Origin of the sequence: Pseudoalteromonas sp. NC201 (assembly GCF_002850255.1) — a bacterium.
GTDB lineage: Bacteria > Pseudomonadota > Gammaproteobacteria > Enterobacterales > Alteromonadaceae > Pseudoalteromonas.
The window spans coordinates 3,222,129-3,452,814 of sequence record NZ_CP022522.1; the positions used below are offsets into that span (position 1 = coordinate 3,222,129).

192 protein-coding genes, 15 tRNA genes and 2 pseudogenes (1 of these 209 running past the window's edge) are annotated in these 230,686 nt (G+C 43.0%); 100 read left to right on the plus strand and 109 right to left on the minus strand.

What is annotated here, in order from left to right:
• The 5 genes from PNC201_RS14025 to PNC201_RS14045 all read left to right on the plus strand — a co-directional run.
• Nucleotides 1-840: the 3' portion of a peptide MFS transporter gene (locus tag PNC201_RS14025; protein WP_095726716.1), read on the plus strand. 597 nt of this gene lie to the left of the window's left edge; the window shows 840 of its 1,437 coding nt (coding positions 598-1,437); the start codon falls outside the window, past its left edge; the stop codon is at nt 838-840.
• A 419-nt stretch (nt 841-1,259) separates the two neighbouring features.
• Nucleotides 1,260-2,306 (plus strand): 4-hydroxyphenylpyruvate dioxygenase, encoded by a 1,047-nt coding sequence (gene hppD, locus PNC201_RS14030; RefSeq protein ID WP_010606040.1) that lies wholly within the window; start codon nt 1,260-1,262, stop codon nt 2,304-2,306.
• Between the two features lie 132 nt (nt 2,307-2,438).
• Nucleotides 2,439-3,752 carry a fumarylacetoacetase gene (gene fahA / locus PNC201_RS14035; protein WP_102057408.1) on the plus strand — a complete coding sequence of 438 codons (1,314 nt, stop codon included), beginning with the start codon at nt 2,439-2,441 and terminating at the stop codon, nt 3,750-3,752.
• 145 nt (nt 3,753-3,897) lie between these two features.
• Nucleotides 3,898-4,977 (plus strand): M23 family metallopeptidase, encoded by a 1,080-nt coding sequence (locus PNC201_RS14040; protein ID WP_102057409.1) that lies wholly within the window; start codon nt 3,898-3,900, stop codon nt 4,975-4,977.
• A 37-nt stretch (nt 4,978-5,014) separates the two neighbouring features.
• Entirely contained in the window at nt 5,015-5,410 is a 396-nt protein-coding gene (locus PNC201_RS14045; protein ID WP_102057883.1) for a bactofilin family protein, read from the plus strand.
• On the opposite strand, the gene PNC201_RS14050 is transcribed toward PNC201_RS14045, so the two are convergent.
• Nucleotides 5,407-5,877, minus strand: coding sequence for a hotdog fold domain-containing protein (locus PNC201_RS14050; RefSeq protein ID WP_010606036.1), 471 nt, complete (start codon nt 5,875-5,877; stop codon nt 5,407-5,409). The two genes, PNC201_RS14045 and PNC201_RS14050, sit on opposite strands and share 4 nt — an antisense overlap.
• Before the next feature lie 163 nt (nt 5,878-6,040).
• Between PNC201_RS14050 and PNC201_RS14055 the strand changes: the two genes are divergently transcribed.
• Nucleotides 6,041-7,219 (plus strand): multidrug effflux MFS transporter, encoded by a 1,179-nt coding sequence (locus PNC201_RS14055; RefSeq protein ID WP_102057410.1) that lies wholly within the window; start codon nt 6,041-6,043, stop codon nt 7,217-7,219.
• Nucleotides 7,220-7,460: 241 nt separating this feature from the next.
• Complete coding sequence (locus tag PNC201_RS14060) at nt 7,461-9,293, plus strand: S8 family serine peptidase (RefSeq protein ID WP_102057411.1); 1,833 nt, start codon at nt 7,461-7,463, stop codon at nt 9,291-9,293.
• Here PNC201_RS14060 and PNC201_RS23280 read toward each other — a convergent pair.
• Nucleotides 9,290-9,439: a hypothetical protein gene (locus PNC201_RS23280; RefSeq protein ID WP_158299128.1), complete on the minus strand. Its 150-nt coding sequence runs from the start codon at nt 9,437-9,439 to the stop codon at nt 9,290-9,292. The two genes, PNC201_RS14060 and PNC201_RS23280, sit on opposite strands and share 4 nt — an antisense overlap.
• Before the next feature lie 59 nt (nt 9,440-9,498).
• On the opposite strand from PNC201_RS23280, the gene yghU reads away from it, so the two are divergent.
• Nucleotides 9,499-10,371, plus strand: a complete 873-nt coding sequence (gene yghU, locus PNC201_RS14065) for a glutathione-dependent disulfide-bond oxidoreductase (RefSeq protein WP_102057412.1) — start codon at nt 9,499-9,501, stop codon at nt 10,369-10,371.
• Nucleotides 10,372-10,589: 218 nt separating this feature from the next.
• On the opposite strand, the gene PNC201_RS14070 is transcribed toward yghU, so the two are convergent.
• Complete coding sequence (locus tag PNC201_RS14070; protein WP_102057413.1) at nt 10,590-10,955, minus strand: hypothetical protein; 366 nt, start codon at nt 10,953-10,955, stop codon at nt 10,590-10,592.
• A gap of 267 nt (nt 10,956-11,222) precedes the next feature.
• The gene (locus PNC201_RS14075; RefSeq protein ID WP_102057414.1) at nt 11,223-11,435 is read right to left on the minus strand and encodes a hypothetical protein; all 213 of its coding nucleotides are present in this window, start codon (nt 11,433-11,435) and stop codon (nt 11,223-11,225) included.
• 32 nt (nt 11,436-11,467) lie between these two features.
• Here PNC201_RS14075 and PNC201_RS14080 point away from each other — a divergent pair.
• Nucleotides 11,468-11,617 (plus strand): annotated as a pseudogene (locus PNC201_RS14080) (transposase); the annotation flags it as partial.
• 97 nt (nt 11,618-11,714) lie between these two features.
• Here PNC201_RS14080 and PNC201_RS23285 read toward each other — a convergent pair.
• Nucleotides 11,715-11,782, minus strand: a tRNA-OTHER gene (locus PNC201_RS23285).
• Between the two features lie 40 nt (nt 11,783-11,822).
• Between PNC201_RS23285 and PNC201_RS14085 the strand changes: the two genes are divergently transcribed.
• The 5 genes from PNC201_RS14085 to efpL all read left to right on the plus strand — a co-directional run bounded on the left by PNC201_RS14085 (nt 11,823) and on the right by efpL (nt 15,844).
• Nucleotides 11,823-12,281: a phage virion morphogenesis protein gene (locus PNC201_RS14085; RefSeq protein WP_010606030.1), complete on the plus strand. Its 459-nt coding sequence runs from the start codon at nt 11,823-11,825 to the stop codon at nt 12,279-12,281.
• A 214-nt stretch (nt 12,282-12,495) separates the two neighbouring features.
• Complete coding sequence (locus tag PNC201_RS14090; RefSeq protein ID WP_158299129.1) at nt 12,496-13,029, plus strand: Panacea domain-containing protein; 534 nt, start codon at nt 12,496-12,498, stop codon at nt 13,027-13,029.
• 50 nt (nt 13,030-13,079) lie between these two features.
• Entirely contained in the window at nt 13,080-13,433 is a 354-nt protein-coding gene (locus tag PNC201_RS14095; protein WP_010606028.1) for a hypothetical protein, read from the plus strand.
• A gap of 426 nt (nt 13,434-13,859) precedes the next feature.
• The gene (locus PNC201_RS14100) at nt 13,860-15,191 is read left to right on the plus strand and encodes a tetratricopeptide repeat protein (protein ID WP_102057415.1); all 1,332 of its coding nucleotides are present in this window, start codon (nt 13,860-13,862) and stop codon (nt 15,189-15,191) included.
• Between the two features lie 83 nt (nt 15,192-15,274).
• Nucleotides 15,275-15,844: an elongation factor P-like protein EfpL gene (gene efpL, locus PNC201_RS14105; RefSeq protein ID WP_010606026.1), complete on the plus strand. Its 570-nt coding sequence runs from the start codon at nt 15,275-15,277 to the stop codon at nt 15,842-15,844.
• Between the two features lie 83 nt (nt 15,845-15,927).
• Here efpL and PNC201_RS14110 read toward each other — a convergent pair whose 3' ends face one another.
• From PNC201_RS14110 to sixA, 5 genes are all read right to left on the minus strand, one after another.
• The gene (locus PNC201_RS14110; protein WP_010606025.1) at nt 15,928-16,767 is read right to left on the minus strand and encodes a DNA ligase; all 840 of its coding nucleotides are present in this window, start codon (nt 16,765-16,767) and stop codon (nt 15,928-15,930) included.
• Nucleotides 16,768-16,954: 187 nt separating this feature from the next.
• Nucleotides 16,955-17,608, minus strand: a complete 654-nt coding sequence (locus PNC201_RS14115) for an HAD family hydrolase (protein WP_102057416.1) — start codon at nt 17,606-17,608, stop codon at nt 16,955-16,957.
• Nucleotides 17,609-17,635: 27 nt separating this feature from the next.
• Nucleotides 17,636-17,935 (minus strand): hypothetical protein, encoded by a 300-nt coding sequence (locus PNC201_RS14120; protein WP_010606023.1) that lies wholly within the window; start codon nt 17,933-17,935, stop codon nt 17,636-17,638.
• 83 nt (nt 17,936-18,018) lie between these two features.
• Entirely contained in the window at nt 18,019-20,301 is a 2,283-nt protein-coding gene (locus tag PNC201_RS14125) for a TonB-dependent receptor (protein WP_102057417.1), read from the minus strand.
• A 557-nt stretch (nt 20,302-20,858) separates the two neighbouring features.
• Nucleotides 20,859-21,320, minus strand: coding sequence for a phosphohistidine phosphatase SixA (gene sixA, locus PNC201_RS14130; RefSeq protein ID WP_102057418.1), 462 nt, complete (start codon nt 21,318-21,320; stop codon nt 20,859-20,861).
• A gap of 286 nt (nt 21,321-21,606) precedes the next feature.
• Between sixA and PNC201_RS14135 the strand changes: the two genes are divergently transcribed.
• From PNC201_RS14135 to PNC201_RS14155, 4 genes are all read left to right on the plus strand, one after another.
• Complete coding sequence (locus tag PNC201_RS14135) at nt 21,607-24,276, plus strand: insulinase family protein (RefSeq protein WP_102057419.1); 2,670 nt, start codon at nt 21,607-21,609, stop codon at nt 24,274-24,276.
• A 264-nt stretch (nt 24,277-24,540) separates the two neighbouring features.
• Complete coding sequence (locus PNC201_RS14140; protein ID WP_102057420.1) at nt 24,541-26,778, plus strand: putative bifunctional diguanylate cyclase/phosphodiesterase; 2,238 nt, start codon at nt 24,541-24,543, stop codon at nt 26,776-26,778.
• An 822-nt stretch (nt 26,779-27,600) separates the two neighbouring features.
• Nucleotides 27,601-27,996: an MmcQ/YjbR family DNA-binding protein gene (locus PNC201_RS14150; protein WP_010606018.1), complete on the plus strand. Its 396-nt coding sequence runs from the start codon at nt 27,601-27,603 to the stop codon at nt 27,994-27,996.
• A 146-nt stretch (nt 27,997-28,142) separates the two neighbouring features.
• Nucleotides 28,143-29,153: an ATP-dependent 6-phosphofructokinase gene (locus tag PNC201_RS14155; protein WP_102057421.1), complete on the plus strand. Its 1,011-nt coding sequence runs from the start codon at nt 28,143-28,145 to the stop codon at nt 29,151-29,153.
• 58 nt (nt 29,154-29,211) lie between these two features.
• Here the strand turns inward: PNC201_RS14155 and nhaD are convergent, their stop codons facing one another.
• Complete coding sequence (gene nhaD, locus PNC201_RS14160; protein ID WP_029215836.1) at nt 29,212-30,660, minus strand: sodium:proton antiporter NhaD; 1,449 nt, start codon at nt 30,658-30,660, stop codon at nt 29,212-29,214.
• Between the two features lie 146 nt (nt 30,661-30,806).
• On the opposite strand from nhaD, the gene PNC201_RS14165 reads away from it, so the two are divergent.
• Nucleotides 30,807-31,496, plus strand: coding sequence for a 2OG-Fe(II) oxygenase (locus PNC201_RS14165; RefSeq protein ID WP_102057422.1), 690 nt, complete (start codon nt 30,807-30,809; stop codon nt 31,494-31,496).
• 37 nt (nt 31,497-31,533) lie between these two features.
• On the opposite strand, the gene PNC201_RS14170 is transcribed toward PNC201_RS14165, so the two are convergent.
• Nucleotides 31,534-32,469 carry a DUF368 domain-containing protein gene (locus PNC201_RS14170; RefSeq protein WP_102057423.1) on the minus strand — a complete coding sequence of 312 codons (936 nt, stop codon included), beginning with the start codon at nt 32,467-32,469 and terminating at the stop codon, nt 31,534-31,536.
• A 120-nt stretch (nt 32,470-32,589) separates the two neighbouring features.
• Between PNC201_RS14170 and PNC201_RS14175 the strand changes: the two genes are divergently transcribed.
• A complete protein-coding gene (locus tag PNC201_RS14175) occupies nt 32,590-33,435 on the plus strand; it encodes a DUF3530 family protein (RefSeq protein WP_102057424.1) in 846 nt (281 codons plus the stop codon).
• A gap of 9 nt (nt 33,436-33,444) precedes the next feature.
• On the opposite strand, the gene djlA is transcribed toward PNC201_RS14175, so the two are convergent.
• From djlA to PNC201_RS14190, 3 genes are read right to left on the minus strand one after another with little or no spacing between them, the layout of a single operon-like run.
• Nucleotides 33,445-34,290, minus strand: coding sequence for a co-chaperone DjlA (gene djlA, locus PNC201_RS14180; RefSeq protein WP_010606012.1), 846 nt, complete (start codon nt 34,288-34,290; stop codon nt 33,445-33,447).
• Nucleotides 34,280-34,972, minus strand: coding sequence for an N-acetylmuramate alpha-1-phosphate uridylyltransferase MurU (gene murU, locus PNC201_RS14185; RefSeq protein WP_102057425.1), 693 nt, complete (start codon nt 34,970-34,972; stop codon nt 34,280-34,282). Before murU ends, djlA begins: the two co-directional genes overlap by 11 nt.
• A gap of 8 nt (nt 34,973-34,980) precedes the next feature.
• On the minus strand, nt 34,981-35,976 hold the full coding sequence (locus tag PNC201_RS14190) for an aminoglycoside phosphotransferase family protein (RefSeq protein WP_102057426.1): 996 nt from the start codon (nt 35,974-35,976) through the stop codon (nt 34,981-34,983).
• 112 nt (nt 35,977-36,088) lie between these two features.
• On the opposite strand from PNC201_RS14190, the gene lptD reads away from it, so the two are divergent.
• From lptD to PNC201_RS14225, 7 genes are all read left to right on the plus strand, one after another.
• Complete coding sequence (lptD, locus tag PNC201_RS14195; RefSeq protein WP_102057427.1) at nt 36,089-38,335, plus strand: LPS assembly protein LptD; 2,247 nt, start codon at nt 36,089-36,091, stop codon at nt 38,333-38,335.
• 15 nt (nt 38,336-38,350) lie between these two features.
• Entirely contained in the window at nt 38,351-39,643 is a 1,293-nt protein-coding gene (gene surA / locus PNC201_RS14200) for a peptidylprolyl isomerase SurA (protein ID WP_010606008.1), read from the plus strand.
• Between the two features lie 5 nt (nt 39,644-39,648).
• The gene (gene pdxA, locus PNC201_RS14205) at nt 39,649-40,641 is read left to right on the plus strand and encodes a 4-hydroxythreonine-4-phosphate dehydrogenase PdxA (RefSeq protein ID WP_010606007.1); all 993 of its coding nucleotides are present in this window, start codon (nt 39,649-39,651) and stop codon (nt 40,639-40,641) included.
• Complete coding sequence (gene rsmA / locus PNC201_RS14210) at nt 40,638-41,444, plus strand: 16S rRNA (adenine(1518)-N(6)/adenine(1519)-N(6))-dimethyltransferase RsmA (RefSeq protein ID WP_010606006.1); 807 nt, start codon at nt 40,638-40,640, stop codon at nt 41,442-41,444. Before pdxA ends, rsmA begins: the two co-directional genes overlap by 4 nt.
• Complete coding sequence (gene apaG / locus PNC201_RS14215) at nt 41,428-41,817, plus strand: Co2+/Mg2+ efflux protein ApaG (RefSeq protein ID WP_010606005.1); 390 nt, start codon at nt 41,428-41,430, stop codon at nt 41,815-41,817. The genes rsmA and apaG overlap by 17 nt, the downstream gene beginning before the upstream one ends.
• 99 nt (nt 41,818-41,916) lie before the next feature.
• A complete protein-coding gene (locus PNC201_RS14220) occupies nt 41,917-42,714 on the plus strand; it encodes a symmetrical bis(5'-nucleosyl)-tetraphosphatase (protein ID WP_102057428.1) in 798 nt (265 codons plus the stop codon).
• Nucleotides 42,715-43,148: 434 nt separating this feature from the next.
• The gene (locus tag PNC201_RS14225; protein ID WP_010606003.1) at nt 43,149-45,164 is read left to right on the plus strand and encodes a methyl-accepting chemotaxis protein; all 2,016 of its coding nucleotides are present in this window, start codon (nt 43,149-43,151) and stop codon (nt 45,162-45,164) included.
• A gap of 115 nt (nt 45,165-45,279) precedes the next feature.
• Here the strand turns inward: PNC201_RS14225 and tkt are convergent, their stop codons facing one another.
• Nucleotides 45,280-47,274 (minus strand): transketolase, encoded by a 1,995-nt coding sequence (gene tkt, locus PNC201_RS14230; RefSeq protein WP_102057429.1) that lies wholly within the window; start codon nt 47,272-47,274, stop codon nt 45,280-45,282.
• Between the two features lie 260 nt (nt 47,275-47,534).
• Between tkt and metK the strand changes: the two genes are divergently transcribed.
• Complete coding sequence (gene metK, locus PNC201_RS14235; RefSeq protein WP_010606001.1) at nt 47,535-48,686, plus strand: methionine adenosyltransferase; 1,152 nt, start codon at nt 47,535-47,537, stop codon at nt 48,684-48,686.
• A 64-nt stretch (nt 48,687-48,750) separates the two neighbouring features.
• On the opposite strand, the gene PNC201_RS14240 is transcribed toward metK, so the two are convergent.
• Nucleotides 48,751-49,596, minus strand: coding sequence for an HDOD domain-containing protein (locus PNC201_RS14240; RefSeq protein WP_102057430.1), 846 nt, complete (start codon nt 49,594-49,596; stop codon nt 48,751-48,753).
• 110 nt (nt 49,597-49,706) lie between these two features.
• Nucleotides 49,707-51,227, minus strand: coding sequence for a CYTH and CHAD domain-containing protein (locus PNC201_RS14245; protein ID WP_102057431.1), 1,521 nt, complete (start codon nt 51,225-51,227; stop codon nt 49,707-49,709).
• Between the two features lie 298 nt (nt 51,228-51,525).
• Between PNC201_RS14245 and PNC201_RS14250 the strand changes: the two genes are divergently transcribed.
• Entirely contained in the window at nt 51,526-52,137 is a 612-nt protein-coding gene (locus PNC201_RS14250; protein WP_227386883.1) for a TIGR04211 family SH3 domain-containing protein, read from the plus strand.
• Between the two features lie 149 nt (nt 52,138-52,286).
• Here PNC201_RS14250 and PNC201_RS14255 read toward each other — a convergent pair whose 3' ends face one another.
• From PNC201_RS14255 to ctlX, 3 genes are all read right to left on the minus strand, one after another.
• On the minus strand, nt 52,287-52,949 hold the full coding sequence (locus PNC201_RS14255) for an outer membrane beta-barrel protein (protein WP_102057433.1): 663 nt from the start codon (nt 52,947-52,949) through the stop codon (nt 52,287-52,289).
• Between the two features lie 204 nt (nt 52,950-53,153).
• Nucleotides 53,154-54,584, minus strand: a complete 1,431-nt coding sequence (locus PNC201_RS14260) for an alanine/glycine:cation symporter family protein (RefSeq protein WP_102057434.1) — start codon at nt 54,582-54,584, stop codon at nt 53,154-53,156.
• Nucleotides 54,585-54,666: 82 nt separating this feature from the next.
• Nucleotides 54,667-55,578, minus strand: a complete 912-nt coding sequence (gene ctlX / locus PNC201_RS14265; protein ID WP_102057435.1) for a citrulline utilization hydrolase CtlX — start codon at nt 55,576-55,578, stop codon at nt 54,667-54,669.
• A gap of 168 nt (nt 55,579-55,746) precedes the next feature.
• Between ctlX and PNC201_RS14270 the strand changes: the two genes are divergently transcribed.
• A complete protein-coding gene (locus PNC201_RS14270) occupies nt 55,747-56,178 on the plus strand; it encodes an Lrp/AsnC family transcriptional regulator (RefSeq protein ID WP_010605995.1) in 432 nt (143 codons plus the stop codon).
• A gap of 100 nt (nt 56,179-56,278) precedes the next feature.
• Here PNC201_RS14270 and PNC201_RS14275 read toward each other — a convergent pair whose 3' ends face one another.
• Nucleotides 56,279-57,388, minus strand: coding sequence for a mechanosensitive ion channel family protein (locus PNC201_RS14275; protein ID WP_102057436.1), 1,110 nt, complete (start codon nt 57,386-57,388; stop codon nt 56,279-56,281).
• A gap of 134 nt (nt 57,389-57,522) precedes the next feature.
• Here PNC201_RS14275 and PNC201_RS14280 point away from each other — a divergent pair, with 134 nt between their 5' ends.
• The gene (locus PNC201_RS14280) at nt 57,523-58,494 is read left to right on the plus strand and encodes a YihY/virulence factor BrkB family protein (RefSeq protein WP_102057437.1); all 972 of its coding nucleotides are present in this window, start codon (nt 57,523-57,525) and stop codon (nt 58,492-58,494) included.
• 131 nt (nt 58,495-58,625) lie between these two features.
• Here the strand turns inward: PNC201_RS14280 and PNC201_RS14285 are convergent, their stop codons facing one another.
• On the minus strand, nt 58,626-60,032 hold the full coding sequence (locus PNC201_RS14285; protein ID WP_102057438.1) for an alkaline phosphatase PhoX: 1,407 nt from the start codon (nt 60,030-60,032) through the stop codon (nt 58,626-58,628).
• Nucleotides 60,033-60,172: 140 nt separating this feature from the next.
• Nucleotides 60,173-62,566, minus strand: coding sequence for a TonB-dependent receptor (locus tag PNC201_RS14290; RefSeq protein ID WP_102057439.1), 2,394 nt, complete (start codon nt 62,564-62,566; stop codon nt 60,173-60,175).
• A gap of 66 nt (nt 62,567-62,632) precedes the next feature.
• On the opposite strand from PNC201_RS14290, the gene PNC201_RS14295 reads away from it, so the two are divergent.
• The 5 genes and pseudogenes from PNC201_RS14295 (at nt 62,633) to PNC201_RS14315 (ending at nt 67,941) form a co-directional block, all read left to right on the plus strand.
• Entirely contained in the window at nt 62,633-63,124 is a 492-nt protein-coding gene (locus PNC201_RS14295) for a Fur family transcriptional regulator (protein ID WP_233525180.1), read from the plus strand.
• A gap of 11 nt (nt 63,125-63,135) precedes the next feature.
• On the plus strand, nt 63,136-64,470 hold the full coding sequence (locus PNC201_RS14300) for a dihydroorotase (RefSeq protein ID WP_102057440.1): 1,335 nt from the start codon (nt 63,136-63,138) through the stop codon (nt 64,468-64,470).
• A gap of 111 nt (nt 64,471-64,581) precedes the next feature.
• Nucleotides 64,582-64,737: pseudogene (locus PNC201_RS23725) on the plus strand (GTP cyclohydrolase FolE2); the annotation flags it as partial.
• An 18-nt stretch (nt 64,738-64,755) separates the two neighbouring features.
• Nucleotides 64,756-65,673, plus strand: a complete 918-nt coding sequence (folE2, locus tag PNC201_RS14310) for a GTP cyclohydrolase FolE2 (RefSeq protein ID WP_102057884.1) — start codon at nt 64,756-64,758, stop codon at nt 65,671-65,673.
• Between the two features lie 117 nt (nt 65,674-65,790).
• The gene (locus PNC201_RS14315) at nt 65,791-67,941 is read left to right on the plus strand and encodes a M3 family metallopeptidase (protein ID WP_102057441.1); all 2,151 of its coding nucleotides are present in this window, start codon (nt 65,791-65,793) and stop codon (nt 67,939-67,941) included.
• Nucleotides 67,942-68,410: 469 nt separating this feature from the next.
• Here the strand turns inward: PNC201_RS14315 and PNC201_RS14320 are convergent, their stop codons facing one another.
• From PNC201_RS14320 to dinB, 3 genes are all read right to left on the minus strand, one after another.
• Complete coding sequence (locus tag PNC201_RS14320) at nt 68,411-69,943, minus strand: M17 family metallopeptidase (protein WP_102057442.1); 1,533 nt, start codon at nt 69,941-69,943, stop codon at nt 68,411-68,413.
• Between the two features lie 69 nt (nt 69,944-70,012).
• A complete protein-coding gene (locus PNC201_RS14325) occupies nt 70,013-71,698 on the minus strand; it encodes a carbon starvation CstA family protein (RefSeq protein WP_102057443.1) in 1,686 nt (561 codons plus the stop codon).
• A 125-nt stretch (nt 71,699-71,823) separates the two neighbouring features.
• Nucleotides 71,824-72,879 (minus strand): DNA polymerase IV, encoded by a 1,056-nt coding sequence (gene dinB / locus PNC201_RS14330; RefSeq protein WP_442793308.1) that lies wholly within the window; start codon nt 72,877-72,879, stop codon nt 71,824-71,826.
• A gap of 221 nt (nt 72,880-73,100) precedes the next feature.
• Between dinB and PNC201_RS14335 the strand changes: the two genes are divergently transcribed.
• The 7 genes from PNC201_RS14335 to PNC201_RS14365 all read left to right on the plus strand — a co-directional run bounded on the left by PNC201_RS14335 (nt 73,101) and on the right by PNC201_RS14365 (nt 78,568).
• Entirely contained in the window at nt 73,101-74,153 is a 1,053-nt protein-coding gene (locus PNC201_RS14335) for an aldo/keto reductase (RefSeq protein ID WP_010605983.1), read from the plus strand.
• Between the two features lie 86 nt (nt 74,154-74,239).
• On the plus strand, nt 74,240-74,752 hold the full coding sequence (locus PNC201_RS14340; protein ID WP_010605982.1) for an NUDIX hydrolase: 513 nt from the start codon (nt 74,240-74,242) through the stop codon (nt 74,750-74,752).
• Nucleotides 74,753-74,824: 72 nt separating this feature from the next.
• Entirely contained in the window at nt 74,825-75,514 is a 690-nt protein-coding gene (locus tag PNC201_RS14345; protein ID WP_102057445.1) for a hypothetical protein, read from the plus strand.
• 40 nt (nt 75,515-75,554) lie between these two features.
• Nucleotides 75,555-76,061, plus strand: a complete 507-nt coding sequence (locus PNC201_RS14350) for a LabA-like NYN domain-containing protein (RefSeq protein WP_102057446.1) — start codon at nt 75,555-75,557, stop codon at nt 76,059-76,061.
• Nucleotides 76,062-76,205: 144 nt separating this feature from the next.
• Complete coding sequence (locus PNC201_RS14355; RefSeq protein ID WP_010605979.1) at nt 76,206-76,796, plus strand: DUF2726 domain-containing protein; 591 nt, start codon at nt 76,206-76,208, stop codon at nt 76,794-76,796.
• Between the two features lie 108 nt (nt 76,797-76,904).
• Nucleotides 76,905-77,612 (plus strand): 5'-methylthioadenosine/S-adenosylhomocysteine nucleosidase, encoded by a 708-nt coding sequence (gene mtnN, locus PNC201_RS14360; protein WP_102057447.1) that lies wholly within the window; start codon nt 76,905-76,907, stop codon nt 77,610-77,612.
• The gene (locus PNC201_RS14365) at nt 77,612-78,568 is read left to right on the plus strand and encodes a cobalamin biosynthesis protein (protein ID WP_102057448.1); all 957 of its coding nucleotides are present in this window, start codon (nt 77,612-77,614) and stop codon (nt 78,566-78,568) included. The genes mtnN and PNC201_RS14365 overlap by 1 nt, the downstream gene beginning before the upstream one ends.
• 62 nt (nt 78,569-78,630) lie before the next feature.
• Here the strand turns inward: PNC201_RS14365 and tyrS are convergent, their stop codons facing one another.
• Nucleotides 78,631-79,830 carry a tyrosine--tRNA ligase gene (gene tyrS / locus PNC201_RS14370; protein WP_102057449.1) on the minus strand — a complete coding sequence of 400 codons (1,200 nt, stop codon included), beginning with the start codon at nt 79,828-79,830 and terminating at the stop codon, nt 78,631-78,633.
• Nucleotides 79,831-79,981: 151 nt separating this feature from the next.
• On the opposite strand from tyrS, the gene PNC201_RS14375 reads away from it, so the two are divergent.
• Nucleotides 79,982-81,322, plus strand: coding sequence for a peptidoglycan DD-metalloendopeptidase family protein (locus tag PNC201_RS14375; protein ID WP_010605975.1), 1,341 nt, complete (start codon nt 79,982-79,984; stop codon nt 81,320-81,322).
• A 61-nt stretch (nt 81,323-81,383) separates the two neighbouring features.
• Here PNC201_RS14375 and PNC201_RS14380 read toward each other — a convergent pair whose 3' ends face one another.
• Entirely contained in the window at nt 81,384-82,697 is a 1,314-nt protein-coding gene (locus tag PNC201_RS14380) for a M20 metallopeptidase family protein (RefSeq protein ID WP_102057450.1), read from the minus strand.
• A gap of 128 nt (nt 82,698-82,825) precedes the next feature.
• On the opposite strand from PNC201_RS14380, the gene PNC201_RS14385 reads away from it, so the two are divergent.
• Nucleotides 82,826-84,037, plus strand: coding sequence for an HD-GYP domain-containing protein (locus PNC201_RS14385; RefSeq protein ID WP_010605973.1), 1,212 nt, complete (start codon nt 82,826-82,828; stop codon nt 84,035-84,037).
• Here PNC201_RS14385 and PNC201_RS14390 read toward each other — a convergent pair.
• Both PNC201_RS14390 and PNC201_RS14395 read right to left on the minus strand, forming a co-directional pair.
• Nucleotides 84,034-85,017, minus strand: a complete 984-nt coding sequence (locus tag PNC201_RS14390) for a general secretion pathway protein GspB (RefSeq protein ID WP_102057451.1) — start codon at nt 85,015-85,017, stop codon at nt 84,034-84,036. The genes PNC201_RS14385 and PNC201_RS14390 overlap by 4 nt on opposite strands.
• Nucleotides 85,018-85,025: 8 nt before the next feature.
• On the minus strand, nt 85,026-85,940 hold the full coding sequence (locus tag PNC201_RS14395; RefSeq protein ID WP_102057452.1) for an ExeA family protein: 915 nt from the start codon (nt 85,938-85,940) through the stop codon (nt 85,026-85,028).
• A 90-nt stretch (nt 85,941-86,030) separates the two neighbouring features.
• On the opposite strand from PNC201_RS14395, the gene PNC201_RS14400 reads away from it, so the two are divergent.
• From PNC201_RS14400 to PNC201_RS14410, 3 genes are all read left to right on the plus strand, one after another.
• Nucleotides 86,031-87,131, plus strand: coding sequence for a tRNA nucleotidyltransferase (locus PNC201_RS14400; RefSeq protein WP_102057453.1), 1,101 nt, complete (start codon nt 86,031-86,033; stop codon nt 87,129-87,131).
• 463 nt (nt 87,132-87,594) lie between these two features.
• Nucleotides 87,595-90,558, plus strand: coding sequence for a TonB-dependent receptor domain-containing protein (locus PNC201_RS14405; protein ID WP_102057454.1), 2,964 nt, complete (start codon nt 87,595-87,597; stop codon nt 90,556-90,558).
• Nucleotides 90,559-90,743: 185 nt separating this feature from the next.
• On the plus strand, nt 90,744-93,425 hold the full coding sequence (locus PNC201_RS14410; RefSeq protein WP_102057455.1) for an ATP-binding protein: 2,682 nt from the start codon (nt 90,744-90,746) through the stop codon (nt 93,423-93,425).
• Here the strand turns inward: PNC201_RS14410 and rimI are convergent.
• The 4 genes from rimI to PNC201_RS14435 form a co-directional block, all read right to left on the minus strand.
• Entirely contained in the window at nt 93,417-93,863 is a 447-nt protein-coding gene (gene rimI, locus PNC201_RS14415; RefSeq protein WP_010605967.1) for a ribosomal protein S18-alanine N-acetyltransferase, read from the minus strand. The genes PNC201_RS14410 and rimI overlap by 9 nt on opposite strands.
• Nucleotides 93,853-94,149 (minus strand): hypothetical protein, encoded by a 297-nt coding sequence (locus PNC201_RS14420; RefSeq protein WP_102057456.1) that lies wholly within the window; start codon nt 94,147-94,149, stop codon nt 93,853-93,855. The genes rimI and PNC201_RS14420 overlap by 11 nt, the downstream gene beginning before the upstream one ends.
• A 64-nt stretch (nt 94,150-94,213) precedes the next feature.
• Nucleotides 94,214-94,290, minus strand: a tRNA-Trp gene (locus PNC201_RS14425).
• Between the two features lie 913 nt (nt 94,291-95,203).
• Nucleotides 95,204-95,899 (minus strand): class I SAM-dependent methyltransferase, encoded by a 696-nt coding sequence (locus PNC201_RS14435; protein WP_102057457.1) that lies wholly within the window; start codon nt 95,897-95,899, stop codon nt 95,204-95,206.
• A gap of 180 nt (nt 95,900-96,079) precedes the next feature.
• On the opposite strand from PNC201_RS14435, the gene PNC201_RS14440 reads away from it, so the two are divergent.
• Nucleotides 96,080-96,448 (plus strand): Rrf2 family transcriptional regulator, encoded by a 369-nt coding sequence (locus PNC201_RS14440; RefSeq protein WP_233525181.1) that lies wholly within the window; start codon nt 96,080-96,082, stop codon nt 96,446-96,448.
• 273 nt (nt 96,449-96,721) lie between these two features.
• Here PNC201_RS14440 and PNC201_RS14445 read toward each other — a convergent pair whose 3' ends face one another.
• Nucleotides 96,722-97,693 carry a transposase gene (locus tag PNC201_RS14445; RefSeq protein ID WP_102057459.1) on the minus strand — a complete coding sequence of 324 codons (972 nt, stop codon included), beginning with the start codon at nt 97,691-97,693 and terminating at the stop codon, nt 96,722-96,724.
• A 197-nt stretch (nt 97,694-97,890) separates the two neighbouring features.
• On the opposite strand from PNC201_RS14445, the gene PNC201_RS14450 reads away from it, so the two are divergent.
• Together PNC201_RS14450 and PNC201_RS23675 are read left to right on the plus strand one after the other, a co-directional pair.
• Complete coding sequence (locus PNC201_RS14450) at nt 97,891-98,922, plus strand: IS110 family transposase (protein WP_102056325.1); 1,032 nt, start codon at nt 97,891-97,893, stop codon at nt 98,920-98,922.
• Between the two features lie 513 nt (nt 98,923-99,435).
• Nucleotides 99,436-99,876: a hypothetical protein gene (locus PNC201_RS23675; RefSeq protein ID WP_102057460.1), complete on the plus strand. Its 441-nt coding sequence runs from the start codon at nt 99,436-99,438 to the stop codon at nt 99,874-99,876.
• Nucleotides 99,877-100,282: 406 nt separating this feature from the next.
• Here PNC201_RS23675 and guaA read toward each other — a convergent pair whose 3' ends face one another.
• Both guaA and guaB read right to left on the minus strand, forming a co-directional pair.
• On the minus strand, nt 100,283-101,857 hold the full coding sequence (gene guaA / locus PNC201_RS14465) for a glutamine-hydrolyzing GMP synthase (protein ID WP_102057462.1): 1,575 nt from the start codon (nt 101,855-101,857) through the stop codon (nt 100,283-100,285).
• Nucleotides 101,858-101,962: 105 nt separating this feature from the next.
• Nucleotides 101,963-103,432, minus strand: a complete 1,470-nt coding sequence (guaB, locus tag PNC201_RS14470) for an IMP dehydrogenase (protein ID WP_102057463.1) — start codon at nt 103,430-103,432, stop codon at nt 101,963-101,965.
• Nucleotides 103,433-103,563: 131 nt separating this feature from the next.
• Between guaB and xseA the strand changes: the two genes are divergently transcribed.
• Nucleotides 103,564-104,901: an exodeoxyribonuclease VII large subunit gene (gene xseA / locus PNC201_RS14475; protein ID WP_102057464.1), complete on the plus strand. Its 1,338-nt coding sequence runs from the start codon at nt 103,564-103,566 to the stop codon at nt 104,899-104,901.
• 48 nt (nt 104,902-104,949) lie between these two features.
• On the opposite strand, the gene cysE is transcribed toward xseA, so the two are convergent.
• The gene (gene cysE / locus PNC201_RS14480) at nt 104,950-105,771 is read right to left on the minus strand and encodes a serine O-acetyltransferase (protein WP_010607638.1); all 822 of its coding nucleotides are present in this window, start codon (nt 105,769-105,771) and stop codon (nt 104,950-104,952) included.
• A gap of 243 nt (nt 105,772-106,014) precedes the next feature.
• Between cysE and PNC201_RS14485 the strand changes: the two genes are divergently transcribed.
• Entirely contained in the window at nt 106,015-106,422 is a 408-nt protein-coding gene (locus tag PNC201_RS14485) for a diacylglycerol kinase (protein WP_102057465.1), read from the plus strand.
• A 75-nt stretch (nt 106,423-106,497) separates the two neighbouring features.
• Here PNC201_RS14485 and PNC201_RS14490 read toward each other — a convergent pair whose 3' ends face one another.
• Nucleotides 106,498-109,374, minus strand: a complete 2,877-nt coding sequence (locus tag PNC201_RS14490) for a M16 family metallopeptidase (RefSeq protein ID WP_102057466.1) — start codon at nt 109,372-109,374, stop codon at nt 106,498-106,500.
• Between the two features lie 271 nt (nt 109,375-109,645).
• Here PNC201_RS14490 and PNC201_RS14495 point away from each other — a divergent pair, with 271 nt between their 5' ends.
• Complete coding sequence (locus PNC201_RS14495) at nt 109,646-110,602, plus strand: methylenetetrahydrofolate reductase (protein WP_102057467.1); 957 nt, start codon at nt 109,646-109,648, stop codon at nt 110,600-110,602.
• Nucleotides 110,603-110,985: 383 nt separating this feature from the next.
• On the opposite strand, the gene PNC201_RS14510 is transcribed toward PNC201_RS14495, so the two are convergent.
• From PNC201_RS14510 to folB, 3 genes are read right to left on the minus strand one after another with little or no spacing between them, the layout of a single operon-like run.
• Nucleotides 110,986-111,786 (minus strand): undecaprenyl-diphosphate phosphatase, encoded by an 801-nt coding sequence (locus PNC201_RS14510; RefSeq protein WP_010607635.1) that lies wholly within the window; start codon nt 111,784-111,786, stop codon nt 110,986-110,988.
• Entirely contained in the window at nt 111,783-112,271 is a 489-nt protein-coding gene (gene folK / locus PNC201_RS14515; protein ID WP_102057469.1) for a 2-amino-4-hydroxy-6-hydroxymethyldihydropteridine diphosphokinase, read from the minus strand. The genes PNC201_RS14510 and folK (PNC201_RS14515) overlap by 4 nt, the downstream gene beginning before the upstream one ends.
• A 7-nt stretch (nt 112,272-112,278) precedes the next feature.
• On the minus strand, nt 112,279-112,629 hold the full coding sequence (gene folB, locus PNC201_RS14520) for a dihydroneopterin aldolase (RefSeq protein WP_010607633.1): 351 nt from the start codon (nt 112,627-112,629) through the stop codon (nt 112,279-112,281).
• Nucleotides 112,630-112,753: 124 nt separating this feature from the next.
• On the opposite strand from folB, the gene plsY reads away from it, so the two are divergent.
• Nucleotides 112,754-113,344 (plus strand): glycerol-3-phosphate 1-O-acyltransferase PlsY, encoded by a 591-nt coding sequence (plsY, locus tag PNC201_RS14525; protein WP_029215929.1) that lies wholly within the window; start codon nt 112,754-112,756, stop codon nt 113,342-113,344.
• A gap of 3 nt (nt 113,345-113,347) precedes the next feature.
• Here plsY and tsaD read toward each other — a convergent pair whose 3' ends face one another.
• Genes tsaD through PNC201_RS14540 form a run of 3 tightly spaced genes read right to left on the minus strand, consistent with a single transcriptional unit; the run spans nt 113,348 to nt 115,335 of the window.
• Nucleotides 113,348-114,361 carry a tRNA (adenosine(37)-N6)-threonylcarbamoyltransferase complex transferase subunit TsaD gene (gene tsaD, locus PNC201_RS14530; RefSeq protein ID WP_102057470.1) on the minus strand — a complete coding sequence of 338 codons (1,014 nt, stop codon included), beginning with the start codon at nt 114,359-114,361 and terminating at the stop codon, nt 113,348-113,350.
• A 49-nt stretch (nt 114,362-114,410) separates the two neighbouring features.
• Entirely contained in the window at nt 114,411-115,004 is a 594-nt protein-coding gene (locus tag PNC201_RS14535) for a YjaG family protein (RefSeq protein ID WP_010607630.1), read from the minus strand.
• Nucleotides 114,988-115,335 (minus strand): putative signal transducing protein, encoded by a 348-nt coding sequence (locus PNC201_RS14540; RefSeq protein ID WP_010607629.1) that lies wholly within the window; start codon nt 115,333-115,335, stop codon nt 114,988-114,990. Before PNC201_RS14540 ends, PNC201_RS14535 begins: the two co-directional genes overlap by 17 nt.
• A 109-nt stretch (nt 115,336-115,444) precedes the next feature.
• Here PNC201_RS14540 and PNC201_RS14545 point away from each other — a divergent pair, with 109 nt between their 5' ends.
• From PNC201_RS14545 to PNC201_RS14555, 3 genes are all read left to right on the plus strand, one after another.
• On the plus strand, nt 115,445-115,843 hold the full coding sequence (locus tag PNC201_RS14545; RefSeq protein ID WP_010374626.1) for a DUF2721 domain-containing protein: 399 nt from the start codon (nt 115,445-115,447) through the stop codon (nt 115,841-115,843).
• Nucleotides 115,844-115,901: 58 nt separating this feature from the next.
• Entirely contained in the window at nt 115,902-117,425 is a 1,524-nt protein-coding gene (locus PNC201_RS14550) for a DUF3369 domain-containing protein (RefSeq protein ID WP_010607628.1), read from the plus strand.
• Nucleotides 117,426-117,533: 108 nt separating this feature from the next.
• Nucleotides 117,534-118,436 carry a LysR family transcriptional regulator gene (locus PNC201_RS14555; RefSeq protein WP_010607627.1) on the plus strand — a complete coding sequence of 301 codons (903 nt, stop codon included), beginning with the start codon at nt 117,534-117,536 and terminating at the stop codon, nt 118,434-118,436.
• Between the two features lie 55 nt (nt 118,437-118,491).
• Here the strand turns inward: PNC201_RS14555 and ubiA are convergent, their stop codons facing one another.
• Nucleotides 118,492-119,355: a 4-hydroxybenzoate octaprenyltransferase gene (gene ubiA, locus PNC201_RS14560; RefSeq protein ID WP_010607626.1), complete on the minus strand. Its 864-nt coding sequence runs from the start codon at nt 119,353-119,355 to the stop codon at nt 118,492-118,494.
• Nucleotides 119,348-119,875 carry a chorismate--pyruvate lyase family protein gene (locus tag PNC201_RS14565; protein ID WP_233525182.1) on the minus strand — a complete coding sequence of 176 codons (528 nt, stop codon included), beginning with the start codon at nt 119,873-119,875 and terminating at the stop codon, nt 119,348-119,350. Before PNC201_RS14565 ends, ubiA begins: the two co-directional genes overlap by 8 nt.
• A 157-nt stretch (nt 119,876-120,032) precedes the next feature.
• On the opposite strand from PNC201_RS14565, the gene PNC201_RS14570 reads away from it, so the two are divergent.
• A complete protein-coding gene (locus PNC201_RS14570; protein ID WP_010607624.1) occupies nt 120,033-120,428 on the plus strand; it encodes a flagellar basal body-associated protein FliL in 396 nt (131 codons plus the stop codon).
• Nucleotides 120,429-120,481: 53 nt separating this feature from the next.
• On the opposite strand, the gene glpG is transcribed toward PNC201_RS14570, so the two are convergent.
• The 6 genes from glpG to PNC201_RS14600 all read right to left on the minus strand — a co-directional run bounded on the left by glpG (nt 120,482) and on the right by PNC201_RS14600 (nt 125,834).
• Complete coding sequence (gene glpG / locus PNC201_RS14575; RefSeq protein WP_102057472.1) at nt 120,482-121,309, minus strand: rhomboid family intramembrane serine protease GlpG; 828 nt, start codon at nt 121,307-121,309, stop codon at nt 120,482-120,484.
• Nucleotides 121,306-121,623: a thiosulfate sulfurtransferase GlpE gene (glpE, locus tag PNC201_RS14580; RefSeq protein ID WP_010374619.1), complete on the minus strand. Its 318-nt coding sequence runs from the start codon at nt 121,621-121,623 to the stop codon at nt 121,306-121,308. The genes glpG and glpE overlap by 4 nt, the downstream gene beginning before the upstream one ends.
• Before the next feature lie 104 nt (nt 121,624-121,727).
• Nucleotides 121,728-122,753, minus strand: a complete 1,026-nt coding sequence (gene tdh / locus PNC201_RS14585; RefSeq protein WP_010374618.1) for an L-threonine 3-dehydrogenase — start codon at nt 122,751-122,753, stop codon at nt 121,728-121,730.
• Nucleotides 122,754-122,797: 44 nt separating this feature from the next.
• On the minus strand, nt 122,798-123,994 hold the full coding sequence (locus tag PNC201_RS14590; RefSeq protein ID WP_010374617.1) for a glycine C-acetyltransferase: 1,197 nt from the start codon (nt 123,992-123,994) through the stop codon (nt 122,798-122,800).
• A 225-nt stretch (nt 123,995-124,219) separates the two neighbouring features.
• On the minus strand, nt 124,220-124,774 hold the full coding sequence (gmhB, locus tag PNC201_RS14595; RefSeq protein WP_102057473.1) for a D-glycero-beta-D-manno-heptose 1,7-bisphosphate 7-phosphatase: 555 nt from the start codon (nt 124,772-124,774) through the stop codon (nt 124,220-124,222).
• Nucleotides 124,767-125,834: a glycosyltransferase family 9 protein gene (locus tag PNC201_RS14600; protein ID WP_102057474.1), complete on the minus strand. Its 1,068-nt coding sequence runs from the start codon at nt 125,832-125,834 to the stop codon at nt 124,767-124,769. The genes gmhB and PNC201_RS14600 overlap by 8 nt, the downstream gene beginning before the upstream one ends.
• A 107-nt stretch (nt 125,835-125,941) precedes the next feature.
• Here PNC201_RS14600 and PNC201_RS14605 point away from each other — a divergent pair, with 107 nt between their 5' ends.
• Nucleotides 125,942-126,655: a 3-deoxy-D-manno-octulosonic acid kinase gene (locus tag PNC201_RS14605; RefSeq protein WP_010607619.1), complete on the plus strand. Its 714-nt coding sequence runs from the start codon at nt 125,942-125,944 to the stop codon at nt 126,653-126,655.
• Here PNC201_RS14605 and hldE read toward each other — a convergent pair.
• Genes hldE through PNC201_RS14620 form a run of 3 tightly spaced genes read right to left on the minus strand, consistent with a single transcriptional unit; the run spans nt 126,652 to nt 130,179 of the window.
• Nucleotides 126,652-128,100, minus strand: a complete 1,449-nt coding sequence (gene hldE / locus PNC201_RS14610; protein ID WP_102057475.1) for a bifunctional D-glycero-beta-D-manno-heptose-7-phosphate kinase/D-glycero-beta-D-manno-heptose 1-phosphate adenylyltransferase HldE — start codon at nt 128,098-128,100, stop codon at nt 126,652-126,654. The genes PNC201_RS14605 and hldE overlap by 4 nt on opposite strands.
• The gene (locus PNC201_RS14615) at nt 128,097-128,693 is read right to left on the minus strand and encodes an SIS domain-containing protein (RefSeq protein ID WP_010374612.1); all 597 of its coding nucleotides are present in this window, start codon (nt 128,691-128,693) and stop codon (nt 128,097-128,099) included. The genes hldE and PNC201_RS14615 overlap by 4 nt, the downstream gene beginning before the upstream one ends.
• A gap of 40 nt (nt 128,694-128,733) precedes the next feature.
• Nucleotides 128,734-130,179, minus strand: a complete 1,446-nt coding sequence (locus PNC201_RS14620; protein WP_102057476.1) for a capsule assembly Wzi family protein — start codon at nt 130,177-130,179, stop codon at nt 128,734-128,736.
• Between the two features lie 145 nt (nt 130,180-130,324).
• Here PNC201_RS14620 and waaA point away from each other — a divergent pair, with 145 nt between their 5' ends.
• Nucleotides 130,325-131,593 carry a lipid IV(A) 3-deoxy-D-manno-octulosonic acid transferase gene (gene waaA / locus PNC201_RS14625; RefSeq protein WP_102057477.1) on the plus strand — a complete coding sequence of 423 codons (1,269 nt, stop codon included), beginning with the start codon at nt 130,325-130,327 and terminating at the stop codon, nt 131,591-131,593.
• Nucleotides 131,594-131,596: 3 nt separating this feature from the next.
• Complete coding sequence (locus PNC201_RS14630) at nt 131,597-132,139, plus strand: DUF1415 domain-containing protein (protein WP_010607615.1); 543 nt, start codon at nt 131,597-131,599, stop codon at nt 132,137-132,139.
• 66 nt (nt 132,140-132,205) lie between these two features.
• Here the strand turns inward: PNC201_RS14630 and PNC201_RS14635 are convergent, their stop codons facing one another.
• The 4 genes from PNC201_RS14635 to purL all read right to left on the minus strand — a co-directional run bounded on the left by PNC201_RS14635 (nt 132,206) and on the right by purL (nt 139,260).
• On the minus strand, nt 132,206-132,526 hold the full coding sequence (locus PNC201_RS14635) for a YdbL family protein (RefSeq protein ID WP_010607614.1): 321 nt from the start codon (nt 132,524-132,526) through the stop codon (nt 132,206-132,208).
• A 9-nt stretch (nt 132,527-132,535) separates the two neighbouring features.
• Entirely contained in the window at nt 132,536-132,715 is a 180-nt protein-coding gene (locus tag PNC201_RS14640) for a YnbE family lipoprotein (RefSeq protein ID WP_010374602.1), read from the minus strand.
• A 3-nt stretch (nt 132,716-132,718) separates the two neighbouring features.
• On the minus strand, nt 132,719-135,271 hold the full coding sequence (locus PNC201_RS14645; RefSeq protein WP_102057478.1) for an intermembrane phospholipid transport protein YdbH family protein: 2,553 nt from the start codon (nt 135,269-135,271) through the stop codon (nt 132,719-132,721).
• Nucleotides 135,272-135,375: 104 nt separating this feature from the next.
• Nucleotides 135,376-139,260, minus strand: a complete 3,885-nt coding sequence (gene purL / locus PNC201_RS14650; RefSeq protein WP_102057479.1) for a phosphoribosylformylglycinamidine synthase — start codon at nt 139,258-139,260, stop codon at nt 135,376-135,378.
• A gap of 201 nt (nt 139,261-139,461) precedes the next feature.
• Between purL and mltF the strand changes: the two genes are divergently transcribed.
• Together mltF and PNC201_RS14660 are read left to right on the plus strand one after the other, a co-directional pair.
• Nucleotides 139,462-140,892, plus strand: coding sequence for a membrane-bound lytic murein transglycosylase MltF (gene mltF, locus PNC201_RS14655; protein WP_102057480.1), 1,431 nt, complete (start codon nt 139,462-139,464; stop codon nt 140,890-140,892).
• A 129-nt stretch (nt 140,893-141,021) separates the two neighbouring features.
• Nucleotides 141,022-141,204 (plus strand): hypothetical protein, encoded by a 183-nt coding sequence (locus PNC201_RS14660; protein ID WP_010374594.1) that lies wholly within the window; start codon nt 141,022-141,024, stop codon nt 141,202-141,204.
• On the opposite strand, the gene tadA is transcribed toward PNC201_RS14660, so the two are convergent.
• Entirely contained in the window at nt 141,201-141,701 is a 501-nt protein-coding gene (tadA, locus tag PNC201_RS14665) for a tRNA adenosine(34) deaminase TadA (protein WP_102057481.1), read from the minus strand. The two genes, PNC201_RS14660 and tadA, sit on opposite strands and share 4 nt — an antisense overlap.
• Before the next feature lie 259 nt (nt 141,702-141,960).
• On the opposite strand from tadA, the gene PNC201_RS14670 reads away from it, so the two are divergent.
• The gene (locus tag PNC201_RS14670; protein ID WP_102057482.1) at nt 141,961-143,265 is read left to right on the plus strand and encodes an inosine/guanosine kinase; all 1,305 of its coding nucleotides are present in this window, start codon (nt 141,961-141,963) and stop codon (nt 143,263-143,265) included.
• An 83-nt stretch (nt 143,266-143,348) separates the two neighbouring features.
• On the opposite strand, the gene glsB is transcribed toward PNC201_RS14670, so the two are convergent.
• From glsB to rplU, 7 genes are all read right to left on the minus strand, one after another.
• Entirely contained in the window at nt 143,349-144,266 is a 918-nt protein-coding gene (gene glsB / locus PNC201_RS14675; protein WP_102057483.1) for a glutaminase B, read from the minus strand.
• Nucleotides 144,267-144,352: 86 nt separating this feature from the next.
• On the minus strand, nt 144,353-144,709 hold the full coding sequence (hpf, locus tag PNC201_RS14680) for a ribosome hibernation-promoting factor, HPF/YfiA family (RefSeq protein ID WP_010374586.1): 357 nt from the start codon (nt 144,707-144,709) through the stop codon (nt 144,353-144,355).
• A 207-nt stretch (nt 144,710-144,916) separates the two neighbouring features.
• A complete protein-coding gene (locus PNC201_RS14685; protein WP_010607605.1) occupies nt 144,917-145,288 on the minus strand; it encodes a DUF3718 domain-containing protein in 372 nt (123 codons plus the stop codon).
• Nucleotides 145,289-145,367: 79 nt separating this feature from the next.
• Nucleotides 145,368-145,859 (minus strand): type 3 dihydrofolate reductase, encoded by a 492-nt coding sequence (folA, locus tag PNC201_RS14690; RefSeq protein WP_442793309.1) that lies wholly within the window; start codon nt 145,857-145,859, stop codon nt 145,368-145,370.
• 380 nt (nt 145,860-146,239) lie between these two features.
• On the minus strand, nt 146,240-147,397 hold the full coding sequence (gene cgtA, locus PNC201_RS14695) for an Obg family GTPase CgtA (RefSeq protein WP_102057485.1): 1,158 nt from the start codon (nt 147,395-147,397) through the stop codon (nt 146,240-146,242).
• A gap of 168 nt (nt 147,398-147,565) precedes the next feature.
• A complete protein-coding gene (rpmA, locus tag PNC201_RS14700) occupies nt 147,566-147,823 on the minus strand; it encodes a 50S ribosomal protein L27 (protein WP_088529763.1) in 258 nt (85 codons plus the stop codon).
• A 19-nt stretch (nt 147,824-147,842) separates the two neighbouring features.
• The gene (rplU, locus tag PNC201_RS14705) at nt 147,843-148,154 is read right to left on the minus strand and encodes a 50S ribosomal protein L21 (protein ID WP_010374575.1); all 312 of its coding nucleotides are present in this window, start codon (nt 148,152-148,154) and stop codon (nt 147,843-147,845) included.
• A gap of 417 nt (nt 148,155-148,571) precedes the next feature.
• On the opposite strand from rplU, the gene ispB reads away from it, so the two are divergent.
• Complete coding sequence (gene ispB / locus PNC201_RS14710) at nt 148,572-149,543, plus strand: octaprenyl diphosphate synthase (protein WP_102057486.1); 972 nt, start codon at nt 148,572-148,574, stop codon at nt 149,541-149,543.
• Between the two features lie 352 nt (nt 149,544-149,895).
• On the opposite strand, the gene PNC201_RS14715 is transcribed toward ispB, so the two are convergent.
• From PNC201_RS14715 to mutY, 3 genes are all read right to left on the minus strand, one after another.
• Nucleotides 149,896-151,383 (minus strand): sialidase family protein, encoded by a 1,488-nt coding sequence (locus PNC201_RS14715; protein WP_102057487.1) that lies wholly within the window; start codon nt 151,381-151,383, stop codon nt 149,896-149,898.
• A gap of 1,623 nt (nt 151,384-153,006) precedes the next feature.
• Complete coding sequence (locus PNC201_RS14720) at nt 153,007-153,279, minus strand: oxidative damage protection protein (RefSeq protein ID WP_010379401.1); 273 nt, start codon at nt 153,277-153,279, stop codon at nt 153,007-153,009.
• Between the two features lie 65 nt (nt 153,280-153,344).
• Entirely contained in the window at nt 153,345-154,406 is a 1,062-nt protein-coding gene (gene mutY, locus PNC201_RS14725; protein ID WP_102057488.1) for an A/G-specific adenine glycosylase, read from the minus strand.
• Nucleotides 154,407-154,549: 143 nt separating this feature from the next.
• Here mutY and trmB point away from each other — a divergent pair, with 143 nt between their 5' ends.
• From trmB to arcA, 5 genes are all read left to right on the plus strand, one after another.
• Nucleotides 154,550-155,275 (plus strand): tRNA (guanosine(46)-N7)-methyltransferase TrmB, encoded by a 726-nt coding sequence (gene trmB / locus PNC201_RS14730; protein WP_010607600.1) that lies wholly within the window; start codon nt 154,550-154,552, stop codon nt 155,273-155,275.
• Between the two features lie 80 nt (nt 155,276-155,355).
• Complete coding sequence (locus PNC201_RS14735; RefSeq protein WP_102057489.1) at nt 155,356-156,384, plus strand: methyltransferase; 1,029 nt, start codon at nt 155,356-155,358, stop codon at nt 156,382-156,384.
• Nucleotides 156,385-156,548: 164 nt separating this feature from the next.
• Complete coding sequence (locus tag PNC201_RS14740; RefSeq protein ID WP_102057490.1) at nt 156,549-158,171, plus strand: sensor histidine kinase; 1,623 nt, start codon at nt 156,549-156,551, stop codon at nt 158,169-158,171.
• A complete protein-coding gene (locus PNC201_RS14745; RefSeq protein WP_102057491.1) occupies nt 158,168-158,689 on the plus strand; it encodes a YfiR family protein in 522 nt (173 codons plus the stop codon). The genes PNC201_RS14740 and PNC201_RS14745 overlap by 4 nt, the downstream gene beginning before the upstream one ends.
• A gap of 107 nt (nt 158,690-158,796) precedes the next feature.
• Entirely contained in the window at nt 158,797-159,516 is a 720-nt protein-coding gene (gene arcA / locus PNC201_RS14750) for a two-component system response regulator ArcA (protein WP_010379411.1), read from the plus strand.
• Between the two features lie 6 nt (nt 159,517-159,522).
• On the opposite strand, the gene arcB is transcribed toward arcA, so the two are convergent.
• Nucleotides 159,523-161,844, minus strand: a complete 2,322-nt coding sequence (arcB, locus tag PNC201_RS14755) for an aerobic respiration two-component sensor histidine kinase ArcB (protein ID WP_010607596.1) — start codon at nt 161,842-161,844, stop codon at nt 159,523-159,525.
• Between the two features lie 321 nt (nt 161,845-162,165).
• Here arcB and folE2 (PNC201_RS14760) point away from each other — a divergent pair, with 321 nt between their 5' ends.
• Nucleotides 162,166-163,086 carry a GTP cyclohydrolase FolE2 gene (folE2, locus tag PNC201_RS14760; RefSeq protein ID WP_102057492.1) on the plus strand — a complete coding sequence of 307 codons (921 nt, stop codon included), beginning with the start codon at nt 162,166-162,168 and terminating at the stop codon, nt 163,084-163,086.
• A 320-nt stretch (nt 163,087-163,406) separates the two neighbouring features.
• Here folE2 (PNC201_RS14760) and PNC201_RS14765 read toward each other — a convergent pair whose 3' ends face one another.
• The 8 genes from PNC201_RS14765 to PNC201_RS14800 all read right to left on the minus strand — a co-directional run bounded on the left by PNC201_RS14765 (nt 163,407) and on the right by PNC201_RS14800 (nt 166,369).
• Nucleotides 163,407-164,996: a methyl-accepting chemotaxis protein gene (locus tag PNC201_RS14765; protein WP_102057493.1), complete on the minus strand. Its 1,590-nt coding sequence runs from the start codon at nt 164,994-164,996 to the stop codon at nt 163,407-163,409.
• A gap of 331 nt (nt 164,997-165,327) precedes the next feature.
• Nucleotides 165,328-165,403 (minus strand) — tRNA-Glu (locus PNC201_RS14770).
• A 99-nt stretch (nt 165,404-165,502) separates the two neighbouring features.
• Nucleotides 165,503-165,578, minus strand: a tRNA-Glu gene (locus PNC201_RS14775).
• Nucleotides 165,579-165,647: 69 nt separating this feature from the next.
• Nucleotides 165,648-165,723 (minus strand) — tRNA-Glu (locus PNC201_RS14780).
• Nucleotides 165,724-165,792: 69 nt separating this feature from the next.
• Nucleotides 165,793-165,868 (minus strand) — tRNA-Glu (locus PNC201_RS14785).
• A 99-nt stretch (nt 165,869-165,967) separates the two neighbouring features.
• A tRNA-Glu gene (locus PNC201_RS14790) sits at nt 165,968-166,043 on the minus strand.
• A 99-nt stretch (nt 166,044-166,142) separates the two neighbouring features.
• Nucleotides 166,143-166,218 (minus strand) — tRNA-Glu (locus PNC201_RS14795).
• 75 nt (nt 166,219-166,293) lie between these two features.
• A tRNA-Ala gene (locus PNC201_RS14800) sits at nt 166,294-166,369 on the minus strand.
• Nucleotides 166,370-166,890: 521 nt separating this feature from the next.
• On the opposite strand from PNC201_RS14800, the gene PNC201_RS14805 reads away from it, so the two are divergent.
• From PNC201_RS14805 to PNC201_RS14835, 7 genes are all read left to right on the plus strand, one after another.
• A tRNA-Val gene (locus PNC201_RS14805) sits at nt 166,891-166,966 on the plus strand.
• A 65-nt stretch (nt 166,967-167,031) separates the two neighbouring features.
• Nucleotides 167,032-167,107 (plus strand) — tRNA-Val (locus PNC201_RS14810).
• A gap of 131 nt (nt 167,108-167,238) precedes the next feature.
• Nucleotides 167,239-167,314 (plus strand) — tRNA-Val (locus tag PNC201_RS14815).
• Between the two features lie 65 nt (nt 167,315-167,379).
• Nucleotides 167,380-167,455: transfer RNA gene (locus PNC201_RS14820), tRNA-Val, on the plus strand.
• Between the two features lie 65 nt (nt 167,456-167,520).
• A tRNA-Val gene (locus tag PNC201_RS14825) sits at nt 167,521-167,596 on the plus strand.
• Between the two features lie 131 nt (nt 167,597-167,727).
• Nucleotides 167,728-167,803, plus strand: a tRNA-Val gene (locus PNC201_RS14830).
• A 394-nt stretch (nt 167,804-168,197) separates the two neighbouring features.
• Nucleotides 168,198-169,829 (plus strand): tetratricopeptide repeat-containing response regulator, encoded by a 1,632-nt coding sequence (locus PNC201_RS14835; protein WP_102057494.1) that lies wholly within the window; start codon nt 168,198-168,200, stop codon nt 169,827-169,829.
• A gap of 22 nt (nt 169,830-169,851) precedes the next feature.
• Here the strand turns inward: PNC201_RS14835 and msrB are convergent, their stop codons facing one another.
• The 6 genes from msrB to PNC201_RS14865 all read right to left on the minus strand — a co-directional run bounded on the left by msrB (nt 169,852) and on the right by PNC201_RS14865 (nt 177,828).
• On the minus strand, nt 169,852-170,292 hold the full coding sequence (gene msrB / locus PNC201_RS14840) for a peptide-methionine (R)-S-oxide reductase MsrB (protein ID WP_102057495.1): 441 nt from the start codon (nt 170,290-170,292) through the stop codon (nt 169,852-169,854).
• 1 nt (nt 170,293) lies between these two features.
• A complete protein-coding gene (locus PNC201_RS14845) occupies nt 170,294-170,806 on the minus strand; it encodes a DUF2919 domain-containing protein (RefSeq protein ID WP_045990300.1) in 513 nt (170 codons plus the stop codon).
• A 4-nt stretch (nt 170,807-170,810) separates the two neighbouring features.
• A complete protein-coding gene (gene ligA / locus PNC201_RS14850) occupies nt 170,811-172,829 on the minus strand; it encodes an NAD-dependent DNA ligase LigA (protein WP_102057496.1) in 2,019 nt (672 codons plus the stop codon).
• Between the two features lie 66 nt (nt 172,830-172,895).
• Nucleotides 172,896-173,621, minus strand: coding sequence for a cell division protein ZipA (gene zipA, locus PNC201_RS14855; RefSeq protein WP_102057497.1), 726 nt, complete (start codon nt 173,619-173,621; stop codon nt 172,896-172,898).
• Nucleotides 173,622-173,639: 18 nt separating this feature from the next.
• Nucleotides 173,640-177,029, minus strand: coding sequence for an AAA family ATPase (locus PNC201_RS14860; RefSeq protein ID WP_102057498.1), 3,390 nt, complete (start codon nt 177,027-177,029; stop codon nt 173,640-173,642).
• Nucleotides 177,030-177,093: 64 nt separating this feature from the next.
• On the minus strand, nt 177,094-177,828 hold the full coding sequence (locus tag PNC201_RS14865; RefSeq protein ID WP_010607584.1) for a TrmH family RNA methyltransferase: 735 nt from the start codon (nt 177,826-177,828) through the stop codon (nt 177,094-177,096).
• A 127-nt stretch (nt 177,829-177,955) separates the two neighbouring features.
• On the opposite strand from PNC201_RS14865, the gene PNC201_RS14870 reads away from it, so the two are divergent.
• Nucleotides 177,956-178,252 (plus strand): hypothetical protein, encoded by a 297-nt coding sequence (locus PNC201_RS14870; RefSeq protein ID WP_010378819.1) that lies wholly within the window; start codon nt 177,956-177,958, stop codon nt 178,250-178,252.
• 32 nt (nt 178,253-178,284) lie between these two features.
• Here PNC201_RS14870 and gpsA read toward each other — a convergent pair whose 3' ends face one another.
• From gpsA to PNC201_RS14890, 4 genes are all read right to left on the minus strand, one after another.
• On the minus strand, nt 178,285-179,292 hold the full coding sequence (gene gpsA / locus PNC201_RS14875; RefSeq protein ID WP_010607583.1) for an NAD(P)H-dependent glycerol-3-phosphate dehydrogenase: 1,008 nt from the start codon (nt 179,290-179,292) through the stop codon (nt 178,285-178,287).
• Nucleotides 179,293-179,295: 3 nt separating this feature from the next.
• On the minus strand, nt 179,296-179,784 hold the full coding sequence (gene secB / locus PNC201_RS14880) for a protein-export chaperone SecB (RefSeq protein WP_010607582.1): 489 nt from the start codon (nt 179,782-179,784) through the stop codon (nt 179,296-179,298).
• Nucleotides 179,785-179,867: 83 nt separating this feature from the next.
• Nucleotides 179,868-180,125 (minus strand): glutaredoxin 3, encoded by a 258-nt coding sequence (grxC, locus tag PNC201_RS14885; protein ID WP_010607581.1) that lies wholly within the window; start codon nt 180,123-180,125, stop codon nt 179,868-179,870.
• A gap of 12 nt (nt 180,126-180,137) precedes the next feature.
• Nucleotides 180,138-180,569, minus strand: a complete 432-nt coding sequence (locus PNC201_RS14890) for a rhodanese-like domain-containing protein (protein ID WP_010378806.1) — start codon at nt 180,567-180,569, stop codon at nt 180,138-180,140.
• A gap of 277 nt (nt 180,570-180,846) precedes the next feature.
• Here PNC201_RS14890 and gpmM point away from each other — a divergent pair, with 277 nt between their 5' ends.
• The 5 genes from gpmM (at nt 180,847) to PNC201_RS14915 (ending at nt 186,104) form a co-directional block, all read left to right on the plus strand.
• A complete protein-coding gene (gene gpmM, locus PNC201_RS14895; protein ID WP_102057499.1) occupies nt 180,847-182,388 on the plus strand; it encodes a 2,3-bisphosphoglycerate-independent phosphoglycerate mutase in 1,542 nt (513 codons plus the stop codon).
• A gap of 12 nt (nt 182,389-182,400) precedes the next feature.
• The gene (locus tag PNC201_RS14900; RefSeq protein WP_102057500.1) at nt 182,401-183,546 is read left to right on the plus strand and encodes a murein hydrolase activator EnvC family protein; all 1,146 of its coding nucleotides are present in this window, start codon (nt 182,401-182,403) and stop codon (nt 183,544-183,546) included.
• A 38-nt stretch (nt 183,547-183,584) separates the two neighbouring features.
• Nucleotides 183,585-184,796, plus strand: coding sequence for a S41 family peptidase (locus PNC201_RS14905; protein ID WP_010607577.1), 1,212 nt, complete (start codon nt 183,585-183,587; stop codon nt 184,794-184,796).
• Nucleotides 184,797-184,877: 81 nt separating this feature from the next.
• Nucleotides 184,878-185,621, plus strand: a complete 744-nt coding sequence (locus PNC201_RS14910) for a divergent polysaccharide deacetylase family protein (protein WP_102057501.1) — start codon at nt 184,878-184,880, stop codon at nt 185,619-185,621.
• Nucleotides 185,622-185,630: 9 nt separating this feature from the next.
• The gene (locus tag PNC201_RS14915; RefSeq protein WP_102057502.1) at nt 185,631-186,104 is read left to right on the plus strand and encodes a GNAT family N-acetyltransferase; all 474 of its coding nucleotides are present in this window, start codon (nt 185,631-185,633) and stop codon (nt 186,102-186,104) included.
• A 21-nt stretch (nt 186,105-186,125) separates the two neighbouring features.
• On the opposite strand, the gene PNC201_RS14920 is transcribed toward PNC201_RS14915, so the two are convergent.
• Nucleotides 186,126-186,779: a DUF2987 domain-containing protein gene (locus tag PNC201_RS14920; protein WP_102057503.1), complete on the minus strand. Its 654-nt coding sequence runs from the start codon at nt 186,777-186,779 to the stop codon at nt 186,126-186,128.
• 137 nt (nt 186,780-186,916) lie between these two features.
• On the opposite strand from PNC201_RS14920, the gene PNC201_RS14925 reads away from it, so the two are divergent.
• On the plus strand, nt 186,917-187,336 hold the full coding sequence (locus PNC201_RS14925) for a CBS domain-containing protein (RefSeq protein WP_010378791.1): 420 nt from the start codon (nt 186,917-186,919) through the stop codon (nt 187,334-187,336).
• Nucleotides 187,337-187,396: 60 nt separating this feature from the next.
• Here the strand turns inward: PNC201_RS14925 and pepB are convergent, their stop codons facing one another.
• Nucleotides 187,397-188,692, minus strand: coding sequence for an aminopeptidase PepB (gene pepB, locus PNC201_RS14930; protein ID WP_102057504.1), 1,296 nt, complete (start codon nt 188,690-188,692; stop codon nt 187,397-187,399).
• 76 nt (nt 188,693-188,768) lie between these two features.
• On the opposite strand from pepB, the gene sfsA reads away from it, so the two are divergent.
• From sfsA to PNC201_RS14980, 10 genes are all read left to right on the plus strand, one after another.
• Nucleotides 188,769-189,488: a DNA/RNA nuclease SfsA gene (gene sfsA, locus PNC201_RS14935; RefSeq protein ID WP_010607573.1), complete on the plus strand. Its 720-nt coding sequence runs from the start codon at nt 188,769-188,771 to the stop codon at nt 189,486-189,488.
• A gap of 174 nt (nt 189,489-189,662) precedes the next feature.
• A complete protein-coding gene (gene dksA, locus PNC201_RS14940) occupies nt 189,663-190,106 on the plus strand; it encodes an RNA polymerase-binding protein DksA (RefSeq protein WP_017216564.1) in 444 nt (147 codons plus the stop codon).
• A 10-nt stretch (nt 190,107-190,116) separates the two neighbouring features.
• Complete coding sequence (gene gluQRS, locus PNC201_RS14945) at nt 190,117-191,064, plus strand: tRNA glutamyl-Q(34) synthetase GluQRS (RefSeq protein ID WP_102057505.1); 948 nt, start codon at nt 190,117-190,119, stop codon at nt 191,062-191,064.
• 173 nt (nt 191,065-191,237) lie between these two features.
• Nucleotides 191,238-192,554 (plus strand): polynucleotide adenylyltransferase PcnB, encoded by a 1,317-nt coding sequence (gene pcnB / locus PNC201_RS14950; protein WP_029215927.1) that lies wholly within the window; start codon nt 191,238-191,240, stop codon nt 192,552-192,554.
• On the plus strand, nt 192,555-193,037 hold the full coding sequence (gene folK / locus PNC201_RS14955; RefSeq protein ID WP_102057506.1) for a 2-amino-4-hydroxy-6-hydroxymethyldihydropteridine diphosphokinase: 483 nt from the start codon (nt 192,555-192,557) through the stop codon (nt 193,035-193,037). It begins immediately after the preceding gene.
• A gap of 20 nt (nt 193,038-193,057) precedes the next feature.
• Entirely contained in the window at nt 193,058-193,852 is a 795-nt protein-coding gene (gene panB / locus PNC201_RS14960; RefSeq protein WP_102057507.1) for a 3-methyl-2-oxobutanoate hydroxymethyltransferase, read from the plus strand.
• An 85-nt stretch (nt 193,853-193,937) separates the two neighbouring features.
• Nucleotides 193,938-194,786, plus strand: coding sequence for a pantoate--beta-alanine ligase (gene panC / locus PNC201_RS14965; protein WP_102057508.1), 849 nt, complete (start codon nt 193,938-193,940; stop codon nt 194,784-194,786).
• Between the two features lie 9 nt (nt 194,787-194,795).
• Nucleotides 194,796-195,026 carry a hypothetical protein gene (locus PNC201_RS14970; RefSeq protein WP_010607566.1) on the plus strand — a complete coding sequence of 77 codons (231 nt, stop codon included), beginning with the start codon at nt 194,796-194,798 and terminating at the stop codon, nt 195,024-195,026.
• A gap of 328 nt (nt 195,027-195,354) precedes the next feature.
• Nucleotides 195,355-196,548, plus strand: a complete 1,194-nt coding sequence (locus PNC201_RS14975; RefSeq protein ID WP_102057509.1) for a porin — start codon at nt 195,355-195,357, stop codon at nt 196,546-196,548.
• Between the two features lie 11 nt (nt 196,549-196,559).
• Nucleotides 196,560-196,967, plus strand: a complete 408-nt coding sequence (locus PNC201_RS14980; RefSeq protein ID WP_102057510.1) for a phosphate ABC transporter substrate-binding protein — start codon at nt 196,560-196,562, stop codon at nt 196,965-196,967.
• Here the strand turns inward: PNC201_RS14980 and PNC201_RS23730 are convergent.
• From PNC201_RS23730 to PNC201_RS15055, 13 genes are all read right to left on the minus strand, one after another.
• Nucleotides 196,857-197,117 (minus strand): hypothetical protein, encoded by a 261-nt coding sequence (locus PNC201_RS23730; RefSeq protein ID WP_102057511.1) that lies wholly within the window; start codon nt 197,115-197,117, stop codon nt 196,857-196,859. The two genes, PNC201_RS14980 and PNC201_RS23730, sit on opposite strands and share 111 nt — an antisense overlap.
• A 183-nt stretch (nt 197,118-197,300) precedes the next feature.
• Nucleotides 197,301-198,923 (minus strand): methyl-accepting chemotaxis protein, encoded by a 1,623-nt coding sequence (locus tag PNC201_RS14995; protein WP_010607563.1) that lies wholly within the window; start codon nt 198,921-198,923, stop codon nt 197,301-197,303.
• Nucleotides 198,924-199,132: 209 nt separating this feature from the next.
• On the minus strand, nt 199,133-200,101 hold the full coding sequence (locus tag PNC201_RS15000) for a PstS family phosphate ABC transporter substrate-binding protein (RefSeq protein WP_017216573.1): 969 nt from the start codon (nt 200,099-200,101) through the stop codon (nt 199,133-199,135).
• 77 nt (nt 200,102-200,178) lie between these two features.
• Complete coding sequence (gene phoR / locus PNC201_RS15005) at nt 200,179-201,507, minus strand: phosphate regulon sensor histidine kinase PhoR (protein WP_102057512.1); 1,329 nt, start codon at nt 201,505-201,507, stop codon at nt 200,179-200,181.
• A 51-nt stretch (nt 201,508-201,558) separates the two neighbouring features.
• Nucleotides 201,559-202,248: a phosphate regulon transcriptional regulator PhoB gene (gene phoB / locus PNC201_RS15010; protein ID WP_010378755.1), complete on the minus strand. Its 690-nt coding sequence runs from the start codon at nt 202,246-202,248 to the stop codon at nt 201,559-201,561.
• Between the two features lie 301 nt (nt 202,249-202,549).
• A complete protein-coding gene (locus tag PNC201_RS15015) occupies nt 202,550-203,503 on the minus strand; it encodes a porin (protein WP_102057513.1) in 954 nt (317 codons plus the stop codon).
• 528 nt (nt 203,504-204,031) lie between these two features.
• A complete protein-coding gene (fba, locus tag PNC201_RS15025; protein WP_010607559.1) occupies nt 204,032-205,096 on the minus strand; it encodes a class II fructose-bisphosphate aldolase in 1,065 nt (354 codons plus the stop codon).
• A gap of 198 nt (nt 205,097-205,294) precedes the next feature.
• Nucleotides 205,295-206,473 carry a phosphoglycerate kinase gene (locus PNC201_RS15030; protein ID WP_010607558.1) on the minus strand — a complete coding sequence of 393 codons (1,179 nt, stop codon included), beginning with the start codon at nt 206,471-206,473 and terminating at the stop codon, nt 205,295-205,297.
• Between the two features lie 127 nt (nt 206,474-206,600).
• Complete coding sequence (gene epd, locus PNC201_RS15035) at nt 206,601-207,611, minus strand: erythrose-4-phosphate dehydrogenase (RefSeq protein ID WP_010607557.1); 1,011 nt, start codon at nt 207,609-207,611, stop codon at nt 206,601-206,603.
• Nucleotides 207,612-207,720: 109 nt separating this feature from the next.
• Entirely contained in the window at nt 207,721-208,338 is a 618-nt protein-coding gene (locus PNC201_RS15040; RefSeq protein WP_102057514.1) for a 3'-5' exonuclease, read from the minus strand.
• Between the two features lie 3 nt (nt 208,339-208,341).
• Nucleotides 208,342-210,180, minus strand: coding sequence for a DUF294 nucleotidyltransferase-like domain-containing protein (locus PNC201_RS15045; protein ID WP_102057515.1), 1,839 nt, complete (start codon nt 210,178-210,180; stop codon nt 208,342-208,344).
• 90 nt (nt 210,181-210,270) lie between these two features.
• Nucleotides 210,271-211,995, minus strand: a complete 1,725-nt coding sequence (locus PNC201_RS15050; protein WP_010607554.1) for a sodium:solute symporter family protein — start codon at nt 211,993-211,995, stop codon at nt 210,271-210,273.
• An 11-nt stretch (nt 211,996-212,006) separates the two neighbouring features.
• Entirely contained in the window at nt 212,007-212,270 is a 264-nt protein-coding gene (locus PNC201_RS15055) for a DUF4212 domain-containing protein (protein ID WP_010607553.1), read from the minus strand.
• A 412-nt stretch (nt 212,271-212,682) separates the two neighbouring features.
• On the opposite strand from PNC201_RS15055, the gene PNC201_RS15060 reads away from it, so the two are divergent.
• Entirely contained in the window at nt 212,683-216,108 is a 3,426-nt protein-coding gene (locus tag PNC201_RS15060; protein ID WP_102057516.1) for a PAS domain-containing hybrid sensor histidine kinase/response regulator, read from the plus strand.
• Between the two features lie 76 nt (nt 216,109-216,184).
• On the opposite strand, the gene PNC201_RS23290 is transcribed toward PNC201_RS15060, so the two are convergent.
• Complete coding sequence (locus PNC201_RS23290) at nt 216,185-216,331, minus strand: hypothetical protein (protein ID WP_158299130.1); 147 nt, start codon at nt 216,329-216,331, stop codon at nt 216,185-216,187.
• A gap of 356 nt (nt 216,332-216,687) precedes the next feature.
• Between PNC201_RS23290 and PNC201_RS15065 the strand changes: the two genes are divergently transcribed.
• Together PNC201_RS15065 and PNC201_RS15070 are read left to right on the plus strand one after the other, a co-directional pair.
• Nucleotides 216,688-217,236 (plus strand): ECF-type sigma factor, encoded by a 549-nt coding sequence (locus PNC201_RS15065; protein WP_102057517.1) that lies wholly within the window; start codon nt 216,688-216,690, stop codon nt 217,234-217,236.
• A gap of 18 nt (nt 217,237-217,254) precedes the next feature.
• On the plus strand, nt 217,255-219,633 hold the full coding sequence (locus tag PNC201_RS15070; RefSeq protein ID WP_102057518.1) for a serine/threonine-protein kinase: 2,379 nt from the start codon (nt 217,255-217,257) through the stop codon (nt 219,631-219,633).
• Nucleotides 219,634-220,240: 607 nt separating this feature from the next.
• Here the strand turns inward: PNC201_RS15070 and PNC201_RS15075 are convergent.
• Together PNC201_RS15075 and PNC201_RS23525 are read right to left on the minus strand one after the other, a co-directional pair.
• A complete protein-coding gene (locus PNC201_RS15075) occupies nt 220,241-220,765 on the minus strand; it encodes an Lcl C-terminal domain-containing protein (RefSeq protein ID WP_102057519.1) in 525 nt (174 codons plus the stop codon).
• A 215-nt stretch (nt 220,766-220,980) separates the two neighbouring features.
• Nucleotides 220,981-229,167: an Lcl domain-containing protein gene (locus tag PNC201_RS23525; protein ID WP_233525183.1), complete on the minus strand. Its 8,187-nt coding sequence runs from the start codon at nt 229,165-229,167 to the stop codon at nt 220,981-220,983.
• 257 nt (nt 229,168-229,424) lie between these two features.
• Here PNC201_RS23525 and purU point away from each other — a divergent pair, with 257 nt between their 5' ends.
• On the plus strand, nt 229,425-230,255 hold the full coding sequence (purU, locus tag PNC201_RS15090) for a formyltetrahydrofolate deformylase (protein WP_010607548.1): 831 nt from the start codon (nt 229,425-229,427) through the stop codon (nt 230,253-230,255).
• Nucleotides 230,256-230,686 lie beyond the last annotated feature (431 nt).

The window sequence follows — 230,686 nt, forward strand, 5'->3', positions numbered from 1 at the left end:
ATGCAGCTTATCTTAAGCCAGAAATACCTTGGCGATATCGGTAAAGTACCTTCGGCTAAACTTTCTCAGCAGATGTCTGACTCACAGACTAAAGAACCGCTTACGAAGAAAGAAAAAGATCGTATCCGTGTTATTTTCACCATGAGTGTTTTCTCAATTATCTTCTGGATGGGTTTCGAGCAGGCTGGTGGTCTGATGAACCTATTCGCAAACGACTATACCAACCGTATGTTTATGGGCTTTGAGATCCCGGCTTCTTGGTTCCAGTCGCTTAACTCTATCTTCATCATTGTATTTGCGCCATTAGTAGCGATGATCTGGTTAAAGCTAGATAACAAAGAACCGAACTCTCCAGTGAAATTCGCAATTGGTCTGGTGTTCTTAGCACTTGGTTTCTTAACCATGATGCTTGCGCTTGCAACAGAAGGTGGTGAAGCGGGTGGCACACTTCAGATCAGCATGATTTGGTTAGTGTTGTTCTACATGTTCCACACACTTGGTGAACTATGTTTATCACCAATCGGTCTTTCTATGGTAAGTAAACTGGCACCGCTACGTTTAGCATCACTGCTAATGGGTATTTGGTTCCTATGTACGGCTGTTGCAAACAAGCTTGCAGGTCTTGTTGGCTCTTTCATCGGTGAAGGCCAAGAAGCAATGGAAAATGCGATGAGCATCTTCATTGGTTTAGGCGGCGTAGCCTTGCTGTCTGCTGTGTTAATGTATCTATTAAGCAACAAGCTTGTAGATTGGATGCACGGCGCTGAGGGCAAGCACGAGCCTCATACACAAGAGCATTACCTAGCGGAAGAACTAGAAGTATCCGCTGAGAAGCAATAATATTTGCCGTAAACCACGCTGATTTAGCGTGGTTTACCTCTCCCACAACAGCCAAGTGTAAAGCCTTGAATACACTTAGCATCATTTCCCCTCTCAATTTAGTCGTGTGATAAAAATCCTCCCTCTCATATAACTCACCAATCAAAAACATAAAAAGCAAATAAAATCAAAATAATACAAAAACAAAGTTACAAAATACCCCACAAAACTCCTTGCTGTTTTTAGTCAAAATTCAAGCAAAAATAATTATCGTCACGCCTGTGTCAATTTTGTGTCTTTTACATGGCAATTGTGCAACTAAATTTACAAAGTCTCATACTGCTATTTACTGCCTCTAGCTTCCCCTTTGCAGTAATTTGATTAATCATCCAGTCATAAATACTAACAAGTCACCCAGTGCTTAATACGGGAGTAAAACAATGAGTGAAGTAAATAATCCACTAGGCCTAGTCGGCATCGAGTTTACAGAATATGCAACACCAGACGCTGATTACATGGATAAGGTATTCACTGACTTTGGATTCTCAAAACTAAAGAAATTTAAAGATAAAGATATCGTTTACTACAACCAGCACGATATTCACTTTTTGTTGAATAACGAGCGTGAAGGCTTCTCAGCACAGTTTGCTAAAAGTCACGGCCCGGCTATTTGTTCTATGGGCTGGCGTGTAGAAAATGCGCAAAAGGCGTTTGAAACCGCAGTTGAGCGTGGTGCAAAACCTGCGACTGATTCAACACACAAAGACTTACCATACCCAGCGATTTACGGTATCGGCGATAGCCTTATCTATTTCATCGAAAACTTTGGCGATAAAGGGTCAATCTACGAGCAAGACTTCGTTGACCTAGAAGAGCAAAAGGTTGTTGAAGACAAAGGCTTTAAGCGCATCGATCACCTAACAAACAATGTTTACAAAGGGACGATGGAAACTTGGGCTAACTTCTATAAAGACGTATTTGGCTTTACAGAAGTTCGTTACTTTGACATCAAAGGTCAAAAAACGGCGCTGCTTTCTTATGCACTTAAGTCACCATGTGGCACCTTCTCTATTCCAATCAACGAAGGTAAAGACGACAACAACAACCAAATCGATGAGTACTTAGATGAGTACAATGGTCCAGGTGTTCAGCATTTAGCATTTTTGACTGACGACTTGGTTAGTTCACTAGATAAACTAGACAAGAGCACTATTGCTACCTTAGATATCGTAGATCACTACTACGACACTATCTTTGACCGTGTGCCTTGGGTTAAAGAAGATAAAGAAAAGATCAAGCAGCACCAAATCCTAGTAGATAGCCAAAGCGAAGACTGCTACCTACTACAGATCTTCACTAAAAACCTGTTTGGCCCAATCTTCATCGAAATGATCCAACGTGTTGACGATGGCGGCTTTGGTGAAGGTAACTTCCAAGCGTTATTCGAGTCAATTGAACGCGACCAAGAGCGCCGTGGTGTAATCTAAACACACACATCAAATTAATAAAAAAGCAGCTAGCGATAGCTGCTTTTTGTGGTTTATCAAATTGCTATTACGACTTGAGTTTTTCACTTTTGACCATAACTCAAGTTGAAAGCCAAAATTAAAGGAAAGGCAATGTCTCAAATTAATGAAACACACGACATCCAATTAACAAGTTGGGTAGCTAGTGCGAATGCGACTGGAACTGATTTCCCTATTCAAAACTTACCTTTTGCAGTATTCCGTCGTAAGAACAGTAACGAAGAATTTCGTGGCGGTGTTGCGATTGGCGATCAAGTACTAGACCTTGGCGCAGTTGTTGACGCTAACCTATTTTCAGGTGACGCTGCAGAGGCCGCCGAAGCTGCAAATGCCCCAGCATTAAATGAATTTATGGGAATGGGCCAGCAGTACTGGTCAGCACTTCGACTTGCCCTGTCTCGTGCATTACGTGAAGGTTCTGAGCTGCAATCAAGCCTTGAAGGTGCATTGGTTGCACAGGATGACGTAGAATACGCTCTACCTTGCCACATTGGCGATTACACTGACTTTTATACCTCAATCTACCATGCAACAGCGGTAGGTAGCCTGTTCCGTCCTGATAACCCGCTGCTACCAAACTACAAGTGGGTACCAATCGGTTACCATGGCCGTGCATCGTCTATTGATGTATCAGGTCAAACTTTCCCTCGCCCTAAAGGCCAAACCAAAGCACCAGATGCAGATACACCGTCATTCGGTCCTTGTAAGCGTCTAGACTACGAATTAGAGCTAGGTATTTACTTAGGTAAAGGTAATGAACTTGGCGACTCTATCGCAATTAAAGACGCTGAAGATCACGTTTTTGGTTTTTGTTTATTCAATGACTGGTCTGCACGTGACTTACAAGCATGGGAATATCAACCATTAGGTCCATTCCTTGCGAAAAACTTTGCTTCAACGGTTTCTCCTTGGGTTGTGACCACAGAAGCACTTGCACCATACCGTACTCAATGGCACCGTGATGAAAACGATCCACAACCACTGGAATACTTAGAATCAACGCAAAACCGCGAGTCTGGTGCTATTGATATTCGTATGGATGTCTTACTAGAGACTGAAAAAATGCGTAGCGAAGGCGCTAAACCAAGCAAACTGTCTGAATCCAGCTTCAAGCACAGCTATTGGACGGTTGCGCAAATGGTTACACACCACACAGTGAACGGCTGTAACTTCCTACCAGGCGATATGTTAGGCTCAGGCACGCAGTCTGGTCCTGAGCATGTAGAAGCGGGTTCATTACTCGAACTATCACGCGGCGGCAAAGAAACTATCACGCTTGCAAACGGCGAAGAGCGTAAGTTCCTAGAAGATGGCGATAAAGTGATTATGCGCGGTTGGTGTGAAGCCCAAGGCTATAACCGTATCGGTTTTGGCTGTGTTGAAGGCACTGTACTTCCAGCAAAATAATCGCAATTATTCGTGCGTTAATCGCAATTTTATTTACTTTTAAATCAAAGGCATGATGATTTCATGCCTTTTTTTAGTTCTAAAAACTGGAAATTTGACTAAAAATTGTTAGAGTGTAGCGCTGATTTAAATCCGAGGTTGAACGTTGCAAGTACTCAAGCGCCTATATCTAAAGCTGTTTAAGCCGACTCAATTAATTGTTCGTCAAGACGCAACTGTCAAGATGCTGAAACTGCCATCTTGGGTTCAAGCTTGCTCGATTTTGATTCTGCTCGCTGTCGCTATTTGGATAGCCAATGCCTCACTCAAATTACAAGAAAACGGTGACAAGCTTACTAAAGAGCAACAAAACTTAGCGCAGCTGCAAGCCAAGTGGCAAACAGAAAAATCACAGCTTCAAGCGCAATTAGCACAGCAAAAAGGCATGCTTGACCAACTGTCACAGCAGCACAGTGTGCTTGAGTCATTGATTGACTCGACTCAAACAACTGACGACAACGCAGTGGAAGGCGAGCTAGAAGAAACACCGACAGACCTTAACAGCTCACAACCAAGTACCACAACCGAATTTGCTCCACAAGCCAGTCTCCTACTCATCCAACAACGACAGCTCAGCGAACAACTTGGGCAATCGTTCAGCGCTGACATTGCCGCGATGCAAGAATCCATCGACAGTGCGGGATTACAACTATCATCTGACTTCTCAGAAGCGCAAGGTGGCCCCTACTTCCAAGCCGACTTAGAATTGGTAGAAGCCAGCTTTATTAATGCCATTGACCAATACGCAGTTTATGCGCAGTTAGCGACTATGATTGGCCAACTGCCAGATACATTGCCTGTCGCTCAGGAGAAATATTATGTCTCTAGTGCTTTTGGTTTTCGTAAAGACCCAATCACTGGCCGCCGTGCCTATCATAAAGGTATCGATCTCGCAGGTTGGCACAAAACACAGATAGTAGCCCCCGCTTCTGGCACTGTTAAACGAGCTGGGAAAAATGGCGGCTATGGCAATTTTATTGAAATTGAGCACGCCAATGACATCACCACACGCTACGGCCACCTTCACACCATTAAGGTAAAAAAAGGCCAGCAAATCAATAAAGGTGACGTAATTGCACTAATGGGCAGCACAGGAAGAAGTACAGCGACGCACTTGCACTATGAAGTGATTCAAGGTAAAAAACACCTAAACCCAATTAAAATCGCTCGTGCATTCAATAAGTAACATCTAATTGCAATTACGCTGCGATAGTGAGGCATTCGTGTTTAATTCTTTTAAAAACCAACGAAACGACGTCCCAGCCATTATTGCTCATAGCACTAAAGTCACGGGCGATATTGTCTGTGAAGGTGAGCTGCAATTAGATGGTACCGTCCATGGTAACCTCGACATCGAAAAACTAATCATCGGCAATAAAGGTTTAGTACAAGGTAATATCCAAGCCAATGAACTGACGATATTAGGCAAAGTGGAAGGTGATATTCATGCCAAACAAGTCACGCTGCTTCCTAGCGCTCAAGTGTTTGGCAATATCGAACACGAGACCTTAACGATTGAAGCTGGTGCGCATGTCGATGGTAAACTGACGCACCGTAACGAGCGAACCAATAACGTCACGGCAATTGACTCTACCGGTGATCAAACCATAAACAATTAAGATCTTTTCGCGCTGATATACATGTTAATGTCGGCGTGAAACACTTTCTCTCCCGCAGTATTAAAAACTTCCACCGGTACAACTAACTCTTCTTTATCTTGCCATGCTCGCGGGTATTCTATTTGCGCCACGGCATGCAGATCGGTCTCAGCTTTAGCTAAATATTGCACTGACATCCCCTTAGGGATCCAGCGATGGGTTTTATGGTCGATGGTTGCGTCTGTCATGACTCCAGCACACAACTCCGCAAGATTACACTGAGCAATAGCGTGAACCGTACCTATGTGGTTATGAATGGCTTTACGGTTACGAATTGTGGCCCTACAAACGCCGGGCTTCAATTGTGTGATTTTAGGCTTAATGGTGCCAAAGTAAGGAGCCTTACGACATACCGCCTTACTGAACATCCATTTACCAAATGGCAACCAACTCATCCTTTTATAAATTTTTAAAAGTGGTGCAGACATAAGATTTTTCTAAAATGATTTTGCTTAAAATTAACACATCTGACCAGTTAATCAACCGTCTGCAATTCTCAGCGAATAAAATATCTTAAAAATTTGCTAAATCGGCGCTTTGTCCTGTCTTTTCTCATTCTCCACAATACAATAACGGCCAAAAGGAGACGCCATGACCCAATCAAATTCAAAAGCACTGATTTTTATTCTCGCTTTACTTGTTATCTTTTGCCCTTTAGGTATCGATCTCTATCTACCTGCGTTTGTGGACATGCAGTCCAGCCTTCAAGTATCAGAAAGTCAAATTCAGCAAACAGTGAGTATTTATATGTTAGCTGTGGGTCTTGGACAATTGATAGCAGGTCCGCTTGCGGATAAATATGGCCGTAAGCCGGTTGCACTGGTTGGAATAATTTTATTTGCGCTTGGCGCAGTGATGGCAAGCACAGTCTCCACTTGGCCACTCATGATGGTAGCTCGAGTGTTACAAGGCCTAGGCGCTTGTGCCACATTCGTCAGCGCTTTTGCTATCGTTCGTGATAGCTTTGGACACAAAGGCAGTGGCCAAATGATCACTTACCTCAACGGTATTGTATGTTTTATCCCAGCGTTAGCGCCTCTTTTAGGTGCGTGGCTCACTGTCGAATTTGGCTGGCAGAGTAATTTTAGCTTTTTGTTTGGTTTTGCTATTGTTGGTCTCATCTTGGTTTCTCTTATCTATAAAGAGACTCGCCCCGAAGATACACATTACAGCGGTCATATCCTAGATTTGAGACGTTTTAAGCCGATGCTCAGTAGCACGACTTTCATTTACAATGCCGCCTTAGCGATGCTTGGTATGGCTGCAATGCTGGTATTTGTGATTTCGGCTCCGGGGTGGATCATGGCAAAAATGGGTGGCAGTGTTTCCGACTTCACGTTTTGGTTTACTGGCAATGCAGCGCTGAGTATTGTCGCAAGTTTCATTGCGCCCCACTTCATCAAGCGCAATAGCCAGAAGTCGCTTACCTTTGGCCTCGCCGTTTTTAGCTTTAGTGGCCTGTTGTTACTGGCTTTGCCACAAACTAAAATAGCGCATTTTGTACTGCCTATGTATATGGCGTCAGTCGGCTTTGCATTTACGATTGGAGCAGCGGCAGGTAAAGCGTTATCTGGGTTTGCGAAACAAGCAGGGACGGCTTCAGCGTTGATTGGGGTATTACAGATGAGTGGCGCGGGGGTACTTGCAACCATGACGCAACCACTGGCATTGGATGCCCCGATGCAACTCGCGTTGCACTTACTACTCGCATTACCTTTCTTACTGCTGCTGGCTACGAAGCATCGCCACCAGCTTCACAGTGCAGCTTAATTGTAATTGATATAATAGCAATTATCAGTACAGTTCCTTTATTAATAACTACGGTGTATGGTTAGACGTCCTGTCATAACCATACATTATATTAAAGTAATTAAATATTCTTATTAATTCCACAAATCTGCATAATTTACTCTTTACGAGTTCTTGTTATTGGTTATATGCTAATCACCGTTAAGAAGTTGTTAGTTTTTATTAACAACAACATTTACGCAATGTAACTGAGAAAATAACAATGAAATTAAACAAGTTAACTGGGGCACTACTCATCGCTGGCGCTTGCGCTATGGCACAAGCACAGGCATCTGACGATCGATACATCATTCAGGTCGACAATTCGAAAAAAGGCGTCGTAAAAGCACTTGCTAAAAAGCTTGGCGCTGAGCTGCATGTTGATGGCGATGGCTTCTTTGCTGCAACTTTTACTGGCAAAGATCTTAGTCAAGTAAAAGGCTTATTAAACAACCCACACATCAAACTCGTTGAAGCAGACCAAAAGCGTTACCCACTGGGGATTTATAACGACGACGCAGGTAACCCAATGCAGCAACAGGTTACGCCTTATGCTGTGTACCAATCACAAGCAAATCAACTTACTTTCGATGCGAACGCTGGCATGAAAGTATGTGTGATTGACTCAGGTCTTGACCAATCAAACCCTGACTTCATTTGGGGTAATATCACCGGTGATAATGACAGCGGCACAGGTAATTGGTATGAAAATGGTGGCCCACACGGCACACACGTGGCTGGTACTATCGGTGCTGCTGACAATAATATTGGTGTTATCGGCATGGCTCCTGGCGTGCCAATGCACATTATTAAAGTATTTAACGCAGAAGGCTGGGGCTACTCTTCTGACCTTGCTCACGCAGCAAACCTATGCTCACAAGCAGGTGCAAACATCATCAATATGAGTTTGGGTGGTGGTGGCTCAAACAATACAGAATCAAACGCATTTGAAAACTTCCGTAATGCTGGTGGCTTAGTGGTTGCGGCAGCTGGTAACGATGGCAACAATGTTCGTTCATATCCTGCTGGCTATCCTTCAGTAATGATGATCGGTGCAAACGATGCAGATAATCAAATTGCAGACTTTTCTCAGTATCCAAGCTGTACTTCTGGCCGTGGAAAACGCGCGACTAACGACGAGCATATTTGTGTAGAGGTAACTGCAGGCGGTGTTGATACACTTTCAACTTACCCAGCAGACATGGCGACTTCTTCAAGCATGACTGCTGACGGCGCGGCGTTTGCAAGTTCAGCAATGGAAAACAGTGGTAACGCGTCAGGCTCACTTTACTTTATGGGCACCGCTGAAGCAACTGATGGCGCTGCAAACGGTAAGGTGTGCCTAATTGACCGTGGTAATATTTCATTCCACGATAAAGTAGCAAACTGTGAAGCATCTGGTGGTATCGGCGCGATTATCGTAAATAATGAGGCTGGCATGCTATACGGCACTTTAGGTGATACTAACAGCACATCAATCCCAGCGGTTGGCGCTGCATTTGAAGATCGCACTGCGTTGATGGCCGCTACAAACGCGAATATCAGCATTGGTACGAGTGATTATGGCTTAATGAGCGGCACGTCAATGGCAACTCCTGCTGTTGCTGGTCTTGCTGCATTGGTATGGTCTAACCACCCAGAGTGTACTGGTGAAGAAATCCGTAGTGCATTAAAAGCAACCGCAGCAGATGCTGGCGCTGTAGGTAAAGACGTGTACTTTGGTTACGGTATCGTTAAAGCAACAGATGCAAGCGCTTACTTAACCGCTAATGGCTGTGCTGGCGGTGGTTCAGGTGACGGTGATAACACAACGAGCGTTGAGCTTTCAGCTTCAGGTTATAAGCAAAAAGGTAACAGTTATGTTGACTTAAGCTGGAACGGTGCAAGCACGTCACAAGTCGATATTTATCGTAACGGTAGTAAAATTGTCACAACTAGCAATGATAATAGTCATACAGACAGCATCAGTGTTAAAGGCGGCGGTACATACGGCTACCAAGTGTGCGAACAAGGTAGCACTGCGGCCTGTTCAGCAACACAAACTGTTGTGTTTTAACTCCCAACCAATTCAAGAATGCCGGTCTTTTGATCGGCATTCTTTATTCTACTACTCTCCCCCATCTTTTGTTGATAGCTTGTTCGGATCCCTCTCTTAAGATCTGGATAAAACGGGTAAACCTGTGACCACAGAAATTTGTTCATTTCCATTTCACTTCTACACTCTATAATGGATTTGGACAGTCACAGAAGGAGTTCATGAAATGAGTACATCGGGTTATACCCCACCTAAAGTTTGGCAGTGGCCATGGCAAAGTGGCGATGGTAGTAAATTCGCGAATATCAACCGCCCTACTGCAGGCGCACGATTCGAAAAGTCCCTACCGCAAGGCAAACACCCGTTACAACTCTACTCCCTCGCGACCCCAAACGGCGTGAAAGTGACTATCTTGCTAGAAGAACTTTTAGCTGCCGGGGTAAAAGAAGCAGAATACGATGCCTTTTTAATTAATATCATGGAAGGTGAGCAATTTAGCTCAGGGTTTGTTGCACTTAATCCAAATTCTAAGATCCCCGCGTTATTAGATACCAGCACCAAGGAACCAACCAAAATCTTTGAATCTGGCTCAATTTTGCTTTATTTAGCTGAAAAGTTTCAAAAGTTCATTCCTCAGGATCCTACAAAACGCACAGAGTGCCTCAACTGGTTATTTTGGCAAATGGGGGCTGCGCCACTACTTGGTGGTGGATTTGGTCACTTCTATGCCTACGCACCCGAGCACTACGAGTATCCAATCAACCGCTACACGATGGAGGTGAAGCGCCAACTGGACTTACTAAATCAACATTTAGCCACAAGAGAATATATTTGTGGCGATGAATACACTATCGCTGATATGGCAATCTGGCCGTGGTATGGCGTGCTAGCCCAAGGACACCTATACGATGCGGCAGAGTTTTTAGACGTCAATGGCTATGAACACGTGATCCGCTGGGCTGGACTCATCGCCTCAAGAGAAGCGGTCAAACGCGGAAAAATGGTAAATAAAACATGGGGAGAACCTCATGAGCAGCTTCATGAAAGGCACGACGCCAGCGACTTTGATACCAACACCCAAGACAAACTAGCGCCATAACCACACCTTGGTTTAATTCTTGGTTTAACAAGGGTTAGCTCTATCTATCGGGTTTGATTAATCAGATTTAATCAAACCCGATTGTCTGTTTGTCAGAAAAGAATGGTGTTAGCACCTTGCTAGAAGCGCAAAACGCTTTTGCTGGTATCCTTCAACGGTTTTACAGCATTTTGGTCAGCACTTACTTATTAGAACATCGAACACATCTGCATTAGTGTTTACCCAAAGATATGAAATCCACTTTGTAATCTTCCGACGATCGCGACTAAACCGCTTCCCATTATCACACCTATCAGAAGCGTTCCGAAAATAAGACATACATAGAGTAATGTCCAAGCACTGGAAGCTTTTGAACTCGCCAGCTCCTCTGAAATATTGTCGGAACATCGGTAGATTCTACGCAGGCTTCTTTCCACCCCAAAAACAGTGCCACCGATCAAGCCAAAAAGCAGTGCGACCGCGAAAGTAATAACCCGATACTCTGGATTATCAAAACCATCCCATAAAAGAATAGCGCCGTTGATCCAAGCTAACCCGGTACAGCCCCATGAGGCAAATAGATAGATTATCAGCATGCGTTTCATTGATTACCTACTTTCGGCAAAACGACTATTGAAATAGTCTATCAGCGCTAATGATTGATGTTCAGTTTTATATGCTTCAATATCGTAAAACTTAACAACGTTTTCGTCGGAAAAATAGCTAACAAAGCAAGACTGTTATCTCTTGATAGCTTATTAAGAATTAACCGAGATGTTTCTAATTCTGGAAATTGCACTTAAATTCTCTTTGAAACACCGTGCTCTGGGGCAAACCGAAGCGCAGCGTAGTTTTGTCCCTAGCAGAACCTGTTAGCTTTTTTTTGCACGATTTTTGATCCACCCAAATAGACCAATTATCAGACCTATAAATGCACCTACTAAGGCTTTGACAGCAACCTGCCCCCAATCGATTCCAGAAACACTGGACGGAACAGTTTCTTTAATACTTTCCTGGATACCTGATGGATTTGAATTAACCACGCTATTAACCCAATCATGAGAGGCGCTCTTACTCCATTCCAATGCTGATTCTTCTGCATAAGAGTAAGAAATAGCGCTTTATTATAGAAACCGTGAATGACCAGCTAGAGAATATTTGGCAGTTAGAGCACTCAAGACATAGAAGTTTGCATGGAATGATATTAACAGTCTTAGGTGTGCTGATTGCATACAGCCACAAAGAAAAAACCATCAATTTCTGTTGATGAACTGATGGCTTAAACCGATCTCGGGTTAATTAATGCACTAAAGGTTAAAACGCACACCATTGATGCAGCTATTAGCTGTGGGTCGTATGAGGTATAGCGGTAGGGTGAGAATCGAACTCACATCACTGTCAGACAACCCCTTACCTATCGGGGTACACCGCCACCACAAACAATTATTACCCAACAGCCAAGTGATTACAGTATGACCACTAGGATTGAAATACTCACAAGCGGTGATGCAACCAAGGCGCCTGAGCAAATAGCACAGCGCTTTGACGACCTGAGCGACCCAATGAACGAGATAGCCGCCATCATGGAAGGCGCAACGGAAGACGCCTTTTCCGAAAAACGCAGTCCAGTTACGGGTGAGCCATGGCTTGCTCTTAGTGAAAACGACCTAAAACAGAACCTCAAACGTGTTGGCGGGAAAATGCTACAGGTAAGCGCTGGCGGACTAGCTGCCAGTATTGCCGCAGATAGCGGCGCGTTTTGGGCGCAAATTGGGAGTAACAAGCCTTACGCTGCTATTCATAATTTTGGTGGTTTGCCAGAAATGGTTCCAGGGCCTGCTGCAATAGACCAGCGGCAATATCTGGGAGTAAGCCCTGGTGATGAAACCGATATTTTGGCTGTGTTAAGTAACTATTTTACCGAAAACTAAAAAACGCCTCAGAGGGCTTCTGAGGCGTTTTTACATGTTCAAGTGCTAGCGTTGGGTGTTGTTATAAGAGAAAAGCGCTTTAAAGGCGTTTCGAAACGTTTCTAAGGTAAGTTAAAAAGACTAAAGGAACTTAATAGGTCAAAATTGACCTATTATAAATAGAAGACTATCACTTATTGTGATATTTTTAGTGTATGAAAACGGTTTTCAAATAGTGAAAATTGTAACTAGGAGAGTCATTATGGGTTACCCCGCTAAAGTTATTGCTAATGCTTTTTTAGATAAAGCTGAGCAAGCTGGCACGACCTTAACTCCCATGAAGCTGCAAAAGCTGATCTATTATGCGCATGGATGGTATTTAGCAATAAAGAATCAACCTCTGATTGATGAGTATATAGAAGCTTGGGACTACGGGCCTGTTGTTAGCAGTGTTTATAGTGAGTTTCGTAATTTTGGAGCTGCTCCAATTTATAGCAGAGCAACTCTTTGGGATCAGCAGCAACAAAACTATGTTGTACCAAAGCCAAAACAAACTGATTGTGATTTACATAGCTTAATTGACGCAATTTGGAACAGCTACAGTCAGTACGATGCGTTAAAACTATCTGAGATGACGCATCTGGAAGGCGCCCCTTGGCATACAGTTAAGAAAAAATATCCAGACTTTAGAAACGTTCAAATCCCTAATGAGGTTATTTTTGATTATTTCAGTGCAATGTTACCTAAGGAAGAGGTCGCTAATTCCTAAATTCTGTTAGTATCAGTATGAAAGATGCGATTTAAGGAAGAAAGTATTTAATGAGTGATGAGAAGTTCAAGTCCATAAACTCAAAGGCAGAGGCCAACTCACAAACTCATGTGGTTGGCAATCCGCAGCTAGAGCAATTTCAGTATCAAAGAGAGGCGCTAAAAGCAGATACCCAGTTAAATACTCAGCAGATGGAACTCGGCTTTGTTGGCAAAATTATCGGTTCTGGTGATAACGCGAAAATGGCAGTAGTTTTCTTGACTCTTTTTTTCATGTTGTCATCTATAGCCGTTTTAGTTTTCACTAAAGACATGAGTAACAGTGTTACTTTTCAGACTGTCACCTTATTGATGAATGTTGTATCAGCAACTCTTGGCTATATATTTGGGCAAAAATCAAAATAGCGAAAGGAGCGCACAGCTCCTTTAGACCTTCCTCCCTACAAGACCAAACAGAACATACTAAGCACGTCTTAGGCTTGGACAGTACTCACAGCACATCCCTACATATTAAGCATATTATTAATGCTGCATATCCAAAAGGGAATATAAAGTAAGGTGTCACCTTCCCATAAAATGAGACATTCATAATTGGAGTTTTCTGCAATCATTAAAGCAGGAGACTAACTATGAAAAAATCACGTTTTACCGAATCACTGAGCATTGCTGTCCAAAACAAAATCTTAATAATTCAGTGATGTAGATTTCGTCAGAACCCTGTATTATAAGCCAGTTAAAAGCTTTGGAACGGGTGCGCCTGTAATTGAAGCGAATGGATACTAAAATCAATAACTGTGCTTATGGAACTTTTTGCGCGAATGGAATGATATTATGATCAAGAAAACCGCCATCATCATTGCAATATTGGCTGCTATTAGCGGCTGTAAATCGCTGGTTTATAAAGGTAATAAACTTTACGAAGCAGGAATGTACCGCCAAGCTGCTGAATACTATTCACAAGCACTCGCGGAAGACCCTGAGGATCTTGAAGCGAAACAAGGTTTAACACTGGCGCGAGATAAGCTTATAGATAAAGGTCTTATCGATGTCCGTATGCTGCGTTTGGCAAATAACTACACCGCAGCTGCAACTAGGCTAGAAGAAATCGTAAAAAACCAAGCTCAATGGCAAATGAAACCGAATGGCGCAATGGCAAATACCCAAAGAGAAGAGCTGGATTACGTGAGGCAATGGCTACTCGACGAAGCCCGCTCGCTATCAAACACGCCCTATCCCGACAAGTTTAAGTTGTTTGAGCATAATTATCGCCATCTGATCAGCAATGCGCAATTAGCAAGCGCCATGAGCACCCACTATGACACGCTAAGAACGCAAGCGCAGAAAAAGTGTGATGAAATTGCAGGACAAGTCAGCGGACAGCGCTTCTATTTAAAAAGTTTTACGGAAAAATACTGTTTAGCGTGGCAAACTCCAAAGCGTTTACGTGTAGATAACCAAGATAAAAGTCGTTATTTTGCAATGAACATAAGAGATCGTGTTGATATTGGCTTGCGCTTTGGCAACTCAATCAGAGGACAATACAGTGCATTTATCTCAAGCCTAAATACGGCATTTAATAATAGCCTCTGGTTTGATAGCGAAGGCAGTAAACAGCTTTCATTAGAACTATACGTTGATGCGGACTATTACCGCAATAGCAACCAATATATTCAGCGTAAGCATTATCAGCAGGAAGTTGAACGACCAGACCCAAATAATTCAAATAACACACACACTGTCGAAGTCACACGAGAATTTACTTATCCGGTGACCATCTATGATGAGAAATTTGATATCAACGTTAATTATGAGGCGAGTTTAGCCCATCGTTATATCAAAGGTAGTGCAAGCGATAGTAAGCATAATAAAACACGTGCACATCAGGCTGATTTTGAGCAACTTGATATCACCCCGCTGTCTCCCGACTTTCTTAATCTTTCACAGATAACAGAAAAGACCTTTGACGAATTACTCAAAAAGTTCTCTCAAGATCTTACGCTGACTTGGAAGCAAAATTACTGTGGACAGGCACTTGGCACCAATAAAGGTGAAAATATTCTACGCTGTGCCAAGCTTGAGCCCGAGCATGATTATATCAACCGTTGGTTTGACCAGCACTTTGGGATCAAGTACTCAGATATGACGACTTTATACGGTATTTAAAGCTTAGAATGAGTTTTGAAACTCGCCAAAAAGCCGAAAAATGATTATATTGTGCCAACTTTATTTGTATTAGGAATTAAGCTATGCCAAAGGCAAGTGAAATAAAAAAACATGCCGCGATCGAGTATAACGGCCGCGTAATGATTGTTCGTGACATTGAGCGCTCAGTACCACAAGGTCGCGCTGGTGGTAGCCTATACCGTATGCGTATGTACGATGTAGTAGATAACTCTAAAGTAGATGAAACTTTTAAAGCGGAAGAGATGCTGACACTTGCAGATCTTAACCGCCGCCCTGCAATGCTTTCATATGTAGATGGTGATGAATATGTGTTTATGGATGATGAAGATTACACGCCATACCACCTAAATAAAGAGTCTATTGCTGAGCAATTGCTATTTATCGATGAATCAACGAAAGGTTTATCTATCGTCGTAGTTCAAGGCATGCCTGTTTCTATTGACTTGCCTTCCAGCGTAGAGCTTGTGATTGAAGATACCTCTCCTTCAATCAAGGGCGCATCTGCTAGCGCGAGAACAAAGCCTGCGACATTAACGACAGGCCTTGTTGTTCAAGTTCCTGAGCATATTTCAAGCGGTGATAAAATTAAGATCAACACTGCTGAATCTAAGTTCATGGGCCGTGCAGAATAACTCCATTGCACTTTTGATAGCGAGCCGTAGTGCTCGCTAGCGTCTAAAAATCCCCAAGTTTTCTTTGCAGCAGTAGTGCCATTCTATAATTTTGGCCTTACTCTTAAAAATCGCGCGAAACGCGGTTTACCAAACTTAGTATATCCTTGATATCGATAGGTAATTTGGCTACCAATCGGTGGTGGTGATGCACGCTCTTCGTCGCTAAACCCCGACCCAACTTTAAACTCCATACCTTGTTCATCTCTCACCAATAGCGATCCCATCATCCCTTGGTACTTTCCCTTACCGGGTAAATGCTTAATCACGATGGCTTCGTCATCAAGGTACGGCTTGTATTTTAGTACGTTGGTTGTTCTTCCATCTTCGTGCTTGGCATTTTTAGCATGCAAAATAACCCCTTCACCGCCTCGCTTTAAGACACCATGATAATAGTCGTTTAGCTCATCAACGGAGCCAAATGATAGCTGCTTGACGGGTTTAATGTGTGATAACTCAATATGGCTTAGTAGGCTTAAGTAGCGCTCATGACGCTGAGAGAATATTTCTGTAGAATTTGGCGCATCAAATACATAATAAGTCACTTGACGCCAGTGTTCATTATTAGGCGAATGGCGTCTTGCTATCGCGCTCACAAAAGCGAAGTTATTGTACCCAGCCCACAACTCACCGTCTAACCATGTATCAGGTAGCCCTTGCGTAAACCAGTCTGGCGCCTTAATTAAGTGACCGCCACGCGTACGCAGTTGCGAGCCATCCCAAATGGCCCTAACACCATCGAATTTTTCACTAACAAGATAATTAGAAATATCTTCGTCGCCTTGATATACCGAAGCGAGCTGGATTTTTGTGTGGGTTTCATTTCCATAAAGGAGATTGGAAAAACCTAATAATAGACAGAACAAGAATGGTACATATCGCATAGCATAATCCTTTGCAGCGGGTAGTTAATACCAGTGCCCTGTACTAATACCGATTGGCATACTCTTGAGCCGTTTAGAGTCACTGATATAAAAAATTAACAAATTTCATGCTTAAAGATTGCATAAGAATCGACGTTTGTAAAATCGAATAGCTTTGACTAACAGTCCCTGTTTATACCAATTGCTATTACCTTTCAGGGCAAAGCCAGTCAAAAACCGCTTCGAGATCGGTAAATGAATGATCGGCAAGACTTAAATCTTGTTTATTAGAGTGTATATTTGGTACGACAATCGCAGTTAACCCAGCTTCCTTGGCGGAGGTTAGTCCTGTGCAGGTGTCTTCTATTGCCACCGCTTCGTGTGGTGCAATGTTTAGCGCAGCGAGCGCCTTGCGATAAGGTTCTGGATGAGGCTTCGGCTGTTCGACATCGTCTTTGCACACAATGACAGAAAATAACTCTAATAACCGATAGTGTTGTAAAACAGGAAGCGCTTCCGCTTTGCTACTTCCTGTTACGAGTGCGATTGGACAACGCATTGAGGTTAATTCAACGACTTGCTTTGCAAAATGCATCAATCTAGGGAGTACTTCCGCAGCGGTTGCGACAAAGACGACATTTTTTTCATCACATAAATCGCGGGCAGAAGGCGCAAGTTGGTGTCTTTCTTTGAGTATATGCGCGGCTTTAAGCGTTGGTACACCCGAAAACTCATCACAAAAGTCATGCTCCGTATAAGTAACCTGATACGGGGCTAACACCTTCATCCAACTTTGGTAATGGAGTGCTTCTGAATCAACTAATGTACCGTCAAAATCAAATAAAACTGCCTGAAAACGCATTTACACTCCTTAATTTGGTTGTATTAATTAACCGTTGATCCCTGCTGGTGGCTCAGCAGTAGCTTCTTCACCGCTATCAACTTCAACTAATGTATAGCCTCGTGGCTGTCTAATCACTTTTAGAACTGGCTTATCGAAAGCTGACTTCAGTCTATCTGCATCCGCTTGCAACTCTTCCATCGAACGGCCAAAAGGTGCAGCCCCCGTTTCAGACCAATTCGTTACCTTACCATTTAAGTTATATTCCACTTCATGGATTTGATATAAAGCCGCTTCGTCTTTTGTTGCTTCACAATATATCACTCGATAATTCCAAAAACCTGACATATCCACTCCTAACATAAAAATTTCATTAAAAAGCCCGCTTAATGCGGGCTTTAGTTACTCTATTATAATCACTGTAGCGTGAATTAGAAGAATTTCACTTTGAATTCAGCACCAATGAAGCGCGCTTCATTTAGCATACCGGTGTTGTTATTGAAATCTACACCACCGATAACCACTTGCTCGTCAAATAGGTTACGAACAAAGGCTGACACTTCATATTCGTTATCGCCTTCAAACCACATATAACCAGCACGAAGACCTGTTTCAAACAAGGCTTCGCCTTCAAATTCTACTGATTTGTATAAGAAGAAGTCTACTTCACTACGGTAAGACATATCACCATATACAAAGAACTCGCCATCTTCTAACTCTTTGGTGTAGCGAAGTGTTGCGTTTGCAATCCACTCAGGAGCGTGAGGTAGGCTGTTACCATCAAGTACAGCTAAGCCCTGACCATTAACTGTGTTTGTGACGGTACATTGAGCACAAACCTGAACTGCAAGGTTTTTGTCTTCAAGCTCAGTTTTGTTATAGCTTAGGTTAAACGTTGCATTTAGCTCGTCAGTTAACACCCACTCAGTATCAAGCTCAAAACCATAACCGGTTGTCTTGTCTGCATTCACTAGGCGATTAAAGTTAGCACCACCACCTACAGCCGTTAGCTGTTGGTCGTCCATCTGATAGTAGAATACCGTCGCGTTTACACGACCTTGGCCATCAAGTACGTCTGACTTAATACCAGCTTCAATCGAGTTGGTAGTTTCTGACTTAGCAACAGTTACTTCATCACCGAACAAAATACGGCCTTGAACACTTGGAGCACGGAAGCCGTTAGCAAGACGACCAAACAAGTTTACGTCATCAGTTAGCTTGTAAGTGGCACTTAAATCCCAGCTTACATGGCTATCGCTTGGGTTAGCGGTACCATCAAGTACATCAGGAGAGCCATTCCAAGGTGTTGGGTTTTTAGTACGTTTAGCGTAAAACTCTTTCTCATCGTCAGAATAACGCAAACCAGCTGTTACTTTTAAGTCATCAGATACGGTGTAATCAAAAGAGCCGAATACCGCCCATGCCGATGTATCTTGATCTTGGTAAGCGTAACCGTTCTGCACGCCATACTGGGCATACGCAGCATCATAGCCATTCGTATCGAAGCTATAGCTTTCAATCATGAGATCTTCTTCAAATAAGAAGAGACCTACCTGATAGTTATAGTCGCCTGAAAAGTTGCTTGATAAACGAAGTTCTTGCGTATACTGGTTGTGCTCAGGAATAACATCAGCTGTTTCAGAAGTGAAAATAATCAAACCAGGACCTGAAACGCCAGCATTATTTGGGCCGTAACCACCGTCAACGTCTGCACGAGAATAGATTTCAGCACTTTCCCAAGCAGTAATTGACGTTACAGTATGCTCAGGTAAATCCCACTCAAGCTTTAGACTCAAACCTTGAGTTTCAACCTGTTGCGTTGAGCGAGAGGCTGCATCGTGATATACCACATCGTTGTCATACAATGGGTTAATGTTGTTTGTGCCAGCTTCAATTAAATTTGCGCGAAATGCAATTGGGCGACCATCTAAATCACGGTAGTGGTAGTTAAGTAGGCCGTTAAAATCATCGCCTTCATATAGGAATTGAACACGAACGGCTTGCTCGCTGTAACCACCTAGAGAATCTTCTTTTTCGAAGCCTGGCGCTTTTACATCGATATAGTCTTCTTGTTCCTGCCACAATGCAGAAATACGCGTTGATATACGATCAGTTACTGAGCCGCCTACTGCGCCTTCAAAGTCTACCGCACCGCGGCTACCATAAGAAACAGCAGCATAGCCATCAAACTCTTGGCTTGGTCTAACTGTGTCAAATTTAACAAGACCTGCTGGCGTATTGCGACCAAATAGCGTGCCCTGAGGACCACGTAATACTTCAATACGTGCAATATCGAATACAGGGAAGCCTTTTAGAATAGGGTTTTCTTGAACCACTTCATCAACAACCAAAGATACAGGTTGAGAAGCATTTAGATCGAAGTCTGTGTTACCTAATCCACGTACGTAAAAACGTGGGAAAGTACGACCAAACGAAGATTCTACCGATAAACTTGGGATCTTCGCATTCATAAAGCGAATGTCCATACCCGCTGAGCTGTAAGCATTCAAGTTATCACCTTGGAGCGCTGAAACAGACACAGGTACTTCTTGTGCGTTTTCAACACGTTTACGTGCGGTAATTTGAATAACTTCTAGTTGATTTTTTTTGGCTTGCTCTTCTTCAGCAAGTGCAGAAAATGAAGTACCTGCCACAGCAGAGAACAACGTAGCATTAATAAGGGTAGCTAACGTAGATCTTTTCATTGCTTTCATGTTGGTTTTCGACCTTTTAGTGCACTCTTTGTTCAACGGTTTAAAATTTGGGCGCCGTTTCACTTAGGCGTGAACGTTCAATTTTTCGCGATTTGAATATAATAACGCGGACCTTACAGTCGAGAGTGCGATACAACTTTGTAAGGCTGAACGAGACGGCGGTAATTATAGCAGGTAATTTCTACTTTGCTTTATAAACCGAACTAAAAAATCAATTTTTTTGCAACTTTCAGCGACGTTAGCTGACAGTTTACAACATTTAGCAACAAAAAACACAAAAAAGCGGACAATTGTCCTTTAAACTTAATAGTATATAAGTTCCAAAAAACCACCTTTACCGATAACAGAACCATAACACAGCGGTCGAAACTGTGCCGGTTACCTAAACAATACAAATTTGCGCCCAAACAAACGTATTGGCCATATCGGAAACCATGATTGCAATGCCAATGATATGACACCGGTGTAATGATAAAGTTCAAACAAAATTAAAAAGAGGACATTAGACCGATTAAAGGGAAGTTTTAGCCTTTCTATGCCAATTATGAATAAAAAGCTTAAGGTAACTGCATTGATGTAAATTCGGCGCGTCCAGTCTGTTCATTGTATTCAATTATAGCTACAGCAGCAGTCGAGAAGATAGGCATCGTATCAGGACACAAACGATCGACTAAATAGCTGACAATCGGCATATGTGCAACCAAAATCCAAGTTTGATATACGGGATACATAGACATAAGCGTTTCTAGATAATCGATAGCTGTGTGTGCTGAACCACTCGGCACTATGTCTGAACAGGTTTCAATAAATTTGGGAGTTTGAGGTGCAAGTACTTGCTCCGCTGTTTGTTGTGCTCTGACGAAGGGGCTTACAAGCGCAGCATCTATCTCAAAGTATTGTTTCAACCACTCGCCTACATCCTTGGCTTGCTGTAGCCCCTGTTCGGTTAAGTTTCTACTCGCATCATCAGCCTGCATAGGTTCAGCCTCACCATGACGCATTATTAAGATAGTCTTCATACTGTTCAGCACCTTCTATTTATATCATCCTACATATATTTACTTAAGCGCGATGAGATCCGCATTTAAACTATTGTCGCTAATGGTCTTTCCCTTTTGTACCACTCACAACATCGGATCTTATGCTTGCTGACTTCTCAATATATGCAGCTGGATATTATTTTCTTCTAAACCGGTAGCTATCTCACTGGTTTGTTCGCTATATTAAAACAAATGAAGGATTAACATGAAATGAAATTCTAATTACCTTCAGTTATCTTTTAACTAATTTATCGGCAGCAGCATATTGAAACTGAGTAATAATGATAGTCGGCAGTACCAATTACTAACACTGGACAATGGTCTTAGAGTCTTGTTGATCAATGACGATTCAACCGCTAAGTGCGCCGTATCATTAACCGTTAATGTTGGTCACTTTGACGATCCTGAAGATCGCCAAGGGATGGCACACTTTTTAGAACATATGCTGTTTCTTGGTACTGTTGAACACCCTGACTCTGGTGGGTTTTCTCAATTTATTAGTCAATATGGTGGTCAAAGCAACGCATGGACAGGTACTGAGCATTCAAGCTATTACTTTGACTGTGACGCCGAACGATTAGATGAAGCATTAGCGCGTTTTAGCCAATTCTTTGTATCTCCTTTATTGAGTGATAGCGACACAGAAAAAGAACGAGAGGCGATTGACGCTGAGTTTAAAATGAAAGTCAAAGATGATGGCCGTCGCATCTATCAAGTTCATAAAGAAACCATCAATCCTAAACACCCATTCGCCAAGTTTTCTGTTGGTACGCGAGACACTCTCGCGGATCGTAATGGCAATATAGCCCGTGAATTACGCGCATTTTTTAATAAGTATTATAAAGCTCAGTGGATGACACTAGTTGTTGCCGGACCACAACCGTTGACAACCTTGGAATCCTACAGTTTACCGTTTGCGAAAATAATTGGCTCCAAAGAAGAAAAACCAGCGATACAAGTTCCGATGTATCGTGAATGCGACTTGCAATTAGAGTTAAAAATCAAACCCCGAAAGCATATGCAAAAACTTATTGTCAGTTTTGCTATGCCCAACCCTACAGATTTATACCGCCATAAGAGTGTGAGCTTTTTAGCCCATTTGTTAGGGTATGAAGGTAAAGGCTCGCTGTACTCTATCCTCAAGTCACAAGGTTGGATCAATGCACTATCGGCTGGTGGTGGGATCACGGGTAGTAATTTCAGAGACTTTAACATCAGTTTTGCACTTACCGATGAAGGGATTGAATACTATGAAGACATAGTGGAAATGCTATTCGAGTACATAGCTTTAATTAAGCAAAATACCGCCGCACTACCACGCCTTTACCAAGACAAAAGTACTTTACTGGATATCGCGTTCGATAACCAAGAAGTTGGCCGCATGTTAGACTGGGTAAATTCAATCAGCGTTAATATGCACCACTATGAGGAAGAAGATTTTCTCTATGGTGATTATCGCATGGATGGCTTTTCTCAAGAGCAACACGAAAAACTACTGATGCATTTGTGCCCTACCAATATGCGCCTTGTGCTTATCCACCCTAATGTAGAGGTAAATAAAAAGGCCAAGTGGTACAACACGCCATATAGTGTCTCGCCGATAGCTACAGACTGGATTGAGTCTCTTTATAATGTGCATATGCCTTTGCCACAAATGTCACTGCCATTGATTAATCCATACCTTAGCGCGAAAAATCCACTTCATGATATAGAGAGCGAGCAAGATACGCCGATCCGCCTTGCTGATCAGCCTGGATTTGAATTTTGGTTTAAACAAGATCTGACTTTTAGAGTTACCAAGGGGCATTTTTATCTCGAAATAGACTCCGCCCCGTCCGTCACCTGTCATAAACATATGGCACTATCTCGCCTGTTTGCCGATCTCTTTATGGATGCTGTTGCAGAGCGTTTTTATAGCGCAGAATTGGCAGGCCTTAGTTATCATATTAATTCTCATCAAGGAGGCTTAACCCTGCACACTGCAGGACTTACAGGTAATCAAATTACCTTGGTTTTAGAGCTAGTCGAGGCGCTACTGAACCAACCTATCCATGCAGCTCGCTTTGCAGAATATAAAAAGCAACTTATCCGCCACTGGAAAAATCACAATAAGAATAAACCAGTGAGCGAACTATTTAGCAGACTTGGGGCTCACTTGATGCCATGGAATCCAAGTCCTGAAGATTTAGCCAGCGCACTTAAAAGTGCCAGCTTTAACGAATTTCAATTATTCAGAAAGCAGTTTTTTTCAGCCATTCACGTCAAAGCTTTTATGCATGGTAATTGGCAACTAAAACATGCTGAAAAATTAAAAACATCAGTACACGGGCTGTTTTCAAGCAGCGAAATCTTGGAAGATCTGAAACGTCCCTTAAACGAGTTGACGCAACTAACGGAACAACATATCGAACGTGAAGGCAGTGATTATGCCTTCATTGAATATTTTCAATCACGTACCGATTCTGTTGAAGAAAAAGTCACCATGATGGCGGTTAATAACCTCATAAATCAAGATTACTTTGAACAGTTAAGAACGAAGGAACAACTTGGTTATTTGGTTGGCGCTGGATATGCACCATTCAATACACGTGCGGGTATCGCTTTTTATATTCAATCCCCCAACTTTGATAGTAAACACCTACTTACAAGGCATGCTAGATTTCTTAAACAATTTGCAAAGCAATTACATCAGTTAGATGAGAAAAGTTGGCAGCGCTCTAAAGAAAGCTTGTTGTTACATATTTCGGAGCAAGACAAAAACCTGAGGCTAAGAGCGCAGCGTTTGTGGATTTCAATTACCAATGACTTTCACCAGTTTGATATGCAACAAAGATTAATCCAAGCTTTGGCCGATTTGGAACTAGAAGACATCCTTGCCTATATAGATAAGATGCTAGAGCCAAATGCTCCACGATTGATTTTAAAGTGCAATTAATGCTTTAGTGTAAGCAAGGAGCGCTTATCAAGTTTTCAGATACCTAATAAGACTTTCCTCACCTAGCGCATCCATATAAGTCTCAACTGAAGCTCAAAAAATGCGCAACCATATTCGTTAGCGCAATGAATTTCATCTGAAACTTTGTTTCGCTGTTGTGAAAAACCGCAATTAACCTGAATTTACCCTTAATCAACGTTTTCCTTTTGACTACTACAATGGCTTGATTTAGATTAGAGATTGCAGTTATGAATTACGCATAATATGAGCCTAAAAATAAAAACAATAACAATCAATGCACTACTTTTATCACTGACTCCGCATGTAACTTACGCCAGTGAAGCAAGTGTATTAACTGGTGCCCAGTTAGCCTGGCTTGTACCATGCGTGATTGCTCTGCTCAGCATTCCTTACTTAGTTTGGTCGAATCACCAACTCAAAAAGTCCACTCTTCAACTTAAGCACTCAGAACAACGATTTAAAAGTACGATTGAAGGCAGTGGCGATACACTATGGGACTGGAATATTCAATCAGGTGAGATTGTTCGGATCAACGACAAATACGGCATGAACTCTGCCAAGCCTGGCGGCATCATCCCCAACCAGCATAGGATCCATCCGCAAGACCTATTAATCGTTGAAAAGCTGATGAAACAGCATTTCGCAGAAAAGACACCTTTCTTTGAAGCAAGCTATCGTATTAAAGATGAACTAGGTCAGTATCATTGGGTGTTAGACCGAGGCAAAATTATCGAGAAAGATGCCAACCTCAACCCCTTAAGAATGACAGGTACGGTTCGCGATATTAGTCACTTCAAGAGTACCGAAGAAAGGTTAAATCTGTTTGCAAAATGTGTTGAATCACTTACTGACGCAATCGCAATTTACGACAAACATTATAATTTAGTCGACCTAAATCCAAGCTACTTGAAGCTATTTGGTGGTCAACGGGAACATTATCTGAATAAGCACTTTAACTTACCGGGTTATGATCAGAAGTTTGTCGCCCAAGTAAAAGCTCAGCTAAAGCAAACAGAGCATTGGCAAGAAGAACTCAAACTTCGTAATGCAGCAGACGTACTCTTGCCTATAGAAATTACGATTGACGAGATTAAAAATAATCACGGCCAGATCAGCAACTATGTGGTTGTTTACTCAGATTTAACCGAACGTAAGAAAGCAGAATCACAACTCCACAATTTATCAAATCGCGATCGTACGACAGGTCTCCCCAATCGCAACCTGTTCTTTACCAATCTACAAAAGCTATCGTTACAAGGGGCGCATCATGCCCTACTTGTCTTCGACTTAGATAACTTTAAAAAGATCAACGATTCGCTGGGCCACCAGTTAGGTGATACGCTACTAGCAAAACTAGCAATGCGGCTAAATAAACTTGCTCGCCAACAAGATACCTTTTACCGGCTGGGTGGTGATGAGTTTGCATTGGTAATTTCAGGCACCAATGATATTCACACTATTACACGTACTGCAAAACAGTTTCTAGCTGCGATTGCTACGCCTTTTAAAATTGCTAACCACGAGTTAGTGATCACCTCTTCTGTTGGGATTGTACTATGCCCTGAAGATGGTAAGTCTCCTGAAAGCCTGCTGAAAAATGCAGATACCGCTATGTATCATGCCAAGCAAAAGGGTAACCATTATTTATTCTTTAATGATTCAATGAATGAGCAAGCGGTTAAACGTCTGCAAATAGAAAACTTAATGCGTTATGGCCTCAAAGAGGATCACTTTGTTGTCTACTATCAGCCAAAAATGAACATTAAAACCGGCGAACTGGTTGGTATGGAAGCGTTAGTACGTTTCATTACCCCAAAAAAGGGGGTGATAAGTCCTGGTGTATTTATCCCCATCGCAGAAGAAACTGGACAGATCATCGAAATTGGAGAGGTCGTTTTAGACAAAGCATGCCGTGATGTGAAGCGCTGGATTGATAAAGGATTGTTTAATGGCAGAGTTGCGGTGAATTTATCAGCAAAACAGTTTAGCTTGCCGGATTTGACCACTCGTATCGACATTATCTTGCAAAAAAATCAACTTCCTTCTTATTTTCTTGAGTTAGAAATCACAGAAGGAACGGTGATGGACGATCCAAAAGAAGCAATTTCGATAATGCGCTCCCTCAGTGCTAGAGGAATACACTTAGCCATGGATGACTTTGGTACTGGTTATTCATCACTGGCTTATCTCAAGCAATTTCCACTGAATACACTCAAGGTCGATAAAGCATTTATCGATGACATGGGTAACGAGCGCGGCAGAAACATGGTGGACTCTATTGTCACTATCGCGCACAACTTAGACCTTCATGTTGTCGCAGAAGGTGTTGAAAATGAAGAGCAACTCAATATTTTAGAACAGTTAAACTGCCAAACAGTTCAGGGCTATTACTATTCAAAACCGCTTTCAAGCAATGAATTTGAGCAATTTTTAAAGCAACACACCCCGAGTGAAAAACCAAACCTACAGCTCGTACAATAGCCTTATTTCATTTGACCTAACTACGTTTATGCTTTCCAACTAACTAAATTTGCGCATCGACGCATCCACGCTCTGCGATAGTGCACTCGAAAAAGAACCAGCGCCGCGGGACCTGCCACTAAAGCCAAACTTAACCAGCGTTTTCTCGGCATTCCAGTCCACAGAGTTTGAAGATACATTGCCATCGCACATAAAGCTGAAATAATTCCAAAAGCCACTGATACACCTCGGTTTTTTAATTCAAAAAGAAAACTAAAACATTCTTTATTGGGAAAGAAACATCACATTTCGATACTATTTACTAATGCGGGCGATGAGTCTACACAACGTTCAATATTTAATCAATGAAGAAATTATTGTTGCATATTTTTGTATTATTTAATTTAATAGCGGACTGTTTAGAGGTATAGCATTGCACAAGGGGTGTTATGCCGTAACTTTCCTAATTTGGGAAATAGAGACAAGTGGGAAATTTTTTACGGTCAAATGCCAATGATTTCCTAGCTTAGTCCACTTAGGTTATGAGTGTATTTTTAGCGTACTGTGTTGAGCAGACTTTGTCCTTAACTGGAAATTAAAAGTTAGCTTTTCTAATATTGTAGACGACTGAAATTTTAGTGCTTTTACACACTGTACTTATTTTAATCGTCAACTGTGAGTTAAACCGATATAAAACGGTCAGTTATTCAATAATTGTCTGCGTTATAACGCCATAGTATAGACTTTCTGATAGTTTTTACTGATAGACGATTACAGTATTATCACAAGAGCTGCTAAACTTACTCTCATGTAGTATTAACTGTTACTTCAAGGACACGGGCTATGGATCAGAAAAGCGTACATGAATATTTGCAGGCCAAGCCTGCAACCTTTATCACTAAGCCTTTTGCGCAAGACGTAGATGTGTACAAAGTTCAACATAAAATGTTTGCAACTCTGACTGAGGGGAAAGAGGGGCAAGTAAATGAAAATGGTGAACCTGTTTGGTGGTTAAATGTAAAATGCGACCCTGACGAAGCATTATTGCTTAGAGATAAGTATTCGTCTGTTGTGCCAGGTTATCACATGAATAAGCGTCTTTGGAATACAGTCATCTTAGATGGCACTATTCCAGAAGACGAAATAAAGAAAATGATTGATGATTCTTATCAAATCGTCGTGGATAACCTACCGACCGCACAACGTGAAGAACTTGCTAGCAAAGTCACGCAACGTTAATTAAAACGGCATTTAGGTAAACCTAAATGCCGTTTTACCTCTCTATATCCTCGCACTTAATCTCTATATTTAATGTCGATCAACTTGTCTTCAAATCACTCTGATAGTATACAAAAAGAATAACCAAGCAATGTTAGAGTGACGACATGACGAAAAGGATAGCAGTATTGACAAGTGGCGGTGATGCGCCGGGGATGAACTCAGCGATTAGAGCTATCACGTTAAGTGCCCTGAGGTCTGGATTTCAGTGCTTTGGCTTTTTTCATGGTTACAATGGTCTAATTAATCAAGAGTACACCGAGCTAAGTGCGGTTTCCGTCACCGATATCACCCAACTTGGTGGCACAATTCTAAAAAGTGCCCGCTGCCCTGCGATGCTAGAACCCTCAGGCGTGCTGCAAGCAGCAAATGCCCTGAGAAAGCTCCATATTGACGTACTTATTGTGATTGGTGGTGACGGCTCGTTTAGGGGAATGCAGGCGCTGGCAGCTCACTGGCAAGGTCAGCTAATTGGTATTCCCGGTACTATAGATAACGACCTTTCAGGGTGTGACAACACCATTGGCTTTTCCACAGCCATCAATACTGCCACCTCCGCAATAGATAAAATCCGTGATACCGCAAATGCCTTTGAGCGAGTTTTTATCACCGAGGTGATGGGTCGTCATAACGGGCATATTGCTTACCATGTAGGTATTGCGACAGGTGCTGAGGCTATCATTTCATTTGAAAATTGCACGGTAGAGAATACCTATCAGGTCTTAGCTCATCTCAAAAATGCCATAGAGCAACAACATCAACACGGTAGCTTTTTGATAATACTGGCCGAAAATTTATGGCCAGGCGGCGCTCAAGCGCTTAAGACAGAGTTAAATAGCAATGACGATATCAATTGTGCACTTTGCGTGTTAGGCCATATTCAACGAGGTGGGGCACCATCTGTTGAAGATAGAATGCTCGCCACGGAATTAGGAGTAGCGGCCGTGGAAGTGATTAATGGTAGCATCAAACCAAACACTGATGTTGCGACGCCCGTTATGGTAGGAAAAATACATGGTGCAATTGTAATTACTGAAGTAGAGAAAGTGCTGAATATGGATAAACCAGTATCACAGGAATGGGTACAACGTTATCGGCATTACCTCGCCGAGCAATAAAAGCAGTGAGAGTGAAGCACATATTGATTATTCACTCTCACTACACCTTGTGTAAGCGCTAGCCAAACACGCTAAAAGCAGATTCGTTAAGCCACAGGTGACATAAAATGCTCGCGATATAACCAAGCAAGATCACAGGTGCCCACTTTAAGTGCCCCATAAAAGTATAATAGCCTCTAGCTTGCCCCATAAGCGCAACACCTGCCGCAGAGCCAATAGAAAGTAAACTTCCCCCTACCCCAGCCGTAAGCGTGATCAACAACCAATGGCCATGTGACATTTCAGGTTGCATCGACAGCACGGCAAACATCACTGGAATGTTATCGATGACCGCAGAAATAATGCCTAAGAATACGTTGGCATAGGTTGCAGACCATTCACCGTATAATATCTCTGACATTAAACTTAAATAACCGAGAAACCCAAGACCACCAACACACATAACGATGCCGTAGAAGAATAATAAGGTATCCCACTCAGCGCGTGAAACTTTGCTAAACACATCGAATGGCACAACACTTCCTAACTTCTCGAGACGCTCTTGATCCCCTTCTCTCTCGGCCATCGCTCGCTTTCTTGCTAATGACCCAGGCAATGTCATTCTTAGGAAGTAACCAAAAAACTGTAGGTAGCCCAAGCCCATCATCATGCCAAGAACCGGTGGTAAATGCAGCAAGCTGTGTGAAAGCACAGCGGTTGCGACAGTCAGTAGGAACAAAGTTAAAATTCTCAAAGCGCCGCGTTTAAGCTCTACTCTTTCGTAAACTGCACTGGGCTTTCTATCCGCCACAAAATAACTCATTACGAGTGCTGGTACGATGTAATTGACCAGTGAAGGAACAAATAGCGCTAAAAATTCGCTGAAATGTACCATACCAGCTTGCCATACCATCAAAGTGGTAATGTCACCAAAGGGGCTGAATGCACCGCCTGCATTGGCTGCTATCACAATATTGATACAGCTTAAATTGATAAACTCTTTGTCACCTTCAGCCACCTTCATCACCACAGCACACATCAGTAAGGCTGTGGTTAGGTTATCTGCAATTGGAGAGATAAAAAAGGATAAAAACCCAGTGATCCAAAAGAGATTCTTATAGCTAAAACCCTTTTGGATCATCCACGCTCGTAGCGCATCAAAAAGGCGGCGTTCCTCTAGTGCGTTGATATAAGTCATCGCAACCAGCAAGAACAACATCAGCTCCGCAAATTCTAACAAATTGTGCCGAAATGCATGCTCGGTAACATCGGGTTGCCCCTGATTGACGTAATACGCCCCAATCATGAGCCAAATGACGCCTGCCGCCACGAGCACTGGCTTTGATTTTCGCATATGGAGTTTTTCTTCGAGCATTACAAGTGCGTATGCTAAAACGAAGACAACAATACAAACCAAGCCGAGTGTCGAGCTGGTAAGATCTAAAGTGCCTTGAGCCGCCAAGGCTGGTGATGGGATCACGGATATGACCCATGCGCAACAGAATAGCAGTAGTCCATTGATTTTCATTTTTTTGCCTATCGATGAGTGCAGAGGGATGGCATTTCAGCCAAACTCACTTTAGCATAGATAAAAAATAATCAGCATTGGACTGAAGTCTAAGGCATCCTGTTTACAATATTACAAACAGGCCCATACATCAGCAGTAGGTATTTATGCTTCAACTTTCGCAGCAACAACAAATTGAATTACAGCAAAAATTGAGCAACGAAGGCTTTGCACGGATTGAAAATATTCTAGACGATACAAACGCTCAACAACTACATGAGTGCCTCTGTAACCTAGACTACCAACTCGCACTTTTTCATAACGGGACAGCAAAATCAGTCAAAGACAGTGATATTCTTGCCTTAACACCGCAAGAGCAGCAAGCCTTGCTCGAAGATATACATAGCTATGCATCACGTGGCGTTGGTTTTATGTATGGCCGCCACTCCATAGAATCGACGAGCCCTGAGGCGCTGAAAAAGCTCTACAATAACCTCAATAGTAGCGCTGTACAGTCCTGCTTTTCCGCGATATCTGGACAGAACATTATCCGTACCTCTGCCCAAGCAACACGATTTATTGGTGGTCAGTATTTAACGCGACATAATGATATTGTTGAAGCTGAGGGCCGGGTTTATGCCTATGTACTTAGCCTAAGCAAAAGTTGGCACCCTGACTGGGGCGGGCTACTGCAGTTTTTTGAACGTGATGGCACACCCACTAAAAGTTATGCACCTAAGTTCAATTCACTGGTGGTTTTTGATGTAAGTAAAATTCATTCTGTGACTTACGTCGCGCCATTTACAAAAGCGCCGCGACTTTCTGTGACTGGGTGGTTTAGAACAATAGACACGTAAGCTCAACACGTATCTATTGTTCTAGATGTCTATGTTATTAATATTTTTCGCTTATCTTTTCAATGGTTAAGATCAGCGCAAGGCCTGCAATGGCAAGCGCAATACATGCCAACGTATTCGGGTCTTGACCATACAGCGTACTGTATTGTGCTGGCAAAATATTGGCCTGACTCAATGGCTTTTCTATACCACTGGAATTCACGTAAGTCGTAAGCACTTGTTTCCAAGGCCACAATAAATTAAGCGAGCCAAGTAAAAAGCCAGCTAGTAGCGAAAACGTTACTTGTTGATAGTGCGCCAATAGCCAGCTGAGTAGGCGCGAAAACGACATTAACCCCACAATACAACCTAGTAAGAATAGACTCACTAAGCCAAATTCAAGCTGGTTCACCGCACTGAGTACATGGCCATACATACCCAATAACAGTAGAATAAAGCTCCCTGAGATCCCAGGTAAGATCATCGCGCAAATGGCAATAGCACCTGAGATAAAAAACATCCAATGAGATGCTTGCGCTTCAGCTGGTGAAAGAGAAGTAATAGCAAAGGCCACGACAGCACCAACTACGCAGGCGATAATATTTTGGCCGTTCCAATGAGAGACCTGTTTTGCAACATAAATAAAAGAAGCGACGATAAGACCAAAGAAAAATGACCATACCAGTGTTTGGTGTGCTTCCAATAAATAAGTGATCACCTTCGCCAAAGACGCTGCACTGATGAGCAAACCAGAAAATACCGCCAGTAAAAAGCTACCATCAATGTACTGCCACGTTGCTTTTAGGCCGTCACGGCGCAATGTGCTCAAAGCCTGTAAGTTCACACTTTTGATGGCATTTAAAAAGCGTGCATAGATGCCGGTAATAAAAGCAATGGTGCCGCCAGAAACGCCTGGGACAACATCCGCAGCTCCCATTCCGGCCCCTTTTAAAAACATAAAGAGATAGTCTCGTTTGCTATCTTTATACTGCACAAATTTCTCCTTTCATTTCCACTGCCGAGCAGTTTAACTTAAAACGCTAAAAAATAGCGACAGCTAAAGCTTTCACTTAACTGGTCGATAACCAATTATGATATTTTACGCGCTTGTACCATGATCATCAGAACGCTTTTATTACTTGTTACCACTTTACCCGCGACGACTTTTGCAGCAGAACATATTGACGCAGCACCACTTGGTTCTCTTTATCAGCAAGACGCTAATCGCTTCTACGAGCCATCGCAACTGATGAAACTGGAAAGCGAAAACGAAAGCTTTTATGTATTTCATCAAGAATATATGGCAGCTGCTCGTGAAGGCATCGTGATCTTATTACCAGACATGCAAACTCCGCCCCTCAATAACAGCGGCATAAGCTTTCTTGCAAAGCGCTTAAGCGATGATGGCTACGACACCTATACCCTTACTCCGCCGGACCTTTCTTATGCACCAAGTCTGCTAGAGCAAGACATCGCGCTCCCCGATGCTGAAAAACCGGCTCAGCAAACGCTTGCACCCATTTCAGAATCTAATCTCGACGAATATAAAATGGCCCTGATCAGCCGCTTTGAGGTGCTTTACAACACCCTGTCCATGACTCAAACAGAAAAGTTGGTGGTTGTCGCATTTGGTAATAGCGCAGGTTTATTCGGTGAGCACTTAGCTACTCTGCCCAAACTACGTATCGATGCCTTTGCCGTTGTTAGCCCACAACTGCCTAATGCAACGCGGCAAAAGCACTTAGCATCCAACCTTTCTCTGATAAGCCCTGCTTTACTGGATGTTTACTACAGTTTTGACAATCCTATTGTGGTCGACAATACGCCGGACAGAGCGCGCTGGGCGAGAAAAAACAGTAAATTTGATTATCGCCAACGGGAGCTTTTTGGAGAAAAAACCGATCCACTCCAACATCAAAGGCTCAGAAAGGAGTTACTCGGCTTTTTACGCGTCTTATAGTGTTTCAAGTTAGCTCTTTTTTAAATATTCATAGGCAGACTGAATATCTTGGCTTTTACGCTTTGCAACTTCCATCATATGCTTAGGTAATCCCTGAGACACCAATTTGTCAGGGTGATGCTGCGACATCAGTTTGCGGTAAGCTTTTTTGATATCACGCTCATTTGCCTCTTCACTCAATCCCAGTACAGCCAAAGCTTTAGCACGGCTTAAGCCATTATCTTGTGATGCTGGTTGACGGCCGCCATGTTGCTGGTATTGATGTTGCGATCTCCCCGACGCCTGTGAGCGGCGAAACTCAAATTCTGCTTGGTAGCGTTTTAGCAGGAATAAAAAGTGTGTTTCTGCAAAGCCTAAATACTTGCTCACCTGTTTAAGTAAGGCCTTCTCCGCATCAGACACATGACCATCACAAAATGCCATTTGAATTTGAATCTCTAAAAACAGCTGCCTCAAGTCATAGCGTCTGGCAAAAGCTTCTTTAAAATCGGTAACCGCTTCTTTTATCGAAAAGTCACTGCTTTTTCCCGCAGTAAACGCATGTTGTGCTTCTTTTCGCTCTTCACCCTGCAAGCCCATTTCGCTCATAAATGCAGACGCAGCTTGAATGTGGATTTCGCTGACTCGACCATTAGACTTCGCAATATGTCCCATCACAGAAAAACAGCTGGAAAAGAACAAGGCTTGGCGCTCATGCAGATCTTCACCTTTCATGAAACCTTGAAAGCCACCGACTTTATCAAAATCCTGACGCAAACTTTTATCAAATAAATGGCCGAGATAAAACCCTAAAATAGCGCCTAACCAACGACCAAATAAAAAGCCGAAAATTGTGCCTAATAATTTACCCCACATCGCTATACCCTAACTTTTCGTTGATCATTTTTAGTCGCTCTGGCGTGCCGATGTCGTCCCATGCGCCCAAATACAGTTCAGTAGAAACTTTATGCTGCTCAAGCCCACTGCGCAGCAACGGCCCTAGTTTTATAAAGCCAGCCCCAAGCTCGGTAAAAAAACTTTGGTGATATTTGCCAATACCAGACAAGGTATACTTTTGCTGATTGAGCGGCTGATGGGCAAGGCAAAAATCGCCTTCAGGATTATGTTCAGGGTTTTCTACCAACACAATGTGCGCCTCGCAATGGCCCTCTGCTGTGCTTCCGAGCTGTAACTGCACCAAGCTGCTGACATCATAGTCCGTAAAAATATCGCCATTGAGTACAATAAAGCTGTCATCCTGTTCACATAACATCGGCAGTGCTTGAATGATTCCACCTGCGGTTTCTAATCCCCCCTCAGGTTCATCACTGTACTCAATATTGACACCGAAGTGACTACCATTGCCGAAATAGTCTTTTATCACCTGACCTTGCCATGCAAGATTTATCACGATATCGCAGATCCCAGCCGCTTTTAAACGCTCGATATGATGCTCAAGTAGTGGTTTTCCTGCGACGTTAAGCATAGGTTTTGGTTGGTTCGCGGTCAGTGGCATCATGCGTTTACCACGACCAGCAGATAAAATTATCGCTTTCATTGTTACTTCTATTTTGTGCCTAATTTGGCCTGCGCTTGAGGCATTATGTCATTCTCTAGCCAGCTTGCAAGCCACTGAAATTCTTTATACTTATTCGCTACTTCAACGAGGTAGCGTAAGGTTGGCAAAATATTTTCTAAGTACCCGCCTTTGCCGTCTCGCTGCAATAGACGAGTAAAAATCCCGGCAGCTTTAAGGTGCCTTTGCATCCCCGTTAAGTCAAAGTAATGTTGGTAGGTGCTAAAATCCATATCGCCTAATAAATTTGCCGCTTTTAAGCAGTCAAAGCTATGTTGCTGAAGCTCGGTAAACTCATGTGCATCAAGGCGAGTATAACAATCCCGCAACAGCGAAACCGCATCATAAGTGACAGGTCCTTGTACCGCATCCTGATAATCAATGAGATACCACTGAGACTGATGACATATCAGGTTGCGACTATGAAAATCTCGATGCATCGTAACCTGCGGCTGACGAGTCATCGCATCAACGAGTTTCAACTTCACATTATGCCATTGCACTTGTTGATATTCGGTGGGTGTTAAACCAAGCCATTTTGTTACAAGCCACTCGTAAAAGATATTAAGTTCCATATCAACGAACTCAGCATCATAGGGCTTCATCCATTCACTCTTTGGTGTTTTGGCTATTTCTGGAATAAGCGCTATCAACGCACGATAATCCTCTAGCCGAGAAGGCAATGCCAACCTATCGGCCAAATGCTCAGAACCTAAATCTTGTAACAGTAACAGCCCTTGTTCTTCATTATTTGCAAGGATTTGTGGCACATTGAGCCCTTGCTCTGCAAACACCGTATTTAAACCAATAAAAGGGGCATTATCGAGTTTATCGACCGGTGTCTCCATTAAGATCCACGACATCGTTTGTTGTTTGACGCGATAATAACGCCGGAAACTGGCATCCGAGGTGATAGCCTCACACGTAAAATCGTCACTATGTATTGCTTGCTGTATAAACTCGACGCGCTGGTTTTGACTATTCATGGATTAACTATTACACCTTCTACTTGTAAATATTTAAATGCTACTGTATTTCCGACAGTTTTCATTTATCATGATGAGCTTATTATTAAATGCTCAGCTAATAGGTTATTAAATGCGCAAAATTTGGGGCTTGGCTGTATTATCCGCGATTCATTCTACAGCTTTTGCTAATACGAACATTGTCGCCGCACAATGTAAAGACTATATGCAGCCAGAAAACTGGAAGCCGTTAGCCTCGCTGCCCAAACATGCCATTGATATCGTTGCCGATGACTTAGAACTACAAGGTACAGATAGTGCTGAGTTTTCGGGTAATGTGGTGATTAACACTGAAACCATGAGCTTAGAAGCTAGACGTGCGCTAATCGATAAAAAAGAAGGCCTGCTCAGCGCTTCTGGACCGCTACTCTATCGTGACCAATTTACCAAAGTTCACAGCAATGGGCTATTCGCGGATTTAAATGCTAACACCGTGAGCTTGCTTGGTGCTGAATATGAATTAACAGACCAGCTGGGGCGCGGTGGTGCAGAGAAGTTGCATGCCTCTGGCAGCAAAATTTCACTCGACAACTCTAGCTTCACCACGTGTCCTGCTGATGACCCATTTTGGAGTATCGAGGCAAGCAGTATTGTACTTTCTCGAGAAGACGGTTGGGGTGAAACCTATAATACGGTGTTCAAAATTATGGACACGCCAATTATCTATTTACCCTACTTTACGTTTCCAATCGATGATAGACGAAAATCTGGCCTGCTGACACCGACAATTTCCAGCTCAAATAAGTTTGGCTTGGAGCTGATCACCCCTTATTATCTCAATCTAGCTCCTAACTACGACGCGACCCTAACACCAAGGTACATGGCTAATAAAGGATTTCAGCTTATTACCGAGTTCAGATATTTAACTGAACAACATCAAGGTAAAATTGGCGTCGAATACCTCAGTAAGGATGATTCCGAGCCACAGCTAGACGATCGCTATTTAGTACATTGGCAACAAAAAAGCTATTTAAGTGATAAATGGCGTGCGTTTGTTGATGTTACAAATGTGAGTGACGATAACTATCTCACTGACTTAACATCCGAATACGCCAATGAAACTGACACTCAGTTATATCGCACCGGCAGTCTAAGTTACCTTGGTGAAGACTGGTTAGTCGACTTAAAGTTGCAAGATTTTGAAGTGTTGGGTGACCACAGAGAATCCTACACTGCACTACCGCAAATTAGCTTCCGTACACGGGACAGCTATGAACTTGTTGGCCTTGATTGGGACTTTGAGGGTGAGTTTGCCTATTTTCAAAATGATGCTTTGCCAATCTCAGAGGCGTCGCGATTACACCTAGAGCCTCGCGTGTCTTTTTCACGCAGCGACTACGCTTGGTCATTTACCTCCGAGGCACGCCTACTTCACACGCGTTATGAACAAAATATAGATATGCCTGATACAGAGTATGAGGAGTCTGTCACGCGTACATTGCCTAGTTTACGGGTACACGGACAACTGAACTTTGAACGCAGTACCGAGTTCTTTTTTGAACAAGGTACGCAAACGCTTGAGCCACAAATTCAGTACCTTTACACTCCTCACAGAGAGCAAAGCCAAATTGGCTGGTACGATACTGCTAAGTTACAAGATGACTTTATTGGTCTGTTTAGAGCACGCCGTTACTCAGGTTATGACCGTATTGCAGAAGCCAATCAATTCACGGTGGGTGCAACTACGCGTGTATTCGATAGCAGTAATGTCGAGCGCTTTAACTTCAGTGCAGGTCAGATCATTTATCTTGAGTCATCTGTAAAGCCTTCTGAACAGCTATTTACTGATGATACCAACTATAATGCACTATTTGCCGCTGAATCCATGTTACATTGGCATAAGCGCTGGTACCTCTCAGGTGGGGTGCAATATGATGTGGATAGCAAAGAGTTAGTGCAGTCTCACTTTACTTTGGACTACAAAGGAGACGATAAGCAGTTAGTGCAATTGAACCATCGTTATGTTAATGATGTCTCAGACTATGAAATTGACCAAGTCGGTCTCTTTACAAGTTTACCAATTGACGATAACTGGCAATTTGTAGCAAGCTATCACCGAGATATGACGGCAAATAGAAGTGTTGAATCCTTTGTTGGTGTTCAATACCAGTCTTGTTGTTGGGCTATTCAGGTGACTGCGAATCGTCAAATTGAAACAAACTTAAACCAAACACTTACAAATGATGAAGCAGTGTTTGATTCTGGCTTCAGCCTTAAATTTGTCCTTACAGGGCTTGGAAGCCAAAGCAGTGGTGATGCGAGTAAACTCCTTCGACAGGGTATTTTTGGTTACCGTAGACCGTATTTTTTGAATAAATAGAATTTAGAAAGCCGTATGAATTTAAAAAAGTTGTTATTAGTGGCCTCCTTAAGTGCAGGCCTGTTTACTCAAGCACATGCTGAGCGTGTAAAGCTAGATACAGTTGTTGCCACAGTAAATGATGGTGTAATTTTACAAAGCGAAGTCGATCAAATAATAAATCGTGTAAAAGAACAGGCTGAGCAGCAAGGTACCGAACTTCCTAGCGATAGAACATTACGCTTACAAGCCATAGATAAACTCATTGAGCAATCTTTAATGTTGCAACTGGGTGACCGTATGGGTATGCAAATTTCAGATGCTCAATTGGATCAGACCATTGCGAATATTGCCCAAGACCAAGGTGGTACTATCGCTGATTTACGTCGCTCAGTTGAAGCTAGCGGCGAAAGCTTCCCGGCATACCGAGAAGAGATCCGTAAAGAAATAACCACAAGCCAAGTGCGCCGTGCCAGTGTTGACCGCCGTATTTATATTAGCCCTCAAGAGGTTACTAACCTGCAAAAAATATTGAGTGAGCAAACGGGTAACTCGGAAGAGTATGATATCGGCCATATCTTGATTAAGATCCCAAATAAAGCGACTCCAGAAGAAATTGAAGACGCTCGTGAGCGCGCTGATAACGTGATTAAGTTTTTGAACGAAGGTAAAGAGTTCAAGCGCATCGCAATTGCTTCTTCTAGCGGCTCAAAAGCGCTCGATGGTGGTCAATTAGGCTGGATGGGAATTAACGAAATGCCAACCTTGTTCGCTGAGGCCATAAAAGGTGCGAAAAAAGACGACATAGTTGGTCCACTGCGCTCAGGTGCAGGTTTCCACATTCTAAAAGTACAAGATATTCGTGGTCGTGAAGTCGTTGAAACTGTTGAGGTGCGTTCACGTCATATCTTAATCAAGCCGTCTATTATCCTAAGTGAAGAAAAAGCACGCTCAATGCTAACTGGCTTTGTAAAAGACTTGCGCGCAGGTACCGCTGACTTTGCAGCGCTGGCTAAAGAATATTCTGAAGATCCAGGCTCTGCACTTAAAGGTGGTGAGTACGATTGGACAGATCCAACTACATACGTACCTGCGTTTAGAGACACTCTGTTGTCGCTAGAAAAAGATCAGATCAGTGAACCATTTAGAAGTACATTTGGCTGGCATATTGTACAACTGCTAGATAAACGCGTAGCCGATAAAACAGAACAAGCCAAGTTAAATCGCGCACACCGTCTGTTGTTTAACCGTAAATTTAAAGAAGAAAGCTTTAAATGGATTAAAGAAATGCGTGACCAAGCGCATATTGAAATTATCGAAGCGGAATAACGGCTATGACACTCAGAATCGCAATTACACCGGGTGAGCCTGCAGGTATTGGCCCAGATCTTGTTATCAAACTGGCTCAGCACGCATGGCCTGCTCAGTTGGTTGCGGTGGCTGATAAAAGTATTCTAGAAAAACGCGCCAAAGAACTCGGTGAGCAAATCAAGTTGCTGCCATTTGACAGCGAAGCTGCGCCTGAAGCGGCACCTGCTGGTGCCATTTACTACCTTCAAGTAGACAAAGGTGTTGAAGTGGTCGCTGGTCAATTAGATGAAGCCAATGGCCATTATGTGCTCGAAACCTTGCGCATTGCCTCTGAAAAGAATATGGATGGGACATTTGCAGCGGTAGTCACGGGCCCAGTTCATAAAGGCATTATTAACCAAGCTGGGATCTCGTTTAGCGGCCATACTGAGTACTTTGCACAACAGTCTGATACCGCTGATGTCGTAATGCTACTCGCAACCGAAGGGCTGCGTGTAGCGCTAGTAACTACGCATATCCCACTGGCGTACGTATCAAAGGCAATTACGCCTGAGCGTCTCAGCAAAGTCATTCATATTTTACATCACGACCTACAAACCAAGTTTGGTATTGAACAACCCAGGGTATTAGTTTGTGGATTAAATCCGCACGCTGGAGAAAGTGGTCATCTTGGTCGTGAAGAAATAGAAACCATTGAGCCAACACTGGAAATGCTGAATAAACAAGGCATGAACTTGGTTGGACCGCTGCCAGCTGACACCCTTTTCCAAGCTAAATATTTAGATAATGCTGATGCTGTGCTCGCAATGTATCACGATCAGGGCTTACCTGTGTTAAAATATAAAGGTTTTGGAAACTCAGTAAACATCACCCTAGGATTACCCTTTGTTCGCACATCGGTTGATCACGGTACAGCGCTTGATTTAGCCGGCTCTGGTGATGTTGAAGTGGGTAGTTTTGAATTAGCGATCCGCGAAGCAATTAAGCTCGCAACCAAAAAAGCACAGAATGCATGACAGATAAAGTACATCTCGGACACAGAGCGCGTAAACGCTTTGGTCAAAACTTCTTAAATGACAACAATATTATCGACAAGATAGTAACTGCTATCGACCCAAAACCTGAAGACAATCTGGTTGAAATCGGTCCTGGTTTAGGTGCTATCACTGAACCTGTTTGTGATTTAAGTGGCCACCTAACCGTTGTAGAACTCGATAAAGATCTTGCCGAGCGCTTGATCCATCACCCATTCTTGGGACCTAAATTAACGGTTCACCAAGGCGACGCGATGAAGTTTGACTTCTCTTCTTTAATCAAAGAAGGGGAAAAACTGAAGATCTTTGGTAACTTACCTTACAACGTATCAACCCCTTTGCTATTTCACTTATTTGAGTTTGCAGATCAGGTCGAGCATATGCACTTTATGCTGCAAAAAGAAGTGGTTAACCGTATGGTTGCAGGCCCAGGCAGCAAGGCCTTTGGTCGCTTAAGCGTCATGACGCAGTACTATTGTCACGCTATTCCTGTGATCGAAGTGCCACCACATTGCTTTAAACCAGCACCTAAAGTTGACTCGGCCGTTGTTCGATTGATCCCAAAAGATCCGTCGCAACGTACAGCTAAGAGCACTAAGCTTTTGAACACTGTTTGTTTAGAAGCGTTCAACCAACGTCGTAAGACACTAAGAAATAGCTTATCGAACCTGTTAACCGAAGAGCAGCTGCGAAACTTAGGTATCGACCCTACACTTCGCGCTGAAAACCTGTCGCTTAACCAGTTTATTGAAATTGCAAATTGGATATATGACAACTCAAACTAATATTGGCTCACCTATCAAAGTATCGGTGGAGACCTTTTACGTTGAAGCGCAATCACAGCCTGAAAAGGATAAATATGTGTTTGCCTATACAATTACCATCAAAAACCATAGCTTATGTAATGCCAAGCTACATAGCCGCTATTGGCTCATTACCGACGCTAATGGCAAAGAGACTGAAGTCGAAGGTGAAGGTGTCGTTGGTGAGCAGCCCACTATTCGTCCTGGCGAGAGCTATCAGTACACCAGCGGCGCGGTGCTCGATACTCCCGTTGGTACAATGGAAGGGTTTTATTTAATGCGTAATGAGTTTGGCACTGAGTTTAAAGCGCCAATCAATGTATTTAGACTTTCCTGTCCAAATATTTTGCATTAATACCATTTTTATTTTGCGGAAGCGGGCTTACCCCGCGTTCCTCATACATGCTAGACATCAGAATAAAAACATTGAGTTATAAAAAACCACAGGTAATAAATGGCAAAATACGCAATTGGAGACTTGCAAGGCTGCTTCACTCCACTCATCGGGCTACTCGATCAAGTCAACTTTAACCCAAGCCAAGACCATTTATACTTTGTCGGTGACATCATCGCCAGAGGACCCGATTCACTTGCTTGCCTAGAGTTTCTCTATCAACACGCTGGCTCTATTAGCATTACACTCGGCAATCACGATCTCCACTTTTTAGCATGTCTTGCTTTGGGTGTCGCTCCGAACCCAAAAGATAAATTAGATGCGGTTTTTGCCAGCCCTAAATGCCAAAAATATGCTGACTTATTACGTGCACAGCCCCTCGCTATTTGGCTTGAAACACAGCAAACTTTTATTTCTCATGCAGGTATTCATCCAAGCTGGAATATTACGCAAGCGCTAGAATATGCACGCTTTGCCGAAACCATTTATCAATCAACAAAAGCCCCTGAGTTTTACGCCAATATGTACGGTGCTCACCCAGGACTTGAGCACAACAAGCTCAGTGAACAAGATAAATTTAAAGCCATTGTTAACGTCTTCACTCGAATGCGCTTTCTAAAACAAAATGGCGAACTGGATCTTAAGAACAAATCTGGCCTAAAAGATGCGGCAGGTCTCACTCCGTGGTTTGAGCTCAGCCAAACACCAGCCGACACTACCCTACTTTTCGGCCACTGGGCTGCTTTGGAAGGCGAAACCAACAAGAAAAATATTATAGCCTTAGACACTGGCTGCGTGTGGGGAGGTCCTATGACGATGATAAATATCGACAGTGGTGAAAAGTACCAGCACAATTAAGCTATTTAACCTGAGGTTTGGATAAGAAATGAGCTAACTCGTTGTTTTTAAAATCACATTAAATTATTTCCTTATCTAGCCAGAGAGTTTTGGGGATAACCAGGCGAATTTACGCACCAATAGCTGGCTATTGGAAGTGAATTCAACGCAGTTAGCGCTAAAACTGGCTGCTAGAAAAGCATTAATTATCCGAAGCTCAGGTTATTTAACTTTCCTAAGTCGAATCTAGGGTAATCACCCACTTTAATTTTTACAAAACTAAGCTACACTCGAAGAAAACGTGAAGCTTATACTTTTTATCCGTTGAGCTGCTATTTTTTGTAATCCGACCTTTTTTACTGAATTTTTTTGTCACATCTGCTATAAAATACTTAACTTATCCGCAATAAATCCGATAAGTATCCGTATTGCTTTGTAAATTTTGTAGGACAGCTATGAATTTGACTGTTAGCCAACGTATTTGGGGTGGTTTTATTACCATCACCTTGTTGCTTCTTCTTATCGGGGGCAATTCTTTATTAAGAATTGCAAACATTGACAACTCAACTCAACAGGTTAATAACCTGTCTTTACCAGCACTCTCTAAAAGCTCTGCTCTGCAAGTAGAGTTCACTTTAATGAGCAAAATGGCTCAGGGAAGTTTTTATGCACGTTCAGAGACTGAACTAGCGACGCTAAAACAGCAATTTAAAGAGCGCCAGAAGATCTTTGACAAAACCTATTCAGAACTGCAGCAGGTAGTTGCCGCTAATAATAAATTGGCCTCAAGCAGTCGTGATGTTGGCAAAAGTTATGATGCGTTCGTAAAAGCCATGAACAGCTTGGTAAACGAGAAAACAACTGAGCTTTCGTTACGGGACAAATTAAAAGAGCAGTTATCTACTATCGATGTTGCCGCAGAAGATGCGACTATGGTGACGGTTGATATCATTGATTTGGATGGCTTAGAAGATGCTGACAAACGTGCTTTTCAAGCTGCAAATAACTTAGAAAATAACTTTTCTTCTGTTGTGACTAGCGCCAATGATATTGTTACTGTTGAAGACATCAATACACTGGAAATCGTAAGTAGGGATCAAAGCTACCTCGTTGAAGAGCTAGGTCGCAATATTGATTTGATGCGTGGCCCCGTTAGCGCGCTTGATAGTAGTTTGTTTGCTGATCTCGAAGGCTATTACACTAATTTGAAAGATGCAGTTACTGGCAGCAACAGCATCGCGGAAAATCAAAAACGCTTGATCAATGCGATAGCCGAGACACGTAAAGAACTAACCAATGCAGAAAAAACCACAAAAGCAGCCCTATCTCAGCTAGATGATTTACTCTCTGAAGCGAGCCAAGTCGCCTTTAACTTACAACAAGGCGTACGTGCCGATGTAGGCACAGCAAACCTATGGACTTGGATTGGTATGATAGTAGCAACGTTAATGGCCGTCGGTGTTGCCTACATTACCGTTAGTCGTATCACAAAACCGCTATCGGAAGTAAATCGAGTCTTAAACATTGTCGCCAGTGGCGATATGACACAGCGCTTAGATGACACAGCAAAAGATGAGTTTGGTGAATTATCTAGAAGCTGTAACACCCTAATCTCTAGCTTACGTGAACTTATCACTGGCATTATTTCTCGTTCGACGCAGCTTGCTGCAGCGTCCGAAGAAACATCGACTATCACTACGGAATCCAGCCAAGCAATTAAGAATCAGCAGGCACAGGTAGAGCAAGCAGCTACCGCTACAACTGAGATGAGTAGCACGTCTCACGGTGTAAGCAACAGCGCGCATCAAGCACTACAGGAAATTAAAAATGCTGATAAAGAAGCTGAGCGTGTCAAAGGCATCTCACATGAGAACAAACACACTATTGAGCAACTCGCAAGAGAAGTGGATGAAGCCTCTCGCGTGATTAACAAACTACATCAAGACAGCGCGTCGATAGGTAGTATTTTGGATGTTATCCGTGGCATTGCCGAGCAAACTAACCTCCTTGCACTAAACGCTGCAATCGAAGCCGCCCGTGCGGGTGAACAAGGTCGTGGCTTCGCTGTAGTGGCAGACGAAGTACGCTCGCTTGCAAGTAAAACTCAAGAGTCGACTCAAGAAATTCAAGCAATGATTGAATCCTTACAAGCCGGTGCCGAAGAAGCAGTAGGCGCGATGTCGAAAGGCAAGCAGCAGGCGGAGTCGTGCGTAAATCAGAGCGACCTTGCTAATGAAGCACTCAACTCTATTACTGCTGCCGTTTCTCAAGCCCATGATGTGAGTGAAGAGATTGCAAACGCTGCGAATGAGCAACAGCAAGTAGCACAGGAAATTAGCGAACGTTTAGAATCGATTGTAACCATTGCAGAGCAAACAGCTGAAGGGGCAAGCCAAACTTCAATTTCCAGTTCTGAGGTCGCTAAGCTCGCCGAAGAGTTACGCTTATCGGTAGAACAGTTTAAGGTTTAGCTATCTAACCTGAGCTTTGAGCAGGAAACAGTCTCAAAACTTTAAGGGGTTTAGCAAAACCCCTAAGCATAAAAAAACCCATGCATGGCATGGGTTTTTTGTTTCTTTTCTTTGATTATGCAAACAATGCGTTTGCCTTCTCAACGATATTTTCTACCGTAAAGCCAAATAGCTTGAATAGCTCATCAGCAGGCGCTGACTCACCAAACGTTGTCATACCAACTATAGCACCATTTAGGCCTACATATTTGTACCAGAAGTCCTCAATACCCGCTTCGATAGCGACGCGACGCGTTACTGAGCTTGGTAGTACGCTTTCTTTGTATGCTGGAGATTGCGCATCAAAAATGTCAGTCGAAGGCATAGAAACAACACGTACCTTTTTACCTTCTGCACGAAGCTTATCCGCAGACTCAACTGCAAGTTGCACTTCAGAGCCTGTGGCAATAAGGATGATTTCAGGCTCACCGTCACAAGATAGTACATAACCACCTTGCTTAATTGCTGCAACTTGCTCAGCCGTACGTGGCTGCTGCGCAAGACCTTGACGGGTAAATACAAGTGCAGATGGACCATCAGCGCGTTCAACCGCTTGCTGCCAAGCAACTGCTGACTCAACTTGGTCACATGGACGCCAGCTCGCAAGGTTTGGCGTAGTACGTAAGTTCGCCATTTGTTCTACTGGTTGGTGTGTTGGACCATCTTCACCAAGACCGATTGAATCATGAGTATACACAAAAATACTTCTTTGCTTCATCAATGCAGCCATACGTACCGCATTACGCGCGTATTCCATAAACATTAGGAATGTCGCACCGTAAGGGATAAAGCCTCTGTGCAGTGCAATACCATTCATAATGGCAGACATACCAAACTCACGCACACCGTAGAAGATATAGTTACCCGCAGCATCTTCTGCCGTTAAGCCTTTAGATTGATCCCAAAGTGTTAAGTTAGAACCCGCAAGGTCAGCAGAGCCACCCATAAACTCAGGTAGAATTGGACCAAAAGCATTCAATGCATTTTGTGATGCTTTACGAGTTGCTGGGTTTGCAGGATTCGCTTGAAGCTCTGCAATATACGCTTCTGTTTTCTCAGACCAGTTTGCTGGAAGCTCGCCTTTCATGCGACGCTCAAACTCAGCAGCAAGCTCAGGATAATGCATTTGGTATTCAGTGAACTTAATCAGCCAGTCACTTTGTTGATTTTGACCACGTGCTGTTGCGTCCCATTTCGCGTACACATCTTCCGGTACTTCAAATGCGCCGTGCTCCCAACCAAGGAATTCACGTGCTGCTTTGATTTCATCATCACCTAGCGGTGCACCGTGACAATCATGGCTACCAGACTTGTTTGGTGAACCATAACCGATAACCGTTTTACAACAGATAAGGGTTGGTTTGTCAGACTCTGCTTGCGCCGCTTCGATTGCCGCTTTAATCGCATCGCTATCGTGACCATCAACACCGGCGATAACATGCCAGCCATAAGACTCAAAGCGTTTTGGTGTATCGTCGCTAAACCAACCTTCAACTTCACCGTCGATTGAAATACCGTTGTCATCCCAAAATGCAATCAGTTTGCCAAGACCAAGGGTACCCGCAAGTGAACAAGCTTCGTGTGAGATACCTTCCATCAAACAACCATCACCTAAAAAAGCATAGGTATAGTGATTAACGATGTCGTAATCTTCACGGTTAAACTGTGCAGCCAATGCTTTTTCAGCAATCGCCATACCTACCGCATTAGTAATACCCTGGCCTAATGGGCCTGTAGTAGTTTCAATACCCGGCGCATAACCATACTCTGGATGGCCTGGTGTTTTTGAGTGTAGCTGACGGAAGTTTTTGATGTCATCAATTGATAAGTCATAACCCGACAAATGCAACAATGAATAAATTAACATCGAGCCGTGACCGTTTGATAATACAAAGCGATCTCTGTCGAACCACTCAGGATTACTTGGGTTGTGCTTTAAAAAATCGCGCCAAAGTACTTCTGCGATGTCCGCCATGCCCATAGGGGCTCCAGGGTGGCCAGACTTGGCCTTTTGTACAGCGTCCATGGAAAGAACGCGAATTGCATTAGCAAGTTCTTTGCGAGATGGCATGAATTCTCCTACCTTTAAATGTGTTTCGCGGGGGTTTGAGCCCATTCTTACTTATTTATATGGCTAACTGCAACGGCAAAGGCCATAAAAAAACGGGTACAGACGGACTTTTTCCGACCATTAAAAAAGTTTGCACAATTTTGGACGTCTAGGCGTAAAATAACTAGTCAATGCCTAGGTTTTTTGGTTAGAATACGCCCCTTAATTTTTCGCGCTGTTCCTGATGTTTGTGAAGCGCAATATTTGTGAGCATAAATACAATGGCTAAACATTTATTTACTTCTGAATCTGTTTCTGAGGGTCATCCGGATAAAATCGCCGATCAGATCTCTGATGCGGTTCTAGATGCCATCCTTGAGCAAGATCCAAAAGCACGTGTTGCGTGTGAAACTTACGTTAAAACCGGTATGGTTATGGTTGGTGGTGAAATCACGACTAGCGCTTGGGTTGATATCGAGGAATTAACTCGTAAGACCGTGCGTGAAATTGGTTACACACATTCAGACATGGGCTTTGACGCTGATTCATGTGCAATCCTTAACACGATTGGTAAACAATCACCTGATATCAACCAAGGTGTTGACCGTACTCGTCCAGAAGAGCAAGGTGCTGGTGACCAAGGCCTAATGTTTGGTTACGCGTGTAACGAAACTGACGTACTTATGCCTGCGCCTATCACTTACTCACACCGTCTAGTTCAGCGCCAAGCGCAAGTTCGTAAAGACGGCACGCTACCTTGGTTACGTCCAGACGCTAAGTCTCAGGTAACATTCGCGTACGAAAACGGTAAAGCAGTAGGTATCGACGCGGTCGTATTATCTACACAGCACTGTGATTCGGTATCACAAGCTGACCTTGTAGAAGCGGTGATGGAAACTATCATCAAGCCTACACTACCTGCAGAGCTTATCACTGAAGCAACTAAGTTCTTCATCAACCCAACTGGCCGTTTCGTTATCGGTGGTCCTATGGGTGACTGTGGTCTAACTGGTCGTAAAATCATTGTAGATACATACGGCGGTATGGCACGTCACGGTGGTGGTGCATTCTCAGGTAAAGATCCATCAAAAGTTGACCGTTCTGCTGCTTACGCAGCGCGTTACGTTGCAAAGAACATTGTTGCCGCTGGCCTTGCTGACAAGTGTGAGATCCAAGTGTCTTACGCAATCGGTGTTGCTGAGCCTACTTCTATCAGCGTAGAAACTTTCGGTACAGCTAAGCTTGATGAGTCGCGTTTGATCGAACTTATCCGCGAGCACTTCGACTTACGCCCTTACGGTCTAATCACTATGCTAGACCTTGAGCGTCCAATTTATCAGCCTACTGCTGCTTACGGCCACTTTGGTCGTGAAGAGTTCCCTTGGGAAGCAACAGATAAAGCTGACGCACTACGTGCGGCTGCAGGCCTATAATCCCCTGCAGCAAAAAGTAAAAAAGGCGCCAAGTGCGCCTTTTTTAATGCCTGTGGATAATCCCCTATCCGATAAATACTTCATCGACATCATCTTTTAAGTTTTGATACTCATCTTCATGCAAATTAAGCTCAATCATCACCTTATCTTTAAATAGATACCAATCTGCTGCGCTTCTAAAGTGTTTTGCTTCAAAACAGAGGTTTTCAGCCAGTTTAAGTGCCGCAAAGGTTTGCACATGCTGCGCATCTTTTTGCTCTTCAAGATAGCTAACGTCATGGTGGCGCAAAATCATCTGGCATATTTCTTTAGGTAAGTGCCAAGACGTCGCAAGAAAGTAGCCTATCACAGTGTGAGGCACTGGATACTTTTGCTGCTCGTAGTAAATAAGCGTTTGCTCAGGTCGCTCTATAGACTGCTTTATTACCTCAGCGTAGTCAGGATATTTTACGGCCATTGCTGGGATCCCGGCATCATGAAACAGTCCGAGCAGCTGCAAATTCTCCATGGGTAATGACGCCTTCAAATGATGTCCAACCACCATCGCCGCTTTTGAAATATCCGCAGCGTTATCCCAAAACTGCTGCAGTGAAATACAGCACTTTGACTGCTCAAACGCATTTTTAAGCAAATACCCAGTCACTAGCTGCGTAATACAGTTAACGCCCAAAAACATCACTGCTTGTTTTATATCTGTGATTGTACGGGCAAGACCATAAGCGGGTGAATTAATTACCTTTAACACCGCAGCTGACGCACCAACATCCGCCGCAATAATCTCCGCCACGGTAAATAACTCAGGCTCCGGTTGTGATAATTCATTTTGTAAGGCTTGTAATATTTCAGGCTTAGCAGGTAAGTTAAATCCGCCGCGCAAATCATTCAGCACTTTATCGTCAATATCGATCATTGGGCTACCTCAGAATTGATACACCCAAGTTTAGTTCATCACCTGATATTTGCAGTATTGATTGTAATGAAGTGGTACAAAAAAGCGGGATAAAACCCCGCTTAATCTGGTTAGAACCAATATGGTTCGCTATGCATGGAAGACTGTCGACTTTGCTCCATAGCACTTATCAAAAAGTCTGATTTTTGCTTAAGCCATGCCTGCACTTCTTGCAGTTCGTCTGCGTTTTGGCTTTGGCAAAGCTGATATAAATACGCCAGTGTTTCTAGCTCATAAATACCATAAACGATATCAATCCAAGGCGTTCTAAACGCTTTGCGCGCTTCTTTATCGTAAAGCTTGCCCAGACAGTTACCGCTTAGTAGCGTGTTTTCTAACTTTATTCTCACATGTAAATAATCTTTTTCAGAAAGCGATTTATCCTGTGGAAGCAAGTTTTTCAACTCTTGCCAGTCTTTATCAAATAATTGGCTTGCGATTTCTGTGACAGGTAGCTCTGCTGCACTCAGTGCTTTTTGATCCCAGTTTTTACGCCACGCTCTATCAACCAGCCAGCGAGTAAGTGAAAGGATCAAACGGTTATAGCGGGTGCAATGAAATAAATCTTCAATGTCCGTCGGTGTCGGCTGAACATCTTGCAAATCGGTAATGACCTGCGCCAACTCGGGAAACTGATTAAGTTTCTTATGATAAGCATGACGCTTTGAGGTATAGGTTTTTAAATGAATTGCATTTTCGACCCAGGCAAGTTCTGACAACAACCATTTTAATTCGTTACGAATACTCTCAGTCGAGCTTTTATCAACGATGTCATCGAACAACCAAAACGCGTGGCGGATAAGCGAGACTCCATCAATAACACGTTTTAATGTCTTGAGACTTGGTTTATTAAAATAACACTGCTCATGCTTCTGGACGAACTGAATACCATAACTGACTGTCGCAATTAGCGCTTGTTCTTGCGTTACCTGAGATTTGAGCGGTACAAACCCTATAAACTTATTTGGTTTTAGAGGCTTATCATCGGCAATTCGATACCCTCTGGCGGCCTTTGAGTAAAGTCCCAAACGCATACCAGCCTGTTTAATTAGGTGATCGGCTAATAAGAAAAGATCTTCTTTGTTTCCCTCAATCAGCTCTATTTCAAGCTCATTGATTAGCTCCATCTTCCCTTGGGCTGCTATTTCCCCTTTATCCAACACGACTTCGATTTTGGTTCCTGAATCCGTTTCGATTAACCAAGTTCGACGAATGAAATTCGTACTGAAGATCGGGAATATGTTTTCTGCGATAGACTCAAGTTGCATGCCGTGAGGCCAAATATTCGCGTCAAACGCTAACAAGTCAGGACGTCCTGATTGAATAGGTAAATTGTACTCAGGTCGTTGATGTAACCCTCCTACAACTTCTCCCGCAAGCTTAATCGTTTGCTCGCATTCATCATTGCAACAACGCGTTCTTAGGCCGATATCTAGCGCACGCAATTCACGATTTGGCGTGTCAAAGTAGGCGTTAGTTAAGTTTTTAGCAGGCTTGTTAGTGACCGTTTTTGCAAACTGTGTGATGAGTGCAGGGATCAGCGGAACTTCATTATCTGAAACCAAAAATTTCAGTTCTATTTCAGTGTCCATTAGGGCAGTGTTTTACCTATTTGTCTAAGGGAGGATCAAAATATACAAAGGAGGCTAAGTTTGCAATCTTTTTATCCGATGAGAAGTGCACCAAATATGCGCTAAATCAATAGATAGTCGGGCTAATTTCGCTGAACGTCAGCGGATTAATAACACCGAATCATTGCGTTAAATGCTGCAATTTTCATTATGTAATCAATTATTTCGCGCCATTCAAAATAAACAAAGCCTTGCTATTAGGCCGCGAAATCCCTACTATTTTGTAAACTTTACGACCCAAAGAATAAAAGGCCCACGCATGTTCAACTTTAAGCAATTTATCATTGCGAGCCTGCTCTTCACCAGCTTTATAAGCTTTGCCGAAGAGCCAGACGAAAATAGCACAGTAAACACGGCAACACCAAACGGCTATATTAGTGACAATCTTTTTATTTTCATGCATACAGGTCCAAGTAAAAATTATCGAATTTTAGGTTCTGTTGATGCTGGTACGCCAATCACTATTTTGAGTGGCGCTAATGACGAGTTTGTCCAAATTAAAGACGACAAAGCAAGAGAAGGTTGGGTAGAAAGTAAATTTGTCACCACGGAGCCAGGTTTAAAGCAACAATTAGAGGCGGTTAACCAAACCTTGGTGGAAACCCAAGAGGCGCTGAACGACGCCCAGCAGCAGCTTCCAATGCTGCAGCAAAACAATACCAATTTGCTAGCTGAAAATGCTTCACTTCAAGACACTATTTCAGGGCTTGAAAAGCAACTACAAGATGAGCGTTTAGCACAGCAGCAAAAAGTCCAAAAAGAGCAACACCAGTTGCTCACTTACGGTGGCATCATCGGGATCAGTGGCATTATTATCGGTGTGATCCTGACGCTATTTTTATCTCGTAGAAAGCGTTACGACGGCTGGTAAGTGGTTATATACCTATTGAGGTTAGATAACTTCGTCACTGACGGTTCATCTAAACTCTCTTGTCAAAATTGATGGGGTGAATTGCTCAATTCGCCCCACTCTAAATACAGTTCTGAAAATAACCTTTCTCTACTATGAATATCAGCGTATTAAAAAGCCCAACCAAGTAACATGGATATATCGTGCAAATTATGCTCATATTGAACTACGCCTGTGTAGTCATATTCTTTTGATTCTTTAATATTCAAAAGAGAGTATTCCAAACCAACATAGAGATTATCTGTTAGTCGATACTCAACACCTATCGAGGTATAAATATCATTACCGCTATCACCTGAACTAGTGCTGCCTGTAGGAACCAATTGTGCAGGGATCACATCTTTGTATTGCCAATGTGCCATTCCAACTCTTATATTTGCATTAATATTGGTAGACACCTCAATCTCTCCCTTAATCCCCAACCTCAGAGATTCGGTATCAATAGGAAACCTGACTCGATATGAGTAGTCATATGGGTTTTGATAGATTCCAGAGAGTGTGTTAGAAACGTGAACGGAATATTCAGCTAGTGACTCACCATGAAAATGCTGTGCGATTTCAAGAGCTAAATGATCTGTAAGCCCAACACCGAGCCTCAGCCCCCATGAATCAGAATTAGCGGATGACGCACGCCTATATCCTAAATCAGATTCTTGCTCGGCATAAAATTCATTATTGGCTTTACCAAAAAGTACTTCTGAAAATATGGCAATATCAGCCTTCGCGTACATAGGCAACGATAGTACTGCCAGTCCAAATAATTGTTTTTTCATTATCACATCAGTGTTTAAAGATTAAAAAGGAAGCAATATTTAGTTTGAAATATTGAAGAGAAAAGCGGGAGGAAGTATACACAGAATATAAAAAATTTAAACAAGGCGTATGATTGAAAGTTTGGAGATACTTTTTAACTTAAAAATATCAAAAATAAATAAAGGCCGGAAAATTCGGCCTTTATTTATTCCATCTAAAACGTATTAGGCTGAACTCTTCGCATTAATATTACCCCAAATGCCAGACTCAGTAACTCCTTGCACTTTGACCTTATCGACTTCGAATACAGGTTCTTTCCCTTTTGCTCTTTGCAGATGATAATCGGCCGTAACCGCCAAGATAGTGGGTGTAAGGCGCACGATGGCAGTAACATTCACCACCGTCATTAAACCCAATGCGATGTCGGCAAGATCCCATACCTGTTTTAGCGTTGCCGAAGCGCCCCACAACATCATAGACAAGTAGCATGCGGTATAAATTGAACGGCCAACTTTATTGTCCAGATGGAATAAGTGTAAGTTACTTTCAGCATAGGCGTAATTAGCCACTACAGAGGTGAAAGCAAACAAAGTGATCGCCGCCGCGACAAAGTACACGCCCCCAGTTGCTAAATGCGCGGTCATCGCAGATTGCGTCAGCCGTATGCCTTCCATCTCACTGCCAATATCTATATCTGCCAATAGAATTATGACAGCAGTACAACTACACAACACGATGGTATCAAAGAATACGCCTAGCATTTGGATATAACCTTGGGTCACGGGGTGATTGGGAATTGGTGACGCACTGGCCGATGCGTGCGGCACACTACCCGCTCCCGCCTCGTTAGAATAGAGCCCACGCTGAATACCATTTTTGATAGCTGCGCCAAGTGCGCCTGCGCCCGCTTCTTGCAAGCCAAAAGCTGAAAGCAAAATATCTTTGATCATGGCAGGGACTTGAGAGTAATTCATCACGGTAATAATAATGGCCGCAAGGACAAAGACTAATCCCATTACTGGCACTACCTTTTCAGCAAATCGTGCAATCGCTTTGAAGCCACCAAGAATAATAGAGCCGGCAAGGACTGTGATCACAATACCTGAATATAAGGTTGGAATATCAAACGCATTATTGAGCGCATCGGTGATGGTATTGGTTTGCATCGCGCTAAAGGTAAATCCATATCCCAAAAACAAGCAAAAGGCGAAGCATACTGCAAACGCCCGACTTCCCAATCCCATGTGAATATAATAAGCAGGACCACCTCTAAACTCACCTTGGCTATCTCGCACTTTATAGACTTGCCCAAGTACACTTTCGGCAAAGCCTGTTGCCATCCCCAAAATGGCTATCATCCACATCCAAAATATCGCACCACTGCCACCAAGAGAAATAGCAACCGCAACACCTGCTAGGTTACCGGTTCCAACTCGAGCTGATAACCCCGTGCATAACGCTTGAAATGAACTGATTGTATTGTCATCACCCTGACTGCTACCTCGTAACAGACTAAACATGTGGCGAAACTTTACAACTTGTATCCCTCGCAAAAGAATAGTGAACCAAAACCCTGCAAATAGCAGGATATAAATAAGTATCTGGCCTTCTCCCCATAAGAGCCCATTAATACTCTTAACTGCACTTTCAAACATAGGCGGTTCCTGTTTTATTATTATTTGCCGTTTATCTAGGGCCTGTTGACCTTCTTGAAGGATAAACAGGCCCTAGTATTATTTAACGGTTATTTAAATGGACTCCAGCAATCATACAACGCACCGAGCCACCTGCGGCTTCAATTGTCGGTATATCGATAGCAACTAGCTTAGCTGACTTTTCAATGACAGCAATTTGCTCAGGCAACAACGCCTGATAAGCCGTTGTGGAAAGCGCAAGTATGCGTCCCATACTGCCTTGTAGCTCAATCGCGTTGCCGCAAAAATGTTGGATCTGCTGATAAGATAGCGCAATCAGGGTATGGCCGCTTTGCGTAAAACGATTAATAAGCTGTGCCCGCTGATATTCTGGCACCATATCTAGGCATATCATGGCGAAATCAGTGGCGACACACATTAAGACATTGGTGTGATAAACAGGCACTTCATTCTTATCATAGGCATTAAATATCTCCGCCTCTAGTCCCAACTGCTCGCAAACTTGATTAACTAACACGGCGTTAGTGCGCTTGGATTCTACCGCATAGGCCACTTTTTCTTGATGATCGATAACCATAGAGCCGGTGCCTTCAAGGAATATTTCTTCTGCGGTTAGATGACTATAATCATTGATGTTTGTCACCTGATAGTGAGCACTCAGAAAATCGATAATATCGCGACGGATCTCCAATCGTCGATTCAAGGCGTACATAGGATAAATCGTTAACTGACCATCGCTATGCGTCGAAAACCAGTTATTTGGAAAGACCGAGTCTGGCGTGTCTGTGGAGGTATCTTCAAATAAGTGCACTTTCACGCCAGCCAACTCTAACGCTTGCACGGCGTTACTGACCTCAACATAGGCTCTGTTGTTAGGGTTGTTTTCACTGCATACTTGCTGAAATGCGTTATCTTGCATGGTTTGCGGGTTCGAAGTGAAATGGTGTGGGCGGATCATCACCACCGCTCGTGGTGCTTGAAATATCGTTGTCATACTGCACTCATTATTTGATTTGGGCGTTGTCTTACACAATATCAGTGTAACCACACCATAAGACGATTTAAATGCCAAAATCTTATACAATTAGTGCAATTTTCTATCACTTTGCTAAGTTGAATTATACAAATAGACTAATCATGACAAAAACCACAAAGCTGTACTATGACTCCTTACTTATATGATGCGCTTGACAAAGCCTTGATTGCTGAATTGCGCAAAGATGGCCGAGCAGCCATTTCAACTTTAGCCACTACGCTCGATGTGTCTCGCGGAACCGTACAAAACCGTTTAGATAGACTCATTTCCAGTGGTGCAATTCTAGGCTTTACAGTGCGGGTTCATGAATATATCGAGTCCGAGCTGGTGCGCGCTATCATGATGATAGAAGTGATCGGTAAATCCACTACTCAAGTGATCAATGCACTGCGTGGGATCCCCGAACTCAGTAAAATTCATACCACGAACGGGGCATGGGATTTAATCGCTGAAGTGCAAGCTGCTAACCTCAGTAAATTCGATGGTGTACTGAGGCAAGTTCGAGAGATTGATGGCATTTTAAATAGTGAAACCAGTATTTTGCTATCAAGTACGTAAAGCTCGATAGCGTTGTTTATCTAGATTAGGGTGATGAGTCGACAGTCCGAAATAATCTAAATCAGCCATGACACATTTCAACACTTAACCTAATTTACTGCTAAATTATATTGTCCCCTTCTTCTGGGCTTCGAGCGCGCTCTGCTTGCTCTCTGATCTCATCCGCATCGCTACTCACATCGTCAATATCCGCATCTACTGCACTTGCTGTGGTTTTGTTCTTTTGTTTCACAGGCGTTCTGCTACTCGAATTACTGGTCGCTTCTTTGTTTACTCCTTGTGTTTCAGTATTCGCAGCTATGATTATCCGCTCTCTAGCATCATCAGGCATGCTTATACCGTGTTCTGTAAAGCAATTAACGGTTTCTCGCATGAGTTGAGACGCCACTTTGATCGGGCTATGTTGTTCGCTATTGACCCAAAAATAAATAGTAAGATTGATAGTCGCGGAGCCTAAGGCTTCAAGTAGAACCTGAGGTGGCGGGTCGTTTAAAACCGCACTTTGCTCTTTAAGTAAGTCAATTGCAATTTGCTGCGTCAGGCGAATATCGTTGTCATAGCCAATACCAATCTTAAAGTGTCCACGTGTTTTGGGGTTGGCAGTAAAGTTTTTAATTACATTCTTGTAGACGGTAGCATTGGGTATTTGAATGTGATTACCATCGTAATCAACTAAGGTGGTTGCGCGGGCGGTGACTTTTTTAACGATCCCCAAACGGTTATCCACTTCAATAACGTCATCAATTCTAAACGGGCGTTGGACACTAATTAGCATACTCGAAATAAAGTTCTCGGCGATATCACGAAACGCAAACCCAAGAATAAGACCGACAAGCCCAGTACCACTCATTACTGCGACGGCAAACTCACTTAACCCGGCCAAGCGCAAAAAGATATAAATACCAAAAAATATGACTAACACACTGATAAAACGGCGAGTGACGAGATGTAATAATCGACTTTTACTGACATAACCTATGGGTTTAATCAAAAGATAAGAGATTGGCCGTGCTAAATAATAACAAAGCACAATAACCACAATTCCCAACACCAAAGCAGGTAATAATTGCCATGCGGTTTGTAAAAAGTGCACAACCTGTGCGCTTAAACTTAGCGTATCTGATGTGCTCACGGCCTCAGTCACTTCGCGAGAAGCTGCCGCCTGAATCATATTAGTCATTTGATTTTTAATAAGATTATTGATTTCCATATTGCACTCTTTGGGTTTTTATTCATAAGGTCACGAGTTGACTAGTAGCAAATATAACGCCAAACGAGATTGGCAGACCTTTTGCTGTATATCACTTTAGATCAACAGGCCCAGAATTGATTTAGGAAAGACCAATGGCAGCTCATAAACATGGCTTTAATGCAGACAGGCCAAGCGATATTCCAGCACTCGGTTGGTGGGATGTCAGTAAACGGCTATACCACAGCTTATCCCAAGATAATTTATCTCTGGTTGCCGCTGGAGTGGCATTTTATGCCCTGCTGGCAATATTTCCTGCGTTAGCGGCCGTTGTTTCTATCTATGCCTATTTTTCTTCTCCTGCAGAAATGGTTGACCAGCTACTGCCGCTTATTGAACTCTTACCACCATCCAGTCAAGAAATTATGTTGCAACAACTCAAAGCGCTCACTCAAAAATCGCAGGCAAGCCTAAGTTTAGGTGCTATTTTTACCCTCTTTTTAACAATATGGAGTAGCAGTAAAGGCTGCCAAGCGTTGATCACAGCCTGCAACATTACGTATCATGAGCATAATAAAAGGCAGTTTTTACAAGCGCTAGTGGTACGCTTTTTGTTTTCTGTGGGGGCGATTTTCGTCGCGATTGTGGCGTTGTCTATTATCGGAATTTTACCGATTGTGCTTAACCTCGTAGGATTTACCACAGCACTGGACTCTGTAATACAGCTAATTACTTGGTCTATTTTAGCGGTACTATTTCACTTTTCCTTAGCGTTTGTTTATCGTTATGCGCCACATCGCAGAGCCGCAAAATGGCGCTGGATAACACTCGGCTCGTTTACTGCAACCGGTTTATGGATCCTGGCGTCATTGGGATTTTCATATTATGTCGCGCAGTTCGCTTCTTACAATGAAACTTATGGTTCATTGGGAGGCGTCGTCATTATGATGATGTGGTTATATTTGAGCGCATATATCATTATTTTTGGTGCTGCACTAAATGCCAGTACTGAGCTACAAACTTTAAAAGATAGTACCGTTGGACCAGCAAAAACCAGAGGGCAACGAGGTGCATTTGTGGCTGATAATTTAACGACAAGACAACGTAAAGAAAAGGAGCCTCATTGATAATAGCATCAATATTAATAGCTCACTTTCACGATTTAAATTTTGCTTAGATTACTCAGCAGCAAGTTGAGCGTCGCGACCAAAATACACTTATGAGAACATAAACCAAATAGCGAAAAGGTCAACAAGCCCTAATTCAACAAATTAAAATTAGAGAGGCTATTTATTTTTGCTTGATTAAAGTGCTCCCATGGTCCCACAATCGCCAATGTTGTCGTTGGTGAGTACACATTAACAAATAAAGTTTTGCCGTCTGGTGAAAAACAAGCGCCGGCGAGCTCAGTTTGCTTAGCTAGCCGCGCAAAATTATAGAGTTCTCCCTCTGGTGTTACACCTCTTAGGTAGTTATTTACAACATCGGAATACTGATCCTCACAAACAATTAAATGTCCTTGTGGCGACACGGTAAGATTGTCACCAAAGTTATAGAGAGACTGGCTAGTGCTTTCGACAAATAAAGACAACTTTCCTGGATTGAGGCGTTCTTTTTCTGTTCCCTCAAACTCAGATGGCTGATACTTCATGATTTGCCCTAGCTGCTTTTTTCCGCCATTGGTACAGCAAAAGTACAGCTCTTTTTCACCCCAATGGATCCCTTCACCTCGAGCAAATAGCGCAGCTCCACTTCGATAAGCACGGATCCGTAAATCGTCTTTAGCACTTTGCGGGTCGTCCAAATCTATCCACTCAACAGTAAACTCCTGATGAAGTGGCATCGCTTTTTTATTCCAATTTCGACTATCAAATTGCGGGCTTTCTTTCACTACCATCGCTTGTAATTTCCCTCCTTTGTGGAGCTTTGCCTTTTCGTTTGGAATAAAGCGGTAAAAAACGCTGTCTCCCCGGTCTTCCGTGAGATAAACAATACCTGTTTTGGGATCAACAGCAGCGGCTTCATGATTAAACCGCCCCATTGCTTTTAGAGGTTGTGGCTTAATTAAACCCTTTGCAGTCGCTGGTACTTCAAAAATATATCCGTGATCTTGTGTAAAACCATCATTTTTAGTTGCAGTTGTTTCTTCACAAGTAAGCCAACTCCCCCAAGGCGTTATTCCACCAGAGCAGTTACGAATAGTGCCAACCAAGGATAAATATTCTTGTTCTTTTTGGCGTGTTTTTAGGTTATACACAATATGACTTGTGCCACCAGGAAGCGCGATGCCTGAGCCATTTGTATCAAAAGCAAGCTCACTTTTATGGTGGCGAATACTGTCCTCGGCTTTTGCTAAATCTGTTGGTTTCAATTCATGATTGCGGATTAATGCAACCCGTTCTTCATCTAAAGCAATACAACCCATACCATCGGCTTTGTCAGGTACAGTAAAACCATCGGACATTTTATCTCCAAGGCTTGATACTATTTGATAACTGAAACCTTGGGGCAAATCGAGTAAACCATTGGGGTCGGTGATCAACGGTCCATACCCTGCTATCATTGTGTTAAAGTCTAATATTGACACTCTGCCAAATGCGCTTTTAGAAAGGCCGATAAATGCGAGGGTGCCAGCCCCCCTTAAAAACCCTCGACGTGAAACCATAATTTCTCCTGCTGATCGTAGTCGTGTCAGTAATAATCTCGTGCTACATATAGATAAGATTTATGTTGTTGTAAAACTCAGTTACTTGTGTACCTGTGTGGCTTTAACTAACAGGTACACAATGGTTTAACCTGCTAAAACTAAAAATAGCCGCGAATACCAAGCGCGAAACTGCGTCCCGGACGAGGGCCTATATCTTTTAAGAATGAACTATGTACTCGTGCTTCTGTATCCGTCAGATTGCTCCCTCTAAGATGAATAGAGAGATCTTGATTTAACACAGAAAGATCATAAGAGATGCTAGCATCAACTAAGGTATATCCGTCGGTCGCGGTTTCTTCTGGTGCAATCCGGTCCTGCTCTTGATATCGAGTAATGTGGATATGTGCACTGAGATTATCCGTCTGATAGCTTAACTGCGACCCAAAGCGCAGAGGTGGTGTACGAGGTAAATCGCCGCCTTCTTCTAATCTGGCACGCACAAAGTCAGAGAAAACATCAACTTTCAACTCGTCGGTCAATTGCCAAGCAACTTGCGCTTCAAAACCGTGCAAAACCACATCATCTGTCTTGAATAAATAAATAGGTAATTCGGAAGCATGATCGTGCTCATGTTCATGATTGTGGTCGTGACTATCGCCGCTCTCGGCGTACAACCCAGTTTCTATTTGATAGTAGTAGTTATCTACTTGGTTGTAAAAAGCATTAAAAATAAAGCCTATATCGCCTTGGGTTTTTCGAAGTGTAATATCAATATTGTGCGACTTTTCTAGCGCTATGCCTTGCTCATCGAGTTCAAAATGACCGTGCTCATCCATTTTGAACAACGCTCCTACCTCGTAAGTGCCAGTTCCTATGTGAGGACCAAAGGAAAATAACTCCGATGAAGAAGGAGCTCGTTCAGAGTGTGAAACAGATAACCCAAGGTTATAATTTTGCGCAAAGTCCCATACAAGACCCGAAGATAAACTGACAGGGGTAAACTGATGCTCAACCGCATATACCTTTGTTGCTTCTGAATCGTGACCGATGTGGTCATGCATTTCAGTATCGTGCGAGTGGGCATCAATACTCGGTAAAGGCACATTACTTGCGGTGATCTCCACTTGCTCAATACGACCACCTAACTGCACTAAAAAATCACCAAACCGCCTTTCCTCCATTACCCCTATCGCAAGTGTTTGGGTATCAGATGGCGGCGTAAACGCCTCACTACCTTGAGCCTCAACATCACTATGTTTGTAATGTAAGCTTACGCCACCAGTCCAAGCGGACAGAGGCTGATGTAGTAAATCAACTTTTAACTCATTGGTATCATTCTTAAATGTTGTTCCAACCATGCCGTGCTCAACTTCAGCATGTTCATACTCTGTAAAACCAGCACGCACATTCACTTTATCAAGCCAACCTTTGTTAAACTTGTACTCGCTTAATAGTTGCACTTTTGTTTGTGCTAAGTCCGCAAAAACCTGCTCTTCAGCCTCATGATATGCTTCTTCATCGCCATGCGTATGTCCCGGAATGCCGTATTTGCGGTTAAATTTCTCAACAGCCACACCGACATAACCTTGGTCAAATAAGTAACTTGAGCCAACCGTAAAACCATTAGACTCTTCAGCACTATTTGCTACTTTATAGTGATGTTCACCACTGTTATTCCTTTCACTATGCTCATGAATTTCAGCAGGAACAGGTACTTCGTAATCATTAGATTCTCGCCAGAATGCATCAACATATAAAGCCACAGAACCAATACCCGATGTCGCATTAAACGAGGCTGTATTTTGGTCATCAACAGAGTTACTTTCCAGATTCCATTCTCCGCGAGTTGCATTATCGGTTGGAACTCTTGTATCGACGACGTTAACCACTCCCCCAATCGCACCACTACCATAAAAAAGAGTTGCAGGTCCCCGCAACACCTCGATTTGTTGAGCCGTTGAGGCTTCAGAGGCGACTGAGTGATCAGGACCAACTCTAGATACATCGCTGACATCTAATCCATTTTGCGTCACCAACACTCGCGGGCCACTCAAACCTCGAATAATTGGTGTACTCGCTACTTTGGCGTGGAAATTTGTGTTGACGCCAGGCAATTTTTCTAAACTATCCCCTAGTGTAGCAGTTTGCTGTCTACGCAATGTTTCACCTGCCAAAACACTAACTGGAACCGCAGATTCCATCGCCGACATATGTACAGGGGTAGCAACAATATCTATAACTTCTATTGGAGAACGATTTAACATTAGCATTGCGTTTTTAACGCCACCTTGATCCAGAGTGAGCGCCTTATGCAGATGAGCAAAACCAGGCGCTCTTACATGGATTTGTTTATTTCCAAGCCCAACGCCCGAAATTTGAAAATGACCATTGTTATCTGTGAGTACGCGAATATCAGTTCCTTCGACCTCAATTGATGCATTTGCAATCCCTTTACCAGCTTTATTGACGACTGTACCTTCTATAGACTTTGCTACAAGACTTGGTGGTAACAGTGCAGCAACGAGCAAGGGTATTGTTGATAGTTTAGACATAACGACTCCAATAAATGTTACATTGTATCAATTATGCTTGGTATGTTATATTGTATCAATATCTAGGTGGATTATGTCGTCATTGCCGTGAACAAAACTCAACGAAACTTTATTCTCAAACAGGCTCAAGCAAAATGCCAATCGTTAGGGCTGCGTTTAACTGAAAAACGACAGAGCGTGCTAGAAATATTATTGCAAACAGTCGAGCCGCTATCAGCTTATGAACTTACTGACAAATACAATAAAAGCACCAACTCTCCTATTCTAGCAATGTCCGTGTACCGCATTCTTGAATTCTTAGAGTCAGTCAATCTGGCACACCGGATCCATTCTGCAAATAAATATATAGCCTGTAAGAGTCTAGATGGTGCGTGCCATCACCATCTATCCGTGATCTTGGTCTGCAGATCCTGCCATCAAATAGAAGAAATAGATTCTGTTCAAGAGGCTGCCAAGCATCTATTTAAAGCGGTAGAAAGCACTGGATTTTCAGCTGCAAATGCACGCTTAGAGTTGCCTGGCTTATGTAACCTTTGCAAAGCCAAACTTGACAAATAGGTCCCTATAATATGAAAAACACACTGATAAAAAATGCAATTGTGGTCAACGAGAATCAATCACAAGTATGTGATGTACTTATCGTTGAAAACAGAATAAATAAAATTGCAAGCTCAATAACTGCGCAGCCAAATGACTATATTGTGGATGCGACAGGTTATTTTCTACTCCCTGGAATGATAGACGACCAAGTACATTTCCGTGAGCCCGGCTTAACACAGAAGGGTAATATAGCCTCAGAATCCAGAGCTGCTGTGGCAGGTGGTATCACCAGCTATATGGAAATGCCAAACGTAAGCCCTGCGACTACAACCATTGAAGCTCTTGAACAGAAATACGCGATTGCGTCTAGAAGCTCGCTAGCAAACTATAGTTTTTACTTAGGGGCAACCGAAGATAATTTAGAACAAATAAAACGTTTAGATGCGAAGAAGTACTGCGGTGTTAAAGTTTTTATGGGGGCATCAACAGGCGATCTACTCGTTGAGCATCCACAAGCACTCGACGCAATTTTCAGAGAAAGTCCAACCCTAATTGTCACCCATTGTGAAGATGGAAGAGTGATTGAAAAGAACTTATCCATGTGCATAGGACGCAGTGGCAGTTTAACAATTCAAGATCACCCCATCATTCGTGACGCCGAAGCGTGTTATTCATCCTCTTCGTACGCTGTATCTTTAGCGAAAAAATATCGTAGCGATTTACATGTACTGCATATCACAACAGAAAAAGAATTGAGCTTATTCCCTTCAGGCGATATTCGCGACAAACATATTACTGCAGAGGCATGTGTGCATCATTTGTGGTTCAGTCAAGAAGATTACGCACTGCAGGGTAACCTAATAAAATGCAACCCAGCGATTAAAGCGAAAAGCGATCGTGATGCTTTGTTAGCAGCAGTGCGAAATAATCAAATAGATATTATTGCTACTGATCACGCGCCTCATACTTGGCAAGAAAAGCAACTCCCCTACCAGCAAGCACCTGCGGGTTTGCCTTTAGTTGAACATGCATTATTAAGCTTGCTCGACCATGTGCATCATCAGCGTTTATCTATAGAGCAGCTCGTTGAGAAAGTTGCACATAATCCAGCGTTAAGGTATCACATTGTAGATAGAGGCTTTATTCGCGAAGGATACTATGCTGACTTAGTGCTCGTGAACCCTCATCACGAAACACCCACTTGCCATCAGAAAACACACTATCACTGTGGCTGGACCCCATTCGACGGTCACCGCTTTTCAGCAAAAGTTTTAAAAACTTGGGTGAATGGCAGTCTCGTTTATGACGGCCAACAACCGCTTAATACACCCACAGCCGCTATGCCACTAATTTTTAATCGCTAGGGCATGTTTACCTTTCAAGTTTGTTTTTGCAGCAGCTTGATTGGTATTTGTACAAGGCAGAGCCTGCGTAGCATAGTTATTCTATGTGAGTCAGGCGAGAACACAGTAGAAATGCTAATCAAGCGCTGCCCTTTGGGTTCACCTGAGTGCGCTTTGTTCATTGTTGCTCAACTTTTGCCTAGATTACTAGGCGGCAAGTCGAGCGTCGCGACCAAAACACACTCAGGAGAACAAAAATCAAACAGCAAAGATCAACAGGCCCTAGAAACCTCGTCGGAAATAAATATGACAGTATCTTTACCTGATGTTGCCTCTGGGCAACTTGCAACAACAGCTTTACCGCTAAAGTGGGTGGGTATGGAAAAAATTGCCATATCTTTAGAAGTGGAAATATCAAGCACCTCCTGCCAAAGGGTTAACGCTCTTGCAAATATTTTTGTTAGTCTAGATAAACCTGAGGCGAAAGGGATCCATATGTCCCGGTTATACATTCGCTTGAGAGAGATACTAAGTACGACTCCTTTGAATATTAAAACGATTGAAGCGTTATTAAAAGAGTCGGTTCAATCTCAACAAGGATTGAGCAAAGCGGCCAAGCTTGAGTTACAGTTTGAAGTAACCATAGATAAACCAGCATTGTTGAGCGATCAATTCGGCTATCAAAGTTACCCTATCACGCTTAATTGCGAGTATATAAACTCAGAGCTTAGCTACGAGTTATCACTTACTATTGCCTATTCAAGTACCTGCCCTTGCTCAGCGGCACTTTCTAGACAAGCATTAAGTGAAGAGATCGAAGAACAGTTTTCCCAAGAGATGATTTCAAAACACGAACTAATGACGTGGATAACCTCTCTAAAAGGGAGCATTGCCACACCTCATAGCCAGCGCTCTTTCGCTTACGTAACAGTAAAACTAACAGAACGGACGTTGCCACTCATTCCAAACCTTATAAAAGCGCTAGAACAGGCCATTGGCACCCCAGTTCAAACTGCGGTAAAACGTGAAGATGAACAAGCATTTGCGAAGCTAAATGCAGAAAACCTAATGTTTTGTGAAGATGCCGCACGACGAGTCAAACAATTTTTAGAACAAAACACACAGTTTGTTGATTATTGGTTCAAAATTGAACACCAAGAAAGTTTGCATGCTCACAATGCTGTCGCCATTGATAATAAGTTTCCGGCCCAAAAACTGACTTAAGAAACACTTATCTGCCTAAGATGCAAGAATCATGATACCGCCATTATTATGCGATAAAACACAACTACAAACACGCAATAGATACACTATAACATTACAACAAATACTGAGAAGTTTATGAAAAAGACCATCATCGCCGTTGCGATTTACTCCACGCTTTTTGTCTCTGGTTGTTCAAATTATACAACGGAGGTGGCATCTAGCGTGCCTAAGAAAAGTGAATCAGTCCATCACAATCCACTGTTCAACGCCAGTACTTTAATCTACCAAACCCCAATGTTTGACCAGATCAAAGATGAACATTTTATGCCTGCATTTAAGCAGGGTATGGCAGAGCACCTCAAAGAAATCGAGCGTATTGCAACTAACCCTGCAACGCCTACGTTTGAAAACACCTTAGTTGCAATGGAAAAAAGTGGTGCACTGCTAAAGCGAACCAGTAGCGTGTTTTTTAACTTAATAGGCACAGATAGCTCTGTAAAACGTCGTCAATTACAAAAAGAACTAGCCCCAATGCTCGCAGAACACCGCGATAACATCAATTTGAACGCCGCATTATTTGACCGTATAAAGTCGCTTTATGATAATCGCAACACACTCGAACTGGACTCAGAATCAAAGCGTTTATTGGATGTTTACTACACCAACTTTGTGCGAGCTGGCGCGAAACTAAGTGCTGAAGATAAGGAGAAAATTCGCAAAATCAATGAAGAGCATTCCTCTCTGACTACCCAGTTTTCACAAACCTTATTAGCAGAAACGTCTGCCATATCAGTAATTGTTGATGATAAAGCCGCATTGGACGGTTTAACAGAAAGACAAATTCTTGCCACTAAACGTGCGGCTGAAGCTGCAGGACATAAAGACAAGTACTTAATCGGTATTACCAACACAACTCGCCAACCTATTTTAGCGTCTTTAACCAACCGAGCACTTAGGCAACAGATTTGGCAAGCTTCTGCTTATCGTGCTCAGTCAGGTGATAATGACAATACTCAAATTATCATCCGGCTGGCACAGTTAAGGGCCGAAAAAGCAGCGCTGTTAGGGTATAAAAGCTGGGCAGACTACGGCCTAGAAAAGCAAATGGCTGGAAACCCTAAAGCAGTTTATGACATGCTTGGCAGCATGGTGCCGGCCGTTGTTTCCAACGTGGAAAAGGAAGCAGCAGATATTAAAACGTTTATTCAAAGCGAAGGGCACTCGTTCGACATCAAACCTTGGGACTGGGCATACTACGCTGAAAAAGTTCGTCAATCTCGTTATGACTTAGACGAAACAGAAGTGAAAAAGTACTTCGAATTTAATAACGTCTTAGAAAATGGTGTTTTTTATACTATGAATAAGCTGTACGGCGTAAGTTTCAAAGCTCGCCCTGACTTACCCGTGTATCATCCAGATGTTAAGGCTTATGAACTGATCGATAACAATGGTGAAAGCCTCGCGATATTCTTTGCCGACTATTTTGCAAGAGAAGGTAAACGTGGTGGAGCTTGGATGAATTCATTTGTAGGGCAATCTAAGTTATTAAACCAAAAGCCTGTGGTTATCAATGTCATGAATATTGCAAAGGCACCTGATGGTGAACCAACCTTTGTAAGCTACAGTGAAGTGACAACTATGTTTCACGAAATGGGACATGGCTTACATGGGATGTTTTCTGACGTAAAATATCCGAGTCTTGCTGGAACCGCTGTTTCTCGTGATTTTGTTGAGTTTCCCTCAACCTTTGAGGAAGACTGGGCTGCACACCCTGAAGTTATCAGTAACTATGCAAAGCATTACCAAACCGGGGAACCTATCCCAAAAACACTGCTTGATAAAGTGATCCGCTCACGAACTTTTAATATGGGCTACGATACATTGGAGTACATGGCATCTGCGCTCTTAGATATGGAGTGGCATACAATTTCACCTGAGCATGCACCCACTGATATCAATGAATTTGAACAAGCGGCACTGAAGAAGCATGGAGTCGCCCTCGATTACGTTCCACCGCGTTATAAATCAGCATTTTTTGCGCACTCTATGGGAGGCGGCTATTCTGCTGGTTACTATGCTTATATGTGGAGTGAAATATTAGCAGCCGACGCCTATGCATACGTGCAAAAGCTCGGTGGCCTTAAACTTGAAAATGGCGAAAAATATCGTAAACATATTTTATCGGTTGGTAACTCAATACCTGTAATGGACTCTTACAAAGCATTCCGCGGAAAAGAGCCAACGACTGAAGCGCTATTAAAACGCAGAGGACTAGCCCCTAAATAACACACTATTTAACCTGAGGTTTGGATAAGGAATGTTCCAACTCATTGTTGCTAAAGCACAACTTAGTTTTTTCCTTGTCTAGCCAGAGAGTTTTAGGGAAAACACCGCTTCCGCGTCCTGCTCTCGCTAAGGTACCTACATCCTGTAGGCAAGGCGAATTTACGCACCAATAGCTGGCTATTGGAAGTGAATTCAACGCAGTTAGCGCTAAAACTAGCTGCTAGAAAGGCATTAATTATCCGCAGCTCAGGTTATTTAGTTTACCCAGCCAAGAAGGGAAGCTGCAATGCTTCCCTTTTATCAATCTTATACCAGTTGTATTAAGTAAATGATCTATCTTGAAGCGGGAAAATAGCTTTAGTAGCAAGGCAAAAATTTTGCTATTTAGTTGTTCTAAATGAGAAATTTTTAACGAAGCTAATACGCTATTTCACCCTTCAAATTGATTAGAGAATTAATTCAATTGGTATTAAATACAATACCGAGCAAACAAGCTTGCAACGGTTGCAGCGGTTGGTTTGCCATGCTGCCAGTCGCCACCTTCAACGCCGCTACCTGCAATATCCATATGTACATACGGAATTGGCAATTCTGCATTACAACCATGCTTGTCTAAGCCACCAACAATTGCCAAAAATGCCATTGGAAATTGGTGACCACGAGCGGTAACCGCCGATGGAGCGTTGTTGCTCGATAGCACATCATCCGCAAGGGTGCGTGGTTTTACAAAGTCATAGTCTTCACGTCGGCTACGCGATACTTCAGCGCAATCTGCCCATAAGTCGCCCATGTCTGCAATCTTGCGAGACACTTGTGCCGCTCGTGCAGGACCATTCTCAACATAGGCACTATAAGGACCCATAGCGCGCGCCGCATGACCTGTCAGTGTTGCAACCGTAAAGATCTCAGGGTTTTTCTCACCAAGAGCTAAGTCTTTTGCTTCGCTCAGTAAGTCGCCCATCGCCAAGCGGCCTTCCGCGTCGGTATTACCAATACGAACGCGAACGCCTTCTCTGCTTTCAATGATTTCATCTGGCACGAAACAGTCAGAACCAATCGAGTTACGAACCACGGCAAGGTAAGCAATAACCTTAACGCCTTTTGGCTGATACTTAGCAACCGCTTCCATAAAACCAACCACTGACGCCGCACCGCCTTTGTCACGGCTCATGCCCGCCATAAAACCGCCCACTTTAAGGTCTGCACCACCGGTATCGTACACAAGGCCTTTACCAACAAAGATAAGGGTACGTTCAACGTCACCTTCTGGCTCGTATGCCATTTTTACCACCCGAGGATGATGACGCTCAACGGCGTAAGAGGCGCGTGCCACTGTACTTAATAGTGGATACTGCTCATCCATAATTTGACGGTCTGCAATTACTTCAACGTTTACCGCTGAGCCTTGGAATAATTCAACACAGTAGTCAGCAAAACGTGGCGGCGCCATGCGCTCAGGTTCAGTGCCACATAAATCTCGCGCAGCATACTGACCTGCAGCAATTGCGCTAAGCTGATCGCAGCTTTGTGCGGATGCTTCAAACAGATAAATCGCTTCGATTGGCTCAATCGTTTCGCCACGGTATTCACGGGCTTCTAATGGCTGCCATAAGCCTTGGCATGCACCTAAAAAGCTGACTGCACGCGCATTTTCGTAACGAGCATCGGCTGGCACATTTACAACAGCAAGCACAGGTTTTACCGCACCAGCCGCTTTCGCTTCTAAAATACCAGCCTTTGCCGCTTCAAAATAACGACGAACGTCATCGTAATCTCTGTCGAGAGGTCCGGTTGGCGCAATCACCAAGCGCTTGCCAGGTACTTTGTCTGAAACAAGCAGGCTTGCCTTTTGCGCAATGCGCGCATCTACAGCTAAAAATGGTGCAGCAACTTCGTCAAGCTCCGCACTGCCAAGGTTTTGAATATCATGAGTAACAACAACGATAGCATCTGCATCGCTTTCAAATAGGGTGTTACAAGGTAATGCGATTGGAAAAGACATAAAAACGGCCCTTTTCTATATTAGAATTAGGGCCGACTATAGGTGATTTGTGGTCAAGTTCCAAGGGAACTACGACATATCACGGGCTTCATCTGGTTTCGCTTTGGTTTTGCTGATCACAGACCAAGCTTCTAACATCACCAAAATACTGACCACCAGCACGATGACGTCAAGCACAACCAACAGCCAATTGCCTTTTTGGTAGTATTCACCTAGCTTGATCACTCCAGCAAAAAACGCCATCACCAGCACAAATACCATAGGGATCAAGGTGTACTTAGCGGGACGCCCTAGTTTGATAAGATACACTGAGATAACCAACAAGGTTAAGCTTGCCAAGATTTGGTTGGTTGAACCAAACAGCGGCCAAATCACCATACCACCACTACCCGATGCGCCACCAGCGCCAAAGGCGAGTAGCAAACAGCATGCTACGGCCAATAAAGTCGCGATGATACCGTTGTTCAGGAACTTGATGTTATAGATCTCGCCCCACTCTTGAATAATATAACGCTGAAGTCTAACGCCAGAATCCATGGTAGTACCAGCAAAAAGTACAACCATAACGGCAAGTAGGGTTGATGCGATCTCGACTGGTAGTCCCCAACCTGTACTAATAAGATTTGAACCACCGTTAATAAAGGCTGATACACTGCCAGCACCAAGGTGGCTATAAATTTCGTGCCACTCTTCAGGTGATACTGCGAGCATCACACCACTCACGGCGACCAAAGTGATAAGTGCTAGTGAGCCTTCACCAACTGCACCTAAGTAGCCGACAAAACGACCGTCTTTTTCTTTGTCTAGTTGTTTTGAACTCGTTCCCGACGAAACAATACCGTGGAAACCTGATACCGCACCACAAGCAATAGTCACAAACAGCAAGGGGATAATACTCGGGGTGTTTTCTACCGTTTGGGTATTAAACGCAGGCGCAGTGATATCTGGCATGACAACAAATACCGCACCATAAAGCAGGATCAACCCCACTAACAGCTGCATGCCGTTAATAAAGTCACGAGGTTGTAATAGCATCCAAACCGGTAACAATGACGCTACGGCAGCATAGATAAACAGAATGATGATCCAATTGGCTTTGTCGCTTAAACCAAACATTTCGGTTGGTAAGGTAATCGGCATACTACTGCCCATATAAATGGTCGCGTAGAGCACAATAACCCCGATAATACAGAGCGGTACTAGCGGCACTTTTCGTTTCAGCAATTGGCCGATGATAAGTGCCACGATGATAGCAGACCAAGCGGGGAATACCGCATTTGGGTTACCCACGAAGGAGTTTGCGATCACCACGCCGAACACGGCATTTACCATGAGCAGTACAAGGAAGACCACTATCATAAACAATGAACGCGTGCGCTTGCCAATTACGCTTTCAGACAACGCGCCCATCGACTTGCCTTTATGGCGAGCACTTGCCCACAGCGCGCCCATATCGTGGACACCCGCAAAGAATATGGTACCGAATACCACCCAAAGCACTGCAGGCACCCAGCCCCAATACACGGCGATAGCAGGTCCCACAATGGGCGCAGCGCCTGCGACTGAAGTAAAGTGATGCCCCCACAATACCACTTTGTTAGTGGGAACATAGTCCACGCCATCCTCAAGCTCATGAGCCGGCGTGACAAAGTTGTCATCCATTTTAAATATTTTTTCAGCAATAAATTTGGAATAGACAAACCATCCAAATAACATCCCTATGATGCCGAAGAGTACGATCATTATGGATTGCATAATGCTTACCTCTTGTTGTTGTTTTAATTACACGCAGTTCGCGTGATTAGTTTGTTGCACGACAACTTCGAAGCTAGCACAAAATAAACTAATTGCAGTTATCTTTTAGTCTAGGTAGGTCTGAATTAGCCATCAAAAAGTCCCAGTTGAGCTTGTGTGTTAGATTTTTCATTTAGCCCTAAGTGCAAGCCCACGAGGCGCACGGGTTTAAACTTTTGCCGTGCCATCGCTTCAATCAATAGCTCTTCGAAAACGGGCAAATCAATATGCTGGTATTGGCATTCTTTGGTGGTTTGGGTGAAATCGTAAAACTTCACTTTAACACCAAGCTTATTAAAGCCACGCTGTAAATAAGGCTGTGCTCGGCGAGTCAATTCAGGTAACAACTTTTCTTTTATGACTTGTTTTAAGGTATCAAGGTCGAGCGTGTCTTCTGCAAATGTGGTTTCAACGCCTATCGATTTACGCACTCTATCGGTCTCAACTCGGCGCTCATCAATACCTTGACAACGCCGCCATAATACAGCGCCAAACTTGCCAAATGACTGGCGTAACTGAGTTTCAGACAGTGCCTTAATATCTCGGCCATACTCAAGTCCCATGGCTAGCAAACGCTGTTGAGTCACTCTACCTACACCTGGAATTTTTTTAAGAGGTAACACATCAATAAAAGCGCTCACTTGGTGAGGCGGGATCACACACTGACCATTAGGCTTGTTTTCATCGCTGGCAATTTTGGCTAAAAACTTGATTGGCGCAATTCCCGCCGAAGCCGTAAGGCCCGTTTCTGCAAATATATCCGCTCGGATCTGCTCGGCGATAAGCGTTGCACTGCCATTACATTGCTGACACTCAGTGACGTCTAGATAGGCTTCATCCAAAGACAGTGGCTCAATTAGCTCAGTATAGCGGGCAAAAATAGTTCTAATTTGTTGCGATATTGCCTTATAGACCTCCATTCTCCCCGGTACAATCACCAGCTGAGGGCAGAGTTTTTTCGCTTGATAATTCGACATGGCCGAGCGCACGCCATATTGCCGAGCAATATAGTTAGCCGTGGATAGCACCCCACGATGACTCCGCCCACCAATCGCCATCGGCACCTTTGCAAGCTCGGGGTTATCGCGCATTTCTACCGATGCATAGAACGCGTCCATATCAATATGAATAAATTTACGCACGCCAAAATACTGTCTAAATAAACAGTGTTTATTATGTGCTAATTTTCCAATTGTTGCAATCTTGAACATAGGCCATAGTGTTCTGGGCTATACTTGTGTGGATGTCTGTTGCAACTTGCACTGCAAAACAGAGATAATGCTAACAATATCAATACAGTTCAAAGTACTAAATCCGTTACTTTGGCTATATTTAATCATTCAGCAATCAATCAGGAGCCTGCATGAAGTACTCACGACTTGGTAGTAGCCCACTTGAAGTTTCACGTATTTGTTTAGGAAGCATGACTTGGGGCGTACAAAACAACCAGCATGATGCCGACGAGCAAATCAATTATGCACTAAGCCGTGGTATTAACTTCATTGATACCGCTGAAATGTATGCGGTCCCTCCCTCACCTGAAACCTATGGTAAAACCGAAGCCATCATTGGCAATTGGCTAAAGCGGCACCAAGAAAAGCGCGAAAAGCTCGTGCTTGCAACCAAGATTGCAGGCAGCGGATTACCTTGGATCCGTGAAGGCGGTGCTATTACGGGACAATCTGTGATCCAAGCGGTGGACGATTCTTTAGCGCGCCTGAATACCGACTATATCGACCTCTACCAACTACATTGGCCAAACCGTACTTCACCGCATTTTGGTAAACAATGGCCTGGCATGGTGCCTTTGAGTGCGCTTGACCGCGAGGAAGAACGCGCTGGTATGCTAGATATTTTAGAAGGCTTAGCGAGCTGTATTCAAGCGGGTAAAATTCGCCATTGGGGCCTTTCTGATGATACGCCTTGGGGCATTCACACTTACCTTAATTTGGCAATGCAACACAACCTACCTAAGCCGGTTTCAATTCAAAATGAGTTTAGCTTGCTACATGCCAAAGATTGGCCTTACTTGATTGAGAGTTGCGTAAACGAAGATGTTGCCTATTTACCTTGGTCGCCGCTGGCTGGTGGGATGTTGAGCGGTAAATATTTAGGGGGTGCAAGACCTGAAGGCAGCCGCTTTACCTTAGTGCAAAGACAAGGCTTATTTAGAGATACGCAACTAGCACAAGAAGCCGTTGCAAAATATTTAGAAATCGCCAAAGAATTTAATATGACTGCAGCGCAACTGGCGCTAGCTTGGTGCAACCAAGTCGATGGCGTGACTTCAACTATTATCGGCGCGACAACCATGGCACAGCTTAAAGAAAATATTCAAGCGTTTGAACAACCGCTATGTGCAGAGTCTTTAGCCGAGATTGATACTGTATTTAAAGCGTACCCTGCTCCGTTTTAATATCTTCATTCGCGATACGCCGCTTTTACGCAGGCGTATCGTTTTGTAAACCCATTCTTGTTACCTAAATTGAAGTTAAAACCCCCATGCAAAGCTTAAACAACACCCCAGTCATTCCGCTTCAAGGCAGCTGCTTTACTAGAGAGACCACTCGCGCCATAGTCCTTAGAGGCAACGACATTCTTATGCTTTACACCAAACGTTATGACGATTACACCTTACCAGGTGGTGGCGTTAACGAGGGGGAAAGCTTAGAAGCAGCATTAGAGCGCGAGCTAAAAGAAGAAACTGGTGCAGTATCCATTACAGGTCTCACTCCTTTTGGTCGCTATGAAGAGTACCGTCCTTGGTATAAACCAGATCATGATAATGTACATATTATTTCTTATTGCTACGTTTGTGAGATCTGTGGCAAATTTGATCTGCCAACAATGGAGAATTACGAACTTGCTAATGGTATGAAACCTTTGTGGATTAACATAAATCAAGCCATAGCCCACAATGAAGCTAAACTTGCTGATGCAAATAACAAAGGGATGTCCATTTTGCGTGAATTAACTTTACTGAAACACATATCGGCGCAACTAATCACAGAATAATTCGTCTATTGAGGGAACATTTACACGTTGATTAAGCTCTAACTCTGCATAACTCAAGGATTAATAAGAATAATGCGGCCGCTCCAAAACAACCTAATTAGTTTCACCATTATCGGCTCTATTGTGCTGCATCTACTGCTCGGCTGGTATTTGCAGCAAAGTATTTATATCCCCTCAAAGCCTTTAGAAATTAAGGCAATGAAAACCTATTTGGTTATTGAGCCTACTAAGCCCAAGGTGGAGCATATTGAGACACCAGCGATAACTGAAGATAAGCCAGTAAAGGAGTTAAAACCGACACTGAAGGACGATACGGTTGAAGTACTAAAAACTGCGCAAACGGAACCAAAAAAGCCTACGGTTGAAAGTACAACCAAGCACATAGCCAAAGCAGCAGTCGTCACGCAACCTAAAAAGTTAGACCATCGCAAAGCAATCTCTCAATTTCGTCAGCAACTTTTAGAGCGCACTCCCAGTGACGTTGTACTCAGCCAAAACCAAAAAAAGCCGCAGCAGATCACCGTGCCTAAAGCGCATCAAACCAGTGCTGCGAGCAAGCCAAGAGAGCTACTCGCGTCCACACCACATTATAACGTCTACCGTGAAAATGGCCTGTGCTATACTGAGGTTAGACTCGATCCGAGTATTCCTACACCAGAGGGATTAAGTAATAACTGGCGTACTCCGCCTCGCCCTTGCGATGGCGGTGCCATTAAAAAAGCCTATGATGCCGCGATGAGTAAATGGCTAAACAAACGCTAATCTTGCTATCATAAAGCAAATTTATTGCTAAGAGTCCATTATGGAAAAAGTCACCATTTTAGTTGACGCTCAAAATGTTTATTACACCACCAAACAAGCCTACCAAACAGGCTTTGACTATAACGCGTTTTGGCGTAAAGCAACGGCTAATCGCGAGGTATATCAAGCCATTGCCTATTCCAGCGAACGGGGTGACGACAAACAAAAGCAGTTCCAAAATATCCTGCGAGCGATTGGCTTTGAGGTGAAGTTAAAGCCTTATATTCAACGTGCCGATGGCTCCGCAAAATGTGATTGGGATGTTGGCATTACCATTGATGCCATGGAGTGCGCGTCAGAATCCGATGTAATTATTCTAGTAACTGGCGATGGTGATTTTGATTTACTCGCGAATAAACTCAGAGATAAATACCATACCCGAGTCGAAGTTTACGGCGTGCCGCAGCTTACCGCCGCCTCACTGATCCGTGCCGCTAGTGAGTTTATTCCTATTGATAGTAAACTATTAATTAGTCGACGCAGGTCTGAAATACATCACGGCGATTAACACTGTCAGATACGTTCCTATACGACAAATAGTCCACCTCCATAGCCAACCACACAAATTCTTATGACTTGCCGTAAAGTAGTTTTATGGCACAGCTATTGCTTATAAAACCACAGATGTCATTTTTTTGATTTGGAGTTTTGTATGGAATTTGCGTTACTTGCTATTTTGGCTCTAGTGGTCGTTGCTTCCATTGTCGCTTCTAAGTACACCGATGTGGGTGGCAATCCTTATCCATTTAATCGTAAAGAATCTGTTTTTACCACCGTTGAAGCATCGTTTCTACATTTATTAGAACGTGCCGTTGGCGATAGATATAAAATCGTTAGCCGCATTAAGCTCATTGATGTGATTGAGTGCAAGCCGGGTATCTCTCCAAAAGCACGTCGTGCTGCGGTAACTAAAGCTAAGAATAAGCAGTTGGATTATGTCTTGGTAGACAAAGAGACACTGAAAATTGTTGCCGCTGTTGACTTGGTCAATAACGCCAATAAAAACGGCCATAAAGCACAAAAAGATTGGTTTGTAAGTGGCGCTCTGGAATCTGCGGGTATTCCACACATTCGTATGAAAATCAAAAGTGGCTACCAAAGCGCTGAGGTCCGTGCGGCAATCCTATTCAAGCTTGGCCAAAAAGTGGAGATGCCAAAGAAAACCAGAAACCGCACCTACAAACCTGCGGTACTGTCTCCTTCACAGGCAAAAGCACAGTCAACTCAGTTGGCAGAAATCTAGCAAAACGGGCGTCAGCCCGTTTTTTGTTTTACCTATCAAAACCCCTTTCGTATAATAAAAGCAATTTTGACACTGGGGCTTTCCCCACCACAAATTAGGAATCTTTTGATGAAAGTAGGCATTATCGGCGCAATGGAGCAAGAAGTTACCATTTTGCGTAACACCATGGAAAACCCGCAAACATTGACCAAAGGTGGCTTTACTTTTTATACCGGCAAACTGGCTGGTCTTGACGTAACGCTTGTACAGTCTGGCATTGGTAAAGTGGCAGCGACGGTTGCGACAACTTTGCTTATCGACAACTTTGCGCCAGATTGCGTGATCAACACGGGTTCTGCAGGTGGCTTTGAACCATCACTAAACGTCGGCGATGTGGTGATTTCAAATGAAGTACGTCATCACGACGTAGATGTTACTGCGTTTGGCTATGAAATTGGTCAAGTTCCGCAAATGCCTGCTGCGTTTACTTCGCACACAAAATTAGTTGAAGCTGCAGAGCAAAGCGTACATGCGCTTGAGGGCATTCAAACTATGATTGGTTTGATTTGTACGGGAGACTCGTTTATGTGTGACCCAGTGCGCATCGATAAGGCGCGTGCAGACTTCCCGACGATGTTAGCAGTAGAAATGGAAGGTGCGGCAATTGCGCAGGCTTGTCATTCTTTAAACACGCCATTTGTTGTGATCCGCTCGCTATCTGATATCGCCGGCAAAGAATCACCGCAATCATTCGAAGAGTATCTAGAAGTCGCTTCTGTTAACTCTTCTAAAATGGTGATGGCACTACTTAATAAGCTGGATAAGGTTACGCTTTAGTGCTCGACAGCTTGCTTCAGGCCCATGAGGGCCTGATCATTTTCTTACTGGCGATTTTTGTCAGCCTAGGGGTAAGGTTATCAACACTTTATCACCCTAATCTTATTCTTAGCCTTATATTTAAAGCGATTGCCGAAAAAGTTTATCGCCCCAAAGCGGCTTCTAGTTATCAACTGTTATCAGGCACACTGGGATTCCTCCTCCCTATATTAACCATCACCGTATTAACTTATGCGATTATTAGCTTTGCTTTTTATCCTAATTGGCTCGGTGGGCTGGTGTTGTTTTTATGCTTAGATATTAGCCATGAAAGCCGTGCTAAGCGTATTTCCGCGCTGATAAAGTCAAAGCAAAAAGTAACCGCAAGAGCCGTGTTGCAAGGAATGGTAGCAAGAGATGTAGAGAAGCTAACAGAGCTTGGTATTTGTAAAGCCACCATAGATAGCACCGCATTAAATACCCTGCGCCATTTTTTTGTCATTGCTTTACTGTATCTAATGGCAGGCCCCTATCTCGCGCTATTTTATAAACTGTTACTGCTATGCGACCATGCTTGGCGGCAAGTAATGCCCCCCTCAGCCCGTTTTATGACAAGCCTTTCCCGCGTGATTTGGCTCGTTGAGTTTGTACCCATTCGATTATTAATTACCTGCTTTTCGTTGCTACTTAGACCAAAGCAAACTTGGCACTACATTAAATACTACGGCCGTCACTTTAGCCAAACGAATACCGGATGGGCACTGAGCTTTTTTGCCGCAAATTTACATACACAGCTCGCAGGGCCGCGCTTTTATTTTGGTGAACGTTATGATGTGATGCGGGTAGGTGCAAAAGCGCAACCCTCAGCTGAGCATATTCAGCATTTACTCGGGCTACTTAATCAAATGCGCTGGCTATTTATTGCTACTTCCGCCTTACTGCTTGTGATTATAAATTTTGCTAGCTTAATGTTGTAACAACCACAAAAAAGGCCAGTAAAACACTGACCTCTTCGGCTATAACAAGTAGATTAGCTTGTTTAGTTTACCGTAACTTTCGCAAACTTACGCTTACCTACTTGGTAGATTTCACAAGAACCTTTCGCAACTTCTAATTTTGTGTCTGTTACTTTATCTTCGCCATTTAGCTTAACCGCGCCTTGCTTGATCATGCGCATCGCCTCTGAAGTACTTGCCACTAAACCGGCTTCTTTTAGCAAGTTAGTGATAAACGTGCTTTCACCCTCAATAGTTACGGTGACTTCAGGGATCTCATCAGGTAAGGCATTTTTTTGGAAACGCTTGATAAAGTCTTGATGCGCCGCTTCAGCGTCAGCTTCACTGTGGAATCGAGCAATCATTTCTTTTGCAAATTCAATCTTAATGTCACGAGGGTTGCGGCCGCCTGCAACTTCTTCTTTAAGTGCAGCGATATCATCCAGTGTTTTTGCGCTTAACAATTCGTAGTAACGCCACATTAAATCGTCAGAAATCGACATCACTTTACCGAACATGTCGTTTGGCGCATCAGTAATACCGATGTAGTTACCTAGTGACTTAGACATTTTCTGTACGCCGTCGGTGCCTTCAAGTAGCGGCATCATCAGTACTGTTTGCGGCTTTTGCCCTTCGTCTTTTTGTAGCTCACGACCCATTAATAGGTTAAAGCGCTGATCGGTACCACCGAGCTCAACATCCGCCTCTAATGCAACCGAGTCCCAACCTTGAACCAGTGGATATAAGAATTCGTGGATTGCGATTGCTTGACCATTTGCATAACGCTTTTTAAAGTCGTCGCGCTCAAGCATACGTGCCACGGTTTGACGTGCAGCAAGCTTGATCATACCGGCTGTACCTAGCTTTTCCATCCACTCAGAATTGAATGCGACTGTGGTTTTGGCAGGATCAAGGATTTTGAAAACCTGTTCTTTGTATGTTTCTGCATTTGCCAGTACATCTTCACGAGTGAGTGGCTTACGAGTTACATTTTTGCCCGTTGGGTCGCCAATCATACCGGTGAAATCACCAATCAAGAAAATCACCTCATGGCCTAAGTCTTGAAAGGTTTTCATTTTATTGATTAGCACTGTGTGTCCTAAATGCAAATCAGGCGCTGTTGGATCGAAACCCGCTTTAATACGTAGTTTTTTACCTGACTTCAGCTTTTCTTTTAATTCATCTTGCAACAGAATTTCTTCTGCACCACGGCTAATCTCTGCAAATGCAGTTTCTAAATCCACTATTCTCACTCCAACAGCTATAACTTGTAATCGCTCGATTCTAGCCTATATTTATCCGAGTTTAAATGCACAAAACGCTGGTATTACGGGTTTATTACGTATATCCTGCAATATTATCTACAATAATTCTTGACAGCAGAAAAGGCGCATTATGGTTCATGTGGTTCATAAGCTCCCCAAAAAGCACAAAGTGCTCATCATCGGCTTCCTATCTGCGATGGTCGGAATTGCCCTGATCCCCTCTGAAAAAGCAACGGCTTCAAAAGACAATGACGGAAAAGCTTTAGAAGTTGGGAAACGTTACGAGTTGCCAGTAAAAATATCAGAAAAAACAGAGCAACTTACTGAATTAGATGCAGCGCCAGTCATCACGCCTGAGTCTGCCCCTAAACAACCTGTATTTGAATTTAAAGACCACGAAGTGAAGTCTGGCGACAGCCTAGCCGTGATTTTTAAACGCGCAGGTTATTCTGCCAAAACGTTACACAATCTGGTCAATACCAACGCAGAAACCCGCAAGCTGACTAAAATCCACCCGGGAGAAGTGCTTAGCTTTGCTAGCAATGATGGTGGTGAATTAGCTCAATTAAAATACATCTTGTCAAAAACGGATACCTTATTGGTCACCCTAAACGACGAGGGTAATTACGAAACCAAAATCGAAAGCAAGGAAATCGAAAGTCGCGAAAAATCGGCAGGTGGCAAGATCAATTCCAGCTTCTGGAGCGCTGGTATTTCAGCGGGTCTTAGCGAACGCCAAATAATGAACTTCGCCGATATTTTTGGGTGGGATGTCGACTTTGCAAACGATATTCGTAAGGGCGACTCTTTCGCTTTAGTGTTTGAAAAGCACTATGTAGACGGTGAAGAAATCGGTAATGGTAAAATTATTGCTGCCGAATTTATCAACCAGGGCGAGCGTTACAGCGCGGTTCGTCATACTGATGACGAATTCTATACCCCTGAAGGCCGTAGCATGAAAAAAGCCTTCTTAAGAGCACCGGTTAACTTCAAATATATCAGCTCCAGCTTCAATCCGCGTCGCCTTCACCCTGTGACTGGCCGAGTATCGTCTCACAATGGTATAGACTATGCGGCACGCGTAGGCACGCCGGTGGTTTCCTCTGGTAACGGTAAGGTACTTAAGTCTGGTTACAATAAACTCAATGGTAACTATGTGTTTATTCAGCACGGCAGCAAGTATGTGACTAAGTACTTACACTTGAATAAACGTGCTGTGAAAACAGGTCAAAAAGTGAAGCAAGGGCAGAAAATTGGTACCGTCGGTGCAACTGGCCGCGTGACAGGTCCTCACCTTCATTATGAGTTTTTGGTGAACGGCGTACACCGAAATCCTAAAACGGTAAAACTGCCAAAGTCTGAACCATTACCTCAGTCTGAGCTCGCTAAGTTCAAACCCATTGCAGATGCGATGCTGGTAAAACTAGAGCGCAATAGAGAGTTAATGCTTGCAGCAGCAAATAAAGACTAAAAACTAAAAAGGTAGCCGAGGCTGCCTTTTTACTATGCGAGATAAAAAAGCTAGATAAAGCTTATTTTTGATTAAACAAAGCAAGTGCACTATTGCTCATCGCTCTAACTCCAGTTGCGATGGCAATAGGATAATCTGGCGCAAATTGACTAGAATGCAATGAAGGTAAAGGCTCACCGCTTTTTTGTGCCGCATCGAATACCGCTTGATTAACACCACCTAGCCAAAAAATGGTAATTGGTACATTGTCATCCGTACGGCCATATAAGCCGAAATCTTCACCAGCCATCACCGGCTGAGATTGTTCAACATTTTCTGCACCAATTTCCTGCTTAATGGCGCTAGTTACAAACTCAGCCAACTCCGGATTATTATACGTAGATGGAATGCTTTCACTTTCATGAACGATAACCTCAGGCACAAGACTGTCTTCCAATCCTGCACTGTGTGCTATACCTGCAGTCAGACGTTTGATCGCCGCAATTTGTTGCTCACGTACATCCGGATTATAAGAACGTAGCGTCAATTGTAGTTTCACTTCGTTTGAAATAATGTTGTGCTTAGAGCCACCGTGAATAGAGCCTACTGTGATCACCGATGGCTCTAACGGAGAGATCTCTCGTGACGTAATGGTCTGTAGCCCCAAAACAATCCGCGAGGCCAGTACCACAGGGTCGATGGTAGTATGTGGATAGGCTCCATGCCCCCCTTTACCCTTGACAATGATGTCAACTGAATCAACATTAGCCAGTGCATAACCCGGTGCGATCGCCACTTTACCGGCAGGAACCGCAGCACTTACATGCAAACCAAGCACATGATCGGGTTTAGCAAACTGAGTATACAACCCTTCCTTTAACATGGCTTTTGCGCCGCCCCCCACTTCTTCAGCGGGTTGAGCAACTAACATCAATGTACCTTGCCACTTTTCCTTGTTAGCCATTAGCTGTTTTGCCGTGCCGATTAAACTGGTCATATGGATGTCGTGACCACAACCGTGCATCACACCAACCAAATTCCCCGCATCATCTTTCACTTTAACTTTTGACGCGTACGACTTCCCTGTTTCTTCAATAATTGGCAAACCATCGGTATCGGCTCGGATCATCACCGTTGGACCATCACCATTTTTCAGCATGCCAACAACACCAAAGCCACCCACATTTTCAGTCACGTCATAACCAAGTCTGCGCATTTCATCCGCCAAACGCCCTGCTGTTTTTTCTTCTTTATAAGAGAGCTCAGGGTTTTGATGTAAATGTAAGTACAAAGACTCAAGTTCAGGCATAGACTCTGCAACTTGTTGTTTCAAATTGGCATTCGCATGCCAAGACAAAGTGACAATGAGGCCTAATACCAAGGGAGATAAGCGCATAAGATAGACTCCTTTTTGTTTCTTTCAGGATGCGGGTTTATTGGGGGAAAATCAATCATATTTATATTTTAATCCTTTCTATTTTACCAAGTTTTGCTACGCTTAAAGACACAACTTAAGGAACCTTCATGCCAGAGATTAACATTAATATCAGTGATTTAGAGCCAGGTATGTTTGTTGTCGGTGTGACAAAGCAGACAGGCTCAGTTGCGATTAAAACCAAAGGCTGGGTGAGAACGAAAACAAGCATTACAAAGCTACAAAAGAGTGGTGTTTTAGAGGTAACGGTCGATCCCAGTAAGCGCCTTTCAGAACATGACCCTCACGACGAACCACCTCATGATGAAAATATAGAAGAGCCGCATAAACCAGAGCATGATCCATGGCAGAGCAAGTGTAGTGTTGATGCAGAGATGCAACATGCAGTGACACTTTACGACGAAGCAAAAGCAATTCAAAGCAAAGCGTTTGCGGATATTAAAGCGGGTAAAGCGATAGAAATAGAGGCTTTTAAAGCAACAGCAAGCGGCTTTATTGACTCCGTATTTCGCAATCAAGATGCACTATCCTGTATCGCGCGGATCAGAGAAAAAGACGCCTATCTATTGGAGCACTCTATTAATGTTTCTATCTTAATGGCTATTTTCTGTAAGCACCTAGGCTATTCGAGAGAGTTAACCGAGGAGATGACCACAGGCGCGCTACTCCACGACATTGGTAAGATAGAAATTCCCGACGATATTTTACATAAGCCTGGAAAATTGAGCCTCGATGAGTATCACATCATGAAGTCTCACGCTAAATACAGCTTTGATATTTTGCTCAATGCAGGTCTTGGACGAGTTGCTTGTGAAATAGCAGGCTATCACCACGAGCGCCTAGATGGCACAGGGTATCCTTATGGCAAAACTGCGGACGAACTTCCTCAGCATGTGAGAATGGCAGCTATCGTTGATGTTTATGACGCATTGACCGCTGAGCGCGTCTATAAAGAGGGCATGACACCAATTAAAGCGTTTAAGTTAATGCGTGAAGGCTGCCCTCACCATTTTGACGAACAACTACTAAGCCGGTTTATTGCTTGCATTGGCGTATACCCTGTGGGCACTTTAGTAAAACTCACTAGTGGTAAGGTCGGTGTTATTGCCCAAAGCAATCCCAAAACGCCGCTAAAACCCGTTGTTAAAGTGTTTTATCACGCTAAGCACATGCATTACATTGAAGTTCAAGATATCGATTTAAGCGCGAAAAAAGCAAACGATGAGCTAGAGTCAGCGATCAAGCCCGAAGAATTCAAGCTTGATCTTATTCGGTTTTTTAAACATTCAATGCTGCCTTAATATGAAGGCAGCCAGTCCTCCATTGCCTCAAGGCTGAATTCAATACCGTCGAAATCAAAACGTGTTTGCTCTGGTGTAATTTCTACAACGGTCAAAGCCCCTAGACTATCACCCTCATATAAAGGTCTATTGTTTATTTTTATCCACCGCTCATGGGAGTCGGTAGCATAAATATGTGCTTGATAGCGCAAGCTTGGAATACTATTTTGCAATTGGGCAGGCAGCAGCGCGATGGGCGTAGCTGAAGCAGACTCCTTAGTAGTAGCAAGCACCTCAGGCTCTTCATGCGGTGCTGTTTCTTTTACCGCCTCTGCAAAGGCTTTTTTAAGTTCTTCTGATACCCCGGCAAGTTCATCATCTTGTGGTTTTGGCTTAGCGCCAAATACACGATAGCCCGCGTACTCCCCAGCCGTTTGGACTTCTCCTGGAGATAAGTCTTGAGTAACCTGATTAGGTTGAATGACATCCGATGTAGGGATTGACACGACAGGTACAGCTTTAACAGAATCTACCGGTACCAATTGTTGTTGATATAGAGGCTTGCCTTGGTTATCAACGCCAATTTGCACAGACACCCACTGGAAGTGCTGCTCAGGCTCAGCAGTTTGTGCCTCTAGATTAGAATTAACAGTGTTGTTTGTCGCTGAAGTTGTCGCTGGTGTACTCACTTCTTGACTAGCAACACTAGCCTTTTTCACCTGCTGATTATTCTCCACCGCAAGATCTGTAGAAAGCTCAGCTTGCTCTTCTTTTTTCGCCTCCACTTTAGTCGTTACTGCTGGTTGCACTTCTGCTGGGGTCGTTATCTTACCGATATAATACCCCGCCCCAAGTGAAGACAAAGACAAGAGACCCGCACCGGCATAGGTAACGAGCTTTTTATAGAAAATGAGTTGGGCGTCTTGGCGTTGACTCAAATAATCCTGTTCGGCATCTGCACCTTGCTGCGACTGTTTCATAGCTCTTGTTAAATACGACATGTTTCCCTCTACACCAATTTTGCCAAACCAAAGCCCGCAACAAATAACATACCAAGCCAAACCGAAAAAAATAATGGCACGCGACTCTTTTCTTGGCTTGCAACTGGCACTAAATTAGTGGGTAGCGCCTCCTTTGCTGCTTGAACAGCGATTGCTTTCGTTACCTGAGTTTGCGATGCCGAGTATGCCCCTAATAAACACCTGTCGGCCAACAAATTTATTAATCTTGGGATCCCTGCTGTCACTTGATGTACATAGGCTACCGCATCATGGTGGAACAAAGCTTGCTGACAACCGGCTTTTTGCAGACGATACTGTATATAAGCAAACACTTGCGATTCGCTAAGTGGCAGTAAGTGATAACGCGCCGTGATCCTTTGTGCTAATTGCCGCAGCTCGTTGCGCTGCAACAAATGCTGTAGCTCTGGTTGACCCACTAATACTATTTGTAGCAATTTTTTATGATCTGTTTCAAGGTTAGTCAGCAGCCTAAGCTGTTCAAGTACCTCCGGTGCTAAATGCTGAGCTTCATCAATGATCAACATTGTATGACCACCACTATGATGGTTCTCTAACAATCTATGCTTAATCACATCGGTAAGCGATTTTAACGTGGCGTTGTTGCTGTCATAGTCAATTTCCAGCTCATCACAAATCGTCGCAAGCAGTTCAAGCTCCGATAGCGATGGGTTAAGTATAAAAGCAACCTTCGTTGATTCAGGCAACTGAGCCAGCATACTCCGTGTAACTGTGGTTTTCCCCGTACCAACCTCACCAGTCAGTAGTACAAAGCCACCCGCGTCACCCAACCCATAGGTTAAATGTGCAAGTGCTTCCTTGTGACGTTCGCTAAGGAATAAGAATTCAGGATTTGGTGCAATCGAGAAGGGTTTTTCAGTTAACCCAAAATAGCGTAAATACACGACTTGTCTCTTTATTGTTATGATGCGCTCTATAATGGCAAAATCCGGTTCAAGATAAAACCTTGAATCGCATAAAATGGAATATAGCAAATGAAAATCTATCTCGTCGGCGGTGCAGTTAGAGATGAACTGCTAGGGCGCCCAATAAAAGAAAGAGATTATGTGGTCGTTGGCAGCACACCAGAGCAAATGAGTGAGCTGGGCTATCAGCAAGTTGGCAGCGACTTCCCTGTATTCTTACACCCCATCACAAAAGACGAACACGCTCTTGCGCGCACCGAGCGTAAAAGTGGTCAAGGATACACTGGATTTATTTGTGATTTTGGCCCAGAAATAAGCTTGGAAGAAGATTTACTTCGCCGAGATCTTACCGTTAATGCAATTGCTAAAGATGATGATGGTTCGCTTATTGACCCCTATGGCGGTCAAAAAGATTTAGAAAACCGAATATTACGCCATGTCAGCAGCGCTTTTAGTGAAGATCCACTTAGAGTGCTGCGAGTAGCGCGTTTTGCAGCTCGCTATAAAGAATACAACTTCACCATTGCAACTGAAACTTGGCACCTTATGCAAACCATGGTCGCTAACGATGAATTAAAAACCTTAACCAAAGAGCGTATTTGGCTAGAAATAGAAAAAACAATACAAGATAACGGATTAGGACACTTTCTAAATACGATCTCAGCGTTAGGTGCACGTGAATTTGTTTCTCCATACATCCCAGAGTGGGATCAAGCAGCATATGGAAAATTTCAAAGTGCACTCTCTAGACTTGAAAAGAATGATGAGTTGGATGGATTAGCACAATTCAGCCTTGCCTGTTACTTTTCGGGTACTTGCTTGATTCAGTTAGAGCAAGCAAAACGATTTAAAGTGCCTAATATTTACTTAGAAAGCAGCAAAGAGCTTATCGCAAATCTCGATTTATTGAGCAAAGAAAGTAAAACCCCTGATGAATGGCTTATTATCTTACAAAATATAGACGCATGGCGCAGACCTGAGAAACTAGAGCGCTTTTGTTATATTTGTAGCAAGGTAAGTGATAATTTACGTGCTCTTTGTGACAAACTTACACAGAACTTTTTAGCAACTCGCAACATCGATGTACAAGAGATCATTGCAGACGGCTACCAAGGAAAGGCTATTCAAGAGCAGCTCAAACTCAGACGCTTAAAAGCTATGCAAAATTAGCTATTTTCCATAAAGAGATAGGTTGATTTTCGGCCTATCTAAAAAAGTTCCCTGTCGAATTCCCCTCAAAACATCAAGTGCTCACTTTTAGCACAGCAAAACCCACATAAAAATTACAATTCCAGCTACAAAAAAGCTTAAATTTCAAACTGAAACTTATATCATTTCTATCAAATTTAAATTTATTGTTCTCAAAACAATAACAGCATTTGTAAACACTTACTAACCGTAAATAAAAGATGACACAAAGAGCCACCATAACCAACTGATTATAATAAGGAAAACCAAATAAGGAACAACAAAATCACACATTACACCTTTTTTAAACATCATACACATTTAGACAAAACCCATATTTAACAATTGTTTATGGTAAAAACGCAGCACCTATATTGCGATATGTCGCCTTCCAAAGTATGGAAAGGGTCGGCCATCGTTATAAACAAAGTAAATAAGGGTCAAAATGTTGAAGAAGTTAAATCTAGTTACCGCTGGAATCCAAGTTGCTTTAGTCGCTGGTGCCGTAAGCAGTTCAGTAGCTGTTGCAAACGAACAAACAGAAGCTAAATCAGTAGAGCGCATTCAAGTTACCGGTTCACGAATCAAACGTGTGAACCTAACTTCACCTACACCAGTTACTGTAATTGGTGGTGTAGAGCTTGAAAACCAAGGCATCACCAACGTAAATGACCTTTTAGCTGAAATGCCTCAAGCTAGTGTTGGCCTATCTCCTGAAAATACCACCAGCTACATCTATGCGTCAGGTTTAAATACTACTGATCTGCGTGGTTTAGGCTCAGAACGTACACTGGTATTAGTTAATGGCCGTCGCTTTGTACCAGGCTCTGTTGGTGACACTGCGGTAGATTTAAACAACATCCCTACTTCTATTATTGAGCGTGTAGAAATCGCAACAGGCGGCGCAGCAGCAGTCTATGGTGCGGACGCTGTCGCCGGTGTTGTAAACATCATTACCAAGAAGTCATTTGATGGCGTAGAAGTTGATATCTCCACCGTGAAGCCTGAACAAAATGGCGGTGAAGATTACTCTTTCTCAATTACTGGCGGACAAGAGCTAGACAAGCTTTCATTCATTACCTCGTTGAATTATACGAAAAACGAAAGCTATGCAAAGCTTGACCGCGATTTCTACAGAAATTCAATGCGATCGATAGCCAACCCTTCTGACACAGGAAGCAAAGATGGCATTCCTGGGAATATCGTACTAAACGGTCAAACGGCCCTCGCTAGATATTCTGAAAAAGGTGATTTCTTTGCTATCGCTCCGGGTGCAGATAAAACTCGTGATGTATATTTAAATAACCACTTTGCATTTCAAGAAGATGGTTCATTACAACCATTTAACTATGGGTTAGGTTTGATCCCAGATCCAAATTCAGCTATTTCAGACTTAGCTGCTGGCCGCTACTTCCACGATGAATACAACAAAGGTGATGGTGTATTTACTCAAGGATCAAAAAGTTATTTTAGAACACCTCTAGAGCGAGTAATCGCTTCTGCGTATGGTACTTACGAACTGAATGATGAGCATGCTCTGACATTTGACGCAACTTGGTCAAAAACAGACTCGACAACTGAAAGCGGTCCAACATTCTTCGCCTATAAGATCTATCGTGATAATGCCTTTGTGAGCGATGAAATGGGCAATATCATGGATAGCGTAGAATACAAAGATAAAGATGGTAATTTAGTCAAAGGTATTGATAGCGTAACTTTATATCAAGCGAACTCAAACCTTTGGGGTGACCGTAACTACGAACAAGAGCGTGAAGTCTTCCGTTCATCTATTGGTGCCGAAGGGATTATCAATGATGATTGGAGTTACAGTGCCTATTTCCAATTTGGCCGCGTAGAGCAAGATACAACTTGGACAGGTGAAGTTCTTGAACAAAACTTACTAAACGCAGTTAACTCAGCCGTTATCGATGGTCAAACTGTATGTGTAGACCGTGATAGTAAAGGTAAGATCATTGGCCAAATCGCAGGCTGTGTACCATTTAATCCTATGGGTGCAACATCAGCAACTGCAGAGCAAATGGGTTATATTTCGACTGTAGCGACCCGTTTTGCAAGACATGATCAAGCTGTTTTTGCAGCCACCGTCGATGGTATTCTATTTGAGCTTCCTGCTGGTTATGTGAGTGCTGCATTTACCGCCGAGCACCGTCGCGAAGTTGCTGAAAAAACACCATCTGAAAATATGGAAAAAGGCTTAATCTTCGGTAATTCTAGCTTACCAATGCATGGTGAAATTGAAGTTGACGAGCTTTCAATGGAGCTATCTGTACCATTACTCGTGGACGAATTTCTTGCATTAGACTTAACATTTGAAGGTGCATATCGTTATATGGATTATTCAGTGACTGGTGGAGATGATGCTTGGAAGCTAGCACTTAATTGGGGTATAACTGAAGAGTTAAGACTACGCGTTAACCGTTCAAAATCAGTCAGAGCACCGAGCTTAGGTGATCTATTTGCACCGTCATCAACACAATACAGCTCTGGCCGTGCTGACATCTGTCGTGCTGACAGCATTAAAAAGCTAAGTGACGATTACAAGTACAAACAAAACATTATTAGAAACTGCCAAGCTGACGGCTTACCAGAAGGTTGGATGCCTTCTTCAGAATGGCTTGCGGGCGGCAGTCTTGAAGGTTCAATCGTTGGTAACACCGAACTTAAGAACGAAGTGTCTAATGACTTAACTGTAGGTCTTATCTATACACCTGAATTTATCGAAGGTCTAGATTTTACTGTTGATTATTGGTCATTCGAAATTGACGGCGCAATTCAATACTTTGGTCGTACAGACATAATCAAATACTGTTATGAAAGTGAATCAATTGACAACTTATTTTGTAAAAACTTAGTTCGCGGTGAAAATGGCGATATTGAACACTTCTATCAACGCCCAATTAACTCTGCACAAATAGTAAAGAAAGGTTACGATCTAGAGTCGGCATATCGATTTGATGCCATGAGTGGTGAGGTTGCTTTAAAATTAGCCGCGACTTACATTCAAAAAGACACTCAAAACTCAACAGGCCGTGCTGACGACTTACGTAGCTTTACTGGACTAACTGACGATTCACCACGCTGGAAAGGCCGTTTTACAGCGGTGTACTCGCAAGATGAATCAGTTTACGCGTTAACGGTTAATTACCGCCATAGTACGGTTGATGACAAAGATTGGACTATTGAAGCTAATAACTTCAACGAAGTTTCATCATATACAACTGTGGATTTCATGTATAAGTCATACGTGTTAGAGGATTTACAACTTCGTCTAGGTGTAAGTAACCTATTTGATAAAGAACCTCCTCGTACACCAGCAACATTCGACTCAGGCGAGTTCTATGATGTTAATGGTCGTAGATTCTCAGTAGGTATGAAGTATAACTTCTAATCTTCTTTAGAATTTGATTCAAAAAAAGCCTCCTTTTGGAGGCTTTTTTACGTTATCCCCACCTTTTATCTTATTTTCGCCGCGATTGAGCAAACTTGAGTATTCACCTCCCCCAGCTTATGATTTAATACTCATGTTAATTTTTTTGTCATTAAGATTTCGTGTAGCAAGGCAGCTAGTTATCCATGAAAACAAGCAAGTTAAGTATTCGACTCCTTTGGTATATCACCCCGCTTGTGATATTACCCTTGCTGTTTCTTGGCGGATTTACGCTCACGAATGTAACTAGCTCAACGCAAAAACAAGCCAAGCTCATTGTTAGTCGTTTCGTTGAACAACAACAGCAGAAGATGTTCAATTATATTGAGATCTACCAGTCCACGACAAAACTGCTCTCAACCTCTCCAGTACTTAGTGATTTTCTTAATTCGGCCCATCTTGAAAGAATGGAAAAGACTAAGCGTTTAGGTGCGCTAATGGATGTTTTTGCCAGTTATAGTGAAGCCTACCCTGATATCATTAGTATCAATCTTTTATCTCCCAATGGCAGAAGCTCCGCATTTTATTCCAGTAACTTGGGCGAAGCGCCAAACCTCTACCCTTTCGCCAAACAAATCATGCAAAGTAACTTACGCCAACATCAATTTATGGTTGCCTCAAGTGCAGGTACGCAACTGTATTTTGTCCAGCAGATCTACAGTGTAGATTACGAACTTAAGCAGCCTAGACAACAAGGCTATATCGTCGTACAAGTTTCTCCCTCTCTCTTAAGTACTAGCATACTTGAAGCTCCGTATGATAATACGCTAAACCTCTTGGTGAGCATTGATGGTGAGGTATTATTCAGCTCAGATACAAATCTCATTGGCCACTATTTAAGCGCCAGTGAAATAGAAAAAATAGGCTATATTGCTGATCTTGGGCAATTAGACTCTACCGTTATTCATAGCATTGATAATGTGGAAAGGATGACCTACAGCGCGCAACTAAGCGGTGGATACTTTTATATTTCAACGATCCCTAAGTCGCTACTTTACCGCTCTGGTAAAACTATTAGTCTGATCACAGCACTGATCGTTATCTTATCTGTGATTACACTACCGATCTTGATTTTTATCGTGGTTCGTAACCTGTTGTTAAATCCAATAGAGTTATTGGGCGAAGCGAGCCACCGGGTCGGAGATGGTGATCTAATGGTGGCGCTACCAGAGCATAATAGTGACGAAGTTGGCATTCTTTTCAGAGATTTCAACCATATGATCGGCCAAATTCGTACCTTTCAGCGAGAGCTTGAGGATTACAAAGAGCACTTGGAAGAGAAAGTTGAAGACAGAACCAAAGAATTAGAAGAAACTAATAGCAAGCTAGAAGTTGCTATTGTAGAAGCCGAGCAGGCAAACCAGCTTAAAAGTCGCTTTTTAGCTAACATGAGTCATGAGATACGTACCCCGCTTACCGCTATTATGGGGTTTACCGAGCAGCTTATACAGAATCCTAATTCTCCTGCCTCAAAACAGCACCTAGACACAATTTTAAGAAACTCTAAACACCTTTTAGAACTTATCAATAATATCTTAGACCTCTCTAAAATTGAGGCTGAAAAACTAGATGTGGAGGAATCAGAGGTCTTGGTGATGCCACTCATCAATGATATTGAATCCATCGTTGAGCCGATGACGAATGAAAAACTACTGAACTTTTCCACAGAATTTATTCTACCGTTGCCTGATAAGCTTTACACCGACATTACTCGCTTAAAACAAATCTTGCTTAACATCGCAACAAACGCGGTGAAATTTACTGAGTACGGTGGCGTTCATTTAAAGGTGGAGTTTAGACCGGAATCTGAAAAGTTTATTTTTAGTATCAAAGACACCGGAATTGGCATGTCGCAAAATGAGCTAGAGCGCGCATTTAAGCCTTTTGAGCAAGCTGATACAACAACAACTCGGCGCTTCGGTGGCACAGGACTAGGTCTTTGTATATCAAAGAATCTAGCACAACTGCTTGGCGGTGACGTAAATGTTCAAAGCCAACAAGGCGCAGGTAGTCTATTTTCTGTTGAAGTCTCGGGTAATTTCAAAGAGCGCTCTTACTCTTGGCTAAACGCACTTGAGCGACCAAGACAACCGGATAACAGTAAAACCCATATTGCAGCAGTAAAAGAGCTTGATGCCAAAGTGCTTGTTGCGGAAGACAATCCCGATAACCAAGAGCTTATTACGCTGCTACTGTCTAATTGGGGCATAGTTCCTGATATTGCTAATAACGGTGCTGAAGCGGTTGAAATGGCGCTGGTTGAAGACTATCAACTGATCTTAATGGATATGCAAATGCCAGTCATGGGTGGTGAAGAAGCAACGCAAATGCTCAGACATGCCGCCTATGATGGACCAATCATCGCACTTACTGCCAACGTAATGAAACACGACATAGACAACCATATTAAAGCAGGATGTGATGCCACTCTTGGCAAGCCGATAGATAAAGAATTGCTAGGTAAATTACTACTAGAGTACCTTGAACTTCAAAATGGCAAGTCCTCTTCATGGGATGCCTTATTACAAACCGAAAAGTTCTTACAAATAAGCCGAAATTACGTTGAAAAGCTACCGTCACAGCTAGTTGAGCTGCAAAAGCTTTATGATACACAGGAATGGGAATCTTTAAGGGCACTAGCACATAGTATCAAAGGCAGCGCGGGTTGCTTTGGCTTTATGAATATTCATGAAGCCGCAGGGGAACTAGAAACCAGTTTGCAAAAAACACAAAACAGTAATCGCCATTACTATTTGCTTAAGCTCACTGAGGCTATGCGCTACACCCTATCGATAGACCAGCCCACGGATAATAGTCACTTAGGCTAATGGTAAGGCCATGAGCATTGCGTCTTCACGACCATGAGTGCTCGGGTAGTAGTTTTTTCTCAAGCCCATTTCGACAAAATCATAGCGATGATATAACGCGATTGCTGAAGCGTTTGACGCTCTTACTTCAAGGAAGATATTTTCTGCCTGCAAGGTCTCTGCTTGCGCTAACAAATCTTCCATTAATGGCTTCGCGTAGCCCTTACCTTGGTAATTAGGACGAATACAAATATCCATCAAGGTTAAGTCTGGGCCCGCACGCTCTGCAACGTAGAAACCCACTAGCGTGTTACCATCAACAATAGCTGTATTAAAGTAACGACCATGAAGGCAGGACTGCATGGTTTTCTCACTCCAAGGAAAAGCATGACAGGCTTGTTCTACTTGCATTATTTCATTAAGTGGAAATTGTAGTAAGCCACCTTGCTTAACTTGCATCTTGTTGACTCCAGATTAATTGCCACAACGCACGCTTTTGAGCCGTACTTAGTTGTGCACTTGGCAAACTCAATTGGTTATCCTGAAGTGCAATCGTGTTACCCGTGACAACCTCAATTTTTCTACCCATTACCAATTCAAAGTCCTGCAACAAAACAGTCGGTAAAGCTATTTGCTGAAGCTCATTCACATCAGTAGCAACAACTGCGTTGGGATCAAGATGTGCAAATGTAGAATTTAGCTTTAGCGGTACAATATCAAGAATATCTGCGTAAATCGGATTCATGGCTAAGCAGTTTAATTTTTTAAGGAAGTTTACTTTGAAAATATGCGAAGTGCAAAATAAGAAGTGGCAGGGGCGGCAGGACTCGAACCCGCAACCATCGGTTTTGGAGACCGCTGTTCTACCAATTGGAACTACGCCCCTGCAATGTCGACGCATTATAAAGCGCTTTTTCGAAAGGTAAAGTGAAAAATCACTTTTTTGATTCAACTGCTTCTAAAACAAGCAAAATGGCGAATATTTATCATATTCGCCATTTTCTTAAGTGGATGCTAACTCATTTTAGAGCCATTATTCCCACTCGAAGATCAATAAGAAGAAAATATATCTACATAACAGCTAGTTAGGCAGGTGGCTTTTCTCGATACCATCATCTATACCATGCACAGAATTTTTTTGATTTTTTGCTGTTCGTCGACGTTTTAGTTCAGTTTTGGCCAGTCTGACGATTCTTGCATATCACGACGAAGCTCTTGTATCTCTTCAACACTCAGCCGTCGCGGACCCGAGGCAATTCTATCCATCTTGTGCCTCCAACCGGTCACCATACACTTTAAGTGGTTCGTCAAAACGTGAGTTACCAGCAGAGAACTTTAGAGGATATTTTTTGATTGTTTTTCATACACACCTTGAAAACCATCAATATTGCTCAAAGATCACACAGCGAGGAATAACCTCGTTAAATAAAAGGATCAAATCATGGGTTTGAAACCAGGGCCAAAACCAAAAGCCAAATCAACTGGCAAGCCAGATCAACGTCGACGTGACAACAAAAAAACTCCAGGAAACACTCCAGGCCTAAAGCCGAGTAAATCCTCGAGCAAGTGACTCTACCTCAATATCGGGTCAGTGTAAGCGGTACTGACTCTTGTTGCTAAAACCCGCTTCTGCGCCAAAATGAGTTAACGTAAATGCTCTAAGGGCGGCATGGAGCGATACTGACGGTCGCTATTATTGTTGTTATTTCTTAATTTCTAAATAACAGAAATCCACCTCACTCATTTATGCCCAAAGTGCTTTGGGATATCATTTTAGTTGATAGCTGTTTCAGATTAGGTCAAGCACGTTTAGTTATCCACGCATGAATCAGACCTGCTTGAAAAAATTGAATCGGGAGTTCGAACCCACCAGCTTGAATAATTGAACATACCTTGGGTGGAGAAAGTATCCCAACGTCGTTTGCATAAGCATCGCGCATACGTTCTAGTGTACCTTGCGAAACATCGGCCATAGACATCATTTTAACCCAAGCATCAAGTAATTTGTCGTAGTCTGGCGAGTCAATATCTGAAGACAAGTCCGCACTTGCCATTAGTCCTTCGGGCTTTAGCCTTTCTGCTATCTCTCCAAAAAACGCTGAACGCCTTTCTTCCTGCAAGATAAATTGAGAAACAAGGAAGCAAGTAGCAGCGTGATAATCCTGCTCAAATGGCATTGAATGAAGATACCCCTCATGAAAAATACAGCGAGTGTCGACGCCACTCTCCTTAGCTCTTTTCTTACATATATCCAACATAGGTCCTGAGGGTTCAACTGCGGTGAACTGCCAGTTAGGGAAATTTGACGCTAAATAAAGTAGCTCATCTCCAGTGCCTACACCGATACAGAGAATGTTGGCATTTACAGGTAAATCAGCAAACACAGATCTAAGCAGTAAGTGCATGCAATGACGTATTGGTGCGGTATTAGACCATTGCTGATCATAAGTTTCTGCTTGCTTGTCAAATAACTCTTTCACTTCATTTTGGTGCATAAAATTTCCAATAATATTTGATATCAACATAAGTAACAATAAATGTTACATGAGTAAATGGAGCTAATCAACTCATGCAACTTTTATCGTTTCATGATAATATAATTAAATTTTAAGAATGATGGTCACATTATGAGAAAGGACAGCAGGTTATCTAGGATTCTTCATGCATTAATACATATGAAACTGATTAATCGAGCAATAACATCTGAAGAGTTGGGGCTGGTTTTGGGAGCCAATCCCGTTGTCGTAAGGCGAATTATGGCTCTATTGAAGAGAGTTGGTTATGTTAACTCAGAAAAAGGCCACCATGGAGGGTGGAGGTTATCAACTGAGCTATCCGAGATTACACTATTTGATATCTATAACTTATTAGGTGAAAAGACATTATTTACTATTGCCTTGTCCGATGAATACCAAAATTGCTTGATTGAAAAAGCTGTAAATACTGCGCTAGCAGACTCCATGCAAGAAGCAGAAAAAGTGTTGTTTGAACGCTTCAGAGAAGTTGATATTGAGTCACTGCTACCACCTATTTCAAATGGTTGACAAAGTCCTAGCATTTGATTCGAGCACAAAAATAAGTGACACAAAATAAGCACAAAATAAGGAAGTAAAAATAAGTGACCCCCCATCACTCTTAACCTCCAAGCGGAGGAAGTGAAGTATAAAATTACTTCAATCACTTTGGTTAAAAACGTTCATCGATAGACTAATTTTTAGCGCTCAGGCGTATCTCTTCACCAAAACAGGGATATCGCGCATGACAACGCGCTGCAAATACAACAGTAAGAAATTCTAGAATTGAGAATGCGAGTTTTGCTAAGCCAACAAGCGCTCGCAGTTTGTTAGGTTTGTCCGTCGTCGTTTTTGCAGTGTTTCACAGTAAGCGGTTATTGTTCGCTCTCGACCAACTGCACCGTGGAATACCCGTGAAAATTGCGTAGTGAGTTTTATCCAGTTTTCAGGCTCTATGTTTAATCGAGTAAGAATAGGTTGCGCTTCGTTGATATAACCGCGTTTATCGGCGCGAATACATTGGCCTGTGAGTTCAACCAACTCAATATAGGATTTGAGCTCGAAAGGCAGTCCTTTTGGCATATGTTTTCGTGGGCTGCCAGCAAAACGTAGTAGGCTTTTTGGCTGTTTACCTAATTTCGCATGGTCAATTCGCTTTTTGATGCTGGTGTAGTCTGAGGTTTCAGGCGTTGCGGCGATTTTGGCTCTAATGGGGTTCAAGTCTACGTAAGCGAGACAAGCAGCCAGTGCTGCTTCATCCAGTAATGCTTGAGATTTAAATCGTCCTTCCCAAAATCGGCCTGTACAGTTATCTTCTATATTTGCTCGGCGGGCGATGTCTTCGTTAAGCACCCGCATAAACCAACTAATATCCGCTAGTCTTCCCCTGTACTTATCAACCAGCTCATCTAGCATCAATTGCTCCGACTCATTGAGTGGCTCACCTTCAGTAAATTTTTGGCTTATCCAATTGCCTTTAAACAACTTGTGCCACCGCATCACAATTGCTTCATCCGACAGACGTTTCGCCTTTTTGTCATCAACATATAAAACAATGTGAGTATGATTACTCATCACGGCATAAGCACAAACATCAATGCAAAATATGGAAGCCAACATCAAGAGCTTTTCTTCAACCCAATCACGGCGGTGTTCATATGATTTACCAGTAAATTTATCTTCGCCACAGAGAAATGCGCGCCTGACGCAACGGGAGATACAGTGATAATATTTGGTGTCGGTTAAACTGATTTGTCTTTTACGGGCAGTTGCCATAGTTTGGTTTCTTCAATCCTTTGAGTGCAAAACTAAAGCTTAGGCGGTATCTTTGGAAGGTGCAAACTTAGTGGTGGGTGTCAGCGTTTTAGTATGTCAGCGTTTTAGTATGGAGTGGGTGATGAGATGGACGCTCCCAAATCGGCGTCAATGCGCCAAACTGATAGTTGCAAACACAGTTATTAGGAGAGTCCATCATGAATAACGTTAGCACGCTTTCAATTGATCTAGCAAAAAATGTATTCCAACTTTTATCGTTTGATAAGCAAGGTAATAAATGTTTTTCCAGAAGGTTAGATAGAGCAAAGCTCTTGCAAACATTGACCCAATTACCTGCTTGTAATGTTGTTATGGAATCATGCTCAACGTCTCATTATTGGGGGCGGTACTGCTTACAAGCTGGGCACCAAGTTCAGCTTATCCCTGCGCAACATGTTACCCCTTTTGTCCGTGGCAATAAAAACGATAAAAATGATTGTATGGCGATTTATGAAGCGAGCCTTCGACCTAACATTCGCTTTGTTCCTGTAAAAACAGAGCATCAACAAGCAATCCTAGCACTACATCGCTATCGGGAGCGGCTCATACATAATCGAACCGCCTGCATCAACCAAACATGTGGTTTGTTACTTGAATTTGGCATCGTCATCAAAAAGAGCTTAAAGTCTTTTCGTGCAACCATTGCTGATCTGCTCAACCGTAATTTACATGGAGCTTTAAATCTACTCCTCAGAGACGTTTATGAAGAAATGCAAAAGTTAGACGCCAATATTAAAAATGTAGAGGCACAATTTAAGCAGTTTAATGAACAGAGCCAAGCTGCTCAAATTATCCAATCCATCCCCGGAATTGGGATTATCAACGCATCGGCATTGAGTGCCACAATAGATAAAGGGCAAGCATTTTCTAATAAAAAGGAGTTGGCTGTGTGGCTTGGGATCACACCACGTCAATATGCTTCGGGTGAAACCAATAAGATGGGAGGGATCACCAAACGAGGTGATCGTTATCTAAGAAAACAACTCATTCATGGTGCCCGTACAGTGGTCAATCATGCGCACAAAAAGCAGGATGATTTAAACAAATGGATCAACGCATTGGTAGAACGTCGCGGTAAAAATAAAGCGGTGGTGGCCACGGCCCACCGATTGGCTCGCTTAATGTGGATATTGCTACAAAGAAATGAACCTTATAAAGCCCAATATACACAAAGTGAGGCGCAATCATGACTCAAATTATGGCTATTAAGGAGCCCGGTCGTGACAAGGGCCTCGAGCCCGAGTGGGTGTTTATGAGCCCTTGATAGCCATATTCTCATTGCTGTAAACATAACGATGAACAAAAGGTCAAACCTACCTAGTTAAACCCGTTATAGGCAAGGCATTCAATGCCGCGTGGGTGTATTCTACTTTTTGGGTGGCTAGGTTCGAAACTCATTAGGGGCGCTGAAAGTCAGTTAAGCCCGAATATATGTCAGAGCAGCACCTTATTTAGGGTGACTCAAAGTGACTGTTTATCAATACATACAAATAGTAAATGAGAGATAAATAAAAGAAGCAACAAGGCTGTTAAAACAACCTTGTTGGATGAGTATTACTTGACAGCAGCTGAGCGTCCATATATGTCAGCGTTTTAGTATCAGCGTTTTAGTAAACGCGGCAGTAGATTCGGTGTCACGGAGATATAAAATTAGTAAACTAATCACAAAAGAACACAAGCTACTTCTGGTTTTGAGTATATCAATGCTTCTTGCAATTTTTGTAGTTAAATGGGCAAATGAAGATAGTCCAGTTTATAGACCCCTAATTCAAGATATGCGTTTGGTTGACTCAGTTAAAATCTCAGATGTATTGGATCAAGAGCGTATTCGCTACTATGCCGATGTTAAAAACCATATGCTTTACGTCAACCAAGAACAATCAGAATTAGCCCGTGTCTCTCTTGCTAAAATTGGCTTTGTCATTGAGTACCCAGAAATTACTAAAAACAATGATCTGAATAAAGCTTATGATGAATTCATCAAGCAAAAGAGGCTAGAGAAAGAAACAGGAAAAATCTGGCAAAGACCATGGTTCTTTAAATTAGTTAAATTGATTATGGGAGCACTCGTAATTATTGTTCTAATTCTTGCTGTTGTTCGCCCAGCCCTTGCGGCAATAATTTATGATGAAGGTAAAAAGTAGCTATAACAAGCTGTTTAACAAAGACAAAATACAGCTGGCTTTTGCTTAATTCTAGAAAACTATATTTTGTCGATTAACACAGCGTTACCGAGCGTCAGCTTTCATAAAGCAAGAATTGTTGATGTTCAGGTAACCGAACGACTCTTGCAGGCACAGAGCCACCAGTTGTCCAGAAACAAGTTACAGCTTCACCATAATCGGTTTGATATATGTGAAATGAGGTGCTGTGTAGCCACGGCTCCAAAAAATAGCAGGCCAGCATCACTATAAACATCACTGCGAAGAAACCAAATACCTCCGCAAGGTTTTTTTAGGAAAGTAAAAATTCATAAAAAAGACCAGTCAGAAATACTGACTGGCCTTTTATTAATCTAACGAAAGCTAGGTTAGGTTTTTACAACCAAGTTTATTCCCACTCGATTGTCGCTGGCGGCTTGCCTGATACATCGTAAACCACGCGAGAAATACCATCAATTTCATTGATGATACGGTTTGAAACGTGGCCTAGTAGCTCGTATGGTAAGTGTGACCAACGTGCCGTCATAAAGTCGATAGTTTCAACACAACGTAGTGAGATCACCCAATCGTATTTACGTGCATCGCCCATCACGCCAACAGAGCGTACCGGTAGGAATACGGCGAATGCTTGAGATACTTTGTGGTATAGATCCGCTTTATGTAGCTCTTCAATGAAGATAGCGTCAGCACGGCGCAGTAAGTCACAGTATTCTTTCTTGATTTCACCAAGTACACGAACACCAAGACCTGGACCTGGGAACGGGTGACGATAAAGCATGTCATACGGTAGGCCAAGCTCTAGACCAATCTTGCGAACTTCATCTTTAAATAGTTCACGCAGTGGCTCAACCAGACCAAGCTCCATATCTTCAGGTAATCCACCCACATTGTGGTGAGATTTGATCACATGCGCTTTACCGGTTTTAGATGCTGCCGATTCGATAACATCAGGGTAAATTGTACCCTGCGCTAGCCATTTCGCGTTTACGCGCTGGCTGGCTTGCTCATCGAATACTTCAATAAAGGTGTGACCAATTGCTTTACGTTTGTCTTCAGGGTCATTTAAACCGTTAAGCGCATTAAGGAAACGATCTTCAGCTTCTACCTTGATGATGTTCAGACCAAACTTATCACCGAACATATCCATTACTTGCTGGCCTTCATTCAAGCGTAGTAGGCCATTATCAACAAATACACAGGTTAGCTTGTCGCCAATCGCACGGTGAATAAGCATTGCAACCACTGATGAATCAACACCACCAGATAGGCCAAGGATAACTTCATCATCCCCTACTTTCTCTTTGATACGCTCAATTGCATCTTCAATTATTTGCTCAGGCGTCCATAGTTTTTCACACCCACAGATATCAATTGCAAAACGCTCTAGTAAACGCAAACCTTGCTGAGTATGCGTTACTTCTGGGTGAAACTGTACACCGTAGAAGCGCTTTTCTTCCCAAGACATTGCCGCATGAGGACAAGTATCCGTTCTCGCTGAAGTTTTGAATGTATCTGGAATTTTAGCAACTTTATCGCCATGGCTCATCCACACGTCTAGGTAACCAGCACCATCTTCGATGTGATCTTCAATCGCTTCAAATAGCTTACAGTCGCCTACTTTCTCTACTTTTGCGTAGCCGAATTCTTTTTTATCTGAGCTATGTACCTGACCACCAAGCTGCATTGCCATCGTCTGCATACCATAACAGATACCCAGTACAGGCACGCCTGCTTCGAATACATAATCTGGTGCTTTTGGGCTACCTTCAAGCGTCGTTGACTCTGGGCCACCTGATAGAATGATACCTTGAGGGTTGAACTCACGGATTTGCTCTTCTGTCACATCCCAAGCCCAAAGTTCACAGTAAACACCAATTTCACGTACACGACGTGCAATTAGCTGAGTGTATTGCGAACCAAAGTCTAAGATCAAAATTCGGGAATCGTGGATATCTTTGCTCATTGATAATCTCGTTAGTTAGGAACTAAACAGGATAAAGCCGCATTGCGCCTCTATCAAAAGTAATAAGGGCTAGCAACTTGCTAGCCCAGAAACACGCCTTGAGGCTTAACCCATACGGTAGTTAGGCGCCTCTTTGGTGATCTGCACGTCATGTACGTGAGACTCACCCATACCCGCAGAAGTCACACGTACAAACTGCGGCTTAGTATTTAATTCTTCGATGGTTGCACATCCAGTTAAACCCATTGCACTGCGAATACCACCGATCTGCTGATGGATAATCGTTGCGATCGGTCCTTTGTATGCTACGCGACCTTCAATACCTTCAGGTACTAGTTTGTCAGCAGCATCACTCTTCTGGAAGTAACGGTCAGATGAACCTTCTTTTTGGTTCATCGCACCAAGAGAACCCATACCACGGTAAGACTTGTAGTAACGGCCTTGGTATAGTTCAACTTCACCAGGAGACTCTTCAGTACCCGCCAGCATTGAACCCACCATTACACATGCAGCACCAGCAACTAGCGCTTTTACGATATCACCAGAGAAACGGATACCGCCGTCGGCAATCACTGGAATATCACGACCTTTTAGGCCTTCTACTGCATCTGAAATCGCAGTAATTTGTGGTACACCACAACCTGTAACGATACGAGTAGTACAGATAGAACCTGGGCCAATACCCACTTTAACGGCGTCTGCACCAGCATCAGCCAATGCAATTGCGCCTTCAGCTGTTGCTACGTTACCTGCAACGATTTGTAGCTCTGGATAAGTTTCGCGCGTCGCTTTAACGCGGTCAATAACACCTTGAGAATGGCCGTGAGAAGTATCGATTAGTAGTACATCAACACCCGCTTCAACCAAAGCTGCAATACGCTCATCAGTACCAGCACCAACACCAACAGCAGCACCAACACGAAGACGGCCTTGCTCATCTTTACATGCGTTTGGTTTATCTTGCGCTTTTTGGTAATCCTTAACGGTGATCATACCTTTTAGTGCAAATGCGTCATCAACCACTAAGATTTTTTCGATACGGTGTTCGTGCATTAGGCCAAGGATCTCTTCACGAGATGCGCCTTCTTTTACTGTCACTAAGTCATCTTTCTTAGTCATGACCGTTGAAACTGCTTTTTCTAGTTTAGTTTCGAAACGCATATCACGGCTAGTCACGATGCCTTCAAGTTGGTTGTTTGCACCAACAACCGGGAAACCTGAAAACCCTTTGTCCTGTGCAAGCTCCATTGCTTCTGCAATCGTAAGATCAGAAGTAACCGTCACAGGGAAAGAGATAATACCCGCTTCATACGTCTTAACTTTACGCACGTTGCGAGCTTGCTCTTCGATAGTCATGTTTTTGTGGATAAAACCAATACCACCTTCTTGTGCCAGAGCGATCGCTAAGCGCGCTTCTGTCACTGTATCCATTGAAGCGGAAACAAGCGGTAAGTTTAATTCAATCCCACGAGTCAAACGCGTTTTCAGGTTTGCTGTGTGAGGAAGAACAGTTGAATGAGCTGGTACTAAAAGTACGTCGTCAAAGGTAAGGGCTTCTTTTGCAATTCTTAGCATGTTCGCGGCTTCTCTCAAGTGAACTGAGTATAAGGAATTGCGTGCGAATTTTATCAGCGTTCCTTATGGGAGTAAATAAAATTTAGCAAAAAATGTGATAAAGTGACTGTGAATTTTTTATGGAGGCCAACATGGGATACCCCAATAATAATAAAACCTATTCTGTATCAAGACTTAACAGAGAAATACGCTCGCTCTTAGAGCAAGGTTTTGCCTCTGTACAACTCACCGGAGAAATTTCAAACTTTGTTGCTCCGGCCTCAGGGCATTGGTATTTTTCTCTAAAAGATGACAAAGCACAGATAAAAGCGGCCATGTGGCGAGGTAATAATCGATACTGTAACCACCGCCCAGCCAACGGTCAGCAGGTAATGGTACAAGCTAGAGTGTCAGTGTATGAACCGCGAGGCGACTATCAATTGATAGTCGAGCAAATGGCCCCAGCTGGTGAAGGCTTGCTCAAGCAACAGTTTGACGCCCTTAAAATGCAGCTGGCCGCAGAAGGCCTATTTTCGGCTAGTCACAAAAAGTCTTTGCCAAGTGTCATTAATCGCGTGGGGATCGTCACCTCAGCGACTGGCGCTGCCATCAAGGATATTTTGACTGTACTCAAACGTCGTGCCCCACAGTTACAAGTTGTAATTTACCCAGCTCTAGTGCAAGGCGATGAAGCCAAGCAGCAGATTTGCAAACAAATCGCTCAGGCGAATGCTAGACGCGAGGTAGACGTATTGATCGTTGGCAGAGGCGGCGGCTCATTAGAAGACTTATGGAGCTTTAACGAGGAGTCAGTCGCGAGGGCCATTTTTGCCAGCTCAATTCCGGTGATAAGCGCAGTCGGCCATGAAATAGATACTACCATTTCCGACTATGTTGCAGATGTAAGAGCACCAACCCCATCGGCGGCTGCCGAATTAGTGAGCCCAGACTCAGAAGCGCTAAAATTGCGTACTTCGCAGTTGCTACAATATCTCAATCAGGCTTTTAAACGTCGCCTTGAAGGTGCATCACAGCGTTTGGCAAACTTTGAAGCCCGACTGCAGCTACAACACCCTAAGAATCAACTTATGCAGCAAACACAGCGAGTTGATGAATTGGAGCAGCGATTAATTCGTGCCCAAGCCTATCACTTACGTCAAAAGCAATCGCAATTTCATTTGCTGCAACATAGATTTGATCGATTACATCCAGAGCAAAGGATCGCTCAGTTCAAGCAATTGGTCGCACAACTCAGTGATAAGTTGCAGTATGCAATGGAGCAAAAGCTTAATACACAAAGACATCAACTCGCGGTATCAAGCGCAAAACTAGACAGTGTCAGCCCACTGGCGGTATTAGCTCGGGGCTATAGTATTGCCAAGCAGGAAGATAAAGTGATTAAGTCAGTGGCGGATGTCGACCCAGAAAAGCCGATAATTACGCAACTGGCTGATGGGGAGGTGGTGTCTATGGTAAAAGCAACCCAGTAAGCGGATATAAAAATGGGGAAGTGATTTCCCCATTTTTAATCTAATAACCTACAACATCGCAGAAGTGATAGACTCATTTTCGAGCCTATCATCGTCTTCTAGGAAGTTTTGGTTCATACTCTCTGCAGGACATGGGCATGATGGCTTACCAACCACCTTAGCAGGGATCCCCACTACCGTAGTGTGCGGTGCTACAGGGCTAAGTACAACGGAACCTGCTCCAATTCGAGCACCCTCTCCTACTTCAATGTTGCCAAGTACTTTGGCACCAGCACCAATCAATACACCGGCGCGGATTTTCGGGTGACGGTCACCCTGCTCGTTACCCGTACCACCAAGTGTGACTGATTGCAGAATAGAAACATTATCTTCAATAACCGCGGTTTCACCAATGACTATACCAGTCGCATGGTCAAACATAATACCATGACCGACTTTACAAGCAGGATGGATGTCAACACCGAATACTTCAGAGGTTCTGCTCTGTATAAAGCGAGCCAGCTCTTTTCTGTCTTGACGCCATAAGCAGTATGCCAATCGATGTGCTTGGATTGCATGAAAACCTTTCAGATTCAAAATTACGTTAAGATAACTATCGGCAGCTGGGTCACGATCTTTAACAGCTTTTATATCATGTGCAACATGAGTCAGCATAGTATCGCAGTGCACAAAGGCCTGATCGAACAACTCGCGGATTGTAAATGCTGACACCACGGCATCCGCCAACTTATTTGCAACGATAAAGCTTAATGCAGAACCAAGACACTCGTGATTTAAAATACTCGAGTAAACGTGACTAGCAAGCAATGGTTCGCGAGCAACCAACTCATTGGCTTCTTCGCGTAACTTATTCCAAATCTCATGTCTCATGTGACGAACTTCCGATAATACTGATACTTCTCATAGTGTAACGCTTAGAGTCATTGAGTGTCATGTATTATAAAAAATCAGGCTTCAAACACTTGGTTATATCTAATAACCAACCAACATATTTTAGCCTGGTTTTAAATACCCTCAGCTGAACCAAAGATTCTTACAATTTAGCACTGTCGAACTGAGTAGATCTTCGTATAATAACGCCCCATTGAATACTACCAACGCGGGATCGCTAATATGTCGATAAAGATCAAGACAACGGATACCAACAAACCAAATGGCACAGGGCTTGCACGGATAGTCAAAGCAACGCATTGCTCGGCGAAAGGAATGAAAGCGGCTTATAAAGAAGAGTCGGCATTTAGACAAGAAACGTGGTTACTGGTGGCAAGTCTTCCTTTATCAATCATATTGGCGCAAAGTATTGCTCAGTGGGCCTTATTGGTCGGTAGTGTACTGTTGATATTGGTCATAGAACTTATCAACTCGGCAATCGAAGCGCTGACAGATCGAGTGAGTACCGAGCATCACTTACTATCTGGTCGTGCAAAAGATATGGCATCAGCGGCCGTTACGCTGACATTATTAATTAGCTCGTTAATTTGGATAGCTGCCGCAGTGGAGTGGTTCAACACCATAACCTAAAATTACGCGTGGTTTTGATACAAAAAAATGGCGGCTAAATTTTTAGCCGCCATTTTTTATTAAGCTGAATAATCGTTATTCAAACACTTTTTCTACATCCAACGTTTTAATATTCTTACTTGGAATATTTAGCGGGTATGTAGCAATTTCAGCATCTTCTGCCAGCAATACATCAGGCTTTTTCGTGTTATAAGTCATAGGAGATGGCTGCTCAGCACTTAGGCGCTTCGCCATATCTTTTGCATCACCAGTGATAAACACATAGTGAATATCTTCGGTCTGCAAGTTCTCTTTGATAACTCGATTGATATCTTCAACAGACAGCGACGCTAGCTGCTTTGTCACATAGGCAACAAACTCATCGGTGTTGTAGAACTGGCTATCAAGTGCATAACCTAGCTGTCTATCTTGGCTCGCCACCATTTGCGGCACAAAGTTGATTAAGAAGTTACGTGTTGCTTCAAAGTCTGCTTGGCTCATCCCTTCTTTGATCAGCTTATCGAGTTCAAACAATGCAGTACGCGTTGCAAAATGGGCATCGTTATTAGAACGAAGTGGGCGTAACCACACTTGGAAAATTTGCTCACTACGACCTAAGTTTGCATCCGGCTTAGTTTGGAACATACCACGAGGGAAGTATTCGATATATGCATAATCACCATAGTTCATACCACGTACCTGACGGATACGCTGGTACAAGTGGCTGTTTGAACTGCGATGCTCACCAAAGTATGAACGCACTAACCAAAGCGCAGCCCAGTCTTTGCTGCTACGAACCGTGTCGATTGGGAAACCAAAAGAGACCGCTGTTGATTTTGCATTCTTTTCTACGATGGTTGCGTGATGACCAGATAGTTTAGGGGCATCTGGCACTTGTAAACGCGCTTCTTCGCCTTTAGGTAAAGCCGCAAGATCGTTAAACATCGCTTCTTTTAGCTGTTTATCGAGTGCACCTGTGATACCCACGTTAAGTTTAGCTTGAGTAAATTGCTGAGCGTAAAAAGCCTTAACGTCATCCAGTGTGATTGCTTCTAAGTCTGATAAATCACCAAAGTTATAGCTTTCGTATGGGTGGCCTTTGTACAGCTCGTGATAAAGCACTTCTTTACCTAGTTCTTCATCATTTGACGCTTTCAAACCAGCCTTAATGCCGTCGATTAGCTCTTTTTTCAGACGTTTAAAATCATCTTCTCTGAACCCTGGGCTCAAAAGCTGCTGACTCACAATGCCATACCATTGATCAGCGTTATCTTTATGAATACGACCACGTAAAGAAATCATTTCTTTATCGATTTGATAACCGAAGCTACCAGCAATAGGATACAGCGCCTTTTGAATTTCTTTGTATGATTGCGACTCACTTCCGCCATTGGCAATCATAGCCGCAGTAAGCGCAGCAAGACCTTTTTTACCTGCAGGATCTGCGGCAGCACCTGTGTAAAAAAGAAAGTTCACATCCACCAGCGGTGAATTATTGGTCTTGTCTAATACGTTGAAATGACGCGTTACTGGCTTGTCCATTTTTGCCACTAACTTGTCTAAGTTAACTTCCTTATCAAAACCAGGCACAGACTCAAGTGCAGACATAGTCACCGTTGTGCGGCTGCTGTCCACAAAGTATTTATTGGCAATATCACGAATGTCTTTCGCAGTGACTTTATCTGCACTTGCATAAAGCGCATTCACCACTTCAGGGTCACGCTCAAAATGCATGTAGCTTGCGAGTGTCGAAGCAATAGATTGTGATGAGTCAAGGCCGTTAATAAAGCTGTACTTTAGGTTTGATTTAAGTGCAGCAAGTTTATTTTCATCTACTAGCTCTGTGCGTGCTTTTGCGTATGTGTTATTGATTGCATCACGCACTGTCGCCAAATCTTTTTCATCTTCAACTTTAACGAAAACATGCAGAAGACCAGGGTCTTTGGTTTCAGGGTTGTAGGTAAACATTTGGCTTGCAAGCTGTTTGTCTACCACCAGCTCTTGGTATAACTCAGAGTTTTGAGAGAAGTATAACTGCGAGATCAAATCAAGCGCAGCTCGGTCTTTTTTCTTCGGCTCCCATGCAGTACCTTTATATGAAACAAGCAACCAGTGACCAGGTAAGCCATCATATTTTTCATGGACGTAACGTGCTTTCTCTTGTTTAGGCTCAACTGGAATATCAGCTTGATAATCACCCTTTTTCCAATTACCCCAGTGCTTTTTCACCATAGCCATGGTTTCTTTTGGATCTACGTCACCCACAATGACAAGCGATACGTATTCTGGCTTGTAAAAACGTTCAAAGAAGGTTTTACCATAGGCCATTTGATCTGGCATTGCTTCGATGTCTTCAAAAAAGCCCATCGTTGTGTGTTTATAGGTATGTTTATCAAATGCTTCTTTTCTTACCGCAGAAAGCAGTTTTCGAACTGGGCTGGCATTATTTTTAAGGTATTCACCTTTCACGGTTAGTGCTTCAGTACGAAACTGTTCTTCACTGTAAGTCAGGTTCTGAAAGATATCCGCTTCGATTTCTAATACTTTATCTAAATGCTGCTTCGAGAAATTTAGGTGATAGTTCGTGTAGTCATTGGTGGTGTAGGCGCGATTATCAACACCTGAATTTTTTAGAATGTCTGAATAAACGTCTTGTGGATACTTTTCTGAGCCTTTGAACATCATATGCTCAAAGAAGTGAGCGAAGCCGGTTTTACCCGCTTCGACTTCATTACGCGAACCAACAGAAACCGGGATCTGTAGCGATACCACATCAGGATAGTTAGTTTTAACTACCATGACGCGAAGGCCATTTTCTAGCTCTTCCAAAACATAATCTTGGGCGAATACTTTATTGGATTGGGCAGCTTGAGTACTTTCAGCTGACTGTTGGGCTTGGTTTGAATTCGTCGCTGCGCAGCCACTAAGCGCTAAGCTTACGGCAAAGCTGGTTGCTAGTAATTTGAATTTCATGAATTTGGTCCTAATCATATTTTTTATTCTAAGTAAGTCGTGTTCACTTACGTTAGTAAACCTCCTGATTATGCCCCAAAGCCATACTAATTCGCTAATTTCCAAGGTGATTTACCATCCTAATGTGTAAACAAATATGAAATTTTGGTTTGAGCACTTGAGATAAATTCATAATTATTGAAATTCTTTCATTAAAAAAAATCTATCTAGACGTCTAAATGGCTGCTATATTAGTAAAGAGATACAGAAATGCTTTTGTGGAATGAGGATTATGGCTTTAACGCTTCAAGAGAAAATCATTGACCCTAACCAAGGGGTATATTTAATTGGTACCACACCACCTAAGATTGGCACCGACCCAGAGCAGCTAAAATCAATTGCCGCTAAGCTTTTGGGCCGTTTACATGAGATTGAATACGACGGCGTGATCATCTATGACATTCAAGATGAAAGCAGCCGTACTCAAGTACCACGTCCATTTCCTTTTAAGCACACCGTTGATCCGTGTGAATATAGTCAGTTGATCCGCGAATTATCACACCTTGATGTAATTACGTATAAAAGTGTGGCACAGCGCGATAGTGAGGCTTTTGGCGATTGGTTAAGCAGCACAAAACAGCAATATGGGTTAAACAATCTAGTATTAGTGGGCAGTCCGTCTTCACAAGGCGATATTAAGTTGCCGCTTTCTGAAGCCTATAAGGTATTGAAGCATCATCAAGATGACTTTTTCTTAGGTGGTGTAACTATCGCAGAGCGCCACGCCAGTAAGCGTAATGAACACGAAAGGTTAATTGATAAAACAGAGCAAGGCTGCCAATTCTTTGTTTCCCAAGCAGTGTATGACGCTCAAGCAACCATAGATCTTATTACGAGCTATGCTCGCACCTGTAAACAGCAAGGGCAAACACCAAAACGCATTATTCTTACCTTTACTCCATGTGGTGGAGAAAAGACCTTGCAGTTTATGGAGTGGCTGGGGATCTCAGTACCAGAAGCAACCAAATGGCGCATGTTAGATTCAGAAAACACACTAAGTGAGTCAATTCGTATTTGTAGAGAGAATCTAGATCAAATCTTAAAAAGCTGCTCACACCTAGATATTTCTCTTGGCTTAAATATTGAGAGCTTAACAAACCGAAAAGAAGAAATTGACGCGTCGATAAACCTTTATCGACTGTTGAAGGCGACCATGGAACTATGCCTTGCGGAAAAGCAAATTGCTTAATGCAGTCTAGGGCCTGTTGCTCTTCCAAGTTTGTTTTTGCAGCAGTTTGATTGGTATTTATACAAGGCAGAGCCTGCGTAGCATAGTCATTCTATGTAAGTCTGGCGATAAAGACTTTGTGCTCCTGCAAAGTCACCTTACCCCACATCCTTGTGGGGCAACACAGAAGAAATGCCAATCAAGCGCTGCCCTTTGGGTTCACCTGAGTGCGCTTTGTTCATTGTTGCTCAACTTTTGCCTAGATTACTAGGCGGCAAGTCGAGCGTCGCGACCAAAACACACTCAGAAGAACAAAAATCAAACAGCGAAGGCCAACAGGCCCTAAAGCCAGCTTCATCAAGCTGGCTTTTCTGTTAACCTTGCTGAATTATCCAAAGCCCAGATTAACTTAGGCTCAAGAAAGCGATTAATCCCACCCCAAGTAGCAAGCGGTAAATGACAAATGGCATCATGCCCATGCGCTCTATGATTTTCAGGAAAAAGAAGATACAGGCATAAGCTGAGATAAACGACAGTGCTGCACCACTTAATAACGCATTCCAATCAACCACTTCATCGCCGGTAGCAAGCTCTAAACTGTAATACAATCCCATCATCGAAATGACTGGAATAGACATTAAAAACGAAAAGCGCGCCGCACTTTTCTTATCAAGCCCAAGTAATAAACCTGCGGTGATGGTAATACCTGAACGCGATGTGCCAGGAATAACAGCGGTAATTTGCGCAAGCCCCAGTATCAATGCGCTTTTCCAGTTTAAGGCAAATTCGTCTTTGATTTGTTTCGCTTTCACGTCGGCATACCAAAGCAGTAAACCAAATACTATCGTCGATGTTGCAATCACCCAAGCACTACGTAAATAAACTTCTACGATATCCTTAAGCAGTGGAGCTAAGATCACGAATGGAATAGTGGCAACCACAATACACCAAGTCAGCCGGCTTTCTTTCGAGTGCGTACCTGAGAATGATTTGAACCATCCTGCCAGTAGGCTGACAATGTCTTGTCGAAAATAAATAACGACAGCCAGCAAAGTACCAACATGAACAGCAACATCAAAGGCAAGGCCCTGATCTTGCCAACCTAGTACCTGTGAAGGTAGCAGTAAGTGGGCAGAACTCGAAATAGGTAAAAATTCAGTGAGACCTTGAATAATTGCAAGGACGACAATCTCAATAAAGCTCATTGCTTGGGAAACTCCACTTTCCATAATTTTTGAGTTGGGTTGTGATACTCCTGCCATAACTGAGCAATGCTTTTACCCTCAACAGGATGGATAAAATCAGGAGCTAGTTCAGCTAATGGCTGAAGCACGAAGGCATTTTTGGTTATTTCATCCCGAGGCAACTGAGCGGGTGATGAACAAATAAGGTGGTCATAAAAGAGAATATCGAGATCTAACGTGCGTGGACTAAACTTCTTTTCACTACAGCGACGACCATGATCGTATTCTATCGACTTGAGCAGTTTATATACTTCGTTTAAAGACAGCTGTGTTTGTGCAGCAAAGACCGAATTATAAAAGTTATTTCCTGCAAATCCGACGGCTTCACTCTCAAACACACTCGAATGTTGAAAATCCGGAAAGTGTTTTATCAATACCCTCAAGCCACTCAGCAAATTTTTTTCTTTTTCTATGTTTGAGCCGAGACTGATAAAAATTTGTGCCATGATAATTCTACTTCTTACGCACAATTTCTACACCAACCGTTTGTGCTTGTGGCACGGCAGCAGGTTTACTCACTTTTATAAGCACTTGTTGTACATTAAATTCATTTAGGATCATTGCGGCAAGCTGTTCAACTAACGTTTCTAATAGCTCTACTGGTTTTGCTTGGGTATGCGCAATAATACGCTCACTCACTTTGGCATAATCAACCGCCAAACTAATATCGTCATGGCGAGCGGCAGCGCTAATATCGGTCAACATCTCAACATCAAAGTAAAGGCTTTGTTTACTTTCTTTTTCAAAGTCGTACACTCCTATTATGGCTTCGACGTGTAGCTGTGAGATATAGACTTTATCCATGTAAACTCCAAACATGTTTATCGCTGTAATTCACCCGCATTTTCTAATCGCAATTCGCGATCTGTGCAGGACTTAAGACCGCCGATCATAGCCCAAAACAACGCAATAAAAAATAAGGAAGACAGTGTTAATCAGTTTAATGTGCGTATGTGCTTATTTATTGGGATCGATTTCCTCAGCGATTCTGGTTTGTCGGTTATTCAATCTACCAGATCCACGCTTTAATGGTTCTAATAATCCAGGCGCAACCAATGTATTAAGATTGGGAGGAAAGATCCCAGCTGCGCTGGTGCTCGTCTTCGATATTTTAAAGGGAACCATCCCGGTGTGGGGAGCCTACTTTCTGAAAATAGAACCTGTGTGGTTAGGTGCAATAGCCGTAAGCGCATGCCTTGGTCACATTTATCCTATTTTCTTCCACTTTAACGGTGGTAAAGCGGTAGCAACGGCATTTGGTGCGCTATTACCGATCGGCTTGTCATTGGGTGGGCTATTGATTAGTACGTGGCTCGTGGTGCTAGCGCTAACACGCTATTCTTCACTCGCAGCGATTGTCGCAGTCGCAGCAGCTCCACTTTACACATGGTGGATAAAACCGCTTTATACGGTGCCGGTAAGCTTTTTAACTGTGGTGATTATTATTCGTCATAGGGCAAATATTAAAAGGCTCTTGAGTGGTAAAGAGCCCAAGGTGGGGAAAAAGTCTAAAGACTAAGGTCTAGACTTTTTCTAGACTATCCAGCGGCCAACGTGGCTTAGTCTTCATATCAAGTGGCGCATGCTGACCTGCTTTTAGGCGCTGCATTCCTGCATAAGCTATCATCGCCCCATTGTCTGTACAAAATTCAGTGCGCGGATAATAAACTCGCCCTTTCATGCCAAGCATCATGCGCTCAAGCTTTTGCCTAAGTTCTGTATTGGCGCTGACGCCACCTGCAATCACCAGGCTTTTAATGCCTGTTTCTTTCAGTGCCCGCTTGCACTTAATCGCTAGTGTTTCTACGACCGCAGTTTGAAAGGCATGAGCGATATCTGCTTTCGTTTGCTCATCACCGCCTTCATTACGGATCGTGTTTGCCGCTGCGGTTTTTAATCCACTGAAACTAAAATCCAGACCTGGTCTGTCTGTCATCGGTTTTGGAAAAGTAAATCGCCCTGCTTGACCCTGTGTCGCCATTTTCGCAAGCATTGGGCCGCCAGGATAATCAAGACCGAGTAGCTTTGCGGTTTTATCAAATGCTTCACCAGCAGCATCATCCACTGACTCACCAAGTACCTCATACTCACCGATACCTGAGACTTTGACCATCATGGTATGACCACCAGAGACTAGCAGCGCGACGAATGGGAACTCTGGTTTATCGTCTTCAAGCATAGGGGCAAGCAAATGGCCTTCCATATGATGTACGGCAACGGCTGGGATCCCCCAACCAAATGCTAACGAGCGACCAATTGAGGTGCCAACTAACAGAGCACCGACCAAACCCGGCCCTGCGGTATAAGCAATGCCATCAAGGTCTTCAGGACCGCAACCCGCTTGCGCGAAAGCAGCTTCAATAAGAGGGATCGTTTTGCGTACATGATCACGAGAAGCAAGTTCAGGCACTACCCCACCATAATCGGCGTGTACTTTTACCTGAGAATATAATTGATGTGCCAACAGCCCTTGCTCATCATCATAAATAGCAATACCCGTCTCATCACATGAGGATTCTATACCCAAAATACGCAAGTTACTTTCTCCAAACTCTTTACTGCAGCCGCTGATTATACGAAATCAGCTACTCAAGTTCCAAACCAATATTTGTTTGGCCGTCAGCTAGTGCCAAGGCCTTTAGCGACTTCACCGAGTCGCTGCTAATACGCCCCATATTTTCCACGTGTTCGATAAGCTCAGCGAGGATCTCAATTTCATACTGCATCTGCGGGTGTTCACGCACTAACTCATTCGTTGGAGATATATCTTCCGCCATCAACATAAACTCGATGTATTTAGCTACCGTTGCCTGAGAAATTTTGGCAACGCTTACAAACTCATGTTCATCTTTTGTCATTAGGCCTTGCAACATGCCTAACAGCGCTGTCGCTACATCGATTGCGGGATAGGTACCAAACATATCGAACTCACTGAGCTCAGGTACATTTGGTTCAACCTTTTCAACCAGCTTTTCTAAGCTAATTTTGCTCTTTGGCAGTAATATTTTCTCCCAGATTAAATTCAGCGCATTTCTGAGAACTTGCTCGTCGCCAAAACCCGTAGCCTCACTAAATAATGAATAATTTGGCAACATACGCTCAATAATAGCAGCACCTAAGACTGCCTTTTGAAGATAATTTAACTCTCTAATTCTTTGAAAGTTATTTGCTTTGCTCATGCTTATTTCCACATTGCCAGCAATATTCAAACGCTGGTCCATTTAATTCTGCACAGTGGTTACATAGCCAATCCGACAGCTCGGCGGCACTGCGATGACGTGATTTGTTATAGTTTACCAATATTTCCTGAGCCTCGGGTAACTTTATTGCATAAACAAAGAGCTTGATGGCAGCTTGCTCTGCTGGAATTTCACCAATAGCACCTGACAAATGCTCACCTTGTAAGCGAACCTGAATATTCGCTTGTTCTAGTTGACCTTTGAGTAAATGCGCTTCAACAAAGCCGCTGATAGCGCACAATTGCACCCAATGAAAAGATTGTTCACTCATTGCATTATCTTCACTATTGAATTAGCACTCAATGTGCTCATTTGTTTCTTGATAAAATCATTCATTATCATCACACTTAAACATCAAGCTATTCCATTAAAATACGACTATGACTCTAACAACACCGGGCCTATTATTCCCAGCAATTTCTTTATTACTGCTCGCTTACACCAATCGCTTTTTGGTACTCGCACAATTGATCCGTGAATTAAACGCTCGAGAAGGCGACACCATAAGATCCTTGGTTAAAGCGCAAATCGAAAACTTAAGGAAACGAATTAGATTAATCAGACGAATGCAAGTATGGGGCGTAATTGCGTTTTTACTTTGTACGTCTTCAATGTTTGCCTTGTTCCTTGAAATATCCTTACTTGGCGTAACATTATTTGGTGCGAGTCTCTGTAGCCTAACCTTATCATTGCTACTTTCTCTTTATGAAATCCACATTTCTTGCGATGCAATCGAACTAGAATTGCAAAATATCGAGAAAAAACCTCAACAAGATTAGCGGCCTTGTTACTGCCGACTATACTAACGTTGAGTCAGCATAAAAAGAGGAGCAATCTGTGAGCGGATTTTTGTTCTCAGATGAAGTGCTAGAAAGCCCAATAAATCAAATGGCCGATACCTACTGGGATATTCTGGTTGTAGACGATGAAGAAGACATTCACCAAGTGACTAAGCTGGTGTTGTCCGGCTTTAAGTTTGAGAATAAAGCATTGAGATTTCATCATGCCTACTCAGCACAAGAAGCAAAAGTCATCTTGGACACGGAGCAGAATATTTCTGTAGGCCTTATTGATGTCGTGATGGAAAGTAATCATGCAGGGCTTGATTTAGTGCGATATATCCGTGATGACTTAGAAAACTTTGATATTCGCCTTGTGCTGCGCACAGGGCAGCCAGGTGAAGCACCGGAAGAATCGGTTATTCGCGATTACGATATTAATGACTATAAGAACAAAACCGAGCTCACTGCCGTCAAGTTAAAAACGCTGCTCTATTCTGCTTTACGCGCTCACCGGGATATTCAAACCATCGAAAAGCACAAAATGGGACTCGAACGCATTATTGATGCATCTTCGAATTTTTTAAAGTGTAGCAATATTCAGGATTTTGCATCAACTATATTATCCCATGTATCCGCTGTAATGGGATTATCAGATTCGGAAATATACTGTGCAGCAGCAGTAAATCATCAAGCTAATGAGCCCACAAAATTTAAGTTACTAGCAGCCTCTGGTGCAGGCGTAGAGCCAAGTAATGTAACTTTGCCAGAGAATGTACAAAATTTATTTATAGAAACGCACAACAAAAAATCATCTATGAAGACCCGCAATGAATATATCGGCTACTTCCCTTCCCGAGAAGGCAGTGAAACGATGATTTATGTGAGTAAGGATAGCGATCTTCATAGCATGGATTTCCAGCTACTTGAATTTTTTGCAAACAATATAGCGCTAGCCTACGACAACTTAAAGTTGCGTGAAACCGTCAAAGACTCTCAAAAAGAGCTTTCTTATATTTTGGGTGAAGCCGTCGAAAAACGCTCGAAAGAAACAGGCTCCCACGTAAAACGCGTGGCACATTATAGTATGCTTTTAGCCCAGCTTTATGGACTTTCTCACTACCATGCAGAAATTATCAAACTCGCCTCTCCGCTCCATGATATTGGCAAAATCAGTATTCCAGATCAAATCCTGAATAAACCCGGAAAACTCACTGATGAAGAATGGATAATTATGCAAACTCACGCACAGCAAGGGTTTGAAATCTTAAAAAATTCAACAAATGAGATTCTGCAATGTGGTGCGTTAATTGCGCATCAACATCACGAAAAGTGGGATGGCTCTGGGTATCCAAACGGCTTGAAAGCTGAGCAAATAAACATTGTCGGGAGGATCACAGCACTGGCGGATGTCTTTGATGCACTGGGCAGCGAGCGTTGTTATAAGCCCGCTTGGCCGCTGGAAAAGATAATTGAATTACTCAATAAAGAAAGAGGAAAACAATTTGACCCCAAATTAGTTGACCTTTTTCTAAATAATCTGGAACAATTTATTGAGATACGTGACAGGTATCCTGACTAACTTTGTAATCAGAATGTAAAAACTTCACTTTCTTTTTCTCGTTTTGTGTATTACTATTGGGAAAAGACGTAGTAAATGTGTTTTAGTTGAAATTAAAAGGAATTTCACATGAGATTTGAACAACTCGAGCAGTTCGTAGCATTAGGTAATTTAAGACATTTTAGACAAGCCGCAGAACAAACCCAGATCAGTACTTCAGCGCTTACCCGAAGCATCCAAACCCTTGAAGATGAAATAGGTTGTGAACTCGTTAAACGTTCAACGCGTTCAGTAAAATTAACTGAGCAAGGTGAACTGTTCTTAAAGTATTGTAAAACGACGCTATCAGAACTCGACCTAACCAAGAAAACCATCAAGCAAAGTTTGTTTGGTCGCGATAACCAGAAGTTAATTATTGGTTATACAACACAAGCAAGTAGCATTGTGCCAGTTTCTTGCGGTCAGTTTTTAGCTCAGTATCCTAATGTAAAAATCGAGATGCAGTTACAAGATGAGTTGGAGCTTACTCGCAAGCTGCAACTTGGTGAAATTGATATTAGCGTATATTTACAAAGCGCAAATAGCATAGTGAGCGATATTCACCTACCCGATCAGCTAGTTTTGTTTGTTTCTAGAAACCACCCTCTAGCAAACCAAGACAGCATTAGAAAAGCTGAATTAACGCAATATCCTATGTATGGGTGCTTTTCCCAATCAAAGCAAGTTCAAGGTATGCTTAATGAAGCCGTTGATTCGCTAAACAAATCAACCAGCGTTAAAATTGGTAATATTGAGCAAGTAATTGATGGCTTAAAGAATAGCAACAGTTTCGCAATTGCTAGCATTGAGCATTCCAAAACCATCGCACAAGATCCTAACTTAGTTTTCTTAAAAACCAATAAGGCATTGGATAGAGAGCAATTGATTGTACAAACCAATCATCAAATTGGTTCAAATGCACATATAAATCACTTGCTTGAGCTAATCGAAGATGCAGCATCTTCATCTAGCAAAAAAACAGTAACTTATTAGTTGCAAAAAAACGGGCAAATAATCTGTATTACTTGCCCGTTTTTAATAACCGGCTTTAGAACGGTAAAAACCCCAACACGACCCCTACAAAAATCGCCAAGCCAACATAATTATTGTTTAAAAAAGCCCAAAAACATCTATCTCTATCTCTATTGCGTATGGCATATTGTTGTTTAACAAGCAGCACAGAGGCTGCGAGTAAGCCACACCAAAAAGCGAGGTTTAAATCAAACGTTACACCAACTGCCGCCATCATCGCGATAAATGTGATGTTGAGCAACGCAATAATGTGGAGATCCCATTTTCCGAATAAAATCGCAGTAGACTTTACCCCAATCTTCAAATCATCATCCCTATCTACCATGGCGTACATGGTGTCATAAGCGACCGTCCAAATTAAATTCGCAGCAAACAACACCCAAGCAAGTACTGGCACATTCTGATTTACTGCCATAAAGGCCATCGGTATCGCCCAGCTAAAAGCAGCCCCAAGTACGATTTGAGGTAAGTTTGTATAACGCTTCATGAAAGGATAGACAGAAGCCAACACAAGTGCACCAAACGATAATGCAATAGTCTGCCAGTTTAAAAAAAGCACCAGAATAAAAGCTAGCGTTACCAAAATAGAAAATAGTCCTAGCGCTTCTTTACTCGTCACGGCCCCCCTTGCAAGCGGTCTTGTCGCCGTACGCTTTACAGCCCCATCAACCTTGCGATCGGCGAAATCGTTGATAACACAGCCCGCACTTCGCATTAGAAATACACCAAGTGCAAAAGTAACAATAAGCCAGATACTTGGAATACCTTCAGCTGCAAACCACAGTGACCAAAGTGTTGGCCACAATAATAGTAAAGTTCCGATTGGCTTATCTAATCGCATAAGTTGGCTGTAAGCCTGCCATTTCTGGTGTTCAATCATAAAAGCTTTCCGATATAAAGACTTCACAAACTAAAATCTTTGCTTTACCGTTTTTAAACCAGCTTCTTCTGGCAAATAAACGCTCTGGGACGACGCCAGTGGTGGGTGCAATAAGTTCAATCAGCGCTGGATAGTCTGAAGTAGCTAAACGAAGATACTCAAGGGTTCCGCGCTGCCAATTTGAATCAGTAAACAGTAACTCACCTAACGGCGTCTCACCAATTGCATCCATTCCGACAGTACATGCGTCCTCATTGAGCCAACTTTGTCCAAATACAGCTGCTTTACCGTTACAATTTAGCGTTACTTCTCGGCACCAAACCTGTTCAGAAAGATCTGTACGTAACGCATCTGGAGCGCTCCTGAACTCATTAGCAAGCACAGTCACAGAAAATTTATCACAAGTTTCTTTCAATTTTGCGGTTAGAGATTGGGTCTCTAGTAAATAAGGAGAAAGTGCTGGCTCAACATCCACCAACTGTGTGTTCTTCAGCCAAGGGAGCTCTAAGGGTAATTGCAAAGGCAACGTTCTATTTCCGTTTTAAAAATCCGCGGTCATAATAGCAGAGCAGAGGCTTTCTAAAAAGTTTATGTTTGTGCTGAAGCCAACTGTAAAATCAACGCAATTATGTATAAACTAAGTAAAAAGTAACTTGCATTAGGATACCTGATAAAACATGAGACTGTTGGCTGTTGTACTCACTTTGTGCATTGCATTAACCGCGGCTTCCCCTGTAAAAGCGGATTCAACTATTGGGTATTTCGGGTTTGAGCCAGATATCATCACGAACTACATAGGCCAATCTAATAAAAAGCTTGGCTATGTCCGAGTCACCGTTGACCTAATGCTGAATGACGTTGCGAATATTGCCGTGGTTGAGCACCATACACCTTTACTAAGAGATGCAATTGTACAGATCCTGAGTAAAGAAAACGAAGAAACCATTAAGTCATTAACTGGCAGAGAAGAAATCAGAAAGCGCTGTGCTGAAAAGCTAAAGACATTGCTAAAAGAAGAAACTGGGCAGGAAATTGTTCGAGATGTGCTTTTTACCAAATATTTATATCACTAACCGAATCAACTCATACAAGAACTCGGAAGCGCTAGATTCCGAGTTCGAAGTAACTAGCTATTCTCTTTGAGTTGCCTGTTGATAGGCCAAAATACCGCAACCAACATACCTGATAGCAGTCCGAACAAATGTGCCCAGTTAGCCATGTTGATGAAAAACATATCCGTAAATCCAAACAGCATCCAAAGCAGCATAAAACCAATAACAGGCTTAGAGACCAAAGCGGCTCCGGCAGGATTTCGATGACCAATTACCCAGCAAAAGCCTAGTAGTCCGTAGACCACGCCACTTAGTCCACCAAAATTAGCGTCAACAAATAGGTACTGCATAAAATTACTGGTTAAGCCGGTTACAAAGTAGATGCAAACTAACGCCCAGAGCCCTAGTTTCTCTGAAATTTGCGCGCCAAGGTGTAACCACCAGCTTAAATTAAAAATCAAATGTATGGCGCTAAAATGTATCAGTGTAGGCGCTATCCAAGTCCAAGGTTTATCTAGGGAGAAACGTAGCGCAGAAAAGATGCCATTAGCGTCACCAAATAACATGGCGACAAAAATAATAATACTGACACCAAAAACGCCCTGTAATAACCAGTTCAATCCCAAAAAGCGCTTTACTAAGTTTAAGTTTTGGCCTTGGTAGCTAAATAACCCCTGTGTACTTCCGGTTTGCCAAGAAGCCGCTTGATATAGTTCAGCCTCAGGTTGCTCCAAAAACGTTTGCCAAAGACGCATAGCAAGCGCTTCATCACCACGCTCTAGCCAAACTTCAACTTGTTGCCCATCGTGACTGTGCAAAACACAATAAATCCCTTGCGTCTTAAAATAATCGACCGCACCTTGAGCTAGTCGTGCATTGTGATAATGGGCTATTAACTTCACTTTTCAATCTCGTTTGGCAATTCACTTGCCCACTGCGTAAAACCGCCATCCATACTGTAAACATCTTCAAAGCCTTGCTCAACTAGGTAGTTAGCTGCGCCTTGTGAGGAGATCCCGTGATAACACACCACAACAATAGGTTGGTCAAACTCTTTCTCCTGCATGAAATGTGCAAGATTAGCGTTAGATAAATGTTCAGCGCCTGGAATATGCCCTTGTGCAAAAGTATTTTCATCGCGGATGTCTGCTACCACTACATCATCATTGCCTAAAAGCGCTTGTGTGTCTGCTACTGAAATATGTTTAAAAGACATGTGTTACCCATTTAAAACTAAAAAATAAAAGACGGCTTAAGCCTTATCGGCCTAGCCGTCTTTCTATTATAACTACTCATTCATGCACTAAGCAAAGTTGAGCATTAATCCCAATTCAGAATAACTTTACCTGATTGCCCTGAAATCATCGTATCAAAGCCAGTCTGGAAGTCATCAACATGGAACTGATGTGTAATGATTGGGTCAAGGTTTAAGCCTGACTGGATCAAACTTGCCATTTTGTACCAAGTTTCAAACATTTCACGGCCGTAAATCCCCTTGATCACTAGACCCTTGAAGATCACTTGGTTCCAATCCACCGCCATGTCAGAAGGAGGAATGCCCAGCATTGCAATCTTACCACCATGGTTCATGCTGTTTAACATGCCTTTAAATGCTGAAGGAACACCTGACATTTCAAGCCCAACATCGAACCCTTCTGTCATACCAAGATCTTTCATAACCGTTTCGAGGCTTTCACTGGCAACATTTACTGCTCGCGTAGCACCCATTTTAGTGGCTAGCTCAAGGCGATATTCGTTTACATCTGTGATCACCACATGACGCGCACCAACGTGTTTCGCCACTGCCGCAGCCATAATACCAATTGGACCCGCACCAGTAATGAGGACGTCTTCACCAACTAAGTCAAACGACAATGCGGTGTGCACTGCATTACCGAATGGGTCGAAGATAGAAGCGAGTTCGTCAGAAATATTGTCAGGGATCTTAAACGCATTATAAGCAGGAATAACCAAGTATTCTGCAAATGAACCTTCGCGGTTAACGCCTACCCCAATGGTGTTACGACATAGGTGAACACGACCAGCACGACAATTACGACAGTGACCACATGTGATATGACCTTCACCAGATACTCGGTCGCCAATGCTAAAACCACGCACCTCTTGGCCCATATCGACCACTTCACCTACGTATTCGTGTCCCACAACCATTGGAGTTGGGATCGTGTTTTGTGCCCACTCATCCCATTTGTAGATGTGTACGTCGGTACCACAAATTGCTGTTTTACGGATTTTGATCAATAGATCGTTGTGCCCTACTTCCGGTTTTGGCACATCCGCCATCCAAATTCCTTCTTCAGCTTTCAACTTGGATAATGCTTTCATAGTATTCGCTCGTTAGCTGCACCGGCTTAATGCCGGTGGCAAAATTAAATGACGCCTAGGTCTTTACCAATACGGGTAAAGGCTTCGATTGCTTTGTCTAGCTGCTCAGTAGTATGCGCAGCTGAAATTTGTGTTCTGATCCTAGCTTGCCCTTTTGGCACGACAGGATAAGAGAAACCGATCACATAGATCCCTTCAGCTAGCAATCTGTCAGCCATTTCTGAGGCTACTTTGGCATCGCCTAACATAACCGGAATAATAGCGTGATCTTTACCCGCACAAGTAAAGCCGACGGCTTCCATCTTAGTACGGAAATAGGCTGCGTTATCCCATAGTTTAGCACGTAGGGCATCGCCTTCTTTCATCATGTCTAGCACTTTTATTGAAGCTGTAACAATTGAAGGCGCTAGCGAGTTTGAGAATAAATAAGGACGTGAACGCTGACGTAACCACTCTACGATTTCTTTCTTACCAGAGGTATAACCGCCAGATGCACCGCCAAGTGCTTTACCAAGCGTTCCTGTAATAATATCCACTCGGTCTAATACACCACAGTATTCCGGTGTTCCTCGGCCATTTTCACCAACAAAACCCACCGCGTGTGAATCATCAACCATCACTAAAGCGTCGTACTTATCCGCTAAGTCACAAACCGCTTTTAAGTTACAAATAACGCCATCCATTGAGAATACGCCATCGGTGGCGATAAGCTTGGTTTTCACACCAGCTTCATCAGCAGCAATTAACTGCTGCTCAAGATCAGCCATATCGTTGTTAGCATAGCGGAAACGCTTAGCTTTACATAAACGCACACCATCAATGATGGAAGCGTGATTTAATGAGTCCGAGATAATTGCATCTTCAGGGCCTAAGATAGTTTCGAATAAACCAGCATTGGCATCAAAGCATGAAGAGTAAAGGATAGTATCTTCCGTTTCTAAAAATTCACTGATCTTTGCTTCAAGCGTTTTGTGAATATCTTGCGTACCACAGATAAAGCGCACCGACGCGACACCGAAACCATGGTCATCAAGGCCGCCCTGCGCCGCTTTAATTAGCTCTGGGTGATTCGCCAAACCTAGATAGTTGTTTGCACAGAAGTTAATTACACTTTCGCCAGTCGATACTGCAATTTCAGCTTGCTGCTGAGAAGTAATAATACGCTCTTTTTTATATAATCCTTCAGCTTTTACTTCTTCAATTTGTTGCTGAAGCTGGCTGTAGAAGGCCGATGCTCTCATCTGGGAGTCTCCATTTTTTGCACGGTGATAGTAAGCTACGCATCGCCATAGGCGGTTGTCATTCTCACTATCAGAAGTTAACGCTTGGGCTTATTCTATATTAATTAGCTCAAGTTAATTGGAACGTACCAATTCAATCATACCTGGTACATTAAAAGATATCTTTATTTTAAAAGGTTCACACAATAAATGCACGATTTGCGACAACTGGCAGCAAACTTTATTTTACTCAGACAAACATAGTGCGGCTGGTACCTCCGCCAACGACGCACATACTTTATCCGCGAGCTGTTGTTGCTCTTGACTAAAGCTCTGCCCAGACTCAACTAAAATAGCTGTTTTTACGCCAGCAGCGCGGGCAGCCTTGATGTCTGAGACTTTATCACCAATCATAATACTTTGCGTAGGATCCAAGTCATGCTCGGCTATCGCTTGCAGCAGCATCCCGGGTTCTGGTTTACGACAGTCACACTCTACTTTATATGGGTCTTGTGCCTTTTCAGGGTGGTGAGGACAAAAATAAACACCAGCGATGTCAACACCATGCGCCATAAACTGCGCGCACATCCACTCGCTTAACGCGTGAAATTGTGCTTCATCGTAGTAACCTCGGCCAATGCCCGACTGATTCGTCACGACCACAATTTTATAACCGGCTTTGCTAAATGCTTGGCAGGCACTGAATACCCCATCGATAAACTCAAAATCCGCGATTTTATGAACATAGGCGTGATCTTTATTAACAACGCCGTCTCTGTCTAAAAATACAGCCTTATGCATTGGTCACAATCCCCTGCTCTTTTATTACCCGCTCAAACATCGTAATAACAGCATCAACAGAAATTTGAGACATGAGTTCGCTACCTTTTGCCCGTGTTCCCCAGGGTAATTGCTCAGCAGTTTTACCCTTTTGCGCAATGAGGTTTTGATGATAAACCTCAACTACATAGTCTTGATACAGGTACGGCCCTGTGCGAGTTGGGTTGGAGTGAGCATACAAACCGATCACCGGCGTTCCAACTGTCACAGCCATATGAGCAGGCCCAGTATCAGGTGCTAACACCAATTCGGCTTGCTCCAATACACAAAGTAGGGTTTTCAAATCAGTTTTTCCCACTAAGTTTAATAACTCAGCTTGGCTGTGTTGTTGAATTTCGGCTGCTAAGTTTTGCTCAAGTTCCGTTGGGCCACCCGTTATCACCACCTGAAACCCCAATGCAGCAGCATGATCTGCAACCCTAGCATAACGCTCAGGAAGCCAATTGCGCTCGGCTTTACTTGCCGCAGGCGATATCACAAAAACCTTGCCTTCAGGTAATAGCGATTTTGCCGCAGCTTGATGAGCTGCCGTCACTGGCATCTGCCATGTTGGCTCACCGCACTCAGCACCAATTGCACGGGCAAAGTTTTGGAAACCTTCGAGCACATGTGGCGACTGTTGAGGTGCGATCCGCTTATTAATAAACAAACTGTGTAACTCTTTAGAGCGCCTTTTATCAAAGCCTATTTTTTGCTTTGCAGGAATAACTCGCGCAACAAGGTTGGCTCTTAACGCAACCTGCATATGTAGTAATACGTCAAACTTTTGCCCTTTGAACTTTGCCTTTAACGCCTTGAGCGCGGCTTTACCCTGCTTTTTGTCAAATACGACGAGCTCAACACCGGGTAGGTCAGCCAGTAACATGGCTTCCACTTTACCTATCACCCACGTTATTTTCGCTTGCGGATGTGCGCGTTGGATCGCCTGTACAGCACTCACTGCATGGCACACGTCGCCAATCGCAGAAAGTCGCAAAATACAAATAGAGGTCAAGGATTTGCTCAAAACAATAGTTCTCATGGAAAGTAACAAGCGCTTGATCTTAAATTAATCAAACAAGTTTGCAAGTTTCACTGAGGATGAAAAATCGTTAGAATGCCACAATTGACTCTTAAGAATCCTATATTGTGCAAATCACCAAACAGCCGCATAGCTATTTACTAACGCCTTCAACCCTAGATTATGATGTTTCAGAAGAAATGTTTGACCCTGAATATTGGCAGAAAAATAATGCGATTGTCGGCTCGAAAGAAGGCCGAGCAACGGCGTGGTTCGTGCGGTTTAATCAAGGCATAGCGGTACTCAAGCACTATTATCGTGGTGGCTTAATCGGCAAGCTGTTGAGTGATCAATATATTTTTACCAAACTAGAAAATACTCGCGTATATCAAGAGTTTGCTTTGCTAGAGCAACTACAACTACAAGGTTTACCAGTCCCAACACCACTTGGCGCAAGAATATCGCTTCATTTTGGTATTTATCGTGCAGATATTTTGACCGAAGCGGTGTCTGATGCCACCAGTGTTTGCGAAATTTTGCAAGCAAGAACGCTTAGTACAAATGAACTGGAAAGTATCGGCCACACCATTGCTCAGTTTCACCAAGCCGGTGCCTATCACGATGATTTGAACATCAACAATATTTTGTTTGATGCCAACGGCAAAGTATTTCTAATTGATTTTGATAAGGGCAAAATCATGCAGCCAAACTCAAGTTGGCAGCACGCAAACATGGAGCGTTTGCAACGTTCATTTAAAAAAGAGGCCGGCAAATGGCCGACCTTTTATTTTGATGAAAATCAATGGCAAGTATTGATGCAAGCCTATCACAGCGCACGTTAACGTTTTTGTAGCTGTGCCTTTTTAATCACATTGGAAGTCGAGCAGCCATCCAAAAATGCTAACACCTCGACTTTTCCACCTTGATTAAGCACATGCTCTGCACCTGCAATCTCTTCCACTTTATAGTCACCACCTTTGACCAAAATGTCAGGGCTGACCATTTCTATCAGCTTAGCTGGTGTGTCATTTTCTTCAACACAGCCAAACGGAATAACCCAATCCACAGAAGCGAGTGCAGATAACACCATAGCCCGCTCTTTCAATGGATTGATTGGACGTTCAGGCCCTTTGAGTCGCGAGATTGATTCATCATTATTTAACCCAACGACGAGTCTATCTCCCATCGCTTTAGCTTGCGCTAAATAACGCACATGGCCTGCATGGAGAATATCAAAGCAGCCGTTGGTAAACACAATGGTTTCGCCGTTTTGCTTGGCAAAAGTAATGTGCTTAAGCACTTCTTCAAACGGCGTTTGGTAGTGCTCGCCCGTTTCTCTAAGATATTGACCCAGTTTGCGACTCAACTCTTCCGGTGACACCGTTGCAGCACCTAACTTACTCACGGCAATGCCTGCGGCAATATTTGCAACCTCCACCGCGTCTTTAGCAGACATTCCTGCGCCTAACATCGTCGTCAGTGTGGCGATCACGGTATCGCCAGCTCCCGTAACGTCACTTACTTCCTGTACTTGAGCTGGGAAATCAAACTTTTCAGTATTGGTTATCAAAGACATACCTTGCTCGGAGCGCGTCAGCAACATAGCGCCGATCCCTGACGTTTTCAGGAGCTCGCGCGCACTAGAGGTGAGTGCCTCTTCGCTGCTTGTATCTCCACCTGCGAGTTTAAATTCGTTTAAGTTAGGCGTGATAAAATCAGCACCTTGATAAAGGCTCAAGTCACTATTTTTGGGATCAATAAGTACCGTTTTACCAGCAGCTTTAGCCACCGCAATCATATCTGAAATGGCGCATAAAGCGCCTTTGTTGTAGTCGCTAAACAACACAAAGTCATACTTATCAACTTCTTGCTTTAGACGCTCAAGCAGTAGTTGACTGTGAGATAACTGAAAGGGTTCTTCTAAATCGAGTCGGACTACTTGCTGATGACGGCTGATCACACGCATTTTTGCGATAGTCGGCAGCTCAACGACGTTAACTAGGCTAGATTCAATGTTTTCTTTGGTAAGAATAGCCTCAAGCGTTTTGCCATTGTCATCTTCGCCGATAAGCCCAAGCAAACCCACTTTACCATCTAGGTGAGCGATGTTTTTGGCAACGTTCGCCGCACCACCAGCTTTGTCTTCCAACGCGCTGACTTTCACCACAGGTACTGGAGCCTCAGGAGAAATGCGCCCGGTATCTCCATGCCAGTATCTATCCAACATCACATCGCCAACCACCAATACCTTGGCTTGATTTAGCTGTTGAAGCGCCGCTAACTTCATGCCTCTTGCTCCGCCGCAACGAGCATATCGACCGCTTCGCATAGCCAGTGACCAATAAACATATGCGCTTCTTGAATACGCGCTGTCTCGTCGTTTGCGATAATAATCGGTAATTTAGCAATATCCTTAACTTTGCCACCAGTTCTGCCAGTCAATGCCACGGTAAACGCGCCAATTTCATTCGCGGCTTGAAGTGCCAAATTGATATTAGGGCTCGTACCTGATGTGGTTAAACCAATCACCATATCTTCCGGTTTACAAAGTGCCTGAACTTGACGTTCAAATACGGAGTCAAAGTGATAGTCATTGCTGTGCGCGGTCAAAATTGAGGTGTCGGTAGTCAGTGCAATCGAAGCCAAAGGACCACGCTCTAATTTGTAACGCACCACAAATTCTGCAGCTAGGTGCTGCGCATCTGCCGCGCTGCCACCATTACCAAACCAAATGACCTTACCACCTGCTGCTAATGTACTTTGGCATGCTTCAAGTAGCTCAACACATTCTTGGTGATAGTTTGCCATTGTTTCAAAAACATCAACATGGCGCTGTAAGCTTGCGAAGTAGCTTTGTGCTACTTGTTCATTCAATGACATATTTGTTCCTAAACTATTCTATGCTTGTCCCGCGTGATACCTACCAGTATACATGGACTGATAACCAAGTGTAATTCTCACCGAAGACATCTTTACCCAAGGTTAATTTAGTTTCGACTTGCTTGCTGTAAGCTTCACCAATATGCGCCAGCTCAAATTCATAACCAGTTTCATATTCAGCACCAAGCTCATTTAATTCGTTGAAGTATTTACTTTCGTTATCAATAACCGACAGCTTAGCTCGCCACAAAGAACGGTAATCTGCTTGATAAGTACCTTCTAGTACATGGATCTGCGTCGGTGCACCATCATCGAACTGGCGATGGTTGGCAGCAAAGTGTCCCACACCAAACCCATCAATCGTATTGCCTTTAGTTTGATAAATTTCATTGACGTACCAAAGACTTTCCATGTCGGTAAATTCATAGCGTAATGAGGTGGTTGAACTTACATTCGGTAGGAAAATGCCTACGCTAGTCGCTGTATTACCAAACAAATAGTTCTTATGGTTATTAGTATCTTCCCCACCATACTCTAGATACCATTGTGCTCTGGTACCGTAATTTGTAGTGAAACTCGTGGTGATCGTTGCCCATTGGTCGCCAAGTTCATCATCTTGAGTCAGGTCGCCGATTTTATTGTCATTGCCAGCAGGATCTATATAGGCCTTAATAAAGTCCTCAAAATCCACCTTCCTTGGGCCTCCACCAAATTGTAGTACTCGATTTAGACCAATTTTCCAACCATCGATTGGTTCAATACTAAAGTGTGTACCAGCAATTTTCGGTGTACCATCATGCAATGTATTTTGAAAACGAATTCCCTTTTCGACTTTATCTAACTCTGAATAAAACAATTCAACATCAAAATTCCACCAGTTTTTAAGTGGAACAACTAACCCCAATGAAATAGAAGGCCGGTTTTTAGCGTTATTAGAGTAGACCTGAGCCGAATGCTTAAATGGCGAGAACCAATGTTCTTTATAACCTAGGTTAAGCTGTAAATTGCCATAAGATAGCCCGTAAAAAGTGTTATACGCCACTAGCTTGTCTGCTTCTACTCGATACTCAGCACCTATTTGTAGAATACTCGAGTCACCGCCTCGCCATACTCCAGCGAATCCCAATTCGGCATATTCACCACTATAATTACCTCTGTCGTTGGCGATTTGTTTTTCCTCACCACTATCAACACGCAATGTGACAGATCTTTGCGTTAGTGCGTCATCTTGTAAGTAAGGTGCAATTCCCTGACTAATACTCTGTTGTAATGTGGCGTCAATATGCCTAAGCTTCATCAAATGCATCTTGATTTCACTGATACGGTAAGGCTTTGCCATAAGCGTACCAACGGTCAACGCAAACATTTTATCGATTTGATATTCCAACAGCGGATCTTGCCCAATGGGTAAATAGGCTGTTGGGCTCGCTAAAGCGAGATTCGAAGCTAATAAACTACAGCAAGCGAGTACTCGAGCTAAATTCATTTTGTTATTCCATTACTTTTAATGCGCTAAATACTACCAAACCAAAAGCCCCTAGGCATCTGTTGAACTGTGTAAAATTGTGTTGTTCATTCAATTTCGCCCTGGAACAAGGTAAAATACTGATTTTTGAGCTGAAGCAATTTCTATGGCACGCCATTTATATTCCCTGCTGTTGCTAGTGTTAGCCCCTTTGTTATTGAGCTATCTCTATTTTATTCGAGGTAGAAAAAACCAAGGTTATCGAGTGCATTTTAATGAGCGCTTTGGCCGAAATATTAGCAAGCTGCCACAACACAGTATTATGATCCATTGTGCTTCTGTTGGTGAAGTGCTTGCAGCAACCCCGCTTATAAAGTCAATATTGAATGCTTCTGAGAACACATCAATCATTATCACCTGTAACACCCCAACAGGTAGAGAAGAGATAACAAAAGCTTTTCGCGCTCAGGTTCAGGTACATGTCTGTTATTTACCTATAGATTTTGCTTTTGCGGTCAGAAAATTTTTCAATTCCTTGAAGCCCAAACTCCTTATTGTGATGGAAACTGAGCTGTGGCCTAATCTTTTTTATTACGCCAAACAAAACCAATGTAAAACCTTGGTAGTCAATGCCAGACTCTCTGAAAAATCATACCAAGGTTATAAAAAGCATGCTTGGATAACGAAAGGCTTGATGAGCAACATAGATCTGCTTGCAGCCCATAATGAAGAAGACGGCAAGCGTTTCATCAAGCTCGGGCTTGTTCAATCTAAGCTTCACATTACTGGCTCAATCAAGTTTGATATCTCAATCACCGAAGAAGAAATTGCAAAGGCAAGACAGTTTCAAGAAAATTACCCCGAGCGGTTAATTTGGCTTGCAGGATCTACCCATCCTAAGGAGCATGAGCAAGTCATTGCTGCTCATCAACGAGTATTAGAGCAGATAAGTAATGCGTTACTTATTATCGCGCCTCGCCATCCCGAGCAGTTTCAAGCGGTTGCTGACTACCTCAGTGAACAAGAGATCGCTTTTACCAGAAAGAGTAGTAACGGTATAGACGCAGAAGCTTCGGTCTTGTTAGCGGATACTTTAGGGGAATTAAAGTGGCTATTTGGTGGTGCTGATATCGCCTATATTGGTGGTAGTTTGATTGAGCGCGGCGGTCATAACCCACTAGAAGCGGCGGCTCATGGTGTGCCAATATTAACCGGCCCACATACCTATAATTTTGCGCATATATACCCTCAACTTATCGCGCAACAAGGTGCCATCGTAGTCGATGATGAGGACAAGCTTGCCGCTCAAATTATTACGCTATTTGAAGATAAATCGCTTCGAACGCAAATCGGTGCTAACGCTCAATCGGTACTAGTTGAAAATACCGGGGCTATTTCTAAAACCATGACACTAATCAATAAGAGCTTGGAATAATTCATGAATACAGTCATCTCTACAATGCAAAACTGGGTTAGCCAAGTCATTGTAAAATACAACTTTTGCCCGTTTGCTCGACAGGAAGTTGAAAGTAACAGCATTCATTATTTCGTGTCTCAAGCGATAAGCCACGACGATGCCGTAATGGATATGTTAGAGCAGTGCTCAGAGTTAAACCATGAGCCAGAGCGAGAAACAACACTAGTTATATTTGATAAGGGTTTTAGTAATTTTGATGACTTTTTGGATCTCGTCGACCTAGCAAACGCTTTATTAGTAGCGCAAGGGTTTGAAGGCACTTATCAAATTGCCACTTTTCATCCAGATTATGTGTTTGCTGATAGCGATGAGCATGACGCAGCAAACTATACTAACCGCGCGCCTTACCCAACACTCCACTTGATCCGCGAAGAAAGTATGGCCCAAGCATTAGAAGACTATAACGATCCTGAACAGATCCCAGAAAATAATATCCGCCTCGCAAGACGTAAAGGGAAAGCGTTTTGGCAGCATTTGCTGCAGCAATGCCACAAGGTTAAATAACCTAAGCTACGGTTAAATAGTCAAAAGGCTGGTTTAGCCAGCCTTTTCTTGTAAGGTTTTGAATTACTACTTTTTCACCCAGCTGCCATTGACTTGAATATAATGACCTGACTGCGTTTTGTTATACGCTTTTTTAGCCGCTAAAGCCTCTACTTGCTCAAGCGTGATACCGTTCTTTTTCGCTAATTGCTGGTATTTCTGTTTGCGCTTTTCATTCACTTCATCAACTAGCTGCTGTACACCTTGGCCATTTTTAACCACGCCAAGATAGCCCGATGTAGTTTCGCCAACTAAACCCTGTGATTTAGCATCGTCAATGGAAATTGCGAATGCGGCGAAGCTCATACTGAGCCCAATAATTAGGGTAGAGATTGCTTTTAGCTTCATAAATCCTCCTTAGAATAGCTCGCTGTCTTCGCTGAATAAATTGTCGAGTTCTTTATCCACTTTCACGCGGATCTCATGATCTACTTTTACATTTAAGTTGATCGTAATAGGCTCTTTGGTTTCTACTTGCACCTTATGAGTACAAGCACTCAATACCAATAAAGCTGATATCACTAGCATCCATTTCATTCACTAACGCTCCTCTTTATTTAACGCATTTTCCACTTCGCGCGTAATCTCGTCGCTCAAGCGTAGGGCTCGTAATAAGGTAAACACATTTTCTGAGTGTGTATAGTTAAAGTTTACTGGTTGTTGTTGGAGTTTGTTAATTCCTGTAATTTTAACATCTAAGTCCAACCAGCCGTCTTCACTTAAATTTACGCCACTACTCAATTGCTCAATGGTCAACTCGTCAAGTACACCAATCACCGTTTGTAAGCTAGGTTGCTGCTCTTTTAGCGCATTAATTGATGCATTGTTTTCAACCTTTAATAGCCCTTCACCAACATTATGGATATGACCAGAATCAATACGCACCCCAGATGAAGATATTTGTACTGGTAACTTGCCTGAGATCAGCCCTCTGAGCTCAACGCCTGCATCATGCCCAGAGGCGGCAATAAGATCTAAACTCAGTTTATCTAGCGATACCTGAACGACCTGCGGCGTTGAGACCAAACTAACTTCATCAATCCCCACGTTACCGGCAAAAACCTGTGCGTTAATATCTTTTAGTTTAGCCACGCCTGCTTCGCTGAATAGTTGGCCTGTTATTGCTTGAACGATAACACCAGCTCTCAACTCTTCAACACTCAGTGTGGTTGGCTTGAGTTGAATATTAGCTGAACTTATTAGACCAAAGACATCAATCGCTGCATTTTGAATAAGCCGTTCATTAAATAACGCAGAGCCGTTTTGAACGCTCCCGTCTAAGGTAAATATGCGCGTGGATAAATCCCCTTCGAGTACTGCATAGAAGTTACCATGGGTAATTTTTAAGTTCGGTAAAAATGCGTCAATATATGGCTGAAGTTGAGTGAGCTGCTGCGTGGGCACGTGTATTTGTGCTGGATGTTTTAAGCTTGAATATTGATGCTCAAGCAACGCCTTTACACCATCAATATTAACCACATGTGACGCCATCAATCCGCGGCTTTGCTGACCTTTACTGTCAATGCTCACGTTTTTCAAACTGAGGTCGGCTAAGTTAACTTCTGCTACCTTAGTATTGCCCGACAAGGTTGAAAAGATTTCTCCGGTCGCGACTGAGCCTTGCCAGTGCAGTGTCTGCGCAAACTCATTCAGTTTATAACTCTGCTGTTGTATCTGTGCACTGGTTAAGGTGAGGTTGATATCAAAATCATGTGTAGGCTCAAGCACAACTCGCCCACTCAACGCACTCTGTTTTGCTGTTACATTCTCAACACTCAGGTTTTGCAGTTTTGAATCAAGCGTTATCGCAAAACTCATTCCTTCAGGTAAGACTCTGTGTAGTAGATGTCCACTTTTGAGTTTTGGCACATCTAGCTGCGCATGTAAGTCAAACGTCAGAGATGGATTATCAATCACCAAATCTGATGTCGATAACTGGGTTGAGAATATGCTCGGCTGAGCCTCAACTGTAATTAGCTTGGTTGGATCACCCAATATTTTGAAGCGGCTATTGAGCTCGAGATTCTCAGCAATAACATCTTGCAGTGTAAGCTTTTGAAGGTCACTTGTGATTTCCCCCCTCATATTAACAAAATTTGGCCGCGCACTAAGCGCTCCCGCCAGTGTATGCGCGCCCCACTTTTCATCGGAAAATTCAAGGCGAATATCACCATTGACGAAAGGCTCAGTTAAGTCGACTGCTAACTCATTAACTTCAAGCTGTAACGGTTTATCTTTACCTGCCACTTCAAGTAAACCTGTCGCGATTGAATCCGCAGAAATAGTGATTTCACTCGGTAAACGAAGCAGCCAAGTGGTCGGTAACAGTTTGCTATATTCAGAAGTAAGACAATCAAGCATTGATTTCGCTGAAATCGGTTCGGCAAGTGCTATCTTCCCCTGCTGCGTGGCAAAATCATACCGCCCAGACACAGCACCTATATACGCAAAGGTACCTTTACACTCAGCCTGTTCAAGCGCCACTAGAGTTTCAAGTTCTAGCTCTGCGTCTATAGCCAGACCATCGAATTCAAGCTGGCTAGTTCCTGAAAGGGCTTGGATCTGAGGAGGTAACAAAGCGCTGAGGTACTCGCCACTAAGGTCAACATTTGCAGCAATACGCTCTGGCTGCAATGTAACTTCAGCAGCGATGTCACCTGAAACTACAAATTGATTCAGCTCGGACTCCGAAATCGACACGACTAATGGCTTTGGTAATGGCTCACCAGATATAGAGAGCTTGGCAACATGCATTTTGGGTCTGGTGATGTCGAGTGGCAATGCAAGGCGCTGTGGCTGAGTTGCATCTGAATTTTTGGACGGAAGAAGTTGAATGTTCGCTTTTTCAATATTGACTTGGCGCATGCTTAGTTGCGCATCATAAAGCTGGGCATTAAACGCATCTGTTTGCACACATGCTTTTGTAATATGGATACGATTGAAGCCCAACAAACGCCAGTCAAGACAACTGACCTGAAGTTCATTAACTGGTATAAAATGTTTAATGGCCCAGAGCGACAAAGGAACTCTGGCAAGGTAAACACCCACTAAAACACTGAGTATCAACGCTAAGCTCCAAAGCCATTTTTTCATTCGTATCCCTAAAATATGATTGCTATTTCCCTTTCAGTGTACCCGATAGATAATTATCGAGCCATGAATAAAAAAGGTCACCGAAGTGACCTTTTTCAAATATGTTAGCCTACTAGCTTACGCGCATTGCGGAACATACGCATCCAAGGGCTATCTTCTTGCCACTCATCTGGGTGCCAAGAGTTTGCAACTGCTCTGAATACACGCTCAGGGTGCGGCATCATCACAGTTGCACGACCGTCTGTTGACGTCATGCCTGTAATACCAGCAGGTGAACCATTCGGGTTAGCTGGATACTGAGTGGTTGGATCACCGTAGTTATCAACAAACTTCACAGCAACTGAACCTGAATTCAGTGCAGTTTGTACCGCCGCTTCGCTTGCAAACTCAGCATGACCTTCACCATGTGATACCGCGATTGGCATGCGAGAGCCAGCCATACCATCAAAGAAGATTGACGGGCTTTGCTGTACTTCAACTAAGCTGAAACGCGCTTCAAAACGCTCTGACTTGTTGGTGACAAAACGTGGCCAGTTTTCCGTGCCTGGGATCAGCTCTTTTAATGTAGAAAGCATCTGACAACCATTACAAACACCTAAGCTGAAAGTATCTTGGCGTTGGAAGAAGCCTTGGAATTGCTCACGTGCTGAGTCATGGAATAGGATTGATTTAGCCCAGCCTTCACCAGCACCTAATACGTCACCGTATGAGAAGCCACCACATGCCACTAGGCCTTTGAATTGCTCTAGTGTTAAGCGACCTTCAAGGATATCGCTCATGTGTACGTCAATTGCCGCAAAGCCAGCACGGTTAAATGCTGCCGCCATTTCAATATGTGAGTTAACGCCTTGCTCACGCAAGATGGCAACTTGAGGCTTCACCCCTTTTGCAATGTAAGGCGCTGCGATATCTTCGTTTAGATCAAAGCTTAGTTTAACGTTAAGGCCCGGATCTTTGTCATCGAACTTAGCATCAAACTCTTGCTTCGCGCAATCTGGGTTATCACGTAGTGCTTGCATCTGGTAAGTTGTCTCAGCCCAGATAGTGCGAAGCTCAGTGCGAGTGTTTTCAAGTACAGCCTGACCGCCACGAGTAAAGATAACCTTGTCTTCACCGTTTAGCGTACCGATGCGATGTGCAATATCAGCAATACCGTGCTCAGCAAATACCGCTTCAACCGCAGCGATATCGTCATTGCGAACTTGCAACACTGCGCCAAGCTCTTCATTGAATAGCACTTCTAAGTCTGTACCTTGCAGCGCATCTAATTCAATGCTCACACCAGTGTGGCCTGCGAACGCCATTTCCGCAGCAGTGGTGAATAGACCACCGTCAGAGCGGTCGTGGTAAGCGATAAGCTTGCCTGATTCAACTAATGCTTGTACCGCACTGTAGAAGCCTTTTAACAGCTCTGGGCTGTCAACATCAGGTGTCTTGTCGCCAAGTTGCTTGTACACTTGCGCTAAGCTTGACGCGCCAAGACGGTTTTGACCAGCACCTAAGTCAAGTAGGAATAGGCTGGTTTCACCCTTATCAGTACGAAGCTCAGGCGTGACTGTTTTGCGAATATCTTCAACACGGCCAAATGCAGTGATGATAAGTGATAATGGCGCAGTCACTGACTTTTCTTCGCCATTCTCATCCCACTGAGTCTTCATCGACATTGAATCTTTACCAACTGGGATTGTAAGGCCTAATGCAGGACATAATTCTTCACCAACCGCTTTAACCGCTTCGTAAAGACCCGCATCTTCGCCAGGGTGACCCGCAGCCGCCATCCAGTTTGCCGAAAGCTTAATGTTGTTTAGGCTACCGATATTAGCACCAGCGATATTGGTTAACGCTTCTGCTACTGCTAGACGCGCTGATGCACCATAGTTAAGTAGTGCTGCAGGGGTGCGTTCACCCATCGACATCGCTTCACCGTGGTAAGTATCGTAAGTTGCCGCCGTTACCGCACAGTTAGCGACTGGTACCTGCCAAGGGCCAACCATTTGGTCACGTGCAACCAAACCCGTTACGGTTCTGTCACCAATCGTGATAAGGAATGTTTTCTCAGCAATCGTTGGTAGGCGAAGTAAACGCTTAGCTGCATCTTCAAGCTCAATACCAGCAGTATCTAATGCTGTACCCACTACACGCTTTGACTCAACGTCACGATGCATTTTAGGTGGCTTGCCAAGTAAAACGTCTAGTGGCAGGTCCACAGGATTATTATCAAAGTGGCTATCAGCGACTGTTAGGTGACGCTCTTCTGTCGCTTCACCAATTACCGCATATTGTGCGCGCTCACGCTTACAAATTGCTTCAAAGCGAGCAAAGTCTTCAGCTGCAACTGCCAATACATAACGCTCTTGCGACTCGTTACACCAGATTTCGTGTGGTGCCATGCCAGGTTCATCGTTCGGGATGTTACGCAGCTGGAACTTACCACCACGGCCGCCGTCGTCGACAAGCTCAGGAAATGCATTTGATAAACCACCCGCGCCCACATCGTGAATAAACGCAATTGGGTTATCATCACCAAGCTGCCAACATTTGTCGATCACTTCCTGACAACGGCGTTCCATCTCAGGGTTTTCACGCTGAACAGAAGCAAAGTCTAAATCTTCGTTTGATTGGCCAGATGCCATTGATGAAGCAGCCCCGCCGCCAAGACCGATATTCATTGCAGGACCACCAAGTGCGATTAACTTAGCACCTACAGGGATTGAGCCTTTTTGCACGTGATCTTCACGGATGTTACCTAAACCACCAGCGATCATGATTGGCTTGTGGTAACCACGTACTTCAGCGCCATTATGGCTTTCTACTTTTTCTTCGTAAGTACGGAAGTAACCCAATAGGTTTGGACGACCAAATTCGTTGTTAAATGCAGCGCCACCAAGTGGGCCATCAAGCATGATGTCTAATGCATTAACAATGCGTCCTGGTTTACCAAAGTTAGTTTCCCAAGGTTGCTCAAAACCCGGAATACGAAGGTTAGAAACCGTGAAGCCAACTAAACCTGCTTTTGGCTTAGAACCACGGCCGGTTGCACCTTCATCGCGGATCTCACCACCAGAACCTGTTGATGCGCCAGAAAATGGGGCAATCGCCGTTGGGTGGTTGTGCGTTTCCACTTTCATCAGAATGTGGATATCTTCCTCGTGGTAAGCATATTCGCCGTCTGTATTTGGGAAGAAACGACCCGCTTTAGAGCCAACCATTACCGCAGCGTTATCTTTATACGCCGACAATACGTTGTCGCTATTGGTTTCGTAGGTGTTTTTAATCATTTTAAACAGCGACTTAGGCTGTTCTACACCATCGATAGTCCAATCAGCATTGAAAATTTTGTGACGACAGTGCTCAGAGTTTGCTTGAGCGAACATGAACAGTTCGATGTCATTAGGGTTACGGCCAAGCTTTTCAAAGCTTTCTACTAAGTAGTCAATTTCGTCATCGGCAAGTGCAAAGCCTTGCTCAACGTTCGCAACCGCGAGTGCTTCACGGCCGCCACCAAGAATATCCACTGAAGACATTGGACGAGGCGTTTCCGTGCGGAATAATTTAGCTGCATCATCAAGCTCTGCATGAACAGATTCGGTCATGCGGTCATGAAGTAACTGTGCAACTTCGTCGAACTGAGCTTGTGTTAGTTCACCCTCAACATAATAAGCAATACCACGCTCAACACGGTGTACTTGCGTAAGACCACAGTTGTTTGCAATATCTGTCGCTTTAGAAGCCCAAGGAGAGATAGTTCCGATCCTTGGTGTTACCAAGATCAGTTTGCCCTCTGGCGTGTGCTCCGTAATAGTCGGTCCATACTTTAACAGGCTGTTTAGCTTAGTTAACTCAGCCTCTGAAAGCTCAGCCGTTAGATCAGCAAAATGCATGAACTCGGCATAAACATTGGTAACTGGTAATTGAGCTGCAGCGCAGGTTTTAAGGATCTTTTGGACTTTGAAATCTGAAAGTGCAGGTGCACCACGTAGGATTAACATAGGTATTTTCATCCGGGGTTAAGGATTGAACGATATCTTTGGGCGCTCATTATAGTGGAAATAGCGCGCGGAATTAACACTAATTTGTCAAAACTAGAAAATATCATGCAAATCTATCATTACCTTAAGTTAATTCGGCTTTTGCAATTATGATTTTGCTGCGGTAAGTTGGGATTTCGAGCGCAAAAGAGAACCTAGGTCATGTTTAAATACATCTTTATGTGCTTTGTTGTCATCTGTTTAGTTGGGTGCGACAAAGCCCCTCTTAATCAGTTGCAACATGTAAAACAAAATAAGGTATTACGTGTTGGCACGCTCGCGGGCCCGGGAAACTACTACCAAGGCACCACTGGAGAACAAGGGTTCGAATATGAACTGGCGAGTGAATTTGCCAATGAGCTTGGTGTTGAATTACACATTGTTCCTTACTTTAACTTAGATGAGTTATTTGCAAGGCTAGATGCCGGAGACTTAGATATCGTCGCCTCCGCGGTGAGCTTTCACCCATCAAGAACAGCGCAATATCGTTTTGGCCCAACGTATAGAATGATCAGTCAAAAGCTCGTGTACAAACAAGGGAGAGAATGGCCAAGAGACTTTGATGATATTAAAGCGCCAATTACCGTACTTGCACACAGCAACCATGTTATTGCGCTTGAAGAGGCGAAAACAAGCCATCCTCATTTGAGTTGGGAGGTTGTTTCAGATAAAGGTGAGGAAGAGCTGCTTCAGGCCATTATTGATGGAGAGATTGACTACACCATTACAGACTCACATTCACTGGCCCTATTTAGACGCTACCATCCGACCGTCAGTATTGCGTTTTCAGTTACAAAAGATGAACATGTGGCGTGGATGATGCGTAATGAAAAAGACGATTCGTTATATGCGTTGCTGCCTGCATTTTTCGCTCGAGTACAACAAAACAACTTTTTGGCCACACTCGAAGAGAAGTATTTTGGTCATATCGAAGAGTTTAACTATGTAAACACCTTAGCTTTTGTCGAAGCCGTACATAGTACTTTACCAACCTATCTCAAATGGTTTAAAAGTTATTCGAAACAGCACAATATCGATTGGCGTTTGCTGGCTGCAGTCAGCTATCAAGAATCAATGTGGGATCCCAGAGCTAAGTCTCCAACTGGGGTTCGTGGCATCATGATGCTAACACAACCTACGGCTAAAAAAGTTGGCGTGACAAACCGCCTCAATGCACAGCAAAATATTGAAGGTGGCGCCAAATACCTACGTATTTTATTCGACCGTATGCCTGAAGAAATACAGCAGCCCGATAGTACCTGGCTTGCCCTTGCTTCTTACAATGTGGGCTGGGGACATGTGCGAGATGCGCGTAATATTACTGCGGATCAAGGAGGCGATCCGAATAACTGGGCTGACGTTAAAAAACGACTACCACTACTTACTAAAAAGCGCTACTATCGAAATACAAGATATGGATATGCTCGTGGTGATGTCGCGGTAACGTATGTAGATAATATTCGCCGCTATTATGATGCACTAGTGTGGTTGGAAGACAACGGTGCACTCCTACCTGACAGCAGTAAAGCCTCTTCGCAAACGACTCCGGTTGATAATCCAGACAGAGCCAGTGAAGTCGAGAAGCAACAGTAATTTATATTTACTAAACTGGCTTGATAAATGCTTCAAAAGGTCATAAATCTGTCATAGGCATAGCGTATTTATACTAAGTTAATCTTTGGGGGCGTTACCCCCAGCTAATCTCTCACATTCGGAGGTTCTATGTTGAGAAGACGTCGGAATCATCAATTTAAACGTAACACCAAATACACGTCGCCAAATCGCCGTCGTGTCATGATGAAAAATGCACATCGTAAAATGCTCTTGCGCCATCGTATTTTTGCGCTAATTCAAATGGAAGAGCAAAGGGACGCGAAAACAGCCACTGCGGTAGTACAACCCTAAGTACTACCGTTTTTCAACTTTTTTGCTGCTTTAATCTCTTGGCGTCTGCGCTTAAAAAATGCAGACAGCTTTTCGCCACATACTTCACCCAATACGCCCGATGTGACTTCTAGTTGGTGGTTGAGCTTTTCATGCTGTAACAAGTTCATTATCGAACCAGCAGCGCCCGTTTTTGCATCAGAGGCACCAAACACCACTCGGCTCAAGCGGCTATGGACCAGTAAACCAGCACACATAGGACATGGCTCAAGCGTCACATATAAAGTGCAATCTATCAGCCGATAGTTTTCAATGACTTTGCCAGCTTCTCTAATAGCCATCATTTCAGCGTGAGCCGAAGGATCATGACAGGTAATTGAACGGTTCCAACCCGCAGCTATCATTTCACCATCTCTCACTACAACAGCGCCGACAGGAATTTCGTTTTCGGCTTCAGCTTTGTCAGCAAATGCTAACGCCACTTTCATCCAATATTGATCATCTTTTACTTCTGACATGGTAACTTTATTGTCGTCCTCACCTAAAATGGAGTATATCACCTCCAGCAGAGCTCTGGTTAAGCTGCTATTCTTAAATAATCATAGTCACCAATTCAGCTGCTTTTATAAGCAAACTCAGGATGTTACCAACATCTTTTTAATATTTTGCGGACATTATTGATAATTTTCGCAATTTTGCCGTGGCTCACAGGGTTGGATTTACGCTATAATTCGCCGCTTTTTTTATTTCGTAAGCTCAAAAACACACGGGTAGAATATGAAATTTCCGGGACGCCGTAGGCATAAACACTATTTTCCGGTGGAAGATAAAGATCCGCTTATTAACCAGTTACACGCTGATGATCGGCTAAAAAGGAGCTATATCTGTGGTATAGATCAAATCGTCGTTGATATCGAAGCGAAAGTGGATCAAGCTTTTCTTGATGAATTCCACTTACAGCGTGGTATGTCACAAGTGATAGACAATGATGTCACCAACGCCCTTTATGATAGGCTAAAACGTGATGACATGATCGACTATGAATTTGCCGGCGGTACCATAGGTAACACCATGCACAACTATTCGGTACTAGCTGATGACCGCTCAGTACTGCTGGGGGTGATGAGTGAAAGCATAAAGATTGGCAGCTACGCCTATAAATTTTTATGTAATACCTCAAGCCGAGTTGATCTGGACTACTTGCAGCCAGTTGATGGCCCCATTGGTCGTTGTTTTACGCTTATCGATGACAGTGGTGAGCGAACTTTTGCTATCAGCGCAGGATTAATGAATCACCTACGTCCAGAGTCTATTTGCCAAACGCTTATCGAAGAATCATCGGCGTTAGTGATCAGCGCTTATTTGATGCGCACGAGTGGCGACGAAACCATGACACAAGCGACGATGCAGGCGGTTGAGTATGCCAATAATGCCGGCATACCCGTAGTATTGACGCTTGGTACTAAGTTCTTAATTGAACAAGACCCCAAATGGTGGGCTGACTTCGTTGCTAAACATGTTGATATCCTTGCGATGAACGAAGAAGAAGGAGAGGCGATCACAGGCTTTAGCGATCCACTTCTCGCTGCGGATAAAGCACTGGACTGGGTTGATCTGGTCATCTGTACTGCGGGACCTAAAGGGTTGTTTATGGCGGGTTATGTTGATGACTGCTGTAAGCGTGTGACTGAATACCCATTACTTCCCGGTGCTATTCCTGAATTTAATCGCTACGAATTCTCACGCGCAATGAAAAAAGCCCAGTGTGAACAGCCTATCAGAGCATACAGCCATACCGCTCCTTATATGGGTGGACCAGACATCATCAAGAATACTAATGGTGCAGGTGACTGCGCTCTTGCCGCTGTTTTGCATGATATTTGTGCCAATGAATACCATAAACTGAATGTACCAAACTCAGCAAAACATGAGCAAAGTGCAATTACCTATTCATCGCTGGCACAGATAAGCAAGTATGCAAACCGTGCAAGCTACGAGGTACTCGTTCAGCACTCTCCAAGGTTATCTCGAGGCCTACCTGAGCGTGAAGACTCACTAGAGCAATCATACTGGGAACAATAACGGTTCTTAGCTTGTTTAGGATTGGTAAAAATAGCGACTTTGGTCGCTATTTTTATACCATCTAGTTTGTATATAACTTGGCATCAAAAAATAGCAGTACCAAGTTCGTTGGATAGGTATTCTAATGCCGCGATCCCAGCCAAAGAGTTACCAACTTTATCAAGCCCTGGCGACCATACCGAAACCGTAAAACGATTGGGTACGATGGCGATTATCGCCCCCCCGACACCAGACTTGCCAGGCATCCCCACTCGATAACCGAAGTCACCAGCTGCATCGTAAAGACCACTCGTAAACAACAGCGAGTTCATTTGCTTGGTTTGTTTTTTGGTAAGTATCCGCTGTTTTGATAAGTTGCAGTAACCCTGACTAGACAGATAGGAAAATGACTTCGCCAACTCAGTGGTATTCATTTCAATTGCGCAAAAATTGAAATATGACCATAACACATCCTCGACTTCATTATTAAAATTGCCAAATGACTTCATCAAATAAGCCATCGCTGCATTTCTATACCTGTGATCATATTCAGACTGCGCCACAATCTTATTAATACACAGCTTGTCGTTACCAGACATCGCTCTATAGCTTTCTAGCATGGTATGAATTGGAGCAGATAAACGAGAGTACAGCGCATCACAAGTTACAATGGCACCTGCATTTATAAATGGATTTCTTGGAATGCCATTTTCGAACTCAAGCTGAGTTAAGGAGTTAAAAGCTGTACCCGAAGGCTCTTTCCCTACCCGACTCCAAAGCTCGTCACCATAGCGCTGCAGCGCTAACGTCAATGTCATTACTTTGGATACTGATTGAATCGTAAATCTGGCTTCAGTATCTCCGGCACTATAAGTTTCGCCATCTACCGTATGCAGTGAAACAGAAAATTGTTCTAATGGCTGCTCAGCTAAAGCTGGAATATAGTTAGCAACTTTGCCTTGGCGTAACAACGGTTGAACTCGCTGCACAGCCTGTTCTAAAATTTCTTGGTAATTTGGCATATGCTCGTAATTAAGGCTAGCTAGGATGATTGGGGAAGTGTATCAAAAAAGGCCCCGTAGGGCCTGATGTTTATCTGAAACTATGGTTATTTCAGTTCCATTTCTTGAATGATCTCGTGCGCGATAGGTGGCGTTGTACTCACCGGCTTCTGATGTTTATTGGCTTTTAACTGACCTTTTCGGTGCTTCAAAGCTGCATCCAACTTTTTAGACGCTTTGGCAATAGCAGGATACATCACTTCGTCTTCACCTTTTACCGATATTCGGCTACCAGCGTAGTTTGTACTTATCTCCGTGTAAAATTGTTTGTGTTCTTTGCTGACGATGATGTCTAGGGATAACAACGACGGAAAATGGTTAGCGATCTTGGCAAACTTTTCATGAACGTGGTTTTTAACAGCATCGGTTACATCTACGTGATGGCCAGATAAATTAATCTTCATATGCAATCCTTCTTTTGCGTTTACCCTTAACAATAGTATTGGCACGATTACTCGATTTCTCAAGAGCCTTAGCAAAAATTTATTACAAAAATTGGAAGGAAGCTGATTCTAATCAAAAAAACATTTCTAGAAAAATTACGCGATAATAAATCCAGGCATAAAAAAAGCCCTAGTAAGGGCTCTTTTCATATTGCGTAAACTTTACAATTAAAGGCCTGCACGCTCTTTAATGACAGCAATCAATGCTGAACCACCGTGGTTTGACTCAGCCCATGCTAAATCTTTACCGTCTTCTAACGCGCTTTTTGGAATACTTTTAATAATGTATTCCCCAGCATCGTTTGCGTTGCTAGCAATTGCATGTCTTAGTAAGTTATTACCGTTGCACTGAATTGCATCGTAAACATTACGCATTTTAAGGCGTGATGTTTTCAAAGCGTTACGAATGCGATTTTTATCGTCCGCAGCGATATATTCACATATAGAAAGCGCCAACTGATCGTTTGCACTTACCGGTTTGCTGAAAGAAAAAGCAGCAACAGCGATGGAAGCTGACAGTAGCACGGTAGTTAATTTCATTACACAGACCCTTTAATACTTTATTCGTAGCATATAACTGGCTATATTTTAGCAACCTAAACAATTGTTAGCAAGAAACTCATAGTTTTTTGTTCAGAGTTACGAATTTATAACTATGGTTATTTCTCTCGTCAGGTTCGTTACACTCAGTTTCAAGCACTTCCCATTCAGCAACCTGCTCGTAGTCAGGAAATTGAGTATCCCCTTCAACCTCTAAATCGATGAAGGTCAAATAGAGTCGCTGAGCATAAGGTAGAAATATGTCATATATATGACCACCACCAATTATCATAATTTCGTCACACCTTTCAACAGTACTCAATGCGGCTTCAGGCGAAGCGACGACCTCTATACCTTCCTGAGTGTAGTCAAGATTTCTGGATATCACTATGTTTCTACGACCCGGCAGAGGCCTACCAATAGACTCAAATGTTTTTCGACCCATGATCACAGGTTTACCTAGCGTAACCTTTTTGAAATGTTGAAGATCTGCAGGTAAGTGCCACGGCATATCGTTATCTTTTCCGATAACACGGTTATTTGCCATCGCAGCTATCATTGAAATTACCACAACGCACCTTTATAGTATTTTAGTATTAGTTTATACATACAATTAGCATGCAAGATGTTTGATTAACCTGAACTCGGGATAAGAAGTAAGTTAATCCACTAAAATCACTAAGCTCAAAAGCGTAGTATCACTCTAGCCAGGAGTTATTTCTTAATACAAGGCAAATTTGTGCATCAATAGCTGGCCTATTGCAAACAAATTTAACGCAGTAGTAAGGGATAACAGCTGCTAGAGAACAAGTTGTTATCCCGAGTTCAGGTTGATTAGTATATCATCTTCAACAGAATTGCGGCGAGAATACTGAGTTGAAGTATTACACTGTTCAAATAGGCATAAAAAAGGCCCATATAATGGGCCTCTTAGAGTAAACTCAATGTAACTTAACGCTCGTAAATAACTTCCACATCGTAGTCGTCGTCATCCCAATCATCCCAGTCATCATCATCGTCTTTATCATTTTTAGTTGCATGTCTGTGGTATGTGTCCCACTTAAATTCAACTTCTTCTTGCTGCTCTTCTTCGAATTTATCTTTTGGCATGCTTTCGAGAAGGTTCATGATATCAAAGCACAAAGGTTGCGTATTTAACTTGTTTGCAGCAGAGATCATATAAAAGTTTTCTGCGTCTAGCTCTTCAGCAATACGGGCGCATACTTCTTCTCTTTCTTCTTCAAGCAATAAATCCACTTTATTTAGCACTAACCAGCGAGGCTTTTCCGCTAATTTAGGGCTGTATTGATGCAGTTCGTTAATAATAGCGAAGCCATTCTCGACAGGATCACTACCGTCAACCGGCATCACGTCAATAATGTGTAATAACACCCGACAGCGCTCTAAGTGCTTTAAGAAACGAATACCAAGACCCGCACCATCCGCAGCACCTTCGATTAGGCCTGGAATATCAGCAATTACAAATGACTTGCTCGCTTCAGGTCTCACAACACCTAAGTTAGGCACTAGCGTGGTAAATGGATAGTCAGCGACTTTTGGTTTGGCAGCAGATACACTGCGGATAAACGTAGATTTACCAGCATTTGGCAGACCTAACAAACCGACGTCTGCAAGCAGCATTAATTCTAAGCGAAGGTTACGAACTTCACCTTGAGTACCTAGCGTTTTCTGTCTTGGTGCGCGATTAGTACTTGACTTAAAGCGCGTATTACCAAGACCATGATACCCACCTTTCGCTACGATCAGCTTTTGTCCATTTTTGGTCAAATCACCCAAACACTCTTCAGTATCGACATCTGTAACTCTTGTACCAACTGGTACCTTAAGTACTAAGTCCTGACCTTTTTTACCGGTACAATTACGGCCTTGGCCATTGGTACCACGTTCAGCCCTGTGAAAGCGTTCAAACTGATAGTCGATAAGCGTATTTAAATTTTCATCAGCCTGCAGGAATACACTACCGCCATCGCCACCATCACCACCGTCTGGGCCACCATCTGGCACAAACTTTTCGCGGCGGAATGAAACGACACCACTGCCCCCATCTCCGGCTTCCGCTCTAATCTCTACTTCATCGACAAACTTCATGGTTTAAACTCTTTAACTCTGTCTGAATTCACTACACCATTATAGCAGCAGCGACAAATCGCTCCTAATACCAATTGTATTAATACGCCTTGATATAGCTAATTTGGTAATTGATGTGCTGAAAACAAAAAACCCCGCCTAAGCGGGGTTTTTAGTATTTAATACCGATTACTCAGCAACGATGCTAACGTATTTACGGTTTAAAGGACCTTTCTGCTCAAAAACAACTTTACCGTCTGCTTTTGCGAAGATTGTGTGGTCTTTACCGATACCTGCGTTAGAACCAGCGTGGAAACGTGTACCACGTTGACGAACGATGATGCTACCCGCTAGAACTGATTCGCCACCAAAACGTTTAACACCTAAGCGTTTACTTTCTGAATCGCGACCGTTACGAGTACTACCAGCTGCCTTCTTATGTGCCATCTCTCTGTACCTCTAAAAATTAAGCGCTAATGCCAGTGATTTTAACTTCAGTGAACCACTGACGGTGGCCCATCTGCTTACGAGAATGCTTACGACGTCTAAACTTAACAATCTTAATCTTCTCGCCACGACCGTGAGATACAACTTCAGCTGTAATTTTACCACCGTTAACAAACGGTGCACCGATCTCGATCTTTTCACCATCAGCAATTAGAAGTACTGAATCAAATTCAACTGCTGCACCAGTTTCAACGTTTAGCTTTTCTAAACGAATTGTTTGACCTTCAGTCACACGGTGCTGTTTACCACCACTTTGGAAAACCGCGTACATAATTAACTCCGTCTGTGCGCCCTCAAATCGACGCAACTTAATATTCTTCAATAGGGCGCGAAGTTTACGCTAATGCGTATCTTGGCGCAAGAGCAAATTTGAAGAAAGTGAATAAAATTTAGCTCGTATGAGGGCAATCAAATATTTTCTCCTATTCTAGTCAAAAAAATGTCAAAGCCAAGCTCTTTTTTCTCTCAATTCATCAGACAAAAGGCGAATCTATAGTTTACCTAATACAGTACCAAATGAGATTTCACCGTACCTATTTCACCCCTTGCGAAACCATTGAAAGCACAAAAAGTAAGCATAAAAACGTTTTTTTATAAGCAACTACGACAATTTATCGAGTCGATGATTTTTTTGTAGTACAATCGCCAAGTTTATTCATTTTCGGTTAATAGATTGGCTCGGAGCGCAATGGATATAAAAACTATCCAAAATTTGGTTAAGCAAGATATGCTTGACGTCAACCAACTTATACATCAACAAATGCAATCTGATGTTGCACTTGTAAAACAGCTAGGTTTATACATTGTAAATAGCGGAGGTAAACGCATCCGCCCAATGTTAGCCCTTTTGGCCGCACGAGCATTAGGTTACGAAGGTGATAAACATATCACGCTAGCAACAATTGTAGAGTTTATTCACACTGCAACGTTACTCCACGATGACGTGGTTGATGAGTCATTACTGCGCCGTGGAGAACCGACAGCAAATGCAGAGTTTGGAAATGCGGCCAGCGTATTGGTTGGTGACTTTATCTACACTCGATCATTCCAGCTGATGGTCGGCCTTGGTAATATGGAAGTCATGCAGATTTTGGCCGATGCGACTAATATCATCGCAGAAGGCGAGGTGTTACAGTTAATGAACTGTAATGACCCAGATACAACTGAAAAGAGTTATATGCAGGTTATCTACAGCAAAACGGCAAAGCTATTTGAAGCTGCGACTTTACTACCCGCTGTAGTGCTAGAGCAATCAGACGAAATTAAAACTGCGCTTAAGCTTTACGGTATGCATTTAGGCACAGCCTTCCAACTTGTAGACGATATTCTTGACTATAGTGCTAACGCAGAATTACTTGGCAAGAATATTGGTGATGATCTCGCTGAGGGTAAACCTACGCTTCCGCTTATTTATGCAATGCAGTATGCAAATGCTCAGCAATCAGCTCAGATCAGAACAGCGATAGAAAGTGGTAATGGACTTGATTATCTTGAAGATATTTTAGCAACACTAGCCGAGACCAAAGCACTTGACTTCACGATGGCTAAAGCCCAAGAAGAAGCCCAAAAAGCAATTGCACAATTAAGCGTTTTACCTGACTCAGTGCATAAAGAGGCACTTATTGGGCTTGCTAAACTTTCTGTGGATAGGAACTACTAACAACGAACTTAAAGGTGCATTCCATATACTGGTATTTAACCAAAAGTTGTGTTCTGCATTTAACGCCACTCGTTTTAAGCTCGAATGGCCTTTTCTTTTTACTTATTCAGAGGCAGTTGGAGCTTGGTTAGTTCAATTCGCGGGCAGGCCTTGTTCTCCAATTCTTCTTTTGGCTTCTGAGCAATTTCAAGACTGAGATCTAATAGTACTCTCTAACTTTAGAGGCTCAGATTTAGAGGCTCAGACATAAAAATAGGCCACAACCTACGTCGCAGCCTATAATAAACACTCTGAAAAATCGTTCAACTAGCTTGAACGCTCCATATTAAGTGTACTACTTGGCATGAGCTAATTAATGCACTCCTTCTCTAGCCGCTCCCAGATTTTCGAAGAAAACGTCATGTTGCTCATTTAATTTTTTTGTATATATCACGCCGAGAGTGCCATCAATTAGATCAGTTACAAGCGGCTCATCAGAAGTACGTATATCAGAATAATCAAACTCCTTTATCAGTTGTGGCTTTGTAAACAACTCTGCTTCACCAAGGCTACTACTGTAAAAATTACCATAATCTGCGGAATAGAACAGACGAGTGGAGCCGTTGTGGTTAATTAATGAAACAGATCTTGGGATAGAGGCGGTGTTAAGCTTCTGGAGTGTTTCAAAGTTCTCTCCATCGTTCGAGATCAAAATTGTAATTAACTCTGAATCAAATGGTGTATAACTAAGTAAAACTCTACCATCAGGTAATGCGATTGCATTTACATTGGATTCAGAACGATCAAATCCATTGCCTGCAACTCGCTTCTCCTCGCTCCAATTCACTAAATCATCCGAAATACGAATATATACATCTAGCTCAGCGCTATTTGCTCCCGGAGCAAATAGATAGCTCAGCATATATTTACCGTTTTTCAGTTGAATTAACGAGCCGGGAACTAGACGCGCATTAGAACATGGAAAATCAACCCCACCATCACAGCTGTCATAATTAGAAAAGTCTATTTCTGAAACCTTACTCCAAAGGCTTTCACTATCACTTTTTAATATACACAATGAAGATTCGTTACAATTACCTACAGCCAGTAAGTTGCCACTTTTATCTTCAAACAGTTTTCCTGTTTCAATAGCAAAATCGCCAAGAGTCTCAACATTTAAGCTAGACGTTTGAACCCAGGATTGGCCATTATCAGATGAAATACTAACTCTACTATGTGTATCGGATAGTCCGTGGTTATATAAAGCCACCAGATCGCCATTTTCTAGAGAAATCAGCGAAGTTGCACCAGAATATTCAGTCGTGTTAGTAATATTAACTCTATGCTCCACGACTGCGTTTACTGAATACTCAAAAGTTTGCTCCCACTGTTTGTCCTTATTACTACCTGCTTTGTCAGCACAAAGACCACTTGTAACTGAACAGCCTGCTTGCAACTTTAACTGAACATTCATAGCGCTTTCGCTTGCAGAAAAAGAAATTTTCCATCGTTGAGATTGTTGATCAAACATACCGCCTCTCTCATCAATGAGTTGCTCACCTCCTGCAGAGGAAATTTGATACAACTTATATTTCACAAGCCAACCATCTTTAGAGCTTAGCGGCTTGTCATCGCCTAATAGATTAACGTCTATATTGACTAATTCATTAGTGCTGTATTTGGCTTTTAGTCCTTCAACAACACCTGTAACATCATATTTAACTTCCGCAGGAGGCTTCTCCTTCCCTGCATTGTTAATGTCATCTACATCATCGTTAGATGAACCTCCACACGCACTCAATAATGAAAGTGCGACTCCCAAATAGGCTAACCGCATACTTGTATAAACATTACTAAACATTTTATGTTTCCTTACTATTATTGGTATAAGATTCAATGCATCTTATCGAAAGAAATTCTGTCGTTAAAAGGAAAATAGCGGCAAGATACTCATTTTCATGCAAGTGCAATACTAAAGATGCCTAACCTTGGCTACGTGAGAAACATTGACTTTCCCATTCCACTTCACTACGCACTTTGACTAATCAAGTCCTTGACTTATAGTAATATTACTATCTCCACTAAAGCTTCTTAGGTTAAGAATCTTAGGTATATTCAATTAGCTACTCTAATCCTTTTCAGTATTTTAAACTTTAATCGCAACAGCAGTACAGCTAACTTTCAGATAAAATGATACTCTAACACCCCAAATTCATCTTTGAAGTGTAACACTCTCCCAAATTGAACAACTTTCTGCTTTGAAAGGCAATCACGGGACGCCTCACCCAACAAGCCACTGAAATTAAATAAAAAATAATCTTTTTGTATTTCTATTAAAGGAGTTATGTTTTACCAGCTTGTTATTGCGTTTTCCTTATCTTAGATATACCCAAATAAGGAAATACTGTTATTAACTGCTTCTTTGCACTCATATCCATTTAAACGATGCCACCACTCAAATATTTCCTTATTACACATATAATTAATTTTTGGAAAACTAAATTAAAATGCTTAGTGATCTAAAAAACTAACAAAAAAGCCGTTTGTGAGCTGCAGCGATATCTCTGCTAGGTGCTTGTGGAGGAGGATCATCTGGTGATGATCAAACCTCCCCTCTGGGATTGGAGAAAAACCAACAGATACTTTGAACTATCAGGTTTATGGTGTTGGTGTAAAAGGACCATTGCGGTTTACAGATGTTAAAACATATCATGTCCTTAGTTACATGAAAGTACCTAAAAAGACACAAAACAGTCATTTTCGTTAAAACACCTAAAGATTTAATTAGTTAGAGTGAGCAAATAAAGATTGGTGGATAAGCAGGCTACGATTATAAGATAGATATGTCGTTAGCAGATCAGCGCGTTTTATTGACTTATTATTCTAGTGAGCATAAATCCATCATAGTCTGAAGATGGAGAGAGCTATACTGAAATTCAACGCCTTGCTACTGGAACTATTAAGAACGCTTCATTAATAGAGTACTATAGGTTAGCTTGGCTACTTTACACAACGCAAGCAGGTCATCTATATAGCCATGGCTTTAACGAAGAAGAGTAGTTTTCCTCACGACGATGGATAAAGAGCTTTGAAGACTCTTTTAGTACGAATATTACCGAACTTCCTGATGGCACTTTAGGAGCGATTTACGCAGAGTATCTCAATGGAAAGCAGGAAATCTTTTTGAAAATTTAGGAAAACTAAGTAACTAAGTTTTGTAGCAACTGTATTAAGTAAACACCTATATTAACCTTTCATATTTGATGAAAGGTTAATATAGGTACTTCAGGGCTGGGCAACTTGTTTACTCGGCCTTGGTGGTTATAAGCGTTACCACATCCTGCTATAGCCAATGTACCGACATCCATATAGGTAAAACAAATTGGTATTACTTCCATTTCCTTCAACGAGCTTAAGAAACTCGTTAATGTAGTCCCTTTACCTGAAGCCTCATCCAGTTGATTACTTACCCATTAAAGACGCTTTACTTTTCTGGTGGCCTATAGCCTTCAATTTCGACTTCTTTATCTTCAAACAAAAAGCCGACCATCTGCTCTTCAAGCATTTGCCTGTGCTCAGGATCCATCATATTAAGATGCTTTTCGTTAATTAGCATGGTTTGCTTATGCTGCCATTGCTGCCAAGCTTCTTTGGAGATGTTATTAAATATACGTTCACCAACTTCTCCTGGATACAGTTGAAAATCCAGTCCAGGCGCTTCCTTTTGTAACTTTTGACAAAATACCGTACGTGCCATGAGTATCTACCTCTTCAATTTTAATCGTGCACTCAATGAGAGTCAGCACCAATGATGGTGTCAGTTTACCCTATTGCGGTTAATACTTTAACCAACTTTTTAGTCGGCGCAGCGAGCCCAACCTCTGGTGGATTATGAGTATCGAACCACAGTAATTGCTGATCATGCACACAATCTGGCATGCTTTTTACTTCTACAACCACGGGGGTAATAGTTAACTCAAAATGCGTAAAAATATGCACAAAAGGTTCAAGTGTATTTGTACATTCAAGTTTAAGTTCTTGCTGCTTAACAAACGCGTCTAATTCATCTTGCTCTGCAAACTCAAAAAAGCCGAACAACCCACCCCATATTCCACTCGAAGGACGCTTCTCCATCAAAACTTTATCATCACATTTAATTATTAAGTGGTGAGTACGTTTTTTTGGCTTCTCCTTTTTGGGTTTAGGGTTTGGAAATTCTTTAACCCGATTATTTTTGAACGCTGAACATTCCTCAGCAAGTGGGCAAACATCACAGTTTGGCTTGCTTCTGGTACATACGCCTGAGCCTAAATCCATCATCGCCTGATTAAATGCTCTTACATCACCGCTTGGCGTGACGGCATCACTCAAAGACCATAACTGATTTTCGACCTTTTTTACTCCGTACCAGCCCTCAACCATATAAAACCTAGCGAGTACCCGCTTAACATTACCATCGAGTATTGGATGATGCTGACCAAGCGCAAGAGAGAGTATCGCACCTGCGGTAGAGCGACCAATGCCCGGTAAGTCCATCACCGCTTCTAATGTTTGTGGGAATTTACCCTTATAACTATCTCTGATCACCTTTGCAGCTTTATGAAGATTTCTTGCTCTGGCGTAATAACCAAGCCCAGTCCAATGGTGTAACACTTCATCTTCCGGTGCATCGGCCAACGCAATTACCGTTGGGAAGCGCGCCATAAAGCGCTCAAAATAAGGAATAACTGTGGTTACTTGAGTCTGCTGTAACATCACCTCTGAAACCCATACTTTATACGGCGTTTTTCCGAGTTGCCACGGCAGTGTTTTTCTACCATGAAGGTGATACCAAGACACAACTTGCTCACCAAACCACTTAGCTTGTTGCTGGCTAACTTTCATAAACTTGACTAGTACTTGCTACAAAGCCGCCAGTGTAATCACAATCGCTTTAATAGTCACCACGTAAAGTTTCACTCTATACTTGTTTATTGCCAACTGAATGACGATAATATGCGACCATTTTCACGAGCATAGAAATGACCATGAACGAATCAAGCAAAAGTGCGCTCGAACAAGCGCAGGAAGAAGGCAAGTACATCAGAAAAGTGCGTAGCTTTGTTAAGCGTGAAGGACGTCTTACTAAAGGCCAAGCAGCATCGCTAGAAAAATGCTGGCCAACAATGGGACTGGAACACCAACAAGGTTTGCTAGACTTTACTGAAGTATTTGGTAACAGCAATGATGTCGTTCTTGAGATTGGATTTGGTATGGGTAAGTCTCTCGTTGAGATGGCAAGAAATAACCCACAACAAAACTTTATTGGCATAGAAGTACACCGTCCAGGTGTAGGTGCTTGCTTGATGGATGCAGATGAACAAGGCATCACTAACTTACGTGTTTTTGAACATGATGCTGTTGAAATCTTAGCAGATTGTATCGCTGATGGCAGCCTTGCTAAATTACAGTTATTCTTCCCTGATCCGTGGCATAAAAAGCGTCACCACAAACGTCGCATTGTACAACTTGAGTTTGCTGAAAAAATACGCCAAAAGCTTAAAGTCGGTGGTGTGTTCCATATGGCAACTGACTGGGAAAACTATGCCGAGCATATGCTTGAAGTGATGAGTGCAGCACCTGGTTATAAAAACCAGTCGCAAAGCAATGACTATGTTCCTCGTCCAGACTTTAGACCGCTGACTAAGTTTGAGCAACGAGGCCATCGTTTAGGACATGGCGTTTGGGACTTAATGTTCGAGCGTATTAGCTAAACAACCCCTCTTTATAATGGAGCGGCTCAACAGGCTGCTTCATCGCCCAGCTATTTGAGTACATTCATTAGGAGTTAGCGTTGCAGTTTACCAACCCGAGTTTATTACTACTTCGTAATGAAGAAGAGCTTATTGCCAACAATATTCTGGTTATTAACCATCAGCGCGATGGCTTCCTACGTGAATTAAAAGCGCTCAATCCAAGTTCGGCAATTCATGCGTTTAGTTTCGATTTTGCAGACCACCTTCACGCCGATAAAATTGCCGATGTTAAGAGTTATGTAGACCATCAACTACCGCAGTTGCAAGATATTGATTTAGTTATTTATTATTACCCTAAATCAAAACCTGAAGCGCAAATGGTATTTGATAACATCCGCCACTTGAGCACGGCTGAAACTAGGTTACTCGTTGTTGGCGAAAACAAAAGTGGGGTTAAAAGTGCAGAAAAGCAACTTAAAGAGCACGCTGCACACTGTTATAAATTAGAAAGCGCAAAACACTGTGTTTTATATGAGTTTGATCAGCTTACTGCCAACCCAAATTTTGACGTAAGCCATTACATACAGACATTTTCAGTGCGTATCGCCAAGACCGAGTTCACCGCCGCGAGTTTGCCCGGTGTATTTAATCATGGGAAGCTCGACGCTGGGACTCAGCTATTACTGGAAAATGTCATCCTTCCCTATAAAGGCAAAGTGTTAGATTTTGGCTGTGGTGCCGGGCTTATCGCCTGCTACGCCTTATTGAACAGCCCAACACTTAAATTCACCTGTTTAGATGTCAATGCACTTGCGCTATATGCTACGCAGCAAACCTTGGCTTTGAACAACCTCGGTGCAACTTTGCTGCTTAGCGATGGTTTAAGTGAGCTAAACGGTAAATTCAACCTTATATTGAGCAACCCACCATTTCATACGGGCCTTTCAACAGACTATGATATCGCTGAACAATTTCTACATAACATCAAGCGTCATATGGATACCAAGTCTAATATTCAGTTGGTTGCAAATAGCTTCCTAAAATATCCTCCTATTTTAGAAGCTCAATTTGAACAGTTTGAAGTTGTCACTAAAAACACTAAATTTGCCATCTATAAAGCGCAGTAGTTTACTAGCTCTAAGGTTTACTTGCATATATCAAGTAAACCTTCACTCAAACCGACCTTTTATCTTTTCATTTTCAAAGATTTGCTCTACTTTATTATAATGAGTTACTGAATCTCAAAAGCTCTGTAGCCGCAGCCAAGGCTGATCATACAGCTGGAATAAGAATGAGTAAGCAATTAACAAAAACAAGCATCAGAAAAGTATTGATCAGCGCAGTGATGCTTGTAACTGCGCTGTGTCTCTCTTTATCCATTTCTATTTCCACTTACCTTGATGTAAAAGAACAAAAGCAATTAATCATCAATAAGATAGAGATGATAGCTGACATCGTTGCTTTTAATTCTCAGATCACTATTTTGTTCGATGATCGAAAGACCGAAGATGCACGCCTCAAATCTTTTCAGCAAGTAGACATAATTAAAAACATCCATATATATGCTATGGATGACGTAACCAACACCCCTGTATTTTTTACCAGTTACAACGCTAGTCGAACACCACCGGTACCGCTAAAAGTTAATCAAATAGAGGAGTTGAAGACCCCTAAGGTCTCAGAAGATTACATTGAACTAATCAAACCTGTTGTTTATGAAGGCAATATTGAAGGTTATGTGTATGTTCGCGGGGGTCTTGAGCGACTTTCTAACTATATTAATAAAAAAATACTGGTAGATATTGCACTCACCTTATTCGTCCTGCTCCTTGTATTGCTAGTTTCAAGAGGGATCCAAAAGCGTATAGCGACGCCAATTGAAGAACTCTCAACGCTATTGCAAGACGTTTCGAAGAACCATAATTACAGTGCAAGAGCTCCTGGCAGCAATATCGCAGAACTAAACGTGCTGGCGAACAATTTAAATATCATGTTAGCTCGCACCGAAAATCAACTAGAGCGTCATAAAGCTGACAAGCAAGAAATAAAACAACTCAACCAGAGCTTGGAGGAAAAAGTTAATCAACGCACAATTGCGCTAAGAGAGGCTAACCAAGAACTGCTGAACGCTTTAGAGCGTATGCATCAATATCAAAACCAAATCATCGAGAACGAAAAAATGGCTTCGCTGGGGCAGATGGTGGCTGGCGTTGCGCACGAGGTAAATACCCCTATCGGCTTGGGTATTACAGGATCTACGCTATTAAGAGATAAATTATCCGATATTCGCGAAGCGTTTCAAACAAAGTCTTTAACCTCCAAGCAGTTAGAGCGCTTTGTTAAAGATGGAATTGAAAACCTTGATCTCATCTACCGCAACCTAAACCGAGCGGCTGAGTTGGTTTCTAGCTTTAAGCGCCTTGCCGTAAGCCAGGATCTAGAAGTGAACTCACGAATAGATTTGTCAAACCTGCTTACTGAAGTCGTAGCATCTATGCGAGCTGAACTCTCCACGAAACAGCCTGAAGTGACCATTGACTGTGACACTGGACTTGCCATCGAGAGTAAAGCAGGACCATTACAACAAGTGCTAGAGCAGCTTATATCTAATTCCTTACTCCATGGCTTTAAAGACCAACAAAACAACAGTATTTCAATTACAGTAAAGTCATCAATGGGGCAACTCGCGATTGAATATGCAGACAACGGGATGGGTGTTCCCAAAGCAATTAAAAAGCGTATCTTCGATCCGTTTGTAACCACTCGTAGAGGTGAGGGTGGAAGCGGTCTAGGTATGCATTTAGTTTATAACTTGGTAACTCAAGCACTTGGGGGAACAATCACCTTAGATGAAGAATTTAGCCAAGGTGCCAAATTTATTATAACGCTCCCACTTTCAGGTGATCTAAAATGAGGTTGATTAATCTGACTATTTTGCTTTTATTTGTTTCCTTATATTCAGCTGCAAAATCCCCAGATCAGGTTCGCTCAGCTTTTCTCTATCAGATGGCAAAATTCGTCGAGTTTCCCGACGAAAACACAAAGTCCAGTTTCCAATTCTGTTTTTATTCTCTCGAATCAGGACCCGCTTCTGAACTAAAAAGTGCAACAAAGCTGAACGTGCGAGGAAAACCGATTAAACTCGTAGAAGCAAAAAAAACGTGGAACTATAAGGAACTTTCCAGCGCTTGCGATATCACATACATTGATGAAACTAACGAAAATGATATACTGTCCGCTTGGACCGATACAATAGAGTCAAACATGTTGACCGTGGGCGAAAGTATTGAGTTTTTAGAAAGAGGCGGGATTGCTTCTTTGGTCCAAGAAGGGAGCAAAATTCGACTGTATATAAATAAGCAAGCCCTAGAAAAACAGTACTTCATCGTGCGCTCAAGGCTGCTTGCCGTATCCAAGTTTCATCCCAACTGATTTTACTTGTTAACAATTGGATAAGCTCCTATAATCGTAAATATTCGGATTTATTATATAAGTCCGGACACATTGTAAATTATATATTCCGAAAAGGTTAATTAATAATGCAAACGCCAGTCATTCTAATTGTAGAGGATGAAGACGTAACTCGACTGAACCTCGTTAGTTTATTTGAAGCGGAAGGTTACAAAGTAATCGAAGCCATTGATGGCGATGACATGCATGACAAGCTGACATCAAATGATGATGTAAACCTTGTAATCATGGATATCAACCTTCCTGGTAAAAATGGTTTAATTTTGGCGCGTGAATTACGCCAGAAGAAAAACATCGGCCTTATTTTCCTAACAGGTCGTGACAATGATGTTGACCGCATTCTTGGTCTTGAGATTGGTGCTGATGATTACATCACAAAACCATTTAACCCGCGTGAACTAACGATTCGTGCTCGCAACCTGATCTCTCGTACTGGCACGTCTGCAGAAGAGTCAACAATTGATAGCAACGGCGTTATTACTTTTAATGGTTGGGAGCTAGATGAAAACAGTCGCTGTTTAACATCCCCAACAGGTGACTCAAAGCGCCTACCAAAAGGTGAATATCGAGCACTCCGTCTAATGCTAGATTCTCCAGGCCGTATTTTTAGCCGTGAACAGCTTATCAAGCACATGACAGGTCGTGAACTTCGCGCAAATGACCGCACTGTTGACGTTACTATTCGTCGTATTCGTAAGCATTTCGAAACTGATAACAACACGCCTGAATTAATCAGTACAATTCACGGTGAAGGTTACCGTTTCATTGGTAAACTCGACGCTCAATAATCGTTTTTACTGATCTTCAGCGAGTTTTGCAATTAATGGATGAAGGGCTTCTTGCCCTTCTTCTATTTTAACCTCTAACTCAGATACCCAATCCAATAGTGTCGCTTCCTCTTTACCCTCTGACTCTAATTCCATTTTCTTTGCTTGTAATTGGGCAAGTTGCAACCCTACAGAGCCAGCAGCACCTTTAACTTTATGTGCAACCGCACCGTATTCCTCAATATCATTTTGTGCAACAGCCTCTCTGAGTTCTTGACAGTACTTAGGATTGAGCTTGGTAAATAGGTCACAGCTTCTTTGGAATGCAGCAGCCCCCATAGACTCAACAAAATCGCAAATGGTCTCTATATCTAAATCTGAGTATTCGGGCTGTGACAATGCTTCTCGAATATCAATGCTTTGTTTGTTTTTTTGTGCCTCAATTCCAAATAATTCTGCGAGCATTTTGTCGAGTTTAGTGGTATTTATTGGTTTGGCCAAAGCCCCCTGAACACTGATCCCCTCTAACTCCTGCTCAGCGCTTCTAACATTCGCGGTTAAGGCTACAATCGGTAAGTGATCGAAGTGACTGTCTTCTCTTATTTGACGCGCGACTACGTCACCATTTATATCTGGTAACTGCATATCCAATAGAATTAGGTCTAGCTCATCCTCAGTCTCAACAAATGAGAGCGCATCCTCGCCAGTTTCAGCCCAAATAACTTCATGTCCACGCTGCTCTAATAGGTTTGTCGCAATCTCCGCGTTTAACGGCACATCCTCAACAAGTAAAATGTACAAACTTCGACCAGCATAGCTCTGTTCTTTCGGTGCATTACATAGCTGTAATGGGATCTCAACATCAAAACGACTCCCCTTACCTTCTTGGCTAGTAACCGCTATCGTTCCTTTCATAGCCTGAACGAGAGCTTTAGTAACAGCAAGGCCAATTCCTGAACCAATTGCATTGCTACCAGATGCATCCGGAGCCTTGTAATACATTTCAAAGATCCGCTCAAGCTGATCTCCGGATATTCCCATACCAGTATCTATAACACTAATTGTCAGCCATGGTCCATCATCTCGATTCTCGCGGCGACATTCCAGCGTCACATTACCCTTGTGGGTAAACTTAACCGCATTATTAATTAGATTCCAGAGTACCTGACGCAAACGTGTCGGATCGAGTAATGCGTAAACGTCCAATATTCCAGAGCGATTGATAGTAAACTCTAGGCCCTTTTGATCAGCAATTAGGCCTGCAAAGTTGACCACATCATTTATAAAATCAGAGACATTGATACTGTCCGTTGCTATATCTAGCTGCTCCCTATCAATTTTATCTAAATCAATGATGTCGTTAAAAATATTGCCAAGCGTCTCCGCACTTGAAAACACGGTATTACACCAGCTTTTTTGTTGCGCCGTCAGATCAGTGTCTAACATCATGCGCGTCAGACCAACAATACCATTAAGCGGGGTTCTTAATTCATGACTTAGCGTAGCAATAAACTTTCCTTTATCCTTATACGCAGTTTCTAACGCCTGCTCAGCTTCTTTACGACTAGTAATATCACGGCCAAAGGCCAGCAAGCCTATATATTCGCCGTTATCGTTGATAAATGGCAGCTTACGCATTTCAAACCAACGAGACTCGCCTTCAACAGGATACTCAACGTCAAGTGTTAATGGTTGCTGTGTTTCTGATACCTGGCTATCTGTTTCTAGTACTTTTGGAAGATATTGCTTTGAATATATCTGTTCGACTGACTTACCTATTAGTTCTTCACTGCTTTTGCCCATCACTAATTCAAACATCTTGTTACAACCTGCGAATACACCGTTTTCATCGCGGTAATAGAACAGATCAGGAGATGAATCAACAATACTCCGCAGCAACATACCTTGCTGCGCAAGTTCTTGTTGGGTCTTTTTACGTTCTGCAATTTCTTTTCTTAATTCATCTATCGCGCGGTGTTTAGCATGCAGAGCAATTTTACGCTCGTCAATCTCACTATTTAAACGATTAATATTATCCTTTAGCGTTTGGTTCAGCATCTTTTCTTGTTGTGTTGCCGACTCCAAATAAGCCTTGGATGAATGCACCTCCCTCATTGCTGCGACGGACATCATGATAAGAGCGGGCGCAATAACAGCAGTTAAGAAAAAGAGTGCCGATATATCGACAATTTCAACTACACCTAATGCAACATAGTAAAACATGCAAGATAGAATAACTGCAACGAAGAGCGTAAAAGCATAAGCGATGGCAAACGCCCGCTTGTTGCCGTATTTTTCTACCAAGTTTGATAAAATTCGAGCCCATGAGCCAAACGAATTTTCTGTCATATTATTACTTCACCATTGTTAAACACTTGTCAGGCAAGTTTATATTCTACCGCTTGAGCCTGACTGAATTGCTTTTCAAGCCCTCAAAGTAAATATTATACAAAAGCCCTAGTAATAAGCGAGTATAGAAATTGCAGGGTCAGATCATTCAGTCAATTTCATGTACGCAAAGCAGAATGATAGATAACAGAAATGAGACTCTGTATCACTAAATGCACAAATCATCTAATTTAGTGCGGATAGATTTAAGCTCACCATCCCAACTTAATCTGATTTCGTGTAATATGCCCGTTTTTTAAGTCGTGAGAAAAGAGAACGTCGATGCAAAATAACATGCCAGACATTGCACACAGTGCTAGTGCGTTACAAACGGGAACTTTAGACTGGGTAGGCATGGGTAACATAGAGTTGCCTTTAGTATTAGAAAGCAAAGGCCTAAATCAAGTTACTGTTACAGCCAAAGCCGATGCTTTTGTTAATTTGCAAAAAGAAGACGCAAAAGGCATTCACATGTCACGCCTCTTTCTTGCTCTTGACACGCTTTCTTGTGAGCAAATACTTACACCAAAAACTCTAAAACAGTTGTTAGATAACTTTTTAAGTACGCATAACGACTTAAGTACAGGTGCAAAAGTAACACTACAGTTTGAATTGCCTATCAGACGCCCTTCGCTTTTAAGTAAAAAAATGGGATGGAAATCATACCCAATTACCCTTGATGCGACGTTGATAAACGGTATTTACAAGCTAGAACTGGCGCTTGACGTTGCTTACTCGTCTACTTGCCCCTGTTCAGCTGCACTGTCTCGTCAACTTATCCAAAACGCTTTCCAACAAGCTTTTGATGGTAAACAATTAGATTTCCATAGTGTGCATGACTGGCTAGGTAGCACAGAAGGGATCGTTGCAACCCCCCACTCTCAGCGCTCGATTGCAAATATAAAAGTTAAGCTCACAGATAATAGTAGTGAGTTTGAGATTTTAGATCTGATCGAATTGGTTGAAAACGAGTTAAAAACTCCTGTTCAAGCCGCAGTAAAACGAGAAGATGAACAAGAATTTGCGCGCCTTAACGGCCAAAACCTAATGTTTTGTGAAGATGCAGCGAGGAAGTTAAAAGCATTGCTAAACCAGCAAACTTATTTAGATTTCTACGTTAAAATCAACCATTACGAATCCCTTCACGCCCATGATGCTGTAGCTTATGCCGTGAAAGGGGTTGAAGACGGCTACAACGTTTAATTATAGCAATTGGTATTAGAGCCGCTCCGTTGACTACTATTATTAATCAGAGCTAAATAACCTGAGCTTGGGATAATTAATGCCTTTCTAGCAGCCAGTTTTAGCGCTAACTGCGTTGAATTCACTTCCAATAGCCAGCTATTGGTGCATAAATTCGCCTTGTTATCCCTAAAACTGACTGGCTAGATAAGGGTATAATTTAATGTGGTATTAAAAACAATGAGTTAGCTCATTCCTTATCCAAACCTCAGGTTAAATAGCTCTGATTAGCCTCCCCCATAAACAACCCTGTCGGTGCTGTACTACTTTAAGTTATCCACTCAACGGTGGGCACGGTTTAATTTGCGAATAAACTGCTCGACGAGCACTTCTTGGTTTTCTAAAGCCTGCTCTGTATTTTTCATCGTTTCATGCGTCTTGCGCGCACTTTTCATAGACTCATCCGCAAGACCTGAAATTGTCACTGCATTTGCGTTCAGCTCATTAGAAACACTCGACATCTCTTCTGTCGATGTCGCAATTTGATAGTTCAAACCTGATATTTCATTTACTATTGTGTTGATCGTTTCAAGGCTCACTTTAGTGCCTTCTGCCTTTACTACACATTCAGAAGAACGCTCTACTCCACTTTGAATTGCAGTAACTGCCCTCTCTGCTCGTTGCCTCAGATCGGCAATAATACCATTAATCTCGGTTGTCGAATCTTGTGTCCTTTGCGCAAGCGCCCTTACCTCATCAGCAACAACCGCAAACCCTCTGCCTTGTTCACCTGCACGTGCAGCCTCGATAGCAGCATTTAAAGCGAGTAAGTTGGTTTGCTCGGAGATCCCACGGATCACATCAACAACCCCTTCGATGTTAACCGTTTGCGCATTAAGATCTTCTATGTCTTTTTGAGTGCGAGATAGCTCTTCCGATAAAGCATAATTATTCTCCATATTGTCATCAACGGCTTTGTTGCCTCTCACAACGGATTCAAGCGCCGCTTCGGATTGCTGCGCTGCATTGTTAGTATTAGAGGCTATTTCACCAATCGAAACAGACATCTGATTAATTGCTGTTGCTAAGGAGCCGGTTTGCGCTTGCTGTCGATTTAAAATATCAGAACTCGTTTTGCATTCTTGCATCGTTTTGGTTGCGTATTCTGAAACGGTGGCACTAGCATCTTTAACACGCCCAAGCACAGCCCGAAGCTCGGATTCTCTAGCGAGTAAAGCAAGCTCTATAGATGCAACATCATTAACCTTATTGAGATACACTTTTTGCATCAGAGGGTTATCGTATACTTTTTTTGCTTTTTCGCTGAGCGACCGCACTGGAGCAAGGCGAGAATAAGTAATAAATAAAACAGCAAGAGTAAGTAGAGTTTCAGCGAGGTAATTCCAAGGTGATGATAAAGCTGAGATCAACATGGTTAAGGCATAGAAAACAATTATTATTGCCATCATTTGAGCTGACAAAGACCAAGAAGCTCGAGTAAATTTACTTGGTGATACACCATTATTTAAATCTGCGTAGATTTCCTCTGCACGGTTAACGACCTCCCGGCTCGGCTTTGTCCTTACCGATTGATATTCGACAGTCTTACCTGATGCATCTTTAATAGGAGTAACAAAAGCATTAACCCAATAGTGATCGCCATTCTTGCAGCGGTTTTTAACCATTCCCATCCAAGGTTTACCCGTTTCGATATAATCCCATAGGTTCTTGAAAGCGGCTTTAGGCATTGTTGGATGCCTAACGATATTATGGGGCTTCCCCTCTAACTCACTAAGTGAAAACCCTGCAACTTCACAAAACTGCGAATTCGCATACTTTATCTGACCTTTTACGTTTGTCGTTGAAAGTAGATTGTAAGAACTTGGATAATCATTCTCTTTTCCTGTGTAATCAGCTCTACCTTTTGTCATAGCTCGCTCTCGATTAAAAAGGGCAATAGATAATAAATTATTACTTTCTTAAAAACCGTAAGAGATTTCACCGAAAGACTGATTGAGATCATAGTGAAATATGATTTGATACCAATATGCTTATTTAAGTGCTCTATTTTGAGGCGAGAAAATCTTGCCTTATTATCATCAGATTTACTCTTTTAAAGTGAGCAAGTACTAAGGAAAATTGGTATGAATACTTAACGAACAACAGAAAGTTAATATAAAAACTAGCAGAATTCTGAACTTAAACAACAATGAAAGGAAAATATGAACATTTTTATGATGAGAGTAGAATACAGAAAGTAAGTGGCGTCCCCTAGGGGATTCGAACCCCTGTTACCGCCGTGAAAGGGCGGTGTCCTAGGCCTCTAGACGAAGGGGACGCAGAATTTTTTGCAAATCTCAGACTTGCTATTTCTGTGTCACTAGGACTTTATTTAGCTGTTTATTCTCTTGCTAACCGAGTTACTTACCAAAGTAAGTGGCGTCCCCTAGGGGATTCGAACCCCTGTTACCGCCGTGAAAGGGCGGTGTCCTAGGCCTCTAGACGAAGGGGACACAGATGTGTCACTAGGACTTGATTTAGCTGTTTATTCTCTCGCTAACCGAGTTACCTACCAAAGTAAGTGGCGTCCCCTAGGGGATTCGAACCCCTGTTACCGCCGTGAAAGGGCGGTGTCCTAGGCCTCTAGACGAAGGGGACACAGATGTGTCACTAGGACTTGATTTAGCGGTTTATACTCTTGCTAACCGAGTTACTTATCAAAGTAAGTGGCGTCCCCTAGGGGATTCGAACCCCTGTTACCGCCGTGAAAGGGCGGTGTCCTAGGCCTCTAGACGAAGGGGACGCAGAATTTTTTGCAAATCACAGACTTGCTATTTCTGTGTCACTAGGACTTGATTTAGCGGTTTATACTCTTGCTAACTGAGTTACTTACTAAAGTAAGTGGCGTCCCCTAGGGGATTCGAACCCCTGTTACCGCCGTGAAAGGGCGGTGTCCTAGGCCTCTAGACGAAGGGGACGCAGAATTTTTTGCAAATCACAGACTTGCTATTTCTGTGTCACTAGGACTTGATTTAGCGGTTTATACTCTTGCTAACCGAGTTACCTACCGAAGTAAGTGGCGTCCCCTAGGGGATTCGAACCCCTGTTACCGCCGTGAAAGGGCGGTGTCCTAGGCCTCTAGACGAAGGGGACACAATAACAAACAGCTTCGCACTCGAGGCGTTGCCATTTGAATTATGTACTAGGACATATGCACTAACGATAAATTGGTGGAGCTAGACGGGATCGAACCGTCGACCTCTTGCATGCCATGCAAGCGCTCTCCCAGCTGAGCTATAGCCCCATAATAGTCAGACCTGAACTGCTAGCCTGTATCGCTGAGTGCGGGGCGCATTCTATGCAGGAGAAAAAATAAAGTCAACAACTTTTATGAAAGTTTTTTCTAACTGATTCATTTTAAATCAAGAAGCGTAGAATATAACCAAATCGCTCCCCTTTGCAAGCCTAACACCTTGAATTGGATTATTTATTACACAATTTAAAACGCATAGTTACCGAACCTCTGCCTTTTTGTTTTAAATCCAATTAGGCCAGAGTGATTTACGGCTCTTTTCTTATTCCGCATGGTATCCTACCCTGCTTAATTTCGCGCTATAACATGCAAAGCACAGCAACTTACTTTCCCCCAAAATAAGATGATTCTAGGACCAAAAATATAAGCCCCCTCACCTCTTCTATAATGAAGAGCTTAAAGCGTTGAGCATAAAAACATCATACAGCATAGTTTTTTAAAGTTAAGTGTTGACTCTTTTCAAACTAAACCTATAATACCGCCCCACAACGGCAGACGTTGTAATACAATTTGGGTTGTTAGCTCAGTTGGGAGAGCATCGCCCTTACAAGGCGAGGGTCACTGGTTCAAGTCCAGTACAACCCACCACTTCTACTCTTAGATTAGAATTGGACATTAAACTCGATTCAAGAGTATAAATTGAAACACAATTTGGGTTGTTAGCTCAGTTGGGAGAGCATCGCCCTTACAAGGCGAGGGTCACTGGTTCAAGTCCAGTACAACCCACCACTTTATTCTTTATTAGATAGAGTGGTTGATGCAAAGCATCGCACTAAGCCTGAGCAAGGCGAGGGTCACTGGTTTAAGTCCAGTACAACCCACTATAACTCTGTTCAAGAGTATAAATTGAAACACAATTTGGGTTGTTAGCTCAGTTGGGAGAGCATCGCCCTTACAAGGCGAGGGTCACTGGTTCAAGTCCAGTACAACCCACCACTTCTACTCTTAGATTAGAATTGGACATTAAACTCTATTCAAGAGTATAAATTGAAACACAATTTGGGTTGTTAGCTCAGTTGGGAGAGCATCGCCCTTACAAGGCGAGGGTCACTGGTTCAAGTCCAGTACAACCCACCACTTCTACTCTTAGATTAGAATTGGACATTAAACTCGATTCAAGAGTATAAATTGAAATATAATTTGGGTTGTTAGCTCAGTTGGGAGAGCATCGCCCTTACAAGGCGAGGGTCACTGGTTCAAGTCCAGTACAACCCACCACTTTATTCTTTATTAGATAGAGTGGTCGATGCAAAGCATCGCACTAAGCCTGTTCAAGGCAAGGGTCACTGGTTTAAGTCCAGTACAACCCACCATCACTCTATTCAAGAGTATAAATTGAAACACAATTTGGGTTGTTAGCTCAGTTGGGAGAGCATCGCCCTTACAAGGCGAGGGTCACTGGTTCAAGTCCAGTACAACCCACCACTTTATTTTCTAGATAGAGTGGCCGATACAAAACATCACGCTAAGTCTAAGCAAGGCTAAAACTACAACTTTAAATCTAGTACAAGACACTTTTTCACTTTATTTATAGTCATTGTTACTTTTCACATACTCAAACAGCACATCAAACTGAATAAACTTAAACCTGCCATAAAGTCCATAGAAACAACCTCGTTTTTCTCATTTACTAACTAATTAGATACTCTACCCAGCCTCCCAAATTTTGCTTATACCCTTAACTATTTTGACACTAACCTCAGTAAATAGTTGGGATAAGCTAAATAGACTAACCTACTAAAAATGAGTTAATTTTTGTTTTCAAAACTACACCTAAGTACTAGACTAGAAGCAAAGCCATTGTCTAAAAATTGTTTCTATGTCAGCTCCATCTATTCAAAATGCCAAAATGTTAATCGTTGAAGATCAACCATTAGCATTGAGCTATATGAAACAATCTTTAGAACAGTTAGATTTCAGAAATTTAAAATTTGCAGAAAGTGCAGACAGTGCAAAAGAGCTTTGCACTATCAATAAGTTTGATCTCATCGTATGCTCTTTTGGTTTAGCAAAAAAGCAAAATGGCTATCAATTTTATGAAGAGTTACGGTCCAAACAGTTAATTCGCTCAAGTACCGCTTTTATTTTTATTTCTTCTGAAACTAGCCCCGAGTTAGTCCATAGTATTATCGAACTCCAACCCGATGACTTTTTAGTTAAGCCCTTTTCAATAAAAGAACTACAAAACCGTATAGAACGAGTTTTAAAGCGTAAACAGGCTTTAAGGCATATAAACTTGCTTGTAGACGATAAGAACTATTCAAAGGCCTTAAAAGCGCTAGATCTAGAACTAGACAACAAAGATCATAACTACACTTCCCTACTCCTAAAGCTAAAAGGAGAACTTCTACTCAGACTCAATCAATTAGAAGAAGCAAAGTCTTTTTACAAGTCGGTTTTGGCTCTGCAAAAGTTTACATGGGCAAAGCTAGGCTTGGTCGAGGCGCTCATTACCAACAATGAAGATGTTATCGCTCAGAAGATGTTGAAAACCTTAATAGAGCGACCGGAAACTCGTCTTCCTGCGCTCGATTTATTGAGCAAACTCGAAATAAAACTAAACCAATATGAGAATGCCCAACAATTGTTAGAGCAAGCAATTGAGATGGCACCCAGAAACATAAATAGGCAACAGTCACTTGGTCGAGTTGCGCAAATTAATCACGACTATGAAGCCAGCTATAAAGCGCATAAAGATATAGCAAGTTTCGCGCGCTACTCGATCCATGACAAACCAGAAGTGTATTTGAACGCCGCACGAGCAGGAATAGACTTTGCCTTGAGTACCGATCAATCAGACCAAGTTACTCGTCTCACAAGGCAAACGCAACAATACCTGAGTGATTTAAAACAGCAATTTCCAAACGCACAAACCCAAGCGCAAATCGATGTCCTCAACGCCCGCGTCCATTACCTAAAAGATGAGCATAAAAAAGCGAAACAACTGCTAGAACAGTTAGAAGATGAACCCGTTATTCGCTCGGTAGATTCCACTTTAGACAAAGCAAAAGCACTACATGAGGTGGGGTTAAACCACAAAGCTCAGGAGCTATTTAGTCAAGTTATTGCACACTGTGAACGCCATAACTCAAGCGCAGATCCCATCACAATGCACTATCTATATCAGCAGCAACAAGAGAAAAAAGAGATCACTATGGGTCCTAGAGAGCTGAATAACCATGCGGTCACACAGTTTAACAAAGGACAATATGAAACCGCTTTGGAGGCATTCACTCAAGCATTTAGAATTATGCCTAAAAACTTGGGAATAGCGCTAAATTTACTGCAATGTATGAGTGATAGTTGTGCTAAGTCAGGAAGTACTTTTAATTCCAATTTAGCAAAGCGTTGTACTACTTTGCTAAATCAGTCTGAGTTGGATAGTGAACAGCAGATCCGCTACGGTAAACTCAAAGCTAAACTAAATGAAATGAAACTCGACTTTGAGTAATCACTTGTTTATCGCAATTGAGCTATTTCTTTTCCATTGCGAGGGCATTAACACAATAACGCAGTCCACTTGGCTCAGGGCCGTCGGGGAATACGTGACCTAAATGGCTATCACACACGTTACAAGTGATTTCGACGCGCGTCATTCCATGACTCTTATCGCCATGATACGCAACCGCTTCCACTGCTGCAGGCTGTGTAAACGAGGGCCAACCAGAGCCACTATCAAACTTTTCTTCGGCATCGAATAACAACTCGCCACAGCATACACAGTAGTATTTACCAGGTTCAAAAAGCTGACAACTTTGTGAGCTAAACGGGCGTTCAGTCCCCTTTTTCCTGGTGATCATGTAAATTTCTGGAGCAAGCTCTGATTGCCATTGCTGGTCCGATTTATCAACTCTGCGAGGAGCAACAGGATTACCATTTCTGGCAAAGTTTAGTATATCTAACCACTTTAACATCTCAATTCTCTCTCTTGTTTACTTCTGTCTTTTGCTCTTCAACAGGAAGTGGCCAATCGCCAAAAAAGCAACTTAGATAGCGGCTTTTAATTAAATATAATAGTACCCAACTCACCAACACAATTTGTACGGCAATATAAGGAGAAAAACTATAATGAGTTTTCCCAGCTTGCAGGATCAACCACGCTAAATCGAGTACCGCTGTTAATATAAGTGGCAAACGCATATAACGCCAGACGGCAGCAAGCTTTGGAGAACTTGTTGGCCGCCTAAGAGAAAACACAACGGTTGGTATGAGCGCGATACAAGCGATCCCTGTCGCGACAAAAAAGTGAAACTTAGACTCAAAAAATAGCGACATCAAATCCAAGTCTGGGCGTCTCGCAAGTGCAGAAAACACCCAAATAAGTAACGGGCGGAGCAACACAACCAGCGCTAAATTAAAAGCGATTGGCGTACGATAAACGCCATATTTATCCCAGTATTCAGGGCCGTATCGTGTTACTGATTTCATTTTACTACTCGTATTTGTTTAACAGTGCGATCAGCGCCTCTTCATCGAACACCTCAACACCTAGCTCTTGTGCCTTCGTGAGCTTAGAGCCTGCTTTTTCGCCAGCATAAACTGCATCCGTATTTTTCGACACACTACCCGCGACCTTAGCGCCAAGCGCTTGCAATCTCGCTTTAGCATCGTTGCGGTTCAATTGGCTCAAGGTTCCAGTCAACACATAAGTTAGCCCTGCTAAAGGTTGTGTATCCTCTGACGGTGCTGCCACATCTTGCCAAGTTACACCCACTTCAATCAATGCAGTTACCACCTCTTGATTGTGCTGCTCGGCAAAAAAGCTATGAATGTGCTGCGCAACAACAACACCAACATCACTTACTTGCTGTAGAGTATCAATGGAGGCGGCCATCACTTTTTCAAGCGTCAGGAAGTGATTTGCCAAGTTTTGTGCTGTCGCTTCACCGACTTCTCTGATCCCAAGCGAATACAAAAATTTGGCTAACGTTGTTTGCTTTGCTTCTTCAAGTGCCGCAACCAAGTTTTTAGCAGACTTAGGTCCCATACGTTCAAGAGACTCAAAATGCCCTTGTCTTAAGATAAACAGATCGGCAGGGGTTTTGATTAGCTCGCGCTCAACTAACTGCTCAACTATTTTGTCGCCAAGGCCATCTATGTCGAGGGCCTTTCTCGATGCAAAGTGCTTAATTGCTTCTTTACGTTGTGCACGGCACACTAAACCGCCAGTACAACGCGCAACCGCTTCTCCTTCAACGCGTTCAACATGAGAATCACACACCGGACAAGTATCTGGGAACTCAATCTCTTTGGCATCATCTGGACGCCTATCTAACACGACCTGAGTTACCTGAGGGATCACATCCCCAGCTCGGCGTACAATAACGGTATCACCAATCTTTACACCTAAACGCGCAATTTCATCACCATTATGAAGCGTGGCATTCGATACCGTAACACCACCAACAAAAACAGGCTCTAAGCGTGCGACGGGCGTGATCGCCCCAGTACGACCGACCTGAAACTCAACATCAAGCAGCTGAGTGATCTCTTCTTGTGCAGGGAACTTAAATGCAATCGCCCAGCGCGGCGCACGAGCAACAAAACCAAGCTGCTCTTGCTGCGCTTTATCATTCACTTTGATCACTACGCCATCAATTTCATAGGGAAGCTCAGCACGGCGCGTCATGATATCTTGATAATAAGCCAAAGCTTGCTGTGCATTATCGACAAGCTTTGTCTCAGGGCTCATTGGCAAGCCCCAACCTTGTAATTGCTGTAGCTGCGCATAGTGCTCGTTGGCCAGCTCACCGCCTTCAACTAAACCCATAGAATAAGCATAAAACATCAACGGACGCTTAGCGGTGATTTTTGAGTCTAATTGACGTAAACTTCCCGCTGCCGCATTTCTTGGGTTTGCAAAGGTCTTATCACCTTTCGCTTGTGCCGTTTCATTTAGCTTAATGAAACCCGCAGTATCCATAAAAACTTCACCACGCACTTCTACTTCATGCGGAATATGTTCTCCACGCAGTTTCAGCGGAATATTGCGAATGGTTTTGACGTTCTCAGTGATGTTTTCCCCAACTTGACCATCTCCCCTTGTCGCCGCTTGAACGAGCACACCATCACGATACAAAATAGACACAGCCAAGCCATCGAGCTTTGGTTCACAGCAAAAAGTAACATCTTTACTTGCCAATAGGCGCTCTTTTAAACGGCGATTAAATGCCGTAAATTCACTTTCGTCGAAGGCATTATCGAGCGACAACATAGGTACTCTGTGTGTTACTTGCTCAAACTTGCTAAGCGCTTCACCACCCACTTTCTGCGATGGGGAATCCGGACTTTGTAACTCAGGATGCTGCTGCTCAAGCACCATCAACTGGCGCATTACACGATCATATTCCGCATCAGGCACACTTGGGTTATCTAGAACATAATATTGGTAATTGTAATCTTCGAGTTGCTGCCTAAGAGCTGCAACTTGGCTTTCAATGTTGTCTGACATTTAAACCTCTAAACGTAAAAAGCCACCAGCGGATGCCAGTGGCTTAAAAATAATTCTAAGTAGCGATTAAGCGGCGAATTCACGCACTTTTTCAACATAACCACGCACGGCTTCAACCGTTAACGGCTCGCGGTCTTTATCAAGTACGGTTGCACCAAACTCTTCAGCTAGTTTTTTCGATGCACTGTGAAGCATATTAAATGCAGCCAAGTTATCGCCTTCACAAGGTAAGGTCATAAATAGGCTAATGCCAGCGGTGCTAAATTGTTCCATGTTATCGATATCAAACGTACCTGGGTTGTACATGTTTACCAATCTAAATAACACAGGACCGTTTCCGGACGGCTCTAAATGGCGATTGAAGAAGCCCTCATCAGAATATTTAAACCCAAGGCTTAACACGGTTGGTAATAACCTTGAACCTGCCATTTTCAGGCCTTCAGGCATGTCAACGTGAAGAATAATAAAGTCTTGTGGCTCTATCGCATTCTCTTCAAGCTCAACCTCTTCAGATCCACTGTTCTCGGTTTGCACCTCAGTTTCAGACTCTTCAGTCGCTATAATGCCCTCAGTCGCAGGCTCGTCATCCACCGCACTAAAGGTCATCTCTCCAATTTCAGGTTCGTCAGGCTCTTTATCATGATTCGGCGTTTGCTCTTTGAGTTCATTGGGCTCCTTTTTAGACACTTTATCGCTGCTCTTCTTACGAACAGACCAAAGTCCATGTATGAGTAACCCGCCTATGACCAACGCACTGATCACGATTAATGCCCATCTTAACTCTGTGGCCATTGCTCACCTTTTTTGTTGTTATGCCTGTGCCATTTGCACCGCTTGTTCTATATCTACGGCAACCATACGCGACACCCCGGGTTCTGCCATGGTTACCCCCGTCAGTCTACCCGCCATTTCCATAGCGACCTTGTTATGACTGATATAAATAAATTGCACTGTTTGCGACATTTCTTCAACCAAACGACAAAATCGTCCTACGTTTGCGTCATCAAGCGGTGCATCTACTTCATCCAGCATACAGAATGGGGCTGGATTAAGCCTGAATATTGAGAACACCAATGATAATGCGGTCAGCGCTTTTTCTCCACCACTTAACAGATGAATTGTCGAGTTTTTCTTACCAGGCGGCCTTGCCATGATAGAAACACCACTTTCAAGCAGGTCATCGCTAGTCAATTCTAGATATGCATTCCCCCCACCAAACACTTTAGGAAACAACTCGGCTAAATCTTCATTCACTTGATTAAAGGTGGCACTAAAGCGGGTTTTGGTCTCTTTATCAATTTTTCTGATCACCGCTTCTAACGTTTCTAACGCATTAGTGAGATCATCCAGCTGTGTATCTAAATAGGTTTTACGTGCCTTCGCTTCTTCAAACTCTTCAATTGCGGCTAAGTTTACAGCCCCTAACTTACCAAGATCATTACTGACTCGACTCAAATTGGCTTGATACTGGCCCAAGTTTGCGTCTTCAGGTAATTGCGCCAGCTCCGCTTTTAGCGTCCGACCAAGCTCCTGCAAAGGTTCAAGTGCCGCTTGCGCCTTTATCATCAAGCTTTGCTCTTCAAGTTTCACTTGTTGCAAAGACTCATTGAGTTTACTCACTTCGCCTTGTGCATCTTTTAATGCCGCTTGTTTTTGGGAGAGGTTTTCCTTGGCTTGGTTAAGCGTATCCAACATCGTTTGCTTTTGCGCCTTGGCTTCTAGATGTTGGGAGAGCAATAATTCAATGTCTTCATGTGCCTCCGCGAGCGGCTCTTCACAAAGCAAAATATCTTCTTGTGTTTGCTCAATGCGCTGATTTATTTCATCGCGGCGATGTTGCAAGTGTTCCAACTTAGAATTGCTGAGCTGTAGTTCACTTTCTGCCTGCTGCGACGCAAGTTTAGTGGTATGAACTAATTGCTGCGCATCTTGTAATGCGGCGCGTCGAGATTGACTATGTTGTTTAAACTCAGTCAACTTAGCCTCGGCTAGTTGTTGTGTTTGTTGTGCTTGCGCTAGTAACTCTTCACGTTGTAATTGCTGTTCAGTATAAAGTTCAAGTTGTTCAATGACCTCGCCTCGTTCTTGAGCAATGACATCAAGCTGTTCCTGAATTTTCTGTCCTTGCTCACGCCAAGCGCTCAGATTCTCATCCAGCATTTCAACTTTGGTTTTATGGCTGGCGATTGCTTGGGCCTTTTCGTGAACACATTGCTGTTTTTCTAATAAACCAACTTGCGTGTCTTCAAGAGCAATACGCTTTTGTGCTACAACCTGTTCAGCCTCTTCTGCGAGTTGTTGCAAATGAGGAAGTTGAGTATGACATGACTGCAATTGGGCATAGCGTTTTAACGCGCCACTCTCTTCATTGCTTTTCGTCTTGGCCTTAAAGTTATCTCCCACAATAACGCCACCGACCGTCACGCCAAGAAGGAATTGTTCACACGATTTAAAGTCTGTAGATTCAGCACATAATTTTATTTTCGTTAAAAAGCTGGGGAACAGCCCTGAGCTTATTTTTGTCGCAACGGAATCAGCGGGAACTTCGAGTTCAGTGGGCCACAGCGTATTCATTTCGCGTTGCTCAACGACTAAATGCGTCAACCCAAGCAGTGCCGCCTCCACGCACTCTTCATACCCAGACTCAACAACAAGCTGCGATAACATAGTCGTAGCAGAAGTCTCCGACGTTTCCTCTGCCCAGCGTGATAACGCCTTTATTTCAGATTGCACTTCTTGTAACGCCTGAAGCGCTTTTTGAGCATGAGTCTGTGCCTGTAAGATTTCTTCTTTATTGGTTTGCTCTTGACCTTGCAACTTACCAGCTTGGCTTTGTAATTTAGCCATCGCTTGAACTAACTGATGATGTGCATCCTGAGCTTTAGCCAAGTCATTTTCCAACATAGATGCGTGATGCGCGTCAGCCTGTTCCTGCAACTCAGCCTGACGCTTATCTATGTGCAGTTTAGCTTGCTGTTGTTGCGCTAATTGGCTTGCCCCTTGCTGTACCTGAGCATGTATTTGTTGATACTGCTTCTGCGCGTCATTATACTGTGCTTCTAATTGAGTTTGCTCTGTGTCACTTTGCTCATTTGTGAGTTGAATTTCTTCCAATTGCAATAGCGCAATCTCAAGTCGCTCAGAAACTTCAGCGACTTTTTCAGCACTGCTCGCCACATACTCGGCTTGCTCGTCTTGCGCCTCAATCACTTCTTGCTGTTGTGATTTCAGTATTTGGGACTGCTCAATAAGCTGACGCTTTTTTTCAGTTAGATTGACCTTCTGTTGCTCAAGCGTTGCCAACTGGGTTTCAATTCGGTGCACGCTATGTTGTGCTTGCTCATAGCCATCATTGAAATGCTTAATTTCATGTTCTAGCGTCGCCAAAATGCTGTCATGGCCACTGTGAGCTTCATTAAAAAATGCTAATTTTTCGTTGAGTTTGGCAATTTCTTTGGCTTTTATTGCCTGCTTTTGCTCAAGGCTTTGCCACTTTAAAATTGCTATCCACGACTTTAAGTCACGCTCTTGCGACTTTAAAGACTTATATTCGCTCGCCTGTTGTGCTTGAAGTGCCAGTTTATCTAGCTGACTCTGTAGCTCTTGCCTAACATCGAGCAAACGCTCCATGTTTTCGCGGGTACTCTTGATCCGGGTTTGGGTTTCTCGTCGACGCTCTTTATATTTTGAAATTCCGGCGGCTTCTTCTAAAAAAACTCTTAACTCTTGCGGCTTACTTTCGATCAAGCGAGAGATCATCCCTTGCTCAATGATTGCATAACTGCGAGGACCTAGGCCAGTACCTAAAAAGATATCCGTGATATCGCGCTTACGGCACTTACTACCATTTAAAAAATAAAGAGATTGACCATCTCGCGTCACTAAACGCTTAATGGCAATTTGGTTACGATCTGCAAACGTGCCGGGCAACCGGCCTTGAGTATTATCAAAAATCAGTTCTACAGAAGCTTGCGAGATAGGTTTACGTTTGGTCGAACCGTTAAAAATAACGTCCGTCATGGCATCGCCACGGAGGTTTTTCGCGGAGCTTTCTCCCAGTACCCAGCGAACTGCATCAATAACATTAGACTTACCACAGCCGTTTGGCCCAACCACACATGTCATCTGGTCAGGAAACGGGATCTTGGTTGGCTCTACGAAAGATTTAAAGCCGGCCAGTTTGATGTTACTCAGTCGCATAGCTTATTATTATTGTTCGCGGTTACTTTTGAGAATAAGACAATTCATTAGTAAGATCTATGAGTTAGCAATGACAGCGTTTAATATTATCCAAAATGATCCCGGTAGCCATCGCCACATTCAATGATTCAGCACCACCAAACGCAGGAATAGTCACCTTTTTATTGATGTGCGCCGCTATGGTATCGCTAATACCATGAGACTCGCTGCCCATGACCAACACGGCATTACGACTAAATTGGCACTGATGTACGCTCTCACCACCAAGGAATGCACCATAGCACTCGCCTTGATATTGTTTTAAAAAGGCCTCGAGATCGGTTCTCACCACATTAACACGCACAAATGAGCCCATAGTGGCACTGATCACTTTAGGGTTAAATTGATCGGCGCAGTTTTCGCTTACCACGAGCTGCGTTAATCCATACCAATCAGCAAGACGAATAATGGTACCGAGATTACCCGGGTCTGAGACTCCATCTAATGCCAACACCAGCCCAGCAGTATTGATTTCTTCTGCTGGCGGCATTGCAACGACCGCTATCGCCGCATTATTTGACACCAAAGTACTCACCTTGCTCAACACTTCCTCTTCTGCTTCTACACAGTCAATATTAACGAGTTTGGATTTATACTTTGTCATGAACTCATTGGTCGCGAACAGCTGTTCAACAGCCAACCCAGCATCAACTAACTCAATCACATTCTTTTCGCCTTGCACTAAATACAGACCATGTTGTTTGCGATATTTTTTTTGCCCTAAAGCACGAAGTAGTTTTTGTTGATTCTTGGAGATCATGTGCACCTCAAAAGTTGGATTCACCATTATACCTGTTCAGTATCAGATAAAAAGCGTTTCCACGAGGCATTAAGCTAAGAAATTATGTTATCTTGTGCCGAATGACACACAAGGCATAGAGGTAATCATGTCACCTGAGCTAACGCTTATTTTACTCAACTTTATTCTACTTTTTGTGGCCTACGTATTCGTTTACCCAAAGTTAAAAGAGAAAAGTCTCGCCAGTATCAGCAAACAAGATTTATTGGTTACTGCGGTTTCTTTAGTCGTGTCTGGAAGTTTGTACTATGGCAAGGATATCGAGTTTTCGTTAGTGTTTTTTAAGAGTAATTGGGTGGTGTTTACGATTGTCGCATTTAGCGTGATTGAAATCCCATTTTTACTGTGGTTTAAGCGTCGCTATAACATTAAGTTTGGAGAGTAATAGAGAGGTAGCTACGCCTCTCTATTCGATTATCACTCAGCTCGCTTCTCGCGACCAAGCAACGCCATTGCGGCTTCTTTCACATCTTTTTGCTCATAAAGCACTTGATAGATCTGCTCAGTGATCGGCATTTCAATACCAGTGCGTTTGGCAAGTAGATAAACTTCTTTGGTATTGCGATAACCTTCGACCACCTGACCTATACTCGACATCGCCTCATCGACCGACTTTCCCGAGCCAAGTGCAAGACCAAAACGGCGATTACGCGACTGGTTATCCGTACAAGTGAGAATGAGATCACCAAGCCCCGCCATACCCATAAAGGTTTCAGAGCGCGCGCCTAACGCACATCCTAAACGACAAAGTTCAGCGAGTCCTCGGGTGATAAGCGCCGTTCTAGCATTCGCACCAAAACCAAAGCCGTCAGACATGCCCGCGCCAATTGCGATAACATTTTTGACCGCGCCGCCGAGCTGAATACCAATAAAGTCTTCGTTGCTATACACCCTAAACGAGCGACCGCAATGCAACAGCTCTGCGAGCTCTTCACGAAACTTTGCACAAATCGAAGACACTGAAATAGCAGTAGGTAATCCTGCGGCCATTTCTTTTGCAAAAGTAGGTCCACTTAGCACCGCCAGCGGCACATCGTCACCTAACACATCCAGTGCAACCTCTTGCAATAATCGCCCAGTATTTGGTTCGAGCCCCTTGGTTGCCCAAGCTACTTTTGCATTCTCAAGTAGCATAGGTTTAATCTTCTTTAAGGTGTCTGCAAACGCATGACTTGGCACAACCACCAAAATACGCTCGCTAGACTTAACAGCCGTTTCTAAATCGGCCTCAAGTTCAAGCGTGTTTGGAAACTGGATGTCAGGAAGATAACGTTGGTTTTTGCGCTCAGCTGCTAGCGCCTCAACGTGTTCGCTATTGCGTCCCCATAGTGTCACTTGGTGACCATTTCGGGCGAAACAAATAGCAAGGGCGGTGCCATAAGACCCCGCCCCCAATACAGTTACAGCTGATTTTGCTGTACTCATCAATTATGCGTCAGCAGTTTGCTCAGGCTGTGCTTGAGCCGCACGTTGCTGCATATACTGAGCGAATAATGCGTCAAAGTTAACTGGCGCAAGGTTTAACTGTGGGAAAGTACCACGGTTAACTAGGCTAGCTACCGCTTCACGCGCATATGGGAATAGGATGTTAGGGCAGAATGCGCCTAGCATGTGTGCCATTTGCATTTCTTCAAGATCTGCAATTGCAAAGATACCAGCTTGTTGGATTTCACATAGGAATGCAGTTTCTTCACCAATAGTTGCCGTTACCGTTAGCGCGAGAACAACTTCAAAAACGTTGTCATCAAGCTTTGCTGAACGTGTGTCCATGTCTAGCTTAACTTCTGGTGTCCACTCTTTTTGGAAGATACCTGGTGAGTTTGGCGTTTCAAACGATACATCTTTAGTATAGATACGTTGAATGTTGAACTGAGCGCCTTCTTGTTGTTGTTCTGCTGCTTGGTTTTGTTCTGCCATGATAATTTCCTAAATTCTGTTGTGATCCTGCTAGTTCCTAGCAGTCATTATAAAAAGTAAGCTGAGCCAAAGCTCAATCAATCTTATGCTTGTAATAGCTTATCGAGTTCGCCTTTCGCTTCAAGCGCCATAATATCGTCGCAACCACCAATATGGCGCTCAGCGATAAAGATTTGTGGCACGGTATAGCCACCGTTGGCTTTTTCGATCATCTCGTCACGAAGCTCTGGCTGTGCGCCAATATCATACTCAGTGTATGTGACACCTTTTGCATCTAATAGTGCTTTTGCACGATGACAAAATGGACAATAGTCTTTGGTGTAAATTACGACTTGGCTCATCATAGACCTCAGTTATTTTCCGTTAGAGATTGGTAAACCCGCACTTTGCCATGCGCCAATACCACCTGATAATACGTACACTTGCTCGAATCCAGCTTTGTGCATGTTATCAGCAACAGCAGATGCCGTCATACCTGTGTTACAGACCAATATAATGGGCTTAGATTTATGTTTTTCAAGACCAGCAAAATCTTTTTGCTTGAGTTTTTCCGCATTCACCTGCTCAGAACCTGCAATGTGACCTTGGTTAAACTCTTTTGCTGCACGCATATCGAGTACCTGACCATCTTGGCGGTTAACAAGCATAGTCAACTGCTGGGGGTTAATTTGTCTAATTTTAGAAAACTGACTCTTAAACCAACTACTCACTAACATCGCGGCTAACACAACCCAAATGATGCTAAGTACCGGATGGTTACCTAAAAACGCAACGTATTGTTCCATTAATTTATCAACCAAAAATTATTAAACGATAAAGTGGCAGCAAGTATACCTGCTTTATTCTCGACAAAACAGACTTGTTCAACATGAGCAAATATCAATCTCAAAGTTGATAATTCATCACTGTGGGGCTGAATATTCATACAAAAACAGGTATTCTACTTACCAGCAACCAGAGCAAGCTTATCGAAGCGCTGCAGCCTAAGTTAGTAAATCTAACCTTGTAGCGTTTGCTATAAGACATCAACATCGTGCCTAATTCAGGATTTCAGGAGCGCAAATGACAGCTAAGAAAAAGCCATTGGTATTAATGATTTTAGACGGTTGGGGCTATCGCGAAGAAAGCGAGAGCAATGCTATTTTAGCAGCCAATACCCCAGTATTAGATGAACTATGGCGCTCTGCTCCGCACACCTTGATTTCAGGTTCAGGCCTTGATGTTGGTCTACCGGATGGACAAATGGGGAATTCCGAAGTTGGCCACGTTAACCTCGGTGCAGGACGTGTGGTTTATCAAGACTTCACGCGGATCACTAAAGCGATTGACGATGGTGAGTTTGAGCACAATCCAGCTCTGGTTGAGAATATCGACAAAGCAGTGGCAAAGGGAAAAGCCGTTCACCTAATGGGGTTATTGAGCCCAGGTGGCGTTCACAGCCATGAAGATCACATTGTTGCGGCAATTAAATTAGCAGCTGAGCGCGGTGCAACCGTTTATTTGCACGCATTTTTGGATGGCCGCGATACACCACCTCGCAGCGCACAAGCGTCAATTGAAAAAATGGAAGCCTTGATGCAGTCACTCAATTGTGGCCGACTAGCGTCTATTATTGGTCGCTACTATGCTATGGACCGTGACAATCGTTGGGACCGCGTCGAGTCTGCATACAACCTGATGGTAAGTGGCGACGCTGATTTTACTTATAGTAATGGCGTTGAAGCGCTACAAGCAGCTTACGCGCGTGATGAAAATGATGAGTTTGTTAAAGCATCAGTGATCACCGAAGCTGGGCAACCTGCCGCTACTATCAATGATGGTGATACGGTTATCTTTATGAACTTCCGTGCAGACCGAGCGCGCCAGATAACCCGTGTTTTTGTCGATGCTGACTTTAACGGCTTCGAAAAACGCAAAGCACCGGACTTAAGTGCGTTTGTTATGATGACTGAATACGCTGCCGACATTAAAGCCCCTATCGCTTTCGCGCCTGAAGCACTTGTCAATGTGCTAGGTGAATGGCTAGCTAAGCACAACAAAACTCAGCTGCGTATTTCAGAAACGGAAAAATATGCCCATGTCACTTTCTTCTTTAGCGGCGGTCGCGAAGATCTCTTTGAAGGAGAAAAACGTGAACTCATTCCTTCTCCACAAGTCGCCACTTACGACTTGCAGCCAGAGATGAACTCAGAAATGCTAACTGATAAGTTAGTTGAAGCCATTCATAGCGGTGAATTTGACGTCATTATCTGTAACTACCCGAATGGTGATATGGTTGGACACTCTGGCGTATTCGAAGCCGCAGTAAAAGCATGTGAAGCCGTTGATAAGTGTATCGGTCGTGTGGTTGCAGCGTTAAAAGAAACCAGTGGTGAAGCTCTGATCACAGCAGACCACGGCAATGCTGAGCAAATGCAAAACCCGAAAACGGGCCAAGCTCACACAGCACACACCAGTGAGCCTGTACCATTTATTTATGTAGGTCGTGATGCAGAGCCACAAGCAGGAAAAGCACTAAGCGATGTTGCACCAACAATGCTGCATTTACTTGGTATGGAGCAGCCTAGCGAGATGACAGGCACTCCAATTATGCGTTTAAAATAACGGCCTGCCTGTATGCCGTTAAAAACGACATTTCACTATGCCGCACTTCTCGGTGCGGCGTTACTCATGACAACAGCGCCCACTGTTGCCAACGAATCTAGAACCAAACAAGACTTAAGCGAAGTTCAGCAACAGCTTAAAGCTAGCCAACAAGCATTAGAAAAGCAGCGCGGTGAAATTAACAGTCACGAAGCAAAGCTCAAAGCCTTCGAACTTGATATTGCCAAAAGTGCCAAAGCTATCTCACTCACAGAAATCGGGATCAAAGAAAACAAAACCGAGCAGGCTGAACTTAAAAAGCAAGAAAGCACGCTGTTAAACGACAAGAAAAAATTTGAAAAGATCCTTGCGGCTCAGCTAAAAAGTGCCTACATGACGGGCTCTCATGATTATTCTAGAATGTTACTTAATCAAGAGCATGCCACAAAGCTCGAGCGCACCATTGCCTATTATGATTACCTAAATAAAGCACGCATTAAACAACTCGAACAACTCAAATCTATCGGCCAAGAATTGGCACAGACTCAAGCTGAGTTAGCAAGAACACAAGCACGCTTAGAAGCGCTACAAAACCATCAGAATGAACGCTTGGAAGCGCTCAAGAAGGCGCAGCAAGAACGTCAAAACCAGCTTGCAAACCTAAATAACAAACTCAGTGAAACACGCTCTGCTATCGCTTATTTAAAAGAAAATGAACAAACCTTAATCCAAACGTTAGAAGAGCTTGCCAAGGCACAAAGAGAAGCCGAAGTACGTTTAGATGGGCTAGCCAAACTCAAAGGCAAAATGAGTTTACCAACCAAAGGTCGAATTAAACATAAATTCGGCCAAAGCAAACATGCAGGCATGAATTGGAAGGGCGTCCTCATTGGTGCAAAAGAAGGGGCTGAAATTGCGAGTGTCGCCCCCGGTCAAGTTGTGTATGCAGATTGGTTAAATGGCTTTGGCTGGGTTATTGTGCTCGATCATGGTCATGGTTTTATGAGTCTATACGGCCACGCACAAACGCTGCTTCGCGATGTTGGCGATCAAGTTCGCAGTGGTGAAGTGATCGCTTTGGTAGGACAAAGCGGCGGACAAAGAGATCCTGGTCTATACTTTGAAATACGGCATAAGGGAAGCGCTGTAGATCCGATAAAATGGTGCAGATCCAGTTAACTGAATAACCCGTGCTGCACCTTGATGAGGAGCAGCACATGAATAGACAAACCCGTTTTTACGCGCTCGCAGCGCGCTATGTTGCATTATTAAGCTTCCTGCTTTTGTTAAGTTTTAGCGCTTTTAGTCACGCGTCTACACAAAAGTTCTCGGCTCAAGAAATCGATGAAATCCTGTATCATATTCACACCTATTATGTTGAAGACTTGCCTCTGAGTCGCTACAACGCGGGCAACTTATCGAGCCTCTTCGATAATTTAGATCCCTACTCTAAATACCTCAATGAGGAAGACTTGGAATCCATCTTCAGTGCAGCAAATGGACGCTACACAGGGCTTGGTATTGAAGTCGAAGAGCAAGATAATTACGTGATTATCTTGGATACCCTGCCCAATTCACCAGCAGCCCAAGCAGGCATAGAGAGCGGTGATAAACTCCATGCAATCAATGGCGCTAATGTTGCGGGCAAATCGATAGAAGAAGTGTCTGCCCTACTCAAAGCTGCAAATAAAAATCTCATCAATTTAGTAGTATTAAGACAAGACGAGCTGGTTGCACTTGAGCTTAAACGTCAAGAGATAGTCATTGAAAGTGTCGCCAGTAAACTCTTAAACGACGGCACCGGCTTTTTAAGCGTCAACAGTTTTAATCATCACACCTACCATGATGTTGCAAGACACATAAGCCGACTACAAGTACAGTTAGGTAGTCCATTGAAAAAGCTGGTTATTGATTTACGTGACAACCCCGGCGGTACACTTAATAGTGCCGTGGCAATCTCAGATCTTTTTTTAGACAGTGGCACAATCGTCACGACCAAAGGCCGCTTCTATGACGCCAATCAGGCTTACATTGCAAAGCGTGGAGATATTTTAAATGGTGCGCCTATTTTGGTATTAATCAACAATAATTCCGCTTCAGCGGCCGAGATTTTAGCCGCCGCACTCAAGGATAATAAACGTGCCTTAGTCGTTGGCTTACGTTCCTATGGTAAAGGTTCAGTGCAATCCTTGATCCCAATTGGCAATGGTACTACTGCATTAAAGTTAACGACAGCGAGATACTACACACCAGCAGGTACATCAATTGAAGGTAAAGGCATAGAGCCCGATGTATATTTTACCAAACAAGCGCTTTCCCTGTTAGATAAAAGCGCTATAATCACTGGTGAAGAATCAATCAAAACAACAGGTATTGAACAACTTGCCTCGCATTGGCCTAAGGCACTGGCGTTAGTTCAATCACAGTAAATAAAAAACGGTCCTGTAGGGCTGTAAACTATAATAATAATTTGTGTGCTAAAAAAAATAATCGGGATAATACTGGCCTGCATGACTTTTGCAGTGCCAGCAAAACAGTTTGCCATTGTTATAGACGATATTGGCAATCACCAACGTGACTTAGAGTTGCTGTCCTTACCGGGTGGGATCACCTTTTCGATCCTGCCCCACACCCCTTTTTCTCAACAATTTGCCTTTGCAGCCAGTCGCCAACAACGCGAGCTTTTATTACATGTGCCAATGCAGGCACAAGACACGGAAAAGGCCCTTGGCCCGGGCGCATTAACCACCGATATGGAAAAGTGGCAGTTGCAAATGACACTTGGCAATGCGCTATCGACACTGCCTCAGGTTAAAGGCGTAAACAATCACATGGGCTCAGCATTAACAGAACAAATAGAGCCAATGAAATGGACAATGGAAATACTAAAAAAGCGCGGATTATACTTTTTGGATAGCCGTACCACTAGCCACAGTCAAGCCCAATATGCTGCCAACCTTTACGGCGTAAAAAACGTCGCTCGACAGATCTTTCTAGATAATGATATATCCACTGAGGCGCTCAACAAGCAGTGGCAACATATGCTTAAGCTACTTGATAATCACGAGCATGTTATTATCATTGCGCACCCATATAAGGAAACCGCCGCCTTTCTTGCAGCCAAGTTAGCTGAGCTTGAAAGTATTGATGCCAAACTTGTTCCCGTGTCTCAACTGGTTGAACAAAAATACGTACGACTTGCAGAAATTGCTGAGCAACACGCTATTTCCGGGCAATTAAGGCTCCAAGAATAAAGATTAGCAATGATTATCATCAGACAATTTCAAAGCGGCGAAGAAGCAGTGTTACGCAAGCTTATGTTTGACACAATACGCTCGGTAAATATACAGCATTACTCCAATAGCCAAGTTAATGCATGGGCACATAGCGACGTTGTCGATAAAAGCTGGCAAGACCGATTAAGGAGCAATCAGCCCCTTGTCGCCGTACTAAATGGTAAAATTGTTGGCTTTGCCGATATCCAAGCTGACGGTCTTATTGATCACTTTTTTTGCCATGCAGAACATCAAGGCCAAGGCATAGGTAAAGCACTTATGCTCGCACTCTTAGAACACAGCAAAATAACCAACACAACGCGCTTATTTTCCCATGTTAGTAAAACGGCTAAACCTTTCTTTGAATATTTTGGTTTCCAAGTGATAAAGGAACAACAAGTGAAGGTTCGTGGCGAAGTGTTAACTAATTACCTGATGGAAAAGAGTATGCCTGCCTGCTAGCAGGCATACGAACTTTCTTCCCTAATCTATGGGCGCAAACCGCGTGGGTAAGGCACTAAATTGCAAGGATGGATTTTGCTTCATCCACTTTTTCTTATTAGGGATTTGGATCTTAAATTCATCATCCGTCACAAACTTTTGGGTTTTACCCTTGGCATCCACAAACTGAATTGATGCAGGCTCGGTAAATGTAAACTCTAGTTCATCAAAGCTTGGAGCAAACCAAGACAAGCTACCTGCCATCAACTCAACAAAAGCGTCCATATCCTCTAAAAGAATAAACAAATCGCGATACATAACCTGCTGCTTAGTCAACGGCGCTATATCGGTATTGACCAGAATCGCAACGGCACCTTTTTCTTGATTGATCACTAAATTAACTTGATCTGCACGAGACTGCGGGAGAATAGGTAAATCAATATTGCCGTCTTTGTCTATGATACCGTTGGCAATGATCTTGTCATCTTGCTCCAGCCAAAGTTTAACATCCTCAAGCGCGATATCAGGCTGCTTCACTTCCACTGTAAATTTAGACAAGATATATTGCGACTGCGCTTTGTTGGCGATTAAATCTAGAATTTGATTAATCTCACCATATTCAACACTTCGCTCAGCGGCGAAAACAGAGTTGCAAAGTAAGCTCGCAACAGCACCTAACATCAGTAACTTTTTCATTGGGTTATCCTTTCTTATTGTTGTCTTCATAAGAGGAGCTCTTCGAGAAATAGTTCAAAACTTGATCTCAATTCCATACATGCCAAATAGATCAAGCTAAACTCAACATAAGCATATGGAGTGAAAAGGAGTAGCAGATGACCCAAACCGTAGCTGATTTAATGACCCCAGATCCGTTCGCAGTGATTGCTGAAAATACCTTGCAAGATGCGCACAATTTAATGAAAGAAAAAAATGTTCGTCACATTCCAGTGATTGACGAAGCAGGAGCCTTAGTTGGTATGCTCACGCAAAAGATTATGATCGCCAAGGTAATGGGAATAATGGCAACCTATGGCGCAAATGCGCTTGCCAGAAAAGAAAAGCAAACAAAAGTACAAGATATTATGGCGACCGATTTTGCGAGCGTGCGCCCAAGCCAATCACTACAAGATGTGGTGCGCTTTTTTGTCGATAATCGCCATGGCTGTATGCCTGTGGTAGACGAGCAAAACAAATTGGTTGGAATACTGACTTCATCAGACTTTGTGCGACTCGCTGCTGCACTCTTGTCTTAAACGTGGTAACAAGCGAGTGTATTCCACTGTCTCGCGGAATACACTCAGCTAACTGCATGATTACGCTTTTTCTTGAAGCGTTCTCGCTACGGTTCTCATGCCTAAGGTCGTTGCACCTGCGGCCCATTGACCACTAGCGCTATTTTGGAAAGAAGCCGCAAGGTCGATATGCACCCAACCTTGACCTTCGTTTGGTACAAAGCGAGACAGGAAACCCGCTGCATTTGATGCACCACCAAAGCCGCCACCTTTTTGCGCTCGGCTGTTAGCTGTATCCGCATAAGGCGATGGACAGTTATTTTGGTGCCACTTTTCTAGAGGCAATGGCCACGCGGCTTCAAATTCGTCACTCGCGAACTGCTGTACATCACCGACAAGTGTTTTGTCTAAACCAAATAACGCATTGTACTCTTGGCCTACAGCAACGAGCGCGGCGCCCGTTAATGTCGCAGCATCAATGATAAGCTCTGCGCCTGTTTCACCGGCAGCCATCAAGCCATCAGCAAGCACCAAGCGACCCTCTGCATCGGTATTTACGATTTCAACTGTGGTACCATTTTTGTAGGTAAGAATATCACCTAACTTATAGGCATGGCCTGAGATAAGGTTCTCAGCACAACATAGGAACAACTTAACACGACGGTCAAAACCACGTTGAATAGCCAGCGCTAAACCAGCCGTTACTGTTGCCGCACCGCCCATATCACACTTCATCGTAAGCATGCCTTCGCTTGGCTTAATCGAGTAGCCACCTGAGTCAAACGTGATCCCTTTACCCACAAGTGCTGCGCTAACTGGTGCGTCATCATTACCTGTTGGGTTGTAGTCAAGCTCAAGCAACACAGGAGGACGCTCACTGCCGCGTCCCACTTCGTGGATACCAATCCATTGCTGCTCTAACAGCGCGTCGCCTTTAATGATTTGATAGCTAACATGCTCAGGTGCCAATGACTGAATAAACTCAGCCGCTTTTCCAGCAAGGCTTTCAGGATAAATATCTTCGGCCGTCCCGTTGATCATCTGACGCATCCATGTTGCCGACGCTTTTAGTGCATCAAGTTCGTTAAGACTTGACTGGTCGTTGTCAACAAACACCACACCATCTAATGCTTTTGGTGACACAAAACCTTGATAAAAAGCCCATTGAGATTCAGTACACCACAAGCCACCTTCTAGATGAACTTGTTTAATCCCTTGTTGTGCGATGCTACGAGCCGCCTTTTGAATATTCTTCAGCGTTTCGTCTTGTTGTAAATGGATAAAAGCACCGTCCTTTTCAAACGACAATGCAGCACCAGCAGATAAATACTCTGGTTTTGCGTCTTCACTCAGTCGTACAATAAATTTCTCTGACATTCTCTTTTCACTCTTGTGCTTGTAAGTGTGGTTAAGTGTACACTAGCCACTAAATACACCCAACCTAAAGCGACCAATGAAGTTTTCTAGGCAATTACAACAAGCAACCTTGCTCAAACGATATAAACGCTTTCTTGTCGATTTACGCGCCCCAAGTGGTGACGAATTCACCGTACACTGCGCCAATACTGGTAGAATGACCAATTGTGCTGACCCGGGATTTACGGCCTATTACTCCACCAGCGATAACCCTAAACGAAAGTACATTCATTCGTTGGAGCTGACGCAAGATAATGATGGTCATTTTATTTGTGTAAATACAGCGGTGGCCAATAAAGTGTCTGTTGAGGCCATAGAGCAAGGAAGAATAACGCAACTGCAAGGCTACAAAACACTTCAAACTGAGGTGAAATACGGGGCTGAAAATAGCCGAATTGATATTTTGTTGAGCGACCTCGAAAATGGACAATCCTCGCAATTCTGCTACGTTGAAGTAAAGTCGGTGACTTTGCTCGAGCAACAGCAAGGTTTTTTCCCTGATGCAGAAACCTTAAGAGGTCAAAAACATCTTAGAGAATTAATCCACATTAAACAGCAAGGTCATCGTGCGGTGTTACTGTTTGCCGCGCTCCATACAGGGATAAATTGTGTCAAACCAGCCAGCCATATCGATCAAAAATATGCAGCGTTAGTAAAAGAAGCAATTTCTCATGGGGTAGAAATCATTGCTTACCGAGCGCATATTGACGACAACCAAGTACAATTAATTGAAGAAATTCCTTTTGATTACGCTTGACTTTTTTCATGCTGCCCACATATAGCCGTGATAGTTTTCTCCCCCAAATAGTTAAACATTGAAAAAAGTGGCTGACATTTGCAGTAAAAAAGTGTTTGCTAAGGGGTAAAGATTTTGCTATTTATACCCGCCGGCGAAAGCTGGGGTTATGTATTAAGGATTTAGGAGAATGGTATGCCAGACCAGAAAAAACTAGGGTTATTGGCTCAAGCCGGTGTAGAACCTTATCAAGAAAAGCCAGGCGAAGAATACATGAATGAAGCACAACGTGCTCATTTCAAAGCGATATTAGAAGCATGGCGTGCCGATCTACGTAATGAAGTAGATCGTACTAAGACACACATGCAAGACGAAGCGGCAAACTTTCCTGATCCTGTGGACCGTGCAGCGCAAGAAGAAGAGTTTTCTCTTGAACTGCGTACTCGCGACCGCGAGCGTAAGCTAATCAAGAAAATTGAGAAAACACTTCAACTTATCGAAGATGATGACTTCGGCTTTTGTGAGTCGTGCGGTATTGAAATCGGCATTCGCCGTTTAGAAGCGCGTCCAACAGCTGATCTTTGTGTTGATTGTAAATCTCTCGCAGAAATCAAAGAAAAACAACAAGGCAGAGGATAATCTCAGCCCTGTGTCCCCAAGCTTAAAGCAAACTGGGAGCTATCGCGGTCGATTTGCTCCCTCGCCTTCCGGACCGCTTCATTTCGGCTCTCTTGTGGCCGCCCTGAGTAGCTATTTAGATGCAAAAGTCAATCAAGGTAAATGGCTCGTTCGCATCGAAGATATAGACACACCGCGTGTAGTTGCGGGTGCTGCCGACAATATATTAACCACTCTTGAAGCATATGGCCTTTACTGGGATGAAGACGTTGTCTATCAATCGCAGCGCCATGCCCTATACCAAGCCTATTTGACGACACTAAAATCAGACTCCCTTGTGTATGCGTGTCAATGTACTAGAAGGCAAATTAAAGCAATGGGTGGGTTTTATAACAATCATTGCCGAGCTTTAGCGCTAAGTTGGCAAGATAACGCTTTGCGCCTACAGCAGCGCTGTCCAGTTACTGAATTTAATGATGCAATACAAGGCACGGTTGTCATTCCCCCTGCAATTGCGCATGAAGATTACATCGTTAAACGCCGCGACGGCTTATTTGCTTATCAATTGGTGGTGGTCGTTGACGACATAGAGCAAAAGATTAGTCATATCGTGCGTGGTGCCGACCTGCTAGAACCCACAGCAAGACAAATTAGTTTATTTCGACAACTCAATCGGCCATCACCTAAGTACGCTCACGTACCACTGGCTGTCGCAGAGCCCGGATATAAGTTATCTAAGCAGAATCATGCTCCAGCTATTGATAACCGCAACCCGTTACCAACCCTTTATGCCGCGCTGCGTTATTTGTATGTGCCAGTTGATTCTCTCCATAATTATCAAGATATTGAGGCATTACTGGCTCACGCTATTGACATTTTTAGTCTAGATCGCGTTCCTAAAGTACAAGAAATTCAACTAGACTCTCTAGAAAATGGCGATTTTGCTTTTCGCCCACTGTTTTCAAGTACTTCAATTTAGTCTCATTTGAGTATATGATAGCGAGCCTTAAATGCGACCTGTTTTAAGACAAAAGCAGTGGTTCACAACGACTAGAATAGAAAACTTGATTGCTCAGGAGACGAGTTATTATTTCCAAGCTTGTAAACTTTTGCCGCCAGTTTGTAACTGGAAAAGGCGATGAGACGGTGAAAATGGCCAGCCCGACACCTGCGATAATTCCTCGCAGCGAGCATGGTATATCTCGTAAACAATTTAGCCCTAACGCTATCAAAGTGCTCTATCGCTTAAAAGACGGTGGCTATGATGCCTACCTAGTTGGTGGTTGTATCCGCGATATCATGCTAGGAATAGAGCCTAAAGACTTTGATGTCGTTACCAATGCGACACCTGAACAAATCAAAAAGCTCTTCCGTAACTGTCGCTTAATAGGTCGTCGCTTCCGCCTTGCGCACATTGTTTTTGGACGGGAAATTATTGAAGTTGCCACCATGCGTGGCCATCATCAAAGTGATGACTCTTGTGCCACGACAAGTCAAGCCAGCGAACACGGGCAGCTATTACGCGACAATGTCTACGGCAGTATTGAAGAAGACGCCGAGCGCCGCGACTTTACTATCAATGCGCTATATTATTCGATCAATGACTTTACTTTACGCGACTTTGCCGGTGGTGTTGCTGACATTAAAGCGCGTAAAATTGAGCTGATTGGCGATCCTGAAACTCGCTATCGCGAAGATCCGGTACGTATGCTGAGAGCTATCCGCTTTGCAACCAAACTGGATATGGAGATTGCTACGCCGACCCGCACTCCGATTAAAGCATTAGCGCCGTTACTTGGGCATATCCCAGCTGCACGCTTGTTCGAAGAAACACTAAAGCTATTTTTAAATGGTAAAGCGGAAGAAAACTTTCTTCAGATGCGTGAATACGGCTTGTTTGCACAATTATTCCCGGCGTTAGATAAAATCCTAGCACAGCCTGATAATGACTTTGAACGTCGCTTTATTCAGCAAATGTTTGCCAATACGGATAGCCGTATCAACGCGGATAAAAAAGTAACCCCTGCATTTATCTATGCAGCACTTTTATGGTTCCCTATTTTAGCTAAAAGCGAAGCGCTCGCGGCCGAAGGTATGAATGAATATGATGCCTTTATGCAAGCCATTAATCACGTCCTTGCTGAAAATGCTAAACACGTTGCAGTGCCTAAACGCTTTACTTTAGGTGCCCGAGATATCTGGCATATTCAACAACGCCTAGATAAACGTTCAGGCCAGCGTGCATACCGCCTAAGCTTGCAGCCGAGATTTAAAGCCGCATATGATTTCCTATTATTGCGTGTTGAAAGTGGTGAGCAAGAGCAAGAAGAACTTGCAGCTTGGTGGACTGACTACCTCAAGAATGACGTCACCGGCCAAAAAGACATGGTGCGCAACTTAGGTAACCAAAGCAAACCTAAGCGTCGTTACAATAGACGTAAGCCAAAAAGAAAACCGAAAGAAGATTAAATGAATATTGCGTACATTGGATTGGGTGCAAACCTATCCGAACCGATGGCACAAATACAGCGAGCACTCGATGTGCTCGCCGCCCATCCAGACCTCTCGCTTGTCCAGCACTCTAGCCTGTATGGCTCAAAACCTATGGGCCCTCAAGATCAACCTGATTATGTGAATGCCGTAGCAAAACTAGCGACATCATTAACAGCAGCATCTTTACTCGATGTGTTGCAACAAATAGAGCTTGAACATGGTCGTGCACGCAAAGCTGAGCGCTGGGGACCGCGCACGCTCGATTTGGATATACTGCTTTTTAATACCGACACCATTAACAGTGATAGACTGACGGTGCCGCATTACGGCTTGAAAGAAAGAGAATTTGTCGTCTATCCACTATTAGAGATAGCGCCAGAACTCAAATTACCTGATGGCTCTGAGCTTAGCTCTTTAACACAAAAGTTACCACTTAACGGATTAGCAATCCTCAAATAAACCAATCCAAGGGGTTTACCATGGCAAAAATTTCCGTCTCAACACTTGCCAAAATGAAGCGTGAAGGAACAAAAATAACAGCCCTCACCGCATACGATGCAAGTTTTGCAAAGTTATTTCACGACAATGGCGTAGATGTCATCTTAGTGGGTGATTCTCTGGGTATGGTTTTACAAGGTGGTGAAGACACTTTAGCCGTTACCACGGATGACATTGCCTATCACACCCGTTGTGTCAGAGCTGGTAGTAAAGAGCTATTCGTTATCGCCGATATGCCTTTTATGAGCTATTCAGATCCGCAGTCAGCCTGTCAGAATGCAGCTACCTTGATGCGCTCTGGTGCTAATATGGTTAAGCTTGAAGGTGGTGAATGGCTTTACGACAGCATTGCACTGCTTACTCAGCAAGGGATCCCAGTTTGTGGTCATTTAGGTTTAACCCCACAATCAGTGCACGTGTTTGGCGGCTTTAAAATTCAAGGTCGTGAAGAAGCACAAGCGCAAAAAATGATAGCCGATGCACAAGCGTTAGAACGTGCTGGTGCACAAATGATTGTGATTGAATGCGTGCCTTCAGCACTGGCTAAACGCATTACCGACGCAGTGACAATTCCAGTCATTGGTATTGGCGCGGGTAAAGACACCGATGGACAAATTTTGGTTATGCATGACTTGGTTGGTATTTCTGCAGGCTATATTCCTAAGTTTTCTAAGAACTTCCTGCTAGAAACTGGCAACATGCCAGATGCGGTGAAAAAGTTTTGTGCAGACGTGCAATCAGGTGAGTTCCCGGGGCCTGATCACGAATTTAATTAAATTTGCGATGAGCGATGCTTATCGCTGAGTCTGATCCAAGCGTTTTGTTTGGGTTGGTATTGTTATTATTGAGTTAGAGTACAACATGCAATCAGTTACTGAGATTAAATCGTTACGAAGCCAGATTAAAGCTTGGCGCCAACAAGGGTTGAGCATTGCCTTCGTACCAACGATGGGCAACCTTCACCGTGGTCATTTTTCCTTAGTAGAAAAAGCAAAAACCCTAGCGGATAAAGTCGTTGTCAGTATCTTTGTAAATCCAATGCAATTTGGTGCGAACGAAGACCTCGACAGCTATCCACGTACGCTTGAGCAAGACAAGCAAGGCCTTGCAGAACTAGAAACTGATATTGTGTTTACGCCTACCGTTGAGACCATATATCCTAACGGCCTAAATGCGCAAAGTTTTGTTGATGTACCAGGAGTATCAGAAGGACATTGTGGTGGCACACGCCCAGGACACTTTCGTGGCGTTGCAACGGTTGTCACTAAACTGTTTAACTTAGTACAACCTGATTTTGCCTGCTTTGGTGAAAAAGACTTTCAACAGTTACAGGTTATCAAAACAATGGTGAAAGACCTGTCTATGCCTGTTGAAGTGATTGGTGTTGCGACTCAAAGAGAAGTTTCTGGACTGGCGATGAGCTCACGTAATGGCTACCTCTCTGAATCAGAAAAAGATACTGCTAAAGTACTTTTTCAAGCACTAAAAGCAGCAGCTGGCGCTTTAGAAAACGGCGAAAAAGATTTTTCGAAGGTAACAAAAAATGCAACAGAAATGCTGCATAATGCAGGTTTAAAGTTGGATTATTTTAACATTTGTCAAAAAGATAGCTTGAAACCTGCTACACTCGAGGATAGTCAACTCGTCATTCTTGCCGCAGCTTTTCTCGGTAAAGTCAGACTGATTGATAATATTCAAGTCACAGTCTAAGGAATAATAATGAAAATTGCGTTCGCCTTGTTAGTACTTTCTACCACCCTACTGGGGTGTAGTAACTCTATCTCACCTGAGTTGAATCAATGTGCACAACAGAATTATCAATGCGAGCGCAACTGTGAGATGCAAAACACACCAGAGACAATGTCGTTACAGATATGCACTGATAAATGTATTGAGCAGTATAATGCCTGTAAAGTACAGGCTGAAAAAATTACCGAGAGCAAACGATAGTTTGCTCTTTTTTAGCAAAAAATCCCCTTTATTCTTTTAAATACAAATACCTTCTGACTCCAGCAGTTATTTTTTATTCACCTTTTTAGAATATTTTGCGATACAATAAACTGGTCTGATGAGATAGACATACAACACCAACTTAGCTGGCTTAAGGCTTGATTTACTAAACAATGCAGGTTGTAAGCACTAACTTTCCTTAATAACTTGTTATTTCTGGTTTTTATTCTAATCTCTAAGACAAAAGTAACACGACTGTTGAGCTCAGTATCAGTGCTTTTAATGCGTGTTACAGACACGACTCTTTGCAAAGAAAATGGGAATCAATATGAAAAAATCTGCAATTGCATTAGCGATAGCGCTTGGGACAGTGAGTTTTCAAAGTGCCGCTGAGATCAGAATTAATGGTTTTGCTTCCATTATTGGTGGTCAAACGCTAGATAGTGACGACACACTATATGGCTATGATAATGATTTTGATATGGAAAATCGTAGCTTATTTGCTTTACAGCTGTCCGCCGATCTACAAGAAAGTCTAACTGCCACAGCACAGATCGTAGGTCGTGGCCAGAATGACTTTGATGCCGAGTTTGAATGGGCATACTTAACTTATGCGATTTCAGATTCTTCGCAGATAAGCGCAGGTAAAATGCGTATACCATTCTATCGCTATTCTGACTTTTTAGATGTGGGCTATGCATACCGCTGGGTTAAACCACCTCAATCTGTATATAACCTAAGCTTTAGCACCTATAACGGATTGAGTTATATCCATAACTCGACATTAGGGGAGTGGGAAAGCACTGTACAGCTAGCTTTAGGCAGCGTAGATGACGACATTGTTGCTATTACCTACTCAGATGAAGCTGAGTTAAATAACACGGTAGGTATTAACTGGACACTAAGCAGAGATTGGTTCAGTGCGCGTGCGGCCTACTTTGCTACCGAAGCGAGCATTAGCGCAGCTAATAGCCCTGAACTATCGGGATTATTGGCAGGGTTAACTGGCTACGGGCTAACGCAACAAGCGGATGATATTGCTGTCGATAAAGATGATGCTTACTTTGCCGCGATTGGTATTGCTATCGACTACAACGATATCTTGTTCGATGCAGAATACACTCAGTTTGAAGTGGATAACAGCATACTTGCTAAACAACAGCAGTATTACGCTTCCCTCGGTTACCGTATTGATGCATGGACAGTCCACCTAACCTACGAACACAATGAAGATAAGAATGACAACGACGAGTTTAACTCTGTCCCACTCACCATCACCGCTCCAAATGGTGTAACCATTCCTGTCACGACCGATCCAACCAATCCAAATGCACCTTATTTAAGAACACTTGTTAATGGTGCGCTTGCAGGCGCTCGTGCAGAATCAGAAACGTGGAGTATTGGTGCACGTTATGACTTCCATCCGTCAGCAGCATTCAAGATTGAACTAAACCAATTCGATAACACGCTAACAGATCAAAAAGTTGAACTGTTGAGCTTCGGTATCGATTTAGTATTCTAACGGAGGTTAATATGATTAAAAAAATAATGACCTTAGGGCTACTATTAGCCAGTCAGGCAGTTTTAGCAGATGTTGCTGTTATCGTGAACTCAGCAAATGCATCTACTGTAGATGATGGTACTATCAAAAAATTATTCCTTGGCAAAAGCAAATCATTTGCCGATGGTAGTAGTGCGACCCCTGTGAATCAGGATGGTAACGCGGTATTTGACGAGTTTAACGACAAAGTGATTGGTAAATCTAGCTCTCAGCTAAATGCCCATTGGTCTAAATTAGTATTCACCGGTAAGGGAACACCTCCGAAGAAGCTAGATAGCGATCAAGCGGTAATCGATTTTGTTTCGAGCAATGCAGACGCAATTGGTTATATTGATGCAACTAAAGTAACCGGTGCCGTCAAAGTGATTGGTAAATACTAGGGCCTGTTGACCTTTGCTGTTTGATTTTTGTTCTTCTGAGTGGGTTTTGGTCGCGACGCTCGACTTGCCGCCTAGTGATCTAGGCAAAAGTTGAGCAACAATGAACAAAGCGCACTCAGGTGAACCCAAAGGGCAGCGCTTGATTGGCATTTCTACTGTGTTCTCGCCTGACTCACATAGAATGACTATGCTACGCAGGCTCTGCCTTGTATAAATACCAATCAAACTGCTGCAAAAGCAAACTTGAAAGATAAACAGGCCCTAATATTCCTCATCAAATAAAAACAGCCACTTAATGTGGCTGTTTTTATTTATCGTTTAAAAATTAAAGCATTAGACTCTAAATTTTGAGGTTGCATCTTTCAAGTTGTCGGACAATACATGGAGATTCTCAGCAACGTCTTGTACTTCATTCAACGCTTGCATTGTGTCTTGGAAAGACTGGTGCATAGATGTCACATTGTTTACTACCATAGCGGCTACCGAGGTCTGCTCCTCCGTTGCCGCAGCAATTTGGCCATTCATGCTATTAATTGACAAGATTTGTGCTGCTATCTGCTCAATCGACTGCCCAGTTTGTGCAGCAGCTTCAGCATTATTAATTGCCATACTGCTTGCACTTGTCATTGCTTTCACCGCTTGATTTGCTGCTTCTGTTAGCACATTTAAAAGTTCTCTTATCTCATTGGTCGACTTTGCTGTTCTTGAGGCTAATTCGCGGACTTCATCAGCAACCACCGCAAAACCTCGACCTTGCTCACCTGCACGAGCCGCCTCAATCGCAGCATTCAAGGCAAGTAAATTGGTTTGCTCTGCAATCGATGTGATCACATTTAAGATTTGCGTCACGTTCTGTGTATCATCAGCTAGCTTATTGATCGTCTCTGCTGCGTGATTAATTTCTTCACTTAACGCTTGTGATTCGTTAACTGACACCTGAATTTGGCGCTTACTCTGCTCAACTTCTTGTTCGGCCAGCTGAGCAGCATCAGAAGCTTGTGACGCTGAATGAGAGATATCACCCACACTTAAGCGCATTTCTTCCATAGATTGACGTACTACTTCCGCGTCATGCGTTTGTTGATTCGTTGCCCCCTCAGCTTTTTCCATCCCCTGAATAAGGCGACTTGAGTCTTTCATCAAAGGTTCGACGACACTCATCACCTCAACAACAGCCCCTTTTAGTAACCCGACAAATTCATTAAAGTTTATGGATACCTGGCCAATTTCATCGTGAGAGCGCACATTGAGCGTGGTGGACAAAGAACCCTGCCCTTGCGCTAATAGTTTCAGATTTTGCGCCGCATCCTTAGCCGAGTTGCCTATACCTCTTGCGATCATAACCGCTAAGAAAACCAGCACAAGTAAAGAAATAACGGCCACAATCAACATTATCGTGAGCGCGTTTGCTGAGCGCTCTTCGGTATTTTGAAGTAATTCAACAAAACGATCATTCGCGTTCGTTTTAGCCTTGGTAAAATCTGCGACTAAGCCTTCGTAGATTTCAGTTTTCTTTTTGGCATCTTCTTGGATACGAGAAAAATCAGCTGTACCATCTATCATTCCTCCAGCAATTTGCTGCGCAATTTTGCCGTACTGCGTAAGTTCATCGCTATTATCTGAGGGCATAAAGCCACTTTGTACCGACTCAATTTTTTGCAAGTTAGCTTGGATTTGCTGTTGATATTCTTTTGCTTTATCTAATAATTCAGCATCCCCGAAGGTTACAGCTTGAGTGAATAGCTCATCTAAATTCTGCAGCTTATTTGCGTTTTCTGTGGCGAGGTTAAGAATTTTGTATGTCTGCTCCTCTAATTCATTTAAGGCCCTTTGGTTAGAACTAATAGCGTTGTAATTAACAAACACGATAACCACAAAAGCGACAACCGCAACGAGCGTAATTGCGTGGATCTTTTTGGTGATACTAAGATCAGCAAAAGCAGTACCTAGACTCATATATACACCTTTTGAAGTAAGACGAGTTCATTATCGACTGATTTATTATAAATTTTAACTAAATATAGAATATTTCCAGCTTTTTTGCCGCCTGAGGATGAAGATTTAAACAAATTATTCAATCTGGGAACATATAAGTGTGAAAATAAAAAATGCCGCTCAATGAGCGGCATCAATAACAACAAGTAATTAGCGGGTTGAGTAATTGATTAAAGTAAACCTAACTTTTTCAATTCACGTGTCGCCATTTCGCTAGAAAGAGGAACGTAACCATCTTTCTCAACAATCTTTTGACCTTCTTTAGACAATACCATCTTCAAGAATTCAGCCTCGATAGGTGCTAATTCTTTATTAGGGTGCTTGTTCACATATAGATATAGGAAGCGAGACAGTGGGTATTTGCCCTGTGCCACATTTTCTAATGTTGCATCAACGTAGTTCGTGCCTTTTTTCGCTAATGGTACGGTACGTACGCCTGACGTTTTATAACCGATACCAGAATAACCAATCGCATTCACTGAAGACGAGATAGACTGTACTACAGACGCAGAACCTGGCTGCTCGTTAACATTATTGCGGAAGTCACCTTTACACAGTGCTTTTTTCTTGAAGTAACCATAAGTACCAGATACTGAGTTACGACCATAAAGCTGAATATCTTTTGCTGCCCAATCACCCGTTAGACCAACATCACTCCAGCGATTTGCCTGTGCTGCCGAACCACACTTGCGCGTTGAAGAGAAGATTGAATCAACCTGTTCAATTGTTAAGCCTTCAATTGGGTTATCTTTGTGTACAAATACTGCGAGCGCATCAATTGCTACGCGGATTTCTGTTGGCTTATAACCATAACGCTTTTCAAAAGCTTCGATTTCTTTTGATTTCATCTTACGGCTCATTGGGCCGAAGTTTGCCGTTGCTTCCGTTAGTGCAGGTGGCGCAGTAGAAGAACCAGCAGCTTGGATTTGGATATTTACGTTAGGGTAAATTCTTTTATATTCTTCTGCCCAAAACGTCATCATGTTGGCAAGCGTATCAGAACCTACAGAAGAGAAGTTTCCTGAGATACCGCTGGTTTTATTATACTCTGGTAACTTTTCGTCTAAAGCAGATACTTGAGTAGAAACTAATGTAGTAATAGCCACACCCATTGCGGCAACTAAGCTTTTAAATTTCATTGGGGTCACTCCAGTTGTTGGTCCCAGTTATTTTACGCAGCTCATTGTGCAGCGATAAAATGACAATAAAATTACTCTTAAATTACACTTTTATGACTTTCATCATTTGTCATAAAAATTCGCTTTTGTTTGGGGAAAGTAAACCAAAAGCGAGAGCCTTCACCCACTTTGCTTTCAATATGTAAAGCTGAGTCATGACGAGATAACACATGTTTAGTAATTGCTAAACCAAGACCCGAACCGCCTGTTTTTCGGCTTCGTGCTTTATCCACACGGTAAAAACGTTCAGTTAGTCGGTTAATGTGTTCAGGCGCAATACCATCACCATTATCGACGACACTAAACGTCGGCAAGTCGTTTTCTAAATACCAATGTACACGAATGTGCCCACCGGGTTTGGTGTAATGAATAGCATTAAAAATTAAATTTGAGTAAGCACTGCGTAACTCATCCCCAGCCCCTTTGATATCCAAAGTCGGATCAATATCAAAAACGAGCTCATGGCCCTTTTCCTGATTAAGTGACTTCGCTTCGGTATGAATAAGATCAAGCATGGCAGGAATATTCACGGCTTTGTCATTGTCTTGCTTTCTCGCCCCTTCGATTCGAGACAAGGAAAGAAGTTGATTTACCAGACTATCCATCCGTTTACACTGATCTATCATAGTGCCATGTGCTTTAGCCCACATCGCGGGGGGTGGCATATTATCGCTATCCATCATCTCTAGATAGCCAGCCATGACGGTTAGCGGCGTCCTTAGCTCATGAGATACATTTGCGACAAAGTCTTTGCGCATTTGCTCTAATTGCTTTAGTCGGCTGACATCACGCGCCACTAGCATAAGCTGCTCGGCATAAGGCATGACTCGTATTTCCAACACTTGCTCATGTGCAAGTCCGGTCTCAAGCTCTAATGCTTCATCAAAGCGATGTTCATGCATGTATTTTACAAATTTAGGATCTCGGATAAGGTTATCCAATCTTTGACCATGATCTGTAGGCCATTGCAAACCTAACACTTTCAAAGCTAATTGGTTACACCACACAATACTGAGATCTTGTTGCAGTACAACGACCGCGTCTGGGATAGCTTCAGCCCCCTCACGAAAGCGTCGGATCAGTTCCGCGAGCTCATTACGCTTTTTACGATTACGTTGCTGAAGCTGATAGATCCCTTCAAACACTTGCTCCCAAGCGCCCTTACCTTCAGGTGGATTAAAACTACGTTGGTTGAGCAGCCAGTCGCTCAAACGATAGAGTTGTTTGTAATGCCAAACTAATAAGACGAAAGCACCTATGAAAAGAAACAGAAAAGGTGCACTGACTAAATAGCCAATTAAGGCTAGTGGTAGGAAATACAAAAACAGGCGCCTCGTTAACGCCTGTTTATCAATCACTCGATACATAGACTAAATCCATTTAGGAACCAAATAATTCAGTTCCTCTTGGAATACTAATTACAGTTTACTCGAAAAGCGGTAACCTGCACCACGTACGGTTTGCACTAAGCGATCGTGGCCAAGCGGTGCGATAGCTTTACGTAAGCGACGAATATGAACGTCTACAGTGCGATCTTCAACGTACACGTTAGTGCCCCATACGTGATCTAACAGCTGTTCACGGCTATAAACACGTTCAGGGTGTGTCATGAAGAAATGTAATAAACGAAACTCTGTCGGCCCCATATCTAACTCAGTGCCCGCAGATGTCACTCGGTGAGAAATAGGGTCTAAACGTAATCCGTGAACTTCTATCGCTTCTTCTAGCGACGTCGGTGAAACTCGACGCATTACCGCTTTAATACGAGCCATTAGCTCTTTAGGAGAGAAAGGCTTTGTCACATAATCATCCGCACCAACCTCTAATCCTTTAACTTTGTCTTCCTCTTCACCTCTTGCCGTTAGCATGATGATTGGGATCTGACGGGTATATTCACTTTGCTTAAACTTTTTAGCAATTTGAATACCACTGCCTCCTGGCAGCATCCAGTCTAGTAGCACCATATCTGGATAAGGTTCTACCATAGCAGCAACTGCTGAATCATAGTCTTCCGCTTCAATTGCTTGAAAACCATTTTGCTCTAGTACGAACACCAACATTTCTCTGATAGGTGCTTCATCATCAACTACAAGTACTTTACGTGACATTCCCAATGTTCTCTCGTTACCGACGTTGTTGATGTCATTATTATGACTAACTGTGACATTTTTATGAAAGTGTAACGTGTAAACGCAAAACAAGCCAAAAAAATCTCTTTTTTGGCTACAAAGGGAATACCTTATTTATTTGTAATAATATGATTTTAAATATATTTTATACTAAAATATTGGTCTCAAAATAGTGTTTTCGAAATATGGACTACGATCTCCAAACCATACTACAAAAACTACGCTGCAATTCACCGCAAAATCAGCATGCTTTTTGTAAATAGCCTTACGCCTTTGTAAATTAAAAGTCATATCTCAATGTGACCGCCATCGTGTTGTGATCTTCGCTGTTATCCAAAGAAAATTTCGAATACCAAAGATACATACGAGCTTGTTTACTTAGACTTTTTTCCACACCTACTGAGGCTGCATTGCCAGAGTCTTTCAGCTTACCTGCAGCCCCATCCGAATCTTGATATTGAGCCAGTAAGGTATATGACTCAATCTGGTAAGCAGCACTCACCATGAAGCTATCTACTTCTTCATCACTATCAATCGCTTCATTTTGTTGATACATACCGCCGAGTTTAAAGTCCCCTAGTTTTCCTTGTACCGTCACGCGATTAATGTCTTGTCCCGCAACTTTATTGTCGTGGGCAACAGCAACATATACATTGGTTTTTTTGAGTTTGCTATCACCGTAACTTGCCGACAAAGATAAGCCATCTTCACCGTTTTGTTTGCTGTTGTCTTCGGCAATATAACTCACTGTAAACTGCAAATGATTAATAGCCGGAGTTGTATATTGCACGGTGTCACCAAGGCGATTTTCACCAACAAAGAACGAATTAATATCACCAGAAAAGTCATTCATTAAGTCCACTTTGCCTTGCGACTTTTTCATCGGTGTATCATCACGGCCGATCAGGAGCTGACCATAGCTCCCTTTAACCCCAAGATACTGAGAGCGTGCTGTAAGGTTATCACCTGACTTACCATCTTTGTCTTGATCTGTGATCTCAACTTGGAATTCATATTTATAAAAGACCTCAAGCCCATCCTGCAGCTTTGTCGATCCCTTTAACCCCATGCGAGAGTTATAACTCTCAATTGAAGTATCGCTATCACCGTCTTTATCAGAGTTTTGCACCCCGACATGAGCTCTACCGTATAGAGATACAGCTTCGTTTGCATAACTACAAACACTCATAGAGCAAAGGCTTAGAGCAACAAATGGTAGGTATTTCATTTTCATCTTTGATCACCTTGGATAGTATTTGGGCGCAGTACAACAAGGTTTGAGATGCCGAAGCCAGACAGAGAGGACGTAGCGAACAGATCTCGTATTGTTAAAGTTAGACACTTTTAGCTGGAGATCAAGAAACTGACTCCGGGATCAGTATTTTATTAACTGCTAGAGATCATCTATAGTCAGGATCAGATTTTTACCAACAAGATCGTCCCCAAGATCATTTTCTTACTAACCTCTTACTACTTAACGCTGGATCACGTTGGTATAAAAATGATCTAAGCGAGGCTAACTTATTGATCTGAGGTTTTGAAATATATCTACTTAGTTAAACAATGATCTTTGTTAGTAAAGATCTGATCCCTATTTACCTCGCTAGTAAAATGGCGATCCAAGTGTATTTTCACCTTGCAAGCCCTATTAAACATTGGCTTTCAATCAAGGATCAGATACAAAAAAGCCTCTATTTCAGAGGCTTTTTGAAGTATCAGAGTGCGATGCACAATTTTACTTAGTCAAATTTTGATCCGTAAGTTATTTCACTTTAGGATCTAACTCACCAGTTAGATATCTCAAGTGCATATCATCAAGTGAAATTGGCTTGATCTTAGCAGCTTGACCAGCTGTACCAAACGCTTCGTAGCGCGCAACACAGATCTCAGTCATCGCTTTCGTCGCTTCCGCTAAGAATTTGCGAGGATCGAAATTGCTTGGGTTTTGCGCAAGGTGGCGACGAATAGCACCTGTTGATGCTAAACGTAGATCAGTATCAATATTAACTTTACGAACACCGAATTTAATACCTTCAACAATTTGCTCGACCGGTACACCGTAAGTCTCAGGGATTTCGCCACCAAACTCATTGATGATTGCTAACCAATCCTGCGGTACTGAAGACGAACCATGCATTACTAAGTGAGTATCAGGAATACGAGCGTGGATTTCTTTGATGCGGTTAATTGCTAAGATATCGCCCGTTGGTGGACGAGTAAATTTATAAGCACCGTGTGATGTACCGCATGCAATAGCAAGCGCATCTACATTGGTTTTCTTGACGAAGTCTGCAGCTTCTTCAGGATCTGTCAGTAGCTGATCTTCTGTTAATTTACCTTCAGCGCCAATACCGTCTTCTTCACCAGCTTCACCGGTTTCAAGAGAACCAAGTACACCTAACTCGCCCTCAACAGACACGCCACAAGCGTGCGCCATTTCAACAGTACGACGAGTAACGTCCACATTATACTCGTAGCTTGAAGGCGTTTTACCGTCTTCCATTAGAGAGCCGTCCATCATGACTGATGAGAAACCAAGTTGAATTGAGCGCTGGCATACAGCAGGTGAAGTACCATGATCTTGGTGCATTACAACTGGAATATGAGGCCATTCTTCTACAGCCGCTAAAATCATGTGGCGGATAAATGGTGCACCAGCATATTTGCGTGCACCAGCAGAACCTTGCACGATAACCGGACTATTTGTCTTGTCCGCAGCTTCCATAATCGCACGCATTTGCTCTTGGTTATTCACGTTGAATGCCGGAACGCCATAACCATGCTCAGCTGCATGATCGAGAAGTTGACGCATACTGATTAAAGCCATATTGCTTTTCTCCAATTGTTGATAGTCACCGCTATCGGTTTGAACGGATAATATGTTTACACCAGCCAACGCTGATGAAGTTAACCACTTTATTTGTTGGCTAACCGGACGCTACGCGTCGTCAAGCAAACATCAAGTATGTGAGAGAGTGATGTTTACCTGATATTAAGAGGCAGCTTAACGCTACCTCAATCAATTTTAGTCTCTAGCTCGCTGCTCAAGCATGGCGACCGCAGGAAGCGTTTTACCCTCAAGAAATTCAAGGAAAGCACCGCCACCAGTAGAAATATAAGAGATATCTTGCTCAACACCATACTTATCGATAGCAGCTAACGTATCGCCACCACCAGCAATTGAGAATGCTGACGACTTAGCGATAGCATTGGCAATCGCTTCAGTACCATTACCAAATTGATCAAATTCAAATACACCCACTGGGCCATTCCAAACCACAGTGCCAGCATTTGCAATGATCTCGGCAAGTTGAGTTGCAGTATCAGGACCGATGTCGAAGATCATGTCTTCGTCTGAAACTTCGCTCGCATCTTTAATGGTAGCAACTGCAGATTCTGAAAACTCATTACCGACAACCACATCAGTCGGAACAGGAATATCACCGTCATTCGCTCTGGCAGCAGCCACTAGCTTGTTCGCTTCAGGGATCAAGTCCGCTTCGTACAGCGACTTACCAACAGGGTTACCCGCTGCAGCAATGAAAGTATTCGCGATACCACCACCAGTAACGAGTTGGTCAACAACCTTAGACAATGAATCAAGCACGGTTAGTTTGGTTGATACTTTAGAGCCGCCAACGATAGCCACCAAAGGACGAGCTGGATTATCTAGTGCTTTGCCAAGCGCGTCGAGTTCTGCCGCAAGCAATGGACCTGCACAAGCCACCTCAGCGTACAAGCCAACACCATGTGTTGAAGCCTGTGCGCGGTGCGCAGTACCAAAGGCATCCATCACGTAGACATCACAAAGCGCTGCTAGTTTTTTCGCAAGTACTTCATCGTCTTTCTTCTCGCCAACGTTAAAACGCACGTTTTCGAATACGATAACTTCATTGTCTTGTACATCCACGCCGTCAAGATAGTCAGTCACTAAACGTACATCTTGAGATAACGCATCATTAAGATAATCCACAACCGGCTGCATGGAGTATTGTGCATCATATTCTCCCTCGGTTGGACGACCAAGGTGAGACATCACCATCACTTTAGCACCTTTTTCTAGCGCTAATTTGATACTAGGTAGTGCAGCACGGATCCGCGCGTCCGACGCGACTTTGCCATCTTTAATTGGCACATTTAGGTCTTCGCGGATCAACACACGCTTGCCGTTTAAATCTAAATCCGCCATCTTAATGACTGACATTGGACATCTCCTTAAAGAACGATACATTTTGTTATCTACAAGGCAGCAATCGTTTGCTACCTCGGTTTGAATTATTGTTTTAATTTTGTGCAGACAATTTGATTATAACAGCGTCTGAAACAAATGATTAGCCACGCATCATCACGCAAGCGGTATCAAGCATACGATTAGCAAAACCCCACTCGTTATCACACCAAACTAGCAGCTTAACCAAGCGCTTGTGACTCACTCGAGTTTGCGTACCATCTATAATACAAGAATGTGGATCGTGATTAAAATCAACCGATACTAGCGGCTCTTCAGTGTAGCTCAATACCCCTTCTAAACGACCACCAGCGGCCTGCTTTAGAACCGAGTTTACCGCATCAATTGTGACATTTTCATTGAGCGTAACGCTCAGATCCATCGCCGTAACATTGATTGTTGGCACCCGTACCGCGATCGCTTCAAAACGACCTTGAAACTTAGGTAAAATACGCTCAATACCGCGAGCCAGCTTAGTATCAACAGGAATGATGGATTGGCTTGCCGCACGCGTACGCCGCAAATCACTGTGATAAGCATCAATCACTTGTTGATCATGCATAGAGGCGTGAATAGTCGTAATAGCACCGGACTCAACACCAAACTTATCGTCTAGCACTTTAATTACCGGAACAATACAGTTTGTTGTACATGAGCCGTTAGACACAATGGTGTGCTCAGGTAACAGTATTTCTTCGTTGATACCGAAGATCACCGTCGCATCAACATCAGCATCCGCAGGATGTGAAAATAATACTTTCTTTGCCCCAGCCTGAATATGCGCAAGTGCGTGCTGACGAGAATGATAGACGCCAGTGCAATCGAGCACCACATCAACATCCAGCGCGCGCCAAGGCAGGTGACTTGGATCTGGCTCTGAAAATAACTGGATCTTATCCTCAGCTACTTCCAAAAAAGATTCTGTTAACGAAACTGGAAAAGCAAAACGCCCATGTGAGGTATCGTATTTTAGAAGATGCGCGATCCCTTTAGGATCCGCCAACTCATTGATGGCTACAATTTGTATTTCGTGGTGACGACCCGACTCATAGAGTGCTCTTACGATATTACGCCCTATTCGACCAAAGCCATTAATTGCAAGCTTGATTGTCATTAAATTGAAAATCCATGAAGTCGCAAGTACGAAAGTTCCCCTTCGTTTTGATGGCGCTATTGTAATCGACCTGAGTGAAATGTGTAAGGGGCTAGGGCAATTTTTTAACTCAAGTTAAATCCGCAATTTTACATTTACCACCAGCACAAATGGCCTGAGATTGCGCCAACAGTAGCTCCGCTGTCGCTAAAGCATCGCTAAGCGCATCATGCAATTGATGAGGAGGTAAACCATAACGCATTCTACAAGCGTTTAGTGTTAATGCATCTTGCGCCAACGGATAGCCTTGCTTTAACACGCGACGCTTATCTATCTGCATGGTATCTAACAGCAAGGCAGGTCTTACGTTTAGCTCAAAGCGCTGAAATGCCGCCTTAAGAAACGCCCAATCCATCTGTACGTTATGACATACCAACACTTTACCGTGGAGCGCATGCTGAAGCGCTAGCAGCAGAGTTTGTAAGGACTCACCTTCAGCCAATCTGCTACTATCAATACCGTGGAAAACTGGACTTTGTGCAAGCGTTCTCACTTCACTGTTCAAATGATACTGCGCATCTTTCACTTGGATCCGCATATTTTTAATTGGCAACCAACCAGCCGACACAATTTCATGGCGCTTAGGGTCAAGACCTGTGAGCTCAAGGTCAAGCACCACCAACTCGGCTTGCGCAAACGGCAGATGTTTATAGCGCCACTTAGCAACTGAGTGAGAAAACCAGTTCATTGCTTATAAACTCCCTCGAGCAAACTTAAACGCACTCGCCTGCTGTGCTTGTTTGACTAAATAAAATGCTTCTTTGAGTTGATGGCGTTCAAGAGAGGAGAGATTTTCTGGGTTTATACAATTACCTGGTAATCCTTCACGGTTGATTTGAGTCTTTAACCGCAATTGTGTTAAGAATCGCCAACAGTCTTTTAGATTGTCGATATCCGACTTAGCAAGTAATGGGCTTTTAGTCAGCGCCTCTAGGCGCTCTAAGGTGTTAGCTCTTGCAACCCCAACCTTTAGCGCATACAACCTAACCACATCGTTGATAATGGCAACCCCACGCTTTTTCAGATCTAAATACTTATGTTTGCTCTTGTCTTTTTCCAGCTTAAATTGTTGAAAGATCCCGATCGGTACCGAGTTTGCGTTGATGTCTGTCGCCATCGCCGCATAAAACAACTCGTTTCGACTGATCTGATCCAAAGATTGGCGCAGGGTCGCATAGAGATCACTGGCGCCATCAATAAAACGCATATCAAAGTAGATCTTGCAATTAAGCATCGCTTTTGGCGTAGGAGACAAGATCCACTTGCTAAATTTGGCGGTCCACTGGGCAACTGTGCCACGGCAATCTGCATTACTAGCCATGATATTTCCCGGGCAAGATTGAATACCGCACTCGTTGAGTTGCTCACAGACAAACGCGCCTAAAGCAGCAAAGTAACGACGATCGTTTTCGCTGATATTATCTGGTAGCAACAAACCATTGTCTTGGTCTGAATGTAAGGTCTGCTCTTCTCGTGCCTGAGAGCCAAAACAGATCCACGCAAAACGGCATGGTGCAGCACCGTGCTGCTGTTGATATAAATAGATTAATCTTGATGTTAGCGCATCAGTGAGGCCACTTAATAGCTTGCCAATCAGTGAAATATCTTCGATATGATAGGAAAATTGACGCAATAGATCCGGGATCTCCTGAGCGCAGTTTTTGATAGCCAGAAGATTTTGCGCTTTATAGATTCTGCCAATAAGTTGCACCGGATCACTTTTTTGCTGTCTCAGCAGATCGGTGCTGGTCAGCATGCCCAATGGTTTATATGCTTCATTTAACACTGGCAAGTGATGAATATTGTGCTTAAGCATTAAATGCAGGGCCGAAAACACACGGTTGTTTTCGAAAATATGTTTTGGCTTTTCCGTCATGATCTCAGCAAGTGGAGCACTGGGATCTTTGTCTTGCGCTAGAACTCGATTGCGCAGATCTCTATCCGTCACAACGCCAACCAAACGCGCTTGCTCCGTGACCATAATTGATGAAACACGATGCTGGCTCATCAATTTGGCAGCGTCACGAATACTCGCTGTCGGCGCGATAGTAACCGCGTCTTTAGTCATTAGCTCAGATATTTTCCGCTCTGACCAAGTTTCGCTTTGCTGTTTATAACGAGAAGAAAGTAGTCGGTTAGCATGTGCTCTAACAAAGTATTGCTCAAAAGGTTTATATTCTCGGCGCAAAAAATCAAAGTTCTGCTCATTGAGAATATAAACCAAGCCATCTTTTTGAACTTCGATGCGATTTTGAATGGCATCACCGGTTAATAAAGAAGGATAACCAAAGTAATCTCCCTCACTCATACGACCAATGACTTCGTCTTTTGCAGAGATCAGATCAACCACACCTGAGCGCAGCAGATATAGATTTGGCTTGCCATCTTGAAGCCAATCTTGTTGATTCGTCTGGCTAAGATAAACAATTTCGATATGTTTTGAAAAGTAGCTGGCAGCCGCTTCGGGCAATTCAGAAAACGGGGCTTGTTTATAAACAAACTGAAAGACATCTTGAATTTCTGGCGTCATACCTAACTGTCCTTTTAATCGTCTACAATTTTGCACTATCAAAAACAAATTTGCCCAGCACGCTGGCTGGGCAAATTAGATTAGCATTGCTTAGTGTGCGTGAGCAGCGCTAGACCCTTTAGGGTTACGGATCCCATCAACCATCACTTTGACTTCTTCAGGTGTATCCGCAGTCACCTTCATAACCAGTGCAGCTACAACGAAGTTCACTAGCATACCTACAATACCGATCCCTTCAGGAGAAATCCCAAACAACCAGTTTGCAGGGGCATTTAGCTCAGGGCTAACAAACTTAAAGTAAATAATATAAGCCGCAGTGAAACCTATACCCGTTACCATGCCGGCAATCGCACCTTCTTTATTCATTCGCTTAGAGAATATCCCCATGATAATTGCAGGGAAGAAACTCGCCGCAGCCAACCCGAAGGCAAATGCAACCACCGAGGCAACAAACCCTGGCGGATTTATACCAAAATATGCTGAGATCCCAATCGCTACCATCGCTGCTAAACGCGCGGCTAGCAGTTCTTGTTTATCGTTGATATCCGGCTTAATGGTACGCTTCAACAAGTCATGTGATACCGATGTTGAAATAACCAGTAGCAAACCAGCGGTTGTCGATAGCGCTGCTGCAATACCACCTGCAGCGACCAATGCAATCACCCACGCAGGCAGATTTGCAATTTCTGGATTCGCCAATACCATAATATCGCGGTCAATCTTCACTTCGTTTGCACTGGCAGGATCGTCAATCTTACCTGCAGAGTACTGCATTTTGCCATCACCATTCTTATCATTGAATACGATAAGGCCCGTCCTTTCCCAGTTTTTCACCCACTGTGGTGCTTCTTCATATACCGTGCCACTACCATCTTTACCGTTGATAGTATCGATCATGTTTACACGAGCGAACGACGCAACAGCGGGTGCAGTTGTATATACGATAGCGATAAACACTAAGGTCCAAGCGGCTGAAATACGAGTGTCTTTTACTCTAGGAACGGTAAAAAAGCGAACAATTACATGTGGCAAACCAGCAGTACCAACCATAAGTGCAGCGGTAATAGCAAACACATCAACCATACTCTTAGAGCCTTCAGTGTACTGCGCAAAACCGAGCTCGGTACTAAGTCCATCTAGCTTGTCGAGTAGGTAGGTGCCCGAGCCATCAGCCAACGTAGCGCCAAAACCGGTTTGTGGAAGTAAATGGCCCGTCATCATCAGTGAGATGAAAATAGCAGGAACTAAATAAGCAAAGACAAGTACACAATATTGAGCGACCTGTGTATAAGTGATCCCCTTCATACCGCCAAGTACCGCGTAGAAGAATACAATCACCATACCGATGTAAACACCCGTTTCAATATCCACTTCGAGGAAACGAGAGAACACCACACCAACACCACGCATTTGACCGGCAATATAGGTAAAACAAATGAAGATAGCACACAGGATCGCAACCACACGTGCAACCTGAGAATAGTAACGATCACCAATAAAATCTGGTACCGTGAACTTACCAAATTTACGCAAATAAGGTGCTAAACACAGGGCAAGTAATACATAACCGCCGGTCCACCCCATGAGGTAAACACCGCCGTCGTAACCAGCGAAGGAAATAATCCCCGCCATTGAAATAAAGGACGCTGCACTCATCCAATCTGCAGCAGTTGCCATACCGTTTGCAACAGGAGGTACACCGCCGCCAGCAACATAGAATTCATTCGTGGACCCAGCTCTCGCCCAGATAGCGATACCGATATAGAGCGCAAAACTAAGGCCGACGATAATAAAAGTTAAAATTTGAACATCCATCGATTAGCTCCTCACTCATCCACGCCGTATTTTTTATCTAACGCATTCATTTTTGAAACGTAGACAAAAATTAACGCAACAAAAGTATAAATTGCGCCTTGCTGAGAAAACCAAAATCCGAGTTTAAATCCAAAAAAACGAACTTCGTTGAGCACATCAACTAACAGGATGCCGAATCCAAATGAAACGACAAACCAAATAGCGAGTAGCTTAAACATCAAGGCGAGATTTTCTGACCAATATGCTTTCGCTTGTTCTTCACTTTTAAAAGCCATTTTAAATCTCCTATCACCCGCTCCAACATGGAGCAAGTTGTGTTAATAGACCTTAATGAGAGTAGCAACGGCTTGGTAAGTTGAAATTGAGACCTTAGTCGTAACGGCAAATTAACGTTTACGTAAACTGCAGATGCATGGTGTTCATAAGAATTAAAAAGTCTTTATAAACAAAAAGATAAGTCAAAACAGGTTGGATAAAGATGTATTTTCAATGAGTGGATGCGACAGTAAGACATTAGTCTAACTTGAATGGTGAATGAACGTCTTTACTCACCAAAGAAAACTCTAACACTTTGATTTTAAATCACATGTAAAGCTCAAATTAAATTATAAGAGTAAACTAGACTATGGGTGCCATTTGTTTGCTAAAGTATGACAATATTAATACCCAAAAACTATAACAAACATTATGACTGCCATTTTACTCCTTGTTGCCGCTGCTTATATTGGTGTACTTTTTTGGCTCGCCAACTGGGGAGATAAAACCACCCCCCGCGCACTCAAAATTAGTCATCATCCGTTTGTTTATGCCTTTTCCTTAGGGATTTATTGTACCTCTTGGACTTATTACGGCTCGGTAGGTACTGCGGCCACCAGTAGCTGGCATTACTTCCCTATTCTTTTGGGGCCCATTTTACTGTTTTTGTTCGGTCAGGGGTTTTTGCGCAAACTCATATTGGTCAGTAAAAAGCAGAATATCACCACCATTGCAGACTTCATTTCGGCACGATACGGTAAACGCCAAACTACGGCCGTCATGGTAACGATGATAGCCCTATTGGCAACCATTCCATATATTGCACTCCAGCTCAAAGCCTTGAGTAGTAGCTTTTTGTTATTACAGCAGGATGAGCAAGTGTCTGGCACTGCGCTCGCATTAGCTGGCACCTTGATCATGGCATTATTTGCGATTTTCTTTGGCACCAGAAAGGTAGATGTGACTGAGTATCGCTCAGGGTTGATGTTGGCCGTTGCTTTTGAATCTATCGTTAAGTTACTCGCACTCGGTATTGTTGCCGTGCTTGCATGGCAATCTTTAGCTCAAGTTCCAGACTCATTTGAAGCATTGAGCGAACATTGGCAATCTTTTGACTTCTTTAACTTCAACTTCGTTGGACAAACGCTTATGGCAGCGGCTGCCATCGTCTGTTTGCCCCGACAATTTCATGTTGTGGTGGTAGATAACCACAATACTTCACACTTAAAAACCGCACGTTGGGCATTTACGCTTTACTTGTTATTGATAGCAGCCATGATCATCCCAATCGCTACCGCCGCTATCCACCCCGATATTGGCTATGGTGCGGCACCGGATAGTTTCGTACTCGCTTTACCTATCATGATGGAGCATCCGATCCTAGCTACATTTGTATTTATCGGCGGTTTATCTGCGGCAACGGCCATGATAGTCGTTGCGACTCTCACACTTAGTACCATGTTATCAAACGATGTGGTATTGCCTCTGTTGTTCAAGCGTAAATTTAAGAAGAACATTCTTAACAGCAGTTTTAAGAGTCAAATACTCTTAGTCCGACGCTTTGTTATCGCCGCAATCTTATTACTTTCATATATGTACCAGCAATGGTTTGGTCATGGTGAAGCACTCGCAAATATGGGGTTAGTTGCCTTCTCATTGGTGACTCAGCTATTGCCTGCAATTGTCGGTGGACTTTATTGGCGCAAAGGCCATGCGTATGGCGTATATGCGGGGCTCATCGCAGGTTTTATCTGCTGGATGCTATTTCTTATGTTTCCAATTCTGGAAGCTGGAGGATTACTTGATTACGAAATGCGCCAGACCCTTATCACCCGAGGAACTTTACTTGCACTGCTCGCCAACATTAGTTGCTATATTAGCTTTTCTATCGGCGCACAGGAGCGCCTAATCGACCGTATTCAGGCCGCAGCATTTGTAAATCCTAAAGATCAGGCAGCCCTCTCTAAACGCTTGAATAAACAAGTTCGCGCTACCGTGTATGACTTTAAAGTGCTGCTACAAACCTTCTTGGGCGTTCAGCGCAGTCAGCAACTGCTCGGGCACTATGCTCAAAATAATATTTTAGAAGATAATGACGCGTACCCAGCTCCTGAATTTATCTCATTCTGCGAGCGCGCACTCACGGGAGTGCTCGGTGCTTCATCAGCCCAAGCTCTGATCCGTACCGTGTCATCGGGTCGCCAAATGGCATTTGAAGAGGTGGTTAACTTTTTTGATGAAACCACACAAGCACTACAGTTCAACCAAAACCTACTTTATACCTCATTAGAAAATTTAAGCCATGGGATTTCGGTTGTTGATAAAGATCTAAAACTAGTTGCATGGAACAGGCGTTATCACGAGATGTTCGCCTACCCTGATGGTTTCTTAGAAGTAGGACAACCGATAGAAGAAGTGATCCGCTTTAACGCCGAGCGCGGTGAATGCGGACCTGGAGAAATTGATAAACACGTCGATAAACGAGTTCAACATCTGAAAAATGGCACTCCTCACCACTTTATTCGCCACCGCCGTAATGGCCAAGTATTTGAGATGACGGGAAACCCGCTTCCTGAAGGCGGGTTTGTGACGAGTTTTTCAGATATCACCACGCATATTGCGACGCAAAACGCACTGGAAGAAATCAATATGGATCTAGAGAACCGTATTGAAGCCAGAACCCAAGAGATCCGCACCATTAATATGGATCTTAAAGCGGAAATAGCCAATCGTCACGAAACAGAGCAGGCACTAATGGCCGCTAAAAAAGAAGCAGAACAAGCAAATGAGAGTAAAACCCGCTTCTTAGCGCTTGCCAGTCATGATATTTTGCAGCCACTCAATGCCGCACGCCTGTACTTAGCAGCAATTGATACCCACAATCTAATAAGTAAAGATCAGGGTAACTTTGAAAAACTCACCGATAGTCTAGACTCTACCGTGCACCTGATGAGCGCGCTTTTGGATATTGCAAAACTTGAGCAAGGTGCAATGAAGCCCACTCCTAGGCACTTCAACATTGACGATATCTTATTACCACTGGCAAATGAGTATGCCATCATTTCAAAAGAGAAAGGTCTCGAACTTAAGGTGAGAAGCTCCCACAGCATTGTACATAGCGACACCACTTACCTACGCCGGATCATTCAAAATCTAGTTTCCAATGCCGTTAAATATACCGAAAGTGGCAAAGTACTTATCGCCTGTCGATGCCGTAAACATAGTTTAAGGCTTGAAGTATGGGATACCGGTCCTGGTATTTCAAACCATGAGCAAAATAAGATATTTAACGATTTTTATCGTATTCAAGCGGGCGATAATAAAGGTATTGGGCTTGGGCTTGGTGTTGTAAAGCGTCTATGCGATCTCTTATCCATCACAATTTCAGTGAACTCGGTTGTCAATCAAGGCAGCCGCTTTGCCATAGACATACCCTATGGCAATGTGGATTTACTCCAAGTAAAAGAAGATATTAGCCAAAAACCGCAAAGCAAAACTCAACTTAATGTCATCGCGGTTGATGACGACCCGAAAAACCTAGAAGCCATGGCGAGCCTGCTAGATAAATGGCATTGCCACTATCAGCTGTTTTACAAAGTAGAGGACGCGCTTGCTTACGCAAAACACAATCCCGCACCAGATGTTATTTTAATGGATTACCAACTTAACGATAACTGTGATGGGATCTCTTTGATCAAATCGCTACGCATCGTATGGCAAAATACGGTTCCAGCTATTTTAATTACCGCCGTGAGGGATGAAGAAGTAAAAATCGCCGCTAAAAGTGAGCAGATCCATTACCTGTCTAAGCCAGTAAAGCCAGCAAAACTCAAAGCTCTGCTCAACCATGGACGGTGATCAAAAAAGCCTAAATAAACTTAGGCTTTAGTCTCGGATATCAAAGCTTTACCATTATTGTAAAGCTAAGCAAGAACTAGTGTGATGCCAGTGCCAGTAATTGATTTTCAGCTTCTACGAAGTCGCTAACTTGTTCGGCTGTATAAAAAATCTCTCCCTTCACAGTCATCACTAAACTAAACTGGCTCTTGTGCTGTGCAATAAACAACTCATCAACAGTCACATCCGAAATCTCTTCTATCAGTGGTCTTATCCCCTAAATTATCATTATTTGGACTGTCTGGAGATGAATCATCAGAGCCAGAACCTGCCAATAGCAAACCCAAGGCAATACAACTCAACGTAAATCTATTTTTCATGGATATCCCTCCTCGGTCCTTTAAAGTAACGCAACACGGTTCTTTACGTGCTTTCATTGCGATGCAGTTACACCTAAGTGATAGCTTCACTGTTGAACTATCTGACAAAAATCGTCTTAACGAAAAACCTGTGAGATTTTTTCTGCCAGCTAGAAATTAATTACATTTGATACCTATTTGTTGCTAGGATAATGAAGTAATAACAAGATAGGGAATGCGTATGGATATCATTGCACTGCTGGCCGATTGGCAAAGAGGCTGCAAAGAAAGTGAAAAAAAGCTTAAAGTCTTAGTTTATAACCACTTAAAAACCGTGTGTAGTTTGCACCTTGAAGCACATAAGAAACAAGTGGACGCGACATTCATCCTGAGCCATTTACCTAATACTACCTGCCTTTTGCACCAATCCTTAATGGAATTGATCCCTCCAAGCTATGGCATTGAGCATAAGACACACTTTAATCGCTACTTAAGCCTTTTTGTACGTAATATGCTACGAGATGAAATTCGCAAATTAAAAGCACAAAAGAGAACACCACCTACTTATTGGATTGAAGAAGCCACAGAGGCACCTCCTGATCAATATCTAGCACTAGATAGTGCCCTTTCACTACTTGCGAAACAACACCCAACAAAAGCAGATATTTTTTCACAGCATTATTTTTTGGGCCTCGAGCCTGAGCAATTGGCTCAACAACTTAATATTTCAACAGCGACTGTTTATAGAGAGCTCAAAGCCGCAAAAGCCTTTATCAGGGTAAATGCGTAAAATAATAAAGGAAGCCCTATGACTTTTAATGATGCGCTCAGCGTATTTGATCACTTACTTGACAATTATTCTCAAAACCTGACCGCGGGCTTAAATAGCATAGTTGAATTGTCACCACAACTGAGAGATGAAGTAACGGCATTAATTGCAGCACATGAACAAAATGTGCAACAAACTCTGTTTAGCAATATCATTGCGACTCAAGTAGATACTTTAGATACAGATAAAGATTTGCTTTCACTCACCGGTGAACAGATCCAACACTTTAAACTCAAAACGTTACTGGGCTCGGGCGGTATGGGGGTGGTGTATCTTGCTGAGCGCTGCGACGGCCAACTAGAACAACAAGTCGCTATTAAAATTATTGCGCCATCAATCACTTTATTAACCTCAAAAGAACTCGCGTTTAAAGAAGCGCAATATTTGGCCCGCTTAAACCACCCCAATATTGCTAAAGTGTACGACGTTGGCACAACAGAAAGTGGCTTAATTTACCTAATCATGGAATATATAGAGGGCGAACCTTTACAGCAGTTTTGTGCCACGCGAACTGATGACGACATACTCAAGCTGCTGATTAAAATATGTGATGCAGTAAGCTACTCTCACCAAAACCGAATTATTCATGGTGATTTAAAGCCCGAGAATGTGCTTGTCGATAAACTCGGCGAGCCAAAATTAGTAGACTTTGGCGTAGCTCATACGCTAAGCGAGCAAAGTAACGCAACCTATTCAGCATATATCAATGGACTAAGTAGAGACTACGCTAGCCCAGAGCAGCTTGCTGGAGAGCCATTAACCACGCAAAGTGATGTGTATAGCTTGGGTAAAGTGCTTGAGCGTAGTCTTGCAACAGAATGTGAAGAACTAAAAAGTATCATTGCCCACGCCTGTGATATAAAAAGTCAGCGCTATACCAATGTCATGGCTTTAGCACAAGACATAGAGCGATACTGTAATATTGAACCCATCAGTTTAAAGAGCAGTCATATCTATCGCGGTAACAAGTTTATTCGCCGCAACCCTGTAACGTCGATGCTCGGTGTTAGCTTTATTATCTCTCTAGTTGCTTTCAGTACAGCGTTATGGCAACAAAATAGCGCGCTTGAAAAAGAACAGAAGCTGGCTAATCATGCTTTAGAATTTATGTTCGATACCTTTAATCAAAGCAATCCAGAAGTTAACCTTGGGAAACCTATTCTCGCTAAAGACTTACTCATAAAACAGCAAAAAAAGACCATTTTAGAATTTAGTGATAATCCGACTATTCAATATCGACTAAACAAAAAAATTGGCGACTCATTAACGGCATTAGGTGAGTATGAGAGTGCCAACGTTGCATACCAGCAAGCTCTTTCTATTAGTACTAACCAGCAAAAGTCCGATTTTTGGTTAATCAGTGAAATTGCTGAGAACAGTATTCAGCTCAGTCAGTTCAGCGAAGCTGATGAGTTACTGAGCAGTAAACCCAAAAGCGAGTCGGCGTTGGCTCGCTATTATTTATTAAAAGGCCGCATCCAAGTCGGTTTGGAAAACTATAAATCTGCTGATACCCTTTATAACAGAGCATTAAACTATGTTCTCGATCATAAGCAAAAAACCGAAATACTCGCTGATCAAGCGATCAACCTGCTGAACCTCTCACGCTACCAAGACTCAATAAAACTGCGAATGCAAGTTTTAAAAATATTAACCACACACTACCCAGAAGACTTGAGCAGCATCGCTAATGCTCAACATGAAGTTTCAATTGCCTTGCACAATATTGGTAAATATCAAGAGTCTCTAGAATATGCATTGCCAGCGCTCAACCAAAGCATTGAAATATATAGCAAGAAACACCCTATCATTGCGGAACAAATGAGTAACATTGCAAATACTTATTCGGAGCTTAAGCAAACTCAAAAAGCAATTGATATGCTCACCGAGGCAAAAGATGTACTTCAGCAATTCTATGTCGAGCCGCATACCGATGTTGGTTTTGCTCACACTTACCTTGGCAATGCACAACTGGACTTAAAACAACATGATGCAGCCCAAGCTAACTTCCAACAGGCACTCGCTATCCACAAACAGCTCCAGCATAGCGATGCACACTTAGAAGTAGGCGCATTAAATGGATTAGCCCTTGTGTATCGAAATACTCAGCAATATGAAAAAGCGAAAAGTGCATTTATAGATCTGCTTGAGTTAATCAATCAAGAGTATGGTCAAGAACACCCAAGAAGAGGGCTTGTGTTAGTGAATAGTATACCTGTATACCAAGCACTGGGAAATAAAGAACAAGCTATAGCTTACGGGAGAGAAGCGATAAACATCTTTACCAAACAATATGGTCAGGACAGCCATTTAATTGAAATCGTCCAAAAGCGTTTAGATGAGGTGCAAAGCCTTTAGCGTATAAAATACAGCCCTTACACCCAATGTAAGGGCAATAGAAAGCGTAAATTGAACATAGGCATATAGCCGCTTTATATTCAATCAGAGTTTTCTTTTCGCTAGATTTTAGCCTCACAGAAATTATTGAACATTTATTTACCATACTTATTTAAGTGACATTTCGCCCGAGCCCACAAATCCTCCTTAGCATGCTAAAAATAAAGTGCAGTAGCACTATAAATTTGGTCACCTGATTAGAGGTGATAAAATCACCATAACGGATTAGTTGCAATCATGACAAAAAGAACTCGTCCAACTAATTCTCCTGAATTTCGACTCGAAGTTGCTCAACAAGTCTTCGATGAACAACCCCCCTGTTCGAGAGGCTCTAACTAAGTTGTGGTATACCAGTCACATTTTAAACTAACATGCCAAGTTAAGTACTGAATATATAGCGGATTATCCGATTACACAGAGCCGTGCAGGGATGCCCCCTTGCAACGATAAAATGGATGTTACTGACCGACGCCGGCTCTAACCACATGACTCATAGCTCATTTCATTTAATCCAAAAGCCAATTACTGAGCCGTGCAGGGACGCACCATTGTCGCGATAACATGGATGTTATTGAGCGGCGTTGGCTCTAACCAATCGAACGTACAGATGGTTGCCACCAGCGTGAAGGCCATCGAACCCATATTGAAAATCGACGACCCACACGGCTCGATGGGGGAAGGCAGCTGGCGAGCTTGACCAATAAGCGTCACTTGGTGTACCGGGAAACACGGTTTGATTTATTGAAGAGTAAAAGCAGGAGGTTTCTACGATTGAGCTAAGCTCTTTAATATTTGGCAAATACCAGTCAGTAAAGCCCGCCAAGTTATTATTTTTTGGTGCGTTCAAGGCTTGAACCCAATTGTACCGAAATGCATCTCCAGTACAAGTTGTGCTACCCCAAGTTTGCCCTAAGCTACAGCGCATCCACATAAGCCCAGTTTGAGTATCGGTTACCGTGCCGTTTTCGTTAAGGGTAAAACGGCTAGTTGGGGTTAAAGGGGTTATATCATCGCGACAGTCAGCAGAAACGGTCTGCGTGGCTAGCAGCCCAGACATCAGAAGCACGGTTATTAATCCAGTTGATATTTTCATAAGTTATTTCCTCATTATTTTATATTGCAGCATTAATCCAATACGTCCGTAGCCGCGGTTTTATAGCGCTTATCACCCCAACGCAACACAGCGCGATATAAAATCGCGCCTACGGTGGCAGGGATGCACCATTGCCGCGATAACATGGATGTTATTGAGCGGCGCCGGCTCCAGCTACATAGCTTATAGCTCATTTCACTTAATCCAAAAGCCAATTACTGTCCGGCTCTAACCAATCGAACGTGTAACTTGTAGTAGTACTTACTGTAGTTGCCGCCGTTGCCATAATAGAAATAGACGCTCCACGCGTAGCTATTGCCGTTGGCATAGGGCGAGCTCGACCAATACCAACCACTTAGTGTTTGAGGAAAGTAATTGGTATCTATTGCTGGATGCGTAGTGCTGTAATCGATGATTGAACGTAACTCTTCTCTGTTAGGCAATCGCCAGTCACTGACACCACATAGGCCTTGGGTATTTACCCGTTCAACATAGGCATGGGTGTTACAATATGTGGCTTCATTGTTTTCGTTATAGCCATAACAAATATCACCATCGTCATCTTGGTATCCGGGGTGACCGCCATTGGTATTGCTGTCTGGGTTATACCAGTTATAGCGGTCGTCTTTGTCATGCAAACCGCCGTCGTTAGTTTTAACTTCCCAGATTAACCCTGTGTGGTTGTCTTTTACACACGACCACTGGCTTGCCGATTCAGGCAGCGGGTTACCATTGGCATCGAGCTTGGTAAAGTCAAAGCCTCCTTTACCGCCACCAACTTTTTGCAACTGCCCTTTAGCAGCCAGAGCATCGCGACCGTGCTCGGCATCTTGGCCTTTATAGCCCGATACTGGGCAGTCTAGGTTGTTGGTGCTACCATCGGCGCACCAGGTAATACCCGTGTCGTTGAGTTTGCCGGTGCCACCGGATGGCGGAGCGGTATTGTGATATTTTAAGTCGGCAATATGGGTAACACTGGCTAAGTAAGTAAGAGTGACTTGAGTAAATGGATTGCCACGTAAATCCGCATTGCTCAAGGCTAAATTACCATCCAGATTAATAGTCGTAATCGTGTTATGACTTAGATTTAAACTGACCAGGCCGGTTAGGTGGCTAAGCTCAGCCACCGAGCTGATACCACGACCGCTGCAATTCAGCGCAGTTAAGTCGGCAAGGCGAGTGACTTGCTGGCTATTTACGTGCTCGCGTACACACTGAGCAAAGTGGATGTCAGCAAACTCGACGCCAAGTACCCAGCTTTCTGACTCTGCAACATCTAGCCATAAGTTCCCCGCCCCATGCAAATACACACCGCCTGAAGTTTGCTTTACATAGACAAAAAGCTTGCCCACTTTATTCGGGGTGCAGTCTAGTTTAACTTTATCACTGCTTATATAGAATAACGGACCACAGGTCGCATCATGTACCGCCGCAGCCACACTGGTTGGCAAGTTGCGACCGTTAATAATTAGCGTAAATTGCTCACCCAATTTGGGCGGGTGGCTAACTACGATGTTGTTCACTCGCCCAGTTACGCCACTGCGGTTAAAATCAATAAAGTCGGAGGGGTCGAGCAAGCCTTCATCGTTTTTCATCCGGTTAAATGCCGTGACAATTTGCGCTGCTGTCATGCTTGCATGCTTTTTACCGTCGTGACTGTAATAACCTATACCATTGTCGTTGGGATAAATGTCTGTGCCTGGAGCAATGCTGCGCAGCTCAAAGTGCAGGTGCGGTGAAACTGCTGTCATGCCTGTGGCTATTCGTGCGATGGTATCACCCCGGTTTACCGTATCGCCAACTTGCAAATGAAAGTCAGCTGTACTGGCACTTAACGTGCCAGTGACTTCGGCGTGTGCGGTTATATGGGTATACACACTGTGGACTTGCTCCCCGTCCGCCAGCGTGTGTTCAATCACCATGGTATAACCACCCGTTTGATAACCACTTTGGTAGGTAGATTGCAAATGCGTGATGACTCCATTGGCGATTGCAAACACTACTTCTCCGGCATCATCAGCGCCAGCGCCGTTATTCCAGTCTTCACCGGGGTGAACGCCACCAAATAGCGTTCCACCATAATTGCCTAAAAATGAGCCTACATCTTGCGCGTTATACCACTGAGTCGTCGCCAAGTTGAGACGAGTATGATTGTCAGTCACTAAGTTTTGGCTATAACTGTGGTTTAATTCATCCGCCATATGCTCGCTAAATGGAATTGGGTTACCGCTTTGGTCTAAACCTCGGTTACCAATGGGATAATCAAAGCCGTCAAAACCATCGCCCAACGTTGTTAGCGTCAGTGGTGTATATTCAAAGATTTCAGGCGTTGCGTCGCCATCCGCTAGCACTTGACGCACTACCATTTCACCCGAACTAAGCTGTGCCTGCAAATTTAGCGTGAAGCTGGTATTATTTGGCCAACTTGCAGGAATAGTAAACGACAAGCTTGACCTATCAGCAGACAAGGTTGCTTGCGGCAATGCCAAAGTGCTTTGTTCAGGCCAACTAAAGGTGAGTTGCTCAACCTGTTGATTGCCATATAAGGTAATAAAGTCGGCCAACAGATTGGTGATCGTTTGACTTGGTTGAATACTTAGGGGTGAAATTTGTTGCTGCCACTGCGCAGTTTTAGTCGTTGGGTCATAGCCTGTATAATTTGCTGGTAATGTCAGTGTTTTGATAAATTCGGCTAAGTTGGAATAACCGTCTTCATCAAAGTCTTCATTTGCTCCCTTACCGTTATCAGGCTCTGTGCTATAAGGGTCAAAACCATATAATACTTCCCACGCGTCTGCCATTCCATCACCATCACTATCAAAAGCAAAACGGCTATGTTGTGGAAAACTATCCCACTCATCAGCAACACCATCACCATCTGTATCTTGAGGTGGATTGAGCTCATCCGTAATTTCTACGCGATTGATTTCAGAGTTATTTAAGTCAACACGAAGATAAGGCTGGCCTGCAAATTGGTTATATGCAACTGGCTGAGCTTTGGCGCTATTTATTAGTGTGTGATTTTCTGGCCTGCGCTTTTTAAACCAAGTAACAAAGTCACCATCAACGCTATTTAGGTAGCTTGCAAATACCGAGTCGTACAAAAATACGCTTATTGCGCGGTAGCCATCGGGCAAACCATGTAGCTTGATGAGATCCTCAGAAGCTCCGTTTACGTGCACCGCAGGGTGCTGCAGGTAAATTATCTCATTCGTTTGTTGATGCTTAGCCAAGATGACTGGGTAATAGGCTTGGTTATCAATACGATAGTCCTTTGTTAATGTATCGCCACCAAAGTAGTTATATGGACTGCTGCTTCGATCTAGTCTAACCCCCAAATACTGCGCGTTACTTGGTTCGCTGTAATACAGCGTAGATTGGTTAATAAAGGTTTGTTGATGGGACAAGTGGCTGTCATCATGTTTGCTGTAATCTGGCACCACAAACACATTGACCCCAGTTTGCCAAGTGGCATCTCCAAGCTTCATATTTGAGCTTACATAGCGCACACCTGGACTTGAGAATGTCGCCACTTCCGCAAAATCGGCTTTTTTGGCCGCTTTAGTAAAACTTAAAAAGGCTAGGTTGTCCGTATCGACTTGCAGCGCAGCTTCTTGCTGCTGATTAACTAGCTCCAACGTACTTACATACTGCTTTAAAATCGGATTCGTGAGCTCGGATGCTTTGGCCCGAATGATCACGTCTTTACATTTACGGCTTAGTAGTCCAGTTTTGTTCAAGTCGCAGTCGTATTCAGCCGCATCAACTTGTACTTGTACATAATTGTTATTTAGCGCATTAACTTCGCTGCGCTCAAGGATGAAATCATCAAGTGCTTCTTGCCAATATTGGTTTTTATATGGATGAACAAACCAATCAAACTCAAGTTTGCGATGCTCGGCTTTCATACCCTTAATAAACGTCTGAAATGCTTCAAATTGATGAGGTGCAATATAGGCATCAAATTCGTAGCTTAATTTTGCCCCCGTTAACGCTAAAATTGCACTGTTCTTGTTGTTATTATTGATTGGAGTTGCGGCAAGATAATTGATATTACTCCCGAATACCCCTTTACCATCTGGCCAGCTATGGTCATCGTGCTGTGCCTCGCTATTATTAATAACACTATTGTGCAGTGCATTTGAGCTATCGAGCAAATAAACTGCGCTGTTATCTCTGGTGTCCTCAACAGCCACAACATACGGCAATATTTCTACCGGTGGAGCAACCGCTGCAAAGCAGACTTTTTCAGCGTTATCATCACATGCTTTAGTTGTGTATTTAAGCAAATCGGGCTTCATCGCAAGATCTGCAGCAAAGACACCAAGATCTGCGCCAGATAAAATTAGTTGAGCATACTTCTGGGGCCCCATACTTTTAATAATGGTGGGGATTAAATTGCTTGAAATCTTATTTGCCGTGCTCTCTAGTAGCGCCGTCACTACCGCTTTGAGTATTTCATCCTTGTTATGGAGTGTTGCAGATGCCAAACTCTTGAGTGTTGCGACCGCGCCCTTTCCGATAGAGTCAACATCAGTGAGTGTTTCTAAAAAGGCTTTCCTGAATTTAGGATCAGTCAATAATTTAGCAAAGTGCCCCTTGATTTTTACTGCGCTTAAATTCACAACCGCTTTGATATCAGCTGCTGATAATCCAGCCGTCGCGAGCTGCTTTTCAAGTACAATCACTTCCTCTGAGGAAGCTTTACGAAAGCCATACAAGGCTAAACGGTATGCCACTGCTTTTGTGGGAAGCCTGATACCACCGATATCCACATACCCATCGATACTTTCAAACTCCAACAAGCCATAAAACACCGCCATTTGAATTGCGGTTTTGCTATGTCGAGTCACCTTGTAGTTATTACGTTTTTTAATTTTGTTCTTCATTTCAGCGAACAAGGCTTTTAAGTCAACCTGCTCAAACTGGTTGTCATCATTCGCACCTGTGTCTATCACCTTTTGTAATATATCTAAACCCAGCTGTATGTTATTTAGCGCTTTGGTTGCGCCTAGATACAATGCAGTATTTGAATCTGGACCTTTTAACTGGGTTTCAAATGCTTCAAATAACAATTGGTAAGAGGCAATTACCCCCTCTGATAACGTAATAACCGGTTCATAGGTCTTTTTAAACTCTGTCGCTTTTTTCGCCACGGCTTTAATCTTCTCGGTGAGTTGGTTATTAACAACGGCCGGCATGCCAAAAATAATTTTAAATACGAAAGAAACGCCACGTGCCGTATTAAAAACACCGGGTTTGGAAATTAAACGATTTGGGTGTGATTTATATAACGAATACTCTTTACCCACTTCAACCGTAACTGGTGACGACTCAGCCGTCACTCGCAGCAACTCTTTGGGTGTGATCATTTGTGAGTGACTGAGCTCTTGCCAAAAGGAATTTGTAAGCAGTGTCTCGCTATCTGCCCAGCCATACCAAACCGCCAAGCGTGAATTGATTACAGTTTCATCGCAAGATTTGTTTTCGAACGTTAACGGGTCAATCAGTACGCTTGAAATCAATGGCTTAGGCTTTAAATCCGGTTGACATTGCTGCGCGGCTTGTAGCGCTCTAGCGTGCTGTGGTTTGGCACTATGGATAGCAGAAGACGACTCACTCATTTGGTATGAGCTGGTTGCAGCGCTAGAAATAACATTGAGTTGTGGATTAGCTAACTCAGGCAGTACCAAAACGGCTTGCTCTAGCAATGCGGTATAGTCATCCATAGAGACAAAATCACCAGAGCTAACCATGCTTTGATAAAGTGTGATGGCTTGGCTGAATGTTGAGCTGACAAGTAGTTTTTCCGCAATTTCTGTTTTTTCAATTTCAGGTAAAAACAGCCAAGTCGGATTAAGCAAAAAAACACTGGTTAATGAGTGTGTTTCAGCATTGAGTTGTCCGCGCCAACGACCTACATTAAAACCAAGATAAATAATGTCTGTTGTGACCTCTTGGCGTTGTGCATCCACAGATGAAGTTTGTAATACATAGTCTGACAAATAACCTGAAGTACTACCTTGTTGCTCACTTGTTTGCTGTGTTGCAACAGAAAAGACCTGCGCAGTTTCGCCTTCATCCAAGCTCGGGGGCTCCCCCACTTCAATGGCAACGGTTTCGATTTGCCTTACTTTGCCAAGCGGAAATAGTTGTTTTACAGCGTCGCTATCTAGATAGCTGTCGAGCGCATCTCCTGCTGAGGTAGTGATGACATTCAATAAACTAGACTCAGTAACCCAGCTGGCAAACTTCACCCTATCCATTTCGTTTGTCGTTTGACTTATAAACGGATCCGCGGTGACACCCAACACTTCATTAATGAGCTGAGTGCTGTATTGTGCTTGATTCGTAGAAAATGCTTGTGCGATATAGGCTTTTAATAATGTAAAGGGAGTGATCACACAATTACTTACTTCACAACTGGTTACAAAGACTTGTTCATCCAGTTTTATATATATTTGTTGTAAAGTTGAATTAGCACGCTTTTCTAACCGAGTACCGTTAGCTATCAGTTCACGCCAACTTTCACCATCACTAGAAAGTGACACGCCATAACCATCCAGCGCGGAACTGGTTACATCAAAACTTCCTAAACTGAAATTCACACTGATTTGACAAGCTGACGTAATTATTCCTGTGGTATAGGTATTGCCAGTTAACACACCACCACAGCCAGATACGCTAGCGATTGCAAAGCCATCGTCAGGCGTAACGGTAAAGCTTGCAGTGTCACCATAGCTGACCGATTGAGTACTGGGTGAAATACTCCCGCCTGCGCTTGCTGTTGCCGTAACAGTAAGCAAACCTTGGGTAAAGTTCGCACTGATTTGGCAAATTGAGGTAATACGACCAGTCGTGTAAACATTGCCAACAAGTGTTCCGTTACACCCAGATACTTCAGCGATGCTAAATCCAACAGCAGGTGTTACAGTAAAGCGGGTAGTATCACCATAATTAATAATTTGTGTACTAGGTGAAATACCACCGCCTTCACCAGCACTCGCATCCACAGTAAAAGTTTGTTGACTAAAGCTAGCGTTGATTTGGCAAGCAGACGTTATCACGCCAGTGGTGTAGGTGTTGTCAGTAAGCGTGCCGTTGCATCCTGTTACTCCACTTATTTCATAGCCTTCATCTACCACAAGAGTAAAAGTGGCGCTATCTCCATAGCTTACCGTTTGTGTGCTGGGTGAAATACCACCGCCCTCACCTGCACTAGCATCTACGTTGAAAGTGTGCGGACTAAAGCTAGCGCTGACTTGGCAAGCAGAAGTAACCATACCGGTAGTGTATGTGTTGCCCGTCAGAGTACCACTACATCCTGTAACATCACTTATCCCAAAGCCCTCATCAGGCGAAAGCGTGAAAATCGTTGAGTCGCCATAGCTAACAGTTTGTGTGTTAGGTGAAATACTACCACCTTCATAAGCAATGCCTTGTACTATTATTTTTTGTAATTCTGCTATACCCCCGGGATCTTTAATTATCCCATTGGCAACTCCATCACTATCACCATAACCACCATCTTGGAGATGTAAAACAATACTACGCTTATCAGCAGCAAGCTGGGCGAATTCAGTAGGCATAAAATACCACGTTTCCCCATCGCTCTTAATGTAACGAGATTGCTCTGAAACTGCACTTGGGTAAGTTAGTTCAACTAAGACATCTGCACCCGGAGTTGTTGCAATATCTATCGCAAGTAACTGGAATGGCAGTACAATATCGTTACTCATCGCTGGCAAGTTTGGTTCATCTTTTGAGATAATTCCTTGGCTGCTTGTAGCAATAACTCCAGCATTATCTAGAACCTTAACTTGAAGTTGCTGACCGCTTTTTTCATCAGTAAACGTTCGTTTTGGTGTTAAGGTTTTGAGTGATATTTCGCAACTTTCTACAAGTTTAGCTACTTGATAATACTCTCCGACTAATTGACCTTGACAGCCAGTTATACTCTCTACTTTATGACTAGCATCCAATATCAGTTGAGCAGAAAGACCATCACCGTAAAAGTAGTCAGATTTATCCAGCGTCAAACTTGCACCTTCTGGAAGATTTATTTTTATAGATAACTTTAAAGGCTTGAATGAAACGTCAATACTGCAACTGTCATTCACATTATTGACATGATAATTAAGCTTCTCCTTGTCCAAAAAACCGTGACACCCCGTAGCATCTGCAAGGTAATACCCTTCGTCAGGCCTCAGCTCAAAGGTGGCAGAGGAACCCGCTTCTATATTTAGACTCTCAGGAACTATCGACCCAGCCCCAGTATAAGTTGTGACCACTTTATAACTTGCTTTAGTGTTTTGTTCATTTTTTTCTGGATTAGTGTCATTACATGCAGATAAAAAACCACAAAGTAGTAATATATAGAGGCGGAATGTAAAAGTTCTCATCTAATATCCTGAGGTAGTAAAAGCAACAAAAGTTGCAAACGAATTCACGATTAGTCATCACAGTAATACCAACCTTAAAAAGGTTGATCACGTATTTTGAAGTGAACTTTCTCAACACTTAGTGCTTTTTTTTAAGACGTGACATTTTATCTGTCGTGGTCAAATAAAATTGGCCAAAGTTTTTTGTTGGTAAGCATTTATCTCACTGCCAATTAGCAGTATTCTGAAAGTTCGCTTGGACGAATTGGAATGAGGAAATGAGTTACATACTAACGACAGAGTGCAAAGATGACATAGGACTGATCGCGAAGATCACGAGCCTTTGCCATGAGCACGACCTAAACATCACGCGTAATAACGAATTTGTAGATAAAGAAGGACAGCGCTTCTTTATGCGTACAGAGATCACAGGCACACCCAGTGATAACTTTCTGACACAACTTCGTCAGTCATTACCAACTGGCGCCAAATTAAACCTATACGGACAAGAACGAACAAAAGTGGTGCTGCTTGCGACGAAGGAAGCGCACTGCTTAGGCGGCGTGTTGCTTAAACAATATGAACAAGCATTCAATATTGAAGTACAAGCAGTTATCGCAAACTATGATACGTTGGAACCCCTTGTTAAAGGCTTTGGTATTCCTTTTCATCTGGTATCACATGAAGGGTTGAGTAGAGCTGAACACGACAGTGCAATGGCCGACTTAATCGAACAATATGATCCTGATATTGTTGGCTTGGCAAAGTATATGCGGATCTTAACACCGGAATTTGTCTCACGCTTTGACGGGAAAATTATTAATATCCACCACTCATTCTTGCCAGCCTTTATCGGTGCAAAACCCTACCATCAGGCATTTGAACGTGGCGTGAAAATTATTGGTGCTACTGCTCACTTTGTTAATGATGAATTAGATGAAGGGCCTATTATTGCCCAAAATGTCACGCAAGTTAGTCATGCTCAAAATGCCGAGGAGATGGCAAAAATCGGTAGAGACATTGAAAAAACAGTATTTTGTAACGCGTTACAATTAGCCTGCGAGCATAAGCTTTTCATTAACGGCAATAAAACCGTCGTCTTTTCATAATCAAGTTCAGAAACGCAGTTTAGCAACTCAGGAAATGAACGCATGGATGCGTGCACTCCCACAATGCTGTGTATTCGGTGGTAGGAGCGAGTTTACCTCGCGAGATTTTCTATACCCCAAACAACAAAAAACCCATCGCATTGCTACAACGGGTTTTGATGTACATGGTTTTTTGCCGGAACTTCATTACAACCCATCGGCGGGTGAACCACCTCCTACCATGTTGCACTGTGCCTATACTGTGGTAGGAGCGAGTTTACCTCGCGAGGTTTTTAAATCACACATAGCAAAAAACCCGTCGCATTGCTGCAACGGGTTTTGATGTACATGGATGTTCGAATGTCGATGAAGTTCATGGATGAACGCTTTTCATCAACCTCTTATTTGGCCCTGGCTCGCTACGAAGTAGGATGTTCTCATTTTTTAAATAG

Excerpts from the sequence above, each read along its gene's own strand:
- mtnN (WP_102057447.1), top strand. The coding sequence starts at position 76,905 with ATGAAAGTAGGCATTATCGGCGCAATGGAGCAAGAAGTTACCATTTTG.
- trmB (WP_010607600.1), top strand. The coding sequence starts at position 154,550 with ATGAACGAATCAAGCAAAAGTGCGCTCGAACAAGCGCAGGAAGAAGGC.
- PNC201_RS14490 (WP_102057466.1), bottom strand. The coding sequence starts at position 109,374 with ATGAAATTCAAATTACTAGCAACCAGCTTTGCCGTAAGCTTAGCGCTT.
- PNC201_RS14615 (WP_010374612.1), bottom strand. The coding sequence starts at position 128,693 with ATGTCATTGAATGAACAAGTAGCACAAAGCTACTTCGCAAGCTTACAG.
- PNC201_RS14870 (WP_010378819.1), top strand. The coding sequence starts at position 177,956 with ATGTCACCTGAGCTAACGCTTATTTTACTCAACTTTATTCTACTTTTT.
- PNC201_RS14635 (WP_010607614.1), bottom strand. The coding sequence starts at position 132,526 with ATGAAGCTAAAAGCAATCTCTACCCTAATTATTGGGCTCAGTATGAGC.
- gpsA (WP_010607583.1), bottom strand. The coding sequence starts at position 179,292 with ATGAGTACAGCAAAATCAGCTGTAACTGTATTGGGGGCGGGGTCTTAT.
- PNC201_RS14220 (WP_102057428.1), top strand. The coding sequence starts at position 41,917 with ATGGCAAAATACGCAATTGGAGACTTGCAAGGCTGCTTCACTCCACTC.
- PNC201_RS14275 (WP_102057436.1), bottom strand. The coding sequence starts at position 57,388 with ATGGAAATCAATAATCTTATTAAAAATCAAATGACTAATATGATTCAG.
- PNC201_RS14845 (WP_045990300.1), bottom strand. The coding sequence starts at position 170,806 with ATGAAATCAGTAACACGATACGGCCCTGAATACTGGGATAAATATGGC.
- ubiA (WP_010607626.1), bottom strand. The coding sequence starts at position 119,355 with ATGATTGAACACCAGAAATGGCAGGCTTACAGCCAACTTATGCGATTA.
- PNC201_RS14320 (WP_102057442.1), bottom strand. The coding sequence starts at position 69,943 with ATGTCTTTTCCAATCGCATTACCTTGTAACACCCTATTTGAAAGCGAT.
- epd (WP_010607557.1), bottom strand. The coding sequence starts at position 207,611 with ATGACAATCAAGCTTGCAATTAATGGCTTTGGTCGAATAGGGCGTAAT.
- sfsA (WP_010607573.1), top strand. The coding sequence starts at position 188,769 with ATGAAGTTTTCTAGGCAATTACAACAAGCAACCTTGCTCAAACGATAT.
- rpmA (WP_088529763.1), bottom strand. The coding sequence starts at position 147,823 with ATGGCACATAAGAAGGCAGCTGGTAGTACTCGTAACGGTCGCGATTCA.
- PNC201_RS14400 (WP_102057453.1), top strand. The coding sequence starts at position 86,031 with ATGAAAATCTATCTCGTCGGCGGTGCAGTTAGAGATGAACTGCTAGGG.
- folK (WP_102057506.1), top strand. The coding sequence starts at position 192,555 with ATGAATATTGCGTACATTGGATTGGGTGCAAACCTATCCGAACCGATG.
- PNC201_RS14495 (WP_102057467.1), top strand. The coding sequence starts at position 109,646 with ATGGCTTTAACGCTTCAAGAGAAAATCATTGACCCTAACCAAGGGGTA.
- folK (WP_102057469.1), bottom strand. The coding sequence starts at position 112,271 with ATGGCACAAATTTTTATCAGTCTCGGCTCAAACATAGAAAAAGAAAAA.
- PNC201_RS14535 (WP_010607630.1), bottom strand. The coding sequence starts at position 115,004 with ATGAGCAAAGCAAATAACTTTCAAAGAATTAGAGAGTTAAATTATCTT.
- lptD (WP_102057427.1), top strand. The coding sequence starts at position 36,089 with ATGCGCAAAATTTGGGGCTTGGCTGTATTATCCGCGATTCATTCTACA.
- PNC201_RS23280 (WP_158299128.1), bottom strand. The coding sequence starts at position 9,439 with ATGAACAAATTTCTGTGGTCACAGGTTTACCCGTTTTATCCAGATCTT.
- PNC201_RS14410 (WP_102057455.1), top strand. The coding sequence starts at position 90,744 with ATGAAAACAAGCAAGTTAAGTATTCGACTCCTTTGGTATATCACCCCG.
- nhaD (WP_029215836.1), bottom strand. The coding sequence starts at position 30,660 with ATGAAAATCAATGGACTACTGCTATTCTGTTGCGCATGGGTCATATCC.
- PNC201_RS15015 (WP_102057513.1), bottom strand. The coding sequence starts at position 203,503 with ATGAAAATGAAATACCTACCATTTGTTGCTCTAAGCCTTTGCTCTATG.
- msrB (WP_102057495.1), bottom strand. The coding sequence starts at position 170,292 with ATGTTAAAGTGGTTAGATATACTAAACTTTGCCAGAAATGGTAATCCT.
- pdxA (WP_010606007.1), top strand. The coding sequence starts at position 39,649 with ATGACACTCAGAATCGCAATTACACCGGGTGAGCCTGCAGGTATTGGC.
- PNC201_RS14925 (WP_010378791.1), top strand. The coding sequence starts at position 186,917 with ATGACCCAAACCGTAGCTGATTTAATGACCCCAGATCCGTTCGCAGTG.
- PNC201_RS14570 (WP_010607624.1), top strand. The coding sequence starts at position 120,033 with ATGAGACTGTTGGCTGTTGTACTCACTTTGTGCATTGCATTAACCGCG.
- PNC201_RS14865 (WP_010607584.1), bottom strand. The coding sequence starts at position 177,828 with ATGATCTCCAAGAATCAACAAAAACTACTTCGTGCTTTAGGGCAAAAA.
- PNC201_RS15075 (WP_102057519.1), bottom strand. The coding sequence starts at position 220,765 with ATGAAAATATCAACTGGATTAATAACCGTGCTTCTGATGTCTGGGCTG.
- folB (WP_010607633.1), bottom strand. The coding sequence starts at position 112,629 with ATGGATAAAGTCTATATCTCACAGCTACACGTCGAAGCCATAATAGGA.
- PNC201_RS14110 (WP_010606025.1), bottom strand. The coding sequence starts at position 16,767 with ATGCGATATGTACCATTCTTGTTCTGTCTATTATTAGGTTTTTCCAAT.
- PNC201_RS14245 (WP_102057431.1), bottom strand. The coding sequence starts at position 51,227 with ATGGACACTGAAATAGAACTGAAATTTTTGGTTTCAGATAATGAAGTT.
- PNC201_RS14290 (WP_102057439.1), bottom strand. The coding sequence starts at position 62,566 with ATGTCTAAACTATCAACAATACCCTTGCTCGTTGCTGCACTGTTACCA.
- PNC201_RS14915 (WP_102057502.1), top strand. The coding sequence starts at position 185,631 with ATGATTATCATCAGACAATTTCAAAGCGGCGAAGAAGCAGTGTTACGC.
- waaA (WP_102057477.1), top strand. The coding sequence starts at position 130,325 with ATGGCACGCCATTTATATTCCCTGCTGTTGCTAGTGTTAGCCCCTTTG.
- PNC201_RS14340 (WP_010605982.1), top strand. The coding sequence starts at position 74,240 with ATGCAAAGCTTAAACAACACCCCAGTCATTCCGCTTCAAGGCAGCTGC.
- PNC201_RS14510 (WP_010607635.1), bottom strand. The coding sequence starts at position 111,786 with ATGAGCTTTATTGAGATTGTCGTCCTTGCAATTATTCAAGGTCTCACT.
- PNC201_RS15030 (WP_010607558.1), bottom strand. The coding sequence starts at position 206,473 with ATGTCAGTCATTAAGATGGCGGATTTAGATTTAAACGGCAAGCGTGTG.
- PNC201_RS14345 (WP_102057445.1), top strand. The coding sequence starts at position 74,825 with ATGCGGCCGCTCCAAAACAACCTAATTAGTTTCACCATTATCGGCTCT.
- PNC201_RS14250 (WP_227386883.1), top strand. The coding sequence starts at position 51,526 with ATGTTCAACTTTAAGCAATTTATCATTGCGAGCCTGCTCTTCACCAGC.
- apaG (WP_010606005.1), top strand. The coding sequence starts at position 41,428 with ATGACAACTCAAACTAATATTGGCTCACCTATCAAAGTATCGGTGGAG.
- rplU (WP_010374575.1), bottom strand. The coding sequence starts at position 148,154 with ATGTACGCGGTTTTCCAAAGTGGTGGTAAACAGCACCGTGTGACTGAA.
- PNC201_RS14060 (WP_102057411.1), top strand. The coding sequence starts at position 7,461 with ATGAAATTAAACAAGTTAACTGGGGCACTACTCATCGCTGGCGCTTGC.
- PNC201_RS14720 (WP_010379401.1), bottom strand. The coding sequence starts at position 153,279 with ATGGCACGTACGGTATTTTGTCAAAAGTTACAAAAGGAAGCGCCTGGA.
- PNC201_RS14165 (WP_102057422.1), top strand. The coding sequence starts at position 30,807 with ATGCTTCAACTTTCGCAGCAACAACAAATTGAATTACAGCAAAAATTG.
- tkt (WP_102057429.1), bottom strand. The coding sequence starts at position 47,274 with ATGCCATCTCGCAAAGAACTTGCTAATGCAATTCGCGTTCTTTCCATG.
- mutY (WP_102057488.1), bottom strand. The coding sequence starts at position 154,406 with ATGAAAGTTAGCCAGCAACAAGCTAAGTGGTTTGGTGAGCAAGTTGTG.
- PNC201_RS14555 (WP_010607627.1), top strand. The coding sequence starts at position 117,534 with ATGAGATTTGAACAACTCGAGCAGTTCGTAGCATTAGGTAATTTAAGA.
- PNC201_RS14445 (WP_102057459.1), bottom strand. The coding sequence starts at position 97,693 with ATGGCAACTGCCCGTAAAAGACAAATCAGTTTAACCGACACCAAATAT.
- PNC201_RS15000 (WP_017216573.1), bottom strand. The coding sequence starts at position 200,101 with ATGAAATTTAAAAGCTTAGTTGCCGCAATGGGTGTGGCTATTACTACA.
- arcB (WP_010607596.1), bottom strand. The coding sequence starts at position 161,844 with ATGACAGAAAATTCGTTTGGCTCATGGGCTCGAATTTTATCAAACTTG.
- cysE (WP_010607638.1), bottom strand. The coding sequence starts at position 105,771 with ATGAGACATGAGATTTGGAATAAGTTACGCGAAGAAGCCAATGAGTTG.
- PNC201_RS14440 (WP_233525181.1), top strand. The coding sequence starts at position 96,080 with ATGAAACTGATTAATCGAGCAATAACATCTGAAGAGTTGGGGCTGGTT.
- PNC201_RS14280 (WP_102057437.1), top strand. The coding sequence starts at position 57,523 with ATGGCAGCTCATAAACATGGCTTTAATGCAGACAGGCCAAGCGATATT.
- guaB (WP_102057463.1), bottom strand. The coding sequence starts at position 103,432 with ATGCTAAGAATTGCAAAAGAAGCCCTTACCTTTGACGACGTACTTTTA.
- PNC201_RS14765 (WP_102057493.1), bottom strand. The coding sequence starts at position 164,996 with ATGACAAAAGGTAGAGCTGATTACACAGGAAAAGAGAATGATTATCCA.
- PNC201_RS15040 (WP_102057514.1), bottom strand. The coding sequence starts at position 208,338 with ATGAACTGGTTTTCTCACTCAGTTGCTAAGTGGCGCTATAAACATCTG.
- PNC201_RS14390 (WP_102057451.1), bottom strand. The coding sequence starts at position 85,017 with ATGTCGTATTTAACAAGAGCTATGAAACAGTCGCAGCAAGGTGCAGAT.
- tdh (WP_010374618.1), bottom strand. The coding sequence starts at position 122,753 with ATGAAAGCATTATCCAAGTTGAAAGCTGAAGAAGGAATTTGGATGGCG.
- surA (WP_010606008.1), top strand. The coding sequence starts at position 38,351 with ATGAATTTAAAAAAGTTGTTATTAGTGGCCTCCTTAAGTGCAGGCCTG.
- hldE (WP_102057475.1), bottom strand. The coding sequence starts at position 128,100 with ATGAAGTTAGCGGCGCTTCAACAGCTAAATCAAGCCAAGGTATTGGTG.
- PNC201_RS14095 (WP_010606028.1), top strand. The coding sequence starts at position 13,080 with ATGAGTGATGAGAAGTTCAAGTCCATAAACTCAAAGGCAGAGGCCAAC.
- guaA (WP_102057462.1), bottom strand. The coding sequence starts at position 101,857 with ATGAGCAAAGATATCCACGATTCCCGAATTTTGATCTTAGACTTTGGT.
- PNC201_RS14450 (WP_102056325.1), top strand. The coding sequence starts at position 97,891 with ATGAATAACGTTAGCACGCTTTCAATTGATCTAGCAAAAAATGTATTC.
- ispB (WP_102057486.1), top strand. The coding sequence starts at position 148,572 with ATGGATATAAAAACTATCCAAAATTTGGTTAAGCAAGATATGCTTGAC.
- PNC201_RS14545 (WP_010374626.1), top strand. The coding sequence starts at position 115,445 with ATGACTCTAACAACACCGGGCCTATTATTCCCAGCAATTTCTTTATTA.
- PNC201_RS14890 (WP_010378806.1), bottom strand. The coding sequence starts at position 180,569 with ATGGAACAATACGTTGCGTTTTTAGGTAACCATCCGGTACTTAGCATC.
- ligA (WP_102057496.1), bottom strand. The coding sequence starts at position 172,829 with ATGTCAGACAACATTGAAAGCCAAGTTGCAGCTCTTAGGCAGCAACTC.
- PNC201_RS14905 (WP_010607577.1), top strand. The coding sequence starts at position 183,585 with ATGAATAGACAAACCCGTTTTTACGCGCTCGCAGCGCGCTATGTTGCA.
- purU (WP_010607548.1), top strand. The coding sequence starts at position 229,425 with ATGAGTTACATACTAACGACAGAGTGCAAAGATGACATAGGACTGATC.
- PNC201_RS14920 (WP_102057503.1), bottom strand. The coding sequence starts at position 186,779 with ATGAAAAAGTTACTGATGTTAGGTGCTGTTGCGAGCTTACTTTGCAAC.
- PNC201_RS14140 (WP_102057420.1), top strand. The coding sequence starts at position 24,541 with ATGAGCCTAAAAATAAAAACAATAACAATCAATGCACTACTTTTATCA.
- panC (WP_102057508.1), top strand. The coding sequence starts at position 193,938 with ATGCAATCAGTTACTGAGATTAAATCGTTACGAAGCCAGATTAAAGCT.
- PNC201_RS14190 (WP_102057426.1), bottom strand. The coding sequence starts at position 35,976 with ATGAATAGTCAAAACCAGCGCGTCGAGTTTATACAGCAAGCAATACAT.
- PNC201_RS14285 (WP_102057438.1), bottom strand. The coding sequence starts at position 60,032 with ATGGTTTCACGTCGAGGGTTTTTAAGGGGGGCTGGCACCCTCGCATTT.
- PNC201_RS14325 (WP_102057443.1), bottom strand. The coding sequence starts at position 71,698 with ATGCAATCCATAATGATCGTACTCTTCGGCATCATAGGGATGTTATTT.
- PNC201_RS14745 (WP_102057491.1), top strand. The coding sequence starts at position 158,168 with ATGAGGTTGATTAATCTGACTATTTTGCTTTTATTTGTTTCCTTATAT.
- PNC201_RS14300 (WP_102057440.1), top strand. The coding sequence starts at position 63,136 with ATGAAAAACACACTGATAAAAAATGCAATTGTGGTCAACGAGAATCAA.
- PNC201_RS15070 (WP_102057518.1), top strand. The coding sequence starts at position 217,255 with ATGACTTTTAATGATGCGCTCAGCGTATTTGATCACTTACTTGACAAT.
- PNC201_RS14995 (WP_010607563.1), bottom strand. The coding sequence starts at position 198,923 with ATGAGTCTAGGTACTGCTTTTGCTGATCTTAGTATCACCAAAAAGATC.
- PNC201_RS14975 (WP_102057509.1), top strand. The coding sequence starts at position 195,355 with ATGAAAAAATCTGCAATTGCATTAGCGATAGCGCTTGGGACAGTGAGT.
- PNC201_RS14435 (WP_102057457.1), bottom strand. The coding sequence starts at position 95,899 with ATGCACCAAAATGAAGTGAAAGAGTTATTTGACAAGCAAGCAGAAACT.
- PNC201_RS23525 (WP_233525183.1), bottom strand. The coding sequence starts at position 229,167 with ATGAGAACTTTTACATTCCGCCTCTATATATTACTACTTTGTGGTTTT.
- efpL (WP_010606026.1), top strand. The coding sequence starts at position 15,275 with ATGCCAAAGGCAAGTGAAATAAAAAAACATGCCGCGATCGAGTATAAC.
- PNC201_RS14640 (WP_010374602.1), bottom strand. The coding sequence starts at position 132,715 with ATGAAATGGATGCTAGTGATATCAGCTTTATTGGTATTGAGTGCTTGT.
- PNC201_RS23730 (WP_102057511.1), bottom strand. The coding sequence starts at position 197,117 with ATGCCAATCAAGCGCTGCCCTTTGGGTTCACCTGAGTGCGCTTTGTTC.
- PNC201_RS14670 (WP_102057482.1), top strand. The coding sequence starts at position 141,961 with ATGAAATTTCCGGGACGCCGTAGGCATAAACACTATTTTCCGGTGGAA.
- gpmM (WP_102057499.1), top strand. The coding sequence starts at position 180,847 with ATGACAGCTAAGAAAAAGCCATTGGTATTAATGATTTTAGACGGTTGG.
- phoR (WP_102057512.1), bottom strand. The coding sequence starts at position 201,507 with ATGTATCGAGTGATTGATAAACAGGCGTTAACGAGGCGCCTGTTTTTG.
- PNC201_RS14970 (WP_010607566.1), top strand. The coding sequence starts at position 194,796 with ATGAAAATTGCGTTCGCCTTGTTAGTACTTTCTACCACCCTACTGGGG.
- murU (WP_102057425.1), bottom strand. The coding sequence starts at position 34,972 with ATGAAAGCGATAATTTTATCTGCTGGTCGTGGTAAACGCATGATGCCA.
- tadA (WP_102057481.1), bottom strand. The coding sequence starts at position 141,701 with ATGTCAGAAGTAAAAGATGATCAATATTGGATGAAAGTGGCGTTAGCA.
- grxC (WP_010607581.1), bottom strand. The coding sequence starts at position 180,125 with ATGAGCCAAGTCGTAATTTACACCAAAGACTATTGTCCATTTTGTCAT.
- PNC201_RS15055 (WP_010607553.1), bottom strand. The coding sequence starts at position 212,270 with ATGGCTTTTAAAAGTGAAGAACAAGCGAAAGCATATTGGTCAGAAAAT.
- PNC201_RS14590 (WP_010374617.1), bottom strand. The coding sequence starts at position 123,994 with ATGAGAGCATCGGCCTTCTACAGCCAGCTTCAGCAACAAATTGAAGAA.
- PNC201_RS14120 (WP_010606023.1), bottom strand. The coding sequence starts at position 17,935 with ATGTCAGGTTTTTGGAATTATCGAGTGATATATTGTGAAGCAACAAAA.
- PNC201_RS14910 (WP_102057501.1), top strand. The coding sequence starts at position 184,878 with ATGACTTTTGCAGTGCCAGCAAAACAGTTTGCCATTGTTATAGACGAT.
- PNC201_RS14900 (WP_102057500.1), top strand. The coding sequence starts at position 182,401 with ATGCCGTTAAAAACGACATTTCACTATGCCGCACTTCTCGGTGCGGCG.
- PNC201_RS23675 (WP_102057460.1), top strand. The coding sequence starts at position 99,436 with ATGCTTCTTGCAATTTTTGTAGTTAAATGGGCAAATGAAGATAGTCCA.
- PNC201_RS14385 (WP_010605973.1), top strand. The coding sequence starts at position 82,826 with ATGCCAGAGATTAACATTAATATCAGTGATTTAGAGCCAGGTATGTTT.
- PNC201_RS15065 (WP_102057517.1), top strand. The coding sequence starts at position 216,688 with ATGGATATCATTGCACTGCTGGCCGATTGGCAAAGAGGCTGCAAAGAA.
- folE2 (WP_102057492.1), top strand. The coding sequence starts at position 162,166 with ATGCAAAATAACATGCCAGACATTGCACACAGTGCTAGTGCGTTACAA.
- PNC201_RS14600 (WP_102057474.1), bottom strand. The coding sequence starts at position 125,834 with ATGAGAACTATTGTTTTGAGCAAATCCTTGACCTCTATTTGTATTTTG.
- PNC201_RS14660 (WP_010374594.1), top strand. The coding sequence starts at position 141,022 with ATGTTGAGAAGACGTCGGAATCATCAATTTAAACGTAACACCAAATAC.
- PNC201_RS15050 (WP_010607554.1), bottom strand. The coding sequence starts at position 211,995 with ATGGATGTTCAAATTTTAACTTTTATTATCGTCGGCCTTAGTTTTGCG.
- PNC201_RS15060 (WP_102057516.1), top strand. The coding sequence starts at position 212,683 with ATGACTGCCATTTTACTCCTTGTTGCCGCTGCTTATATTGGTGTACTT.
- PNC201_RS14335 (WP_010605983.1), top strand. The coding sequence starts at position 73,101 with ATGAAGTACTCACGACTTGGTAGTAGCCCACTTGAAGTTTCACGTATT.
- PNC201_RS14380 (WP_102057450.1), bottom strand. The coding sequence starts at position 82,697 with ATGCGCTTATCTCCCTTGGTATTAGGCCTCATTGTCACTTTGTCTTGG.
- PNC201_RS14315 (WP_102057441.1), top strand. The coding sequence starts at position 65,791 with ATGAAAAAGACCATCATCGCCGTTGCGATTTACTCCACGCTTTTTGTC.
- arcA (WP_010379411.1), top strand. The coding sequence starts at position 158,797 with ATGCAAACGCCAGTCATTCTAATTGTAGAGGATGAAGACGTAACTCGA.
- PNC201_RS14740 (WP_102057490.1), top strand. The coding sequence starts at position 156,549 with ATGAGTAAGCAATTAACAAAAACAAGCATCAGAAAAGTATTGATCAGC.
- PNC201_RS14835 (WP_102057494.1), top strand. The coding sequence starts at position 168,198 with ATGTCAGCTCCATCTATTCAAAATGCCAAAATGTTAATCGTTGAAGAT.
- PNC201_RS14420 (WP_102057456.1), bottom strand. The coding sequence starts at position 94,149 with ATGAATCCGATTTACGCAGATATTCTTGATATTGTACCGCTAAAGCTA.
- pcnB (WP_029215927.1), top strand. The coding sequence starts at position 191,238 with ATGGCCAGCCCGACACCTGCGATAATTCCTCGCAGCGAGCATGGTATA.
- PNC201_RS14070 (WP_102057413.1), bottom strand. The coding sequence starts at position 10,955 with ATGAAACGCATGCTGATAATCTATCTATTTGCCTCATGGGGCTGTACC.
- ctlX (WP_102057435.1), bottom strand. The coding sequence starts at position 55,578 with ATGACAACGATATTTCAAGCACCACGAGCGGTGGTGATGATCCGCCCA.
- djlA (WP_010606012.1), bottom strand. The coding sequence starts at position 34,290 with ATGTGGGGTAAATTATTAGGCACAATTTTCGGCTTTTTATTTGGTCGT.
- PNC201_RS14355 (WP_010605979.1), top strand. The coding sequence starts at position 76,206 with ATGGAATTTGCGTTACTTGCTATTTTGGCTCTAGTGGTCGTTGCTTCC.
- glsB (WP_102057483.1), bottom strand. The coding sequence starts at position 144,266 with ATGCCAAATTACCAAGAAATTTTAGAACAGGCTGTGCAGCGAGTTCAA.
- sixA (WP_102057418.1), bottom strand. The coding sequence starts at position 21,320 with ATGAAGACTATCTTAATAATGCGTCATGGTGAGGCTGAACCTATGCAG.
- PNC201_RS14100 (WP_102057415.1), top strand. The coding sequence starts at position 13,860 with ATGATCAAGAAAACCGCCATCATCATTGCAATATTGGCTGCTATTAGC.
- PNC201_RS14715 (WP_102057487.1), bottom strand. The coding sequence starts at position 151,383 with ATGTTTAGTAATGTTTATACAAGTATGCGGTTAGCCTATTTGGGAGTC.
- PNC201_RS14630 (WP_010607615.1), top strand. The coding sequence starts at position 131,597 with ATGAATACAGTCATCTCTACAATGCAAAACTGGGTTAGCCAAGTCATT.
- rimI (WP_010605967.1), bottom strand. The coding sequence starts at position 93,863 with ATGCAAGTTAAGCAAGGTGGCTTACTACAATTTCCACTTAATGAAATA.
- panB (WP_102057507.1), top strand. The coding sequence starts at position 193,058 with ATGGCAAAAATTTCCGTCTCAACACTTGCCAAAATGAAGCGTGAAGGA.
- PNC201_RS14255 (WP_102057433.1), bottom strand. The coding sequence starts at position 52,949 with ATGAAAAAACAATTATTTGGACTGGCAGTACTATCGTTGCCTATGTAC.
- PNC201_RS14175 (WP_102057424.1), top strand. The coding sequence starts at position 32,590 with ATGATCATCAGAACGCTTTTATTACTTGTTACCACTTTACCCGCGACG.
- PNC201_RS14540 (WP_010607629.1), bottom strand. The coding sequence starts at position 115,335 with ATGAGTGAACAATCTTTTCATTGGGTGCAATTGTGCGCTATCAGCGGC.
- purL (WP_102057479.1), bottom strand. The coding sequence starts at position 139,260 with ATGTTAATCCTACGTGGTGCACCTGCACTTTCAGATTTCAAAGTCCAA.
- PNC201_RS14980 (WP_102057510.1), top strand. The coding sequence starts at position 196,560 with ATGATTAAAAAAATAATGACCTTAGGGCTACTATTAGCCAGTCAGGCA.
- PNC201_RS14240 (WP_102057430.1), bottom strand. The coding sequence starts at position 49,596 with ATGATCGATATTGACGATAAAGTGCTGAATGATTTGCGCGGCGGATTT.
- PNC201_RS14645 (WP_102057478.1), bottom strand. The coding sequence starts at position 135,271 with ATGAAAAAATGGCTTTGGAGCTTAGCGTTGATACTCAGTGTTTTAGTG.
- pepB (WP_102057504.1), bottom strand. The coding sequence starts at position 188,692 with ATGTCAGAGAAATTTATTGTACGACTGAGTGAAGACGCAAAACCAGAG.
- PNC201_RS14350 (WP_102057446.1), top strand. The coding sequence starts at position 75,555 with ATGGAAAAAGTCACCATTTTAGTTGACGCTCAAAATGTTTATTACACC.
- PNC201_RS14405 (WP_102057454.1), top strand. The coding sequence starts at position 87,595 with ATGTTGAAGAAGTTAAATCTAGTTACCGCTGGAATCCAAGTTGCTTTA.
- PNC201_RS14375 (WP_010605975.1), top strand. The coding sequence starts at position 79,982 with ATGGTTCATGTGGTTCATAAGCTCCCCAAAAAGCACAAAGTGCTCATC.
- metK (WP_010606001.1), top strand. The coding sequence starts at position 47,535 with ATGGCTAAACATTTATTTACTTCTGAATCTGTTTCTGAGGGTCATCCG.
- PNC201_RS14155 (WP_102057421.1), top strand. The coding sequence starts at position 28,143 with ATGACGAAAAGGATAGCAGTATTGACAAGTGGCGGTGATGCGCCGGGG.
- PNC201_RS14620 (WP_102057476.1), bottom strand. The coding sequence starts at position 130,179 with ATGAATTTAGCTCGAGTACTCGCTTGCTGTAGTTTATTAGCTTCGAAT.
- yghU (WP_102057412.1), top strand. The coding sequence starts at position 9,499 with ATGAGTACATCGGGTTATACCCCACCTAAAGTTTGGCAGTGGCCATGG.
- gmhB (WP_102057473.1), bottom strand. The coding sequence starts at position 124,774 with ATGCATAAGGCTGTATTTTTAGACAGAGACGGCGTTGTTAATAAAGAT.
- PNC201_RS14685 (WP_010607605.1), bottom strand. The coding sequence starts at position 145,288 with ATGAAATTAACTACCGTGCTACTGTCAGCTTCCATCGCTGTTGCTGCT.
- PNC201_RS14270 (WP_010605995.1), top strand. The coding sequence starts at position 55,747 with ATGACTCCTTACTTATATGATGCGCTTGACAAAGCCTTGATTGCTGAA.
- PNC201_RS14055 (WP_102057410.1), top strand. The coding sequence starts at position 6,041 with ATGACCCAATCAAATTCAAAAGCACTGATTTTTATTCTCGCTTTACTT.
- PNC201_RS14050 (WP_010606036.1), bottom strand. The coding sequence starts at position 5,877 with ATGTCTGCACCACTTTTAAAAATTTATAAAAGGATGAGTTGGTTGCCA.
- PNC201_RS14860 (WP_102057498.1), bottom strand. The coding sequence starts at position 177,029 with ATGCGACTGAGTAACATCAAACTGGCCGGCTTTAAATCTTTCGTAGAG.
- fba (WP_010607559.1), bottom strand. The coding sequence starts at position 205,096 with ATGGCTTTAATCAGTATGCGTCAACTTCTCGATCATGCAGCTGAGCAT.
- PNC201_RS14115 (WP_102057416.1), bottom strand. The coding sequence starts at position 17,608 with ATGCGTTTTCAGGCAGTTTTATTTGATTTTGACGGTACATTAGTTGAT.
- secB (WP_010607582.1), bottom strand. The coding sequence starts at position 179,784 with ATGGCAGAACAAAACCAAGCAGCAGAACAACAACAAGAAGGCGCTCAG.
- PNC201_RS14085 (WP_010606030.1), top strand. The coding sequence starts at position 11,823 with ATGACCACTAGGATTGAAATACTCACAAGCGGTGATGCAACCAAGGCG.
- hppD (WP_010606040.1), top strand. The coding sequence starts at position 1,260 with ATGAGTGAAGTAAATAATCCACTAGGCCTAGTCGGCATCGAGTTTACA.
- PNC201_RS14150 (WP_010606018.1), top strand. The coding sequence starts at position 27,601 with ATGGATCAGAAAAGCGTACATGAATATTTGCAGGCCAAGCCTGCAACC.
- PNC201_RS14485 (WP_102057465.1), top strand. The coding sequence starts at position 106,015 with ATGTCGATAAAGATCAAGACAACGGATACCAACAAACCAAATGGCACA.
- PNC201_RS14260 (WP_102057434.1), bottom strand. The coding sequence starts at position 54,584 with ATGTTTGAAAGTGCAGTTAAGAGTATTAATGGGCTCTTATGGGGAGAA.
- cgtA (WP_102057485.1), bottom strand. The coding sequence starts at position 147,397 with ATGAAGTTTGTCGATGAAGTAGAGATTAGAGCGGAAGCCGGAGATGGG.
- dksA (WP_017216564.1), top strand. The coding sequence starts at position 189,663 with ATGCCAGACCAGAAAAAACTAGGGTTATTGGCTCAAGCCGGTGTAGAA.
- glpE (WP_010374619.1), bottom strand. The coding sequence starts at position 121,623 with ATGTCTTTTAAACATATTTCAGTAGCAGACACACAAGCGCTTTTAGGC.
- xseA (WP_102057464.1), top strand. The coding sequence starts at position 103,564 with ATGGGATACCCCAATAATAATAAAACCTATTCTGTATCAAGACTTAAC.
- rsmA (WP_010606006.1), top strand. The coding sequence starts at position 40,638 with ATGACAGATAAAGTACATCTCGGACACAGAGCGCGTAAACGCTTTGGT.
- hpf (WP_010374586.1), bottom strand. The coding sequence starts at position 144,709 with ATGAAGATTAATTTATCTGGCCATCACGTAGATGTAACCGATGCTGTT.
- PNC201_RS15045 (WP_102057515.1), bottom strand. The coding sequence starts at position 210,180 with ATGACGCCAGAAATTCAAGATGTCTTTCAGTTTGTTTATAAACAAGCC.
- PNC201_RS14125 (WP_102057417.1), bottom strand. The coding sequence starts at position 20,301 with ATGAAAGCAATGAAAAGATCTACGTTAGCTACCCTTATTAATGCTACG.
- PNC201_RS14225 (WP_010606003.1), top strand. The coding sequence starts at position 43,149 with ATGAATTTGACTGTTAGCCAACGTATTTGGGGTGGTTTTATTACCATC.
- folE2 (WP_102057884.1), top strand. The coding sequence starts at position 64,756 with ATGACAGTATCTTTACCTGATGTTGCCTCTGGGCAACTTGCAACAACA.
- zipA (WP_102057497.1), bottom strand. The coding sequence starts at position 173,621 with ATGGCCACAGAGTTAAGATGGGCATTAATCGTGATCAGTGCGTTGGTC.
- phoB (WP_010378755.1), bottom strand. The coding sequence starts at position 202,248 with ATGTCACGTAAAGTACTTGTAGTTGATGATGAAGCACCTATCAGAGAA.
- fahA (WP_102057408.1), top strand. The coding sequence starts at position 2,439 with ATGTCTCAAATTAATGAAACACACGACATCCAATTAACAAGTTGGGTA.
- mltF (WP_102057480.1), top strand. The coding sequence starts at position 139,462 with ATGTTTAAATACATCTTTATGTGCTTTGTTGTCATCTGTTTAGTTGGG.